The sequence below is a fragment of the Aminobacter sp. Y103A genome (genome assembly GCF_030294925.1).
In the GTDB taxonomy this organism is placed as follows: Bacteria; Pseudomonadota; Alphaproteobacteria; order Rhizobiales; family Rhizobiaceae; genus Aminobacter; species Aminobacter ciceronei.
Genome location: NZ_AP017986.1, coordinates 1,167,578 through 1,398,263 on the forward strand (window position 1 = coordinate 1,167,578; position 230,686 = coordinate 1,398,263).

The 230,686-nt window shown below is 60.0% G+C and carries 180 protein-coding genes, 37 pseudogenes and 1 riboswitch (1 of these 218 only partly in view); of the genes and pseudogenes, 139 read left to right on the forward strand and 78 right to left on the reverse strand.

Annotated elements, in window-relative coordinates; all coding sequences use genetic code 11:
* Positions 1–420 precede the first annotated feature (420 nt).
* The 7 genes and pseudogenes from Amn_RS05665 to Amn_RS05695 all read left to right on the forward strand — a co-directional run bounded on the left by Amn_RS05665 (position 421) and on the right by Amn_RS05695 (position 8,269).
* Positions 421–1,200, forward strand: coding sequence for a phytanoyl-CoA dioxygenase family protein (locus Amn_RS05665; RefSeq protein WP_286295105.1), 780 nt, complete (start codon positions 421–423; stop codon positions 1,198–1,200).
* A gap of 325 nt (positions 1,201–1,525) precedes the next feature.
* Positions 1,526–3,526: a class I tRNA ligase family protein gene (locus tag Amn_RS05670; RefSeq protein ID WP_286295107.1), complete on the forward strand. Its 2,001-nt coding sequence runs from the start codon at positions 1,526–1,528 to the stop codon at positions 3,524–3,526.
* A gap of 1,125 nt (positions 3,527–4,651) precedes the next feature.
* Positions 4,652–4,881: pseudogene (locus Amn_RS32720) on the forward strand (NifX-associated nitrogen fixation protein); the annotation flags it as partial.
* A 233-nt stretch (positions 4,882–5,114) separates the two neighbouring features.
* Positions 5,115–5,216: pseudogene (locus tag Amn_RS05680) on the forward strand (CCE_0567 family metalloprotein); the annotation flags it as partial.
* Positions 5,217–5,294: 78 nt separating this feature from the next.
* Complete coding sequence (gene fdxB / locus Amn_RS05685) at positions 5,295–5,612, forward strand: ferredoxin III, nif-specific (RefSeq protein WP_202296272.1); 318 nt, start codon at positions 5,295–5,297, stop codon at positions 5,610–5,612.
* A 38-nt stretch (positions 5,613–5,650) separates the two neighbouring features.
* The gene (locus Amn_RS05690) at positions 5,651–5,974 is read left to right on the forward strand and encodes an exopolysaccharide production repressor protein (RefSeq protein WP_202296270.1); all 324 of its coding nucleotides are present in this window, start codon (positions 5,651–5,653) and stop codon (positions 5,972–5,974) included.
* Between the two features lie 1,281 nt (positions 5,975–7,255).
* Positions 7,256–8,269, forward strand: a complete 1,014-nt coding sequence (locus Amn_RS05695; RefSeq protein WP_286295111.1) for a 1-aminocyclopropane-1-carboxylate deaminase — start codon at positions 7,256–7,258, stop codon at positions 8,267–8,269.
* A 288-nt stretch (positions 8,270–8,557) separates the two neighbouring features.
* Here Amn_RS05695 and Amn_RS05700 read toward each other — a convergent pair whose 3' ends face one another.
* Positions 8,558–8,830 carry a hypothetical protein gene (locus tag Amn_RS05700; protein ID WP_286295112.1) on the reverse strand — a complete coding sequence of 91 codons (273 nt, stop codon included), beginning with the start codon at positions 8,828–8,830 and terminating at the stop codon, positions 8,558–8,560.
* A gap of 510 nt (positions 8,831–9,340) precedes the next feature.
* Between Amn_RS05700 and Amn_RS05705 the strand changes: the two are divergent.
* From Amn_RS05705 to Amn_RS05715, 3 genes and pseudogenes are all read left to right on the forward strand, one after another.
* Positions 9,341–9,427, forward strand: a pseudogene (locus tag Amn_RS05705) (ATP-binding protein); the annotation flags it as partial.
* Positions 9,428–9,784: 357 nt separating this feature from the next.
* Complete coding sequence (locus Amn_RS05710; protein ID WP_286295113.1) at positions 9,785–10,033, forward strand: type II toxin-antitoxin system RelE/ParE family toxin; 249 nt, start codon at positions 9,785–9,787, stop codon at positions 10,031–10,033.
* A 62-nt stretch (positions 10,034–10,095) separates the two neighbouring features.
* Positions 10,096–10,320 carry an XRE family transcriptional regulator gene (locus Amn_RS05715; RefSeq protein ID WP_244673005.1) on the forward strand — a complete coding sequence of 75 codons (225 nt, stop codon included), beginning with the start codon at positions 10,096–10,098 and terminating at the stop codon, positions 10,318–10,320.
* Positions 10,321–10,577: 257 nt separating this feature from the next.
* Here the strand turns inward: Amn_RS05715 and Amn_RS05720 are convergent, their stop codons facing one another.
* The 8 genes from Amn_RS05720 to Amn_RS05755 form a co-directional block, all read right to left on the reverse strand.
* Positions 10,578–11,618, reverse strand: coding sequence for a LacI family DNA-binding transcriptional regulator (locus Amn_RS05720; protein ID WP_286295114.1), 1,041 nt, complete (start codon positions 11,616–11,618; stop codon positions 10,578–10,580).
* Positions 11,619–11,954: 336 nt separating this feature from the next.
* A complete protein-coding gene (locus Amn_RS05725) occupies positions 11,955–12,266 on the reverse strand; it encodes a hypothetical protein (RefSeq protein ID WP_286295116.1) in 312 nt (103 codons plus the stop codon).
* Positions 12,267–12,408: 142 nt separating this feature from the next.
* The gene (locus tag Amn_RS05730) at positions 12,409–12,636 is read right to left on the reverse strand and encodes a hypothetical protein (RefSeq protein WP_202324307.1); all 228 of its coding nucleotides are present in this window, start codon (positions 12,634–12,636) and stop codon (positions 12,409–12,411) included.
* Positions 12,633–13,370, reverse strand: a complete 738-nt coding sequence (gene queC, locus Amn_RS05735; protein ID WP_202296260.1) for a 7-cyano-7-deazaguanine synthase QueC — start codon at positions 13,368–13,370, stop codon at positions 12,633–12,635. Before queC ends, Amn_RS05730 begins: the two co-directional genes overlap by 4 nt.
* A gap of 4 nt (positions 13,371–13,374) precedes the next feature.
* Complete coding sequence (queD, locus tag Amn_RS05740; RefSeq protein ID WP_064987130.1) at positions 13,375–13,728, reverse strand: 6-carboxytetrahydropterin synthase QueD; 354 nt, start codon at positions 13,726–13,728, stop codon at positions 13,375–13,377.
* Complete coding sequence (gene queE, locus Amn_RS05745; protein ID WP_202296258.1) at positions 13,725–14,360, reverse strand: 7-carboxy-7-deazaguanine synthase; 636 nt, start codon at positions 14,358–14,360, stop codon at positions 13,725–13,727. The genes queD and queE overlap by 4 nt, the downstream gene beginning before the upstream one ends.
* Positions 14,361–14,596: 236 nt before the next feature.
* Positions 14,597–15,058: an iron-sulfur cluster assembly scaffold protein gene (locus Amn_RS05750; protein ID WP_286295119.1), complete on the reverse strand. Its 462-nt coding sequence runs from the start codon at positions 15,056–15,058 to the stop codon at positions 14,597–14,599.
* 26 nt (positions 15,059–15,084) lie between these two features.
* Positions 15,085–15,405: a HesB/IscA family protein gene (locus Amn_RS05755; RefSeq protein WP_286295120.1), complete on the reverse strand. Its 321-nt coding sequence runs from the start codon at positions 15,403–15,405 to the stop codon at positions 15,085–15,087.
* Positions 15,406–16,402: 997 nt separating this feature from the next.
* Between Amn_RS05755 and Amn_RS05760 the strand changes: the two genes are divergently transcribed.
* The 4 genes from Amn_RS05760 to Amn_RS05775 are packed head-to-tail and all read left to right on the forward strand — an operon-like array spanning position 16,403 to position 19,835.
* Complete coding sequence (locus tag Amn_RS05760; RefSeq protein WP_502874751.1) at positions 16,403–16,996, forward strand: aminotransferase class III-fold pyridoxal phosphate-dependent enzyme; 594 nt, start codon at positions 16,403–16,405, stop codon at positions 16,994–16,996.
* Positions 16,878–17,909 carry a tyrosine-type recombinase/integrase gene (locus tag Amn_RS05765; RefSeq protein ID WP_286295122.1) on the forward strand — a complete coding sequence of 344 codons (1,032 nt, stop codon included), beginning with the start codon at positions 16,878–16,880 and terminating at the stop codon, positions 17,907–17,909. The genes Amn_RS05760 and Amn_RS05765 overlap by 119 nt, the downstream gene beginning before the upstream one ends.
* Entirely contained in the window at positions 17,906–18,850 is a 945-nt protein-coding gene (locus tag Amn_RS05770; RefSeq protein ID WP_286295123.1) for a tyrosine-type recombinase/integrase, read from the forward strand. Before Amn_RS05765 ends, Amn_RS05770 begins: the two co-directional genes overlap by 4 nt.
* Positions 18,840–19,835, forward strand: coding sequence for a tyrosine-type recombinase/integrase (locus tag Amn_RS05775; RefSeq protein ID WP_286295124.1), 996 nt, complete (start codon positions 18,840–18,842; stop codon positions 19,833–19,835). Before Amn_RS05770 ends, Amn_RS05775 begins: the two co-directional genes overlap by 11 nt.
* A 59-nt stretch (positions 19,836–19,894) precedes the next feature.
* Here Amn_RS05775 and tnpC read toward each other — a convergent pair whose 3' ends face one another.
* Complete coding sequence (gene tnpC / locus Amn_RS05780; RefSeq protein ID WP_286295125.1) at positions 19,895–20,884, reverse strand: IS66 family transposase; 990 nt, start codon at positions 20,882–20,884, stop codon at positions 19,895–19,897.
* A 72-nt stretch (positions 20,885–20,956) separates the two neighbouring features.
* Positions 20,957–21,139 carry an IS66 family insertion sequence element accessory protein TnpB gene (gene tnpB, locus Amn_RS32585; RefSeq protein WP_353622416.1) on the reverse strand — a complete coding sequence of 61 codons (183 nt, stop codon included), beginning with the start codon at positions 21,137–21,139 and terminating at the stop codon, positions 20,957–20,959.
* A gap of 225 nt (positions 21,140–21,364) precedes the next feature.
* Between tnpB (Amn_RS32585) and Amn_RS05785 the strand changes: the two genes are divergently transcribed.
* Genes Amn_RS05785 through Amn_RS05795 form a run of 3 tightly spaced genes read left to right on the forward strand, consistent with a single transcriptional unit; the run spans position 21,365 to position 24,536 of the window.
* Positions 21,365–22,603 (forward strand): site-specific integrase, encoded by a 1,239-nt coding sequence (locus tag Amn_RS05785; protein ID WP_286295126.1) that lies wholly within the window; start codon positions 21,365–21,367, stop codon positions 22,601–22,603.
* A complete protein-coding gene (locus Amn_RS05790) occupies positions 22,600–23,532 on the forward strand; it encodes a tyrosine-type recombinase/integrase (protein ID WP_286295127.1) in 933 nt (310 codons plus the stop codon). The genes Amn_RS05785 and Amn_RS05790 overlap by 4 nt, the downstream gene beginning before the upstream one ends.
* A complete protein-coding gene (locus Amn_RS05795) occupies positions 23,529–24,536 on the forward strand; it encodes a tyrosine-type recombinase/integrase (RefSeq protein WP_286295128.1) in 1,008 nt (335 codons plus the stop codon). The genes Amn_RS05790 and Amn_RS05795 overlap by 4 nt, the downstream gene beginning before the upstream one ends.
* Positions 24,537–24,613: 77 nt before the next feature.
* Here Amn_RS05795 and tnpB (Amn_RS05800) read toward each other — a convergent pair whose 3' ends face one another.
* From tnpB (Amn_RS05800) to Amn_RS05810, 3 genes and pseudogenes are all read right to left on the reverse strand, one after another.
* Positions 24,614–24,745 carry an IS66 family insertion sequence element accessory protein TnpB gene (gene tnpB / locus Amn_RS05800; protein WP_202296174.1) on the reverse strand — a complete coding sequence of 44 codons (132 nt, stop codon included), beginning with the start codon at positions 24,743–24,745 and terminating at the stop codon, positions 24,614–24,616.
* Positions 24,742–25,179, reverse strand: coding sequence for an IS66-like element accessory protein TnpA (tnpA, locus tag Amn_RS05805; protein ID WP_202296172.1), 438 nt, complete (start codon positions 25,177–25,179; stop codon positions 24,742–24,744). Before tnpA ends, tnpB (Amn_RS05800) begins: the two co-directional genes overlap by 4 nt.
* Before the next feature lie 58 nt (positions 25,180–25,237).
* Positions 25,238–25,794: pseudogene (locus Amn_RS05810) on the reverse strand (IS110 family transposase); the annotation flags it as partial.
* 332 nt (positions 25,795–26,126) lie between these two features.
* On the opposite strand from Amn_RS05810, the pseudogene Amn_RS05815 reads away from it, so the two are divergent.
* Together Amn_RS05815 and Amn_RS05820 are read left to right on the forward strand one after the other, a co-directional pair.
* Positions 26,127–26,342, forward strand: a pseudogene (locus Amn_RS05815) (IS630 family transposase); the annotation flags it as partial.
* A 300-nt stretch (positions 26,343–26,642) separates the two neighbouring features.
* On the forward strand, positions 26,643–27,941 hold the full coding sequence (locus Amn_RS05820) for an ATP-grasp domain-containing protein (protein ID WP_286295129.1): 1,299 nt from the start codon (positions 26,643–26,645) through the stop codon (positions 27,939–27,941).
* Between the two features lie 321 nt (positions 27,942–28,262).
* Here the strand turns inward: Amn_RS05820 and Amn_RS05825 are convergent, their stop codons facing one another.
* Positions 28,263–29,765, reverse strand: coding sequence for a transposase (locus Amn_RS05825; protein WP_286295130.1), 1,503 nt, complete (start codon positions 29,763–29,765; stop codon positions 28,263–28,265).
* Positions 29,766–29,988: 223 nt separating this feature from the next.
* On the opposite strand from Amn_RS05825, the gene Amn_RS05830 reads away from it, so the two are divergent.
* Positions 29,989–30,180 (forward strand): hypothetical protein, encoded by a 192-nt coding sequence (locus tag Amn_RS05830; RefSeq protein ID WP_286295131.1) that lies wholly within the window; start codon positions 29,989–29,991, stop codon positions 30,178–30,180.
* Between the two features lie 47 nt (positions 30,181–30,227).
* Here Amn_RS05830 and Amn_RS05835 read toward each other — a convergent pair whose 3' ends face one another.
* The 4 genes and pseudogenes from Amn_RS05835 to Amn_RS05850 all read right to left on the reverse strand — a co-directional run.
* Positions 30,228–30,593 carry a hypothetical protein gene (locus tag Amn_RS05835; protein WP_286295132.1) on the reverse strand — a complete coding sequence of 122 codons (366 nt, stop codon included), beginning with the start codon at positions 30,591–30,593 and terminating at the stop codon, positions 30,228–30,230.
* A 263-nt stretch (positions 30,594–30,856) separates the two neighbouring features.
* Positions 30,857–31,161 (reverse strand): annotated as a pseudogene (locus Amn_RS05840) (transposase); the annotation flags it as partial.
* Between the two features lie 9 nt (positions 31,162–31,170).
* Positions 31,171–31,839, reverse strand: a pseudogene (locus tag Amn_RS05845) (tyrosine-type recombinase/integrase); the annotation flags it as partial.
* Positions 31,840–32,264: 425 nt separating this feature from the next.
* Positions 32,265–32,426, reverse strand: a pseudogene (locus tag Amn_RS05850) (IS5/IS1182 family transposase); the annotation flags it as partial.
* 466 nt (positions 32,427–32,892) lie between these two features.
* Between Amn_RS05850 and Amn_RS05855 the strand changes: the two are divergent.
* The 3 genes and pseudogenes from Amn_RS05855 to Amn_RS05865 all read left to right on the forward strand — a co-directional run bounded on the left by Amn_RS05855 (position 32,893) and on the right by Amn_RS05865 (position 35,774).
* Entirely contained in the window at positions 32,893–33,468 is a 576-nt protein-coding gene (locus tag Amn_RS05855; protein ID WP_286295133.1) for a GNAT family N-acetyltransferase, read from the forward strand.
* Positions 33,469–33,716: 248 nt separating this feature from the next.
* Positions 33,717–34,576 (forward strand): annotated as a pseudogene (locus Amn_RS05860) (site-specific integrase).
* A 12-nt stretch (positions 34,577–34,588) separates the two neighbouring features.
* Positions 34,589–35,774 (forward strand): annotated as a pseudogene (locus Amn_RS05865) (IS91 family transposase).
* A gap of 625 nt (positions 35,775–36,399) precedes the next feature.
* On the opposite strand, the gene Amn_RS05870 reads toward Amn_RS05865, so the two are convergent.
* Positions 36,400–37,434 (reverse strand): IS110 family RNA-guided transposase, encoded by a 1,035-nt coding sequence (locus Amn_RS05870; RefSeq protein WP_202330503.1) that lies wholly within the window; start codon positions 37,432–37,434, stop codon positions 36,400–36,402.
* 231 nt (positions 37,435–37,665) lie between these two features.
* Here Amn_RS05870 and Amn_RS05875 point away from each other — a divergent pair, with 231 nt between their 5' ends.
* The 9 genes from Amn_RS05875 to Amn_RS05915 all read left to right on the forward strand — a co-directional run bounded on the left by Amn_RS05875 (position 37,666) and on the right by Amn_RS05915 (position 46,822).
* Complete coding sequence (locus Amn_RS05875) at positions 37,666–38,592, forward strand: LysR family transcriptional regulator (RefSeq protein WP_286297885.1); 927 nt, start codon at positions 37,666–37,668, stop codon at positions 38,590–38,592.
* A 196-nt stretch (positions 38,593–38,788) separates the two neighbouring features.
* Positions 38,789–40,222, forward strand: a complete 1,434-nt coding sequence (locus tag Amn_RS05880; RefSeq protein WP_286295134.1) for an NAD-dependent succinate-semialdehyde dehydrogenase — start codon at positions 38,789–38,791, stop codon at positions 40,220–40,222.
* 6 nt (positions 40,223–40,228) lie between these two features.
* Complete coding sequence (locus tag Amn_RS05885) at positions 40,229–41,773, forward strand: fumarate hydratase (protein ID WP_286295135.1); 1,545 nt, start codon at positions 40,229–40,231, stop codon at positions 41,771–41,773.
* A gap of 67 nt (positions 41,774–41,840) precedes the next feature.
* A complete protein-coding gene (locus tag Amn_RS05890; protein WP_286295136.1) occupies positions 41,841–42,338 on the forward strand; it encodes an Lrp/AsnC family transcriptional regulator in 498 nt (165 codons plus the stop codon).
* Between the two features lie 162 nt (positions 42,339–42,500).
* Positions 42,501–43,904: an aminotransferase gene (locus Amn_RS05895; protein WP_286295137.1), complete on the forward strand. Its 1,404-nt coding sequence runs from the start codon at positions 42,501–42,503 to the stop codon at positions 43,902–43,904.
* Positions 43,905–44,566: 662 nt separating this feature from the next.
* Entirely contained in the window at positions 44,567–45,292 is a 726-nt protein-coding gene (locus Amn_RS05900; RefSeq protein ID WP_286295138.1) for a LuxR family transcriptional regulator, read from the forward strand.
* Between the two features lie 100 nt (positions 45,293–45,392).
* Positions 45,393–46,019, forward strand: coding sequence for an acyl-homoserine-lactone synthase (locus Amn_RS05905; RefSeq protein WP_286295139.1), 627 nt, complete (start codon positions 45,393–45,395; stop codon positions 46,017–46,019).
* 1 nt (position 46,020) lies between these two features.
* Positions 46,021–46,272 (forward strand): transcriptional regulator domain-containing protein, encoded by a 252-nt coding sequence (locus Amn_RS05910; protein ID WP_286295140.1) that lies wholly within the window; start codon positions 46,021–46,023, stop codon positions 46,270–46,272.
* Positions 46,273–46,336: 64 nt separating this feature from the next.
* A complete protein-coding gene (locus Amn_RS05915; protein WP_286295141.1) occupies positions 46,337–46,822 on the forward strand; it encodes a DUF2285 domain-containing protein in 486 nt (161 codons plus the stop codon).
* A 29-nt stretch (positions 46,823–46,851) separates the two neighbouring features.
* Here Amn_RS05915 and Amn_RS05920 read toward each other — a convergent pair whose 3' ends face one another.
* Positions 46,852–47,103 (reverse strand): DNA -binding domain-containing protein, encoded by a 252-nt coding sequence (locus Amn_RS05920; protein ID WP_027033327.1) that lies wholly within the window; start codon positions 47,101–47,103, stop codon positions 46,852–46,854.
* Between the two features lie 125 nt (positions 47,104–47,228).
* On the opposite strand from Amn_RS05920, the gene Amn_RS05925 reads away from it, so the two are divergent.
* The 4 genes from Amn_RS05925 (at position 47,229) to Amn_RS05940 (ending at position 48,583) form a co-directional block, all read left to right on the forward strand.
* A complete protein-coding gene (locus Amn_RS05925) occupies positions 47,229–47,438 on the forward strand; it encodes a helix-turn-helix domain-containing protein (RefSeq protein WP_010913773.1) in 210 nt (69 codons plus the stop codon).
* 302 nt (positions 47,439–47,740) lie between these two features.
* Positions 47,741–47,956: a helix-turn-helix domain-containing protein gene (locus Amn_RS05930; protein ID WP_006328748.1), complete on the forward strand. Its 216-nt coding sequence runs from the start codon at positions 47,741–47,743 to the stop codon at positions 47,954–47,956.
* Positions 47,957–47,972: 16 nt separating this feature from the next.
* Positions 47,973–48,218 (forward strand): helix-turn-helix domain-containing protein, encoded by a 246-nt coding sequence (locus tag Amn_RS05935; RefSeq protein ID WP_286295152.1) that lies wholly within the window; start codon positions 47,973–47,975, stop codon positions 48,216–48,218.
* Between the two features lie 155 nt (positions 48,219–48,373).
* Positions 48,374–48,583 carry a helix-turn-helix transcriptional regulator gene (locus tag Amn_RS05940; RefSeq protein ID WP_286295153.1) on the forward strand — a complete coding sequence of 70 codons (210 nt, stop codon included), beginning with the start codon at positions 48,374–48,376 and terminating at the stop codon, positions 48,581–48,583.
* A gap of 23 nt (positions 48,584–48,606) precedes the next feature.
* Here Amn_RS05940 and Amn_RS05945 read toward each other — a convergent pair.
* A pseudogene (locus Amn_RS05945) lies at positions 48,607–48,932 on the reverse strand (transposase); the annotation flags it as partial.
* Positions 48,933–49,239: 307 nt separating this feature from the next.
* Here Amn_RS05945 and Amn_RS05950 point away from each other — a divergent pair.
* The 5 genes from Amn_RS05950 (at position 49,240) to Amn_RS05970 (ending at position 54,236) form a co-directional block, all read left to right on the forward strand.
* Positions 49,240–49,602 carry an ArsR/SmtB family transcription factor gene (locus tag Amn_RS05950; RefSeq protein ID WP_274609472.1) on the forward strand — a complete coding sequence of 121 codons (363 nt, stop codon included), beginning with the start codon at positions 49,240–49,242 and terminating at the stop codon, positions 49,600–49,602.
* Positions 49,599–50,936: a serine hydroxymethyltransferase gene (glyA, locus tag Amn_RS05955; RefSeq protein ID WP_353622417.1), complete on the forward strand. Its 1,338-nt coding sequence runs from the start codon at positions 49,599–49,601 to the stop codon at positions 50,934–50,936. Before Amn_RS05950 ends, glyA begins: the two co-directional genes overlap by 4 nt.
* A gap of 58 nt (positions 50,937–50,994) precedes the next feature.
* The gene (gene metK / locus Amn_RS05960; RefSeq protein WP_286295154.1) at positions 50,995–52,170 is read left to right on the forward strand and encodes a methionine adenosyltransferase; all 1,176 of its coding nucleotides are present in this window, start codon (positions 50,995–50,997) and stop codon (positions 52,168–52,170) included.
* Positions 52,171–52,270: 100 nt separating this feature from the next.
* Complete coding sequence (locus Amn_RS05965; RefSeq protein WP_286295155.1) at positions 52,271–53,263, forward strand: adenosine kinase; 993 nt, start codon at positions 52,271–52,273, stop codon at positions 53,261–53,263.
* A 373-nt stretch (positions 53,264–53,636) separates the two neighbouring features.
* Positions 53,637–54,236 (forward strand): cold-shock protein, encoded by a 600-nt coding sequence (locus Amn_RS05970; RefSeq protein WP_286295156.1) that lies wholly within the window; start codon positions 53,637–53,639, stop codon positions 54,234–54,236.
* A 256-nt stretch (positions 54,237–54,492) separates the two neighbouring features.
* Here the strand turns inward: Amn_RS05970 and Amn_RS05975 are convergent, their stop codons facing one another.
* A complete protein-coding gene (locus Amn_RS05975; RefSeq protein WP_286295157.1) occupies positions 54,493–54,957 on the reverse strand; it encodes a Ros/MucR family transcriptional regulator in 465 nt (154 codons plus the stop codon).
* Between the two features lie 245 nt (positions 54,958–55,202).
* On the opposite strand from Amn_RS05975, the gene Amn_RS05980 reads away from it, so the two are divergent.
* Together Amn_RS05980 and Amn_RS05985 are read left to right on the forward strand one after the other, a co-directional pair.
* A complete protein-coding gene (locus tag Amn_RS05980) occupies positions 55,203–55,505 on the forward strand; it encodes a DUF982 domain-containing protein (RefSeq protein ID WP_202324084.1) in 303 nt (100 codons plus the stop codon).
* Positions 55,506–55,845: 340 nt separating this feature from the next.
* The gene (locus Amn_RS05985; RefSeq protein ID WP_244441075.1) at positions 55,846–56,025 is read left to right on the forward strand and encodes a DUF982 domain-containing protein; all 180 of its coding nucleotides are present in this window, start codon (positions 55,846–55,848) and stop codon (positions 56,023–56,025) included.
* A 707-nt stretch (positions 56,026–56,732) separates the two neighbouring features.
* On the opposite strand, the gene metE is transcribed toward Amn_RS05985, so the two are convergent.
* The 4 genes and pseudogenes from metE to Amn_RS06005 form a co-directional block, all read right to left on the reverse strand.
* Entirely contained in the window at positions 56,733–59,063 is a 2,331-nt protein-coding gene (gene metE / locus Amn_RS05990; protein ID WP_286295158.1) for a 5-methyltetrahydropteroyltriglutamate--homocysteine S-methyltransferase, read from the reverse strand.
* Positions 59,064–59,179: 116 nt separating this feature from the next.
* Positions 59,180–59,379: riboswitch (cobalamin riboswitch) on the reverse strand.
* Between the two features lie 276 nt (positions 59,380–59,655).
* Positions 59,656–59,946: pseudogene (locus Amn_RS05995) on the reverse strand (cytochrome P450); the annotation flags it as partial.
* Positions 59,913–61,040, reverse strand: a complete 1,128-nt coding sequence (locus tag Amn_RS06000) for a cytochrome P450 family protein (protein WP_286295159.1) — start codon at positions 61,038–61,040, stop codon at positions 59,913–59,915. The pseudogene Amn_RS05995 and the gene Amn_RS06000, both read right to left, overlap by 34 nt.
* A gap of 196 nt (positions 61,041–61,236) precedes the next feature.
* Positions 61,237–61,929: an OmpW/AlkL family protein gene (locus Amn_RS06005; RefSeq protein ID WP_286295160.1), complete on the reverse strand. Its 693-nt coding sequence runs from the start codon at positions 61,927–61,929 to the stop codon at positions 61,237–61,239.
* A gap of 776 nt (positions 61,930–62,705) precedes the next feature.
* Between Amn_RS06005 and Amn_RS06015 the strand changes: the two genes are divergently transcribed.
* The 3 genes from Amn_RS06015 (at position 62,706) to Amn_RS06025 (ending at position 65,578) form a co-directional block, all read left to right on the forward strand.
* Positions 62,706–63,581, forward strand: coding sequence for an AraC family transcriptional regulator (locus Amn_RS06015; RefSeq protein WP_286295161.1), 876 nt, complete (start codon positions 62,706–62,708; stop codon positions 63,579–63,581).
* 70 nt (positions 63,582–63,651) lie between these two features.
* Entirely contained in the window at positions 63,652–64,740 is a 1,089-nt protein-coding gene (locus tag Amn_RS06020) for a threonine aldolase family protein (RefSeq protein WP_286295162.1), read from the forward strand.
* A gap of 382 nt (positions 64,741–65,122) precedes the next feature.
* Positions 65,123–65,578 carry a GNAT family N-acetyltransferase gene (locus tag Amn_RS06025; RefSeq protein WP_069091152.1) on the forward strand — a complete coding sequence of 152 codons (456 nt, stop codon included), beginning with the start codon at positions 65,123–65,125 and terminating at the stop codon, positions 65,576–65,578.
* 197 nt (positions 65,579–65,775) lie between these two features.
* Here Amn_RS06025 and Amn_RS06030 read toward each other — a convergent pair whose 3' ends face one another.
* Entirely contained in the window at positions 65,776–67,110 is a 1,335-nt protein-coding gene (locus Amn_RS06030; protein ID WP_286295163.1) for an ISNCY family transposase, read from the reverse strand.
* A gap of 485 nt (positions 67,111–67,595) precedes the next feature.
* On the opposite strand from Amn_RS06030, the gene Amn_RS06035 reads away from it, so the two are divergent.
* A complete protein-coding gene (locus Amn_RS06035) occupies positions 67,596–68,564 on the forward strand; it encodes an omptin family outer membrane protease (protein ID WP_286295164.1) in 969 nt (322 codons plus the stop codon).
* A gap of 592 nt (positions 68,565–69,156) precedes the next feature.
* Here Amn_RS06035 and Amn_RS06040 read toward each other — a convergent pair.
* The 4 genes from Amn_RS06040 to Amn_RS06055 are packed head-to-tail and all read right to left on the reverse strand — an operon-like array spanning position 69,157 to position 71,503.
* Positions 69,157–70,113 carry an ImmA/IrrE family metallo-endopeptidase gene (locus Amn_RS06040; RefSeq protein ID WP_010913794.1) on the reverse strand — a complete coding sequence of 319 codons (957 nt, stop codon included), beginning with the start codon at positions 70,111–70,113 and terminating at the stop codon, positions 69,157–69,159.
* Positions 70,110–70,637, reverse strand: coding sequence for a helix-turn-helix domain-containing protein (locus Amn_RS06045; protein ID WP_010913795.1), 528 nt, complete (start codon positions 70,635–70,637; stop codon positions 70,110–70,112). The genes Amn_RS06040 and Amn_RS06045 overlap by 4 nt, the downstream gene beginning before the upstream one ends.
* A gap of 15 nt (positions 70,638–70,652) precedes the next feature.
* Entirely contained in the window at positions 70,653–71,300 is a 648-nt protein-coding gene (locus tag Amn_RS06050) for a hypothetical protein (protein ID WP_010913796.1), read from the reverse strand.
* A complete protein-coding gene (locus Amn_RS06055) occupies positions 71,297–71,503 on the reverse strand; it encodes a ribbon-helix-helix protein, CopG family (RefSeq protein ID WP_010913797.1) in 207 nt (68 codons plus the stop codon). Before Amn_RS06055 ends, Amn_RS06050 begins: the two co-directional genes overlap by 4 nt.
* A 147-nt stretch (positions 71,504–71,650) precedes the next feature.
* Here Amn_RS06055 and Amn_RS06060 point away from each other — a divergent pair, with 147 nt between their 5' ends.
* Genes Amn_RS06060 through Amn_RS06070 form a run of 3 tightly spaced genes read left to right on the forward strand, consistent with a single transcriptional unit; the run spans position 71,651 to position 73,873 of the window.
* Positions 71,651–72,307, forward strand: coding sequence for a multiubiquitin domain-containing protein (locus tag Amn_RS06060; protein ID WP_244420604.1), 657 nt, complete (start codon positions 71,651–71,653; stop codon positions 72,305–72,307).
* Positions 72,213–73,472, forward strand: a complete 1,260-nt coding sequence (locus Amn_RS06065; protein ID WP_286295166.1) for a ThiF family adenylyltransferase — start codon at positions 72,213–72,215, stop codon at positions 73,470–73,472. Before Amn_RS06060 ends, Amn_RS06065 begins: the two co-directional genes overlap by 95 nt.
* A complete protein-coding gene (locus Amn_RS06070) occupies positions 73,472–73,873 on the forward strand; it encodes a ubiquitination-like system serine protease family protein (RefSeq protein ID WP_244420833.1) in 402 nt (133 codons plus the stop codon). Before Amn_RS06065 ends, Amn_RS06070 begins: the two co-directional genes overlap by 1 nt.
* On the opposite strand, the gene Amn_RS06075 is transcribed toward Amn_RS06070, so the two are convergent.
* Entirely contained in the window at positions 73,874–74,461 is a 588-nt protein-coding gene (locus Amn_RS06075; RefSeq protein WP_010913801.1) for an aldehyde dehydrogenase family protein, read from the reverse strand.
* A 254-nt stretch (positions 74,462–74,715) separates the two neighbouring features.
* Here Amn_RS06075 and Amn_RS06080 point away from each other — a divergent pair.
* From Amn_RS06080 to Amn_RS06090, 3 genes and pseudogenes are all read left to right on the forward strand, one after another.
* A pseudogene (locus tag Amn_RS06080) lies at positions 74,716–74,850 on the forward strand (transposase); the annotation flags it as partial.
* A gap of 188 nt (positions 74,851–75,038) precedes the next feature.
* Positions 75,039–76,259, forward strand: coding sequence for an acyltransferase family protein (locus Amn_RS06085; RefSeq protein ID WP_286295167.1), 1,221 nt, complete (start codon positions 75,039–75,041; stop codon positions 76,257–76,259).
* Between the two features lie 55 nt (positions 76,260–76,314).
* Positions 76,315–76,686 (forward strand): hypothetical protein, encoded by a 372-nt coding sequence (locus Amn_RS06090; RefSeq protein WP_044549118.1) that lies wholly within the window; start codon positions 76,315–76,317, stop codon positions 76,684–76,686.
* Positions 76,687–76,762: 76 nt separating this feature from the next.
* On the opposite strand, the pseudogene Amn_RS06095 reads toward Amn_RS06090, so the two are convergent.
* The 4 genes and pseudogenes from Amn_RS06095 to Amn_RS06110 all read right to left on the reverse strand — a co-directional run.
* Positions 76,763–77,671: pseudogene (locus tag Amn_RS06095) on the reverse strand (IS630 family transposase); the annotation flags it as partial.
* Positions 77,672–77,873: 202 nt separating this feature from the next.
* On the reverse strand, positions 77,874–78,845 hold the full coding sequence (locus Amn_RS06100) for a glycosyltransferase family 10 domain-containing protein (protein WP_286295169.1): 972 nt from the start codon (positions 78,843–78,845) through the stop codon (positions 77,874–77,876).
* A 308-nt stretch (positions 78,846–79,153) separates the two neighbouring features.
* Positions 79,154–79,590 (reverse strand): annotated as a pseudogene (locus tag Amn_RS06105) (transposase); the annotation flags it as partial.
* Positions 79,591–79,738: 148 nt separating this feature from the next.
* Positions 79,739–80,366, reverse strand: a pseudogene (locus tag Amn_RS06110) (aldehyde dehydrogenase family protein); the annotation flags it as partial.
* Positions 80,367–80,877: 511 nt separating this feature from the next.
* On the opposite strand from Amn_RS06110, the gene Amn_RS06115 reads away from it, so the two are divergent.
* From Amn_RS06115 to Amn_RS06180, 14 genes are all read left to right on the forward strand, one after another.
* Positions 80,878–81,840 (forward strand): ArdC family protein, encoded by a 963-nt coding sequence (locus tag Amn_RS06115; protein ID WP_286295170.1) that lies wholly within the window; start codon positions 80,878–80,880, stop codon positions 81,838–81,840.
* A gap of 206 nt (positions 81,841–82,046) precedes the next feature.
* Positions 82,047–82,466 carry a DUF2958 domain-containing protein gene (locus Amn_RS06120; RefSeq protein WP_286295171.1) on the forward strand — a complete coding sequence of 140 codons (420 nt, stop codon included), beginning with the start codon at positions 82,047–82,049 and terminating at the stop codon, positions 82,464–82,466.
* Between the two features lie 79 nt (positions 82,467–82,545).
* The gene (locus Amn_RS06125) at positions 82,546–83,379 is read left to right on the forward strand and encodes a ParB/RepB/Spo0J family partition protein (protein ID WP_286295172.1); all 834 of its coding nucleotides are present in this window, start codon (positions 82,546–82,548) and stop codon (positions 83,377–83,379) included.
* A 178-nt stretch (positions 83,380–83,557) separates the two neighbouring features.
* Entirely contained in the window at positions 83,558–84,277 is a 720-nt protein-coding gene (locus Amn_RS06130; protein ID WP_286295174.1) for a hypothetical protein, read from the forward strand.
* 244 nt (positions 84,278–84,521) lie between these two features.
* The gene (locus Amn_RS06135; RefSeq protein ID WP_286295175.1) at positions 84,522–85,496 is read left to right on the forward strand and encodes a hypothetical protein; all 975 of its coding nucleotides are present in this window, start codon (positions 84,522–84,524) and stop codon (positions 85,494–85,496) included.
* A 418-nt stretch (positions 85,497–85,914) separates the two neighbouring features.
* On the forward strand, positions 85,915–87,096 hold the full coding sequence (gene ubiM, locus Amn_RS06140) for a 5-demethoxyubiquinol-8 5-hydroxylase UbiM (protein WP_286295177.1): 1,182 nt from the start codon (positions 85,915–85,917) through the stop codon (positions 87,094–87,096).
* Between the two features lie 371 nt (positions 87,097–87,467).
* Positions 87,468–88,073: a nodulation methyltransferase NodS gene (nodS, locus tag Amn_RS06145; RefSeq protein ID WP_286295178.1), complete on the forward strand. Its 606-nt coding sequence runs from the start codon at positions 87,468–87,470 to the stop codon at positions 88,071–88,073.
* Between the two features lie 835 nt (positions 88,074–88,908).
* A complete protein-coding gene (gene ltrA, locus Amn_RS06150) occupies positions 88,909–90,384 on the forward strand; it encodes a group II intron reverse transcriptase/maturase (protein ID WP_286295180.1) in 1,476 nt (491 codons plus the stop codon).
* A gap of 851 nt (positions 90,385–91,235) precedes the next feature.
* The gene (locus Amn_RS06155; protein ID WP_044549143.1) at positions 91,236–91,829 is read left to right on the forward strand and encodes a NodA family N-acyltransferase; all 594 of its coding nucleotides are present in this window, start codon (positions 91,236–91,238) and stop codon (positions 91,827–91,829) included.
* A gap of 127 nt (positions 91,830–91,956) precedes the next feature.
* Positions 91,957–93,231, forward strand: a complete 1,275-nt coding sequence (gene nodC, locus Amn_RS06160) for a chitooligosaccharide synthase NodC (RefSeq protein ID WP_010913821.1) — start codon at positions 91,957–91,959, stop codon at positions 93,229–93,231.
* 103 nt (positions 93,232–93,334) lie between these two features.
* Positions 93,335–94,303 (forward strand): nodulation factor ABC transporter ATP-binding protein NodI, encoded by a 969-nt coding sequence (gene nodI / locus Amn_RS06165; RefSeq protein ID WP_244420834.1) that lies wholly within the window; start codon positions 93,335–93,337, stop codon positions 94,301–94,303.
* 3 nt (positions 94,304–94,306) lie between these two features.
* On the forward strand, positions 94,307–95,095 hold the full coding sequence (locus tag Amn_RS06170; RefSeq protein ID WP_010913823.1) for an ABC transporter permease: 789 nt from the start codon (positions 94,307–94,309) through the stop codon (positions 95,093–95,095).
* A 303-nt stretch (positions 95,096–95,398) separates the two neighbouring features.
* Positions 95,399–97,420 (forward strand): carbamoyltransferase family protein, encoded by a 2,022-nt coding sequence (locus Amn_RS06175; RefSeq protein ID WP_199201271.1) that lies wholly within the window; start codon positions 95,399–95,401, stop codon positions 97,418–97,420.
* Positions 97,421–97,537: 117 nt separating this feature from the next.
* Positions 97,538–97,648: a nodulation protein NodZ gene (locus tag Amn_RS06180; protein WP_286295183.1), complete on the forward strand. Its 111-nt coding sequence runs from the start codon at positions 97,538–97,540 to the stop codon at positions 97,646–97,648.
* Here Amn_RS06180 and Amn_RS32590 read toward each other — a convergent pair.
* Together Amn_RS32590 and Amn_RS06185 are read right to left on the reverse strand one after the other, a co-directional pair.
* Positions 97,639–97,875, reverse strand: coding sequence for a DUF6398 domain-containing protein (locus tag Amn_RS32590; RefSeq protein ID WP_244748460.1), 237 nt, complete (start codon positions 97,873–97,875; stop codon positions 97,639–97,641). The genes Amn_RS06180 and Amn_RS32590 overlap by 10 nt on opposite strands.
* A complete protein-coding gene (locus Amn_RS06185) occupies positions 97,876–98,028 on the reverse strand; it encodes a PLP-dependent transferase (RefSeq protein ID WP_244420605.1) in 153 nt (50 codons plus the stop codon). It abuts the gene before it with no gap.
* Between the two features lie 318 nt (positions 98,029–98,346).
* Between Amn_RS06185 and pdxR the strand changes: the two genes are divergently transcribed.
* Positions 98,347–99,816: a MocR-like pyridoxine biosynthesis transcription factor PdxR gene (gene pdxR, locus Amn_RS06190; protein ID WP_010913827.1), complete on the forward strand. Its 1,470-nt coding sequence runs from the start codon at positions 98,347–98,349 to the stop codon at positions 99,814–99,816.
* Between the two features lie 22 nt (positions 99,817–99,838).
* On the opposite strand, the pseudogene Amn_RS06195 reads toward pdxR, so the two are convergent.
* Positions 99,839–99,999, reverse strand: a pseudogene (locus tag Amn_RS06195) (LysR family transcriptional regulator); the annotation flags it as partial.
* Positions 100,000–100,328: 329 nt separating this feature from the next.
* Here Amn_RS06195 and nodB point away from each other — a divergent pair.
* From nodB to Amn_RS06215, 4 genes are all read left to right on the forward strand, one after another.
* On the forward strand, positions 100,329–100,988 hold the full coding sequence (gene nodB / locus Amn_RS06200) for a chitooligosaccharide deacetylase NodB (RefSeq protein ID WP_010913829.1): 660 nt from the start codon (positions 100,329–100,331) through the stop codon (positions 100,986–100,988).
* Positions 100,989–101,477: 489 nt separating this feature from the next.
* Positions 101,478–102,101, forward strand: coding sequence for an FMN-binding negative transcriptional regulator (locus tag Amn_RS06205; protein WP_010913831.1), 624 nt, complete (start codon positions 101,478–101,480; stop codon positions 102,099–102,101).
* 27 nt (positions 102,102–102,128) lie between these two features.
* On the forward strand, positions 102,129–102,779 hold the full coding sequence (locus Amn_RS06210; protein WP_010913832.1) for a LysE family translocator: 651 nt from the start codon (positions 102,129–102,131) through the stop codon (positions 102,777–102,779).
* Positions 102,780–103,042: 263 nt separating this feature from the next.
* Positions 103,043–103,855 carry a TIM barrel protein gene (locus tag Amn_RS06215; protein ID WP_162034361.1) on the forward strand — a complete coding sequence of 271 codons (813 nt, stop codon included), beginning with the start codon at positions 103,043–103,045 and terminating at the stop codon, positions 103,853–103,855.
* A 14-nt stretch (positions 103,856–103,869) separates the two neighbouring features.
* On the opposite strand, the gene Amn_RS06220 is transcribed toward Amn_RS06215, so the two are convergent.
* Positions 103,870–104,814 (reverse strand): LysR family transcriptional regulator, encoded by a 945-nt coding sequence (locus tag Amn_RS06220; protein ID WP_286295184.1) that lies wholly within the window; start codon positions 104,812–104,814, stop codon positions 103,870–103,872.
* Positions 104,815–105,022: 208 nt separating this feature from the next.
* Here Amn_RS06220 and Amn_RS06225 point away from each other — a divergent pair.
* Both Amn_RS06225 and nolL read left to right on the forward strand, forming a co-directional pair.
* A pseudogene (locus tag Amn_RS06225) lies at positions 105,023–105,538 on the forward strand (GNAT family protein); the annotation flags it as partial.
* Positions 105,531–106,652, forward strand: a complete 1,122-nt coding sequence (gene nolL, locus Amn_RS06230) for a nodulation factor fucose acetyltransferase NolL (RefSeq protein ID WP_286295185.1) — start codon at positions 105,531–105,533, stop codon at positions 106,650–106,652. The pseudogene Amn_RS06225 and the gene nolL, both read left to right, overlap by 8 nt.
* A gap of 35 nt (positions 106,653–106,687) precedes the next feature.
* Here the strand turns inward: nolL and Amn_RS32595 are convergent, their stop codons facing one another.
* Complete coding sequence (locus Amn_RS32595) at positions 106,688–106,975, reverse strand: GNAT family protein (RefSeq protein ID WP_353622418.1); 288 nt, start codon at positions 106,973–106,975, stop codon at positions 106,688–106,690.
* On the opposite strand from Amn_RS32595, the gene Amn_RS06240 reads away from it, so the two are divergent.
* Together Amn_RS06240 and Amn_RS06245 are read left to right on the forward strand one after the other, a co-directional pair.
* On the forward strand, positions 106,887–107,792 hold the full coding sequence (locus Amn_RS06240) for a LysR family transcriptional regulator (RefSeq protein WP_286295186.1): 906 nt from the start codon (positions 106,887–106,889) through the stop codon (positions 107,790–107,792). The two genes, Amn_RS32595 and Amn_RS06240, sit on opposite strands and share 89 nt — an antisense overlap.
* Before the next feature lie 120 nt (positions 107,793–107,912).
* Positions 107,913–108,019 (forward strand): annotated as a pseudogene (locus tag Amn_RS06245) (nitrogen fixation protein NifQ); the annotation flags it as partial.
* 521 nt (positions 108,020–108,540) lie between these two features.
* On the opposite strand, the gene Amn_RS06250 reads toward Amn_RS06245, so the two are convergent.
* Positions 108,541–109,767 carry an MFS transporter gene (locus Amn_RS06250; protein ID WP_044549158.1) on the reverse strand — a complete coding sequence of 409 codons (1,227 nt, stop codon included), beginning with the start codon at positions 109,765–109,767 and terminating at the stop codon, positions 108,541–108,543.
* Positions 109,768–109,823: 56 nt separating this feature from the next.
* Positions 109,824–110,169, reverse strand: a pseudogene (locus Amn_RS06255) (RNA polymerase factor sigma-54); the annotation flags it as partial.
* Positions 110,170–111,842: 1,673 nt separating this feature from the next.
* On the opposite strand from Amn_RS06255, the gene Amn_RS06260 reads away from it, so the two are divergent.
* The 12 genes and pseudogenes from Amn_RS06260 to Amn_RS06315 all read left to right on the forward strand — a co-directional run bounded on the left by Amn_RS06260 (position 111,843) and on the right by Amn_RS06315 (position 125,133).
* Positions 111,843–112,166, forward strand: a complete 324-nt coding sequence (locus Amn_RS06260; RefSeq protein ID WP_006328923.1) for a DUF736 domain-containing protein — start codon at positions 111,843–111,845, stop codon at positions 112,164–112,166.
* 162 nt (positions 112,167–112,328) lie between these two features.
* Positions 112,329–112,598, forward strand: coding sequence for a helix-turn-helix transcriptional regulator (locus Amn_RS06265; protein WP_006328932.1), 270 nt, complete (start codon positions 112,329–112,331; stop codon positions 112,596–112,598).
* Entirely contained in the window at positions 112,595–113,143 is a 549-nt protein-coding gene (locus tag Amn_RS06270; RefSeq protein ID WP_010913839.1) for a S26 family signal peptidase, read from the forward strand. The genes Amn_RS06265 and Amn_RS06270 overlap by 4 nt, the downstream gene beginning before the upstream one ends.
* A complete protein-coding gene (locus Amn_RS06275) occupies positions 113,131–113,814 on the forward strand; it encodes a lytic transglycosylase domain-containing protein (RefSeq protein WP_027033383.1) in 684 nt (227 codons plus the stop codon). Before Amn_RS06270 ends, Amn_RS06275 begins: the two co-directional genes overlap by 13 nt.
* A gap of 198 nt (positions 113,815–114,012) precedes the next feature.
* The gene (gene rlxS, locus Amn_RS06280) at positions 114,013–115,983 is read left to right on the forward strand and encodes a relaxase/mobilization nuclease RlxS (protein WP_202324022.1); all 1,971 of its coding nucleotides are present in this window, start codon (positions 114,013–114,015) and stop codon (positions 115,981–115,983) included.
* Positions 115,984–116,214: 231 nt separating this feature from the next.
* Complete coding sequence (locus Amn_RS06285; protein WP_069091179.1) at positions 116,215–117,297, forward strand: AAA family ATPase; 1,083 nt, start codon at positions 116,215–116,217, stop codon at positions 117,295–117,297.
* A 103-nt stretch (positions 117,298–117,400) separates the two neighbouring features.
* The gene (locus tag Amn_RS06290) at positions 117,401–119,764 is read left to right on the forward strand and encodes a S8 family peptidase (RefSeq protein WP_244730944.1); all 2,364 of its coding nucleotides are present in this window, start codon (positions 117,401–117,403) and stop codon (positions 119,762–119,764) included.
* Positions 119,765–119,775: 11 nt separating this feature from the next.
* Positions 119,776–120,675 carry a hypothetical protein gene (locus Amn_RS06295; protein WP_286295202.1) on the forward strand — a complete coding sequence of 300 codons (900 nt, stop codon included), beginning with the start codon at positions 119,776–119,778 and terminating at the stop codon, positions 120,673–120,675.
* 654 nt (positions 120,676–121,329) lie between these two features.
* Entirely contained in the window at positions 121,330–122,508 is a 1,179-nt protein-coding gene (locus Amn_RS06300) for a GIY-YIG domain-containing protein (RefSeq protein WP_202324014.1), read from the forward strand.
* On the forward strand, positions 122,501–124,120 hold the full coding sequence (locus tag Amn_RS06305; RefSeq protein WP_286295205.1) for an SIR2 family protein: 1,620 nt from the start codon (positions 122,501–122,503) through the stop codon (positions 124,118–124,120). Before Amn_RS06300 ends, Amn_RS06305 begins: the two co-directional genes overlap by 8 nt.
* A 13-nt stretch (positions 124,121–124,133) precedes the next feature.
* Positions 124,134–124,577, forward strand: coding sequence for a nucleoside 2-deoxyribosyltransferase (locus Amn_RS06310; protein ID WP_202324009.1), 444 nt, complete (start codon positions 124,134–124,136; stop codon positions 124,575–124,577).
* Positions 124,578–124,603: 26 nt separating this feature from the next.
* A pseudogene (locus tag Amn_RS06315) lies at positions 124,604–125,133 on the forward strand (DUF3363 domain-containing protein).
* A gap of 77 nt (positions 125,134–125,210) precedes the next feature.
* Here the strand turns inward: Amn_RS06315 and Amn_RS06320 are convergent.
* From Amn_RS06320 to Amn_RS06335, 4 genes are read right to left on the reverse strand one after another with little or no spacing between them, the layout of a single operon-like run.
* Positions 125,211–126,758 carry an E2 ligase fold family C protein gene (locus Amn_RS06320; protein WP_286295207.1) on the reverse strand — a complete coding sequence of 516 codons (1,548 nt, stop codon included), beginning with the start codon at positions 126,756–126,758 and terminating at the stop codon, positions 125,211–125,213.
* Between the two features lie 3 nt (positions 126,759–126,761).
* Positions 126,762–127,238, reverse strand: a complete 477-nt coding sequence (locus tag Amn_RS06325) for a Mov34/MPN/PAD-1 family protein (RefSeq protein WP_244420607.1) — start codon at positions 127,236–127,238, stop codon at positions 126,762–126,764.
* An 8-nt stretch (positions 127,239–127,246) separates the two neighbouring features.
* Complete coding sequence (locus Amn_RS06330) at positions 127,247–127,864, reverse strand: putative metal-binding protein (RefSeq protein WP_286295208.1); 618 nt, start codon at positions 127,862–127,864, stop codon at positions 127,247–127,249.
* Complete coding sequence (locus Amn_RS06335; protein ID WP_286295209.1) at positions 127,857–128,141, reverse strand: DUF2604 domain-containing protein; 285 nt, start codon at positions 128,139–128,141, stop codon at positions 127,857–127,859. Before Amn_RS06335 ends, Amn_RS06330 begins: the two co-directional genes overlap by 8 nt.
* A gap of 721 nt (positions 128,142–128,862) precedes the next feature.
* Between Amn_RS06335 and Amn_RS06340 the strand changes: the two are divergent.
* From Amn_RS06340 to Amn_RS06350, 3 genes and pseudogenes are all read left to right on the forward strand, one after another.
* Positions 128,863–129,877: pseudogene (locus tag Amn_RS06340) on the forward strand (DUF1403 family protein).
* A gap of 5 nt (positions 129,878–129,882) precedes the next feature.
* Positions 129,883–130,589: pseudogene (gene scpB / locus Amn_RS06345) on the forward strand (SMC-Scp complex subunit ScpB).
* Positions 130,590–130,613: 24 nt separating this feature from the next.
* On the forward strand, positions 130,614–131,105 hold the full coding sequence (locus Amn_RS06350; RefSeq protein WP_286295210.1) for a hypothetical protein: 492 nt from the start codon (positions 130,614–130,616) through the stop codon (positions 131,103–131,105).
* 23 nt (positions 131,106–131,128) lie between these two features.
* On the opposite strand, the gene Amn_RS06355 is transcribed toward Amn_RS06350, so the two are convergent.
* The 6 genes from Amn_RS06355 to Amn_RS06385 all read right to left on the reverse strand — a co-directional run bounded on the left by Amn_RS06355 (position 131,129) and on the right by Amn_RS06385 (position 137,218).
* Positions 131,129–131,950: an ATP-binding protein gene (locus Amn_RS06355; protein ID WP_286295211.1), complete on the reverse strand. Its 822-nt coding sequence runs from the start codon at positions 131,948–131,950 to the stop codon at positions 131,129–131,131.
* Between the two features lie 53 nt (positions 131,951–132,003).
* Positions 132,004–133,131 carry a helicase HerA domain-containing protein gene (locus tag Amn_RS06360; RefSeq protein ID WP_286295212.1) on the reverse strand — a complete coding sequence of 376 codons (1,128 nt, stop codon included), beginning with the start codon at positions 133,129–133,131 and terminating at the stop codon, positions 132,004–132,006.
* On the reverse strand, positions 133,128–134,468 hold the full coding sequence (locus Amn_RS06365) for an SIR2 family protein (RefSeq protein WP_202323993.1): 1,341 nt from the start codon (positions 134,466–134,468) through the stop codon (positions 133,128–133,130). Before Amn_RS06365 ends, Amn_RS06360 begins: the two co-directional genes overlap by 4 nt.
* Before the next feature lie 451 nt (positions 134,469–134,919).
* Complete coding sequence (locus Amn_RS06375) at positions 134,920–135,912, reverse strand: hypothetical protein (RefSeq protein ID WP_202323992.1); 993 nt, start codon at positions 135,910–135,912, stop codon at positions 134,920–134,922.
* A 2-nt stretch (positions 135,913–135,914) separates the two neighbouring features.
* Positions 135,915–136,499 (reverse strand): RES family NAD+ phosphorylase, encoded by a 585-nt coding sequence (locus tag Amn_RS06380; protein ID WP_202323991.1) that lies wholly within the window; start codon positions 136,497–136,499, stop codon positions 135,915–135,917.
* Between the two features lie 2 nt (positions 136,500–136,501).
* Positions 136,502–137,218: an antitoxin Xre/MbcA/ParS-like domain-containing protein gene (locus Amn_RS06385; RefSeq protein ID WP_202323990.1), complete on the reverse strand. Its 717-nt coding sequence runs from the start codon at positions 137,216–137,218 to the stop codon at positions 136,502–136,504.
* A 428-nt stretch (positions 137,219–137,646) separates the two neighbouring features.
* Here Amn_RS06385 and Amn_RS06390 point away from each other — a divergent pair, with 428 nt between their 5' ends.
* Genes Amn_RS06390 through Amn_RS06405 form a run of 4 tightly spaced genes read left to right on the forward strand, consistent with a single transcriptional unit; the run spans position 137,647 to position 141,425 of the window.
* Positions 137,647–138,273, forward strand: coding sequence for a hypothetical protein (locus Amn_RS06390; RefSeq protein ID WP_244749621.1), 627 nt, complete (start codon positions 137,647–137,649; stop codon positions 138,271–138,273).
* A complete protein-coding gene (locus tag Amn_RS06395; protein WP_202323989.1) occupies positions 138,270–139,646 on the forward strand; it encodes a 7-cyano-7-deazaguanine synthase in 1,377 nt (458 codons plus the stop codon). The genes Amn_RS06390 and Amn_RS06395 overlap by 4 nt, the downstream gene beginning before the upstream one ends.
* Positions 139,647–139,651: 5 nt before the next feature.
* Positions 139,652–140,836 (forward strand): helix-turn-helix domain-containing protein, encoded by a 1,185-nt coding sequence (locus Amn_RS06400; protein ID WP_202323988.1) that lies wholly within the window; start codon positions 139,652–139,654, stop codon positions 140,834–140,836.
* Positions 140,811–141,425: a PIN domain-containing protein gene (locus Amn_RS06405; RefSeq protein WP_202323987.1), complete on the forward strand. Its 615-nt coding sequence runs from the start codon at positions 140,811–140,813 to the stop codon at positions 141,423–141,425. Before Amn_RS06400 ends, Amn_RS06405 begins: the two co-directional genes overlap by 26 nt.
* 173 nt (positions 141,426–141,598) lie before the next feature.
* Here Amn_RS06405 and Amn_RS06410 read toward each other — a convergent pair whose 3' ends face one another.
* The 5 genes and pseudogenes from Amn_RS06410 to Amn_RS06430 form a co-directional block, all read right to left on the reverse strand.
* Positions 141,599–142,435, reverse strand: a complete 837-nt coding sequence (locus Amn_RS06410; RefSeq protein WP_202323986.1) for a hypothetical protein — start codon at positions 142,433–142,435, stop codon at positions 141,599–141,601.
* Positions 142,432–143,856, reverse strand: a complete 1,425-nt coding sequence (dgt, locus tag Amn_RS06415; RefSeq protein WP_202323985.1) for a dGTP triphosphohydrolase — start codon at positions 143,854–143,856, stop codon at positions 142,432–142,434. Before dgt ends, Amn_RS06410 begins: the two co-directional genes overlap by 4 nt.
* An 848-nt stretch (positions 143,857–144,704) precedes the next feature.
* A pseudogene (locus Amn_RS06420) lies at positions 144,705–145,334 on the reverse strand (transketolase family protein); the annotation flags it as partial.
* 90 nt (positions 145,335–145,424) lie between these two features.
* A complete protein-coding gene (locus Amn_RS06425) occupies positions 145,425–145,835 on the reverse strand; it encodes an IS1096 element passenger TnpR family protein (protein ID WP_202323984.1) in 411 nt (136 codons plus the stop codon).
* Positions 145,836–146,007: 172 nt separating this feature from the next.
* A pseudogene (locus tag Amn_RS06430) lies at positions 146,008–146,632 on the reverse strand (IS6 family transposase); the annotation flags it as partial.
* 409 nt (positions 146,633–147,041) lie between these two features.
* Between Amn_RS06430 and Amn_RS06440 the strand changes: the two are divergent.
* The gene (locus tag Amn_RS06440) at positions 147,042–152,252 is read left to right on the forward strand and encodes a Ulp1 family isopeptidase (protein ID WP_502874766.1); all 5,211 of its coding nucleotides are present in this window, start codon (positions 147,042–147,044) and stop codon (positions 152,250–152,252) included.
* Positions 152,253–152,298: 46 nt separating this feature from the next.
* Here Amn_RS06440 and Amn_RS06445 read toward each other — a convergent pair.
* Positions 152,299–152,864, reverse strand: a pseudogene (locus tag Amn_RS06445) (ISKra4 family transposase); the annotation flags it as partial.
* A 6-nt stretch (positions 152,865–152,870) separates the two neighbouring features.
* Positions 152,871–153,732, reverse strand: a pseudogene (locus tag Amn_RS06450) (transposase); the annotation flags it as partial.
* 116 nt (positions 153,733–153,848) lie between these two features.
* Here Amn_RS06450 and Amn_RS06455 point away from each other — a divergent pair.
* From Amn_RS06455 to Amn_RS06515, 13 genes are all read left to right on the forward strand, one after another.
* Positions 153,849–154,124 carry a DUF4158 domain-containing protein gene (locus Amn_RS06455; protein ID WP_010913953.1) on the forward strand — a complete coding sequence of 92 codons (276 nt, stop codon included), beginning with the start codon at positions 153,849–153,851 and terminating at the stop codon, positions 154,122–154,124.
* A gap of 99 nt (positions 154,125–154,223) precedes the next feature.
* On the forward strand, positions 154,224–154,754 hold the full coding sequence (locus Amn_RS06460; protein WP_286295219.1) for a hypothetical protein: 531 nt from the start codon (positions 154,224–154,226) through the stop codon (positions 154,752–154,754).
* A 426-nt stretch (positions 154,755–155,180) separates the two neighbouring features.
* The gene (locus tag Amn_RS06465; protein WP_286295220.1) at positions 155,181–156,167 is read left to right on the forward strand and encodes a Tn3 family transposase; all 987 of its coding nucleotides are present in this window, start codon (positions 155,181–155,183) and stop codon (positions 156,165–156,167) included.
* Positions 156,164–157,108: a hypothetical protein gene (locus tag Amn_RS06470; RefSeq protein WP_286295221.1), complete on the forward strand. Its 945-nt coding sequence runs from the start codon at positions 156,164–156,166 to the stop codon at positions 157,106–157,108. The genes Amn_RS06465 and Amn_RS06470 overlap by 4 nt, the downstream gene beginning before the upstream one ends.
* Positions 157,109–157,258: 150 nt before the next feature.
* The gene (locus tag Amn_RS06475) at positions 157,259–157,804 is read left to right on the forward strand and encodes a recombinase family protein (protein WP_202308621.1); all 546 of its coding nucleotides are present in this window, start codon (positions 157,259–157,261) and stop codon (positions 157,802–157,804) included.
* Positions 157,801–158,727 (forward strand): hypothetical protein, encoded by a 927-nt coding sequence (locus Amn_RS06480; protein WP_286295224.1) that lies wholly within the window; start codon positions 157,801–157,803, stop codon positions 158,725–158,727. Before Amn_RS06475 ends, Amn_RS06480 begins: the two co-directional genes overlap by 4 nt.
* Positions 158,728–158,816: 89 nt before the next feature.
* Positions 158,817–159,164 carry a hypothetical protein gene (locus tag Amn_RS06485; RefSeq protein ID WP_010913959.1) on the forward strand — a complete coding sequence of 116 codons (348 nt, stop codon included), beginning with the start codon at positions 158,817–158,819 and terminating at the stop codon, positions 159,162–159,164.
* Positions 159,165–159,187: 23 nt separating this feature from the next.
* Complete coding sequence (locus Amn_RS06490) at positions 159,188–159,514, forward strand: Ulp1 family isopeptidase (protein WP_052292101.1); 327 nt, start codon at positions 159,188–159,190, stop codon at positions 159,512–159,514.
* Positions 159,511–159,831 (forward strand): helix-turn-helix domain-containing protein, encoded by a 321-nt coding sequence (locus tag Amn_RS06495; protein ID WP_096453910.1) that lies wholly within the window; start codon positions 159,511–159,513, stop codon positions 159,829–159,831. Before Amn_RS06490 ends, Amn_RS06495 begins: the two co-directional genes overlap by 4 nt.
* Before the next feature lie 513 nt (positions 159,832–160,344).
* Entirely contained in the window at positions 160,345–167,403 is a 7,059-nt protein-coding gene (gene xopAD / locus Amn_RS06500) for a XopAD/skwp family type III secretion system effector (protein ID WP_286295226.1), read from the forward strand.
* 1,650 nt (positions 167,404–169,053) lie between these two features.
* Complete coding sequence (locus Amn_RS06505; RefSeq protein ID WP_010913962.1) at positions 169,054–169,725, forward strand: winged helix-turn-helix domain-containing protein; 672 nt, start codon at positions 169,054–169,056, stop codon at positions 169,723–169,725.
* Between the two features lie 44 nt (positions 169,726–169,769).
* A complete protein-coding gene (locus tag Amn_RS06510) occupies positions 169,770–171,212 on the forward strand; it encodes a type II and III secretion system protein family protein (RefSeq protein ID WP_044551336.1) in 1,443 nt (480 codons plus the stop codon).
* 8 nt (positions 171,213–171,220) lie between these two features.
* Positions 171,221–171,781, forward strand: a complete 561-nt coding sequence (locus Amn_RS06515; RefSeq protein WP_010913964.1) for a CpaD family pilus assembly lipoprotein — start codon at positions 171,221–171,223, stop codon at positions 171,779–171,781.
* Between the two features lie 790 nt (positions 171,782–172,571).
* Here the strand turns inward: Amn_RS06515 and Amn_RS06520 are convergent.
* Both Amn_RS06520 and Amn_RS06525 read right to left on the reverse strand, forming a co-directional pair.
* Complete coding sequence (locus tag Amn_RS06520) at positions 172,572–174,476, reverse strand: HrpF/NolX family T3SS translocon protein (RefSeq protein ID WP_286295229.1); 1,905 nt, start codon at positions 174,474–174,476, stop codon at positions 172,572–172,574.
* Between the two features lie 197 nt (positions 174,477–174,673).
* Positions 174,674–175,375 carry a hypothetical protein gene (locus Amn_RS06525; RefSeq protein WP_063825847.1) on the reverse strand — a complete coding sequence of 234 codons (702 nt, stop codon included), beginning with the start codon at positions 175,373–175,375 and terminating at the stop codon, positions 174,674–174,676.
* A 186-nt stretch (positions 175,376–175,561) separates the two neighbouring features.
* On the opposite strand from Amn_RS06525, the gene Amn_RS06530 reads away from it, so the two are divergent.
* Both Amn_RS06530 and sctJ read left to right on the forward strand, forming a co-directional pair.
* Positions 175,562–176,062 carry a nodulation protein NolB gene (locus tag Amn_RS06530; RefSeq protein ID WP_274609109.1) on the forward strand — a complete coding sequence of 167 codons (501 nt, stop codon included), beginning with the start codon at positions 175,562–175,564 and terminating at the stop codon, positions 176,060–176,062.
* A gap of 9 nt (positions 176,063–176,071) precedes the next feature.
* Positions 176,072–176,935 carry a type III secretion system inner membrane ring lipoprotein SctJ gene (gene sctJ / locus Amn_RS06535; protein WP_044549206.1) on the forward strand — a complete coding sequence of 288 codons (864 nt, stop codon included), beginning with the start codon at positions 176,072–176,074 and terminating at the stop codon, positions 176,933–176,935.
* Positions 176,936–177,128: 193 nt separating this feature from the next.
* Here the strand turns inward: sctJ and Amn_RS06540 are convergent, their stop codons facing one another.
* On the reverse strand, positions 177,129–177,401 hold the full coding sequence (locus tag Amn_RS06540; protein WP_157866081.1) for a hypothetical protein: 273 nt from the start codon (positions 177,399–177,401) through the stop codon (positions 177,129–177,131).
* A gap of 170 nt (positions 177,402–177,571) precedes the next feature.
* Between Amn_RS06540 and sctL the strand changes: the two genes are divergently transcribed.
* From sctL to Amn_RS06600, 12 genes are all read left to right on the forward strand, one after another.
* Positions 177,572–178,195 carry a type III secretion system stator protein SctL gene (gene sctL, locus Amn_RS06545; RefSeq protein ID WP_010913970.1) on the forward strand — a complete coding sequence of 208 codons (624 nt, stop codon included), beginning with the start codon at positions 177,572–177,574 and terminating at the stop codon, positions 178,193–178,195.
* Positions 178,192–179,550: a type III secretion system ATPase SctN gene (sctN, locus tag Amn_RS06550; protein ID WP_096453929.1), complete on the forward strand. Its 1,359-nt coding sequence runs from the start codon at positions 178,192–178,194 to the stop codon at positions 179,548–179,550. Before sctL ends, sctN begins: the two co-directional genes overlap by 4 nt.
* A complete protein-coding gene (locus Amn_RS06555; protein WP_010913972.1) occupies positions 179,526–180,059 on the forward strand; it encodes a hypothetical protein in 534 nt (177 codons plus the stop codon). Before sctN ends, Amn_RS06555 begins: the two co-directional genes overlap by 25 nt.
* Before the next feature lie 16 nt (positions 180,060–180,075).
* Positions 180,076–181,152, forward strand: a complete 1,077-nt coding sequence (gene sctQ, locus Amn_RS06560) for a type III secretion system cytoplasmic ring protein SctQ (protein ID WP_096453933.1) — start codon at positions 180,076–180,078, stop codon at positions 181,150–181,152.
* Positions 181,145–181,810 carry a type III secretion system export apparatus subunit SctR gene (gene sctR, locus Amn_RS06565; RefSeq protein WP_010913974.1) on the forward strand — a complete coding sequence of 222 codons (666 nt, stop codon included), beginning with the start codon at positions 181,145–181,147 and terminating at the stop codon, positions 181,808–181,810. The genes sctQ and sctR overlap by 8 nt, the downstream gene beginning before the upstream one ends.
* Before the next feature lie 29 nt (positions 181,811–181,839).
* A complete protein-coding gene (locus Amn_RS06570) occupies positions 181,840–182,088 on the forward strand; it encodes an EscS/YscS/HrcS family type III secretion system export apparatus protein (protein WP_010913975.1) in 249 nt (82 codons plus the stop codon).
* 8 nt (positions 182,089–182,096) lie between these two features.
* Positions 182,097–182,915, forward strand: a complete 819-nt coding sequence (sctT, locus tag Amn_RS06575) for a type III secretion system export apparatus subunit SctT (protein ID WP_010913976.1) — start codon at positions 182,097–182,099, stop codon at positions 182,913–182,915.
* Positions 182,912–183,949, forward strand: a complete 1,038-nt coding sequence (locus Amn_RS06580) for an EscU/YscU/HrcU family type III secretion system export apparatus switch protein (protein ID WP_010913977.1) — start codon at positions 182,912–182,914, stop codon at positions 183,947–183,949. The genes sctT and Amn_RS06580 overlap by 4 nt, the downstream gene beginning before the upstream one ends.
* Positions 183,950–184,924: 975 nt before the next feature.
* A complete protein-coding gene (locus Amn_RS06585) occupies positions 184,925–185,245 on the forward strand; it encodes a hypothetical protein (protein ID WP_044551341.1) in 321 nt (106 codons plus the stop codon).
* A 392-nt stretch (positions 185,246–185,637) separates the two neighbouring features.
* A complete protein-coding gene (locus Amn_RS06590) occupies positions 185,638–186,528 on the forward strand; it encodes a SctD/MshK family protein (RefSeq protein WP_286295235.1) in 891 nt (296 codons plus the stop codon).
* Positions 186,529–186,766: 238 nt separating this feature from the next.
* Entirely contained in the window at positions 186,767–188,812 is a 2,046-nt protein-coding gene (sctV, locus tag Amn_RS06595; protein ID WP_286295237.1) for a type III secretion system export apparatus subunit SctV, read from the forward strand.
* A gap of 60 nt (positions 188,813–188,872) precedes the next feature.
* Positions 188,873–189,370 carry a tetratricopeptide repeat protein gene (locus Amn_RS06600; RefSeq protein ID WP_010913980.1) on the forward strand — a complete coding sequence of 166 codons (498 nt, stop codon included), beginning with the start codon at positions 188,873–188,875 and terminating at the stop codon, positions 189,368–189,370.
* 110 nt (positions 189,371–189,480) lie between these two features.
* Here the strand turns inward: Amn_RS06600 and Amn_RS06605 are convergent.
* Positions 189,481–189,755 (reverse strand): annotated as a pseudogene (locus Amn_RS06605) (IS110 family transposase); the annotation flags it as partial.
* Between Amn_RS06605 and Amn_RS32725 the strand changes: the two are divergent.
* Positions 189,756–190,059: pseudogene (locus tag Amn_RS32725) on the forward strand (transposase); the annotation flags it as partial.
* On the opposite strand, the pseudogene Amn_RS06615 reads toward Amn_RS32725, so the two are convergent.
* The 3 pseudogenes from Amn_RS06615 to Amn_RS06625 all read right to left on the reverse strand — a co-directional run.
* Positions 190,031–190,814: pseudogene (locus Amn_RS06615) on the reverse strand (IS6 family transposase). The pseudogenes Amn_RS32725 and Amn_RS06615 overlap by 29 nt on opposite strands.
* A gap of 148 nt (positions 190,815–190,962) precedes the next feature.
* Positions 190,963–191,113 (reverse strand): annotated as a pseudogene (locus Amn_RS32730) (IS6 family transposase); the annotation flags it as partial.
* Between the two features lie 53 nt (positions 191,114–191,166).
* Positions 191,167–192,276 (reverse strand): annotated as a pseudogene (locus tag Amn_RS06625) (IS701 family transposase); the annotation flags it as partial.
* Between the two features lie 1,477 nt (positions 192,277–193,753).
* On the opposite strand from Amn_RS06625, the gene Amn_RS06630 reads away from it, so the two are divergent.
* The gene (locus tag Amn_RS06630) at positions 193,754–196,000 is read left to right on the forward strand and encodes a T3SS effector XopP-like protein (protein ID WP_502874767.1); all 2,247 of its coding nucleotides are present in this window, start codon (positions 193,754–193,756) and stop codon (positions 195,998–196,000) included.
* A gap of 350 nt (positions 196,001–196,350) precedes the next feature.
* Here Amn_RS06630 and Amn_RS06635 read toward each other — a convergent pair whose 3' ends face one another.
* Entirely contained in the window at positions 196,351–197,067 is a 717-nt protein-coding gene (locus Amn_RS06635; RefSeq protein ID WP_286295242.1) for an IS6 family transposase, read from the reverse strand.
* A 383-nt stretch (positions 197,068–197,450) separates the two neighbouring features.
* Between Amn_RS06635 and xopAD (Amn_RS06640) the strand changes: the two genes are divergently transcribed.
* Complete coding sequence (gene xopAD / locus Amn_RS06640) at positions 197,451–206,621, forward strand: XopAD/skwp family type III secretion system effector (RefSeq protein WP_286295244.1); 9,171 nt, start codon at positions 197,451–197,453, stop codon at positions 206,619–206,621.
* Between the two features lie 27 nt (positions 206,622–206,648).
* On the opposite strand, the gene Amn_RS06645 is transcribed toward xopAD (Amn_RS06640), so the two are convergent.
* Positions 206,649–207,359, reverse strand: coding sequence for an IS6 family transposase (locus tag Amn_RS06645; RefSeq protein ID WP_286295245.1), 711 nt, complete (start codon positions 207,357–207,359; stop codon positions 206,649–206,651).
* Positions 207,360–207,465: 106 nt separating this feature from the next.
* Positions 207,466–207,939, reverse strand: a pseudogene (locus Amn_RS06650) (Tn3 family transposase); the annotation flags it as partial.
* Positions 207,940–208,637: 698 nt separating this feature from the next.
* Here Amn_RS06650 and Amn_RS06655 point away from each other — a divergent pair.
* The 11 genes and pseudogenes from Amn_RS06655 to Amn_RS06700 form a co-directional block, all read left to right on the forward strand.
* On the forward strand, positions 208,638–209,840 hold the full coding sequence (locus tag Amn_RS06655; protein WP_286295247.1) for a cytochrome P450: 1,203 nt from the start codon (positions 208,638–208,640) through the stop codon (positions 209,838–209,840).
* A 94-nt stretch (positions 209,841–209,934) separates the two neighbouring features.
* Entirely contained in the window at positions 209,935–211,224 is a 1,290-nt protein-coding gene (locus Amn_RS06660; RefSeq protein ID WP_286295248.1) for a cytochrome P450, read from the forward strand.
* A gap of 1 nt (position 211,225) precedes the next feature.
* Positions 211,226–211,507, forward strand: a pseudogene (locus Amn_RS32600) (ferredoxin); the annotation flags it as partial.
* An 18-nt stretch (positions 211,508–211,525) separates the two neighbouring features.
* Positions 211,526–212,350, forward strand: coding sequence for an SDR family oxidoreductase (locus Amn_RS06665; protein ID WP_027033417.1), 825 nt, complete (start codon positions 211,526–211,528; stop codon positions 212,348–212,350).
* Entirely contained in the window at positions 212,350–213,693 is a 1,344-nt protein-coding gene (locus Amn_RS06670) for a cytochrome P450 (protein ID WP_006329090.1), read from the forward strand. The genes Amn_RS06665 and Amn_RS06670 overlap by 1 nt, the downstream gene beginning before the upstream one ends.
* Positions 213,694–213,817: 124 nt before the next feature.
* On the forward strand, positions 213,818–214,783 hold the full coding sequence (locus tag Amn_RS06675; RefSeq protein ID WP_202327574.1) for a polyprenyl synthetase family protein: 966 nt from the start codon (positions 213,818–213,820) through the stop codon (positions 214,781–214,783).
* Positions 214,784–215,093: 310 nt separating this feature from the next.
* Positions 215,094–216,644, forward strand: coding sequence for a hypothetical protein (locus Amn_RS06680; RefSeq protein ID WP_286295249.1), 1,551 nt, complete (start codon positions 215,094–215,096; stop codon positions 216,642–216,644).
* Complete coding sequence (locus tag Amn_RS06685; protein ID WP_286295250.1) at positions 216,641–217,543, forward strand: terpene synthase family protein; 903 nt, start codon at positions 216,641–216,643, stop codon at positions 217,541–217,543. Before Amn_RS06680 ends, Amn_RS06685 begins: the two co-directional genes overlap by 4 nt.
* 84 nt (positions 217,544–217,627) lie before the next feature.
* Positions 217,628–218,683 (forward strand): type 2 isopentenyl-diphosphate Delta-isomerase, encoded by a 1,056-nt coding sequence (gene fni, locus Amn_RS06690; protein WP_286295252.1) that lies wholly within the window; start codon positions 217,628–217,630, stop codon positions 218,681–218,683.
* A gap of 405 nt (positions 218,684–219,088) precedes the next feature.
* Positions 219,089–220,741: an MFS transporter gene (locus tag Amn_RS06695; protein ID WP_286295254.1), complete on the forward strand. Its 1,653-nt coding sequence runs from the start codon at positions 219,089–219,091 to the stop codon at positions 220,739–220,741.
* Between the two features lie 358 nt (positions 220,742–221,099).
* Positions 221,100–221,303: pseudogene (locus tag Amn_RS06700) on the forward strand (cold-shock protein); the annotation flags it as partial.
* A 1,460-nt stretch (positions 221,304–222,763) separates the two neighbouring features.
* Here Amn_RS06700 and Amn_RS06705 read toward each other — a convergent pair.
* The 6 genes and pseudogenes from Amn_RS06705 to Amn_RS06730 all read right to left on the reverse strand — a co-directional run bounded on the left by Amn_RS06705 (position 222,764) and on the right by Amn_RS06730 (position 227,351).
* Positions 222,764–223,618, reverse strand: coding sequence for a tyrosine-type recombinase/integrase (locus tag Amn_RS06705; RefSeq protein ID WP_244672974.1), 855 nt, complete (start codon positions 223,616–223,618; stop codon positions 222,764–222,766).
* Positions 223,615–223,770, reverse strand: a pseudogene (locus tag Amn_RS06710) (tyrosine-type recombinase/integrase); the annotation flags it as partial. The pseudogene Amn_RS06710 and the gene Amn_RS06705, both read right to left, overlap by 4 nt.
* A 29-nt stretch (positions 223,771–223,799) precedes the next feature.
* Positions 223,800–224,687 carry a dihydrodipicolinate synthase family protein gene (locus Amn_RS06715; RefSeq protein WP_069093303.1) on the reverse strand — a complete coding sequence of 296 codons (888 nt, stop codon included), beginning with the start codon at positions 224,685–224,687 and terminating at the stop codon, positions 223,800–223,802.
* Positions 224,688–224,705: 18 nt separating this feature from the next.
* Positions 224,706–225,344 (reverse strand): LysE family translocator, encoded by a 639-nt coding sequence (locus Amn_RS06720; protein ID WP_010914002.1) that lies wholly within the window; start codon positions 225,342–225,344, stop codon positions 224,706–224,708.
* Positions 225,345–225,428: 84 nt separating this feature from the next.
* Positions 225,429–226,118 (reverse strand): B3/B4 domain-containing protein, encoded by a 690-nt coding sequence (locus tag Amn_RS06725; protein WP_096453950.1) that lies wholly within the window; start codon positions 226,116–226,118, stop codon positions 225,429–225,431.
* A 300-nt stretch (positions 226,119–226,418) separates the two neighbouring features.
* Positions 226,419–227,351 (reverse strand): annotated as a pseudogene (locus tag Amn_RS06730) (IS630 family transposase).
* 119 nt (positions 227,352–227,470) lie between these two features.
* On the opposite strand from Amn_RS06730, the gene Amn_RS06735 reads away from it, so the two are divergent.
* Positions 227,471–228,505: an IS110 family RNA-guided transposase gene (locus Amn_RS06735; RefSeq protein WP_202330503.1), complete on the forward strand. Its 1,035-nt coding sequence runs from the start codon at positions 227,471–227,473 to the stop codon at positions 228,503–228,505.
* A gap of 405 nt (positions 228,506–228,910) precedes the next feature.
* Here the strand turns inward: Amn_RS06735 and Amn_RS06740 are convergent, their stop codons facing one another.
* Positions 228,911–229,663, reverse strand: a complete 753-nt coding sequence (locus Amn_RS06740; RefSeq protein WP_010914007.1) for a carbonic anhydrase — start codon at positions 229,661–229,663, stop codon at positions 228,911–228,913.
* A 680-nt stretch (positions 229,664–230,343) separates the two neighbouring features.
* On the opposite strand from Amn_RS06740, the gene Amn_RS06745 reads away from it, so the two are divergent.
* Positions 230,344–230,686: the 5' portion of an acyl-homoserine-lactone synthase gene (locus Amn_RS06745; protein WP_044549225.1), read on the forward strand. It continues 305 nt past the right edge of the window; 343 of the gene's 648 nt are visible here — the first part of the coding sequence; its start codon is at positions 230,344–230,346; the stop codon falls past the right edge of the window.

Here is a 230,686-nt window from a genome sequence, read left to right on the forward strand (position 1 = left end):
GGATGGGCAGTCTGGCGCCGAACTTCTGCGGACAGTACCCGTTTTTGAGCATCGATGGACCCGATGCCAGCGACGTGCCCTCCCTGATCGCCCGCCCCGAACGGGAACTTGTCGCAAAGATTCGCGCTGCGCACGGCTTGCGTTGCGTCAGGCTGCACGAAGGTCGTCTTTCGGGCAGTCGCACCATCAACAGCATGCTCGGCAGTGACTACTATGCAGACGGACCGGATCGACAGACCTTTACGGGCCTCGGTGATCTCTCCATTGAGGAGGGACAACAAAGCCTTGCAATCCACCCGGAGCGGAACGCACTTAGCGCCGCCGTCTGCATGCCGTGGAGTATCGTCTCCGTGGTCAGCGCCCGACTGCCCCTAACCGGAATGTTTGACCAACCACTCTTTCCAACAGGAGGCTTTTCGCATGTTGACCGATGCACAAATAGAAAAGTGGAAGAAAGATGGATACGTCAGGCTCGAGAGGTTCTTCGATCCCGCGGCTCTGGAAAGTATTTCCAAATTTGTTGAAGACATATCCCGCTGGGATGTCAGCGATGATAAATGGCTCATGTGGTTCGAGAAAACGACTGATGATCGAAAGATCACCTCTAAGGCCGAGAATTTTCTGGACTTCCATGACCCATTGCGTCTTCTCCTCTTAGAAGATCAGCGCATAAACTGTGCGGTCGACGATTTGCTTGGCGAAGATTCGCGCAGACTCAAGGAGTTGCTGATCTTCCACTATCCCGATAGCGGCGGTTATCGCCCGCATCAGGACATTTATCACATTCCACACAGGCTGCCCGACCGGATGGTCCATGCGATCGTTGCCATAGGCATTGACGATTCCGACCCGGACAACGGCGGCCTTTTCTTCAGTCCCGGCAACCACAAGAAGGGGATATTTCCCATGGATGCCGGCGGGGTGATCGATCCTAAAGTCACCGAAATGTTTTCCTGGGAACCCATAGTATGGAAGGCTGGCGACATCTTCATCTTCGACGATTACGCACCGCACTACTCACAACCGAACAAAAGCAATCGTTCTCGGCGGACGCTCTACTTGGTGTTCCAGCGTGCTTCAACCGGTGGACCGACCCGCGCTGAATATAACGTGCTTAAGCGCGCCCTTAATCCGCCAGAGGGAAAAGTGGCCGATCTCGACAACCTCAAGCCCCCAAACGGCATTTTCTATCGCGATTGAGCTCACGGAACCAGGCGGGGCCATGCATACGAAACTGATCGACGGCTTAAAAATGCGCGGAGAGCATGGCGTTCTGATTGCCCGCTACTGGACCTCGCCCGCAGTCCGTTACGACACTTCGTTGTGTCGATCGTGCAGGTGTCGCCGGGCAGTCTTCTGTAACGCCTAAAGCCCCGCTGCCGCCCGTCGTCGCCCGCCTGGCCCCAGAGCCGGATTATTCTGACGGAGGCGGCCAACGTGTCGGGCTACCGCCTCTCTTCGCAACTTGCAGCAGAGGCTGTTGCGTTGGCAGCCGAAGATACCACTGCGTCAGCTGAGGGCCGTCATGCGGAAATCCACGTTTTCTCGATCGGAGCTGTCGCGGGCGTTCGGTATCGACATGGCTACGCTTGGGACGGGAAGCGCGGGCACCGGGTTTTCATTTGGCAAGGTGGCACCGGGCGTCACATCCGAGCCCCATCGGCACGACGAAATCGAGGCCTTCGTGGTCCTGTCTGGAGCGGGCAAGGTCAGGACCGACCTTGGGGAAATCTCGGTCGCAGCCGGCGATGTCGTTCTGTTCCATCCTTTTGAAGCGCATGTGCTGCACAACGATGGGGTCGAAAACCTAAACTTCGTCGATGTCTACTGGCGCGACGGCAAGGCCGCCCTCGAAGCTGCTGCCCAGGTCGCGATTCCCCGCGGGCCGATCTTCGTCTTCTCCACGCCGCCGACGCCGAATGGCGATCTGCATCTGGGGCATCTTTCTGGCCCTTATCTTGGCGCCGATGTCTACACGCGTTTCCTGCGCATGAAAGGGGTCGAAGCCTATCACCTGACTGGAAGCGACGATTACCAGAGCTACGTGGCCACGCGTGCCGATGCCGAGCAATCGACGCCCGCAAAGGTGGCGCGCCACTACGCCCATGAGATTCGAGCCACGCTTGCGCTTCTCGACTGTGAGGTCCACAGCTTCCTCCCGACTTTGGGCGATAGCGCTTATGCAGAGTTTCAAGCCGCGTGTTTCCGTAGTCTTCTGAGCAGCACGGCGGTAGATCTGCGCCAGAGCCCTGCGCTCTTCGATGCTGTGACAGGCGACTACCTTTACGAGCCGGATGTAAGCGGCCTCTGCCCCGATTGCGGCAGCTCCGCTGGTGGCAACATCTGCGAGGAATGCGGCGCACCGAACCTATGCCACGACCTAGATGCAGTCCGGTCGCGGCACTCGGCCGAGGCGCCGGTGGTCGGATCCGTGCGCCGTCCCGAACTTGCGCTGGAACGGTGCTACGACAATATCGACCGGCATTTAAGGGCGTCGGGCGCCCCAGTTCGGATCATGGACCTCTTCGCGCGTCTACGCCAACGTGGCGACTTTTCCGTGCCCATCACCCACCCCTCGGACTGGGGCCTGCCAGCCGAGGGGCTCCCGGGGCAGGTGATCTGGGTCTGGCCAGAGATGGCGTTTGGTTTTCTTTACAACATCCAGGCGCTAGCTACATCGCTCGGTCGAGACTGGGACGCGACCCTGCCCAGCAATGACTGGCAGATTGTCCATTTCTTCGGCTTCGATAATTCCTTCTATCACGCCCTGCTTTATCCGGCGCTTTATGCTGAGGTCTTCTCCCACTGGACGCCGCGCATCCGGTATCATGTGAACGAGTTCTACCTGCTCGACGGTCAGAAGTTCTCGACAAGCCGCAGCCATGCGGTCTGGGGCAAAGAGGTTCTGGGCCAAAAGACAGTCGATGTCGTACGTCTTCATTTGGGCCTGACACGCCCGGAAGGTGAGCGGACGAACTTCACGCTGGACGCGCTACGCCGCACGGAGAACGAGGTGTTCCAAGGAATCTGGCTGAATTGGCTTGATGCGCTGCACGGGGAAATCAAGCAGAACTTTGGCGGCTGTGTGCCCGATGCTGGCGACTGGGCTCCCGCCGATCGCGCTTTCTTTGCTCGGATAGAGATCCATCGCGCGGCGATGGAACGCGTCTATTCGGACGACGGCTTCTCGGTCCGGCGCGCGGCCGCGCAGGCCTGCGATTTCGTCAGCGATTGCGTAGTCTACCGACGGGCGCAAGACTATGAGGCGGCGCGACGTCTCTATCCCGCCCGCACCCGCACGTCGCTCGCCCTTCAGACGACGGCCGCTGCAATCCTGGCACAGACACTCGCGCCGCTGATGCCCCGATTTGCCAGCACGCTGGCGCGAGGTATCGATGGCGTCTCGACCGAAACATGGCCCACGTCCGTCCGGCGCCTTGCGCCAGGAACGACCTTTGATCTCGGACCCGTGCTGGGCTTCTACGCCAGAGCAGACATTCCTGCTCTCAATGAAGAGGAGGCATAATAGCCCATCGTAGTTTCGACCAGATTTGGGCCGCAATCAAAGCCGATGATGCCGAAGCTTTACTCGCGGCCACTGGCTGCCGAAGGCCACTCCCAGACCATAGACACAAACACTGGCCGGCCTTAACCAACAAATCGTCGAGACGCTGGCCCGCGCCTTGGAGGATCGCTCGGTTGACAAGCGCTTGCCATTCGTGCGGCAAATGCCGAGCGGGCTGCACTGCGCTGACCAACTTTCTCGGAATCGCGGAATTTCCGACCTATAGCCAGCCGGTCAAGAAGGTCATGCGGTTCGGGACGCTGGGTCGGCCTAGCTGTGCGCGCCCGCGCATCGCCGGCGGCGAATGATGCTAGATGAGCCGACGCCAACATTACCGCAGGGCAGACAGCCAAGCCGTTCTCGCCCTCAAGCGTCTGACGCATGATGCGTGTCCAAAAGCTGACAGCAGCAGAAAACATGTCGGGTTCAAAACAACCGGCCGTCTTGGGCTTGTAAGGTTTCGAGGCAGAATCATCCATTTACTGCCGGCAACGCGCTGGCATGACGTTTGCTGGTTGAGATCGGCAATACTGAATGAGGGCTGATCGCATGAGAACACGCAAGACTTCGATGGTCTCCTAACCGGTGTGTTCCGTTCTGAGAGAACCAGCTCGCGCTTAAACGTCAGGAAAGGTGTGGGAATGGAGAACAACATGTTGCGTAGAGAGTCCCCGGCTCCTCTGATCAAAGTGGACGACTGGCTGCGTGGCTAACCTCTCACGAACTTTCAGCCCGGCAAGGTGTCGGGATGACAAGTGGAATGGAACCCTGATCAATTCGCCCATTTTCTGCGGCGCGCCCGCAGTAACTGTGTTCATGGTGCACAGGGTCGACGGTCTGCTCCAGGTCAGGGCTCGGATCTTAGACTTCCAACCGAATAGCCGCGGCGGCGATATTCGACGCGAATTTGGCCCGTCGTTGAAGATGTCACAGTCCAGGACCTGTTCAAGGTCGGCCACAGGGGCAGCATTTACGTGGAATCGGCCTGGCGAGGCCGGACGTCGGCTGCGTAAGCGAGCCCGAAGTCAGCGTAACCGAAAGCAGAAATCCTCCGTCGAGGACGAGACCTGAAATTGAGGAAACGAAATGTCTCACGCAACGCTTGGCCCTGCCGTCAACAAGGATGGCGAGGCCCTTTCCCGCCCGTTCGTCAAATGCCTCCTGCGGCTGATCCGTGCTCAGGATTTTCACGGCTCATGCCAACGGAAATCGGACACCGGGCTGCTGGCCGATTTTATCATCACCAAGGGACTGCGCCGGAATATCCAATCATTGGCAATCCGGATTCGGACGCGCTGTGGAGGCGCGACATGTTTTAGACCGTAGTGGAGCTTGCGATCGAGGAGCGCTCAGGCGTGACATAAGTCAACAACAGAAATCAAACCGACCTCTGTCGAGACGTCTACCGGTTCGGCTTCGCGAATCCCAGACAACTCGCGGATACCGGCGCGAAACTGGTCGGCGATGCGACTGCAGCTATTGCATTCCGACGTGGCGCGGGCGTGAAGAAACTGATTTTCGAGGAAGGATCATGGCAAACTTGGATGAGATGGCGAAGAAAGTCCGAAAGCTTCAACTGCGCGCGGCAATTGCCAAGACGAACTTGCGCGACCTTGCCGAGGGTCTCCCGGTCAAATGGATTGAGATAGAGGAAGTCGCCGAGAAAACGCATGCCGTTTATGCCGAGTTGGATGGCGCCAGGAGAGCTTGCCAAAATGAAGACTTTGCGATGAGGAGCAAATTCATCAGCCGCGACGGCTCCATATGGGTGCCTGAATATCTGATCGCTATCGATGGCAAGATCTGTATCGGCTGCGGCCGCTGCTTCAAAGTCTGCTCGCGCGAGGTCATGCATCTTTACGGCGTCGATGACGCGGGTGAAATCCTCGGCGCCTGCGACGCCGATGACGACGATTTCGACGGTGAGCTCAATCGTATGATCATGGTTGTCGACCATGCCGGCCGCTGCATTGGCTGCGGAGCCTGCGGCCGCGTCTGCCCAAAGAACTGCCAGACCCATCTCGCGGCCGACCAGATCGCAGCATGAGCTGCATGGTTTGACGAGCCAAAATCAGGAGAACGGCATTGCGCTTCATCACCTTTTGTCGCCTCCTGGCGCTGGTCTTGTGCGGCACCGCTGCGACCGTTTACTTGGCTTCGCAGTCGATCCGTCTAACCGTCGTCGCGACGCTGGCCTGCTCGCTGCTGCTCCAGATGGTTTATTTCGCAAGTGTGCTCTTTCTAATCTGGCGATCCGGCTGTGCTGGCAAAGCCGGGCAAGGTGCTGAGCTTTTAGATAGGTCCCAGGAAGTTCGGTACCAGTCGCCCGACGAGGATGAGCGAAGGAATGAAACTCAAGATGGGGCCCAGCGCAATCAAACGCTCGGCATATCGCTGCTCCTCCCTTGAGGCGATGTAACAAGGATGAGAGCTCGGATTCATCCCTTTGTTCAAGTTTGATTATTCAGGCCATGGTTCCCTGGTAAGGTCGAAGGCGACGGCTTTCTCATCGTTCTACCGCCCAGGGAATGCAGTTTCTACGGGCGGATTCGCCGATGACGGTCCTGTGTTTCGGCGTGCAATTTTGACACCTGAGTGGAGTGCGCCCCTAGGGGTGGACACTGATCGGCTACGGTTTTGCCCGTCTGCCGGATGTGTTGGTCCTCGCGGTCATCTGCGCGACCGCATTCGCCGCGCCCGTCTCTCGTGGCCGCGCCCTCTTGAATTGAAGGTACAGACAGTTCCTCTTTTAAAAGCGACATCCGCCCTGTCCGTCAGCCGGAGAACAGTCGGAGCTAAAACCCTGTCACCACCAGTTCGCCAGGTCGAAATGGCAGCGAACGACCTTGCGGGGGCGCTAGGGTTCAGGCGTAGGTCGATGCCGAGAGGCACGTTCGACATTGTCCGATAACCGACAATGTCGGGTATGCAACGTAGAGGAAGCTGTCTCTTGGGTGTTTTCTAAATGTTTTTTGGCTTGGCACGGTACATGCTCGTTATTGCGCAAAACGCACGGATGAGTGGTCCCACCGCCACGACAGTCGCTAGCTTACGCCACCTCCCAAGGCGAACCCGGCCCGGCAGGGAGCTCCGTCTCTGCCGGGCATGCCTTTCAGACGACTCGCGTTCAGAACAGCAGCAAGTTCACGTCAGCAACACCGACACAGATTACTAATCAGTTGCTGGATACCGCTAGGACCGACACGCTCGTCAACTACAATCCGACGACTTACGGCCGCGGCGAGGCAAGCCTTTCGAGGGCATTGGCACCCGTTTCGATCAGGTAGACGAGCACTTCGATCGAGCAGCTGAAACCTCTGTGAGGCGTTGAGCGCCACAAAAATCGCCTCGCGGAATTCCGCTCGGCAACCGTGCAGTTCCTGCCGGTCCAATCGCAAACAAGAGCCACCGCGTTTTTATCGAAGTCTGTTGGTTTGGCGGTCTGGCGGCACTTGCAAAGCTGGCAAACACGCAGATGCCGACCGCGTATCGTCGTAGGTTTCCTAGGCGATGGTCGCCTCATCGCAGCATGGCGACATGTGGATCGCTTCGTCTCAATCGCAAGGAGAGCGCTGGAAATCCCCAAAGCTCTGATGGGTCGTCGGAGAGCGTGGCCGACCAATCCAAGCAGCGCTTATGGAACGAGTTTTGCGTGGCTATTTCAGCTGAATGATCATCGCCGGAGAGAATATGCTGGAAAAATTCGAGCGTTACCCGCTCACCTTTGGACCCACACCCATCGAGAAGCTCGACCGGCTCGGCAAGCATCTGGGTGGCAAGGTCGAAATCTACGCCAAACGCGAGGACTGCAACTCCGGTCTGGCGTTCGGCGGCAACAAGCTGCGCAAGCTCGAATACATCATCCCCGACGCGATCGCGTCAGATGCCGATACCCTTGTCACCGTCGGCGGCGTGCAGTCCAACCACACGCGCATGGTCGCCGCCGTTGCCGCCAAGATCGGCATGAAATGTCTCCTGATCCAGGAGAGCTGGGTTCCACATGAGGATGTCGTCTACGATCGGGTCGGCAACATTCTCTTGAGCCGCATCTTGGGCGCAGAGGTGCGTCTGGTCGACGATGGCTTTGACATCGGTATCCGCCGCAGCTGGGAAAAAGCGCTCTATGAGGTCAAGGCAAGGGGCGGCAGGCCCTATGCGATACCGGCCGGGGCGTCTGTTCACCCGAATGGAGGCCTCGGCTATGTGGGGTTCGCGGAGGAAGTGCGCGCCCAGGAGGAACAGCTTGGGTTTGCCTTCGACTACATGGTCGTTTGCACGGTCACCGGTTCAACGCATGCCGGCATGCTCGTCGGATTCGCCAAGGACGGTCGGCAGCGCAACGTGATCGGTATCGATGCCTCTGCCACCCCGGCCAAGACCAAGGCGCAGGTGCTTAGCATTGCCCGACATACAGCGACCCTCGTCGAGCTCGGATCGGAACTTGCCGAGGATGACGTGGTGCTGCTCGAGGACTACGCGCACCCGCGGTACGGCATTCCATCCGAGCAAACCAAGGAGGCGATCCGTCTGTGTGCGCGGCTCGAGGGTATGATTACCGATCCCGTCTATGAGGGCAAATCGATGCAAGGGATGATTGACCTCGTCCAGAAAGGCTTTTTTCCAGAGGGCTCGAGGATTCTCTACGCGCATCTCGGCGGCGCGCCGGCCATCAACGGTTATGGCTACACCTTTCGCAATGGCTGATGCTCGACAGACCTCCACGTGCTGTGCCTGCCGTAACAGCGCTGCGCCAAGTTTGACCGAAGGCCCGTTGGCAAACTTCAGCGGGCAGCTGTTAACTGCCGCCACGACGTGGGGTCGTGGTGCTGGCATGCTTGGCAGCATTTGCCTGTGCTCAATGTGTCCCGGAGCCGCATAAGAAGGGAGAAGACATGGCCGTTTGACTTTCTTGTCATTTTGCGGGGCCGCGATAATCGCCGTAAATTTGATAAATTGTAAGCTACCGAAGATGTCGCGCAGGCGCGGAGGTATCTACTTGAGCAGGTTTGGAAGCTGTGACCAAGCGTGCTCGAGCGGGTCGTCGTCGGCGAGCACATCGCCGGACACCCCCAGCGCGGCGGTGAACTGGGCCAGCATGGGTGAGGGAGAGGCGTCCTCCGCGACGTGACAGCGGGCAGTCGGTATCCGGCTTAACGAGGGCTTGCTCATACCTATTGCGAGCGTCGACGAGACTGTCGTTCCTTCGGCAATTTTGACCGAAACGGCGCATTCAGCCGGCGCGTTGCCTTCGGGCGGGTCGTCCACCTCGCGCTCTTTTAGCACTACGTGCGGAGGGGGTTTGGGGGCTACGACGTAGCTGAGCCGCTCTATACGGAGGGGCGCGCGCGGCGAGGCGACGATGAGGTTGAGTTGTCCCCCGATGGCCTCTACGTAGCTCTAGGTGTCGACAGATACATATCGGCCTGTTGCTCGATCTTCGAGACAGAGGGCTGGTTGATCTTGAGGGACAAGGCAATCTCCGCCTGGGGCTTCCCAGCCGCACGGCGCAGCTCGCCGTTCGACCTCCGTCCTTTAACTCTTCGAAACGTGCGTCGACACGCTCCCGACGCTCCTCGGGGAGGGCTGCGATCACGTCATCAAGCCTGCGTTCCATCACTTCCTCTCCTTCTTGTTCGCCGGCCCGGCGGAGATGCCCTTGATGGCATTTGTCCAATGGCGTGTTGATTGGTGGCCCGGAAAGGGAAGTCGCATCTGGCCATTGCCATCGCCCGGGCGCTCATCCGCGACAGCAGGCGCGGCTACTTCGACGGAACAACGACCGCACTGCTCGATCCTCTCACGCATCATTGCGAGATCATCGAAATCGGACATGAATCCTGGCGCTCCAAGAACCGCACCTGATCACCACATGGCCCAAGACGATCCGCGCCCGCCGGGCTTCGCAACCCGGACCAGCTCCGCCCGGCGAGCGCTAAACGCGATGCGCTGCCGCCAATTTTTACTGGGATATTCGCTGCGGCCAAGCAAGAGGGACATTTTCTCAAAAAAAAAGCAAAACTGGGCTCATTATCGATGTAGCACCGCCAAAAGTGCTCTACTGGGTGCATTTGCAGAGCGCGATTGACGAGTATCTGGGAGGGTTTTGCGCCGAGCTGGAACGGTCCGTGCAGTCCAAAATGCGTTCATAGGAAATATGATCACTTGGCGAAAACGGCTGTTTGACCCGGATCTTTCTTTCAGTGGCTGAGCGGAGTGAGATTGGTCGATGTCTGCATCGTCATGGGTGTTGCAATCAACGATGCCCAAAATGGCGAGCAGCATCTGGCGGTCAAAGCCCTCAAGGGATTTGGCGGCCGAATCCTTGCGGTGGTCGACGACTTAGACAGGGATACTTATCGCCCGTCCATGCCGCTTCGCTGGTGTGATCTGCATCTTTGCTTCCAGAAGAAGGGCAGGGACACGCCCAAGTGCGAAGTCGACCTCGTTACAGCGATTGAAGGTGGCTGAGACGCACGATCGCGAAAACTATCGGAAAGGAACAAAGTCATGACTGAAGAATCACCGGCGAAATGACCAACGGCAACGTGTTTGCGGATTTGGGCTTTGACAATTCCGAAGAGGAATTGCGGAAAGCCAAGCTCGCCCGCGAGATCCGCGCCGTCATTAACCGTCGGCGCCTCAATCAAGCCCAAACGGCTCGGTTGCTCGCTATGATGAAACAGCTCGACATATCTGCCATAGTCACGGGGCGAACAGCAAAGCCCGGTGCGCTGCCTCGATCGACGCGCTTATAAGGTTGGCGCGCCACAAGCCGCGCAAATCGGCACGGACGGCCGAAGCAGCCTAATCATTGGCGCGAGCGTGAGGTCCAGCTCTCGACAAGATCGGCTTCCTCGGAGATTTCCATCTCCTCGTCCTCCTGGCCTCTTTCGGTGGATACGAGGGTCATGAGTGCCGAACCGCCCTTGCGCCCAGTTTCCTCCCAGGAAGCGGTCGTCGCTTCGTAGCGGCACGGATGACCTTATCCGGACGACGATGGCTCTTCCGATTCTTAAGTCCAAATGCTCTCTGGCGTGAGGATCTCGAACGGAACAATCCGCTGTTCGATTAGCCGCGTGTCCGTGCGTTCGATCATGCGCAGCATCACATTGATGAGTTCTTCAGGCATCCTGTCGACGGGATGACACAAGGAAGCCGTAATCAAGCCATCGCTCAATCCCTTGCGTGTCTCGGGCCCGATGTCGCGGCAGACGAGCCGGATTTTGCACTGCTGCTCCACAGCGAGTTCGCGCATAGCACGCAGGACGCCGGAAATGCCGCCGCCATTGACGAAGATGCCCCTGAGCTCGGGCTCCTCCGCTACCAGCCTACGAACGATTGCATAGGCGTTCTTCGGCGCCTCATGGGTCAGGAGCGTTTCGCTGACGTGGAACTCGGGCGCGTGCTCGCGCATGTAGGAGCGAAAGCTCGCATCCGAGATGTCTTGGAACTGATAACGGTTGCCGCCTATGAGAGGAAAGACCTTACCGGGCCGACCGGACGTCTGGCTGATAAACCATGCGGCGGTGCGGCCGGCCTTCCAGTTGTCGGTTCCCACAAAGCCGGCCCGGCTGGCGGCGGACAGGTCGGTCACGTAGGCGATCACCGGAACGCCCTTGACGCGCAACTCGTCAATCGCCTGGCCGACGAGCGGGTGATCGGCCGAGATCACAGCGATTGCATCGGCACTTTCGCCTATCTTGAGCAGATTGGCAGCGACCGCTTCTGGGGAAGGGTCGTCCTCGAAGAGCACGTCTGGCTTAATAACCGCATCTGTGCGTCGCGCGCAGGCACCGAGAAGCGCCTCGGCCCAAATCTGACAGAGCGGCCGGTGCGATTGCTGCAGGAGAAAGCTCAAGTGCCGATGCGGGAGATTGTCCCGCCTGCGTTCGTGCAGCGGCCCCGAACTGTGGAAGCCGATCTGCTGCGCTGCGCTTGAGATGAGGTCGGCCGTCTGCGGTCGCAGTGAGCCAGTTCCGTGCAAGAGCCTATTGACCGTAGAAACACTTACGCCCGCGGCTTTCGCCAGATCCGCGATCGTTGGCCTGTTCATTCGCCGCCTCCCATATGCAATTCGTGAATGACGTCTTCCAAGTGCAAATGCCATGTCACCGGCGAAAGAGGCGTAGGTCTCCGGATTCTTCGAGGGAGGCCTGACATATTGCACGAATCTCCGCGCAGCCTGACGCCCAATCGGAGCCCGGTTTTTTCCGATGGCGCCACCCGCGCCGCGGCTGTGCGATCCGAAGCCGCGTCGCGCGCTGCAACGCGAAGGCGCCAATCTGTGTGACATCAATGGGCGCTGCTTTCTGGACCTCAATCAATACTTTCGCCATTCTGATTCATTGGCGGGCTTTGCCCCGGCGCTTGATGCGGTCGCGCGTATCCTTCATGACGGCAGCCGCCTTTCAATTCGACGGCACATGAGTCGACCTTGCTGGGCTGCCTGCTCGATTGTCTTCCGGCGGTCGAGCAGATCCATTTCGTCAATCGACACTGAGGCTGTGATGATCGCCATCAAGGCGGCGCGCGCATTCACTGAACGCACGAGCATTGCCAGATCGAAGGCGCTATCAGGAATCCTTTGATTGGCCCGAGGCGGGGCCAGGGGAGGGATATCCGCAACATCGCGTCGCCGCAGGCGTCTGCGCCCGTGCCAGCTCACGCAGGCGCTGGCATCGATTGCCGATGAGGTCGTCATTCTTCGTTCAATGATGCCAGTGTGCGGCCATGCTGGTGATGGACTGCATGGACGACCCTCCACATAAGGGCAGGCTCGGGCATCAACTGCCTCTCGTCGAAACCACAACCTCCCCCTTTTTTCTTGGCAGTACGCTCCACGATCAAATCCGACCGGGATCAAGGATAACAACCGCAGCCTGCTCGCCGTGGTGCTGAACTCCCCCACGAAACAGCACCATGCGAACGGCGAAGATCATCAAAGTCGATGGTATGGAACAGCCCTTCGAAACGGCATCGAAGGCGCGTACCTGGTCGTGCTGAACATCACAAAGAGAAGGAAACGATCTATGGAACAGATTGCCACCGTCAGCCTGGATCTTGGCGCTCACGTCATTTCATGGGCGGTCACGGGTGCCTCTTTGCAGGATCGGAATTGCTCCCATCCTGCTGCGCGAAGATTACACTCGACGCAAGTACCGCAACCGAAACCCCAGCTATGTCTATGCTCGCGGTCTCCGCTATAGCAGGTGTGGCTTCCTTCGCAGATGAGCTTCACCAGCGCCTCGCCGCCCAGCCAATCCGCCAGCGCCCAGGTCTGCGCCTTGTCACACTGCGTGAGGGGTGTGTGAATGACGAAACGCGTTTCCATTCCAAGGTTCAGGGCAAGTTGCATCGCCTTAACTGCGTCATCTCGACAATCCGGGTAGCTGAAACGATCCGTCTCGGACACGCCGATTACGAGGTGATTCGCGCCCATCCGGTAAGCTATCGCGGCCGCAAAGCCGAGGAACAGAAGGTTGCGGCCAGGCACGAAGGTATTTGTTATGCCGTTCGCGTTCAGTGCGATCTCGACGTCGCGCGTGAGCGCGGTATCACTGATTTGACCGAGTACGGCCATGTCAATCATGTGGTCCTCGCCCAGTCGACCACGCCAGGCCGGAAAGTCTGTTCGAATGCGCTCGATCAGGTAAGGCCGCACATCGAGCTCGATCCGATGCCGCTGCCCATAGTCGAAGCCGATTGTCTCGACGCGCTCGAAGTTCTCCAGCGCCCAAGCCAGGCAGGTTGTCGAATCCTGGCCGCCGGAGAAAAGGACGAGTGCGGTTCCCGGATCTCGTTGCATCGGGTCAACCCTCGTATTCAGCCCAGCACAGCGGTGTCTCATAGACTGTTACCGAGCACATTTGGCCAAGAAGCGGCTTGGTTTGGTTCCAGATCCAGACCGCAATGTTTTCCGCGGTCGGATTGTCGAGACCTTCAATCTCATTCAGATACTGATGGTCGAGACGTTGCAGAAGCGGTCCGAACACAGCCTCGACATCGAAGAAATCGATGACAAAGCCCGTGTCGGGATCGACGGGCCCTTCCAAACGCAGTTCCACACGGTATGAGTGGCCATGCATGCGGTGACAGCGATGGGTCTTTGGCACGCGCGGAAGACAGTGCGCTGCCTCGAAGGTGAAAGCTTGCGTAATTTTCATGGGATCCCGAGAAACTTGTGGGTTTGAAGGCTCAAGCGCCAACGTGGGTTGGCAAGACAATAGGCCACCGCGGCGGCCGTATTCGCCTCGCGCTCGGGCCCATCCATCGGCTGAAGCAAAAGGTGCTCAAACGCGAGAACTTCGAAATGTTCGGGCTCCGCGCCAATCTGAGGATATACAAGCTTTAGCTCGTCCCCTGCCATGACCACGAGGCGTGCATTGCATTTCGGACTGACGCACAGCCAGTCGATGCCGGCGGGTGTGGGGATGGTACCATTGGTCTCCACGGCAATTTCAAACGCCAAGGAATGCAGCGCTTCCAGGAGTTCTTCATCGATCTGGAGGAGGGGTTCTCCTCCGGTGAGCACGACGAGACGCTGCCCAGTTCCCGACCCGCGCCAGGCTTGTTCGATCGCCAACGCAAGCTGCCGTGCGGTGTCAAAATGTCCGCCACCGGGGCCATCTACCCCAACGAAATCGGTGTCGCAGAATCCGCAGAATGCTTTTGCCCGGTCGTCTTCACGTCCCGACCAAAGGTTACAGCCGGCGAAACGACAAAATACGGCGGCCCGCCCGGCTTTTCGTCCTTCACCTTGAAGGGTGTAGAAGATTTCCTTGACCGCATATGACATTGCTCAAGCGGCCTTCGAGTGAGCAAGGGAGCATCTCTGCTGGCTTACGAGACGCGGCAAAAGGTGAGGAATGCCATGTGGCATGTTGTGCAGCTTGTTCCACCGTCGAGGCTCGTTGCCGAAAACCCACTCGCTCGAACTCCACGCAGAATTAGGTTTCAGCGGGTGGAGACTGCGGGGAAGGGCCTCTCGCTCCTCGAAGCCTATCACCAAAAGAAACGCCTCGATCACGCCGCTCATCGCGATGATGCCTTGACGAGGACGAGGCGTGAGAATCCTGGTGTCTCCTCGAAAGCCTGCCTCACGGCACGGAAAAACTCGCTCATCAGCCGTAAACCGCGCTCCAGGATGAGGCGGTCGAGCGATGAGAAGGCCGTGTGCGGCGGCAGGGCGCCGAGAAAATCCGCCATGTCCTGATCAGTGATCTGAAGGGCTTCATCGATGGTCTTGCCGACGATGAATTCGGTAAACGCCGAGGAAGCGGTTATGGCCGAGCCGCGGCCGAAGGTCTGGAACGTTGCGGCAGTAATCGTCTCGGTCTTGGGGTCGAAACCCATTATCAATTTAAGCCCGTCGCCGCAGGCGACGGCGCCGACCTCGCCGGCCGCATTGGGGGTGTCCAAAGCGCCGACATTGTGCGGGTTGATGAAATAGAGCTTGTCGCTGAAGAGGTAGACGTTGTCGGTATTATCCCGCACGGCGCCGATCCTTGTCGTGGTGGCGGCTAGCCAAAAGACTTGCCGCAGGCGCATTTGTCCCGTGCATTGGGATTGTCGAAGACAAAGCCCGAGGACTCCAGGTCAGTGACGAAGTCAACGGTCATGCCGGCGAGATGGGGCTGGGAGCTTGCGTCGACGAACACCTTGACCCCGTCCGTCTCCATGATGGCATCGCCCTCCCGCGAGACGCTTTCCAGATCCATCAGGTATTTGAGGCCGGCGCAGCCGCCCCCCTCGACCTTGATGCGAAAGCCTTCCGCCGGTTCGTCGGCGCGGGAAAGCGCGGCCTTGACGGCGGCGACGGCGCTTTCAGTGAGTGTGATCATGGGACTATTTTCTAGCTGATGCGTTCGCAAGCCACGCTGCACAGAGCGTGCCAGAGAGGAAGATTGGATTAAAACACCGGGTTAGCGGATTTGGCGCCCTGTCTCACATCCAACAATTGTCGGATGTCGGACCGAGTGAAACCTTGCGTACAAAAAGCGGAATCGGACAAATCGCCAGTGTCGTCGCCTGAGCCAGCGTTTTCGATCACATGAATGTGGGCCGGTGAAGGGTGGGGACTCTTAGTCGTGCTGCGCTCCAAAAGCCGCGCCGTCGTCACCACACAGTACCTTGGCGAACACCGGGGTTGTCGATACCGCTTCGATCGCGCCTTCTCGAAGCAGGCGCCGTCTGCATCAGATCGGGGTGCCGAACACCACTCGCGTGCTCGGCCCGTGGCCTGCGGTGCGGAAGCCACCTCGCGAGGGGCCGACTGAGGCATTGTATATGGCGTGAAGCGAGAAGGTGGGCCAACGTGCCGCCCAGGAGACAGCGCAATCACCGGCACGGCGGCCACGGCCACAATTAGAGGCCGCGGTCAGTTCCAGTTCTGCCGCCAATTCGCGGTCCGGCTCTTCCGCGCCTCAAACGAAACCTGAGCAAGCACCGGTCTCGCCGTCACATCGAAGTGAGAAATCGCCATCTGCCACAGCTACTCGTCGGCAAGGCTGCCGTCACAGCCGACGTAGAGCAATACAAGCATCGTGGTTGCAGTCATGCTGGAAAAACCCGTACGGTTGTGTCGGTCGCGCTCGCCAACAACGCCGCCGATAGCGTTGCCGCAAGGCGGGTACTGACTGTCACGCTATCGCTATCCAATGCGTTGCAACAGATTCGTCAAACAAGTTTACAGACTCTTTGCGAACGCAAGTCGCTGACCATGATACGTTCGCTTAAGGCAGAGATTGGCCGCAGCTAATCGTCGAAATCAATGGTTTGGAGTGCGTAAACATAGAACCTGCAGTGTTGATCGCGAGCCGCATACAGAGAGGCCATTTAATGGATATCGACATTTTCGAAGCTTACGAGTCTAACGTTCGTCGCTATGGACGATCGTTTCCAACAGTCTTTACAAAGTCGCTTGGGGCGACAATCTGGGACGAGGCCGGCAAGCCCTATATTGATTTCCTTGTAGGTTCCGGCGCGCTCAACTACGGTCATAACAATCAAGATATTATGGCACCGGCAATTAAATATCTCGTCGATCAAAATATCGTCTTGTCGCTTGACATGTATACAACTGCAAAGCGTGATTTCATCGAAGTGTTCGTCGATTCGATCCTGCAGCCCCGGGGCCTTTCTTACAAGATACAGTTTCCTGGGCCGACCGGGACGAACGCTAACGAAGCGGCGTTGGCGCTGGCGCGAAAATATACCGGCCGCTCGAGTGTCATGGCCTTCACAAATTCGTACCATGGCATGTCGCTCGGCTCCTTGGCGGTGTCTCGGTCCGGAGGCCGCAGCCGGCGTCGGTATGGCGGAGTTGCTGCCGATCGCGCAAGCTCGGCAGAATCTTCGGGGTGCGGCTACCGCCGCACGTCGGGTCATCGATATCGGGCGTCCCTGGCTGAAGTTCCTTGGCTGGTGGCGTGAGCCAACTGTCATATCGTCGTATCAGGCGCAACTCGACCGGTATGTGGCCTGGATGCGCGACGAACGCGGATTGACATCGTCAACTGTGGAGCAATGGGGGCGCATAGCCGGCAGATTCTTGCTGTGGTGCGAACAGTCGGACCACCAGCTCAAGGATTTGAAGGCAGAAGACATCGACAACTATATAGCGACCCAAGGGGCCGGACGCTGGGGTCGTGTCTCGATTGCACACACCGTCTCTGCCTTGCGCGGATTTCTTCGATATGCGGCAAAGGAGGCTTGGTGCTCAGACCGCCTGGCGACGTCAATGTCGCGGCCTCGGCTTTATCAGCAAGAATCTCTGCCATACGCCCCCGATTGGTCCGACGTCCAAAAGATGTTGGCTGATGTCGATACTGACCGGCCCCGCGACATCCGAGACCGCGCGATCCTAATGTTGCTGGCGGTGTATGGTATGCGGCGCGGCGAAGTAGCCGCATTGCGGCTCGACCAAATCGACTGGGCGGAGCGAACGCTTCGGCTGTTCCGCTTAAAGCGCCGACAAGCCCAGATCTATCCACTGGTGCCTTCTGTTGCTGAAGCATTGGCACGCTACGTGGATACGGTTCGCCCGCCGTCGTCGTGTCAAGAAGTTTTCCTTCGGATGAAGGCGCCTCGACAGCCCTTGGAAGCTACCAGCATTTATAGCGTCGCCAATCGGCGATTTGTCGCGCTCGGTATTCAAGCGGCGCATCGCGGCGCGCACGCGTTGCGCCATGCCTGTGCAGTTCGCTTGCTCGCCGAGGGGCTGACCATCAAAGAGATCGGCGACCATCTTGGACACCGCAGCACTGCGGCAACAAGTGTCTACGCAAAGGTGAACATGGCAGCTCTTCGCGAAGTCGGCGCCTTCGATTTGGGAGACGTCCTATGAAGCTGATCGACGTCATCGATGCTTACCTGGCCCGGCAACGATCACTGGGCATGCGCTTCGAGTCTGCCGGACGCTTGCTCCATCGCTTCGGGCGAGCAGTCGGCGATCGACTGATCCGCGAGGTAACCCCAGAATCGGTCCTAGATTTCCTCAATGGAGACAAGGGGCCGACGGCAACGTGGGCACTTAAACACAGTGTGCTGAGTGGCCTGTTTAGGTTCGAAATAAGCCGTGGATATGTGGATCGCTCGCCTCTGCCGACAGTTCTGCCGCACCTGCCGCCGCCGCAAACGCCGTACGTATATTCGACCGAGGAAGTGCGCCGATTACTGGAGGCAACGTCGACTTTGCGAACGGGCTACAGCCAGCATGTACCCGCGATGTACCGTACAATGATTCTGCTCCTCTACGGAACCGGCATGCGGATCGGCGAGGCCCTGCGCTTGACCTTGCAGGATGTCGACCTAGTCGAGGAGGTCATCACCATCCACTGCACCAAATTCTTCAAGACTCGCCTGGTTCCAATTGGACCGAAGCTGTCTGGAGAGCTGGCCGCGCATCTCGATCGTCGTGGCTTACTACCAATGCCGCAGGGGAGAGCGGCACCGCTGTTCGCGTCGCGCGGCATTCGAGGATGGACTTATCAGAGTGTCGTCACCATGTTGCAACATGTCCGCCGGGCCGCCGGTATCGAACGCCCGATCGGCGAACCGCGTCCACCACGTATCCATGATCTTCGCCACACAGCGGCCGTCCACCGTGTCGTCGCATGGTATCATTCCGGCCAGGACGTTCAACGATTGCTTCCGCAACTTGCAACCTTCCTTGGTCACATCGACATCCGATCGACGCAACGTTATCTGCAAATGACGCCGGAACTCCTGGAGGCGGCCAGCCAACGCTTCGCCCAGTATGCGATGGAGGGCAGCCATGAAGAATGAGATGCTCCTCGGACCATGGGTGCGGCGGTTCCTCCTCGAACACCTGGTGGCGGAACGGAACCTGTCCCGAAACACTCAGGCCAGCTACCGCGACACCCTAATGCTCTTGCTTCCGTTCGCCAGCAATCACGCGGCGCGCGCGATCGATCGAATGTCGGTTGACGATCTGACACCGTCAATCATTCGTCAGTTCCTTGATCACTTGGAACGCGATCGAAAGTGCAGCGGAGTCACTCGAAACCAGAGGCTGGCAACCATACGCTCATTGGCAAGGTTCATTGGCATGCGCTCGCCGGTCCACATCGCGTGGTCCGGCGAAGTACGAGCGATGCCGTTCAAGAAGACCGCCAAGGCCATGATCGGATATCTTGAGAAGCAGGAGATGGACGCGCTCTTGGCACAACCGGACCGTCGTACGCCTCTCGGCAATCGCGATTACGCTTTGCTTCTGTTCTTGTACAACAGCGGTGCCCGTGCCGATGAAGCGGCGAAGTTGATCGTCGACAATCTGCAACTGGGCCGGCAATCATCGGTGCGACTACACGGCAAGGGCAACAAGTTCCGAGCATGTCCGTTGTGGCCAGCCACTGAAACGACACTGTCGAGGCTCGTCGAGGGACGTAGCAAACGCGATCCGGTCTTTTTGAACCGGCTCAACATGCCGTTGACGCGGTTCGGGATCCACGGAGTCGTGACCCACTACGCCAAACTGGCGAGCAAAAGAGTGCCGTCGATAGAAACAAAGCGTGTTAGTCCCCACACGATCCGGCATACAACTGCAGTCCACCTGCTGCGCGCTGGCGTCGATATCAACACAATCCGTGCTTGGCTTGGCCATGTGTCTCTCGACACGACGCATATTTACGCTGAAGTCGATATGGAAATGAAGGCGAAGGCGCTTGCTCGGGTCGACATCTCTGACCAACAAGCCACTGTCCCTCAGTGCTCGCTGCCATCCCTGATGGCTTTCCTGAAGGCTCTATAGCGGACGCTGAGTTGAAACTTATGTTGCGGTTAAGGCCGGGGGAATGAAACCGGCCACCGTTACATATGGCTGGCCGCAACATAACCGCTGAATCCGTCGGCCTGGAGGGTGCCAGCAAATCCGGCGAGCTCGCTCATCACGCTCTCGCCGGCGCGGCCCATGGTGGCGCGATACCAGGCGATCGGCGGCTCCTTCGAACCCGAGTTGCGGTCGTCGGCGACGTAGACCCAGAGCGCGCCCTTGTGCGTCTTGCCAGTGCCGGGCGCCAGGATCGGAAGCCGCGTGTCGTCGGTGTGAATCTTGCTGCGGGTACGGCCGATCTCACGGATGCGGTTGTAGATCGGATCGAGCAAGGCGGCGGCGTAGCCGGCGCTGCGCGCAAGCGTGGAACGCTCGATATCGACGCCCTTGGCGGCCATCATCTTGGCCTGACGGTAGAACGGCAGATGATAACCCCACTTCGCCATCATGATATGGGCGAGCGCGGCATAGCTGAGCTTGCCGCGTGCAATGGCCTTAGCTGGTGCCGGCGCCTGGATGATTTTATCGCAGGTCCGGCAGCTGTACTTGGGTCGAACGGTCTCCATCACCTGCCAGGCTTGGGCGACCAGATCGAGCATCTCGTCGCTATCTTCGCCCATGGCGCGCAGATCGCCGCCGCAGCCCGGGCAGCATGCGCAAGACGGCTCGCGAACAATGCGCTTGCGCGGCAGGTTGGGGTTGAGCTTGCGCACCGGCAACACCCGGACCTTGTCGGTGTCAGCGACGATGGGCGGCTCGATATCGGGCACGCCGGCAGCTACATCGGTCTCGAGATCTTCGAGCTCGAGCAGCATCTGGCCCAGCTTCTCGGACGAGCGGCCGAAGGTTTTGCGGTTGAAGCGATCGATCTGCAGTTGCAGGCGCTGGATGCGAAGCGCGGCCTCGGCGCGCTCTCTTCGCAACTGCTCATCGCGTTCGGCGATGGTGGTGTCACGGGCAGAAACGGCCGCCTCCAGAAGCGCGATCCGGGCGAAGAAATCAGCGGTTGAGGGAGCTTGTTCCGACACCCAAATTACATACCCGAAAGACCTCTGTTACGAAAGTAAAATCGGCACAAAATCAATAAGAAACGACCGAATTTAGCCGGCCAGACGCGGTCCATAAATCTTGTTCGGCCGGCGCCAGTCGATCCCGTCCAGAAGCAGCGAAAGCTGTGCCTTAGTGAGCGACACGGTCACCTGATCCTTGGTGGTCGGCCAGGCCAAACAACCATCGGAAAGCCGTTTTGTAAAAAGGCAGAACCCCTGGTCGTCATGCGCCAAAATCTTGATGATATGACCCTTGCGTCCACGGAAGCAGAAGATCGCGCCGGTGAACGGTTAGGTGGCGCGCCACCTAACCGCATTTATGCATCGGGTGAGATTTTGTGGCGGAGCCGTCCTGGCGCCAGCCGGGGTCTGCCAAATCTGGAATCCTCCGCCACATAATATTTCATGCCTCTCTGACGGACGCGGGATCCCCCTGCGCCGCAATGCTGGAGGGGCAATATGCTCGACTTCTATTTTTCGTATCGTGGGGTACTCAAGCGCCTGCGTAGCGGTGCGCTCGGCGGCGAGATGGATCGCTTCGCGGAGCATTTTTTCAAGCTCGGTTACAAGCGAGCGTCCGCCAAGATTTACCTGACCCGGATTGCGCGCTTTAGCCAGTTTGCTGGCACGCACTGCGTTCCGATGCCGATCCATCAAGATGTCGTCGACAGCTATTTGCGCACGTTTACTACGGATACTCCGCGCATTGGGGCAGTGTCGGCGCTGGGCCACGCAAAGCGAGTGGCTCCGGAGCGGTTCATTATTTCTTTTCCAAGTGAAGTGGATGATCCGGATGCTCCGCTTCTGGCCGACTTTTCGGACTATCTGCATAGGGTACGGGGGCTGGAGACTAAGACCCGCGAAGGCGTTCTTCTGGGCGGCCGCCGCTTTCTGGATTGGTTCCGCCATCACCATCTCGGCCAGGACCTCGAGGCGTTGACGGCTGAGCAGGTCCTTTCTGCTGTCGAGCATCGGCTGTCACTATCGGCGAGCTCCAGCAGCCGCACGGCAGCGACTTCGCACATTCGAACATTTCTTCGGTTCTTGTATTGGGCTGCCCACCATCGCCAAGATCTCGCCCGCGTTGTCCCAAGGACGCCCTCTTGGCGCTTGGCACATTTGCCGCCGCGCCTTGCATGGGATGACGTTCGGCAGGCGATCGATGCGATCGGCGCAACGACGCCGATCGACATCCGCGATCGAGCCGTCCTGCTGCTGCTAGCCACTACGGGCATTCGCAACGGCGAGTTACGCGCCATTCGGCTGAAGGATGTCGACTGGCGTACTGGCGAGGTTTTTGTCCGGCGCACCAAGGGCAAGCGTGATCGGGTGGTGCCCCTCCTCGAGGAGACCGGCGCCGCACTCTCCGATTATATCCTGCGCGCTCGACCGAAGGTGGATAGTCCGTATCTGTTCCTGTCCTTCGCACCGCCGCTGGGGCAGTTTAAGTGCGCGTCGCCTGTTTCGAGGATCGTGCGCAAGCGGTTGCGGCATGGCGGGGTCGAACTCGGGCGGGTCGCAGGTGCGCATCTCCTGCGCCACAGCCTTGCCACCCAGCTCGTCAGGCAGCGAAGACCAATCAACGAGGTCGCCGATCTTCTTGGCCACAGGAGCATCAACACAACGGCGCTGTATGTGAAGGTTGCGGCCTCGCAACTCGCCGAGGTCGCACTCCCCTTTCCGGGAGGCGCGGCATGACCGCCTTTACCCGATTCCTCGGCGAGAAGGCCGAGCGTTACATCGAACTGCGCCACTCGCTCGGCTACTCTTTCAGCAAACAAGCTGCCACGTTGCGGGCTTTCGTCCGCTACGTTGAACGCGCTCAGTTCGATGCGCCCGCCACCCGGACGATGGCGCTGGACTTCGTCCTGTCGTTCGGCGGCGCCGCCAACAGCCGCACCACTCGTCACGGCGTGCTCCGCCGCTTCTACGAGTATCTCGCCGTCTATGACGCCCAAACGGAGACCTTGGAGCGTAGAGTCTTTCCCAGATCCAGGGCCATTCCGCCGCCGCGGATCCTCAGCGAGTCAGAGTTGGCGTCGCTCATCGAAGCATGTGCACGCATTTCGCCCCGCATCCCTCTCAGGGGGCTGACGATGGCAACGCTGATCGGATTGTTGGCAAGCTCGGGACTGCGATCTGGCGAAGTGGTCAGGCTTGATCGTTCCGACGTCGATCTGACCAGCGGGGTGCTTCTGGTTCGGAAGACGAAGTTCCGCAAGGACCGTCTCGTTCCAGTTCACACGACGACCCAGGCTGCCCTTCGCCACTACGCCCGTGAGCGTGACGCCGCTTTTCCCACGCCCAAGGACCAGGGCTTCTTCCTCAGCTCTCGTGGCAACCGCCTCTCAGCGACCGGCCTGCAAAACGGTTTTGCCGAGGTCCGCAAGCTCGCCGGCCTTGATGGCGGTAAGCCCTTAAGGCCGCACGATCTCAGGCACCGGTTCGCCGTGACCCGCCTCAGCTTCTGGCATCAACAGCGTGCAGACGTTCAGGCGTTGCTCCCGTTGCTCGCCACATATCTCGGCCACGCCAGCTACAGCGATACAGCTTACTACCTCACTGGTTCGGCGGATCTTCTCGCCATTGCGGCGGACCGCGCTTTCCTCGATGGAGGTGCAGCATGAGCGAACATCTGCTCCTGGCGCCGCTCCTGGAATCCTACTTTCGCCGGCGCTTGACCAAGCAGCGCAACGCCACTCCCGCGACTGTCGCGAGCTATCGCGACGCCTTGCGCATGCTGATCCTCTTTGCCGCCGCCAGGTTGCGGAAGAGGCCGGCGGCGTTGGTGCTCGAAGATCTCGATCGAGACCTCGTTCTCGCCTTTCTCGACGAACTCGAGGAGAAGCGGAACAACACCGTCGCCACGCGCAATGCCCGACTAGCTGCGATACGATCTTTCTTCCACCATGTGGCAGCGGCCGACCCGGCGTCCTTTGGTGTCGCGCAACGCGTGCTGACGATCCCCACAAAACGGGCGCACATTGAGGTGACGCGCCACCTCACCAACGCAGAAGTGGACGCAATCATTGCGGCGCCCGATCAGAGGACGCCCCGCGATCGGCGCGACCGCGCGTTTCTGCTGTTCCTGGCGCGGACCGGCGCTCGGGTCTCCGAAGCCATCAGTGTCAATGCTGACGACCTTCAGTTGGAACGCCCGCGTTCGCAGGTGCTGTTGCACGGTAAGGGGCGCAGAGATCGCGTCATCCCCGTTCCTCAGGATCTGGCGAGAGCGCTGGCGGCCTTGCTGCGCGAACGCGGAATCGCCAACCACGAACCACGAGCGATCTTTGTCGGCGCCCACAATGAGCGCCTGACGCGCTTCGGGGCGACCCACATCGTACGACGAGCGGCGGCCAAGGCAGTGGCCATAAGGCCGGACTTGGCCGAAAAGCCCATATCGCCACACATCTTCCGGCACTCCCTCGCCATGAAGCTTCTCCGGTCCGGCGTGGATCTTTTGACGATTCAAGCCTGGCTCGGGCACGCACAGGTCGCCACCACCCACCGCTATGCCGCCGCGGATGTCGAGATGATGCGCAACGGACTCGAAAAGGCGGGCATCGAGGGCAATTGCGGGCCGCGCTTCCGGCCCACCGATGCCGTTCTGCAACTGCTGAACAGCATCTAAGCTAAAATATTATGTGGCGGAGGATTCCAGATTTGGCAGACCCTCGGCTGGCGCCAGGACGGCTCCGCCACAAAATCTCACCCGATGCATAAGTGCGGGTCGAGCGCGAGGACCTGCTGCACCATCCGCGCCAGGCTGTCGATTCCGCGGCGCATATCGGTCGCGCCGCAGCACAAGTAAATCCGGTCGGTCGGCACCACCGTGATCACCTGGTCAACTCCGCCAGGACGATGCGCAGCGCATTCGGATCGACGGTCCCGTCGATCCGCAATCGCGCACCGCTCGGAAAGGCCACGACGATCCTGCCGGCCGGGTCCGGGCAATCGGCGACGGGCCGTTCGACACCGGGCAGATCGCTCACCTCGATGCGCGCGAAGGTCGCCATCGCCTGATCGGCATCGAGCTCGCCGCCGCCCATCTGCTTGCGCCAGGCATAGAGCTGTGACGGCGCTACGCCGAACGCCTGCGCGACCTCGGTCACCGACGACCCCGCCGCGCTCGCCAGGTCGACCAACGCGCGCTTCTCTGTGCAACTCCACAGCCGCCGTTGCCGCGCGCGCCCAATCCCTGTGGCACGGTCTTCCGCCGCCGCGGCATCGCTTAACTCGGCGACCAAATCGCCCCTTGCATGTTCCAATGTCATGGCGCGAAAGCTCCATGTTCATCGGCCTATTGCAAGGTGCCTTGGTGCATCGCTTACCCTTCAACAGCGACGCGGCAATCGCTTCCAGTGTCGGATGACCTTCAATCAACTCGCGGATCCGTGCCGCATAGGTGCGTCGCGTGGTCGGCCCTACCTTAAGGCCGAAGCCGCGCAGAATGCCCCGGATGCTCATCTCGATGTCGTGTAGCTTGCCCTGAATGAGCTTGCGGGCGGTCAGCAGGGCACGCACCTCCTGGGCCGGAAGGATTTGCAGTGGACAGGTCTGAACCAGCCAAGCCGCATCAACTGCGCAATGCCCCGCGCATCCTTCTTGTCGGTCTTCACCGGCATCGTCTTGAAGGCGGTCCGCACGTGACGCGTCTCGATCAGTTCGACCAAAATACCCACCGTCGTCATCCCGGCATAGAGCCACTCCGACAACGGGCCGGCTTCGAGACCGATCCGCTCCATCGCGACGCCGTGCTCGCAAAACCAGGCGATCAGCGCATCTGGCTCGCTGAGCACCTTTGCTTCACGTACGATGCGGCCATCCGCATCCACCACGCACACACTCGAGTATTCCAATGATACGTCGATGCCGGCATACTGTTTCATGGTCGTCTCTCCGTGATGCTATGGAGCAGGCCACTCCTGACTCCGCGACACCATCATTGTGAGGGACGACCACCAGCCTTTCAAATCTGGCTGGCTGGGCATCGCCCGTTACACCATCTAGGGTCCAGCGGGCGCGGCCCGGCTGTCGGACTGGAACAGGCGGTGGCCACCATAGGGCTTCTTCCTTGCCCGTCAGCGTTGCCGGATTGTATGATGAACGGGAAGGTGGTGCTGCGCCGCCGCATGCAACCGAAGACGATTGTGAGCTTCGCCTCGAAGCTTGCGCCTGCACAGTTACAATAAAAGCCTGCTGTGGCGTGCATTATCTGGGTCGGCTTATGGCGACTAGGGACATGAGGTCCGGCCAACCGGCTGACCAGCGCTACAAGAGCGCCTACCTGTTCGGCGCCATCTGCACGGCACGTGGTACCGGGGCGGCTCTCGCACTGCCGTTTGCCGATACTGAAGCCATGCAACTCCATATCAACGAGATCAGTCGCCATGTCGAAAAGGGCGCCCATGCCGTACTCGTCATGGATCGTGCCGGATAGCACACCACCGCAAACCTCAGGGTACCTGACAACATCCGCAGCTAGGTATCGGCGCATGCAAAACAGGATGATTGAGTCAAGCGGCGTCTCTTGAACATCACAACCCTCCGAAATTCGTCGAGACCTCCGCGCCACACCACCAGCAAACGCGGCAACAGAACAAAGTTTACAAAAACTTTACGACCCAGATCGCTGACAATGGGTATGTTCACCCAAGTCTGAGGTCACGCACGGCTAACAAAAGCCGATGCCGATTTTCGCTCGGACGGCACAGACGCAACGTCGGGGTTAACAGTCATGGAAAGAAGAGCGCTCATACTGGTTGAAGGTCATAGGGGTAGTGGTGTGCTGTACGTCCAAGCGGCTCAGCGACTTGGTTTTCATCCAATTACTCTGTCGGCCGATCCAGCTCGGTACGACTATCTTGCGGCGGAAGGAATTGAGACAATCCGGGTCGATACAGACAATCTCGATGCGTTGATCCGCGAATGTTCCCGGTTAGGAGCGACCCATGACATTGTTGGCATTACTGGCTTTTCGGGCGACGACGAGTCGGTCTATGTGACAGTTGGCAAGCTCTGCCGGCATTTCGATCTACCGGGACCGAACCCCGCATCGATTGAACAATGCTGCGACAAATTCACTCAACGTCAGCTCCTTGCGGAGGCCGGCGTTCCAGTACCTGCTTTTCGCGTTGCGGCGAATGCGACAGTCGTGGAACGTTCTGCCGTTGAGATCGGGCTGCCGGTGATTCTTAAGCCAGCAGTAGGCAGCGGCAGCATCGGTGTCCGATTGTGCCGCAACGCAGACGAGTTGGTCGAGCATACAACCTATCTGTTGGCCGGGAAGCACATATGGCGGTCTTCACCAAGGATACTGGTCGAAGAATTCGCACAAGGCCCCAGTTATTGGGCCGACATTATGGGAGATCAGATCATTGGAATTGGCACCGGTGACTGCGGCCCTCCGCCGCATTTCGTCTGTCGTGAGTGCACCATTCCGGCCCCGCTGACTGATGACGAGCATGAGCGTATCGCCGAAATTTCCATGAGCTGTTTGCGAGCTCTCGGGCTTGGCTGGGGGCCAACGGGCATTGAATTCCGGTGGACGAAATGTGGCCCAGTCGTCATTGAAGTCAATCCGCGGCTTCACGGCACGCCTACTCCCCAACTGATTCATCTGGCTTACGGCGTCGATCTCATTACCCAGCACATCAAGCTTGTCATCGGCGACGAATGGGATTTGCGCAGAAGGCATTCGCAGACTGCGGCGGCGCGGTTCCTGATTGCTGATCGCGATGGCATCCTCGATTGGATCGATGGCGGCAGTCGGGCGGCGGCTGTACCAGGTGTCACCGAGGTTAAATTTTATATTGAACCCAAGACGCCGATCGTCAGGCAAGGCGATTACCGAGATTGGATCGGACATGTCATCGCTGCTTCATCCAGTCATGCTCAGACGAAAGCGATACTTCAGCGCGCCGTCGATTTGGTCGATTGGTCGATCACACCCTTTCCGAGTACTGGCGCACCGGAAGGTTCTGAAATTCTGATAGGGACTGAGACGGGGCAGTCGCACTTTTGTTCAGGTAGTTAGGCAGGTCGAAGGTCGAAGATGCACATCCTCTCGCAACCTTCGCCCGTTGAATTGATGTTGCACTGGCAGTTCACCAAAATGCACGGTCTACATAACTAGCTCATTATCATTGACCGGCGCGACGGGACCAAGCATTTCTGATTACGTGTGATCTGGCGCGCCGATTTGGTCGTAAGATCACAATGCTGCGCTCGAATCTCGCATTTGCGATGGGGTGTGCGGCGCGGCAATCAACGTGAGAGCGCGTATTGCCTCACCGAGGAGTGCTCCCGAGCAACTCTGCCGTTGCCTCACCTGGATGTTCCCCGTGGTCGCGACCCGTCACTCCGTCACTGCCTGGAAGGCCGTTGCTGACGAAGTTGTGCCGAACACCATCTCATGAGCCTTTTCCTTTCGCCATATTTTGACGCGACGTTGCAGTGTGCGCAGAAGGAGACTGGGATATTTCTCCGGGTATTCCGACTGCAGCCGCGCCAGCAATTCCCGGCTCGTTTGCCACGGCCCTTCTTCAAACCAGCCACGCAGCTCGTGGGTGACCCCTGCAAATGGATTAGGACGCCGCCGTTCCCGCTTCTGTTTTGGTTTTGGCTTTGCAGTAGGTCGTATTTCGCCCTCCCTCCATGCGGTTCGCAAGCCTGAAAGGAACTCATCGAGCGCCGGCTCGGACACCGCGGAATCTGATGTAGGCAATCGATCCGCTGAGGCCACAAGGCGCTGTTGTGCGGTTCGCATGTCGCTCAGCAGTCTGACAGGATCCAACTGCGCAGCCACCTGCGCCAGCTTCGCGCGAACGGACGCCGGTGTCTGCGGATTTCCCATCAGCCGCTGGCAGGGTGTTGCCGGAAGGTGATAGCGTTTGCGCACCCTGGCGCCGTCACGCTCTTTTTCCGCCAGCTTGAACGAGGGCTGGAAGAAGTTCACGAACAGCCGAACTGTCGAATAGAGCTGTGCAAGGGCAGCAGCGGCTTCAAGCCCCTCCAACCGACGATACCCGACAATGCGCCGCACCACGGCGCCGTTCTTTTGTTCGACGAACGCCTGATCGTTTTTGCGGTAAGGACGGCAGCGGGTGAACTCGATGCCGGCATCCAGACAGTAATCGCGTATCGTCTCGTTCAGGAACACGCTGTCATTGTCCGTGTCGAATCCGAGAAGCTGGAATGGCAGGAGCCGCCGCAATTCTGTCAGCACTTCGCTCAACAGCTTCTGTTCACGCACCAGCAAGGGCGCGCATTCCGTCCATCCGCTCGCGATGTCGGTAAGACAAAGCGTTTGTATGAAGCTTCCACGCGCCGTCGGTCCGCTGTGCGCCACCAGGTCGACCTCTACGAAGCCAGGCGGAGGATCCTGCCAGTCGGAGAAGGTTCGGATCGGAACGCTGCGCCGGAGCGCGGTGGGCGCTGTGCTGCGACGACGTCTCGGCCCACCAGCGATGTCTCGAACCTCGCGAATAGCGCGATCGATCGTGGCCGCGCTCATCGCTAATAACCGGGTGCGGATCTCTGCTGTTAGATGAAGATGCCCATGACGCTCCATCGCCTCCACCAGAATCGGAATCAAGGTCTTCAGACGCTTGCCGCAGATACGGTCCGAAGCCTCCCAGAGCACGATCAACGCTTCACGAACGGCATCATCGTAAATACGACGTTCGGGTCGAGGTCCCGAACGAGCCGCCGGCGAACCTTTGCGAAGCAGCCGCATTGCATGCTTGCGGTGAAAGCCACTCACGGCAACAAACTCATCGAGAATCCGCACCTTTTCGGCACGGCCGCCCCCAATATAGCGCTGCCTTACCGCACCCACCAATTCATCGCGAGTTGCCATGCTTACACCGCCGCGGACCTAATTATTTCAGGCGGCTGCCGTGGCTCGGTCGACCTCGAAGGGTGCCTCGCGGCGGAACCGGATGCGGGAAAACTGCACGTCCGGGTCTGTGAGGGGTGGGGGCAGTAACCCGCCATATACGTTGATGCAGACCAGCCGCCATCAGAAATAAACCTCTTGCCGACGGGCGGGCCATACGTTTTTTGAAGCTCTTGCCCTCGCGATGCAAGAAGCGACCGACGCTGGCGGGGTGGATGATGAGACCTCGGTCAGCCAGTGCGGCCGTCAATTCATGAAGCGTTATTTTGGCATCCCGCTCGCCCTCGCTCAGGACGAAAGCACGATGCTCCCCGTCAATCAGATGATCGATGACCGCCCATCTTGCCGGGTGTTCGGGCTTACGCGTGTCGGCTGATTGCCGTCGCCAAGATGGAGATCCGCACGCTCCGGGCCTCATAAAACTCACGGCGTCGAAGCGCCATCTTTTGAACCAGGCTTCCAGAACGTCGGTTCGACCGTCAGGCCATCTTTCAAAGTCCTCCCGCAGACATTCTCGGTCGGGCGGCGTCCATTCGTGTCGCGCTCCACCCCGACAAGACGCGTCTTGTCGACTTTCGCCCGCGAAGGACGGAGAGCACACGGCATCCGGAGACGGATGGCACCAAGTTCGACTTTCTCGGCCTGACCCACGTGTGGGAACGGTCGCGCAGAGGCAAGGACATGGTGATGCAAGTCACGGCCAAGAGCCGTTTTGCTCGTGCGCTGGCTGCGGTAAGTGACTGGTGCCGGAAACACCGGAACTGGTCGATCCGCGATCAGCATCGCCATCTCTCGTCCATGATGCGGGGCCTCATCGTAGAGTTTCGCTCACGGTGGCAAACGAATGAAGAAGCCTGGCTGGCGGCAGCGGATGGCGTTTCAGGATTTCGTTGAGGCGGGTCCATCGGAACACGCTTTGACGATCTCGCCGAGATAGCCATTTCTGCCATATCCTCGCGACCTGATGGGCGAACCATCGCAATCGCCGAGCATTTCCCCCGACGCCATAATAGGCGAAGTGGCCGGATCGAATGCCGAGTAGGTGGGGGCGTGGCAGGGTCGGCCAGGCTGGCGAGATCGCTGAAGAAGCGAAGCTGGCCCGTCGAAGGCGTCCTGCAAGTGCTCCAGGAATAGCCGCCTGAACAGGCGCGACAGAACCCGTACGGGCAGGAAAAATCCCGGCCGGCAGGCGATCCATCGCTGGTCCCGGCCTTCGCCGGGGCAGGCTCAAGCGACAGGCCGCCGCCCGGCACGACGCAGTGGACATGCGGATGATGGTGGAGATTTTGACCCCAAGTATGAAGCACGGCGATCACGCCGATCTCGGCGCGCCCAGATGCCTGAGATCGGCCGCCACGAGGCAACACGACACCCGCTTCTCAACGCCCAGGAACTCGCAGGCTGCTCGACAGGCGATCCCCAAGGTCTGTGGATGGATCGGGCCGCGGCCATCGCGCCGGGGAAACAGCCATCGTCCCGGCTTGGTCAACCGCCAATAGACGCGCAAAATCTCCAGCAGCTGCGGCGACAGCATCACATAGCGGTCCTTGCCGCCCTTGCCTTGCTCGATGCGAATGATCATCCGGCTGCTATCGATGTCCGTCACCTGCAGACGCGCCGCCTCCGCGGCGCGTAAGCCCACCGCATAGGTGGTCATCAGAGCGACCCGGTTCCTCGTCCCCTTCACGGCCTGCAGAAAGCCGACCACCTCATCGGCGCTCAGCACGACCGGCAACTTGCGCGGCGTCCGGGCGTAAGCGATCCGCTCAGGCAGATCAGATCGACCCAGCGTCACGCCGTAGAAGAAACGCAAGGCGCAAACCGTCTGGTTCAACGCGCCCCACGAGACCCTTCGGCCCACCAAGTGGGCCTGATAGGCGCGCACCTCTTCGTATCCCAGTTGATCGGGTGATCGTCCAAAAAATCGACTGAACTTCGCCACGTGATGCACGTAGGATCGCTGGGTCTCCGGTGACACATTGCGGATCGTCAGATCTTCAATCATCCGCTGACGCAGAGGGCTTATCTGGGCCATCTGGGGTTCTCCTGTCTGGAAGGTTGGCTCGACACCAAATCTTCTCAGACAGGGGCCTCCTCAGGCCAGACCCGCGCATCAGCTACCGCGGCAGCGGTTTAGTTCAATCGTAATTCTCTACCAATGGGCTGAGCGATTCCAAGCTACACCTAACATTTGATGTCGACACGCCCAGGTAAACACGGGGCATCTTGTTGTCCCGGGCGGTGCCGACTGCGAAGAGCTTTCGCTCCCGGTCTTCAGCCAGAATAAAGGGAAAGGCCCGCGCCTCCTTGTCACTGGCGGATGTCATGGCGATGAATTGGAAGGGCCAATTGTCGCGCGGCGGCTCATTGAGTGGCTGCCCGAAGCGCAAACCTGTGTAGGGTCATTATCATACCAGTGCTCAATCCACTTGCCGTGCAGGAGCCGCAACACGCCGGTTGCAGTGCCGCCACCCGCTCGGCATGCCCCTCGGCCAGTGTCAGGCAGGCTTCGACCGGCAGGCCGTGGCGGTTCTCCATCAGCCCATGTCCCATGAATCACAGTTTGGCCTCCTTGCCTTTACCCTTGCGATAGAGTCTGGCGTCTGGATCGACAACCTCAGCTTTCCCAGTCTGGACCGCATGGACAACCTGCTGAAAGCTAACACCTAGGTCATGCGCTTGATGAGAGTAGCTCCAACTTCGCTATTTGCTTTCCAGCGCGAATGGAACGTGCGGTCATATTCGTCGCTTCGCATAAAGTTGGTTGCCTAACGTTTTCACAGGAATGGCGGACAGGATTCCTCGGCGGCGAGGCGAATTTCACGCGACGTTCAACCACGGTCCGCGTTGTTCGACCCTGTCGGACATGAGACATAGCCCCTTGAGTTATCGTATTATTTTGAAACGAATTTTTCTTTTGGCACGCTACATGCAGGTCTTACCATTAAATGCGTCTGCGTTATGCATTGCGGAGAAATCGTCCCATGATCACGCGCACCATAGATGCCGTCATTCTGCTTTCGGTGGCCGTGATCCGAGATGCGCACCGGCTCGCCGGCAGTCTCCCCCGCGCCGGAGCGCCCGCACCATGCCGGTAATTTTGAAAACCGCCCGATTGGTCTTGCGTCCAATGGATGAAAGGGACCTGTTGCGGCTTCACGCATTGAATAACGATCCTTTCGTGGCGAACGCCATCTATGACCGAAAAGCTTCACCCTGGGCTGACACACATGCGCGACTGAAGGCGTGCCTTGCCGATTGGGACATGTACGGTTTCGGTCTCTTTGCAGTGTTCACGCGCGACGGTAACAGCGGGGAAGGCAGCTTTCTTGGACAACGCGGCCTGCATTTGCTGTCCGACAACGACGATCTTGAACTCAGCGCTTGCTTTAGCCAGGCCGCATCCGGCAAGGAATATGCCGCAGAGGCGGGATGCGCGGTCCTTGATTTTGCTTTTCGGGCCTTAAAGGCACCGCGGGTGTTGTGCTTTGTCCGGCCTGAAAATCAGCGTTCCCTGCGTTCGGTCGGGAAGATGGGATTCCGGCAGATAGAGGATCGATGGTTTGGCGGCCGGCTGAGGCGCTGCTTCGAGGTAAGACAGCGAGACCTCAACGGAGCTATCGCCGCAAACCCAAGCTTCGCCCCGATACTCCACCTTGTATAAAGGGATCGGGGATGACCGCCCCCGACGGCTGTCGAAGACGGTCGAAAACCGCTGACAAACGACAACAAGAGCTGAAGCGCTGGAAAGAGCAAAGGCGGCCGCCCGCGCGCTCTTCAACTAGGGCTTGTTGAGAATTAGGATTGAACGAAGCCGCTGACGCGGCATTTGGTCCACCGGTTTGCGGATGACGCTTCTGTTTTGAAGGATTGCTGCTGTTGAAGCGCAACCTTGAGAACAGGAGCAATGAGATGGCCGAGTTGAGCCCGCTTCGCCGGCGCATGATCGAGGACATGACGATCCGCAATCTGTCGCCGGCCACGCAACGATCCTACGTGCACGCGGTAGCGAAGTTCTCCCGCTACTGTGGCCGATCCCCGGACCGGCTTGACCTGGAGGACGTTCGCGCCTTCCAGGTGCATCTGGTCTCTACCGGAATCTCGTGGCCGGCGCTGAACCAGACAGTGTGCGCACTGCGGTTCTTTTACGGCGTGACGTTGGGTCACGCCGAGATCCCTGAGCGGATCGCCTATGCCCGCGCTCCACGCACGCTGCCGGTGGTTCTCAGCGCCGACGAGGTTGTCCGCTTTCTCGAGGCGGTGCCGAGGCTGAAGACGCGCACCGCCTTGACGACGGCCTATGCCGCGGGCCTTCGCGCTTCGGAGACCGTCGGGCTGAAGGTCGGCGACATCGATAGCGAACGCGGCGTCATCCGGGTCGAGCACGGCAAGGGCGGCAAGGATCGCACCGTGATGCTGTCGGCGCAGCTTCTGCGCATCCTGCGGGCTACTGGCGACTGGCGAAGCCGCAGGGCTGGCTGTTTCCGGGCCGGGATGCAAATCGCCCCATCGACGTGCAGGTGCTGTATTCAGCCTGCCGCTCGGCGCGTGCGGCCGCCGGCATCGACAAGCGTGTGACGGTCCACACGCTCAGGCACAGCTTCGCCACGCATTTGCTGGAGAACGGCACCGACATTCGCATTATCCAGGTGCTGCTCGGCCACAACAATCTGTCTGCGACGGCGCGCTACACCAAGGTCTCGAACGGCCTCATCCGGCGCACGACAAGCCCGCTCGACCGGTTGAACATCGAAGTCGTGCCGTCGGGCTGATCGGTTCCGCCCATGTCGGCGAGACTGGAGGTGGCGGATATCTTCCGCCGCCATGGCGAGGCGTATCGGCAGGCTCATGACGGTCATCTCGCGTCGAGCGCCGCACGATGAGCGCCATCGAGTTGTGCCGGACCGCCGAACTGGGCGGCCATGTCGAGGGCTGCCGGTCCTGCGGGGCGATCCGCGTGGCCTACAATTCCTGTCGCAACCGGCATTGCCCCAAGTGCCAGGGAAAGACCTGCCGGGAATGGCTCGCCGCGCGGCAGAACGAGCTTCTGCCGGTTCCCTACTTCCAGTGGTGTTCACGCTGCCGGCCGAGATCGCCGCAATCGCCTTCCAGAACAAGGCGGCGATGTACACGATCCTGTTCAAGGCGGCCGCCGAGACGCTGCGCACGATCGCCGCAGATCCCAGACATCTCGGCGCCGGGATCGGTCTCATCGCGGTGCTGCACAGCTGGGGCCAGAACCTCACCTATCATCCCCACCTCCATTGCATCGTCCCGGGCGGCGGCATCTCCCTCGATGGAGGGCGATGGGTCGCCTGCCGGCCGGGGTTCGTCCTGCCCGTGCGCGTGCTGTCGCGCCTGTTCCGCCGTCTCTTTCTGGAGGAACTCCGAGCGGCCCATGATGAGGGCGGGCTGGGCTTCTTCGGCGATCTCGCCTACCTGGCAAAGCCTGATGCCTTCGTCTGCTTGCTCGCCGAGGCTCGTCGCCGTCAATGGGTCGTCTACGCCAAGCCGCCCTTCGGCGGGCCGAAGCAGGTGCTGGCCTATCTCGGCCGCTACACTCATCGCGTCGCGATCGCCAATTCCCGACTGATCAGCACGGCCGACGATCGGGTCGCGTTCCGCTGGCGGGACTATCGCCAGCGCGGCAAGACCAAGGTCATGACGCTCGACGCGCACGAGTTCATCCGTCGCTTTCTCCTGCACACGCTGCCCGACGGTTTCCATCGCATCCGCCACTACGGCTTCCTCGCCAACGGTAATCGCGCCGCCAAGCTCGACCTGTGCCACAGGCTGCTGGCCGGATCGCAGCAGAACGAGCTCAAACCGGATGCCGAAAGCGCCGCTGTCGCCGCCGAGCGCCTTGCTATGGCGCATCGCTGCCCATGCTGCGGAGAGCCAATGATCACGCTCGCCATGTGGCGGTGCGGCCAGGCGCCGCCGCGCCCCTTCTGGAACGACACCTCATGACCACGCCGGGTGCGTCCACATCACCCGGTACGGTACCCGTCGCCATGCGCGCCCCCGATCCTTGTCCCGCCGCACAAAGCCGCAAGCAGACAGCCCGGCGATAGAAGGCACTGCAGCCTATCCGACGGCTCGCGCCATCACGGTTCCGCCTTCCACCGTGCCATCCTTCGCTGTGGCCGCATCGTGAACGCCCTTCATCAGCATGGCGAAGACGATCCCGACCGCTCCTCCAGGCTACAATCCCCATAGCGCCAGATCGTCCCGCGGCTTCGTTCAATCCGGCTTGCAATGAGGTCCGACAACCAGTCCGCCCACTCCGTCGAGCATGCGGACCTCATAGAAGCCTCCAGATTCCAGTTTGGCCGTTTGAGTGATTCATATGTGGACGCCCCTGATTGGCAATGGCTTTTGGTGAGCTTCTGATCGGTCGCTTTCATATGTCCGGCCTGTTTGTGCGGAGCAGTTTCCGCTGGCCCTGATGGAAATCCGCGAACGAGATCCCTGATCAAGCTGGCGCATTCGAGACGCATTGAATCACACGGGGTGTTCTCGTTCTTGGTCGATCATCTCGCATCACGTTCTGCCGTCACCAATTCCTGTGTTTGCCTGTAGCGGCTGGCGGCCGTCAGCAGGCGCTGATCCGATATGGGCTGAACTGCTGCCCGCGGGCGAGAAGAGCCCAGGCGATCCGCGCGGTCTTGTTGGCGAGAGCGACCGAGACCAGCCGCACCGGTTTCTTCGCCAGCAACGATTGCAGCCACTGGGCTCCTGGCGTCTGCTTGCCCCGGTTGTGACGGATCACGGCCGTAGCGCCGACGACAAGCAGCCGGCGAAGATAGCGGTCTCCCTGCTTCGAGATGCCGCCGAGACGTTGTCGGTCACCGCTCGAGTTCTGTTTGGGGACGAGGCCGAGCCAGGCTGCGAACTGGCGCCCGGAGCGGAACTGGCCGGGTTCGCTGACGGTGGCCACGATCGCCGTCGCGGTGATCACGCCGATGCCAGGAACGGCCGCCAGGCGCCGGCTCGCTTCGTTCTGGCGATGCCATTCGTGCAAGACCTTGTCGAGCTTCCGGAGTTCGTCTTCCAGTTCGAGGAGCCGGCGAACCAGCGTCGTCATCGCCACCTGCGCCATCTCAGGAAGCATAGTCTGTGGATCATGCTCGTCGAAGACGGCACGCATCAGCTTTATGAGGTTCACCACACCCGGGTTACAGACCAGTCCGAACTCCGCCAGATGCGCCCGCAGGGCGTTTGCAGCCATGGTGCGCTGGCGCACGACCAAGGCTCGGGTCCGATGAACCATCAGGATGCTTTGCTGTTCTGGCGTCTTGACTGGAACGAAGCGCATGGTCGGGCGCCGGACGGCTTCGCAGATCGCCTCGGCATCCGCGGCGTCGTTCTTGCCCCGCTTCACGTAGGCTTTGACATAGGCGGGCGGCATCAGCTTGACCTCATGCCCCAGCACCGCCAGGGCTCGCGCCCAATGATGCGCCGTCGCACAGGCTTCCATGCCGATCAGACAGTTCGGAAGCTTGGAGAAGAAATTGATCATCTGCTTCCTGAGCAGCCTCTTCACCACGACGACGGTGCCGTCATCGGCAATGCCATGAACCTGGAATACGCTTTTGGCCAAGTCGAGCCCAATCGTTGTAACCTTCATGTAAACGCTCCTTCCTCGGTGGTTCCGATCATCAACGGCCACCTTAAGGCACATCGATGCCGGCGCGAGGGGGCGTCCACCTCATCAAGCCTCATTTTGGAGGCTGATTCGAACGGTTCTGACGGACGCGCAATGGGAGAAGATGGCTCCGCATTGTGACTTGTCTGCCATCTCATTTCGAGATAGGTATGAAGACAGCTGGGGATTGCGCCCCGGGTGGATTTCTTCATCGTGGACATCAGGCAGTTAAGATACTTTGTCGGCGTCGTCGAAGCCGGCAGTTTCACGAAGGCAGCTGCAACACTCAACGTTGCTCAAAGCGCTCTAAGCCTGCATGTGCGTCAGCTTGAGGAAGCATTCGGCATCCAACTGCTGGTACGCGACAGGACCGGCGTTAGCGTCACGGCGTCCGGCGCAAGATTGCTTGAACGCGGTCGGAGCATCCTTAGGGAAATTCAACTGACTGAGACGGAACTGACCAACACGCTGGCTGCTCCTTCTGGAGAGGTGACCATTGGCATTCCGTCCGGAGCCGCTCGCGTCCTGAGCGGCCCCCTGCTTGAATCGGTAAGAAGCGAATTGCCGAGAATCTCGCTTAAGATGATTGAGGGCATGACGGGACCGCTTGAGGAGTGGATGGCTGCTGGCCGCTTCAATCTGGCTGTCCTCTACCGCACTGCCGAGAGCGTTGGGCAAATGACGGTGCTGGCCCGCGAAGAGTTTTGCTTGGTGGTGCCGCCGGGTGAACCGCCTTTCGAAGATTCCCTACCGCTCGCCGACCTGCATGCGTTCCCGCTTGCGGTTCCCATGCGCAACAACAATGTCAGGCGTTCGGTGGCTGATGTCGTTGCCCGACACGGTTGTGTTCTGGATGTCAGGTTCGAAGTCGACTCCCTTTCCACGATCATCAATATGGTCATGGAAGGAAAGGCGTATTCCATCCTTACCCCGTCAGCCATTCAAAAAGAGGCGTCTCAAGGCCTGGTCCGGACGGTCAAAATCATTGATCCAGTGATCACCCGTTCCGTTGTGCTTGCCGTGAGCCCGAAAGACGAGCGCTCACCAGCCGTCTCCGCGGTCCGCAAGCTGATCCCCAAGGTCGTGAAGACATTGATCGAGCGCAAGCACTGGTCAGCCACGGCTCCGGATCGGGCATAGGCACATCCTTCAGACCAAACCAAGTTACCGCTCCTTAACGACTGCCTGGGCGTATCAATCTGTATTCCAGATGGTTTCGGTCGATATTCCATATTTGACCGGGCGTGACCATCGCGGTGAAACTGCAGAGAGGCGACCCCGGTCCGGATATCGGACGATCTCGCCCTGGCAAGAATTCAGTCAAGCGGAGCATGCGATGTCCAACGCCACGAGCTATCAGCTTTTCATCAATGGCAGGTGGCGAGCCGGTAGTGACGGAAATACTCTGCCGGTAACCAACCCGGCGACAGAGAAGGTATTTGGCTCGGTGGCCGCGGCTTCAGCGTCGGATCTGGATGAGGCTCTCGCTTCTGCAGAGCGAAGCCGCCGTGCCTGGTCCTCGCGGCCTGCAAAAGAACGTGGCGAGATCCTTGTAGCAGCAGCCAGGATCCTTGCCACGAAGGTGGGAGACGCAGCGAAGGATTTGTCCGCCGAACAGGGGAAGACGATTGCCGAAGCGACAGGTGAGTACGCGCGCGCTGTCGAAACGTTAGAATGGAACGGCAGGCATGCTGAAGAGCTATCGGCCCCGATTCCGTTGGGCCCGAATCGGATGGTCGTCCCGGAGCCGCTCGGTGTCGTTGCTGCCTTTACGCCATGGAACTATCCGGCCGTTCTCATCGCCCGCAAGCTCGCCCCCGCGCTGGCGGCAGGCTGCCCGGTTATCCTCAAAGGGGCTGAAGAGACACCGAGCGTGGCTGTGCATATCGTTGAGTCGTTGCGCCAAGCAGGCATCCCCGACGGCGTGGTCAATCTTGTCTTCGGTGTGCCGGTGCATATATCGCGGCATCTGCTAAGTTCGCCACTTGTCAAGGTCTTGACTTTCACGGGCTCAACCGCGGTTGGAAAACAGCTGGCCACGCTTGCCGCGAATAACTTGCAGCGTTGCATCCTTGAACTCGGTGGACACTCCCCGGTTGTTGTGTGCGAGGATGCCGACCTGGCAAAGGCCATACCGGCTATTTCGGAATACAAGTTCGAGTGCGCGGGCCAGAGCTGCAATGCGCCCAGCAGGATCCTGGTCGCGCGGACACTCTACGAGGAATTCCTGTCCCGGATGACGGAAGCTGTCCGCAAGATCAGGATCGGCCCACCGGACGACCCTGCAACGGAGATGGGACCGATGGCAAACGCGCGGCGAATTGAGGCTATGCAGCGTCTGACCAAAGACGCGGTCGAACGCGGCGCCCGCATCGAGACCGGTGGCAGCCGCCTCGACCGACCGGGCTTTTACTGGCTGCCAACCATCCTGACGGGCGTACCGAAGGAAGCCAGAGTGCTTCATGAAGAGCCGTTCGGGCCGATCCTCACGATAGCGCCGTTCGACACGCTCGATGAGGCGATCGAGCAAGCCAACGCCACTGAATATGGCTTGGCCGCCTATTTCTTCACCAGCGCTCTCCACGCGCAACAGAAGCTTATCAACGGTCTTTCGGCAGGCGCTGTCAGTGTGAATTACCTGAAAGGGGTTTCCGCGGACGCGCCTTATGGCGGCGTCAAACAGAGCGGCTATGGATATGAAGGCGGCGAGCAGGGGGTGCGGAGCTTCCAGATCCTGAAAATGGTCAATGGCCTCGGTTCATTTGGATGAGATCCGGTGGGGAATAGATCACGGACCATAGCCGGCAAGGACATCACGAGGAGCGTGGCCGACGCCCTTCAGTACATCTCATACTACCATCCTCCAGATTATATCCGCTCTCTTTCGCAGGCATATGCGGGCGAACAGAGCCCGGCGGCAAAGAACGCAATTGGGCAGATTCTGCTGAACTCCCGCATGGCAGCCTTCGGGCGGCGGCCGATCTGCCAGGACACCGGCCTCGTGGTGGTCTTCGCAAAAGTCGGCATGGACGCCCGCATCAAGTCTGCGGCCAGTTTCACAGACCTCGTGAATGAAGGCGTCCGTCAGGCCTACCTCGACCCCGACAACCCCCTTCGGGCATCGATCGTTGCCGATCCGCTCGCCGGACGGGTCAACACCCGTGACAACACGCCGGCGGTCGTCCACGTTGACCTTGTGCAAGGAAACCAGATTGACATCACCATTGCCGCAAAAGGCGGCGGGTCGGAGAACAAGGCACGCTTTACCACTTTGAACCCCAGCGCCTCCGTTTCCGATTGGGTGGTTGACACAGTCTCGACACTTGGCAGTGGGTGGTGTCCGCCCGGCCTGATCTCCGTTGGCATCGGTGGTAGCGCTGAAAAGGCGATGCTGCTGGCCAAGGAAGCAATGAACCAGCCCATCGATATGGCGGAATTGATCGCCAGGGGGCCATCAAGTCCGGAGGAGGCACTGCGGATTGAACTTTATGAACGGATTAACGCGCTGGGCATCGGCGCCCAAGGCCTTGGTGGCCTGACGACAGTCGTTGACGTCAAGGTTGCGACCTATCCTACTCACGCCGCGTCCAAGCCCGTGGCGCTCATCCCACAATGCGCCGCCAACCGGCACCTGAAGTTTACCTTGGACGGCTCTGGACCCATTAGGCTTCAGCCGCCCGACTTGCGCGAATGGCCCGATATTGGAACCGACGAATTGAGTCCTGCCGGCGTACGAAGGGTCAACCTCAATGCGTTGACCAAGGAAGAGACGGCATCCTGGCGCTGCGGGGAAACGCTCCTTTTGTCCGGAAAGATGCTGACGGGCCGGGACGCCGCCCACAAGCGAATGGTCGAGTTGATCGACGCCGGCAAGCCGCTTCCGTTCGATCTGGAGGGACGCGTGATCTACTACGTTGGGCCCGTCCGCGCCGTGAGAGATGAGGCCGTCGGACCGGCTGGCCCAACAACCTCCAGCCGCTTGGACGATTTTACGGACAAGGTGCTCGCCGAAACCGGGCTTTTCGCGATGGTGGGCAAAGCGGAGAGGGGACGGGCTGCCATCGAGTCGATTGTAAGACATAAAACGCCGTATCTTATCGCAGTGGGCGGGGCTGCCTACCTGATATCAAAATCGATCAAGTCAGCGCGGCTTATTGCCTTCGAAGACCTGGGCATGGAAGCAGTCTTTGAATTCGAGGTGCAGGATATGCCTGTCATCATGGCTGTCGATGTTGAGGGAAACTCCATTCACAATTCCGGGCCTCTTGAGTGGCGCAAGCGCATGGCGGCAGACGGCATCGCACGCAACATCGGCGTTTGAGCCTTCCGACCAAGCTCGGTTGGTTGGCGTCAATTCCATTGTTGACAACGGCTAAGAGCAGAAGGTCATGAAGTCGAAACCCAATCCTGCGCGCCTGGACGCTTGGGACTTCCGGATTCTCTCAGAAATTCAGTCAGACGGCCGGATTTCAAAAAGCGAGCTTGCAAAACGCGTTCATCTTTCGGCGTCGGCCTGCTCGGAGCGGCTCCGTGCACTTGAGGTCGCAGGGATTATTGAGGGGTTTTACGCGCGGCTGAGTCCGGCCCTCATCGGCGGCATGGTCTTTGTCATGGTGGAGGTCGTGCTGGAACGTCATCGCCTCGAGGACCAAAGACACTTCGAGACTGCGATCGGAGAATTTCTGGAAATCCTGGATTGCTGGGCTATCGGCGGGCGGATCGATTATCTGATGCGCGTCGCATCTCCGTCTATGGCTGCGTATCAGGATTTCATGGAGGGACTGCTGCAGGCAGGCTTGGGAATCGATCAATATTACAGTCTTGTCGTGACCAAACCTGTGAAATCCAATTCGCCGATCCCCTTGTCCGCACTAAGGGAACGGTGAATGCCGAAGCCGTGGTTTCCACGGCGTTTGATGGCAATTCAGCCAATTCGTCGGCGAAGGACGTGCATTCCCGCGAAACTCAAAAGGCGTTTGCGGTATGCTTATTGCTAAGGAGGCGGCCGGCCGAGTGCCCTCCGCCAATCCATCGCGAGGAGAGGGACTATGCGGAGTAATCTGGGAACCGAGCAACTCAGAGAGAAGGATCGAAGCTTCGTCTTTCATCCGTCCACGCATCTGGCCAAGCACAGCCGAGGCGAGACCCCAAATCGGATCATGGCCGGTGCGGAAGGCGTGTACATCTGGGATACCGAAGGCCGAAAGAGCCTCGACGGTTTCGGTGGGCTCTACTGCGTCAATATGGGATATGGCTGCACGGAAATTGCCGAGGCCATTGCTAGGCAAGCACACGAATTGCCGTTCGCTCATGTCTATGCAAGTCAAGGTACGGAGCCAGTCGCCCTCTTGGCAGAGGCCGTGGTCGAGTATTTTGGTCAGAACATGCGAAGGGTCTTTTTCGGCCTTTCCGGCTCCGACGCCAACGAAACCAACATCAAGCTGGTCTGGTACTACAACAACATTCTGGGCCGCCCCGAAAAGAAGAAGATCATCTCGCGACATCGCGGTTATCACGGGTCTGGGCTGGTCACCGGGAGCCTGACAGGCCTCGCCTTCTTCCATAATTTCTTCGACCTGCCGCTGGATCTGGTACGCCATACCACGACGCCGCACCACTATCGCCAGGCGCATGATGGCGAAAGTGAGCAAGCGTTCTCGAAACGCTGCGCGGATGAACTTGAAGCCCTTATCCTCGCTGAAGGTCCGGAGACCGTTGCAGCTTTTATCGGAGAGCCGGTGCTTGGGACAGGCGGTATCGTTCCGCCCCCAAAAGGATATTGGACCGCTATCCAAGGTGTGCTCGACAAGTACGATATCCTTCTGATCGCCGACGAAGTGGTCTGCGGGTTTGGACGAACCGGTGAGAAATTCGGTTCCCACCTCTACGGCATGCGGCCGGATTTCGTGACCATCGCCAAGGGTTTGAGCTCCGCCTACCTGCCCATCTCCGGATCAATCATTGGCGACCGCGTCTGGTCGGTCTTGGAACAAGGAACAGAGAAGCACGGCGCGCTCGGCCATGGCTGGACATATTCGGGTCACACGCTTTGCGCCGCGGCCGCGCTCGCCAATATCCGACTCCTAAAGGAAAGAAATATCCTGGAGCATGTCCGCGATGTCGGACCGTATTGGCATGCCCGCATGAATGCCGAACTGGCGGGACACCCCATCGTCGGCGAGGTTCGTGGTGTAGGAATCCTCTCCGCCGTAGAGCTGATGCGAGATCCAAAGCAGAGAATACCGTTTGAATCCGATCTTCAGGTCGGCGTTCGCGCCGCCGCTGCTCTGTTCGAGAACGGTGTCATCGGCCGCGCCATGCCGCACGGCGATATCCTCGGCTTTGCCCCGCCTTTGATCATCACCCGGAAGGAGATCGACATAATCGTCGACGCAACCGCGAAATCAGTCGAGACGACCTATCGCGCGCTGAAGGCCGAGCATGCAATATGATGCGTGCGCCGATGGAAGCGAGCACCGGGTTCGACGCCGTCCCGGGTAAGTGGTCCCTGGGAGGAACTTTCCCACGGGCCAGACGCCTTGACGTCAGGCTGTCGTTAGGACTGGTCGCCCATTGGTGTCCCATGGTGAAGACGGATTGACAGCGCATTTCGCGCCGAGCCGACCGAAACTGCTAAACTTCAAGCCGTCAGATTCTAAGCATGCTTCGGATAACTTCGATCGCAAGCGATAACCAAATCAGTTCTGCCGCCGCTGTCCTGTTGCCCAACGACCAGGGCGTCTGTGCGGCGCACCCTGCCGGTGCACCTCCCTACCGGCAGGGTGCCATTCTTGACCCGCTGAATCAGGGTGATTGTAGCGCGTCCGCCATCGAGAGTTTGAGAAGGAGGTCATCTGCAGATCCGGATGGCATATCGAGGTTCGACATCTCTATTACACCATGGCAACCGCCCACAATCGCAGCTTCCGACGCGCGGCTGATGGCAGCTGGCGTGGAGGTCGCACGCATCTCCCTTCACCTGATCGAACGTTCGGGGAGTAGTCACCGCGGTGAATGTTCTCCAGCGTCGAATATCTCGCGGGCGACTCTCCTCGCCGTAGCTGGCAAGAAGCCAGAAAGTCCCAGGTTTTATTGAAAACAGCCGCAGGGGAAAATGCAGCTCGTCTTCGAAACTTTGCTGGAACAGTTGTCTTTGAGCGTTGATGAAGTCGACTTCCATAACGCACTGGCCAGCGCCGCCGGTGCCTTCGACATTCCCGCATTCGCCTATCTGTCTCTGGTGTCTGATCGCGTCACCAAACCCAGGCTGATATCGAACTATGATTCCGGCTGGACGTCGCACTACTTGCGCCACCAATATGAAAGGATTGATCCGGTCATAGAACGGGCACGGTGCAGCGAATGTCCCTTTCAGTGGGGACTGGGTTTCGGCCATGCCGGCATTTCAAAGCGACAGCAACAGCTTTTCGACGAGGCTGCCGAATTCGGCATCTGCTGCGGACTGACCATTCCACTTGTCGACCGCCGCGGCGGTGTCGCTGCGATGACCTTCGCGGCAGACAGGCTCGATCCGACCTTCCTGCGCACCGCCGAGCAATATGAGCAAGCGCTCGAGATTATGGCAATGTGTTTTCACATTGGCGTTCGCCGCAAGCTTTCGGGTGGGCTGGCGGTGGATGGTGTTTCGCTGACGCCTCGTGAGTACGAATGCCTGCAATGGACGGCAAAGGGCAAGTCCGCCTGGGAGATCGGCTGCATCTTGGGGATCAAGGAGCGCACGGCCGCTTTCCATCTGGACAATGCCAAGAAGAAGCTCGGCGTGCGCACCAAAAATCAGGCGGTGACGCTGCTGGCCTCCTCACGATCATCAATTCCCTGAGGAACAAAATCTCTCTTTAATCCACCTGTGCAAATGCACAGGCAGTCGCGGCATGAAGGTTCGCCTCCAATGGCAGGGTCATACCTGCGAGGAGACCATCATGATTGAGCTTATTGCGCCCGGCTGGTACGGCGCCTTTGCCGACGAACTAATGCACCGCCTGCGCTACCGCGTCTTCAAGGAGCGGCTCGACTGGAACGTGCGCACGACCGGGGGCTTCGAGATCGATTCATTCGATTCCCTGAAACCGCACTATCTTGTGTTGCGCGATTCGGCCAGTCGCGTCGGGGGCGGCGTACGCCTCCTGCCCTCGACGGGGCCGACGATGTTGCAAGATGCCTTTTCGAGGCTGTCGGAGGGGAGAACGGTACCCGAGGAACCGAGTGTCTGGAAAAGCAGCCGTTTCGCCCTTGATCTTCCACCGTCTGAACCGAAGGGCAGTGGGAACATTGCTGCTGCCACCTATGAACTCCCCGCCGGCATGATCGAGTTCGGTTTGTCGCGCCGGCTCACCTCTATCGTCACGGTTACGGATTTGCGCATGGAGCCAATCCTGCGTCGCGCCGGATGGCCGCTGGCCCGGATCGGTCAGCCCCAGACAATCGGCACCACGCGCGCCGTTGCCGGCTGTTTGGATGTCTCAGAGGAGAGCCTTGCTGCCGTCCGCCACAATGGCAGTCTTGGCGGTCCCGTGCTGTGGGCGCCGGTGCTCTGCACGGGCACCTGACATGGTTATGATAGGTAATGACGCCGACTGGCCGGACTGGCAGGATGAGAAATCCTATCGCTACACGCGGCACCTGACCCGACGCGGCTGGGCCTGGGAATTCCTGCGGCGCAATCCGACCTTCCAGCGTGACTTGAGGCGCGCCCTTGAGCAGGCAGAATTTGGAGAAAGGCGCTTCAACGTAGAGGTGGTGAGATCGCCGCTCGATCTGACGAGGTGGCGGCTCCTGTTTCGCAAGCTCATTGAGGCCTGATGCGGCTGTGTTCTGGTGCTCTCGCCAATGCCCGCATGTGCTGCCGGTCATTGCGGAAGAGGCATTGTCGCCCGAAACGCTTTCGTTTGATCTCGCTGCATTGCCATGTCGGGCGACACTCGTGATCACGGCGGACGCTCGCCAGCACGTCATGCTGCGAAATGCTCACCGGAATCTCCAGCTTGTCGTGGAGGGCGCGGAGGTCTTGCGCCCTGTTCGGCTTTCCGTCGACGCGATCTGGCCCGCCGATCGGATGAGGCAGCACCTGAATGCGCTCGAATGCCTCAATGCTCTTCACGCGACCGGACAACTTCCCGACAGGCTGTTTCCCCCCGAAGCGCGCGCCAGTCGTCTGCGCTTTGTCCTCCAGGCGCTTGACGGCTCGCTAGGCGGTGCATCGCACCGTCAAATCGCAAGGGCCCTGTTGGGCCGGCAACGCGTCCAGGCCGACTGGACGGATCCGCGCAATCACCTTCGCGATCGCATTCGCCGTGCTGTCCGGCGCGGTCACATGCTCATGGATCGTGGCTATCAGGATTTCCTCGTCTAAGGTGATTGCAATAGCTCATCTGGAGCCGGTCAGCGCGCGAACAGTTCTTTGTATCCAGTCGTAACCATCCAGTTGGCCCGATCGAGATGGCTGCGAACCGCCATTCGGGCGCGCTCAGGTTCTCGCATCGGATCGATGCCGAGGACGAGCTGCGCCATCTCGTCCTCGCTGGCATCGTCGGCGGACGCGTCCAGGAGCCTCATATAGATCGTGAAGTGCTCATTGTCGTAAGCGGTCAGGCTGTCCGACCAAGGGACTTCGTCTTGGACTTTGCGTTTCATCGCGACCCTCTTGCCTGTTTGGGGTTTGTTGTGATCGGGCACGGCTGCTCCTCGGTTGGCTCACCATAGCGAATAGGAACGATCGTTCCTAGAACCATAGTTCCGGTTCTGGTCCCTATCTCACCATGGACCTCAAGGAGGTCATGGCGATCAACATGCGTCGTTTGCGCCATGATCAGGACCTGACGCAGGAAGAATTGGCTGCCCGCGCAGAGCTGAGCATGCGCTATGTGGGCTCGATCGAGCGTGCTCGGGTTTCCGCAAGCGTCAGTGTGCTTGGCCAGCTCGCAAAAGCGCTTGACGTTGATCCTTGTGAGTTGATTAGGCCGCAGTAACAAAGGCGATCCGGCCCATCCCGGATTGCCGCAATCGATTTTGATGGCGCGCAGCCGGCCGCCGGTGAACTGAGCCCGCTTTCTTCGACATGGGCCTAGACCATTCGGCTTCGCTCCCTGGCACAGCTTTCGTGACCTACAGAGCTGACCTTGAGCGATAATCATCGTCAGATCGCATCCGCGAAGTCGCCATCCCTAACAGCAGGTAGTTCGGGCAAAGTCGATGCTCGTGCCAGTTGCTCCTTAAGTTTGTAGAGTATACTCCGTGGTGAAATCCTCAACAAGAGGGTGGCCTCTCGCCTATGGGAATCCGAGAGGTCTTTGCCCGCAATCTGCGTAGGCTTCGCGAGAAAAAGAAGCTGTCGCAGGAGGCGCTGGCGCATGAAGCTGGTGTTGATCGAACCTACATCAGCGCTCTTGAGCGCAGTGTATATGCTGCTACCATCGACATGGTCGAGAAGCTCGCTACGGTGCTGGAGGTTGAGCCGGCAACGCTGCTCGATCCGCGATCTGAATAGGCTTAAGCACCGTCTGATGCCGAAATCCCTTCGATCGCCCCGCCAACGCCGGCTGCTGGAACAGCTGATAGCGGCGCGCAAGAACAAGGGCTTAACCCAGGCCAAGGTTGCCGAAGCGCTTCGCCGCCGGCAGTCTTTCGTGGCCAAATATGAGGGCGGTGAACGTCGCATGGACGTCATTGAGTTCCCCGACGTAGCGGAAGCGCTCGAAATCGACCCTTGCGAGGTTCTCGCACATGTGCGTCGCTTGCGTGACCGATAGCTCGTGCTGTGCTTGGCATGAGCGACCAACGTCATCAAAATCGCATCCCTGGATTTACTGCCCCCCGCGGCAGATGGTTCGGGCAAATCGATGACAATGTGGATTACATATTATAGTGGATAAACTCAAGGTCCGTGATCCGCTGACCTCCGCGCATGGATATGCGCGAGCTGGTCGGACGAAATGCACGCAGGATCAGGGAGAAGGCCGGCTTGACGCAGGAGCAGCTTGCCGAGATCTCCGGCTTCAGCCAGCAGTACATCAGCGGGTTGGAGAAGGGCAAAAGGAACCCCACAATCGTCACGCTTTATGAACTGGCACAAGCCCTCCGTGTCAGCCACATCGATCTGGTGCGACCTGACTGACCGGGATTAGGCGCTATTTGGAAACGGCGCCGACGCGCCGCGGACATTTCGACTGCATCCGTCGTGTAAATGATGCTGCGCACACTCGGATAGGCGAAGAACGGCACGACGTGCTGCCAGTCGCGCCGCCAGCTCTGGGTGATCGCCGGGTATCGCGGCCCAGTCGCCGGCCTCGAAGTCCTCCAGAGCCCCTTCATGCCGGCTTGGCGTCCGCGCCCCGGCAGATGGCGCTGAGCGTCGGCACGACGGTTTTGCGATCCTTCCGTGACACGAAATCAAGTAAATGGCGGATCAGGTGCACCATGCGGGTTAGAACTGTCGCCTGGGGAAAGGTGGCGCCGATCGCCTCCCTCTTGGCCAAGCTGTTCGCCAGCTTGCCGTCTTACCAGCACCTCGCCAATCTCGTTGCGTTCTTGTTTAGGCCTTGCAACAGATCCTTCAAGGAAATTCACGGAAACTTTGCGACCGAAAAGTGCTGTCAATGGTACGCTCACCACAACTTTCGAGTTCAGTGGCTGCAGAAATCTGGTGTCGTTTTGTGTTCCGCCGCCGAACAGCATTTGCGAAGAGCGCGAAATGATAAAGCCAGCAGGACGAGCGTTCGGTTCTTCTATTTGGCGTCGTGCTGACCAATGATGATACTTGTCGATCGCCTAATGACAGCAGCACATCTTGATCGCCTACGGATCCTGGGCCTTTGCGCGCATGCCGACCTGACTGTCTGCGAACTAGCTGCGATTCTCGATCTTCGTCGGGAGCGCGTTGCGCGACACGTCCGGATGCTCGCCAAAGCCAACTTTCTTTGCGGCAATGGACAACGTCCTTGGTCCTCATATCATCTCAATGCAGGGGGCCGGGACGGAGGGTTGGTTCAATTCCTGGTCGATCTCCTACCCCACGACGATGAGTATCATAAGCGCGACCTGGAGCGGCTCGAGGCGGTACAAGACGCGTGGTCGAAGGGGACTGCTGCTTGTCGTGAAAAGATCTGCCTAAGTGGGAGTGCGAAACTACCATGAACAAATCCGCTGACGTAGCCATGGCAGAGCCTGGCACATACGGACGGTCTTCCTTGGTCCACGTCGATTGCCGCGTTCATGAACTGCTTCTGCGACAGAGGCGGCAGGAGCGGACAACGCTCAAACTTATCGCATCTGAGAACTTTGCCTCCTCAGCCGTACTGGAAGCGACCGGCTCTATCTTCGCGAACAAATATGCCGAGGGCTACCCGGGTGCGCGCTACTACGCGGGAAACGAGATCGTCGATGAGCTTGAGACCCTCGCGATCGAGCGCCTGAAAGCGCTATTTGGCAGTGAGCACGCCAACGTCCAGCCTTATTCGGGCTCACCAGCCAACCAGGCTGTCTATCGCGCGCTTTTGAGCCCCCGTGACAAAGTCATGGGCTTGCCTTTGCCCGAAGGCGGCCATCTGACTCATGGGTGGTCCGTCAACTTTTCCGGCACTGATTATCAACGCGTCCCCTATGGGCTGCACGATAAGACGCAGCAAATTGACTATGACCGCTTGCGCGAGACCGCCAGGCGGGAACGGCCGAAACTCATTTGGGTCGGCGGAACTGCTTATCCGCGTGTCTTTGACTACGCGGCAATGACCGAAATCGCTGCGGAGGCGAACTCCTATCTCGTGGCCGACATTGCGCACATCAGCGGCCTGATTGTCGCTGGAGCGCATCCGAATCCCGTCGCCCATTGCGACGTCGTCACCAGCACGTCTCACAAGTCGATCCGCGGCCCCCGTGGAGGCTTTATTTTGTCGAAGAATGAAGATCGGTATCAGGCGCTCTATCATCCCACGAGCAAACACAATCTCGCCAAACGGATTGATCGCGCGGTATTTCCTCAACTGCAAGGCGGGCCCCATGTGAATACCATCGCCGCGCTAGCTGTCGCTTTGCAGGAGGCCGCGACCCCGTCTTTCCGCACCTACGGACAGCAGATCGTCAAAAATGCCAAGGCGCTAGCCCAGGCGCTTCTGGACCGTGGTTATGACCTGGTCACCGGCGGAACTGACAATCACATGCTGATCCTTGATCTGCGGGCCCGGCCGCTATCGGGCAAAGCCTATGCCGAGCGCCTGGCCAAGGCAGGCATCATTACGAACTTCAACATGGTGCCGGGAGACCCGCGCGACCCGGCGGTCACAAGCGGAATCCGCTTGGGGTCGCCGGCAGTGACGTCCATGGGCATGCGTGAAGGGGAAATGGTGCAGATCGCCGCTTTCATTGATTTGGTCTGCCGCCAGCCCGACGACGAGGAAGTTCATGCGAACGTGCGAAGAGACGTTGCCGACTTCTGCGCTGCGTTCGATGTTCCCGGCATCAGCGACCGGTAAGGCCGCCCGAATCCAGAAACTCCCCACCTAACTCCAACATTTGAAGCGAGGCCATTCCATGACCAGGCAGTTCGTGTTCTCTTCCGAATCCGTCGGCGCGGGACACCCCGACAAGATGGCAGACAACATCTCGGATGCCATCCTCGATGCCATCCTCCGCACCGACCCGAAGGCGCGCGTCGCCTGTGAAACGTTGGTGAAGACAGGGATGGTCGTTCTGGCTGGAGAGATCACCAGCCACGCGGCGATCGATTACACTCAGGTTGCCCGCGATACGATCCTCGACATTGGCTACGACGACGATGCCATCGGCTTTGATGGGCGACGTTGCGCCGTCGTTCTGGCTCTCACCGAGCAGTCGCCCGACATAAGCCAGGGCGTTGATGAAGGACGAGGGCAGGATCTCGAGCAGGGGGCGGGGGATCAGGGCCTCATGTTTGGATTCGCATGCAACGAGACGGATACATTGATGCCCTTGCCGATCCAACTCGCTCATCATTTGACGAAAAAACAGGCAGAGGTCCGGAAAACGGGACAGCTTGGCTGGCTTCGGCCAGACGTGAAATCTCAAGTGTCCGTACGCTACGAGGGTCTTCGCCCGGTGGCGCTGGACACCATAGTCCTGTCAACGCAGCATGACGAGGCGGTCTCCCAAGATACAGTCCGCGAAGGCGTCATTGAGGAGATCATAAAACCAGTCTTGCCGACCCACCTGGATACTTCGGGGATCAGATTTCTGGTCAATCCAACAGGGCGGTTCGTGGTCGGTGGGCCTGCCGGCGATTGCGGCCTCACTGGACGCAAGATCATCGTCGATTCCTACGGTGGAACGGGGCGTCACGGCGGCGGCGCCTTTTCGGGCAAGGACCCATCCAAGGTTGACCGCTCGGCCGCCTATGCCGCCCGGTACGTCGCGAAGAATATCGTTGCCAGCGGACTTGCGGAGGTCTGCGAGGTTCAGCTTGCCTACGCGATCGGCGTGGCCAGTCCGGTTTCTGTCATGGTCAACACATTCGGAACCGCAAGGATCGAGGAAAAAAGGATCGAGAGCCTTGTTCTTGAGCTTTTCGATCTCCGACCGAAAGGCATCATCAAGATGCTTGATCTCTTGCGCCCGATATACCGCAAGACCGCGACATACGGACACTTCGGCCGTGAAGAGCCTCAGTTCACCTGGGAGAAGACGGACAGAGCCGACGACTTGCTGCGTGAAGCAGGACCGGCAGCTGCGTGAGGGCCGCTGGATCAAGCGCATGCGGCAATCCTTTTCAACTCGCTAGACGCGCGCCTGGCCGGCATAGCAGAAAGCCGGTGGGTAGTTGGCGGAGACATTGATGCCGGATTATGACGTGCTTTGCATCGGCAATGCCATTGTCGACATCATCGCCCAATGCGACGAGGAATTCCTCGAGACCAACGGCATCATCAAGGGCGCGATGAACCTCATCGACACCCATCGCGCCGAACTACTCTACAGCCGTATGGGCCCGGCGATCGAGGCCTCCGGCGGCAGCGCCGGCAACACGGCGGCCGGCGTTGCCAGCTTCGGTGGACGTGCCGCCTTCTTCGGTAAGGTTTCGAACGATGCGCTCGGCGAAATCTACACCCACGACATCCAGGCCCAGGGCGTCGCGTTCGACACCGAGCCGCTCCAAGGCCAGCCGCCGACGGCGCGGTCGATGATCTTCGTCACGCCGGACGGCGAGCGCTCAATGAACACCTATCTCGGCGCCTGCATCGAACTCGGGCCGGAGGACGTCGAGGCCGAGAAGGCGTCGGGCGCCAAGGTTACTTATTTCGAGGGCTATCTGTGGGACCCGCCGCGCGCCAAGGAGGCGATCCGGCGGACGGCGAAGCTCGCGCACGCAGCCGGCCGCGAGGTCTCGATGACACTCTCGGATTCGTTCTGCGTTGACCGCTACCGCGACGAATTTCTCGAGCTGATGCGATCGGGCACGGTCGACATCGTCTTTGCCAACAGCCATGAGATCAAATCGCTCTACCAGACGTCGTCCTTCGATGATGCGCTGGCGCGGATCCGCAAGGACTGCAGAATAGCCGCCGTGACCCGCTCGGAAAAGGGCTCGGTGATCGTGGGTGGCGACGAAACCGTCACCATCAAGGCGATGACGATCCGCGAACTGGTCGATACCACCGGCGCCGGCGACCTCTATGCCGCCGGCTTCCTGCATGGCTACACGCAGGGCCGCGACCTCAAGACCTGCGGCGACCTTGGCTCACTGGCCGCCGGCCTGGTTATCCAGCAGATCGGCCCGAGGCCTCGGCAGAACCTGCGCCGCGAGGCCGAGCAGGCTGGGTTGTTGTAGGGGGGCGTTAATGACGAGCTGCCCGTCTGCCCTCCTGGGGGCTGTGCGGAAAAGTGCGCGTAAATCGAAACATCGGATGCGCATCCGCGTGAGGCGGCAGCCCGGAGCATGTCACGATCGAAACGGTTGATCGCGGGTGCCGCCCTACAGCGCGACCCTTTTGCCGTGCGATATAGGGATCCCGTTCGGATCAGCTGCCTCGAGCTGTGGCATATATTGCTCACCCGCCATCATCGCGCGTGTGGCAACAGGTCGGGATCGTGATGCGATCGAGCGGGTAAGCGGCCAACTGGTGAATTGACATGAATGCATCGCCCGATTGAGATTATCCTGCCGGGAGCGCAGTGCGTTGTTCAGCCGAGTCGAGACGATCATGAGCAAATATAAAGATCATCGTGAGCCACGCCGGCATCGTCATGACGATGACCCGGTTTCTTTTGCGGAACGGCCTTCCGAGCCAAGCTACTTTCAGCGTTCGTCGACCCTAGCCGCATCCGCTGTCGACGCCGAAGTGATCTGGTTCAACACCAGCAAGGGTTTTGGCTTTGTCAAACTGCCAGAGGGCATCGAGGCCTATCTGCACATCCGAGTGCTGGAGGCGGCCGGGAGCCGCGGTGTTTCCGAGGGAACGCGTCTCAAGGTCACAACGGAAGAAAGTCCAAGAGGTCATCAGGTCGCGCAAGTGCTGGAGGTAGGCGGTCAGACCGCGAAACCTCAGGTGCATACGCGTTGCGCTGGAGAGTCCACCGCCGGGACGAGCGCCCAGTTGGAGAGCGAGGCCACGGTCAAATGGTACAATCCCCAAAAGGGCTTCGGCTTCATTGCACCTGAAAACGGTGAGAAGGACATCTTCGTTCATGCCACCGCGCTGACCCGCTCAGGACTCAGCATGCTGATGGAGGGTCAGAAGGTGTTTGTCCAATGCGGGCAGGGCAAGAAAGGCCTGGAAGTTCGGAGCATTCGCCTCGCTTAGAGCCAATGCGTTGGCCTACCGAAATCGCGCCTCAGACAAAGAAAAAGCCCGCTACCGGGAGGAGGTGGCAGCGGGCTCGATTTAGAACGAGACGCGGGAGGAGGTGCGCTCCATTCAGCGTCGGGGCCACATCTGGGAGGAGTAGATGGCCGACACCATGATCATACCGATCGCCGCGGTTATTGCAACGCACAAATTTTATCTCGCGACTGCGAAATGATGCCTGATCCGCTTAGCCCATCCTGAAAAAGTGCGATCAGGCTGCGGCTTTCTTGCGGGCACGCTTGGCAGGTGCCGGCGTTTCCGGTTCCTTCGGCTTGCGGCCCAGACCCATCGTCTTGGCCAATGCCGAGCGCGCCGCAGCGTAATTCGGCGCCACCATGGGATAGTCCGCCGGCAGCCCCCATTTCGCGCGATATTCGTCGGGCGTGAGGCCATAATGGGTGGCCAGGTGACGCTTGAGCGACTTGAACTTCTTACCGTCCTCAAGGCTGAAAATGTAATCGGGTGTAACCGATTTTCTGATCGGTACGGCAGGCTTGAGAGCTTCTGACTTTTCTGGTGCGGCACCACCAGCAGTGCCTTTCAATGCGATGTGTATCTGGCCGATAAGCCCAGGCAGTTCACCGACGGGAACCGGATTGTTCGAAACATAGGCTGAGACGACATGGGCGGTGAGTTCGATGAGGTTGTCGGCTTTGCTCTCGGTTTCGTCGGTCATGAAAACGCTCCTGCGGTATTAGCGTAGCCGGGTAAGAATCATCTCGTAGCTTAATAGTGACGACCGCGTTTGATGGCAACCAAAGCCATTGCATGATGTGTTGGCGGATCGCTGCACGCCCGGTCGCCGTCGCGGATCTTCCTCTTGAACCGTCATCGCCCTGACAACACATTGTGTCAGGGTCGCCTCGCGTCGATGCGGCGCCTCTTCACACAAATTGGCTATTTGGAAGGTTGGAGGAACGAATGAACGCTGAGGCTTTCAGCAGCCCGCTTTTCGTGAGGCGCGCAACGCACATCATCCAAGAGATCGCCGGCCTTGCGGATGCAATCGATTTTCTCAATGAATGGCCGGAAGATCGCAGAGACATGATCCACGAAGCCGCCCTGAGGGCATGCTACGATGCATACGATGGGCGCAAGCCGGTAAGCACGGCGCGCAATGCCTTTTTTGGCTTTGCGAAGCGGGTCGCCATATTGGAAGATCCAACCTCCGCGATGCAGTGGATCGCCGCCTGCAGATCGGGCAGTGGAAAAGTGCAGGTGTAGACTTCAACGACGTGTTTGAGACTGGCGCGAGCCGCGTCGAATCGTGCAGTATGCACAGGTTTCACGGTTAGACCACGCGAATGAGAAGCAGTTCCTCACCACCAACTGCAAAACCGCAGATCGCACGCAAGCTGACCATGCCAGACGCAGCTCATGGCGATCGCTTGCCCGCCAATGGCCAGGCTCATTGGCGCGATGCAGCGGTCGCGTTCGGCTGAGTAAAGAAAATGCGGCCCGCGCTGTTTGCCGAGTAGTGGCTGTGGAGGAGGGGATGACCGGGTTGATCAGATTTGAGAGGCCAGTCGTAGTTCAGCTTAGCCGCCGCGGCTCGGAGCGTGTCGTGTTCGACGTCAACGACGCGGCCGCTATCTTGCTGCGGGATCTGCATCATGAGACCGATAAACGCAGGATAGCGATGGACACCTGTCTGCAGGTGTTACGCGGTAAGACCCATCCACCAGCTGCTCGACGAGCTTTCGTCGCGGCCGCGCTCGAAGCACGCATTCTACGCGGCGATTGAGATTTAGGACGCCGCTCATGAATTTCGGCCATCTGCGCATCGCAATTGGGCGCGGTCCGAACACCCCTGCCGGCTCCGCCAGGAGCAAGCCAACACCGCACTTTCCGCGGCGGCTTTCCTGGTCCGGCGCCGTATGTTGACCATCAAAACATAAGGGGTCCGCCAGCCAGCTGCGGCCGCTCGGCTTCGCCGTCGCGGTGATGGTGATTGCAGCCAGAGGCAGACGGAGCCATCGAGCGGGAATTGGCCCGCTGCAGATGGCAGAGCGTCGATGCCGCTTCAGCAGTCTCCGGAAGTGCCGTTTGAACCTTCCCCCAGCCCTGCATCCGGTCTTCCGGAACGCGCTCCGGGACCGGGGTGCGTGATCGCCGATGTTTCTCCCCATGGTCGGCACCGGGGTTTCGGCGATCAAGGTTGGGAGACGATAGTGATACTGGATTATCCCAATACGGAATAATCCGAAACTGGCTGGCGGTGAGCCGCCTCGTTTCTGGCCGGCTCATTTGAGGCCAAGCCTCCTTCGATCGCCAGCCAACGGCGGCGTCTGGAAAGCTGACTTCGACGCGCCGTAACAAGGGCCGCGGCCAGGCCAAGCTTGCCGAGGCGCTTCGTCACCGGCAGCACGATTTTTTGGGTGCGCCGGATAGACTCCCCTCGGTCGCGCGGGTGTGGCGTTGCCGCTCACCGCCGGCGAGGGGCACCGAGCCCTACGCGGTCTGCGCTTTTTCCCGAATTGCGCGTGCTGCAGCCACCATGTTCATCAGGGCAGGGCGGACCTCCTCCCATCTGCGCGTTTTGAGACCGCAGTCGGGATTCACCCACAGTTGGCCATCCGACAATCGCTCGCGCGCAAGCATGATGAGGTTGGAAATCTCGCCCACTTCCGGGACCCTCGGCGAGTGAATGTCATAGACGCCAGGACCGATCTCGTTCGGATACTTGAAGGTTCGAAGCGTATCGAGCAGTTCCATCTGCGAGCGCGAGGTTTCAATGGAGATCACATCGGCATCCATTGCGGCAATCGCGTCCACGATATCGCCGAACTCGGAGTAGCACATATGGGTGTGGATCTGGGTCGCATCGCCGACGGCCGTTGAAGCCAGCCGGAAGCATTCGACGGCCCAGTCGAGATAGGCCTGCCACTCGGCCTCGCGCAGCGGCAAGCCCTCGCGCAGTGCGGCTTCGTCGATCTGGATCATCCTGGCGCCGGCCTTTTCGAGGTCGCTCACTTCATCGCGAATGGCGAGCGCGACTTGGCGGCAGACGGCTGAGCGCGGAAGGTCGTCTCGGACGAAGGACCAGTTGAGGATCGTCACCGGGCCGGTAAGCATGCCCTTCACCGGCTTTGGCGTCAGCGACTGGGCGTATCGCCACCAGTGTAGTGTCATCGGATTTTGTCGCGACACATCGCCAATGATGATCGGGGGTCGCACAAAGCGCGAGCCATAGCTCTGCACCCACCCATGCTGCGTGAAGGCAAAGCCGCGGAGCTGCTCGGCGAAATACTGCACCATATCGTTGCGCTCGAATTCGCCGTGGACCAGCACGTCGAGTCCGATCTCTTCTTGCCAGCGAACGGCGGCTTCTATCTCTCTTTTCAGGAAGGCCTCATAGTCGACGTAACTCAGCTCGCCCTTGGCATGGGCTGCCCGCGCCTTGCGAACCTCGGCTGTTTGCGGGAAGGAGCCGATCGTCGTGGTGGGGAAGGATGGCAAGCCAAACGTGTCGCCCTGAAGCTTGGAGCGCACGGCGAATGCGCTCTTCCGGCGCGTCATGGCGACCTTGATGCTGGCGACCCGACCTTCGACGAGCGGATCATGCACCTTAGCGGATGTCGCGCGAGCGGCGGCAGCCTCAGCCGACGCCTCTAGTTCGGCGGCGACCGCGTCCCGGCCTTCGGCCAGGGCACGGGCGAGCACGACCAGCTGGTCGGTTTTTTGCGCCGCGAAGGCGAGCCACGATTTCACGTCCGCATCGAGTGCCGTCTCCATGTCCAGGTCGATCGGCACATGCAGCATCGAGCAGGACGGGGCGATCTCCACGCGGTCCAGCGGCCAGCCGGCGACGATCGGCTTGATGCGGTCAAGTATGGCAGGCAGGTTCGCGCGCCAGACGTTGCGGCCGTCGATCAGCCCGAGCGAGAGCACAAGGTCCTTCCGCGCGAGCCGGCCGACGGTCTCCAACTGCTCTGGAGCGCGCACGAGATCGACGTGCAGTCCCGCCACGGGCAGAGAAATCGCGGTCTCGAGATTGTCTCCCAGCGATCCGAAATAGGTAGCGACCATGATCTTCAACTCCGGTGCTGCTTTTGACAGCCGGCAGTAGGCGAATTGGAGCGCATCCCGTTCGTTGGGAACCAGATCGACCACGAGCGCCGGCTCATCGATCTGCACCCAATCGGCTCCCGCGAGCTTCAGCCTCCGCAGGAGCTCCTCGTAGACGGGCAGCAGCCGTGGCAGGAGCGCGATAGGGTTGAAACCTTCCTCAGGTGACTTCGCCAACTTGAGAAAGGTAACCGGTCCAAGCAGGACCGGGCGCGTGTGGATGCCGAGCGCCTTGGCCTCGAGGAAATGATCGACCGGTTTCGCCGACGAGAGGGCAAAGCTCTGATCGTCCGTAAGTTCCGGCACAATGTAGTGATAGTTGGTGTCGAACCATTTGGTCATTTCCATCGCGGCAAGGCCATGCCCGTTGGCCGCATGCTCGTCACCGGCATGTCCACAATCAGCGGCCTGACCTTGGTTGCCGCGCGCCATGGCGAAATAGGTATCGAGTGGGACCTCGCCGTCAGTCCAGGTGTATCGTGCCGGCACGGCGCCGACCATGGCGACGGTGTCGAGCACATGGTCATAAAGCGAGAAATCGTTGGACGGGATTTTCGACACGCCGTGGTCGTGCTGCTCCCTCCAGCTGGCGGCGCGTAGCGCCTTCGCCGTCGTGAGCAGGTCGGCAGCGGGAGATTTTCCGGACCAGTAGCTTTCAAGCGCGAATTTGAGTTCCCGCCGTCGACCGATACGCGGCACGCCGAGCGTTGCCACTGGAATTTGTTGAGAGACAGTCATGCCATACCCCGATGGTTGGGGCGTGGGGACAAGGAACGCGCGAGCAGGCGGCACGAAGCCAGGCTACCGCGGCCACCGAGACACCCCGCCCGTGGACGTTGTTCGTCGTGGCAGGTCTCCTGGCTCGCGGGTCAAAGCCTCTGCCCGTCTTCCCGAGGCCGTTCGCCTCAGTGACACCAATGGGCTTGGCTCGCCGCTAACAGTTGCGGGGGCAGCGCCGGCATCGCACCGGCTTCCCTCTTAGCTCCGCTACAGCAGTGCCGCGCGGAGAACCACGACATGCGCACAATCACAGCAGCTTCGCTCCTTGTCAATACATATAACGAGATGTTTATGTGATGATGCGAATAATGCCCTTGCGCTGATCGGTCTCTTTCGCCCAAAGCCGCTTACGATGCCGCCTCTTATCAGTGCAGGCTCGGAGAGATCCTTGTCCCCATCGGCGACGCCGGATCAGATCGAGGTCGCCGGGCTCAAGGGCGTAAAGTCGGGCCAGGTCGTCACGGTCAGCCGGGAATCCCGGTAGTTGTTCCCCGCTCGGCTTTGCTCAGCGTGCTTGCGCATTCGCCATCAGCGCGCTGATGACCACGCCCGGTAGCGGAAAGGAGAGGTGGCGCTGCAGGTCGGCGGGTTGGGGCTGGGCCGTCAGCGTCTCGAACAACTGCGTGGCGATCGCCTCGACCTGCTGCGCGAGCAGCTTCACCCTGCGATTGCTGAAGGCCGGCGCCACGATCGTGCGTAACCGGGCATGCTCGCCCCCCTCGTGCGAGACCAGCCACCCCGGCGAACCGAGAATCACCGAATCCGGGGTGAATGCCGCACTCTCTAAGCGACGGAAGGGCGGAAGCTGACCGGCAGGCGCTGCGGGCAGCGAATGACGTAAGACGGCATGTAGACGACGTCCTCCGCGGCGATGGCCAGCGCCAGATCCTCCAGCCGCCCGAACAGCGCGGGGAAGGCGCAGCGCAATTCCAGGCGCGCCAGCGCAGCGCCCAGGCAGGAATGCGGCCCCTCGCCGAATGACAAATGCGGGTTGTGCCGCCGGGTGACATCGAACCTGTTGGCGCCGGGACCGAAGGCCTTTTCGTCCCGGTTCGCCGCGTGGAACGCCATCAGGACGGCATCGCCGCGGCGGACCAGGCATCCGTCGATCTCCACGTCCTGGGTGGCATAGCGGAACGGCAGATTGGCCGCTGAGCTGCCCCAGCGCAGGATCTCCTCGATCGCCTGTGACCACGGAACTTGGCCGCTGCGCACCAGGTGCAGTTGCTGCGGATGCGTCAGCAATGCCAGCACGCCATTGCCGATGACGCCGGCGGTGGTCACGAAGCCCGCAGAGAGCACCATGAACAGCATGTCGATGAGCTCGGTGTCGGAAACGAGCTCGCCTTTGTCACGCGCGACGATCAGGGCCGAAGCCAGATCATCGCCGAGCTGGCCCCGCTTGAGCGCGATCAGGCGACGGAAGAACTCCGGGATGCGCTGCCGCGTCTGTCGCACCTCTTCGCCTGTGGCGGAGGTGTTGGCCAGGCTGTAGGTGAGCGCGACGATCTCTTCGCGCTGTTCGTCCGGCAAACCGAACAGTTCGGCGATCACGTTGGTGGGCAGCGGAGCGGCGAACTCGCTCATCAGATCGGCACTGCCGCCGCGCTGCGCCATCTCGGCCAGGAGTCGATCGACGCATTGTTCGACCCGTGGCGCCAGCAAGGCGATACGACTGGGCGCGAAGCTGCTGGACAGCAGGCCGCGCAAGCGCCGGTGATCGGCGCCGTGCGCCGTGGTCATGTTGTCCACTTTGCATATCCCGATCAGCGGATGATCCTCGGGAATCTCGCCGTCCTGCAGCGCCCGCCACTGTCGCCAGTCCTTGTTGAAACGCTGGTCGGAAAGCATCTGCCTGAGCGTCTGGTGACGGGCTGCCGCCCAGGTCACCACATCGCCTGGCAGCGACACTCGCGCCATCCCCCCCCTGCCGCAGAATCGCAGAAGAAAGACGATCAAGTTGCGTGGGAGCGGCCGGCACACCGATCACGTCGCAATGATCGTTTTCTACGCGCATGCCAACAGCTCCTTTAAGAACCATCGCGGGTCCACTTCTCGGCACGGAAGATCCGCGCGCGGACTTCGAAAAGTGCCCCGTGCTTCGTCCTCAGAAGCGGTAGGTGAGACCTGCGCCTATCACCCAGGGATCGAGCTTGGCCTTGCCCGTGAGCTTGGCGCCGGCGACAGTGACGTCGAAGTCGGGCCTGAGGAAAAGCTTCTTCACGTCGAAGTTGACGCCCCAGTGCTCGTCCACCATGTAGTCGAATCCGACCTGCAGCGCGGCGCCGAATGTGTTCTTGACCTTGAGATAATCGGCGCTGCCGACTTGCTGATGATAGAAGATCGTATAGTTCACGCCGGCGCCGACGTAGGGCTTGAAGGCGTCGAAATCGGTAAAATGATACTGCAATGTGAGCGTGGGCGGCAGCAGCCAAACCTTGCCGACCTTGCCCAGCCCGCCGATCGCACCTTGGCCATCGATGTTGGCATAGGTGGTGCCGAGTATGAGTTCGGCGGCGATGTTGTCCGTGAAGAAATATGAGATATCGAGTTCCGGCGTCACGGTGTCCGAATACGAAAGACCGGAGCCGGGCACCGCATTGACATAGCCCGAATCCTCGGTGATCACCCCCAACGCACGCAGGCGGATCTGCCAGGGGCTTGGCGCTTCCGCGACGCAGGCTTCTGCCTGCGGGACGCTCGCGGCTTGCCCAACATCTGCCGCGCCGGCCTGTCCCGCAACGATGAGGACGACAGCCGCTGTCATTGCCCGCGCCACGCCAATTCGCGCTCTCGCCATACTTTTCTCTCCTTGATCTTCAGAAGCGACGCACTGCGCCTTGATTGAATCCTGCTCGCATCAATCGAGATTGACGGAGCGCTCATGCGGGATAGCCCCCGCATATGTCGTGCCAAATGAGAAAATCATTGGAAAACAATGCGGTCACTCCGATAGCGCTGTGTCTCATGTCCGACTTCGTCGAAGATCCGACAATGAGTGCAGCCGTAGCCGCCCCTGGTAGCCGTTCGTCAACATCGGCCGGCAGTTCGTTGGCACGCTCGTCCTCGGCTTCGAGTTGTGGCGTATTCTGCGTTCAGCGCCTTGATCGGCGCCTGCTGCTTCGCCGTCAGGCCGGGGAACGTTCCAGCCAGTTGGCGCAGTCCGTGGGCATGTCCGTAAGGCGTCTCGACCGCGACCGATATGGGCGGGAAATCCTTTGGCAGCATGCCAGCCGCCATCTGATCGGGCCATGTAGCGGATCGCGTTCAAGACCTCGCGCAGGTCCGTCACCACGCGCCACCCGGTCTTGGCCGCGCCCGGCAGGAACGGTTGTATCCGCGACCATTCCTCATGCGTCAGATCGGAGGGAATAGCGCTTGGTCTTCTTCTTGATATCGGCAACGGCCACGCGTCGCTCGGGTCCACATCCCAAGCTTGAAACACGATTAATCCCGCCAATCCGCTGCCCGCCCTGCAGCAGGCCCCTCTTCGGGCGGCAATTAATCCTGCTTCGGTTTGAAATTCGCGACGTGTGCACGATATCGTTGTGATGACCGACCTGGATTGATCATCAAGTGGCCGATACAGCCATCGAATGCGGCGAAAAGGCGCGTAGTCGTTCTGAACCCCCGGGCCGGCCGCCGCGCAATCGTGCGGTGATGAAGCACTCCGATGTCCTTGGCGGGCTCGATTACCTGGCGGCGGACTATCACCGGCAGGATTTCTCCAAGCATGTCCACAACGAGTATCTGATCGGGCTGATCGAGCGAGGCGTCCATGATGTTTGGTGCCGAGGTGAGGTTTGGCACGCCGGTAGCGGCACGGTCGCGACCTTCGCGCCCGGGGAACCGCATTTCGGGGGTGCTGGTGACGATCTTGGCTGGAGCCAGAAAATCTTCTACATGCCCGAAGGCCTTATCCGGCAAGTCCTTGAGGACAGCGGCCAAAACGAACCCGGAACGATCGACTTCAAAAGCCCGTTCCAGGAGAATGCCCCAGTTGCACACGGCCTCAGCGCGTTTTGGCGCCTGCTTGAACATGGGCATAGCTCGGCACTGGAGATCGAGGAGTATTTGATCCGTTTCCTTCCCCACGTCTTCGCAGAGGCCGGCGGATCGCGCGTTGCTGGGCCAAAATTCGTGCCACCGAGGTTCCGCGACGTGCGTGACTTCATCCATGCCCACTTTGACGAAGTCCTGCAGCTCGCCGCCCTGGCCGCCCTCGCCGGATGCTCCAAGGCGACGTTGATCGATGGCTTCAAGGCGCATTTCGGGTTGCCCCCCACCCGCTACCTGATCCAGGTCCGCATCGACGAGGCGCGACGGCTGCTGAGGCGAGGTCAGCAGGTCGCCGAGGTCGCCGTCGCGGTAGGGTTCGCGGACCAGAGCCACCTGACCCGGCACTTCAAGGCGGTGCTGGGGGTGACGCCGGCGCGTTACCTCTCGGTTTGAATATCGTTCAATAAAGCGCGCGGCGAACCGTCTAGCTTGGACGCTCAATGGATGAAACGAGCGTCAGACCATGAACGAAAGCAAGCAGACCCGCCCCCGCGACTTCACCAGCGACAACATCGCCGGCGTCTCCCCCGAGGTGATCGCAGCCATCACCGCGTGCGCGTCGGGTCAGGCGCTTCCCTACGGCAACGATGAGCTGACGCATACCGTCGAGCGCCAGCTCGCCGAGGTGTTCGAGCATGCGGTCGACGTGTTCCTCGTTTCGACGGGGTCGGCGGCAAACGCGCTGGCGCTCGCGGCGATTACGCCGCCATGGGGCAGCATCCTCTCGCACGCCGACGCACACATCAACCGGGACGAGTGCGGCGCGCCGGAGTTCTACACCGCCGGTGCGAAGTTGGTGCAGCTTCCAGGCGAGGCTGGCAAAATCGACATCGACGCCTTGGCGGCCAATGCAACGCGCATGGTGGGCGATATCCACTCGGTCCAGCCCTCCAGCGTCAGCATCACGCAGGCGACCGAGATGGGATCGGTCTACGCGCTCGACGAGATCAAGGCGATCGGACATATCTGCCGGTCAGCGAACCTGGCGCTCCACATGGACGGTGCTCGCTTCGCCAACGCCCTCGTCACTCTGCGCTGCTCGCCAGCCGAGATGACGTGGAAGGCCGGCGTCGACCTTGTGTCATTTGGCGCCACCAAGAATGGAACGTTTGGGGTCGATGCAGTCGTCTCGTTCCGCGGAGATCTCGCGAGCACGATAGCCTTTCGCCGAAAGCGTGCCGGCCAGTTGAGTTCCAAGATGCGCTTCATGGCGGCGCAAATGGACGGTTATCTGAGGGAAGGTGTCTGGCTTCGCAACGCGACCCATGCCAATTCGATGGCATCGGCGCTCGCGCGGGGGTTGGCCCTGGTGCCAGGCGTGAAAATCCAGCAGCGTCCCGAGGCCAACATCCTGTTCTGCAGACTTCCCATGTCCCTGATCCGGGGGCTGCTCGACATGGGATTCCGCTTCTACCATGATCGCTGGCAGACCGGGATCGTGAGGTTCGTCACCTCTTTCGCGACGACCGAGGCTGACGTGTCCGACTTGATCGGCGCGGCGACCAGCCTCTGCGCACCGGTCGGCTCGGCTGTTCCGGCTGGCGCCGAATGAGTGTGGCGCCGTCGGGCGCTCTCGCCGCCCGTCACGGATGTCCTCTTTGCTCGACTGCATTGTCCTAGCGTACTGGCCGCACGGGCATCTCAGGCTGTATCGTTTGTCCAGGCTCAGACCTGCAAATTCATCTTACCTCGGCAAGGGGCTTCACCGTGCAGTTGCGATGTGACCGGTTGATTTTCTGTAAGAAGCTCCTCTATCTGCGCAATTGAGCTAAAGTCATCCGGAACACTGCATGCCTGTAATATATATTTCGCATTCTTTTATCATATTTTTGATGAAAAATGCTGTTCACTCGTCCGAGTTACTTAAAAGAGTGAGTCGGATCTGCGTGGGGTGGCAGCATCAATCGGGATTTTGACCACTAGCAGGAGAAAATATGCCTTCCATATCTACGCGCCGCGCCAACGCAACGGACGCAGGGACGGTCGTCCGTTTTATTCACGCGCTACTCGATGAACTCACTGGCGGGAAAGCGCCCGCGCCCGACGACGTGAGACAAAGCGCGCAGATAATGCTTGCCGACGCTGGCGTGGTCGCAGTGATCGCAAGTGCAGATGACGAGCCGGTCGGCATCATGGTGCTGAATGAATGCACGGCGATCTATGCAGGAGGTAAGTTCGGCTATATTTCGGAGCTGTATGTTCGACCCGAAAAGCGCTCCAAAGGGATTGCCCCTCAACTGCTTGAGGTCGCCTCGCGGGAAGGCCGTGCGCGTGGTTGGAAGCGACTTGAGCTTGCAGCGCCCAGGCAACCAAAATGGAAGCGCACGCTCGATTTCTACCTGCGCAACGGGTTCGAGGAACTCGGCCCTCGGCTCTTTCGGATTATCTAGACTAGTGCGCGTCCATAAACGGCTGTTTTCCCGGAGTTTTCAGTGGTCTTTGGCCTGCTGAAGCGATGTTTTGGGGACGCGTGATGGTACAAGGGCATGGAGGTTGCGGCCGGGGGTCGATCTGGCGGCAATGGGGTCATAGGGGTATCGGCCGGCGCTCGCCGGCGTGCTCCTGAACGCAGCCCGATGACTGGGGGTCAGGTCGATCTGAGGCGGGTGAAGAGGGCGAGATTGTAAGCGACCACCGAGGACCAGACGTAAGCCTTGAAGTGGTTGAGCCCGCGCCAGGTGCAGCGGGCCAAGCCATAGGCGCGCTTCAGGCAGGAGATGCTGGCCTCGATACCAGCGCGGAAGTTGCGCAGCTTGCGATAGACCCAGCGGCTGCTGACCATGTCTTCGATCCTGAGGGCGCTCTTCTTGTGGAACGCCATATCGCGCACGCCCCAAGCCTTGGCCTGGCGCAGATTGGCGCGGCTGGCATAGCCGCCGTCGGCCGCCGCCTGACGCGGCGGCTCGCCGTAAAACGCGATGTGGCGCTCCAGCATTAGCAGCAGACGCTCGCTGTCGGCTGGGTTGCCCGCTTCGATGACGAGATCGAGGATCAGTCCGCTGCGACCGGTGGTCAGATTGATCTTGTGACCATAATCGACGTCGCGGCTGCCCTTGACGATGATATCGGCATGCGGCTCGAACAGGCTCACCAGCTTCTCGCCGGCCCCGTTTAAAGCGCCTGCCAGGACCCGCCGTTCGGTCTGGGTGATGATCCGCTCGATCAGCGGCCGGTAATGGCGGACTTGGGCCTGCCACAGTTCAATGGCCGGGCTCGCCGCCAGGGTCAGCTGCTCAGCCGCCTGCTGGAGATAGCCCAAGGTGGTGCGTGTGATCCTGAGCAGCTCGCGGTAGTGCTTCACCCGTTTCGGGCGGCCGCGGGTATATTCGATCGACCGGGACCGCTTCTTCGCCGCGCGGCAGTGATCGTGCCATGGGATGGCGCTGCCCAGTGCATCCGCGTGCTGCAACAGCCGCACCATCACCCGCACAGCGTCCCATAACAGGCTGCTGTCGCTCGGCTCGTGGACGAGTGCGGCGGTGACGGTGCTGTCCACGCGCACGACCTTGCCGCCTTCCAGCTTCTCTCGCCTGGCGCTTGCCAGCAGTACTTTGTTGATTTCTTCCCAGGTCGGCGCCTGGATCGCGCTGATCGTCTTGTGCAGGACTGATTTCTTTGGGCTCCACCCCCATGGCAGCCGGGCAAAAGCCCGGAACGAGGCGGAATCCTCCAAGTGAAAGGCCAGTTCCTGATAGCTTAGTTGGCGGTGCTGCTTGAGCAGCGCGCAGCGCAGCACAGCCTCCGCCGGCAGGCCCTCGCGGCCGGTCTCCTTGAGATCGTGCCGGCGCAGGTCCCGCGTCACCAGGCTCAGAAGCTCGCGATGCTCGTCCAGCCATTGCGACATGGCTTTCAATTCACAGCCGATCTCGTGTCCGGCGAAAAGATCAAATACACTGGATTGGACGGTGCGTTCTTGGCGCATTGTCGGCCCCGGCGGTGGCAGAAACGCTTTGGAATCAGTGGCTTGATCTCGAAGTGTATCTGAACCCGCCGGGCCTTGCCTACCCAAAATCAGGATTCATTCAATAATATCAGCAGCTTGCCGTTTATGGACGCGCACTAGACTAGAGAGTTTGCTATGGGCTGCTCAAAGCAACCTGCACGATCTCAGCGGATTGAGGTCCGGCGTGGTCGCTGCCTGCCGCTGCAATCGAACCAGCATCGTGATCGCAAATGTGTGCCTCGGATAATGCATGGGTTCCCGTCACGCCGGCTGCCCGGAACGCATCGGCACAAACCGCCGTCAATCGGGTCACGCTAACAGCGTTTCCTTGAGTGTTGAGGAACAGAGCCGAGGGCGGCGATTTTGCCAACCTACAGGGGCGCTGCATAGACGACCGCACGTGACGTGCACCCGGTTACGCTGCGTATAACCAAATGGCGGATCATTCCCATGAGGGTAGTCCTATGAAATTGTACGCGAAAGTCTTTGGTGGAGCGGCAGCGTTGCTCGCTGCCTGGCCGGCGATGGCCAGCGACGCGGTGGCGAGCGAACCGGCGCCCTACAATCCCAATTTCTCTTTCGTTGGCGGCGTCGGCGTCATCGACATCCAGGCCAACGAGCTGGTCTATCAGGCTCCCGGCAGCGGCTCGAAGCTGAGCCACCTTATCTGGGAAGGCACCTCTGCGGTCATTTCAGCCGAGATGACGGCGCGCAGCGAGGCCGGCTGGACCGCCAAGCTTTCCAGCCAGATCGCCTTCAGCGGCGACAGCTACATGGAAGACTATGACTGGAACCCGTCATTCTCGACCAATGATGGCTGGAACGACTGGAGCAACCGTTCGCGCCATTCCGACACCGATCTTGATTACTTCTATTCGGCAACCGTCGCGCTCGGCCACGATTTCCAGTTCAGCGACCAGCTGCTGATCAACGTCAACGGTGGTTTCAAGTACACCTCGGTCAAGTGGACTGCCTATGGCGGCTCCTATGTCTACAGCGTTGCCGGCTTCCGGGATTCGGTTGGCGACTTCCCAGGAGACGCAAAGGCCATCAGCTACCAGCAGAAATTGCCGGTCGCCTTCGCCGGCATCGATGCGACCTATGTCCAGGATCGCTGGAACTTCGGCTTTGCGCTGAAGGGCGGCACGACCTTCTCGGCCGGCGCTACCGATCATCACTGGATGCGTGACCTGCGCTTCGAGGATGATTTCGAATCGGCGCCGGTTCTGATGGTCGGCGGCAGCGTCGGCTACCAGTACAACGAGCGGACCAGCTTCTTCGTCTCCGGTTCCTACGTAAAGGTGTTCACCGCTCGCGGCGACTACAACACCTATGACATTGCGACCGGCGGCGTGACTGGCGGCGAAGACGACTGGATCGGCGGCGATTTTGCCGCGGCGACAGTGATGGTCGGCATCAAGACCTCGTTCTGATTGAACGAGTGCGACCGGAACGCCAAACCGATGTCCGCACGGCGCAGAAATCTGATGCGCCCGCGTGCCTGACGGCGCGTGCCGGGTGCTCGTGAACCGAGCCCGCTTTTTCTTCGCCAGGCTCAGGCGGTCTCGGCCATCCGGCTTCGCCCCCTGGCGCGGGCAGCCTGTCGGCTGCTGACGGATTTGTGTGGTCGCCCTGACAGCAGTTTCGATCCGTCGGACCGCATCTCGCAGCTGGTCTGCTCCGGCTGCGAGGCGAAGCGGGGAAAACCCGGTTTCCAACGAAGGCAGCGATCCTTACGGGCATCTGTCAGATCCGCCGTTTTCAAAGCCACGGCAGGTAGGTCCTCGAGGGTTTACTGATCGACTCGACCGTTTGGCCGCTGATGGGCCGCTATCTGCGGCGCGTTCAGGCCTCCCGACAAGGCAAAATACGGCTACCGAATCCCACAGCTCTCAACAGTTCGTCCGCTTCAAAGAGCGCAACGATCGACTGAGCGGCTGGAATGCGGGGCATTGCTTTCCGGCAGCCTCGGGCCGCAAGCGGCCGCCTTTGGCTGTCATCGGGCACTTGAAATAACCGTCTGAATCAGGCTGCCCTGTAGCCGACGGGGGAAATGCGTTGGTGTTTCTTCTTGTAGATGCAGTAAGTGAGCAAATCATAGGTATTTGAGAAGCTGTGCAACCAGAATATGTGAGGTTCGCCGTTCGCATCATAAAAGATGCTTTCGCCTTCGCCTACCGGACCCCGCTTGCGGTTGGTTGCGTGATCGCAGATCGCGGAATAGGCAACTTCGGTGGTGATTCCGGGAAAGTGCTCAGCAAGCGCTTTCGATCTCGGGAAATAGGCCACGTTGTCATTCCCCGCCTTCTCGCAGATATCTCTGTGATAGGGATGCCGGCTGACAACGCCGAAGGCAGGAAAGTCCGGATCGCGTTCGCAAACCATTTGCCAAAGCGTTGTCGTAAGGGTGTTCCCGTAGCGCTTGCGAAGCTGCTCGATGCTCTTCCATTCAAATGAGCAGTCCAGCGCTTCGGGACGAAATCTTCCCCCGAGAAACAAGAGGTGGCGCCCGCCATAATTGGCTTCCGCCTCCATTGCCTGATGGAATGTCGGGTTCAGCGTGGACTCATTGTCGCCCAGAAGCAGGGAGCGATGCCAAGGCAGAAGATCATGTGTAATCTCATGTGCGATGAGGAAGCGTCGCTTCAGCTCGGCTACATCATCATCGATGAAGATTCGCTTGTCGCCTTCCTTCAGCATCAGGATACCACGAAGGCCATATTGCTGGACTACATCGACCATGCGCTTGGCCGTGCTGGTGATCTCGTTGCCAGCGATTCGCGCCCGGTGGGCGATCTCATCCAGTAGGCTCAGGTTCGCTTTGCTATAATAGGTAAGGTCAAGCTTTTGCAGCGCGCGTACCTGCTCGAGCCGTAACGGGGGCTCTGGATTGCCGAGATCACGCAGCAGACGTGATATGTGCTCATGGATATCTCGGCGCTCAAAGTCCCCGATTATCGGCTCAATCGCGGACATGGTCATCCATTCTTCTTATCGATTGACGCCAGTACCTTGACGAAATCGTTGAGGTCGCGCCTTTCAGCCTGGCTTAGCTTCGACAGGTCGTCCGAACTCGCGGCAAAACGATGCGCCGCTTCGGTGAGATTGTCGTTCTGCGCAAACGACGCCGCGGTCAGCTGTTCCACAGCACGTGCTGAAACCCCAATGAACTCGGCTAGCTGATGAACGGTACGCGGGCCTGGAACATAGCAGGGATCCTTCTCCACCTTCTCCAATTCCGCCGCATCAACACGAATTTTGGCAGCCAACTGCGCAATACTCAATCCGTCCTTGCGTCGAAGCTGATGCACCAATTTAAACAGCACAACAGTTTTGTGTTCAGAGGCAGCCGAAGGCTGCCCCGCAGTTGCTTGGTGACGAGACTTCTCCTGCATAAGACGCTCAAGCGGAGCTGCATCGCGCAGCGGGAGTCCCGCGTCGCAATCGACATCTGGATCATGTTCGATATGGCTGCGTAGCCAATCGGCAGTGAAATGTAATTTCATGGTCGACTCCTCTTGCTAGTGTTGCACGGATAGGAAAGTCGCAGCATCGCTGCTGGAAAGCTCGAAGTATCTCAGCCCTTTATGCACTCCTTCGCTATCCGCTCCAAGATCCGTCATTCCGATCGCATCCCGGTAGAAAACTTCTGCGCCAGGAAGGGAATGCAGACCGATCCGGCCACCAAACTCTTCTTCCAGGCTCAAGCTGACGGCCGTGCCAACGAGCGCACGCCCCGCACCCTTGTAAGTCGGCTCAGCAACCAGCTTTGGTCGATTCCATGGCGCCGTCGCCAGAAACTCCACGTAGATCAGCGGCACTCGCTGATGCTCGGGATGGCGACTGAAGCAGTCTTGGCCACCTTTGCGTGTCATCATGATGGCCTGTGTGCTGCCACCACATTCGAGCACGAAGAAATCGAACAGGAACGGGTCGTTCAGCGCAGCCAGCGCCTTCTTGCCCCATTCCCAATGGGCGTCTTCGGCATTGACCTCCGCTAGAGTCTGAAGAGAGGCCTTGGCTTCCCTGCGACGCAGCTCAAAAAGCGGCCGCCAGCGTCCTTCGATATGCGCCAGATTCGTGCTGTCCAGGCCATGATACAGATCTGCATCTTCGAACCGGCCTGTTGCGCGATTTAAGAGAAAGACGCGATCGATCAGCTCTTTCATAGAACCATCAGCTCTACTTTTTCTGACTTATCCGCGCTTTCGACAAACACCTTTTCGCCACGCGCCAGTCGATCGTCGACTGATTTGTACAGCCGCAGCGCCTGGCGAACGAGCGCGGTTTTGGACAGTCCTTTTTCTTCACACATGGTTTCAAGGACGCTCATTTCCGCGTCCGACAAGTTAAGCGTCATCGTGCGCTTCATAGGCGCCTCCTAACCAGTGTTTTTTATGTAGCTATAAAGTCCACAATTGTCAATCAAAAAATGAGGATAAAATAGCTATTAACTAGCTAGACATTGGCTAAAAATTGCATATATGTCTTGTGCAGAATGAGAGACAAGGAGGCTTCGATGCCTGACGTGACGAACTTTACATTCAAGCTGGACGGCCGCGTGGTGGCTACCAATGACGCCATCATTTCTGGTCGCGAGGTCCGCGCCCTCGGTGGGCTTGATCCGGCCAGCGACTATATTCTCATCCAGATAGCGGACAGGACATCGCGTTCGATCGGCCTTGAGGAAGCGATCGACTTCAGGGAGATGCCCCACTCTGAGTTCCTTTCATTCCAAGGCGACAGGGCCTTTTCTTTCACCGTCAACGAGCGTGGCTGGGAGTGGGGATCGGCGACAATCTCCGCGGCCGACATCTATCGCTACGCGAGCATCGACGAGGATCTCGAGCTGATCCTGGACAGCGCCGGCGATACGGTCATTCCCGCTGACGGCGCGGTGACTCTTGGCGGACAGGGCGTGGAGCGCATCCGCAGCCGCGAGGCGAAAACGGTGGTCATCAAGGTCAACGGTCGATCGCGCACGGTACCCAGGAGAAAGCACAGCTATCGCGAGATTGCACTGCTCGCCTACCCCGACGCCAACTTTGAGAAGTTCAAGTACACGATCACCTACCTGAAAGGTGTCCACGGCGCGGAAGGTGATCTGGTGGAGGGCGAGAACATCGAAGTCAAGAACGGGATGGTCTTCAATGTCCGCCGATCTGATAAGTCGTGATCCGCATCTGAAGCGGCTGCTGGACGAGGGGTTCGAGCTCGAGATGCGCGAGCTCGTTCTTCTCCTCGTTCACAGCGTCCCCTACGTGAAGCGCGACAAGTCGCTTGGCCGCGGCACGCTTGTCTGCACTCTGTCGCTGGATACCCAAGGCCTGACCGCATCTCCACAGACCGACCACACCATGTGGTTCACCGGAGAGACGCCTTGCCATCGCGATGGTGCGCCGATGACCAATATCATTCACAACAGCAACGAGGCGACTGTCGGGTCCGACATCAAGGTCCACCACTATTTCTCGTCGAAGCCAGAAGGGACCGGCCAGTATGCCAACATTTACGACAAGGTTGTCACCTACGAATCGCACCTCGGCTCCGCCGCGCGGTCGCACGACAAGACCGCGAACGCGCGCACAGGCGTCACGCTAGCCAGCGCGCAGGACGATAGCCCCTTCGCGATCCCCGATTCTGCGTCAGCCCGCTACGGAATCGTTGCCGCCAATCGCAAGCTCAGAGGCCGCGTCGCGATCATCGGCCTCGGCGGCACCGGTGCCTATCTGCTCGATCTCGCCGCCAAGACCCGCGTTGCCGAGATCCACCTCTACGACGACGACCAACTTCTCAACCACAATCTTTTCCGTTCGCCTGGTGCTCCCGAACCGGTGCTGGCGAAGAATTTTCCCCGCAAGGTCGATTATTACGCAGCGCTTTACGCGCGCATGCACAAGGGCGTGAAGCCGCACCCCACCAGGGTCAAGGCTGACAACATTGACGAATTTGCGGGATATGACTTCGTCTTCGTCTGTGTTGACAAGGGATCGTCGCGGCGCGTGATTGCCGAAGGGTTGGTTCGCCTGGGCATTCCATTCGTCGACACTGGCATTGGTCTTGGACTCGAACACAACACGCTCGACGGTTGCGCACGGGCGACTTTCATTGCCCCCGGCACGCCGTGGGCGGAGGTGGCGACCCATCTGTCGTTCGGTGACGACGATGAAGAGGCCGATGTGTACGGAACCGAGATCCAGACCGCCGAGCTCAATTCGTTGAACGCGATCATGGCGATCATGCGCTGGAAGCGCTGGCTGACCTTCTATCGTGATGAGCGCAACGAAAGAAACGCGACATACATGATCGAGGGCAACAACATCACCAACCGGGGGGCATGATGGCTCGGGTGGATTGTCTTACAACGGTCTTTGTCGAAGACATTCCCGAACAGCTGGACGACGGGGTTCTTTACGTGTCGCGCCAATGCCACGTTGCCCTCCACAATTGCGCCTGTGGCTGTGGCGAGGAGGTTTCGACACCGCTCGTTCCAACCGAATATGACCTTGTCATGGAGGACGAGGGCGCTTCGATCTGGCCGTCGATCGGCAACCACGACTTCCCTTGTGGCTCACACTACATTGTCAAACGTGGCCGAATCCATTGGGCGGGCAAGATGTCTCGCGAGCAGATCGAAGCCGGCCGCGCCTACGACCGCCTTCTCAAACGCGGCGCCCAGCCAAAGGGGCTCAGGGCCATCCTCGCATGGATCAAGCGCCTGTGGATCAAGTTCATCGGCTAATCAGCTGCGGCCGATGGCATCGCCTTTGCATGCATAGATCAGGTTGACGAAGCCTTCGGGAAAGCCGGCCTCCGCCGCGAGCGCAATCATTGCGCCTGCAACAACAAGCGGCGTCTGTTCGGCAGTTTGAGGATGACCGCGCAGCCCGCCGCCAGCACCGGCGGGATCCTGCGCGCGACCATCGAGGCAGCAACGCCGACCGGCTGCTTGACCACCAGCATGCGCCGGTCCGACGAGGGCGGGGGAGATCGTCTCGCCATAGACACGATTGGCCTTCGGCGTACCAATGCAGATACGCGGGCCGCGTGAGGGACTTCGAACTGGCTTCGCAAGCGGCTCGCCCATCTCCGCGTCAAGAATGGCAGCAAGGCCGACGGCATGGTCTATGATCAGCTGATGCCAGCGCCACAGCATGTCGCAGCACTCCCGGGCGGTCATGGCCGCCCATCCAGCCTGCGCCATATACGCTTGGTCGACCGCTGCGCGCCTCCTCGACCCCATGTCGGGAAATTTCCGCCAGCACGTCGCCAGTGGATGGATCAAGACCTCGAAAATTCGCTCGCCAGGCGGCGTGCCGAGTGGCGGCATGCGGTCGATAGCGCCGAACAGCTATGCAGATTTCAGGTGCAAGCGGTTGGCACAGAGGCACGCCTGGCGGGGGCACCGGCCGTTGAGCCTGCGAGCTGATAAAACGGCAGCGCAAGGCATGGCGTCCAGGCGGCCGCGGCAAGCGGCAATCTGCCGGCACTTGATGGCGCCCGCGCGCCTGAAGGCGCGTGCCGGGCGCTCGTGAACCGAGCCCGCTTTTTCTTCGCGAGGCTCAGACGGCCTCGGCCATCCGGCTTCGCCGTCTCCTAAGCGCCAAGGGAGGACGGTCGCCCTTCGATACGGTGATGATGTTGAAGATCATGGTGCTTCAGGCGCTCTACTGCCTCTCGGACGATCAGGCCGAGTTTCAGATCCAGGACCGGCTGTCGCCGGTGGGCATGGCCCCATATCCATCCCATGGATGCATTATATCCAAACAATCAAGTTCACCCATCCGTCATGATGCTGCATAGCGCAGGAAAGCCAATGTCCCGTGCTTTCCAGCTCACGTTCACGAGCGTGGACTTTGTAGGAAGAACCAAGTCGAAACCGGCGCATCATAAGGGGCAGAGTATCCATGAACGCAATGGCGGCGGGGCAGGCCGGATCTGAACGTTTTATTGCTTTAGAGGGGTTGAGGGGGCTGGCTGCAGTTGGCGTCCTCTTGTCTCACGCCCTCTTCGCTGTCGAGCCAGGGATATTCAAAACCATGTACCCGTTGGCGCAAGCAGCGTGGCCAGAAATCGGATGGCCTGCTCAGCTTCTAACTCTCCCCCCACTCAGCATGCTTATCAACGGAAGCTTTGCGGTTTGTGTATTCTTCGTTCTAAGCGGCTTCGTCCTTACCAAGTCTTTTGCTGACACTGGAAATGCGTCGGTGCTTGTATCCAGAGCAATCCGACGGATACCCCGCCTCGGCATTCCAATCGCGGCTTCAATCGTTTTTGCCGGTGCCATTTTTGCCATGGGGCTGATGAGAAATCTTGAAGTTGCTCCACTCACGGGCTCGATCTGGCTGACCTGGTATTACCCTAGCTCAATTACGGCCGCGAACATCGCCAAGGAGGCCCTATATGAGTCCTTATTTCTCGGTAAGAACAAACTCAATTCACCACTCTGGACGATGTCCATTGAGCTCGTCGGTTCATACTTAGCCTTCATGTTCGCCTTCGCTACGAGGTGGTTCACCTTCGCCCTCGTCACAGTTTTTGCCGCGGCTCTCTCTTTTGCGGTCCATATAGCTTACCTGCCCTTCGCCTTGTCGTTCGGGGTCGGCGTCCTCCTGACTCGCGTTTCTCCAGCGAAATGGTCTCACAAAGCCAAGATCGCAATCTTTCTTGCTGCCATCTATCTTGGCGGCTTCTCAAACGACATCTTGTATGAGCCGATCATCAAACTCTCCCCAATCGACTTTAATCCCCTGAAGGACGCAATGCACTGCGTCGGTGCAACCTTCCTTGTCGCTAGCGTTCTCGCGCTTCCGTCGCTTCAGCGAGCCTTCTCGTCATACTTTTTCCCACTCCTGGGTCGATTGTCGTTCTCGGTCTACCTTCTTCATTTCCCTATCCTTTGTTCCCTCGGGTGCTTTGTCTATCTCTGGACTATCCAATGGGGGCATGCCATTGCGGCTAGTAGCACTGTCGTCATTGTACTTGTAACCACCATCATTGCTGCGGTGCCTTTTCAGCGCCTTGTAGACGTGAAGTCCATGAAAGTGGCCAAGAGGGTGGACCAATACCTGAGAGGTTTTTGTGTAAGACTGCGGAGCCGTAGACTGGCGCTGCGCTCAACCATTTGAGCGGGACAAACATAGCTAATCATTCTGACCTCAATAAAACGAAAGGTGCCCTGCCTTGGAAGAATTCGTATCACGCATCGCCACCAATGTCGGCGTCGACCCGGCTCTCGCAGACAAGGCCGTTGGCATGATGCTGGGTTTCCTGCAACGCGAGGCAGCCGACGGTGCCGCTGCGCGCATGATCGAGGCCATTCCCGGAGCTTCGGAATTAGTGGCGAAGCATGATGGTGAGGACGCAGAGGGCGGCAGCGTCCTCGCCGGAGGCGGCGTGGTGGGTTTCGGCCAGCAATTGATGAACGAGGGTCTCAGCCTGGGAAATATCGCCGGCCTTGCTAACGAGATGATCGCCTTCGCCAAGGAACATGCCGGCGACGAACTCGTGGACGAGGTCCTCAATTCCGTTCCCGGCCTTCCCCAGTTCGCCTGATCAGCAGCAGCCGGGTTGCGTACGATGTCGTGCGCCCGTCTCGGCCCTCTTGCGCAGCTAGAGCAGATTCGACGTATTCCGGGTCATAGCCGTCTGCCTCGAAATAGTGGCTGCATTCCTCGGCTGTGAAAGCTGCGAGGCAGTTGGCCACGACCGACCAGAGTTCGTCGATGGTTCGGGTTGCAGCCTTTCTCAGGAGAGCCTGGAGTTTCGAGAAAGCCATCTCGATCGGGTTGAAGTCGGGAAGCGGCGGCAGGAACAGGAGCCGCGCCAACCTTCTCGATCACCTCGCGCACGCCGCTGATCTTGTGGGCGGGCAGGTTGTCCACGACCACGATGTCGCCGGGGCGAAGCTCGGGTGCGCGGACCTGCTGCGCGTAGGCGAGGAAGGCAGAACCATTCATGGGCCATCGAGCAGCATTAGCGCCGCCAAGCCGCCCAGCCGCAGGCCGGCCGTGAATGTGGTGGTCTTCCCATGGCCGTGAGGAACGGCCGCCCGACAATCGTTCGCCGCGCAGGCTGCGGCCACGCAACCGCGCCATCTTTGTGGATGCTGCGGTCTCATTGATGAAAATCAGCCTCTCGGGGTCGAGATCGAGCTGGCCATCGAACCAGGTTCTGCGGCGGCGCAGAACATTGGGGGCGCTGCTGTGAGGCGGCGTGCGCCGTCTTCTTTTGAAACGTGATGCCGCGCCAGTCGAGGTACAGCCGGACCGTGGACGACGCTGCCCGCACGCCGCGCTCGGCGGCAAGGCGCTCCCCGATCTCAGCAAGCGTGATGTCCGGCGCGTCCTCGATAAGGCCAAGAATGAAGGGGCGCATCGAGCTTCGAACGCGACGGCTGGCCCTGCTTGCGCGCTTCCATCTGGCCGGTCTCGCGATAGCGGCGATACCAACTCCCGGCCGTCGAAATACCGATCCGGAAGCGACGCGTCGCCTCGCGCGTCGAAACCCCCGACTTCAATGGCCGCAATCCCGCGCCCACGAAGGACCGCCCTTAGGCTCCTCGTCATCATCACATCCTCGTAAATCACCGGGACAGTGAATCAGACAGGATCTATCGCGTGATTCCCAAACCGACTCTGTGTTCATCAAAAGATGCTCGAGGTATTCTCCGCCGCGTGTTCCGTACAGACCCTGCCAGACTACCAACCGCCGGCGCGCGCAAAGCGAATGAACTTTGGAGTTCATTCGTCTACCCCAAAATCGACTGCAGGCGTACCGATGTGCATAACTTTAGGCGGCAAAGGCTTATCCTGAACGCTTTCGATGAAGCCCGCGAGATAAGCAAATGTATTGTACTTCTCAAGTACCAACCGCTTCGCCTCTCGTATTGCATCGCGACGTTCCTTCCAGAGGTCCGATTCGATGATTTCTCGGATCTTTTGAATTACATTCTTGTCCTCTGGATCAATCAGAACCATTGAGTCCGGGGGAAAGAACCTCGTGATTGCCGGGCTGCCGTAATAGATCGGCATTGTTTCAGCAACGAAGCAGTCCATAAGCTTCTCTGTAAAATAGTAATCAGCTCTAGTATTCTCAAAAGCTATACTGTAGCGGTAAGGTGCAAGTGCGTCCCATTTATCTCCAATCAGGTGAAAGCCTCGGCCGAACAGGTCGAACTCGAGCTCCCCTCTCAGCCGTTCCAAAAACGCCAGCCGATATCGATGTCCTTTAAGCATGGCGATGTTGCTGGTAATCCATGAGAGCCGACGCGGCTTGTCAACGACTTCGCTGACCAGAAGTTGGTCATACGTCTTTCTTACAGACCAAGACCGAGTGATAGGTGGAGACAAGACGAATCGACGCCCTGCATTCTGCCGAGCTACCAGCTCTGCGTCAGACGTCAGAACGATGGTATTTTCCCCCTGCCCAAGATGGAGGGCGCGATGAGCTTTCGTCGGCGGTTCGCCGATTGCAAAAATGGTCCTGTTCGGGCTCGCCTCGATATCAACAGGAAGTCCAAAAACAGAAGGAGAGTTAAAGATTATATGCCAATCCGGCGTGAAGGACGTCTTGCGTACAAAAGCGACATTGTTCCAGATTCCGCTGCCCTTTGGAGTGAGATGGTGGATTGCGTCTTCCAGACCGCCCCAAGAATCGAGGCAGGCAGCAACTATGGGCGCCGGACGTTCCGTCAGCAATTTGGCGCTAGACAAAGCAGTTCGACTCCTTCACTTCGGTGGTGCCGGCAGTAATTTCGGCACCAGGATCAGACCTCTCTGCGCCTATTCCCGTCGTGAGATGAAGCTAAAACGATCGGAATCGATGGCTAAACGGTACGCAGGTAAGCCCTTCGATATCGAAAAGTCTGAGAGAACTATGCTTGTAACCCCTGCTCCTCCATCTCAATCGGCTTCCATAATCTAGCTCTGACGATTTTTGATGCAGTTTGGGAGTTCTGTCGAGAGTCTTCTGCAAATTTGCGATCACGGTCGCCGGTGTTGGCGGGTCAGGCGCGGCGTCTTCAAGTAACGCAAGCGCCCAGCCCGCCCGCCGCCGTCAGGAGGCCTTGGGCTCCTCCAGCTTGCGCGGCATCTCCTTGCTCGGCCAGGTGCTCCCTGTTGAGATAGCGAATCGCCTCCAGCAGTTTTCGTGTGTTTCGACGGCGAGCGCGCGGACGAGCCGCAGGCAGTTCTCGGCGCTGGGAAAGATGCGCACCACATGGGTGCGCCGCTTGATCTCCTGATTGAGCCGCTCCAGGCTGTTGGCGCTCTTCAGGCTGTTGTGATGCTGGCGTGGCAGCCGGTTGAAGGTGAGCGTCTCCTCGACGTTGTCCTCCGCCCACTGGCACAGCTTGGGGCAGCGCGTCTCCCACTTGGCCAGCCATTGGGCGAGGTCGCGCCGCATTTCGGAAAGGTCGCGCCGGTCATACATCCAGCGCAGTTCCTGCAGGCAGTCATCATCGATCCATTGGGCCGGCAAGATGTCTCGCGAGCAGATCGAAGCCGGCCGTGCCTATGACGCCTTCTCAAGCGCGGCGCCCAGCCGAAAGGGCTCAAGGCCATCGTCGCATGGTTCAAGCGCCTGTGGATCAAGTTCATCGGTTGATCAGCGTGCGGCCGACGGCATCGCCTTTGCAAGCATGGATCAGGTTGACGACGCCTTCGGGAAAGCCGGCCGCGCACATTGCGCCTGCAACAAGCGGCGTCTGTTCGGCAGGTTTCAACATCACGGTGCAGCCGCCGCCAGTGCCGGTGAGATCTTGCGCGCCACCATTGAAGCCGGGAAATTCCATAGCGTGATCGTGCCAACAACGCCGGCTGGCTGCTTGATCACCAGCATGCCCGGTCGGTCGAGGGCGGGGAGATCGTCTCGCCATAGATGCGGTTGGCCTCTTTGGCATACCATTGCAGATATGCCGCCGCATGCGAGACCTCCGACTTGGCTTCGGCAAGCGGCTTGCCCATCTCAGCTGTGAGGATGGCAGCGAGGTCGGCGGCGTGGTCGATGATCAATTGATGCCAGCGCCAGAGCATGTCCCTGCGATCCCGGGCGGTCAACGCCGCCCATCCAGCCTGGGCCGTATAAGCCTCGTCGATCGCCGTGCTCGTCTCAGCGCCCATGTCGGGTAGCTCTGCCAACACTTCGCCAGTGGATGGATCAAGCCCTCGAAAGTTCGCTCGCCAGGCGGCGTGCCGAGTGCCGGCATGCGTCCATAGAGACGAACAGCTATGCAGATTTCAGGTGGAGCATCAGCGGTTGGCACAGAGGCACGCCCGGCGGGGGCACCGGGCGTTGAGCCCTGCGAGCTGATAAAACCGCAGCGCAAGGCATGGCATCCAGGCGTCCGCGACAAGCGGCAATCTGCCGGCACTTGATGGCGCCCGCGCGCCTGACGGCGCGTGCCGGGTGCTCGTGAACCGAGCCCGCTTTTTCTTCGCCAGGCTCAGGCGGTCTCGGCCATCCGGCTTCGCCCCCTGGCGCGGGCAGCCTTCGGCTGCTGGCGGTCGCCGGCCTATCGGCCGGCGCGGTTGGTTCGTTGGCCTTTCCCGGCGGCGCGGGGTGGGCGGCACTCCCTTCTGGGCCCGCCGCGGCATCCCGCAACCCTTCGCTTGCGCTTCGGGTCCTCCTCTTCGTTCCGGTCCTTCGGATGCGGTCCGCCTCCGACGGCGGGCCTTTCCGGTCGCGTCTCGCCGCCCACCCCGCTTCCGGGGAAAGGCGCGGGATTGAAGAGCGGAGGACCAGACGATGCGTGCAAAACACCAGCGTTCCGGCAGCCGAGAGGCTGGCGCGGGCAGGGGCGGGCGCCCGGGCGCCAGCCTTTATCAGGAGATCACGGACCGCATCATTGCCGAACTGGAGCGCGGCACCGTGCCATGGGTCAAGCCATGGGGCAGCGCAAAGGCCGACCTCGGCCTGCCCAGCAACGCGGCCACCGGGCGCCGCTATTCCGGCATCAACATCCTCATCCTGTGGGGCGCCGTCATCGAGCGCAGCTATCCCGGCCAGAACTGGCTGACCTTCCGGCAGGCGCTTGCCCTTGGCGGCAATGTCAGGAAGGGCGAGCGCGGCACCACAATCGTGCATGCCGACCGCTTTGTCCCCAAAAACGAGAAGGAGCGCGCCAGGACAGACGGCGACGAGCCGCAGGCGGTGCCGTATTTGAAGCGCTTCACCGTCTTCAACGTCGCGCAGTGCGACGGCCTGCCCGAGCACCTTTACGGCAACGCCGAACCGTTGCCCGAACGCGAGATCGTCCCGCAGGCCGAGGCGCTTATTCGAGGAAGCGGCGCGGATTTCCGCATCGGCGGCGATCGCGCTTTCTACATGCCGGGGACCGACTCCATTCAGGTGCCGCCGCAGCCGGCATTCTTTCAGCAGATCGACTATTACCGCACCTGCTTCCACGAACTTGGCCACTGGACCGGCCACCCGGCACGGCTGGCGCGCGACCTCTCCGGCGCCTTCGGTTCCAAGACCTATGCGCGCGAGGAATTGGTCGCCGAAATCACCGCAGCCTTTGTCTGCTCGACCCTCGGCATCGAGCCGACCGTGCGCCATGCCGACTATATCGGCACATGGCTGAAGGTGCTGCGCGAGGACAATCGCGCCATCTTCCGCGCCGCCAGCCTTGCCTCCAAGGCCGCCGATTTTCTTCTGGGCTTCAACGCCGAGGCCGAAGGCGCGCAACAAGACGAGATCGCGGCATGAGCGCGCGCGATCCCGACACCCTGCGGACCGAGCCAACGCCGCAAGGCGAGCAGACGCTCATTCCCGGTGTCCAGCCACCACGCGCGACCGCCTCGCCCTTTTGGCCGACGCGCCGATGCGCCCACGCGCGGCGCAAAAGCCGCTCGATATCGGGCTGTTCGATGACGCCAGAAATCAACGCGACCTGTTTTGAGAGGAGTTTTCCCATGATCCTGATCACCGACGAGCTTTGCGCCCGGCTGCTCGCCAATGGCGCAACCGACACCGAAACCGACCATGTCCCGGTGGTCAAACTGTTCGATCCTACCGGCCCAGCGACCTGGCTTCTCACCGAACTCGACGCCGACGGCGACACCCTTTTCGGCCTTTGCGACCTCGGCTTCGGCTTCCCCGAACTCGGCAGCGTCAGTCTTGCCGAGCTTGCAAGCGTCAAGGGGCGGCTTGGCCTCGGCATCGAGCACGACCTTGGATTCAAGGCGCGCTTTCCGCTCTCCGTCTACGCCCAGGCAGCGTACAGCGCCGGCCACATCACCGAAGCCGACCGGCTGCTGCGACAGGCGGCAGAAGCCCTTGGCAACGCCGATTCCAAGCTTCCGCCCGACACGGCGGAACAGACGCGCCGCTAGGGCGCGAAAACCGTCCCGCCGCGCCGGCTTGCAGCCTCTGCGGCGGGGCAATCCCACCCCGCAACGAAGGAGACAAACCATGCAACTTGCCCACATTCCGCTTGATAAGCTCAACATTTCCGCGCTCAACATGCGCCATTCCAAACGCGCGCCCGACGTGTCGGACATCCTGCCGTCGGTTCGCTCGCGCGGCGTCCTGGTGCCGCTTTTGGTGCGGCCCAACGGCACGCCGGAAAGCTTCGAGATCGTCGCCGGCCGGCGCCGCTATTTCGCCGCCAAATCGCTCGCCGACGAGCGCGGCCAGGGCAATGCCTTGCCCTGCGCCATCATGGAAGACGGCGACGACGCCGACGCGCTCGAGGCCTCGCTGATCGAAAACTTCGCCCGGCTCGATCCCGACGAGGTGTCGCAGTGGGAGACGTTTTCGCGGCTGATGAGGGAAGGCCGCACCATTCCAGATATCGCCGCCACCTTCGGCGTCACCGAGCTTCTGGTCAAACGCATTCTGGCGCTCGGCGATCTTCTGCCCAAGATCCGCGAGGCCTATCGCCGCGAGGACATCGACGCCGAGACGGCGCGCCATCTGACCATGGCCTCCAAGGCGCAGCAGAAGGATTGGCTGGCGCTTTATGCCGACCCCGAGCAATACGCGCCGCGCGGCCACCAATTGAAACAATGGCTGTTCGGCGGCCAGTCGATTTCCACCAAGGTGGCGCTGTTCCCCATCGAGGACTATCCGGGCCTGATCGTCTGCGACCTGTTCGGTGAGGACAGCTATTTCGCCGATGCCGACCTGTTCTGGCAAAAGCAGAACGAGGCGATCGCCGCCAAACGCGACGCCTATCTGGAAGCCGGCTGGCCCGAGGTGGCCGTGCTCGAACCCGGGGCAGCATTTCCAGTCATGGGACCATGAAAAGACGCCGAGGAAGAAGGGCGGCAAGGTCTTCATATCGGTCTCGCATCGCGGCGCGGTCGAATGCCACGAGGGCTGGCTGTCGCGCAAGGAAGCCCGCCGCGCCCGCGCGCAAGGCGAGGGCGGCGAGCACGATGAAACCCCCGCCAAGCCGTCGCGACCGGAACTCACCGGCCCGATGCAGAACTATGTCGATCTGCACCGCCACGGTGCCGTGCGTACCGCCATGCTCGACCATCCTTGTGTCGCGCTGCGCCTGATGGTGGCGCATGCCGTCACAGGTTCGGGCCTGTGGCAGGTGCGTGTCGAGCCGCAGCGCACCGCCAATGAAGCGGTGGCGGCAAGCATTGCTGCGTCCAGGGCCGAAGCCGCATTCGCCGAAAAACGGCGCGCGGTGCTGGCGCTGCTTGGGCAGGCCGACGAGGAGGGCGCGATAGCCGGCGGCAATGGCGACGCCTTTGCGCTTGCCGCAGTCTTTGCCCGTTTGCTGGCACTTTGCGACGACGACGTCATGCGCGTTCTCAGCCTTGTCATGGCCGAGACGCTCGAAGCCGGCAGCGCCGTCGTCGAGGCGCTCGGCAACCATCTGGGCATCGACATGGGCGCGTGGTGGCAAGCGGACGACGCCTTCTTCGACCTGCTGCGCGACAGGGAGATCGCCAATGCGATGCTGGCCGACCTCGCCGGCAAGCCTGTCGCCGACGGCAATGTCGCCGAGAAGGTCAAGACGCAAAAGAAGATCATCCGCGATTGCCTGTCGGGCGAGAACGGCCGCGAGAAAACCGACAACTGGATGCCCAACTGGATGAAATTCCCGGTCGAAAGCTACACGAAACGCGGCGGCTTCCGCACCGCCGATCAATGGGCGAGCGTGCAGCCGCTGTTCGTCCGCCAATAGGTGCCAAGCCGGGCGGCGGCTCTTTTTAAGTGCCGCCGCCTCGTTTGCCTGCCGCTGGAATATTGGCTGATGCGCACGGCGATCCGAACAGCATGTGCCACGCGCAAGGCTATTGTGCGTTGCACAAAAACCGACGCGCGGCTACACGTTCTTCCGTTGCGGGAATCGGGCTTGGACCAGCGGCGAGGCAGTGAGAACCGATGCTTCGTCGATATCATATTGCATTCATAGCTGAGGACCCTTCATGACCCTTTCGAGCCCTGACAAATCCGGCGCCGCCAGTCTCGAGGCCATCGCGCGAAACGGCGGCGTGCTGCGCCGCATCGCCGTGCGCATTCCGACCTATCTGTCGGACATTCGCGAGAACCCAGCATGGCTGCCGATGTTCGTGCTCGCCCGCACCATGCCGGCGCGCCGGATGCACTGGCGTGGGGCTAAGCCGGTTCGCGTGTCGCAAAAAGCCCACGACACGATGTTTGCCGGCGTCGATCGCCAGGAAATTGTCGAGGCGCTGCGGTCGGACGGGCTGTTTTGCGGGCTCGTCCTGCCGACTTCCATCCATAAGGAGATCGCCGCCTTCGCCCGCTACACGCCTTGTTTCGGCAATTTCGATCGCCGTCTCGAATTCATGGCTGAGGACCATGCCGAGGCCGAGAAGCGTTTCGGCCGCCCCTTGCTCAGCGGCCACTTTTTCGAACACATCCTCGGCTGCAAGGCAGCGGTCGCCATCCAGAACGATCCGCTGCTGCTCGACATCGCCGCGCATTATCTGGGCGCTCAGGCGAAATTGATCACCACACGCGTGTGGTGGAGCTTCCCGACCAGCGAGGCTTCCGACGCCGACAAGAACCGTGCCTCGCTCGGCAAGTATCATTTCGATCTCGATGACTGGCGGATGCTGAAATTCTTCTTCTATCTGACGCCGGTCGACGAGGGCACCGGCCCGCATGTCTATGTCCGTGGCAGTCATAACCGCCGCGCCATCAAGCATCAGCTGACGCTGCTTGTCGGCCATCCGGCGCAGGAGGTTCTCAAGGTCTATGGCGACGAGAGTCCGGTCACGCTGACCGGCGAAGCCGGTCTCGGTTTCGTCGAGGATCCGTTCGGCTTCCATATGGGCACCGTGCCTTCGCGCACGCCACGGCTGATGATGGAAGTCGGCTTCGGCGTCTCCCCGCCCTCGCGCCGGCGCTTTCATGGCGAGCCGGTTATTCGCTGATCTCGCAAAAAGTCCTTAAAACAGCCTTCCCCAGATCAGACGCCTGGTTCTCCCTTGGGCTGGCTGGTGCCATGGCGTCGTCATGGGATCAGCTGGCACGACTGGATTGGATCGATGTCATCTGACGCCGGTTGGGCCTCGACTGACCCAGATCAAGGCCACGCCCTTGTCGGCGTGGTTTGATCGCCCAGTCCTTCACGGGAAAACGCATGGGCTGACCGACAGCCTGGTCGTCGCTCCCATCATCTTGACAATCCAGATCATACAGCAGGCAAATGACGCTTCACCAGCCAGGAACCGACGTGAGAACCGCGCTTGAGGCGATGCGGGCAATAGATCACAGCGCAATCGATGCACGACCTGCGGCTCGACTCCCCCAACATCTCACGAAGAGAACCGACGCGCTGGCGGCACGCTGATGGCCGGCTGTGACGACAGCTTCGACATTATTGTCGTGGGCGCCGGGCCGGTCGGACTTTCCTTCGCCGCATCGCTTGCCCATAGCCAGCTCAAACTGGCGGTTGTCGAAGGGCAGTCCCTGGAAAGACTGGCAAGTCCGGCTTTCGACGGTCGCGAGATCGCGCTCACCCACGCCTCGATTGGAATCCTTCGCGAGCTCGGCGCCTGGGATGTTATCTCCGCTTCGGACAAGTCACCGCTTCAAGGCGCACGCGTCCTCAACGGATCGAGCCCGTTTGCGTTGTGTTTCGATGCCCCCGCCGGATCCGCGGAACCCCTGGGCGTTCTGGTCCCGAATTGCCAGATCCGCGATGCCCTGTTCAAGATCATCCGCTTGCGGGGCCATGCCCGGCTGCTGTGCGGCCACTCGGTCGTGCGTGCAACAAACAGCCGTCAAGGAGCAGTGATAACGCTCTCCAATGGCAGGCAGCTGAGCGCTCGGCTTCTCGTTGCAGCCGATTCGCGTTTTTCCGCCACCCGCAATCTGCTCGGCATCGGCGCCGATATCAATCGGCTTGGCAACTCGATGCTGATTTGCCGGGTGAGGCACGAGCGCCACCACCACCAGATTGCGATCGAATGGTTCGATCACCATCAGACGGTGGCGATGTTGCCGCTCGCGCAAGGCGTGTCGTCGCTGCTTTTGACTTTGCCCTCAAACGAGGCCGACGGACTGCTTGCCCTCGACGACGAGTTGTTCCTGAGGGAGTTGACAAAGCGCTGTCGAGGGCGCCTCGGCAACATGAGCCTGGCAAGCCAACGCTATATCTATCCGTTGGCCACGACCTGGGCGCACAGGTTCCGGGCGCCGAGCTTCGCATTGATCGGCGACGCTGCCATCGGCATGCACCCGGTGACCGCGCATGGCTTCAACATCGGCCTTGGCGGCCAGAAGCAGCTCGCCCGGGGTATAGAGACCGCATGGCGCGACCGTCGCGACATTGCCGACCCCGACATGCTCCACAGATATGAAAGCCGACTGCGCCTGTCGGCGGCGCCGCTCTACCATGCTACGAATATCCTCGTCGGACTCTACTCAAGCGAGCATCCGGCGGCACGGCTTGCAAGGCATGTGGGGCTGCGCCTCGGCCAACATCTTCCCTTTGTCCGTCATGGCATTGCGGCCATGCTGAGGCGGTGAACCCCGGTCACCATAGTGTCAGCATCAGCGTGCGGCGTCGTAGCAGGCGGGCGCGTGTGGTTCGATGGGAGCGGTCGCGGCTGCGCGGGATCAGCTTGATGAAGACGGGGCTGCTGAATGCCGCGAGCCTCTTCCATCGCGGATCGTCAACGTGTCAATCGCCGTGTGTGTGCGAATCCACGCCCAATTCCGCCTTCGATGTGTTCACTGCGTGGATGGTTGTCATCCAAACAATCAATTTTGCCAATCCTGCGGACCCAATTAGGAGCGTGACCGAAATCAACTGCCTCGGCCCGCAGTACGGTCCCGACCCTACCGACATCTGACGGCATTTGCAGCGCCGGTGATTGCTGCCTTAGCTAGGTGCGAATTTGACCCAAATCGATCATGAACTGCTGAATCGAGAAATGGCCGCAGACGATCCATGGCGGCTCGATGGCAACCCGTTCGACCGGGAGCGCCACACCCAAATTCTCCGGTTGTCACTTGCGCAAGGTCGAGTCGCGAATGCGCTCGAAGTCGGGTGCGCTGCCGGCGCTTTTACGGAGCGGCTAGCCCCCATTTGCCAGCGGCTCACTGTGATCGATGTCGTGGAGCCAGCGATTACCCGAGCACGTTTACGCATGAAGGAGACGCCGCACATCAGCTGGATAATTTCCGATGTTCAACAGTTTTCGAGTGATGAGCTGTTCGACCTGATCGTCGTTGCGGAGGTTCTTTACTACGTCGGAGACCTCGTTCAGATCCGCGCGGCAGTCCGCAACCTGGTAGGTCTGCTTGCGCCAGGCGGGCAGCTGGTTTTCGGGTCGGCACGTGACGCCAATTGCCAACGCTGGGGGCACGCTGCTGGTGCAGAGACCACCATCGCCATGCTGAACGAATCGTTGACCGAGATCGAGTGCATCGAGTGCCGGGGCGCGTCGATCAATGAAGACTGCCTGCTGGCTCTCTTCCGAAAGCCGATTTCCGCTGCCTGATAAAACACTGGGAGACACTGTGCGCTTCTGCGGTGTCAAGCTGACCCAATATGCGGACGTATAAGAGCGCCCGATGCAACAAGTAGCTGGATCCGGTTGATGGTAACAACCGCTGACTACATCCGGCTTCTTCATGCGGCTCGATGTTCAGCGCCGCGAGCCTCGAGGGGTTTTCGCCCGCTTCCACCTCAACGGCCCCAGACGTCGGCCGAAGCCTTTCCGGTCCAGACATCAGGTTCGGAAGCGGCGGGGTGACCGTTCCCCACCTCTGCCATTTTGCGTAACGGCTTTACCCAATAAATGACCCATAGATGCCCACATGAAGCGAAGTCCTTATTTTGCATGGCTCCCTATGCGGGACGGGCTCTACGGCTGCCGCCACCGAACCTCAAAGGTGTTTCGGCCCAGGTAGGTGACGATCCCTAGCCGGGAAAGCGGCACTCCTCGTCGGGGGCCGTCGGTCCCGTGTCCGAGCGCCGGAGAAACCGGCAAGGAATAGAATGGTGAAAGTCCATTTCAGTGAAGGAGTAGCGATCCACATTGGCTCCGAGCCGTGCGCCAACGCCCGCGAGGTCGTTGGTGAAGCGTCGGTAGGAGAAAGCACAGGCCAGCCATTGAGCCGCGTAAGGGACCTAATCTCGAGTGCCGACGGCGTGGATGCTCCGGAAGGCAACATGGTAGGGCGCGTTATTGCGAGTGCCCGACCAACTCGGCGTGGTCGTAGAACCTGGCATGTGCGGAAATTCCTTGTTCGGGAACCGGGAGATCTCACGATTGACCAAGGCGGTATCACCTTCCTTGGTCCGTATCGGGAAAGCGAAAGCATGAGCCGATGATGAACGATCGTGAGAAGTCAGACGTTGCCGTAGTAGCTATGAAGCTGACGAACAAGGCCGGGGAACCGGCTGCGGAGTCGGTGGAGCCAAGGGCAGCGACCAAGGGAAATGCGGATCAGCAAACCACGCGCCGGGCACAGGACCGGGAAAGCGTGTCACATGCGCTGGACCGCATACGGCAAGTCGCAAGACTTAGGAAGCAGGAGAGGTTCACCAACCTCTTTCACCATCTCAATCTCGAAACGTTGAGGACGGCATTCTACGCTCTACGGCGTGATGCAGCCCCCGGCGTCGACGGGTTGACATGGCGAGCCTACGAAGCGGACCTTGATCACCTGATCGAGAATCTGCGCGATAGGCTTCAAAGAGGTGCATACCGGGCAAGCCCCGCACGGCGGCAGTACATACCAAAGCCGGACGGCCGCCAACGCCCGCTCGCCATCGCCGCCCTTGAGGATAAAATCGTCCAAAGAGCGACGGTCGCGGTGCTGAACGCGATCTACGAGGAAGACTTCCTCGGGTTCTCGTATGGTTTCCGGCCCGGACGCGGCCAGCACGATGCGCTGGACGCACTTGCGGTCGGGATCGAAAAGCGAAAGGTGAACTTCATACTGGACGCTGACATCCAGCAGTTCTTCGACCAGGTCAGTCAGGAATGGCTGGTCAGGTTCCTGAACCATCGGATCGGCGACCAGCGTATCATCCGTCTCATCCAGAAGTGGCTGAAGGCGGGCGTTCTGGAAGAAGGGATCGTCACGACGTCTGAACAGGGAACGGGTCAGGGATCGGTGGCTTCGCCACTGCTCGCGAACCTCTACCTGCACTACGTCTTCGACCTTTGGGCGAACCGCTGGCGACAGCGGTCAGCCATGGGCAACATGATCATCGTGCGCTACGCGGACGACATCGTGGTGGGCTTCGAACGAGAAGCTGACGCACACCGGTTCCAGATCGAGATGCGAGAACGGTTGGAGAAGTTCTCTCTGTCATTGCACCCAGAGAAAACGCGCCTGTTAATGTTTGGCCGCTACGCGGCCAGTCGCCGACGGGAACGTGGTCTTGGAAAACCGGAAACCTTCGACTTTCTCGGCTTTACCCATATCTGCGGCAAATCACTGCGGGGAGACTTCATGCTTCTGCGGAAGTCCCGCCGCGACCGTATGAGGGCGAAGCTCCGGGAGATCAAGGACCGGCTGCGATGGTTGAGAAACCAGCCAATTCGCGAACAAGCGAAATGGCTCAGGCAGGTCGTCCGCGGATACTATGAGTATCACGCGGTGCCCGCCAATCTGCGATCACTTCAGGCATTTCGGGAGCATGTCATCTTCCTCTGGAAGCTGGCTCTGAGACACCGTGGCCAGATGGACACGACGTCGACGTCCCGAGTGGAAAAGCTCGCAGCGCAATGGCTTCCGAAACCAAGAATCCTGCATCCCTGGCCGGCAATTCGCTTCGCCGTCAAACACCCAAGGTAGGAGCCGTATGCGGGAATTCTGCACGTACGGATCTGTGCGGGGGGCGCTCAGCAATGAGCGTCCCTACCGCGATCGCCTTATGCGGCGCTATGCTGACACTCCTACGGCTGCCCTTTTAACCGATCTCGTCGTTGCAGTCAGTCCCGCGTCCCGGCCCTTCGGCCGGCGCAAGTGCTGACGCTCCTTAGGCTGCCTTTCTGTGTGCGGCGATTTTTGATCCCTCGCACGGAATGAAGACTTAGGGGCCAGCTCCTTCGCGCACTTCAGGCCTCAGGTGCTCAAGCTGTGTGTTCCAGTCGGCCAAAACCTCAAACAATTCGTTCGAAGTAGCGCCATCCGGGCGCGCCCTCCTTCCCGCTCTCCAGGTGCTTTCACCGACAGTCCGGTTGACCGGCAACACTCGAAAGCATTGACCAGACGATTCCTGTTGGCGAGCGCGATAGAGCTTCGCGGAACCTGTTTGCCGCCGGCGATCCAGAGCTGCGCGATCGCCATGCATCATCGCGTGCGCCAACGGTCGCCGCGTTTGCTGACGCCTAACAGTCGGGCCGTCCTCCACTTGATCGCTGCTTCGGCACGGGCGCAGCCACGCGCTGGCGGCCGCTCTTGAATCAGGTTGTGTCACCGACAGCTGCCATCGGTGCCGCCGCTTATCGGGCCAATCGAGCACGACCAGAAGGTTCAGATCAGGCTTTGAAAGGCATGGTTTTAACATCCATAGCGTGGATGCTCGCGATCTAAACAATCAATTTTACCATTCCGGGAGGGCCGTTCATAGACCCATGACATGCACCGCCATTGCTCTACCGCGTGAGGTGCACAAAAGAACCCGAAAAAGAGGAAGTCTTCGCATGCGCCCTGACGTGCAGTGGAGGTTATGCTGGGAAAATGAGTTGCAGCTTCCCGATCACCTCGAACTCTCTGAGTTCTTCCGGAAGACCTATGAGCCGACCGGAGCCTTTAATGGGAAGCAATTCGCAGGCGGTCGAAGTTGGGCCGGTGCAAGGCCGGAGCTCCGCGTAATCGGCCGTGATGTGCACGGGGTAGCGGCTCACTTGGGCCTGCTGCGCCGATACATCAAAGTTGGCGACGATGATCTGCTTGTCGCTGAACTCGGTCTATACGGGGTGCGTCCGGATCTTGAGGGGCTGGGAATCGCCCATTCGATCAGCGTGATGTATCCGGTGCTGCAGCAGCTTGGCGTTCCATTCGCGTTCGGCTCGGTGCGGCCCGCGCTCCGGAACCATGTTTCGAGGTTCTGCCGCAAAGGCTTGGCGAACATTTTGTCGGGCGTTCGCGTGCGTTCAACCCACCCGGACGTGTACCTCGATCTGCCTCCCACGCGAGTCGACGACAACGTACTCGTCCTGGTGCTCCCAATTGGACGCTCAATGAGCGAGTGGCCGGCCGGCACTTTGATCGATCGGAACGGTCCAGAGCTATGAAGGACACCCGCTACGACGTCAGTCAGCGCGACCCGCCCCCATGGCGTTGATCGAGCTGATTCCAGCATTGGCCGCGGTTTTACTATCCGCCCGCTTCCCTCAAATTCACTGAAAAATCTGACATCTCATGAACCTATTTGCCTCAGCCAGTACTGTTGCCATCTGCTCTTACGCGCTGCTGTCGACCGTCTATAAAACCGCGCAGGTCTTTTATACCCTGCCTACAAACGTACCGCCGACCTCGGGCGACCCGCCCAGCGGTGAGCCTTGGCCGAGCGTCGATGTCATTATCCCGTGCTACAACGAGGCGCCTCGCACCCTCTCGGACTGCCTGGCTTCCATTGCAAGTCAGGACTACGCCGGCAAACTGCAGGTCTATGTTGTTGATGACGGTTCTGCAAACCGCGATGCCCTCGTGGGTGTACACGAGGAATACGCGGGCGACCCGAGGTTCAACTTCGTTGCGCTCCCAAAGAATGTCGGAAAGCGCAAGGCGCAGATTGCCGCCATTCGCCGCTCGTGCGGAGATTTGGTGCTGAATGTAGATTCGGACACGATACTCGCCCCGGACGTCATCACCAGGCTTGCGCTAAAGATGCAAGATCAAGCGGTCGGCGCCGCCATGGGCCAGTTGGCGGCTAGCAATCGCAGTGAAACTTGGCTGACGCGGTTGATCGACATGGAATACTGGCTCGCCTGCAACGAAGAGCGGGCAGCGCAGGCTCGGTTCGGTGCCGTCATGTGTTGCTGCGGTCCGTGTGCCATGTACCGGCGATCCGCGCTTGTTTCGCTGCTGGATCAGTACGAGACGCAGCGCTTTCGAGGGAAGCCGAGCGACTTCGGCGAGGACCGCCACCTTACGATCCTGATGCTGAAAGCAGGCTTTCGAACAGAGTATGTCCCGGAGGCCGTCGCGGCAACAGTCGTTCCCAACAGCATGGGTCCCTATCTGCGCCAACAGCTTCGCTGGGCCCGGAGCACTTTCCGTGACACGTTGCTGGCGTTCCAACTGCTGCGCGGCCTTAATATTTATCTCACATTGGACGTGATTGGCCAGAATATTGGCCCATTATTGCTCTCTTTGTCGATTCTGGCGGGGCTCGCGCAATTCGTAACGACAGGTACTGTGCCTTGGACGGCATGCCTGATGATTGCAGCCATGACTATAGTTCGCTGCAGCGTGGCAGCGTTTCGTGCGCGCCAACTTCGATTTCTCGGGTTCTCGCTCCACACACTCATCAACATCTTTCTCTTGCTACCTTTGAAAGCATACGCGCTGTGTACATTAAGCAACAGCGATTGGTTGTCGCGAAGCTCTGCGGCCAATGTGCAAGACACCGGCGACGCCCTTCCAAAGCCAAACCTGGTGGGATCTGACGCCGCTTACAGCGAACAGCAATAGTTACTTGATCGCAGGTAGAAGAGTTTTGAGCCAGGACCAGAAACATCAAGTGTTGAAGCGTAAGTTGGGCCCAGAGGATTTGCGGCGGCTCGAGACTCCTGCGATCGAACGGGAGTCTCACGGGCAAACAAGCGCGAAAAGCTCCGTGCCTGACTCTGCGTCAACCGTGGCAGTCGATTTTGCCGGCGTAACCAAGTCGTATGGGAACAAGATCGTTGTCGACGAACTGTCGTTCTCCGTTGCGTCGGGAGAGTGTTTCGGCCTCCTCGGACCAAACGGGGCGGGCAAAAGCACGATTGCGCGTATGCTCCTCGGCATGACATGCCCTGACGCGGGCACGATCACGGTGCTTGGCGTCCCGGTGCCGGCGCGCGCTCGGCTGGCACGCAGGGGCATTGGCGTGGTCCCGCAATTCGACAATCTTGACCAGGAATTCACCGTACGAGAGAACCTGCTGGTGTTCGGACGCTACTTCGGCATGAGCACACGTCAGAGCGAAGCGGTCATCCCGTCGCTTCTCGAGTTCGCTCGCCTCGAGCGCAAGGCGGATGCGCGCGTCTCGGAACTGTCCGGCGGCATGAAGCGATGCCTGACAATGGCGCGGGCGTTGATCAACGACCCCCAGCTCATTGTGATGGACGAGCCGACCACCGGCCTCGATCCGCACGCGCGCCACCTGATCTGGGAGCGGCTGCGCGCCCTGTTGGCACGCGGCAAGACGATTATCCTGACGACGCATTTCATGGAAGAGGCTGAGCGATTATGCGATCGGCTGTGCGTGCTCGAAAAGGGCCGCAACATCGCCGAAGGCGGCCCGCAGGCGCTGATCGACGAGCATATCGGATGCCAGGTCATGGAGATTTATGGCGGCGATCCGCACGAGTTGCTTTCGCTGGTCAAGCCACATTCCCAGCGCATCGAGGTCAGCGGCGAAACCCTTTATTGCTATGCGCCAGACCCTGACCAGGTGCGCACGCAACTGCAGGGGCGAGCAGGTCTGCGTCTTCTTCTGCGTCCAGCCAATCTCGAGGATGTTTTCTTGCGGCTGACCGGGCGCGAGATGGAGGAGTGAGCGATGATTGAAGGTTTTGCGGCGGCGCTGCCGGCCAATGCGTGGAACTGGGTTGCGGTATGGCGACGCAACTATCTGGCATGGAAGAAAGTCGCACTCGTGTCGCTTCTCGGTAACCTCGCCGATCCTATGATCTACCTTTTCGGCCTAGGCACCGGCCTCGGCATAATGGTCGGCCGCGTCGACGGTGCGTCGTATATCGCCTTTTTGGCGGCCGGCATGGTCGCGGTAAGTGCGATGACCGCCTCTACCCTGGAAACATTGTACGCGGCTTTCGCTCGCATGCATTCTCAACGCACATGGGAAGCCATGCTGTATACGCACGTTACCCTCGGCGACATCGTTCTGGGTGAACTGGCGTGGGCAGCCACCAAGGCCTTCATGGCCGGTACGGCTATTACCATCGTCACCGCAACCTTGGGCTATGCCGCCTGGCCGTCCGTCCTCTATGCGCTGCCAATCATTGCTCTGACAGGGTGCGTATTTGCGAGCCTCGCGATGATCGTCACCGCACTTTCGCCCAGCTACGATTACTTCGTGTTTTACCAGACGCTTGTCCTCACACCTATGCTGTTCCTGTCGGGCGCCGTTTTCCCATTGAACCAGCTGCCTGGCGCCTTTCAGCAGATAGCGCGATGCATGCCGCTGTCACATGCGATCGACCTCATTCGTCCGGTTATGCTTGATCGCCCGATCAGCGGCATCGCCCTGCACGTCGGTGTGCTCGGCCTGTACGCGCTGTTGCCATTCTTCCTCTCGATGGCGCTGTTGCGCCGCCGACTAATGCGCTGACGAAAGAGAGTGAGATAAACAATGCGCTACGGACTTCGTGCTGCAAATAAAAACGACATCGCCAACGCAAATCGGCATCCAACCCAGGGTCTTCGTGGCATCCACTCAATCTCTCAACGTTATGGAACGCCCGGGACCTCGATCACAGGATCTCATGTTGATCCAGGCGTAAGAGAATTTCTTTGAGGTTGGTGATGTCTGACTGGCGTTCGCGGCGGCGAACGACAACGCAGCCTGTGTTTTTGATCAAACGGCCTTGAGACAGGCCAATTCAGTCTTCCTGTACGATAAACGGAGAGCGAGATGCTGTGTCTAGGATTGAGCGGCGGATTAGACAAAGTCTATGAAAACCGATTCCAGATTGCGAATACATTCATGCACGATGGCGCTGCGGTGCTCGTCCGAGACGGACAGGTCATCGCGGCCGTAGAAGAGGAGCGCCTCAATCGGATCAAACACTCCAACAAGCTCCCAATCAGTTCGGTTCAATACTGCCTTTCAGCCGCTGGGGTTCAGCTCAGCGAAATCGATCATGTGGCGTACTACGCTACCGAAGCCTATTGCAACGCCATGCTCGAAAACATGCTTGCTTCCGAGCCCGACGCCTCCATTCCGTTGGATGCCAAATTTTTGGTGCAGCAGCTGTTGGCGCAGGAGTTCGGTAGCGAGCTCGACCCTTCGCGTATCTCATTCGTAAGTCATCATCAGGCGCACGCCGTGAGTGCTTTTGCAATGTCGGGCTTCGAGCAAAGTCTGATTTTCGCGATTGATGGCTCTGGTGATTTCCAGTCGGGTCTTGTGGCGGTAGGATCTGGTGCTGAAATTTCGCAACTCGCGACTTTCCCAGAGAACAATTCCCTTGGGCTATTTTATCTCGAGGTGATCCGGTATCTCGGCTACGGCTTGTTCGATGAATATAAGGTAATGGGGCTTGCCCCCTACGGCGATCCCGTTCCCTATCGCGAGCTTTTCGAGCAGTTCTATGAACTGTCTGCAAACGGCGAGTATCGCGTCCACCTGGACCGCATCGGTCCGACTTTGCTTCGCACCATTCAGGTCCGGCAAAAGGGAATGCCATTCACTCAGCAGCACAAAGATGTGAGTGCGTCGCTACAGGAAGCACTCGAACGCATCGTGTTTCACATTCTTCGGCATCATCGTGAGGCCACGGGGATGACGCGGCTGTGCCTGGCCGGTGGCGTTGCGCACAATTGCTCCATGAACGGCAAGCTGCTCTATTCAGGCCTTTTCGAAGACATCTTCGTGCAGCCCGCGTCGCATGACGCTGGCTGCGCATTGGGCGCTGCATTAATCGTGTCTGGTGAGTTGGGCCGCCCCGCGCCGCGTGCGCGATTGCAGGAGGTTTATTGGGGGCCGGATCTCGCGAGCGATCATGCTGTGGAAGAGGAACTAAAGGCATGGGCGGGGCACCTGGAGTTTGAACGCACTGAGGAGGTGGCGGATAGGGCAGCCGAGTGGATGGCCGGTGGCGCCGTGATCGGCTGGGTGCAAGGTCGTTCGGAGTTCGGGCCGCGCGCGCTCGGAAATCGCAGCATTCTTGCCGACCCCAGGCCCGCCACAAACAAGGACCGGATCAACGCCATGGTCAAGAAGCGGGAAGGGTATCGCCCGTTCGCCCCATCAGTGCTGGAGGAGGATGCGCGCGAATTTTTCGACCTCCCAGGCAGTGCGTGCGAATTTCCCTTCATGAATTTCGTGGTCCGTGTGCGCGACTCCAAGCGTGGTTTGCTCGGCGCCATCACGCACGTCGACGGTACGGCTCGGCTGCAAACAGTATCGCGCAAGGCCAGTCCGGCCTACTGGGACGTCATCAATGCCTTCAAGCAGCGCACTGGCATCCCAATTCTGCTCAACACGTCCTTTAACAACAATGCCGAGCCGATCGTGGATTCAGTTGCAGACTCGATTGCCACGTTCCTGACAACAGGGTTGGATGGACTTGTGGTCGGGCCGTTCCTCGTCAAAAAACGGGCCGCAACGCTGGAGGATTGGACTGCGCTAGCGGTTTCATTGCCGCCTTATGTATCCCTGTATAAGGTCCGCGCTCACACGGCGCTGGATCGCCAGGAGACCATCTGCGAAATCCGAACGGATCACTCCAGCCGTGACGGTGTGCGTATTTCACCTGAATTGTTCGATCTGCTGACGCGAATCGAGGGCGAAGCCGTGCTCGCGGATCTCCTCGATACAATTACGCTGGATCAGGCCCAGCGCGAGGCTCTCACAGGAGAACTGCGACGGTTGTGGGAGCAGCGCCGCGTTCGGATGCGTCCCTCGCAAGCTGCTCGCGTCCATCAAAACTGATGCCAAAAGCTGGACGACAGATAACAGTTGCCGAAACACCGTTCTGTCCAAGCATCTTCATATGACTGTGCCCAGGCTGCGAGCATGCATAACGCCTATGGCAGTCGAGGATCAGTAATGGATTTGCTTGCCGGTGACTCAAGACAGCACCAATTCGTCGTTTCTCGACGGCGGACCCGGTTCGGTGACTGCCTATGGTCTTCGGCATCAGCCTGGTGTTACGCATAGCGGACGGGACGTGCGAGCGGGCTGCGCCGCTCGCGGGATAAGGCGGCGGCCCTACGGCGCGCCAAGCCGGCATATTCGTCGTTGAGATGCTTTTGGCAAAATGCGTTGGTGAGGCGACGATCATGTCTTAGCGCGCCTTGACCCTTCGGCCCCCTCGTTGGCGATGCCCGACATCTCCTTTCGGGCAATCGCCTGATCGGGATGCGAGTCGAGGAAGGGGAGCTCACCTAACCCACGGCCGAATGCCCGTCGCGCACCTGCGCGATCGCAAGCGCCGTGGTGCTGTGCCATTCCATGCGAAGCGCGAGAGTCCTTTTCAGCCCGCGCAGAACCAGGAAGGAGGACATGGTCGAGAGCGCCGCGCCGGTGATGTAGCGCAAGCCCGTTTCGTACAGCGTGTGGAGGCTTCCGCGTCGCCGAGGATTGCGCCGCCAAGGCGGCGGCCTCATTCGCCGCAACACTTTCGATCGTAGGTCGAGCTCAGGAAGACGCGTGGTTGACCGGCATTGGGAAAACCAGCCGGATCGTAGCCGTGATGGATCGCGAGGGTAGCGAAGCCGAATTTGGCATCGTTCGCAGATGTGCCACTTTCCGGTCTTGGATTGCGGTCTCGGGCATCGGCTTCAGACGTGCCTTGGCTTTCGGAAGGAGTGGCTGCAAACTGGTTGATATGGAATGTCCAGTTGGCAGGAAAAGAAATGGTCCAGTCTCCAGGTCCCGGTGCTTCAACCCGCTCGCATGGCATGGGCGCGCGCCAGATCTACGAAGCGCTTCGCGAGCAGATCCTCAGAGGCGTTTACGGCACCGGAAGCCAGCTGCCGTCCTCCCGTGGTCTCGCCGAGGAACTTGGCGTCTCGCGAACGACCGTCACCGTCGCCTACGAGCAGCTGGCCGCGGAAGGTTTCATCGACATCCGTCAAGGCGCGCGCCCTCGTGTCGCATCCTCACTGCTGGGACATGAGCTGACCGCCAATCCCCCAAAACGGTTCGGCCCGGTTCACTTGTCAAGCTATGGCGAACGGCTGCGTGGTACTCCGCGCTGGCCGGATTACCTGCCGAACACGCTGAAGGTTGATTTCCGATATGGCGTCCTGGCGCCCTCAGATTTCCCCGCATCGGTTTGGAAGCGCGCGATGAACGCGGCGATGGCGCAGCGGCCGGCACGGCTCGCCTATGACGATCCGTGCGGTTCGAGCCGGCTCCGCCAAGCGCTTCAGGGCTATCTCTGGCGCGCCCGTACTGTGCGCTGCGACCCCGAGCAGATCGTCATCGTCAATGGTTCGCAGCAGGGCCTCGATCTCTGCGCGCGCCTGCTGCTCGACCCCGGGGACAGCTTCGTCATCGAGGACCCCTGCTACAGGATGGCGCGCCAGGTCTTTGCCAGTACAGGTGCCACGCCCGTTCCCGTCGAGGTTGACGATCACGGCATGCAAACGGAGCAACTGGCGGGGGTCGCGGCCCGGCTGGCCTATGTGACGCCCTCGCATCAGTTTCCGCTCGGCGGCGTCATGCCGATCCCGCGGCGGCATCAGCTTCTGGAATGGGCGCGGGAGCAGGGCGCCTATGTCATCGAGGACGACTACGACAGCGAATATCGCTACGATATCAGCCCCGTTCCCCCGCTGCATAGCCTCGAGGATCATGGGGCCGTCATCTACCTCGGCACCATCTCCAAGACGCTCTCGCCGATGCTGCGGATCGGTTATCTCGTCGTCCCGGCGGAATTCCTGCAGGTTTTCGAAACCGCCAAGCAGCTTGCCGACCGGCATTCTCCGATGGCGGGGCAGGAGTCATTGGCCTCTCTGATCGAGAGCGGTGGCTATGAAAGCCATGTGCGCCGCGTGCGCCGCATCAACGGCGAGCGCCGGGAGGCATTGCTGACCGCCCTGAAGCGGAGTTTTCAAGGTCGGATCGCCGTCCAGGGGGCAGAGGCTGGACTGCACGTCGTCATATGGTTCAACGACCTGCCGCGATCGCGTGAAACGGCGTTGGTCGAAGCTGCCCAATACGCGGGTCTGGGTCTGCACCCGATTTCGCCGCTTTATCATCGGCAGTCGGGAGCAGGCGAAGCCGACCGCGTCGGGCTTGTCATGGGCTATTCCGCCCTGAGCATCCGGCAGATCGAAAAAGGCGTCGAGATGCTGCGCGACGTCGTCGCTCGACTCTGAGACGCTGACGGTTCCGCACGCGGGTTAGAACGCATTCGCGGCCGCTCATCGTAAACAGTTCATCGTTGAAATAGTCGCGCGGCCGGGCGACGGCCGCGCTCATGGCCGGCTGACTAAGGTTGATGCTGCTGCCGCCGCCGTGAGGTTGCACGCGATCCAAGCCTTTGTCTCATCTATCCGCAACGTGGATGCTTGTCATCGAAACAATCGATTTTGCCGATTGTACAGAACGTCTCATAGGAAGAATTCAAGGATGCAGCCCTAAGGAGATTGTCGATGCGTGCGTTGGCTCCGAGGAGCATTTTCTGGTGTGTCCCCCCTGGTCTGCGCCGAACATCAAGCGAGCCGATCCCCTTTTCGACCAGGTACATCGGTGATCGGCGCAAGCTGCATCGCGTCGGCTCTTCGCGACAAGCTCCCCCCGATAGCGTAGGCCCCTACCTCAAGGATCGGGGTTATGCCGATTGCGAATGGCCGACCGGTACAACAATTGACCGCAAGGGTTCGCAGCTATGAGACGTCTCGATGACAGATGGAAGGTGCAGAGTGAATGCGCTGACGGCACCGGGCGTCGAAGCGTTTATCTGACGTTTGACGACGGTCCCAATCCATGTTTCACACCACAGATACTCGATGTGCTGGCGCAAAATCGGGTGCCAGCGACATTCTTCGTCATTGGTGCTTACGCCGCAGAGCATCCGGAACTCATCCAGCGAATGATCGCAGAAGGGCATGAGGTAGGCAACCACACGATGTCTCATCCGGACCTGTCCAAATGCGGTTTGGGCGAAGTGCAACGTGAAGTATTTGAGGCGAACCAGGCCATCATGCTGGCATGCCCGCAGGCCTCGATCCGCTACATTCGCGCGCCATACGGCGCCTGGAGCGAAGAAGTGTTCACTGCCTCAGAGATCGCGGGGCTGGCGGCCCTTCATTGGTCGATCGACCCAAGAGACTGGTCGCGCCCCGGCACCGACGCGATCGTCGATGCAGTGCTCGCCTCGGTACGCCCCGGCGCAATCGTGCTCTTGCACGACGGATGCCCTCCCGACGAGTCGACACGGAGCACTCAAGCCAGTCTGCGCAACCAGACCGTTATGGCGCTGTCCAATCTGATTCCTGCATTAGATGCCTGCGGATATGAAATTCGCTCGCTTCCAGAACATCACTGAAATGCGAGATCCCACGGACCTGCTTTCCCAGCCAGTACCTGTGTGGTCTCGCTTATGAAGGCTTACAGGCCGTTTGCGCCCTGCGAACAAGCACTTCGTCGACATCGGACAAACTGGTCGGCTCCGACCGGTTGGCTAAGGGTAGTGTTGTCACCTGCTACAGTGAAAACCCGCGCAGGCTCTCGGCATGCCTAGCATCGCCGGTAGGTTCACTTTTCGACGATTGTTTGCATGTATGGTTCACTTTGCGTTGGATCAATTTCATTGGGCTTGCCGCAGGCTCACATAGCGACCAAGCGGGATCGCTGGCTGCGTCCAAAAGGTTTGGCAAGCAATTCGCATACCGTGACCGGCACCGGGGATTCCGGTGCCCTGATCCGGCGCGCGATGCCATCTTTCACCAACTGGACTACCTCAATAGCTTCTGACTGGCTGTTTCCAATATGCCAGCTTGCCAGTATCTGAACTGGTAACGCAAGGAGTTTCGCGATGTACATCCCTCCCGCTTTCCGCGACGACGACAAGGAATGCCTGCGCGCGACCATTCGCGCGGCGCTGCTGGCGAACTTCGTTACCGTCACGGCGGAAGGGCCGCTCGCAACGCCACTGCCCCTCTTCCTTGACGAGAGCGAGGGCGAGCACGGCGTGATCTACGGGCACCTGGCGAAGGCCAATCCCCAGTGCCGTGTTCCGCCGCTGGGCGACGGCTTGGCCATCTTCATGGGGCCGGACGCTTACGTGACGCCGGCATGGTATGCGACCAAGCGGGAAACCGGGAAGGTCGTCCCGACCTGGAATTACGTCGCCGTCCACGCCTATGGCCCGGTCGAGTTCTTCGAGGATGCGGGAAGATTGCTGGACGTCGTGAATCGGCTGACCGACCACCACGAGGGCGAGCGCGCCTCGCCTTGGGCGGTGTCGGACGCGCCGCCGGATTTTATACAGGCGCAACTCCGCGGAATCGTCGGCCTGCGCATGCCAATCACGAGGCTGGAGGGCAAGCGCAAAATGAGCCAGAACCGGAACGCGGCCGACCGCGCTGGCGTGGCGGCGGGCCTTGCGGCGAGCGAGCGGGCATCTGACCGCGACGTCGCCGCTCTCATCCCAAAATAATCATGAACTTCGTCGGAATCGACCATCATGCCAGAACTGACCCCACTCGCCCTGTACCTCGCCGCGGCCTCCGTGCTCGCCATCACCCCCGGTCCGGGCATCTTCTACGTTGCCGCGCGCACGCTCGCCGGTGGTCGTCGGGAAGGTATCGCTTCCAGCTTCGGCACGGGGTTGGGGGGCATGATCCACGTCCTCGCCGCAAGCTTAGGTGTTTCCGCGATCGTGCTCGAGAGCTCGGAACTGTTCTCCGCATTAAAGCTGTTCGGCGCGGTCTACCTCGTCTGGCTCGGCTTTCGCACCTTTCAAGCGGCCCGCCTCAAGGGAGCGACTGGCGGCGATGACGGCGCCGCAGTGGGTCCAGTCGGACCCCGGCGGGCGTTTCGTGAAGGGGTACTGGTCGAGGCGCTCAACCCGAAGACGGCAGTCTTTTTCCTCGCCTTCATTCCGCAGTTCGTGAATCCGAGCGCAGGGCTCGTAGCTCTGCAATTCGTGGTGCTTGGCTCCGTGTCCATTGCGCTCAACACGCTCGCCGACATCGTGGTTGCCGTCGTGGCCAGCGGCATACAAGACGGCGCGGCAGCGCGTCCCGGGTTGATCCGCCGCCTGAGGGAGGCGTCAGGTGGCGCGATGATCGCGCTGGGCGTCGGCCTCGCTCTGGCGAAACACCCTGCTGCCTGACTTTGGCGGGTACCTTGCGGAAGCAGTTGGATGGCTGCGAGCGAGTTCGGTCATTGCACCTATTTAACCATGTCTCAGGAGGCGCGGCACCGCCGTTTGGGTGAACGTCGGCTCATAAATGAGAGAAAAACATAGCGTGAGAGAAACGTGAGTACGACTGCCTCGCCTCGCTCATGCCCATCATTTCGGACCTCGCGAATCAACGCACGGTAGAAGCCAGTCAGCCGAGAATGACGCCCGTTTCATGGAAGGAAAGCCAAGCAATGCGCGAAGCATCGCCCCGCTTTGCACTCGATTATTTGGCGACGCCCGGACTTGACGTCAGGGCACTTTTCGCTTTTGCCCGCGACCAGGGCCTAACCGATGTCCAGATCCGCAGCCAACCGGGCAGCAATGCTATTGCACGCGGCATGCCGGCGGCGGACGTCCGGTCTGCGGCCGCCGACACAGGCGTTGGGATTATTTCCGTCAATGCCCTCCAGCGCTTCAATGAGTGGACCCCCGCCCGCAGGGCCGAGGCGAGCAAGCTCGCCGATTATGCAGCGGCCTGCGGAGCCAAGACGCTCATGCTGGTGCCGGTCAACGATGGCTCCTGGCCCGCCAATGTCGAGCGCCGGGGCGATCTCCGCGTCGCCTTGAAGGCGCTCAAGCCGATCCTCCAGTCGCGCGGTCTGATCGGTCTCATCGAGCCGCTGGGCTTCCGGACCTGCTCGCTTCGATCGAAGAACGAAGCGGCTAAGGCCATTGCCGCCATTGATGGCCAATCCGTCTTCCGCCTCGTGCACGACACGTTCCACCACACGCTTGCCGGGGAGACGTTCTTCTCCTCCGAGCTGACCGGTCTCGTCCACATTTCAAGCGTGAACGATCCGATCCACTGGATTTACCCGGATCGCGTCCTGGTCGGTTCCGACAATGGCAGCCAGATCCGGGCGCTGCTTGATGGCGGCTATGGGGGGCCCTTCTCATTCGCACCGTTTGTCGACGCAGCCCACCCGCTGGACGACCTCGCAGGCGCACTTGCCGCGAGCGTCGCTCTCTTCCGACACGGGCTATTGACGCGAGTGCCGGCGTGAGACGCGGGAGTAAATTAGGGCTGCCTGGGGCGCCTTTTGGCGTCCCCCGGAGAAGTCATTCGAGACGCCTCCTGTAGCAATATCTCTCGCAGCCAGATGCTTGCCGGATCACTGTTGTGAAGGGCGGGCCATTGAACGGCCTCGGTGAACGTGGGTAGTGGCAGCGGAAGGTCGATGATCCGCAGGGGAAAGGTTTTTTTGAAATGCTGAACCAGCCGGAAGGGCATGGTCGCTATACGAGCTGTGCCTGAGACCATCGGCGGGATCATGCTAAAGGCCTGCACAACGATCTCAACACGTCTCTTGAGACCATGCTCAAGAAAAAACTGTTCCTCGATGGAGGGCTTCAGCGTCCGCCCGAACTTGACCGCAACGTGCCTCATCGACATGTATCTCTCGAATGTAAGCTGCCGTGGCAGCTGCTTGTTCGTGGAGCAGCCCACGCACACGAGCGTGTCGTCGAACAGCGCCGCTCTTGGATGGGCACTTGACATGAACAATTCTGGAAAAATCAGAAAATCGACGTCACCGCGCCGGAGAAGCTCATCGGGGTCGTCGTCTATAGGCAACAATTCGAAGCTGACGGCGGGTGCTTCGCGTGCAACCCGCTCCACGACCTTTTCAAAAAACACGAGTGTGGCGAAATCGGAAAGAATGATCCTGAAACGGCGATCGGATTGAGCCGGATTAAACGGATCCCAAGAGATAATCGAGCACTGGATTTGCAAGAGTGCGCTGCGAACTGCGGGGGCGAGTGTTTCCGCACGCGGGGTTAGAACACGTTCGCGGCCGCTCGTCGTAAACAGTTCATCGTTGAAATAGTCGCGCAGCCGGGCGACGGCCGCGCTCATGGCCGGCTGACTAAGGTTGATGCTGCTTGCCGCCGCCGTGAGGGTCCGCTCGGTCAGCAGTGCGTCGAGCACGACGAGAAGGTTCAGATCAAGGCCCTTGAAGCGCATGGCTTTCACTTATCCATAGCGTGGATGCTCGCGATCTAAACAATCGATTTTACCAAACTTCCAGGGCGCTGCATAGATGACCGCACTTGACATGCGCCCGATCACGCCCCTGCTTCTGCAGCGTGTGCTGGGAAGTGACTTGTAAGTAGCCGATCATGTCGAACTCTCCGCCTTCTTCCAAAAGGCCTATGGGCGACAGGGGCTTTCAGGCGGTTGTAGCTGGGCCGGTGCGGGGCCGAAGGTTCGCGCAATCGGCTCTGATGTGCACGGCGTAGCAGCTCACTAGGACCCGCTGCGCCATTTCTTCACGGTTGGCGAGGTTGATTTCTTGGTAGGCGAACTCGGACCGTACAGGATGCATCCGGATCTTGAGAGACTCGGAATGAGTCATTCTATCCGCGTCATGCGTCCGGTGCTGCAGCAGCGTGGCATTCCATTCGCTTTTGGCATGGTTCGGCACCCGCTGCGAAACCATCTTGAGAGGTTCTGCAGAGACGGCCAGACGACCATAGTGCCGGGCGTTCGCATCGCCACACATGATCGCGACCGCCAATGCGCTCGAGGTTTGCGATCAGGCACTGGGATTTTGTCCGCTCGGTTGCAGCCAATCGGCCCTCCATACCACGCCGCGATCCGCGTGATTTTCGATCCTTTGCACCCCGCTCGCCGTGCCCAGAAACGGCAAGTAGCAACTGCAACAGATAGGCTGGAGTCTGATGCTTGATCACATAAGAGCCGGAGCGAAGGGACGCGGCTCGTGCCCAGCAGGGACAAACAACCGAGACCTAAGCTTTGATTTCGCCAAAGGCATACTCATTATTTTGGTGATAATTGGGCACTTGTTACAATATTTAATCTACCAGGGCACCGACGCTTTCTGGCTGTCGCCGTATTTCAAGTCGATCTACATGTTTCATATGCCTCTCTTTATGGCGATAAGCGGATATCTTTCTTCTGGGGCAATTTTGCGAAAATCGTTCACCCAGGGTGTCGGTGAGCGGGCAATGCAGATAATACTGCCAATGCTTTTTTGGTGTATGTTGATCTGGACGCTAAAGTTCGTAGTGATTTTTCCTACGAAGAGTTTAACCGACACATTGCTGGACTTGTCGACGGAAGTTATTGGAACCTACTGGTTCATATGGGCGGCATTTATTTCGTTCATTCTGATTAGAGTTCTTACAAATTTCAACCGTCTATCGATATGGATCATAAGCGCATCTGCAATTGCGGTCGCATTCGCACCCATCACGTTATCAATAACCCCGTTGTTAAAATACACCTACCCATTTTATTGTTTAGGGTTCCTGTTTGCCCAGCCGATCGGATGGCAGAATGGCGTCATCTGGCGTTACAAATGGATTTTTGTTGTCTTACTTTCGATAGCGGCTTTAATATGCTTCCTTGGGTGGGGCAAGGAGACTTATGCCTACAATAATCTCGTTTTAATTCATGATGAACAGTCAGCTAAACAAGTTTTTCTGATGTTCTCTGGCTCTTTGGCGGCTTCTGCAGTAGCAATGCAGTCTATGTTCCAATGCTGGAGACTTGTCTATTCGACTAGAGTAGCTCGCTTCGTCGCGGTGCAGCTTGGTCAGAGCACGCTGCTGCTTTACCTGGTCCAGGGTGCCGTGTTTCGCCTCATGGATTTGATACAGTTTGGAGAAGTCTGGAATCTCACGACCAGAATCGCCTTCGCAACTGTGCTTGGAGTGGCGATTGTCGTCATAGCGATGGCAATTCGCAGTATTGCGCGCAACCTCGGATATGTGTCGCGGATCGTTGTCGGAGCGCCGCCACGCCCAAGTCTGCTCAAATCTCAATCTGTAATCAATTAGTCACGTGAAAAATTCGCATCTGTAATCGACATGTTTCATAGCTCCGGACCTATCCGATCGACTGTTGTACCGGTCGGCCATTCGCTCGTCGGCCGCGCTATCCCCATAACTACGACGAGCACGTCCTCCACGCGCGCGGGCGGCAGGTCGGGACACAACACCTCTGAGTGGGACCGTAAACGAGCGCCCATAATGGTCACGATGACAAACAACCACGTTACGGACAGATGAGGCATGCGTTTCAAAGGCCTTGATCTGAACCTTCTCGTCGTGCTCGACGCACTGCTGACCGAGCGCAACCTCACGGCGGCGGCAAGCAGCATCAACCTTAGTCAGCCGGCCATGAGCGCGGCCGTCGCCCGGCTGCGCAACTATTTCAACGATGAACTGTTTACGATGAGCGGCCGCGAACGCGTTCTAACCCCGCGTGCGGAAACACTCGCCCCCGCTGTTCGTGGCGCACTCTTGCACATCCAATGCTCGATTATTTCTTGGGATCCGTTTAATCCGGCTCAATCCGATCGCCGCTTCAGGATCATTCTTTCCGATTTCGCCACACTCGTGTTTTTTGAAAAGGTCGTGGAGCGGGTTGCACGCGAAGCACCCGCCGTCAGCTTCGAATTGCGGCCGCTCGACAACGACCCCGATGAGCTTCTCCGGCGCGGTGACGTCGATTTTGTGATTCTTCCGGAATTTTTCATGTCGAGCGCCCATCCAAGAGCGGCGCTGTTCGACGAGACATTCGTGTGCGTGGGCTGCCCCACGAACAAGCAGTTGCCACGTCAGCTTACATTCGAGAGATACGTGTCGATGAAACACATTGCGTTCAGGGTCGGCGGTGCCCAGATGCCATCCATCGAGGAACAGTTTTTGCTTGAGCATGGTCTCAAGAGACGTGTTGAGATCGTCGTACAGGCCTTTAGCATGATCCCGCCGATGGTCTCAGGCACAGCTCGGATAGCGACCATGCCCTTCCGGCTGGTTCAGCATTTCAAAAAAACCTTCCCCTTGCGGATCATCGAACTTCCGCGGCCACTACCCACGTTCACCGAGGCCGTCCAATGGCCCACCCTCCACAACAGTGATCCGGCAAGCATTTGGATGCGGCAGATAATGTTGCAGGAGGCATCCCGCATGTGAAGTCGCGGGCACTCCTGGTCTCAGTCTAGATTTACTCAGCGCCTCATACGGGTGCGAACCGGCGTGCAAAATTGGGTCTGACGCACATTCGATGATTTTGCATGACGGCGTGCCACGTGTTTCCCCATGCTGGCAGCCGGCAACACCAAAAACATGAAGTGGAAGAAGTACTTTTACCGCAAGCTATGCGAGGCTGAAGGTTTTCGCCATGCGCCGCACCGAATTGCGGGGATACTGAGCGTGAGATAACTCGTCTCGTCCTCCTGCCGAATTCCGGTAAGCCGCCTTACCAAGGGCAGGCGGCGCTTGAGATTCCGCCGCTGGAAATCCGTCGCGCGGGGCTGTCGACGTTCAATCGCGGCTGGATCACAGTTGGTGAATACAACTACGATATCGCCGAACGATCCTCTATTTCGGGCCGAATCAGAAGCTGCGGGGCATGTTCGGCCCCGAGCTTCATGTAAGAGATCAGGCGCGCGATCCGCCCGATGCTCGCCGCAAGACAGAGCCGCATAGACCGCGTCGCCATGCCAGAGCGGTCGACGGACGAGGCGGTCCGGTTCGGTCCCGCACTCTTAGGTTCTCTCGTCGGCACCATCATTCGAAACGCCCCCGCCGGTCGAAATCGACCGGACAACAGCGTCCGATCACCCGGAGACGAGGCCTGCAACCGCCAAAAATCGTGCGTAGGATCGCACCGCGCGGCTGATGATTGCATCTTTCCCGCGCTGCACTGATGGCCTCTCTGTCAGGTGGTCTGAGGTTCGCGCTTCGGGCCGAGCAAGAACACTGTTAGGGCGCCGAGGAACGAGGCAACGGCGCTGTAGGCAAGGGAACTGGCGACGCCGGCATTGTCCATCAGTAGTCCGCCGAAAATCGCGCCCGCTGCGATGGCTACCTGGAACGTTGCGGCCATCAGCCCACCGGCGCTTTCGGCCTGCTCGGGAGCGGCGTGCAGCACCATCCATGTCTGCAGTCCCACCGGCACCGCGCCGAAGGCAAAGCCCCATACTGTAACCGCAATCGCCGTGGCCCAAGCCGATGCTCCCAGCGTCAGCAGCGAGACAGTGGCCATCGCTATGAACAGGGGAGGCAGGGCCGCGGCTGCCTTGAGGCTGTGCTCGGCCAGGAATCCGCCGGCCAAATTGCCGAAGAAGCCGCCGATGCCAAAGACGAGCAACACCAGCGAGATCGTCTCGATATCAAGCGCGGGAAACTTCTCAAGGAAGGCGCGGATATAGGTGAAGCCGGCGAAGTGCCCGGAAGCGACCAGCAGGACGACCAACATCGCGACTTTGATCATCGGATTCTTGGCCACATCCAGCAGACTGCGGAAGCTGGCCACTCCAATCGGAGGCAGCCTCGGAATGGTTATGAGTTGCACTACCAGCGTAACGGCGCCGACGACCGCAGCGATCATGAAGGCGGTTCGCCATCCCCAGATATCGCCGACATAGGCGCCGATTGGAGCCGCGCAAACGGTAGCGCAGGTAACGCCGGTGAGGATGATCGACATGGCGCGCCGCAGGAGGTGACTTGGAACGAGCCGCATCGCCAGCGCTGCCGAAATCGACCAGAACCCTCCGAGTGCTATGCCGAGCACGACGCGGGCGGCCAGGAGAACCGGCAGCGACCCCGCGACGGCCGATAGAACGTTCGACAGGATCAGCAGCAGCGTCATCGCCCATATGACGATCCTGCGGTCCAGGGGCCTTGTGATGACGGCCATCGTCGGCGCCGAGATCGCCCCCACGATGGCGGTCGTTGTCAGCGCCTGTCCGACTGCACCCTCGGTGATAGAGAGATCATGCGCGAGCGGCGTCAGCACGCTGGCAGGCAGAAACTCTGCCGTCACAAGCCCAAAGGTGCCTAAGGCAAGCGAAATGACTGCACCCCATGCGGGACCAGACCGTTGATCTGGCTGTTTTGGGTCATGCAGAACTCCGTCCATGAAGCCCGTAGCGGATTCGGTCATCAACAGGGTCTCCAGTTTGGATGTGCTGCAAACTCGGGTTGCTGCGTTGACCCGCATTAACGCCAGAAGCGCCATTCCCTGCGGCATTGCACGGACGAGGGGATGTTCATCGCTTCGCGATATTTTGTGACGGTGCGGCGCGCAAATCGATGGCCCTTTCCTTGGGCCGGACGACGATGTCGTCGTCGGAAAGCGCGTCATCTTGCGATTCGTCGGCGATTGTCGCCTTGATCCGATGGCGGACAGCTTCGGGGGGGACCGCGCGTCGCCACCTTGGGAGGACGCGCTCGCGACGGTGAAAAAATACTTCAGTTCGAACACTTCGCGCGGGGTCTGCATGTATGTGTTCGACGTCACCCGGCTTACCGTCGCCTGATGCACTTTGATCGCGTCGGCGACCCTCCTGGCGGAGGCGGGTAAGCGACAATTGGGCGAGCGCCACGGCTCCGTCAGTCTCGAACCAGCCATAGCAAATCAGATACCGGAGGAGGGACGTCTGGAGGGGACGTTCGGCGCAAACGTGCACGGTCTCCTTGGGCGCTTGTATGGAACTTCGCGTTTTTGCCATGGTTCTGTTCATAGCTTTCTACGTGCTTTGGTGGGCTCTAACGGATAACAGCAAGCGCTATGCCATTTCACTTGGGGGCACCGAATCGGACTATCTTTTGCCGAAGCCCTGTCGGCTTGAGCAGGGGCGCCGTGCATTGACCGAGACCGAGCGCGCCGCACAATCGCTTGGTCACCCGGACCGAGCAAAGGTGCTGTACTGTCGGAGTAGTCAGAACTTCCGCGCCGGCAAGGGAAGGCGAAAGCCGTTCCGGACGGGCCGAGCCGATGCATTGCCGCACGCCGGCATCGACCGCGTAAGGCTTTGTCTCTGGCGTGTAATTGCGTGCGCAGGCTGCGATCTGCGAAGATGCGGCCGTCGCGCCTACGATCGCGCTGTTGCTGCTCCCCCTGTCGAGGAAGGCCTTTGACACCTCCGAGCTCTTCAGCACGGCGCGCCGGTCTCCACGCCCTGAGGATCGAGTCCGGCTGGGCGTCACGGCGTTTGCGAGATTGAGATTCCTTGATTTGCTCCCTCGTGCGCGCCTATCCGAAAACATTGTTGTGTCCCGAAGGCTGACAAGAATGTCGCAAGCGCGACCAAAAGATCGCCACGGCCCACAGGGGCAATTGCGACCAGTGGCCTTCTTCGGAAATCGGGGGAGCAATACCCTTTCCTCGTCGACTTCGGACGCGGGCTCAGCCGTGCCCGCCGCGCCGCTAGGAACGACCTAACCTTGGCGGATGGCGGCTGGCCGATCACCCGGGTATGTCCGCGTCGATAAAAGAAAAGCGTCTGGTCTCAGCCAGGCGGACCTCGCGAAGGCCATCGGTATCAATTTGGTCGAATTCCTCGATCACGCCGAGACGATCGGTTTCGCTCCAATGGAACCAGCTGGCGCGGATTCGACCAAGTTCCCAACCGAAAACACACGAAACGCGGCGGCTTCCGACCGCCGATCAATGGGCCGAGGCCCGGTCGCTGTTACCCTCGAATGAGTCCGCCATGCCGAGGCGGCTCGTCGATAGCCGCGGGTTGGCGCCTCTCCGGGGCGCGTTGGCTGCACGTTCCGCCCCTTGGACCCCGCTTCCGGCAACAACATCCGGCCGCCAAAGCTCGCCCTTGTCAGTGCTCGATTACCACGCCGAGATGCCTGCTGGGGCTCCCGGTGCACGGGCACATTTATCGATCCGGCACGGTGTTGAGCGTGCGGAACCCGCCGCACGCGTTCCGATCGCTTGTTGTGCTCACCCGATCACGCGACCTGTCCCCACACGTCTTGAGGACATTCCCCTGCGGCTGGCTCATTGACCTATGGGCGGTTCCAGCCCGCCCGAAACCCTCGCCACCAGCTTTTTTCCCCGCCGCATGACGCGGCTTCCTCGCGCCGCTTCGCTTCAAAAAAGCTGCCCGCTCGGGTCCTTCGCTGCCGCTGCGGCCCTGCCGGGTTCGGGCGGTCCGGACGCGCCCATCACGGTCCGCCATCGCAGGGGAATGGTCCCCGGCGACAGCAGAAGGAGACAGGAAAATGACCGCGATCGGTTACGTCAACAAGCAGGAAAACGGCAGCTACAAAGGCCAGCTCAGGACGCTCAGCGTCCGCGCCGACATCGACATCGTGCCCAATCGGAGCAAGTCCGCCGACAACCATCCCGACTTCCGGGTGCTGACGCAGGGCGTGGAGGTCGGCGCCGGCTGGATCCGAACCGGGGAGACTTCCGGCAACGACTATGTGAGCTTGTCCATCGCCGCACCGGAGTTCGGTCCCCGCAAGCTCTACGCCAATCTCGGCCGCGCCGCCGGCCAAGACGATCAAGACACCTACGCCGTCATCTGGAACCCGGCCGACTGACCGGCCGGCTCAAGCCCTCGCGCCGCAACTCGGCGCGGGGGTTCCCGCCGACGCTCGCCCGAAGGGGCGGCGAAAACTCCCACCCGACTCTTCGCCCGTCCCCAGGACGACCTCGCTCGCCGATCCTCGCGGTCGCTTGTCCGAAGCGAAACGAGGACCATCATGGACGACGAAAACGACCGCGCGGCCCGCGCCAAGAAGGGCAGTCCGTTTCTGAACACCGCGCAGGCTGCCTTCTATATCGGCCTGTCCCAGCGCACCCTGGAAAAGATGCGGCTGACCGGCGGCGGCCCGAAATACCGCAAGCACGGCCGCTATGTCCGCTACCACATCGACGAACTCGACGACTGGTCGAAAGGCCGCCCGCCAGAACCCGGCTCCGACGATGACAAGGGCGGGTCCGGCTCAGCCGACGAGGGAGCCCGCTCATGAGCCAGCGGCCTTCCATCCATCTGATCGGCAGCCGTTTGCGGCGCGTTCGGGCGCGCAACGCAATCGCCATCGCCGCGATTGGCCTGAGCCTGACAGGCTTCACGGCGCTCCCAAAGCCGTCTCCCTTGCTGGTCTGGAACGCCTCGGCTAGCGCGCCGGTCGGTCTCTATCGCGTTGGGTCTGGCACGCCTGCGCGCGGCGATCTTGTGCTCGCCCGCCCGCCTGGCTTCGTTGCCTATCTCGCCGACCAACGCGGCTATCTGCCTCGCAATATACCGCTGGTGAAGCGTCTCGCCGCGCTGCCGGACGAGCATGTCTGCGCCTTTAGTAATGCCATCATCATAGGCGGCGAGATCGTCGCCCGTCGGCTCAAAATCGACACGCAAGGCCGTCCGCTGCCCTGGTGGAACGGCTGCCGAGCGCTCGCCCATGACGAGGTTTTCCTGCTCGGCAACGAAAAAAATCACTCCTTCGACAGTCGCTATTTCGGGCCGGTGCCGGCCGAAAACATCATCGGGAGGCTGGTGCCGCTATGGACCGAGTGACCCTCCTGATGCTCGGCATGATCGCCGTCGCGCCATGCGCCTGTTCCGCCTCGACCGGCGCTGAGCCAGCCGTCATCTCCCAAAGTCCGCAGCTGCAACGATGGCAGCACTTCGTATCGGAAGCAAGCGCACGCTTCCACATTCCCCAGGCCTGGATTTGCGCCGTCATCGATGCCGAAAGCCGCGGCAAGACCGTCCTCGATGGCCGTCCCATCACCTCCCGCGCCGGCGCCATGGGTCTTATGCAGGTGATGCCCGGCACCTATCAGGAGATGCGCGTCGAGCACGGTCTGGGAGCCGACCCGCACGATCCGCGCGACAACATCTTGGCCGGAACCGCCTATCTCAGCGCCATGTATAAGCGTTTCGGATTCCCCGGCCTGTTTGCCGCCTACAACGCTGGACCCGAGCGCTATGAAGGCCATTTGAAGCTTCGAAGGCCGCTGCCGAAAGAGACCGTTGCCTATCTGAAACAGCTTGAGGCGACGGGGATTTCGGCGGCCGACATGAACGAATTCAAAGGCCAATCCACAACTTCAAAGGGGCGGAACGCTCCCTCCGGACGCTCTTTGTTCTTCCTTCGCGACGGTGTTCGCGCCGGTGAAACGAATGGCGGCCTTTTCGTGCCGCTCGGCAGGGATCTCGCGCGGCCAAAGAAGCACAATGGCTAGCGCTGTTGAGGGCATCCGGGAGGGGCCAGGGACGCTTAAGGCGAGGGGCGAGGGGCGCGTAAGGCAAGATAAAGGCACCGCCTCCGATAGGCGGTTAAGTCTTTGTCTGCACATCGCTTTCCCAGGAGGCTGCCAGCGGCACCAAGAGGCTGGGGCGCGCAAGCCGCGGATTTTGTTGCAGTATTTCGGGAGGCTTGCATGACAGACGACGAGTTCAGGCCAAAGCTTGGCAAGATCGGGTCGCGCGGCTCGAAGGCAGAAAAACGCTTCGCCGGCCAGGTCCGAGCTGCAATCAACCGAGCCGGCGGCAGGTCCCCGCGCGGTGGCCGCTTCACGGGAAGCCGGGCTGGGCGGGGTGGGGCCGCAGCCGCGCTGCTCAAGTCACGCGACCGCTACGCCGCCTTTCGGCTGCGACGTGTCGTCGTCAAGGCACGGGTCGTCAAACTGGCCGGCAAGGGTTCCGACGGAGCGCACGCGCACCTGCGCTACCTCCAGCGCGACGGCGTCACCCGCGAAGGCGAGCCTGGCCAACTCTATGGTGCCGACAAAGATCGGGTCGATGGCAAGGCCTTCCTCGATCGTGCCGATGGCGACCGGCATCAGTTCCGTTTCATCGTCGCCGCCGAAGACGGCATTGAGTATGACGACCTCAAGCCACTGACCCGACGCTTGATGGCGCAGATGGAAGAGGATCTCGGCACCAAGCTCGATTGGGTTGGCGTCGACCATTTCAACACTGGCCATCCCCACACCCATGTCATCGTTCGCGGCAAGGACGATCGCGGCGAGAATCTCGTCATCGCCCGCGACTACATCTCGTCCGGTTTGCGCGAGCGCGGGGCCGAACTGGTCAGCCTCGATCTCGGTCCTCGCACCGACCGCGAGATCGAGCAGCGCCTGCGCCAGGAAATGGAACAGGAGCGCTTCACCAGCATAGACCGGCAGCTGCTACGCATGCGCGACGACGACGGACATGTCACGCCGGACGGCCGGGACGCCTTTCGCCAGACGCTGCATCAGGGACGCCTGCGCAAGCTCGATCGGATGGGGTTAGCCGATGAGATCGGCTCTGGCAGGTGGCGTCTGGACGACGAGCTTGAGGCGACGCTGCGCCGCGTTGGCGAGCGCGGCGACATCATCAAGACCATGCACCGCGAGCTGACCGGCAAGGGGCTCGCCCGCAGTGCTGCCGATTACATTGTGCATGATCGACCGGAACCGCTGGCCGCACCTATTGTCGGTCGCGTCGTCGTGCGTGGGCTGGCCGACGAGATCAGCGACCGGCATTACCTCGTCGTCGACGGTGTGGACGGGAAAAGCCATTATGTCGATATCGGCAAGGGCGAGGCCGCTGGGCCGACGCCCGACGGCTGCATCGTGCGTGTCACGCCGAGGAACATCGAGCCCACGCCGGTTGACCGGGCGATCGCCGAGATCGCCGCTACTCATGAGGGCCGCTATTCCATCGACATTCACCTCAAGCATGATCCGTCCGCCACCGAACGCTTTGCCGAAACCCATGTGCGGCGGCTGGAGGCGATCCGCCGCGCGACCGCCGGCGTGGAGCGCGAGCCGGACGGAGCCTGGATCATCGCGCCAGATCACCTCAACCGTGTCGCTGACTATGAGCGCCAGCGGGCCAGGGCCGAGCCTGTTGTTGTCGACGAGCTCTCGTCAATGCCGCTGGAGCGACAGGTCCGTTCTGACGGCGCCACCTGGATTGACCAGCAGCTGGTTGCCGACCGACCGGAGGCCTTGCGCACCTCCGGCTTTGGCGGTGAGGTACGGGAAGCGCAAGTCCGCCGGCGGCAGTGGCTGATCGCGCAAGGCCTCGCGCATGAAGAGCAGAACCGGACCGTCTACCGCGCCAACATGATTTCGATCCTGCGCCAGCGCGAGCTGAACCGTGTCGCCGGCCAGCTGTCGGATCAGCTCGGTCTCGCGTATGCCGAAGCGCAGCCTGGAGATCGAATAGAAGGCACGCTGCGCCGATCCGTCGACCTTGCTAGCGGCAAGTACGCTGTCATCGAGAAGTCGCGAGAATTCACGCTGGTGCCATGGCGACCAGTGCTTGACCGACATCTCGGCAAGGAGGTTTCCGGTGTGGTGCGCGGGGAGGCCATCTCATGGACCCTCGGACGGCAGAGGAGCGGACAGAGCGTTTCGTAGTGGCGGCGCGGCGTGAAAGGAGGTACTGCACGTCTCATCGAAACCGTGTCACCTTTGAACCGTCGTGGCAGCCTCAAAACCGAACGTTAACGGGCTTCGAATGACAATAGGATCGTCAGGAGAGGGGCAGCTTTTTGCACCCTGCCTCTGGCGCTGGTTGCCAATTGGCTTATCATTAATGGGAAACAGCGCCGCATTGGGGACGAGTCGAGCGCGGAAGGTAACGGAACAATGGCGCGAACCGGCATCGCACGGAAGGATGACGATCTTGGCTTTTCCAGCGACCGTGCCTCGCTGCCGCTTCAGGCGCTTGTCGCCGAGGCGCGGGCCCAACAACAGAACGGAATCGCTGAGCGACTAGTCGACGCGATCGACGCAGATCGTAGGAAGAGGTCCAGTGCGCCGAGAATGCGTGAATACGCCATCCCGCCAGAATTGAGTGACGCACTGGTCGAGCTCAAGCCGAGCCGTAGGCTCAAGGATCTCGTCCTGGCACCGGAGACGTCGGGGGAAATCCAGGAATTCATTGACGAGTATTCGGAAATCGGATTGTTGCGGTCCCACGGTCTCGAGCCGCGGCATAAGGTGCTGTTGGTCGGGCCGCCCGGGACGGGCAAGACAAGTCTCGCTGAAATACTCTCGCACGAGCTGCGGCTGCCATTTTATGTCGTCCGGTATGACGGACTTATCGCCAGCTATCTCGGCGAGACCGCATCCCGCCTTCGCCGGCTCACTGATTTTGTCGCCGGGCAGTCCTGCGTGGTGTTTTTCGACGAATTCGACACGGTTGGCAAGGAACGGGGCGATACCCAGGAGACCGGAGAAATCAAGCGCGTCGTGAGTTCGCTTCTGTTGCAAATGGATGCGATACCCACGAACTGCGTGATTGTGTGCGCCACCAATCACCCCGAGCTCTTGGACCGTGCCGTGTGGAGGCGCTTCGAGCTTCGAGTGGACGTGCCACTTCCACGTCCGCAGGAAATATCCCAGTGGTTTCATCGGCTCCGGAAAGACTACGGTGACTCTATTGCCTTTATTGAGGAAAAATTCGTACGCACATTGAACGGTCTGAATTTCTCGGATATCGAAGCCTTCACTTTAGACGTGAGAAGGAAGGTCGTTTTGTCTCGCGGAAAACTTGCCGCCGACCAAGCGCTGCTTGAAGGTCTGGCCAAGCTCCGGCGGAAACGGTCAATTCGGGGGGGGGCTGAAGATAGTAGACCGGCCGATCATACGCATTCGCCGAAGCGAAAACGTGCTCAAGCGCTTAAAGGGGAGCCGAAAGGCTCGCTTCCCGAGGGCTCGCTCCTCTGAGGAACAATCCAGGAGGCTGGCTCCGGGCATCGCCCTCCTAAAGGAATCACTAGAAGCTGGGGCAACCACGAATGCAGCGTTCGCTTCTCCCGAACGTGCCTTGGTGTTCGAAACCATCGGTCCGGTCGAGCGGTTCGTTGCGGCCGCCGAGCAGCTTGGATTCGAGTGGCTGACCGAGGACTATGTCGGCTCAGACCCCGACCCTGTCACCGATGACGATGCGGACCAGGACGACGCGGGAGATGCCGACTCCGCTATGTCTCGCCTCTACCTCACCATGCCGACCGAAAACGGCATGCGCCAGCTGCTTGCCATGTGGCGGCGGTTCGAGTCGAAGCTATCGCCTCGCGAAGACGAAAAGGATTGGTGGAAAATATTCGGCTACCTTTCCAAAATCCGGGTGTGGAATGCTTCTGACAGGGTTGAACCGGCCACCCAGTTCTTCATCCACCGCCGTCTCGCGAAGGATCCGCAGGCGCCGGTGCGGCTTGAACTCGATCTGTGGTTCCACGAGAACGAGGAACTCCGCAAGAATGCGAAGCAGGCGCTCGAGGGCATTCTTTCAGCGGTGGGTGGCCGGATTGTCGATTTCGTGACGATCGAGCCCATCCGGTACCAAGTGGCACTGATTGAGGTCCCGGCCCAACAGGCTAGCGCGATTAGTTCCCGCACCGGGCGCTTGGCCAATGCCGACCCGATCATGTCGATCCGTCCCCAGTCGCTATACGCCACCAGGCCCCTCTCCGAGCCGGATTCTGCGGTGACTAGCCTGCGTGAGGGCACAAATGACGGACTGCGTCCCGCGGTGGCCGCGATCCTGGATGGATACCCAATGCAGAACCACCGCCTTCTGGATGGGCGGGTGGATGTCATCGAGGTTGACGTGTCGAGCGCCTGGGTTCCCGTCGCTCGGCGATATCATGGTACTGCGATTGCTTCCCTGATCATCCACGGCGATCTAGCAAATGGAGAGGCGCCACTGACGAGAAGCCTCAAGGCGGTTCCCGTCCTGGCCGCACCCCAGCATCTCAATGACGAGCGTACGCACCAGGACCTTCTTCCTATCGGCATCATCTATCGGGCGGTCTTTGCCCTGAAGGACGAGCACCAGCAGGCTGGGCCGGCGGGGCCCGATGTCCTGATCATCAATCACTCGATCTGTGACGCAGAAGGGCCTTTCGTGCGTCGGCCAACTCCCTGGGCGCGACTGCTTGACTGGCTATCGCACAAATACGGCATCCTGTTCGTCGTCAGCGCCGGAAATATAACAGCACGGTTTCCCTCCGGATATCCGGATCAGGCATCGTTCAACGCAGCTTCGCCCCTGGAACGACAGATCGCGCTCATTCGTGCGGTCGAGGCAAGCAAGGGCATTCGCGGTCTGCTCAGCCCTGCCGAGGCCATGAATGTCCTAAGCGTGGGTGCCGTGCATGCGGACGGGGCGGGCGCCTGCCCTTCGGACACTATCGACCCGTTCGCGCCGATTGGCGTTCCAAATCTCGGATCGGCGATCGGCCCCGGGATCAACCGTTCACTCAAGCCGGATATTGTGGACATTGGAGGTCGGCAGGTCGCAAGGGCGGCCGATCACGCCGATGGGCACCTCGTCTGGCCGGACGAGATCGGACACATTGGCCTGGAGACGGCAGCACCCGACCCTTCGGCAGGATCTGTTACGCGTACCCGTCGCTCGACCGGTACGAGCAACGCAGCAGCTCTCGTAACGCGTTCGGGTATCCAGATTGTCGACGCTCTTGAGGAGGTGCTGGCCGAAGACGGGGTCAGCCTGCGGGATTTCAAACGGGCGGCTCTCGCCACGAAAGCATTGCTGGTGCACGGCTCCCAGTGGGGCGATGCCGGTACCTTGCTGGACGCCTCTTATCCACCGCCGGGCACGAAACAATGGCGGCGGCGCAGGGCAACGGTCACGAAATTCCTAGGATACGGCAAGCCGACGGTCGAGCGGGTGATATCAGGTGCGGTCAACCGTGTCACCCTGCTTGCCGATGATGAGATCAGCCACGAGCAGCTTCACGAGTATCGCATTCCAATCCCAACCGGCATGATCCGCTCAAGGGAGATCCGTAGGATCACTATGACGCTCGCATGGCTACCCCCGATCCATCCAACCTCCATCGCCTATCGGGGTGTGATGCTGGACGTCGTCGATCAGGACGGAAAGCGTAAGTTCTGGCGAGGTGTGAAGACGATCATGCAGCCCCATCCGGATGATATAAGGCGCGGAACCGTGGCGCACTTCATCCTTGAGGGGAGCAACAGCACTGCCTTCATGGACTCCAGCGGGCTGTTCATAGGAGTCCAGGCGCGCGCCAACCACCGGAATTTCCAGCAGGCTGCGGTTCCCTATGCACTCGCGGTGACGTTGGAAGTCGGCGCCACCGTGCGGGAGGATATTTACGCCTCCGTTCGCGAGGCCATCCGGCCAAGGCCGCGCGTACGTGCTTGAAAGGGGACCGAATGGAATTCGACAAATCAGATTGCATCGGAGCCAAGCATCCTTTGGAGATCGCCGCCTATCTGGAGGAAATCGGCGATCACGAAGCGGCTTCCCGTTTCCATCAGCTGGGGGCTCGAAGTCAGGCGATCAGCGTTCCCTTCTTCACCAACGACCAATGGGCTAACACTGGCGCGGCGATCGGGTTCATTCCCGAGAATGGATCTTCGGCGGGAGATAGACTGGACATCCTTCACGCAACGTCGATGGCGCCCGATGAAAGGCTCCAAGGCGCGAGTTTGAAAATCACCCTCGATCGGTTCTACGTTCACAACTATCCGGGGTCCGGCCGCCACGAGATACTGTGCGAATTTACGGGGAAGAACCAAGCTGGGAGCAAGTCGGAGGAGATGCGCTTTGCCTTGAAGACCATCGCCACTGACGGCAGCGCAGCCCCGTTGCTAAGCTTGCCCATCTTCGTCGGAGTGAACGTTGGCAACGACGGCCTGAGCTTCGAAGGGCGCACCATCAACGTTCGCAGCGGCGGAACCGACATGCTGGTGGAAGCGCTGGATAACTCTGCTTTCAAGGAAGGGCTATCGCTTCTGACCACCGCGCAGCCCGTGCTCGTGCCCTTCGTTCAGCTCGCCAAGGGCGTTGTTCGTGCGATCGAGAAGCAAGGCAACAACCGGCCTGTCTTTTCATTCGGTCTGGGCTTGGATTTCTCAAAAACGGCCACTTCCGCCAAATTGCGGTTAGGCTCATATGTCGTTGTGCAGACAAATGAGGTCGGCTGGAATTGGAGCGATTTCGTCTTTAGCAGGCAGAGCGGAACTGTCGCTCCCAAGCTCAGCGGCGCTTCCCCCATCGCTCTCAATTACATGATCTTTGGGGTCACACGAGCCGGTCAAGCAGCGCCTTGAGCGTCCAGGGGGGAACATGATTCAATGCAGCAAAATCACCGAGTCGTGTGAGAAGCTGTGCTCGATCATGTCCTATGATGACTCTATTGACGGATTTGGCAAGACGGGTTTGAGCGTCCGAGAATCCGCATCTCTCCTCGGCAGGAAACCCAATTCCATCTCCAAGAGTCGTAAGCTTGACGAGGTGCTGGACTGTCTGGGGGGCATCGCCACGTTGCCGGCTGAGCTGCCTATCCTCGATGTTCACGTCAGCCCGGTTTTCGCACGAGTAGGCCTATCGGCTAAGAAGCCACGCGGCGCGGCAGCCTCGGCAAGTTCGGTGGCGACAAACAGATCGGCTGTAGTTAGGTGCATGGGAATTGCCCCCGATCTTACACGCACACGGACGCAGCCCAGTGCTCCTTGGCAGTACGCGAGCCTTACCAAAAAGCCATATGGCGCTGGCACTGCTGTTTATCACAGGCTTGTTCAGCTTAAGGTCGGTCGATCACTGCGTGATAGCCATGATGTAGACGCCGCAAGGATTCGTCGAATCATTGTCGATCGGACCCCGGTGGCGTTAACGGCTGGTCTGGTCCTTTGTCGACTCGCTCTTGCCAAGCCATTCCACAGCATGAAAGCCGCGGATGATCCTGCAGCCAGAGGATTGGCGTGATGCAGGGCGAACTGTTCGAGCCTCCGACAATGCTTCTCCGAGAAGCTGTGCTCGGTCGCAACGGCGTCGTTCCACTCATTGTCATTGGCTGCGGCCGAAAGAAGCGCCAAGAAGCCGCCCCCGCAGATCAGCTCTATACTTCGGACCGATTCAAAAGTTGCATCAATCTTGTTCGATCGCTCGGCGCGCCGTACGCAATTTTGTCGGGCAAACACGGGATCGTCGCGGGCGAGATGGTTATCGCTCCGTATGATCTCAATCTCCCCGATCTGCCTGAAGCCAATCAACGCGATTGGGCTGAGCAGGTGCTTGATGCGCTTGCTGCTCGTGCCGAAAGCAGGCAGGTGACGCTGCTTGCTGCTAACGAATACAGTATGCCGTTGCTGGAGCTGAACAGGGCCAGGGTCTCTCCGTTGGATATCGTCGCGCCCTGGTTGGGCCTTGAATACTCTGACCACGCCATTTGGCTAGCGGAAGCAAAACGAATGGCGGCAAGGATACAGGACCTGGATCGGCTCTATAATTGGATTGGTGAAGAGCGCATAGCGGACCGTGTGTTCTCGTTCAGGGAACTTTCGTCGAGATCCGTGCCAAAACGCGGGGTCTACATATTCCTGGACGGCGCCGAACGGAACTTCCGAGGCGCTGGTTTCCGAGTGGTGCGGATCGGTACCCACGCAGTTAGCGCTGGCTCGCAGGCTTCCCTGCGGGGTCGATTGCGCAATCACCTGGGACCTTCCAGTCAGATCGGCAACCATCGTGGCTCCATCTTCCGTCTGCACATTGGTAGAGCGATGCTGGAGGCCGGCCCCGGCCATGGCAGCCTTGCGACTTGGGGTGAGGGTCAGGACGCTCGCCCCGAGGTGAAGAGTTTGGAGATTGCGCATGAGCTTGCGGTCTCACGATATCTTCAGGATTTAGAGGTGGTTCTGCTTGAAGTTGATGACAAACCTAGCAAGGAAAGCTTGCGCGCTAAGGTTGAGATGCAGTTGATTGCGCTTTTTAGCGAATCGATGCGGATAATTGATTATCCCGGTCCTGACTGGCTTGGCCTCAAATCTCCTGTAGCACATATCCGCCAATCTGGATTATGGAACATCCGTGGGGTCGGGGGAAAATATGATCCAGCAGCAGCGGGCTCAGTCGCCTCGATATTTCGAGGTCTGAATAATGGTTAGTGACCTTCATGCCGCCATCGCGCGACAGCCGCGTCTCCCGCGATTTTTGTGCCACCTCTACCAAAGGCTGAGACTGCAACGGCTGAACCTGGTGACGGGAGCCGGAATTTCAATCGACGCCAAGGTGCCCGGGTGGCAGGATCTATTGAAAAGGCTTGCGGAGATTCAGGGCGGCCTCCCTGATGATTTAGCAGCACACGTTGCGGCGGGACTCCAACCTGAATATCTCGGACAGATCATCTATCATCGCTTCAGGGGGGCATGTCCTGTCACGGAGCCGGCAGAGCTTAGGTCCGCAACGGTCGAATATGAATGGGGCGACGCTATTCACAAGGCGATCTATGAGAAGGTCCCGCAAACAATCGCCGAGGTCATACAAACGCATCCCTATCTCGCACAGCTGCGTGATCTGTCTCGCAAAGTATCACTGGTAATAAATTTCAACTTCGACGATCTTCTGGCTGATGCGATAGGGGAGCAGGTAAAGCAAAGCGCTTTTGGCAGCGAGTCCGGTAACGCCCTAAGCGTCACTTGGCAACCGCCTCTTACCGATCGAGGGAATCTGACGACAGTTTATCACGTCAATGGAATATTGCCCCGTGTCAGCCTTAAGAAGCGCAGCCCCCAACTGATATTCACGGAAGATTCTTTCGCGGATGCTCGTGCACGTTCCCCCGGTGTCAGTTCCGAGTATCTGTTCCTTCGCTTTGTTCAAAACACAATGCTGTTGATTGGTCATTCGCTTGCCGATAGCTCACTCAAAAATTACCTACGCCTCAACCGGGATAAGAGCCCAGCTAACCATCACTATATGATATACTGGATTAAGGAAGAAGGGGTCCTATCAGAGGCGCGAAGACAGGACATATTCGAGGCCAATCTCGAGCTCTATAACTTGGTAACGATATTTCTCACGTCTGCTGAGATCAGAGATTTTCTCGATATTCTTAATCTTGATGAAAGAGGGTTCAGCGAAACCGTGGAAACGCTTGGAAAGGATCGGCGCTCTCGGTATCACTATTATATAGTGGGGCCTGTCGCCTCCGGGAAATCGACATTGCTCGAGCACTTGCGATGCTTTCAAACACACGAAGAATGGACACGGCCACCTCCTCATGAAATGTATATGGCGTCAAGTAAGATCACTGAAGATCAGCAGAAAATCGTAGATCAATTCATATATTCGGAACTGAAGGAGAAGAATCGCCGTATGCATGCGGCGACGGCGGGGCTTCATTTTATGGATCGTGCCCCTTTGGATCTTTATGCCTTCTCTAAAGGCGATGACGAGAACAAGGTAAAGTCTCATGCATTGCGCGATCTAGTAACTCGCGATCAGCCTCTTCAGAAAGGAGAGATCATTTTTATCGAGGCGGACTCCAAGACGCTAGTGAAGCGAAATATGGCGCGAGGTCGCCCTCCGGAGGAGGCGGGCAAGCAACCCTATTTTGATGCACAGACTATGACCCTCAAAATGATCTACAATCCGTCGTTTGTCCTCTCAACCGATGAGAACAGTCCAGGTGACGTTGCTCGCAAGGTGGCTCGGCACGTTCTATTCGAGGAATATGAACCGACCGAGCTCAACACGATTATCGCCCGCTATGAATGATGCTCGAACGTCCATGCGTATCTATCTGGCAGCGCCACTGTTCAATGACATTGAGCGCAGCTTCAATGAGCGGCTGACAAGCCTTCTTGAGCCTATGGCGCACGTTTTTCTTCCTCAACGCGACGGAAAGCTCATGCGCGATCTAGTCGATGGAGGGATGCCATTGGAGGCTGCGAGGCAATTGGTGTTTGAGGCGGACATCAATGCGATTAGGAGGTGCAATTATATCGTTGCTGTACTGGACGGTCGCACGATTGATGAAGGCGTGGCATTTGAAATTGGCTACGGTCGGGCGCTCAACAAGGTGTGCCTTGGTCTCAAGACCGATGATCGCACATTGCTACCCTCCGGCGACAATCCCATGATTATTGCAGGATGCAAGAAGATTTTTGCTAACACCATCGAACTCGTTGCTTGGTTACGCGGGGGATTTCTCTCGGCACGCGACGCAGGTTGAAGGGGCGGCACGCTACCCGAGTCATGATGGCGGGGTGTTCGTCGATCCGCAAAGAGGCGCATCACGCTGCGGATTCGCTGGAGCGACAGGTCAGCTTTGACGGCGCCACCTGGATTGACCAGCCGCTCGTTGCCGACCGACCGGAGGCCTTGCGCAACTCCGGCTTTGGCGGTGAGGTACGGGAAGCGCAAGTCCGCCGGCGGCAGTGGCTGATCGCGCAAGGCCTCGCGCATGAAGAGCAGAATCGGTCCGTCTACCGCGCCAACATGCTTGCGATGTTGCCAGCGCGAGCTGAACCGTGTTGCCGGGCAGCTGTCGGAGGAACTTGGACTGCCTTGTGTCGAAGCCCGGTCTGGAGAACGAGTAGAGGGTACGCTACGCCGGTCCGTCGAGCTCGCCAGCGGAAAATATGCCGTCGTTGAAAAGTCGCGAATTCACGCTGGTACCATGGCGGCCGGTGCTCGAGCGGCACATCGGCAAGAAGGTGTCCGGGATCGTGAGCGGGGAGGGGATATCATGGACGATAGGTCGGCAGAGGAGCGGGCCCAGCGTGTAGTTCGCCCTCGTCACGAGCACAAGCCGCCGGCCCTGGGATCTAGATATCCGCGTCTGCTTAGGGGGCGGAGACATCGCCTAGCTGTTCAACGCGCTTGCCGTATTTGCGTATTTGCGCCTGTAAGCGGCAATGAAATCGTCATCGCTACAGATGCAGCGGCCGCTGGAATCCTTGGCCTTCGGATCGTGCAAGCGGGAGCCAAGTGGGCGCAGAAGATTCACCCGAGTGCTCGTCGTCGGGCCCACGGGAAAACCCGCGCTGTGTTTGACGAGCTCGGCGGCAAGCATAATCCCGGCAAGCGCTGACTGGAAGGCCATCGGAACCACGGTTCGAACGCGGCGACTTCCATCACTGAGCTGGAACACCAGACCGCCGCAGATAGCCTGCTGATAAAAGGAACGCAGGGGCTGGCCAACAAACGGGGCTAGCGGTTCAAACGGCACAGCCATCGCTGTAGCCACCCGAACTACAAAGTCGTTGGGAACTCCGGCATTGGTCTGCAGGAGCGTTTTCACCTGCTCGTGTGCTTCCGGTATTCCGAGTTCCTCGGCAATCAGCTGGTGCTCGTCCTTGGATTTCCCGGACGGCAGGTACATGCAACAAAGGCAAGCTTGGCCGTCATCGAACCCGTGCCGCGAGATGCCGAGGTCGTGCTCCTGCGTCCAGGCATTCGCGATCCATCGGGGCAGAGCACCTTGGACCGCCAGACGGTCGGCGGCGGTGTCAAGCGCCACACCCACTCGGTCGAAGACCCAGTCGCCGTGGCGCGCAACATATTCTGCCCACGTCAGCGGGTGCGCCTCGACCCCAATGGCCGTCGATCTAAGGGCGGTGGCTGCAAGAACCGCCTTGGACATGCCAATCTCCGCCTGGCCGGCCAATACGTAGCGCTGCAGGTTTGAGAGTTCGATTGCTTCGTGATCGATTACATGCAGACGACCCGTGAGACCGGGTTGTCTCGCTAGCGCCCAAAGCGAGCCATGGCCTATCGCACCGAGCCCAACGAGGTGCGTTTCGCCAAGGTCGACAGGTATGTCGATCGGGCCTGCCTCGCCGGCTTTGGTCTTGTCGTAGCTGTATAACGAGAGGTCGATGGTTTCTTCTAACTCGGCGCGGGTCAGCTGGGCGGCGAAGATGGTTCGAAAGACGTTGGCGGCGCCGAAGCAACTGGCGGCGCCAGCTCCATAGGGCAGCAAACTCGAGCCGGAGCCCACCGGGTCCGTACGCGACAGCTTTGCCGCCCAACCGTCCGATCCCATGAAAAAGGTCGGGCACCGGAGTGGTGGGCGCGTCACCCCTGCAACTACGCAGATGGTGGCAGACTTGCCGGAACGCCGGATGCCAACTTTTGGATTTATCGACTTTGCCAAGCGCTCCAGCGCTTGGGCTTGAAAGCTTGCCGCGCTGCCCAGCGGGAGTATCGCCAGAACTGGATAGAGCCTGGCGAGCAACCTCACCGCAAGATCTAGTGTCGCCTGGCCTTCGGCGCAGGAAGCGGCTTGATCGTCAAAGGCGACGGCCACGACCTGCTTTTCAAGAGCTGCTTTAAAGTCCTCCAGATGAAAATCGGCTAGGACCTGAGATGCCGCCGTGGCGGCGCGGTCGATGAAGTTAGCGAGTGCCATTGTTCAACTCGTTATTGTGATCATTCGCGACAGTGCCGCGGAAGGGAGCGCATTCCAGTTGGCTTTTCCGTCGAGCCGATAGGCGGCGACTCGAGCAAAATCGAAAGGCTCGCGGGCGAAATTCGGCACTACCAGCGACAGACACCCAACCGTGGTAGCAACCGCATAAGCATCGTCGGTCGTCGAATGGTAGGCTCGGCCCGGATGGCTATGGATCTGGGCCAAGAGTTTCAGGCCGCTATTGTAGAGCCAGACATTAAGCCGGTGCAGTTCCTCGGCCGGAACCATCACGCAAACACCATCGCCCGTCCGAATGTGACGCTGCGCCGGGAGCACGGTCTCTGTTACGGCAAAATGCTGGTCTTGCTGAACGCCGACCCAGAGCGCCATCCCCTCATTGCCTTCGCGACCAACCGAGCGCAGATGCGCATGCACAGTCGAGATGCAGTGGCGCGGGAGCGTCACGGTCGTTACATCCATCAAAACGCTCATTCCGGGATGGCGGATGGGGGTACTACCATCGCTCCCACTGAGATTTGGAACTGATACTGTATCTGCTCCACGGGGCCGGTCCCGTACTTGATGATCTTGTCCGGGATAAAGGCCAAACAGCCTTCGCCAGAACCCCGGTGGAGAAGCCATGAGTCACCTGAATGGGCTGGATTGTCGTGGTATTCCCGGACGCCTGCCATGCACAGGAATGGCGTATGTTCCGCACTGTTGGCCTGGAGGAAGTCCGCTAGCGACAGAGCTTTCTGCTGCATGAGGACCGAAATCATATCCGGTGGGGTTCCGGGTAGATGCGGTCGTCTGAGCATACTTAGCAGTAAATCCTTGCGGGCAACCGGCCGGCGGGTAAAGGGGTCGACGAAGACTACCGACGGAGGTCGGAGGTCGTAATTGGAGAAGTCGATCTCGACAGCTGCACCGATTATCTGTGGCCTTATCTTGGGCGGTGCGAAGATGAAGAAGGCAGTAGGGAATCTCGCCTCGATCAGGAAACAACCCTGAGCCCGGTAAGCGCCCGCTTGTGTTTGGAACCAGCCGATCTGCCGATCGAATTTCGCTCGCGAGACCGCAGGGTCCACAGTCTGGATTTCAGGCACCTGCTACACCCGCCTTCAGGCTGAGGAACAGGGTCACAATGTTCGCGCAACCGAAATCGCCAACTTTTTTGTCAACGTCGAGCAGGTTGCCGGCCTCATCCTTGAATTCCCAATTCTCGGCCGGCTGGGCGACGTTCTGCGTGTTCTCAAGGGCTTTGGCACGAACGACGTGAAGCGGCTGGTTGGGATTGGCTTCGACCTGCGTGGGCTGGCCGTTCACCACCACCGTGATCTCGATCTTGCCGCCGTGATCGCCCTTACCCGAATCCTTCGACATTTGTCCTACTCCTGTGGCTTGCCAACCGGCCCCAGGCGCTTGTGCCCACCTGCTAGTGAGACGGCGATCTTCAATCGTCCACTCGGCGCCACGGGCCGCGAGTACGCAAAAGACAGGGGATAAGCTACCGAATCGGTGCTACCTTCTTTTATGCGTGACTTGAGCGGCAAGTAAACGGGCTGAAATTGCGCTTCACAACTATAATCGATTAGAGCAATACGAAAATATTGGCGATACACCTATTTCATGTGCTCTTTCACGCGCCTGCTCCACTGACAGCCCCCGTGCAAGTCCGCCTGCCGGTATGATTTCAGGTTCGATTGGGCGGGCGCTGTGACCGTTTGGCTGCGGCGGCTTCTAGCCGCTGCAATCTTGACGGAGGGTTTATCGAATAGGCAATCACGTGGAGCTTTAGAGCTGGTGATCCGAGCTCGGCCTATTCGAAAGGTGGCTCGGAAGCAGGTCGCCGTGACCAACTCCGGGTACCGGGATAGTCGCGACGAGAAGACGGGACTGTCCGGATTGACGTGAGTGGCTGCACCGAACCGTCGTCCGGGTGTGCCCGAAGAGTGATGTTATCCAGCTAACTTGTTGCGAGTGGAAGAGTAGAGTTAAGCAACTGATAATGCAACATTATCATTCGTTTTGCGCTTCCGACAGGTGCAGCGCTTTTTGCCTATTTTCGTTGCTAAAAGCGCCGTCATGATTCATCCTGCTTGCAATGATTCTGCGCCCCAAATCTCTCTCGCGCCACCCCGGCACGCTTCTTGGCGCGGCAGCCGTTACTCCACCGGTCCCCGTCCCGACCTGGCTGCGCCGGTCCGTCCCGGATGCGCAAGGCCTTGCGGGAAAAGATGTTGACGACGTCGCGTTCGCCGCCGGCGCCGCCATCGGCGCGCTCGATGCTGTGGTCCGCCGGCAGGAGCGGTGGGCCGGCGCCTGGCGGCAGCGGCTGGCAATTTCGGCGGCCGCGGCAACTGCAAAGCAGGCCGGCCGCGTCGAGGATGAAAGCGCGGTGCGCGACGCCGTGTTGCTCACACGACCGGGCGACAATGTCGGTCCCGCCGGCCTTTTCCTTCTTGCTTGGCGGCGGCTGGCATCTCGCCCAGCGGACGATCTGCTGACGGAGAAAAACCTCGCCGCGGTGCTGGAAGATCTCGGTCTCACGCGCGGTGACGAGGTGGTCAGCGATCTGACGGACGATCTCCGACAGCTTGCCGCCAACGCTGGGACGGTCGAAACGCTGGTCGGAGCATTCGCGGCTGCGGAGCGTTACGGCTTCGGGCGCGTTCTCGGAGCTTGGCTTGCCGATGTCTTGCTCGCGCAGCGGCTAGGTTGGACACATGCAGCCCCTTTGTTGGGCGGCGAGGCTACCTTAGTTGTGGGTACGAGCCGGCCGCGTCGACCAGTGACTGCCGTTCTAGCAGCGGGTGCCGAAACGGAGGGCGGGACCAAAAGTCTGCAGGCCGCGCAAGCGCGCGCTGCGCTGCGCGCCATTGATCTTTTCGCCGAACTCGAGCGCCGTGCGGACCGGCTGCTTGCCGTTGCCGAAACTCAGAGCCAAGGCGGCGGGTGCTGTCGTCGAAAAGCTCTTGTCCGACGACGCGATCATTGCCTCAGAAAACATCGCTGGAATGAGCGACCGCGGATTGCGCCGCCTGTTCGACCGGCTGGTCGAGCTCGGTGCCGTGCGCGAGCTGTCCGGTCGTCCCACGTTCCGCATCTACGGGCTGTGACGATCATGGCGGAGGCAGCGCGCAGGCGAGGGGGGAGCCGGTCAGATGACCGTCGATCAGCTGATCAGCTGTTTGACCGGGAACTGGATCACCTGCCGCCGGAGGCCCGCTGGCGCGAATGGATGCATCGCGTCGAGGCAGCGATTTTTGCGGCCAGCGAGCCAGTCAACCGCGAAATGCTCGCCCGGATCGTCGGAAAAAGCTGCAGCATTGATCTCCTCATCGACGACATCCGCGAGGAGCTGCGCGGTCGACCCTATGATCTGGTTTCGGTCGCCGGCGGCTGGAAACATTTGACCCGGCCTGCCTATGCAGACGCCATCCGCGCTGCTGTAGGTGGAAGTGGAAAGACGGCCGACCTTACGCAGTCGGAGGTTTTGGTCTGATGTGCATCGGCTACTTCCAGCCGATCACCCGCGCCGAACTGTCGTCTTTCTTCGGCAAGGAGATCAGTCGCGATTTTATTGGTCATCTGCGCGGTGCCGGCCTGATCGCTTCCGGTCCGCGCAGCCCAACGCCGGGCGCGCCCTACACCTATGTGACGACAAAAGAATTCCTGCTGGAGTTCGGGCTCGACACGCTGCGCGACCTGCCGGATTTCGAGGCGCTCGAGGATGCCGGACTGCTGTCGAAGGAGAAGCTGCTGGCTGGTGACATCATGCCAGACTTTTCCGGCAGCCAGCAGGACGTCGGCGTCGAGATAGAGGAATAGGTTTGTCGGAGGGGGAGGGGATCGATGACTGGGAAGTGGTCGCGATCGGGAATTCCGCATAAGGGCTGGACCTGCGTCAATGTCGAGGATCTCGATGAACCGTCTGAGATCTGCGAAATGTGCGAAACCCAAGAGATCAGATACGTCCATTATATGACTCATCCTGACCATGCCGAAATGCTCGGCGTGGGATGTGTCTGTGCGGAGAAGATGGAGCAGGACTACGAGGCACCGCGAATGCGCGAACGTGCGCTCCGCAGTGCTGCTCACCGCCGACGCAATTGGCTCCTGCGCAAGTGGCGCGTCTCGCACGCTGGCAACAGCTATTTGAATACCGACGGGCTGAACATTTCCATATACCGAAAAGGATGGGACAGTTGGGGCGGCCGGATCCTGGAGCGCTCATCCGGCCGATCCGTGGAGTCTCGAAGGCGCTATGCTACCGAAGCCGCGGCAAAACTCGGCGCATTCGATGGAATGATCTTCTTGAAAACGAAAGGCTGGCCAAAGACATAGAGCTCCTCAGTATTCGGCTAGTGTCACACTAGATCTGAGAATACGTCATCCGGATCGGGTACGAGCGGGGCGAGTCGGATGTTCGCTCGGCGACCTTCCTCGTGGAACCAGAGATCAACTATTTTGGTGTCGTCGCTGGATGGCCGGGGAGACGCGTCCCTGACGCGGAACGTCGTCGGCAAATTCACGGATGTTCCGAACACCAACGCGTGCTGCTTGGGGAGGGATGGCAACCGTTTGAGAACCGCGTCGGAAATAAATGGAGTCATCTGACGGATTTGCGACAGGTCGTCTGGGTTCTGAATGCGGTGAACGACAAAGTTGGAGCACTGAGACAACACGGTTTTTGAAAGCTCACTTGGCCTCTGTGATGCTACCATGAGGAACATACCGTACTTGCGACCCTCCTTGGCTATCCGCTCAAAAACCTTCGCTGCGTCCAACGCATAACGGGAGGGTGTGGAGGCAATATAGCGATGAGCCTCTTCAAGCAGCAAGTGAACTGGGAAACGGTTACGCGGATCGGCTTGCCGCAGCAGCCTAAACGTCATGCGTGCGAGAACCGAGCAGAAAAGCTCGACGACGTCATCCGATACGGCGTTCATATCGACGATCACGACCTGACTGGTCTTAGTCAGGCCACTGCCCTTCGCGGTCAGCCCGAGGATTCGGGCTAGGAATTCGCTCTGACCTTCACCGGCTTGCCCCCCGACTGGCAGTGAGTGGCGCAGAAATTCATACTCCCGACGCTCCTCAAGCGATTTCAGGCGGGTGACCATCTGCGAGCAGTAGTCACGTATCTGGCGGTTGCCGTGTGCCTCCTCGTAAAGGATGGCGAGATCCATTGCCTCTCCTAGTGAGCGGAAATCGAAAGGGATGTTTTCGTAATCCGGCAGCTTCAACTCGTCGATAACAAAGGCATTCCGACGAGAAAGTCGTCTAAACCTTGGGCATCAGCCAGCTGACCGTAGCTAATTGCAATGAAAGGTTGGATGGATTGCAGATTGATTTCACCAGTGTTGAATCGCTGGAGGATGCCAACTATCCGGTCATGCTTGGACGGACTACTGGAATCGTCGCGCACGATCTGCGTGATACATTTGGCAAGGATGTGGTTCTTCACGCCGCCGAGATCGTTGGCACCAGCTTCTGAGAACATCGTTGAAAGGCCAAGCGCCATGCGCAGTATGGGTACCTGCGTGCGTTCGCTGGCCTGGAGCAGCAGTTCCCACTCTGAAAGATCCAAGAACCAATGGGGCAAGCGGAAGCCAGTGGCTGTGCCATCGAGTACGACCCGGTCGATCCCAATACCGCCTGGCTTTGCCAGTGGTTCTAGCGCCTGCCGATACTCGCCGTTGACGTCGAACACCACGAACGTGGCGCCCCGGGCATGATGTTCGTCCGGTTTTTCAAAAAGCGCCTGAAGAATCGAAGCGACTGTGCACGACTTTCCGCTTCCCGTGTTGCCAAGCACTGCGACGTGACCACCGAAGAAATCGTCGAGGCGGACCTTCACCGCATAGTCCTCGAACACCACGGACTGACCGATGCTTAAAACACGAAAGCGGGTGGCTTTCGCCGGCACACAGATTTGCCCGTCAGGTCCGATGCCGGCCTCAACCTCGGTTTTCGTCTCAAATATCCGGTCGAGTTCGCTGTCGAGGGCATACAATGCGTCCGCGTAGAGCGAAGGGAAGACCGAGACACCGAACCGGAATTTTCCATCGCCCGAAGCAGGCAACATGCCGACGGGCACGACATCGAGGAATTTCGCCGATCCTGCTTTGTCGAGGTCGCCTCTCGAGGATGCAGCAACATCACGTTCGCGCAGCCCCACAACCTCAGCGACAACATATTCGGCGTGAGTCGGTATCATCAGGAACGAGCCCAAACGTGCGACGTAGTGCACGTCGTCAAAGCCCACGACCGTGAAGTTGTCGGTTCCCGCGTGCATCTCGACCACGAACCTGTCTGCTGCCACTGACGTGACCTTGCCTACCGCCCGTTTGCGATCGTCGTGACTCATTCGGTATCGCCCTTGTCCGGAGCCAATTCCTTCATCACCTTGCGAACGGCGTCGTCGATACGCTCGCTTGGCCGCTGAGGCATGAACCGATCGACCATCGTGTCGAAATAATGTGCCCTTGTACCCGGCTCCGGACCGTCGCCACCGATTATCCAGATCCGCGGATCACCAAGGGCGCGCAGTTTGGCAATCTCTCCGGGTGCGTCCGGTGATGCAAAGATAATCAACCGAAAGGTCGGTATTGTCAGCGCCTGGTAAATGATGTTGTTCAGGTGCTCATCGCCGAACCCGTAGCCCGAAGTCACAAGCACGCTTTGCTCGCGGACGATGCGCGACTGGAATTCGCGAAAAAGGTCGGCATATGGTGACCCTAGACTCGAGTTCTGCTTTGCGGGCGTGGGAAAGATCATCATCTTGGCGCTGCCGTCGGCCGGCCACTTCTCACGGATTGGGAACAGGCCGTGATCGTCTTCTGTCCAGCTGATCGATCCGTGTAACTTGCACAGGTAGACAAACGCATCGACCGCCGACCATTTGCGGTTTGAAAGATCGAGCTGCTCAGCCAAGGCGTAGCGAAATGTGGAGGGATTGAAACGGCGCTCTATGATGCCGGAGAAACCGTTGGCATAGGGAATGCCGAGGCGGTCCATCGCCGTTTCATTGAACAGATCATAATTCGTAGTGAACACCCATGGCCGGGGTAGGCTTCGGTCGCGCAACACTAATTTTCGGTAGAACTTCTCATAGAGGTCGCGGACAGCTGTATCTCCCTTCGCGAAAGCACCGTCAGTGCACCGTTCCCAGAGGAATGCCTGGACCTTGTTGATTACCTCCGTCAGCTCCTTGGCTCGCGCCCAATGGGATGATTTCGCGCTGCGTTGGGAGACGAAACGAAGACTGTGCAATACCTCCATCAAGCGCTCAAGGTTGCGAGCGTACTCATCTTCCAGTTCGACGCCCGCCTCTTGGAGAATGGCTACTTCTTCTTTGGTTAGAAGCCAGTCAGGTGGCTCTACAGGGGGCACGTCGGCGCTGCCTTCGCCCAACAGATCCTCGTCTTCCGCAGCCTGCTGTGCGGCTGCCAACGCTTGGGTGGTAGTGTTGCAAAATATCTCAGCGAGGGGCTGCATGGTTGAGATGCCTCGCTCCTCTCCGTCGACACGCAACGAGGAGCAGCCAGCGCCCAACAGGAACGCAACGTTGCGCGCGTTCAGGGCATCGGCGATGCCCTTTTGAACTGTCTCGACTCCTTGGGACCAATCTATGTTGGCAGGTGTCGAATCGCCGTTGCGGACAATCTGGAATTGGCGCCGCGGCGCCACATCCTCGTCAGCCATCCCTCTTCTTCCCCCATATATGCGAGCACCAAGAATATGCCGCAGTAGTGGCCCACCGTTCAAATTAAAGCAAAGATGATTTGTAACGACTGGCAGGTCAGCACCTGCAAACTACGCTGCTTTGAAGCGATCAGCTGCTGAAAGCCCTCGCGTGAGCGGCTCCGCTTCGGGCCAACGATAGATGTCCCCGCGCAGAAACCGAAGTTCGTCACATCAGACCATCCTCAGCCTCCGGTGCAACATTAGGCTGTTTCCGCGCAGGCCGAGCCGGAGCAACGCGTCGCGGTGTTTTCCTATAGCCGGAATCAAGGTCGAACAGATCGAACTGTCCAGAAAGCGTGTTTATCAAATTGTAAGGCAAGGAGAGTAACAACCAATTCCGACAGGGTAAGATGGCATCATCGACCGTTCTCCATGCAGTTAGGGCGACTCGGGCCCAGCCTTGCAATTGCTATTTTGCATTTATCCGCTGTCTGCTGCGGGGGCGCGATCGACGGTCGATGAGTATGGTTCCGTCCGGACCAGGCGAAACGTTCCGCTCTTTCCGACCCTCGTACGATTGCAACCTGCCGGCTATAATTTCGAAGATCTCAGCTGTCCGACGGCTGCGTTCTTGCTCACTGTCGGGGCGTTCTAGGATGGCAGCAAAGACTTTCTGGTCAAGGCCGAAGTAAACACCGTCTTCAATTTCGCGACCAACATATCCGTCAACAACTTCTGCCTGCAGATCCGTCGTAGGTTCGTCCAGGAAGAAGGAGTATGCCTTGGCAAGCGCATCTAGCACATCGAAGTTGACAGCGCTGCCTTCTCCATTACCGGGAGGGTCGGACACGAACCCCTCGGTACCAGCGCTCCTGAGCATGAAGAAACTTGCACACCGGGTCTTTGGCGCCTTGCCATTGACCGAATGAAGGGCGGACACTTGCACGAGCGCCTTGCTCACAGCACTTGCCGTCGGCCGCCGAATCCGGCCCTTGCTTTCGAAGACATGACTCTCGGTGCGGCGTATGCCGATGAAATCGGGACGGCTCTTTGCGGCTGGCGGGGACGCGCCCGTCTTCGGGGCAAGCGGAGTAGCCGGTGAAGTCCACGAGCAACTCGACAGCCCACCCACATGGACGAGATATTCAATCTTCATCCTGTCCTGCGCGTACCAGTGGGTGAATGCCTCGCCGAGCAGGAAGGAAACACCGACCTTCTCCGACTGCTCGAGATTGCGGAAGTAAAGCGTCGTGTTTAGCGCATTGTCGAGATAGCCAGTCGCCATCGCGACCAGCATTCGTTCCCTCCACCTACCCACGACGCGCACGGCCGCCCTTCGGCTCGGATACCCCACCGTCAGCAGTGACCGGATAATGTCCGCATGCGTTGCGGTCAGTGCGACGGTTCCGTTCAGCTTCTTGAAACGTCCCGAGAAATTCACCGACGTAACGTTCCCGGCCATCGTCAGGCACCTCCTCGAAGGGAGAGGCCAATAGACTGCAGAGCTGCTATCAGGTCTGGGTGCCGCACGAGATTTATTGCTGGCGACGCGTCCAGCTTTCCCTCAATGGCTCTATCGTAAACGGCCACACACTCGGCGGACGTGAGACGGGATGCATAGAGCAGGCCGTCAATCGCGAAGGCGCCATGAATCGCCGCGCTGAGTTGTCGCCCCTGCCGGTGCTTCTTGGCTCGAGCGGCGTCAGTGCTGACTCCCAACCTGAGGAGGCCCGTGGTCCGCAGATCGAGTACCGTAAGCGGAGAAGTCGCCGTAATCTCCGCTACGGCCCACTCTTCGATCTCGCTTTGATCAAGGACACGCTTCGTCCTGCCCTCGAACCTGTCCCGGACGATGGTCTCGGCAATTGCCGTTGCAAGGTCGCGGGCGATGTAGACGAGTTGAAACGTCCAATCCGGACTTGAGAAGCGTGTGTGTCCAAAACCCATCCCCAGCGGCGTCGCCATATGCGCGGCGCGCATCACGCGTAGGTATGAACGCGGCTGAAATTCGAGAGCGAGGTCCGCGACTGTCTTGGGATCAAGCTTCACGATCAGCTGAAGTCACGTTCGGCGGCCGCAACAACCTCGTTCACCCGTCCAGCCTTGAGAAGGTCGAGGGGAGCGCCCCCGATGCTGGGCTTCGGCTGAATAAGCCATTGCCAGGCCGCGCGAGAATTACGGATGATGCTGGTGACTTCAGACATCCCCTTGACCGGCCGGCCGTCCACAAACTGTGCCAAGGGAAAGACATGCTTTCGTTCACCTTTCAGCAAGCCGATGACGGCTCCCCGTTTCTGCCAATCATGGAGTGTGGATCTTCTTGTTCCAAAGGCCTTCTCAATATCGCTCGGCCCTGCAACCGGCCCGGCCCAGTCTTCAAGGCGAACCGCTGTTACATATTCCGCGACCCTTCGCCGACCTTCCTCAAGATCTACTACGTTGCCGAGTCCCGCGCCGTGGCTGACCTCAACAGGCCTTTCAATGTCGAGCTTAATCAGTCTGCTGTCGCCTCGACCAGCGAGATCCGCGACCACTGTTTCCATTGCCTGGGCAAGATCCTTTTCATGGACCAGAATCTGACGCTGGTTCTCCTCCGAAAGCCGGACGGCTGCCGCAGTGACCGCAGCTACCATTTTGCTCTTGCCCTTTAGCGCCGATCGGGAGATTCCTGGATTGTGCCGTGCTAACACGTCAAGAATGTCGGCGACGGCCGCGCTACTCACATTAACGTGCACGCCTGTTCCAGATTTTCGAACTGTTGCGACCATGGCGGCCTCCATTTCTAAATGACATAGACATAGTCCGGATCGTCCGAATTGTCCAGATCGTATGGAGGCGGCTTGTCTTCTGGCTGTCGCAAGAGCCGCTCTGCATTCGCGAAAGGATGGGAGGAGCGCTATGTTGTTTAGGTGCGCACTCCGAGACATCAGAAAGGTCCTCGATGTCCTTTCACTGCCCTTGCGGCGCGGCAGGCGCAGATCGATTTTGCTGCCCAGCGCGCCCTGCGTGAGGCCGGTCTGCTTGCGTCCGCGGCACAGTATAGGGCGCCGAAAGCTTTTCGTTGCGGGCGTCTGGTCGGTCATGGCGAGCTTCCAGAGAGACTGCCGGCTTACCCGCGTGATGTGTGGCGCGGGTATCGTGACAAATCCACCTCTAGCGGTCATCGCTGATTAATACACATCGCCGCACATTGACAATGTCAGAAAAAAATATCAACATCTCTGACATTGGGGAGATTCTAGTGAGTGACGGTCCGCATAAAAGCCTGCCACTGCGTCCTAAATATCGGCGTGTCGCTGAATGGGCGTACAAGCCGGCATTTTCTATCTCCGAGGTCTGCGAAGCGACCGAATCCGCGCTAGTTCAGGACGCCAATATGGAAGTGCGCGGTGTGATCAGGCAGCTGATTGACATTGTTGACGGTGGCGATCTTTTCAGCAGGCAGCCGGATGAATTGCAGCGTCAGCTGCAGGAGCTGCGCGATGATCCGACGGTGCATCCACTGGCCGCAAACGCGATCGAGTGCACCCAAATGGCCGTCCAGCAAGGCTTGCAAGGACGTGATGCGGTCCAGGACGGGATTGTCACGGCCTTGAGCGAGCGTCTGCATGCGAACGCGCGAACTACTGAGGAGCACTACCTCGTCGAGCGCGGGCCAGGCGCAAGCCGCACTATCCGCAATCGCATGGGCGAAGTCAGCGCTAGAATGAACGAGAACGGCTCGTTCGCCCGTATCGCTCGTTCGCTTTTCGGTGACAGCACGGTCGCCATCACGAGAACTCCCGCCGCGCGCAACGGTCTTGACGATGGGGTTTCCCTATGAAGGTTCTTCAAGGGGAATGCCCCGCACTCAAGGTTGCCGTTATTGAGGCCGGCGGGAAAGCCAAGGAAAGTTGGCAACCGGTCGAGATTGGCAAATTCATCATTTTCAACATGAAGGATTTGGACGACTACCGTACGAAGAATTGGGACACTCGTATCTTCGACACTTTGGTCCTGAGCGCTGCAGTTGAATATTGCGACAAGACGTGCAAGCGCTCGGCATGGGGCTGGATGCGGAAGTTCGATTTAGCTGTCCCTGTCCATGATTTGGCTCGCTGGCAAGAACCCGAGGTCATCGCGGCGCTCGTTTCCGTTTTGAAATTTCTAACTGGCGATGAGTGGAGCCTCTCTTTCTACCAGCGCCAGCGGGCGCCCGAGGAAGACGTCGGTCAGCAGAGTCGTCTGGAATTTGGTGATGCCACGCGCATAGTGACGCCGTTCAGCGATGGTTTGGATTCGCGGGCGGTGAGCGCTTTGCTTTCGGCAGGAGGGCGCCCGGATCGGTTGATCCGTATCAGGGTGGGCTCGAAAAAAGATGATCGCCCCTGTCGCGACGCTCGAAAGCTTCCATTCCTGAACATTCCCTTCAGGGTCAAACCTGGACCAGACGGCTTCAACGAGTCCTCCGCTCGGAGCCGCGGCTTCAAATTTACTCTTTTGAGCGCGATCGCAGCCTATCTGCTCGGAACTCATGACATCGTCATGCCGGAAAGCGGTCAGGGCGCGCTCGGGCCTTCGCTGGTACAAACCAGTCATGGCTACGAGGACTACAGAAACCACCCACGCTTTCTCACTAAGATGGAGCGTTTGTTCGCTGCGCTTTTTGACTACAGTGTCGCCTATCGGCTTCCGCACTTGTGGAAAACGAAGGGCGAGACGCTTCGCGAGTTCGCGGCTCTTCCCATCGAGCCGAAGGAGTGGATCGAGACGCGATCGTGCTGGCAGCAAAACCGTAATTCCTCCGTAGATCACAAGTGGCGCCACTGCGGCATCTGCGCTGCCTGTATGCTTCGCAGGCTCAGCTTTCATGCGGCCGGTGTTGACGAGCCAAAAGAGAATTACATCTGGGAGGACTTGTCAGTCCCCAAGTTTGCTCGGGGAGCTGCCAAGGATTTTAACAAAATAACGGGGGCAATGGAGCAGTATGCCATCGCCGGCGCACTGCACCTTGATCATTTGGCTGATTTGGGCTCTTCACCCGCCTATCGGAAACGCATGAGCCGTCACGCGTGGCAATTGTCCGAAGTACTGGACATGTCGCATGCGGATGCGGAAGGCCAGCTCTTGGGCCTGCTTGAACGGCATGAACTTGAATGGAAGGCATTCATGAAAGATCTCGGACCCAAATCGTTCGTCGCTCGGTGGTTGGCCTGACAGCGATGAGTGAGGCCAATAATCAGCTCTCACTAGTGGAAGTAGGTGAGAGAATTCGGATCGCGCGTGAAAGTGCGGGCAAAACCCAGGCAGAGGCTGCAGAGGCAATCGGTGTGGCACGCACTACCCTAGTTGCGATGGAAAAGGGTACGCGGCGCGCAAAGATCGGGGAGCTGCAGAGGCTGGCAGGGTTCCTAGACACGAACACCAACGCGTTGCTCCGCAAGGAAGCGGTCCACGTCGAGCTAACGCCAAGATTTAGGAAGCTGACCGAAAACGAAGAGCCATCGGTTGCGAAAGCCGCCGACCTTTTGGCGCAACTCGTAAGGGCTGAGGTTGAGCTTGAGGCTCTGCTCGGTGTCGAATATGCGCGCAACCTGCCGCCTGAAAGACGCATCCTTGTTGGCGACGTTCGCCAACAGGCAGAACAACACGCTTTGGAACTTCGCCATTGGCTCGGTCTTGGGCTTGCGCCGATCGCAGATATAGTCACTCTGCTCGAGCTGCAGATGGGTGTCCGTGTTTACGCTCGACGCCTAGCGGCGAAAATCTCCGGCTTGTTCGCCTATGATGAAAAGGTGGGTGCCTGCATACTTTTAAATGCGAACCATCCAATCGATCGGCGCACTCAGACGGCCGCACATGAGCTTGGTCATTTAGTAGCTACGCGCGGAGACGCAGAGGTCTATGAGATCGACGAACTGGAGAGTTCGCGCGAGGAAAAATATGCCAATGCCTTCGCAAGGAGCTTCTTGACGCCGGCGCAGGCTGTTCGGCAGAAATTTGCTGAAGTTACGGCGGGTGCTACGAGCCTCACTCGCCGGCACGTGATCGTTCTTGCCCACTATTTCCATGTTTCGCGCGAAGCGCTTGTCCGGCGCCTTGAAGAGCTCCAACTTACGAAAAGAGGAACTTGGGATTGGTTCGTTCAGAACGGAAACATTACGGATGAGCAAGCACAGCAAGTGTTAGGTGACGTTTCGAGGAGTGATAGCCTGAAAGACGACGCGGCCAGACCAGTGTCGCTGAAGACAGGCCTGATGGCATATGAGGCGGCAAAGCGGGGGCTCCTTAGTGAGGGGCAAATTGCACGGCTCCTTCATATCGACCGGATCCAGGTGCGCGTTTTGCTAAGTGATATTGATGCCGAGGAAAGTGGGGCCAATGCGGCGACCTCAATTCTCCGGTGATCTTCCACCGAACCTAGTTGCTGACACCAGCGTCATTATTAATCTCAATGCCACTGGCGCTGCGCATGAGATCATTCGGTCACTGAATGTCAAGCTGAGTGCAAGTACGGTCGTGAGAGATGAGCTCATCCATGATCGGATTAGCGGGCGCAATGACGCCGACCTCGCTCAACGGCTGGTACAGGATGAATTGCTGCAGTTTGCTGAGTTTGACGAAAAGAGCGGGGCGATATTTGAAAGCCTGGTCAGTGGCACCGCGGAGACGACTCTGGATGACGGTGAGGCGGCGACATTGGCCCTCGCCGTATCGTCTCAGGGATTGGCAATCATTGATGAACGCAAAGCAATTCGCATCGCCACTCATCGCTTTCCAACTCTCCAGCTGCTCGCCACGGTGGACCTTTTGCGACTTGATCGCGTCCTTTTAGCGCTCGGAAACGAACGTCTCGCAAAGGCCGTGATAAGCGGCCTGAAGGATGCACGGATGGCAATCCCGGAGCGACACCATGGTTGGATTGCAGACCTTCTTGGTGACCAGATTGTCGAGTGCCGGAGCTTGCCAGCGGCACTGCGCCGAGCACCGGCCTGATCGCTTCCCAGCTTCCGTTTGCTCTCTTTGCGGTCTCAGACAGACAGTTGGGCATCGCGAAGCAAGAGATCGTCTTCGACCATCGCGGAGAAAACGCCGAATCTTCAAGCTCTTCGGCCCGGAGCCGAGGCTGTGACTGCAGGGTTGTGGTTCGACTTCTTTCAAGACCAACTTCAAGGGTTAGTATCTGGAATCACGAAAGCCGGCCGTCCTCGCCTGCGTACCGGACCCTCGGGGTGGCTCGCCAACGCCCGGGTCGGTAGACGCGCGGTCGATACCGACTTGCACTCGAGGAGGGTCTTTCCGACACCGTGCTCGTAGAGCGCCGAAATCGCGGCATCGAGGTCCGCTCCAGACGCTAGGCCAAGACCGTTATGCGTGGCATAGTCCAGGATCTCGTTGCGGCTACGCGCAATACCCTCTGCCAGGTAGTTGGCAAGCCGAGGCGTGAGCTGCTGCCGCCAATCGAACAGGATGCGCAAGGTGCGCGCAAGCGTGCCGATGTAGTGGGGGTTGGCCTCGAGATTGATATCGACGATGCCATGCTCGATGCTCGCCCAGAATCGCTCGGACCGGGTGATCTCCAGCGTGCGGCAGTGGAACAGGACTGCATCACAATCGAAGAACGTGGTTTTGACTAGGTCAGTCAGCGAGTGGACCGCGACGTAGTCATTGCTGGCCGCCCATGTCGTCTGCAAGGCCCAGACGTCAAAGTCGAAGCGGCCATACTTCAAGCGATACCCGCCGAACCGATTACGCTCACCGCCCAATTGCCCGAGCAGCGCCGCCAATGCTCCAGGGACGGCGTCAACCACGACATCGACATCCGACCTGAAGGAATTGCGGCCGTCGCGGGCGAAATCGCGTGGCAGGCCGCCGAAGATCGCACAATCCCCGACCGGACTCAGACGGTCGATAAGATCGCCGATATCGTGCCCTTGCGGCCCTCGGATGAAGTCGGCAATGTCCGAGCTGAGACCGTGGTCCAGCATATGCTGCGATGTGGTCATGCCGCGCCCCGTGCCCGCAGATCTTTCAGCAGCGAGATCGCGAAGCCGTCCGTCATGCCCGACACCATGTCCGTCATCAGCTGCAGTTCACGATAGCGGATAGGCATGCGGTTGTCCGAAGCCTCAGCGACGCGGCGGTAATTCTCCGAAATTCGGGAATAGACATAGCTGTGAAGGGGCGATGTTCGCTTCGAGGCGATATCCAGCGGATCTTTCCGGTTGGTGATGGCTGCCCAGAAGATGTCCATGAGTCCGTGAATCGTCTGATGGCCCGTCAGTTCAACCTCAAGCACCTGGCGGTGCGGGTAGATGTGCTTGCCGGCGAATTCCTTGAGCAAACGCCATAGGCGTGCCGCTTTGGACACTGCCATCAGTTCCTTGTCGAACGTGCCGGCCATAATTGCGTCCAGGTTTGTCACGAACGCATCTGTCGCTGCGACGATCATCACACCAATCGCGTTGACCCGAAACATCTGCATTGTGATGTCGTCAAGCTCTGCCGCCGACAGGGATTTCTCACGGAATTCTTGGTGCTGCTCCTTGGCCTTCTCGACTACCTTGAGAACGGCCTCGTCCTCCTCTGCCTTGTGCGTCAGGTAGCCGACGAGACGGTCGAAATTGATGAGCCCCTTCTTCGCGGCATCTTCAACATCGACGACGGAGTAGGCGATGTCGTCACAGGCTTCCATGACGAAGGTAAGCGGGTGCCGAATACCTTCAGCAAGCCCGGTTTCAGCCCAGACTTCCCTGGCGATGTTGGCTTCTGACTGGAAGAAGTTGAACTTCTTGCGAGCCAGCACCGACTTGTTCACCTTATCTGAAGGACTGGGGTATTTCATTAGAGCCGCGAGGAACGCGTAGCTCATGTTGAGTCCGAAGTCATCGTTGACGATCTGCAGCCGGGTTAGCAGCCTGAATGCTTGAGCGTTTCCTTCGAACCGAAGGAAATCTTCGCGCAATGCGGCACCATCCAGCCCTTCAAAGATCTCTGGTCCCTTGGACTTCACCCAAGATTGGATCGCATCCTCACCTTGGTGACCAAAGGGCGGATTGCCCAGGTCGTGGGCCAGCCCGATCGCTTCTAGCAGGGCAGGGACATTACGCCCGGCATTTACGGCTTCGGGCAAATTCAACTTGTCGGGATAGACGTGGACCAGCGCGGTACCGAAGCTGCGTGCCATGTTAGCTACTTCATGGCTATGGGTCAGGCGCGTCCGCACGCTGTCATGGGGGTCCAGTGGAAAAACCTGCGTTTTGTCCTGCATGCGTCGAACAGGTGTCGAGAACAGAATGCGGTCATGATCGCGCTCCAGCTCGGTCCGGTGTTCGGCGGTTTTGGCGGAGCGCTCGGCGGCCTTGCCCTTGGCCTTATCCTTGCGCCGTTGCGCATTGAGCAACTTTTCCCAATTTAGGTCAGCCAATGTCCGTCGCCCCCCGTCTTCGCTCCGGTATCGGCTCGGTGCTACGATTCGTCAATTGGCAGAACCTTGTTGCTGGAAAAACCACGCTAACAATGATCAAGCACAAACCATCATTGGCTCTCCAGCCAATTGGCGCGTCAAGTCCTATCAGTGATGTTCTTTATTTGTTCTAAATCAGAATAATCGTAGGGTCAACGGTACCCGCCGCGCTTAGCCCATTAGTCGACTTCTTCCGCGATGTGGCCTGTCATGTTCTGGCATCGAAAGTCTGGTGGGGAATCGCAAATGGGTGATGACTCCGATAGGGTCGTCAGACGAATGGCGGCTTCTTGCTGCTGAGCCGAAAGCCGACTTCCACATGGCCCGACAGTGCCGCAATACTGATCCTTCGATACGCGAATGACTTCTGGGGCAGAGAGCAAAGACGGTGCTTTCGGGCTCGATGTTCGCGTTATGTGCTTAGAAAGTCGTATAAAGGGCAGTGTGGAACTTCAGTGCTGCCTCGGCTGCCCTGCGCGCTCGACGTTTTGGTCGATCTGTCATCGCCGAACTACAGCGGGGGCGGCCCCGTCCATAGCGTGCTGTCTTGCGATTGGTCGAGCTCGCCAAGAACATGCGAAGGGAGTACAAGACCGGGATGCGCGAGGGGAGCGTTGCTTCACGAGCCATGCTCGCCTGGCTGACGCGCGATCGCTTGCCGGAGAAAGCGTCGCAGGAGCGACGCGTCAGGGAGCATTCCCGGCGCTGACCATGCCGCGGATCGCCTTCACGCTAGAAACCGCGTTTCAGGGGCACATTGGCACCATAGGGTCAGACCCCAAGCCTGGTTACGCGTCAGGACCTCGTATCTATTTCACCCACTTGCGTACGCGGTGCACGATCTCTGATGTTGAGATCCCGTAGCGGTCGTGAAGTGTCGGTAGCGCGCCGGCGTCGAGAAATTCGTCGGGCAGTGCGATCTGGCGGAAGACAGGGGTCACGCCCTCGCGCATCAGCAGGCCAGCGACACCTTCGCCCAACCCGCCGATCATCGTGTGGTTCTCCGCAACGACCACCATCCGTCCAGCCCGGCGCGCGGCGGCAAGGATTGCGTCCGTATCGAGCGGCTTGATGGTCGGCACGTGCAGCACCGCGCAGTCGATGCGGTTCGCTTCAAGCGCCTTCGCGGCCTCCAGCACGCGCATGGTCATCAGCCCGCTGGAAATGAACAGCACATCCGCACCGTCGCGCAGCAGCCGCGCCTTGCCGATCTGGAATGTGTAATCATATTCGTCGAGCACGACGGGGACCTTGCCCCGCAACAGCCGCATGTAGACCGGCCCCTTGTAGTCCGCGATCGCCTCCGTGGCCTGTTCGATGTCGAGCGCGTCGCATGGATCGATGATCGTCAGGTTCGGCATGCCGCGGAAAATCGCGATGTCTTCCGTCGCCTGGTGGCTGGGGCCGTAGCCGGTGGTCAATCCCGGTAGCTGCGCGATCGGGCCTGCGGCCCCAGCCTTGACCGTCACTGCGCGCGGCAGCCAGAGCGAAATAGGTCGGGACGAGGAGATGGTCGCCAATCGGCCGAACTAGGAGATGGTCGAAATGAAGTAGGAGCTGGCTTGACAATCATCGCCCCATACAAGTGTAGCTCGGCCTTTGATCCGAAACAGCAATTCCTGTAATTCCCAAGCGCGGTCCGGATCATCGAGGACCGCAAGGGACCGGGTGTCGCCGATTTCCGTGATGAATTGCAATGCTGTGGCGAGATCCTCATGGAGGTCAGGCCCGAGCGCCTCGTCCCTCTGCCACATCCAGGCTTCCGGTCCACCACAATCCTCAGGCGGACAGTTGCCGTCGCCGCCCGTACACGCCGGATAGTGAGCTCCGGGTTTGACAGGCCGGCGCTGCTCTAGCCGGACCTCGTGCTCCCAAGGGAAGTTGAGGTCGTACTCGTACAGGAACCGGCTGCCGTTACGCAGTTGCGTGCGGCCAACCATGCTTCATCGGAGTATGACGCGGCGGTAGCCGGTTTTCGGTTGTGCAATAGGTTTGGCAAAATTGAGCAGCAGTGAAATCGTTAGCGAAGAATCGTGCCCTTCGTAGCGTCTAAACCTAAACAACACATGACATTTCGACGTTTGAAATCGGGAAGTAAAAGCGACAATCGTGGCGGGGAACGTTAAACAAGTTGGCGATCGGGTCGTGTACGGAAACGAAAGGCTGAAGATGTCGCGCTGACTTGAAGCGCTTCATGATCCTCTCCCGCCGCGGGCCGGGTTGATGAGAGTTCTCCGCCCGATTGTTCGGGCCCTGTGCGAGCGATGCTCGACGCTTGGCATGATCTCCCGCTTCGCCGCACCGTAGGATCGAAGCTTGTCGGTGATCATCACACGCGGCGAACGGCCTTGGCCTTCAGAAGCTTTCGTATCAAGCGCTTTGCCGCCTTGACATTGCGACGGCTTTGCACCGACACGTCGAGAACAAACCCGTCCTGATCAACGGCGCGCCAAAGCCAGTGTTTCTTTCCACCGATGGTGATGGCAACTTCATCGAGATGCCATGTGTCGCCGAGCTTGCCGGCCGATCACTTCCGGATATCATTTGGCAAAGTGTCTGCCAAATTTTTCAGCCCAAAGTCGCACGGTCTCTGGCGAGAGACGATGACGCCACGAGCTGCCGGCATATCCTCGACCATCCGCAGGCTGAGCGGAAACCGGAAATAGAGCCAAACGGCACGGGCAATCACCTGCGCCGGAAATCGGTGGCGACGATAATCACGGGAAAATCTGGTCATGCCGCCAGATCCCACATTTTGATCGATGCCCGGTTAACGTTACGGTGCCCGTCAGCTTGTCGTAAGCCAACCCGCCTAGCATGGGTCATCCAGATGACACTGAAGGTTAAGCGCCCGTCTCGCGTATCCCGTCCCTTGGCGATCAGAAACTCCACTACAGGTGAACGGCTATGGGAATTTGCATCTCCAAATCCTCCGGATCGACTCGACATGCCACATATGACACGGAAGAGTCGCAAGGCAGACAGGCGCCCTCCCGGAGCCGGCACCCTTGACGGAAGCAGAGGAGGGATTCTCCGCAGAATCTCGACTCGATGAGCCGCTGCGCGGATTGGCGCAGGACTTTGACGATACAGTTTGATGCGAGGCTAGTGTGGACCAGCGAAAAATTACATCCCGTGTAACAGCTTTGCCGCAGGTGCAGGACGCCGGCTTGGAAGAGGGGCAAGCGGTCCAGGCCCGGCAAGTGGGCTTTGAGCAGCACCTTGCCGAGGCCCGGAGGCTGTTCGATCAAGCTGACGAGTCGCCAACCAATCCAGAGGAGCTTCTGCGACTGGAACAGGGGTTCCGCGAAGTGCTTCAGCGACGGCAGGATGATCAAGTGGCCGAGGCGCTCCGGCCGCTGTTCGATGATCGAGCTGACGAGCCGCCAGCCAATCCAGAGGAGCTTCTGCGACTGGAACAGGGGTTCCGCGAAGTGCTTCAGCGACGGCAGGATGATCAAGCCGTCTCGTCTTTTTTCAGCGACCCAGGGATGCCCGCTGGACCGGGTGACCACAACAGCATCGTGACGGACGCTTTCGCAGCGGCCGGCTCTGGGCACGCCGGAGTTGAGGCCGCCGCCCCGCCAGTCTTGGCTGCCAGCCAACAGCAGATCCGGCCCTCGCCGGATGCGCTTGACCAGGGCAACCACCTGCCACCCCAGGGGGGCATCATCAACAATGAACATTCGACGGCGCCGTTGCGGCCAGCGAAGAGGCAGAGGGCCGTGGATAGGCCGCAAGCCGTCGCCATTCAGCAGCAGCTGAGCGAAATCGGCAATTCAGGCGGCCGCGTGCCGATACAGCCCCCCACGCAGCAGTTGGGTGAATTGCCATTGCAAGGGGTACCGGTTCAAGGGACAGGGTCCGAACACATCGGAAGGCTGCATGCGGTGGCCGCGCCCTCAGCAAGGTCCGAGGCGCCCCCGGCTGCGATCGAGGACTCCATAAACGTTTCGTTCGCCGTCCCCAAAGACTTTTCCCATGGGACTCAACGCGTCCCAGACGCGATGCTCCCTTTCTTGGACCGCCCTGGCCCCTTGCCGGATGCTGGCCAAGCGCGGCAAGCGGGCTTTGAGCAGCACGTGGCCGAGCCGCGCCGAGCCGACCCGGTTGCGAGTGGCGCCCGTGCTTCCCGCTATCACCATCTGTCCGACGAACACCGGGACCTTATTGATAGAGCGATCGCCCACTCCCAGGAAAAATATAGCGAGACCACGGCCCGAAAATACACGTTTGCACTTAGCCGGTTGGCGAATGATCTCAGCGCTCGTGGCCAAGCAATCGATCTAAGAAATCACAAATCCCTGGTCGATCACGTCGGTGCTTTCTTTCCGAAAGACGTTGATATGAAGAGCGCTTTGAAGGCCCTGCGTGCGTATCATGAGCCGGGCTATTCAGCGACTGCTGGCGGCCCTGCTGCCAGCTATCCCCATCTGTCCGCCGAACACCGGGACGTTATTGACAAGGCGATCGACCGCGCTGCGGCTCAGCAAAACCAGAGCGCGGACACGCTGCGAATATACTCGAATGCGCTTCGCCGATTGGCGAATGATCTCGGCGCTCGTGGCCAAGCGACTGATCTAAAAAATCACCAATCCCTGGTCGATCACCTCGATACTTTCTTTCCGAATGACCAGAACATTAAAACGGCGTTGAACGTCCTACGTGCGTATCATGATCCGGGCAATGCAGCGACTGGCTGGTGGCCAGCGGCGGTGCCGTCAAAGGCAGATGCGCGTATCCTGGAAAAATTAAGCAGTGACAGCGGGTTGGCCTTAAGCACCCGTGTCGTCTATGGTCGTCTTCTTCGCAGATTTTCTGAGGAGCTCGAGAATCGGGGCCAGACGATCTCTGGGCTGGATCACAATTCGCGGACCGAACTCGCCGAGGCGTTGTTTCCAGGCAACAAGAAACTCCGCTTCGCGCTGCAGCGGGTTCACAATGCGGAGGTTCCCGAGGCCTTGCGGCCGCTGTTCGATAATCGAGCTGACAAGCCGACAACCAATCCAGAGGAGCTTCTGCGACTGGAACAGGGGTTCCGCGAAGTGCTTCAGCAGCGGCAGGGTGATCAAGCCGCCTCGTCTTTGTTCGGCAACCCAGGGATGCCCGCTGGACCGGAGGATCCTAACAGAAGCGTGTCGGACGCTTTCGCAAGCTCTGGGCACGCCGGAGTTGAGGCCGCCGCCCCGCCAGTCTTGGCTGCCAGCCAACAGCAGATCCGGCCCTGGCCGGATGCGTTTGACCAAGGCAACCACCTGCCACCCGAGCGGGTGATCATCAACAATGAACATGACACAGCGCTGTTGCGGCCAGCGGAGAGGCAGAGGGCCCTGAATACGCCGCAAGCCGCCGCCATTCAGCAGCCGCTGAGCGAAATCGGCAATTCAGGCGGCCGCGTGCCGATGCAGCCCCCCACGCAGCAGTTGGGTGAATTGCCATTGGAAGGGGTACCGGTTCAAGGGACAGGGTCCGAACACATCGGAAGGCTGCATGCGGGGGCCGCGCCCTCAGCAAGGCCCGAGGCACCCCCCGCTGCCATCGAGAACTCCATAAACGTCTCATTCGCCGTCCCCAAAGGCTTCTCCCATGGGACTCAACGCGTCCCAGACGCGATGCTCTCTTTCTTGGACCGCCCTGGCCCCTTGCCGGATGCTGGCCAAGCGCGGCAAGCGGGTTTTGAGCAGCACGTGGCCGAGCCGCGCCGAGCCGAACCTGTCGCGAGTGGCGCCCGTGCCACCGGCTATCGCCATTTGTCCGACGAACACCGCGACCTTATCGATAAGGCGATCGCCCACGCTGCGGCTCAGCAAAAATATAGCGAGAGCACGGTCCTAAAATACAGGTATGCACTTCGCCGATTGGCAAATGATCTCGGCGCTCGTGGCCAAGCGACTGATCTAAAAAATCACCAATCCCTGGTCGATCACCTCGATGCTTTCTTTCCGAAAAACGATGATATGAAGAGGGCGTTGAACGTCCTGCGTGCCTATCATGAGCCGGGCTATTCAGCGACTGTTGGTGCCCCGGCTAACCGCTATCCCCACTTGTCCGACGAACACCGGGACGTGATTGATAAGGCGATCGCCCATGCTGAGGCTCAGCAACACCATAGCGCGCCGACGCTCCGAATATACTCGAATGCGCTTCGCCGATTGGCGAATGATCTCGGTGCTCGTGGCCAAGCGACTGATCTAAAAAATCACCAATCCCTGGTCGATCACCTCAATACCTTCTTTCCGAAAGACACTGACATAAGGGATATAAGGCCGGCGTTGAACGTCCTGCGTGCGTATCATGAGCCGGGCTATTCAGCGACTGGCCGGTGGCCAGTGACGGTGCCTTCAAAGGCAGATGCGCATGTCTTGGAACAAGTGACCAGTGACAGCAGCTTGGCCCCAAGCACCCGTGTTGTCTATGGTCATAGTCTTCGCAGATTTTCTGAGGCGCTTGACAGGCGGGGCCGGACGATCTCTGGGCTGGATCATGATTCGCGGATCGAATTCGCCGAGGTGTTGTTTCCAGGCAACCATTATCTCCGCTGGGCGCTTGAACGGGTTCGCGATGCGAAGCCTGCGTCAGACAGGATCGTGGCGGACGCTTTGGCAGCGGCCGGCTCTGGGCACGCCGGAGTTGAGGCCGCCGCCCCGCCAGTCTTGGCTGCCAGCCAACAGCAGATCCGGCCTTGGCCGGATGCGCGTGACCAGGGCAACCTCCTGCCACCCGAGCGGTTCATCATCAACAATGAACATTCGACGGCGCCGTTGCGGCCGGCGGAGAGGCAGAGGGCCCTGAATACGCCGCAAGCCGCCGCCATTCAGCAGCAGCCGAGCGAAATCGGCAATTCAGGCGGCCGCATGCCGATGCAGCCCCCCATGCGGCAATTGGGTGAATTGCCATTGCAAGGGGTACCGGTTCAAGGGACAGGGTCCGAACACATCGGAAGGCTGCATGCGGGGGCCGCGCCCTCAGCAAGGTCCGAGGCGCCCCCGGCTGCGATCGAGGACTCCATAAATGTTTCGTTCGCCGTGCCCAAAGGCTTCTCCCATGGGACTCAACGCGTCCCAGAGGCCATGCTCTCTTCCTTGTACCATTATGGCCTCTTGCCGGACGCGGACAAGCCGGAATGGAACTACGAGATTAAAGGCCACGGCTACACCGCCCGGAGGCCAGAGGAGGGCAACGACGTTTGGCTCCTCCATCGCGGAGCGATAAGGGAAGCTGGAGCGGCAGCAGTACCGGCAAGGGCTCCGGGACCCGCCTTGCCAGCGACCGCCAGGCTCTCAGACACCCATCTCGGGGTTCCGTTGGTCGATCTGACCACCTCCTCCGATGCACACATCGAAGCCCTTCCGTCAGGCTCGTCCAATCTCCCCCGGGGGGCGGTGCTCGGGGCCACCCAACTGCTGGGCGACGAACATATCCAGAGGGATTACGAATTCCTCGAGCAGCAGCTGCAGCAGGCCGATCCAGCGCTCGCCGCCCGGACGCGGCTGGTCGATCCGTCGGTCTCCCATCTGCTGCGCCACATGGAGCAGCAAGACGCGCGAGGCACATTGCAGTCGATTTATAATCGAAACGCCGGCCCATCCGACTTCCTGTTCGTGCCAGTGAACGATGGGGTGGGTATTGACCGCGGCACCCATTGGTCGCTGCTCCTCGTAGATCGCCGCGATCCGGAAAGAGCGGTCGCCTATCACTACGACTCCATCCAGCAAAATGAACAGCGATACAACGACGCGCCTGCACGAAAGCTCGCTACAAGACTGGACGCGACCCTGGTAACACCCGACATGGCGCAGCAGAAAAACGCTGTTGACTGCGGCGTCTTCGTGGTGGACGGCACGCGCGAGCTGGTTCGTCGATTGGCGAACGAAGAGCGGCCAGACCAGCAGCTGCCGCTGCACCTCAACTACCTCGTCGCCGATCGGCAGGCGCTGCAAAACCGACTGAGAGAGGGGCGCTTGCCGCACGAGCTTGCCGCAAGCCCTGCCGAAGCTTTGGCAGCACCCGGGTCGCAGGTGCAACACGCCGCCTTGCAAGAGCAGCAAGCCAGACAGGTCGCGCCAGCGCCGTTGGAACGGCACTTGGGCAAGACGCGCGAGGCCGAGGACAAGCTGACGAGTACACTGGACAGGAGCAACCGCGTGAACAGCGGGGGCGTCGTCATCAACACTGAACGTTACACAGCGCCGTTGAGACCGGCGAAAAGGCAGAGGACTGACAATTCGCAAAGCCTCGCCATCGGGCGGCAGCCGAGCGAAGCAAACACAACGTCCATCGGCCAAGCCTCCGATCAAGCCCGAGCGGACCTAATGGCTTCCTCCAGAAGCAGAGAGCGCTCCGACGCGGGACGTTGAGCTCGATGGCTGGGATGAACCAGAACAGCTCTTTGCCGACGGAGAGGCTGATGCGATCTCCGGCCCGGTAGCTCTCGCCGTAATTGATCAGGCTGGCACTGTTGGAAGGCGATGTAGGCCTGGAACTCGCCGATTGGGGGTCAGGAACTTGCGCATGTTCGGCTAGCCTGTGTCGAGACTTTCCGCGTCGAGCTGCAGCTCGGCGATTTCGTCACAGATGCCATTTGATCCTGCGCAAGGTTGCAAGCAGGTCCTGTCCGGTCTGCTCGTCGTGGTTGTCGAGCCCTTGCACGAACTGGCGAAAAACCGTGATGCGCATGGTGATATGGAACCAGTCGAGGACATGCTCGCGCCGGTGCGATCATTTCCGCGAGCGAGCGGACTTCTTCCCCCCGTCGGTGATTAAGGTAATATCCTGATTGGCCCGGACGCCCTGCTTCTTGAGATGGTCGAGAATGCGCCGTTGCAGCTCGCGATCATAGCCGTGGACGAAACCGATGTAGCGCGGAGCGCCGTCTTCAGGCAGCGAGCGGCCTACGATCAGCTCGAATTTTCTTCCGGTCGTCACGGTGGCGGATGTACTCGGGAACCGGGCAGGTTCATCCAGTCGCGCGGGCTGCCGTACATTGCGCGCTTGAGGGTCTTGAGGCGGTTGATCTGACCTTCGGCCTGTCCGTTGCTCCAGGGCAGCTCGATGGCGTTGTTGTCGGAATGATGTCGGAGTCGATTGCATCGTCGATCTAGGGGGCCAGTGTTTCCGACCTCCTGCTCCGAAGGATACCGTTGAAGCGCATTGCCAAGGCGTCGCATCTCGGCGAATGCGTCAGATCCCTGCTTCAGGGCATCGACTTTCCTTGCTTGTCGAGGCGTCAGCAGGCCTCTTGGCTTTATGTACAGCGCCGCGGCAACAACTGGCGAAATCGCGTGGCCGGTATCCGGATCTCGAACGGGTCCCGAGCTGATCGCCATCGAAGGAACATCATCGGCGCGCACTCTTTCGGCCCGCCGCCAAGCTCCCAGCAGTCGCTCCAGATTGGAGAAGCTGCCGGTGTAGCCGCGCTGCTTGACATCATGAAAAAGATGCCGTCCGCAGCGGTTCCCTTACTTCCAGCATTGGGCAAGGAACGTTTCAAAGCACCATGGTGATGTGGGGTTCAATGCTGCTCGCCGCCTATCTGGTAGGATAGACCCTCCTGGCGTAAGGACTATGCGCGAGACGGGCACGCCGGCGATGTGTCGCAGCGTCGACAATAGCGTCCTCGGACAGGATGGGTCTTCCTGAAGCACGTCCACTAAGGCTCATCTGTTCCTCGATTGCCGTACGAAGATTCTGGACCAGATGAAACCGGTCGGCCACCTGGTGAGCCTGCGGTGCGCCTTCACGGACGGCCTGCGCATACAGGCGGCAGCGGTCTCGGCTGACGACCTCGACGGAGGGATGATTCCGCAGCCACCTGGCTGCGCTATCGACACTCCGATCATGGCCTAATCGGCCCCAAGCTGCGATTTTGGCCAAGTTGTGGAACGTTGCCGGAACGGATTGACCGGTATGGCGTCGGCGCTTGAGAATTCACTCTTGGAAGAGGGAGTGGATGTATGGGTTTGCGCGTTTCGCTCGAGGTGTTGACCGGGGCGTGGAGCCTCTCTTTTGCCGACATCGACTTTTTGAAGGTCAAGGCGGCCGGGTCGAGGCTTGGACTGGCGGTTCAACTGAAGTTCTTCGCCGCGAACGGATATTTCACCACCGCGGCGGCTGAGGCCCCCGATGACGCGGTTTCGTATCTGGCCGAGCAGCTTGGCGTCAGCAAGGCAGATCTCTGCCGGTATGATTTTTCGGGGCGTTCAGGGCGGCGCCATTGCGCCGAGATTTAGCGCCATCTTGGTTTCCGCCGGATGAAGCGGGCGGATCGAGCCGCACTTGCGAGCCGGATAGCGACGGAGCTTTGCCCTGGGGGAGCATCGGTCGCAGCGATGATGGAGGCTGTTTTTCTGTTGTGCCGGGATCGCAAGATTTTCGGTCCGTCGCGCAAGGAGATGGAGCGGATAGTGCGCTCCCAGCGGCAACGCTTTCTGGAATCCTTTCTTGGCGGTGTTGCGGATCGGCTTCGCCCGGAAACGGTCGCGCTGATGCAAACATCGCTGGCCGATCCAGATAGCCCGACCGGGTTCCATACGATCAAAGGAGATGCGGGTGCAGCCACGCTGGACAACATGCTTGCCCTGGCTGATCGGCTTGCCTTCATCAAGAAGCTGGATTTACCGCGGGATCTTCTATCCGCTGCCGGCAAGACCTGGATCGATCAGATCGTTCGGCGGGTCGGCGCCGAAAAAGCGTCGGAGATGCGCCGCCACGCCCCGAGGCGGCAACTGGGGCCTCCATACCGTTTTCCTGATGATGCGGGAAACACAGATCATCGACGGCATGATCGACCTGCTGGTGGAGACCATCCACAAGATCGGGGTGCGTTCGAAGCGCAAGGTGGTGGGCGGCATCGCGCGTGACATCGAGAAGGTTTACGGCAAGGAGCGGCTGCTGGTCGATATCGCGGGTGCCACGATCGAGGCGCCGGGTGGCCGGGTCTGCGATGTGATCTTTCCGGTAGCGGGCAAGGAGAAGCTTGCGGCGATCGTCAAGGAGCATCGGGCGAAGGGCACGCTCGAACGGCGCATCTACCAGGTTATGCGTGGATCCTATGCCGGTCACTATCGAAGAATCCTGCCGAAGCTTCTTTCGGTTCTGGAGTTTCGTTCGAACAATGCCGTGCATCGGCCCGTGCTTGGGGCGTTGGACTGGATCAGGCGGGCCTTCGAAACCGGTTGCCGCGTGGTGCCGCGGAACGGGGTGCCGATCGAAGGCGTCATTCCGCCGAAATGCCGCGGCGCGATCATCGGCAAGGACGGACGCATCAACCGGATCAGCTATGAACTGTGCGTGCTCAGTCAGTTGGCCGGCGCTTCATCCATCGGGATGCGCTGGAGGCGGCCTGCGGACGTGTTGCCAATGCGACGCTGGCAATCCGCAACACCGCCATCTGGGGCGAAGCCGGCACGGCTTGTGCCTCGGATTCCAAGAAATTCGGCGCCTGGGACGGCAACCTTATGACCGAATGGCATGTCCGCTATGGCGGTCGCGGCGTGATGATCTACTGGCACGTCGAAAAGGGTTCAACCTGCGTCTTCTCGCAACTCAAGCGGTGCTCGTCCTCGGAAGTTGCTTCGATGATCAAGGGCGTGCTTCGGCATTGCACCGACATGGAGATCCAGCGGCAGTATGTCGACAGCCACGGCCAGAGCTCGATCGGCTTTGCCTTCTGCCATCTGCTCGGGTTTGAACTGGCGCCACGCCTTAAGGCGATCGCCCGGCAGACGCTGGCGCTGCCGCATCCAGGCCTGCGCGCTTGCCCAATCTGCTTCCCATTCTTTCCAGCGTCATCAACTGGGAGGAGATCGAGCAGAATGCACAGCGGGTTAGCCGATCCCGAAGCGATCCTGCGCCGCTTCGCCCGCGCCGAGGTGATGCACCCGACCTATAAGGCACTCGCCGAACTCGGCCGGGCGATCAAGACGATCTTCCTTTGCCGGTATTTGCGCCACGAGAAATTCCGCCGCGAAATCCACGAAGGCCTGAATGTGATCGAGAACTGGAACAGCGCCAACAGCTTCGTCTTCTTCGGCAAGGGTGGCGAGATCGCCTCGAACCGGCTCGATGAGCAGGAGATATCGGTGCTGGCCCTGCATCTGCTGCAGGCGTCGCTTGTCTATGTGAACACGCGCATGATGCAGTCGGTGTTGAGCGAGCCGAAATGGTCGGCGCGGCTAACGCCGGAGGATTATCGCGGCCTGACGCCGCTGATACGGTCACGTCAATCCTTATGGCCGCTTCAACCTCGACCTGAACAGCAGGATCGATTTTGAGCAGAAACAAGCGGCGTGAAGCATCGAAGGGAATGGTAGAAATGCCTGTATCGAAGAAGCCCCGAAAGAAGGCAGTGGCGAAATCCAAGAAGCCGGAAAATGACAATGCTCTGCCTCCGATGCCGGACCGGCGCGGCATGGAGGGGTTCATGGCAGGTCTTTTCGGCGGAGGGCGTGGGAGCGACCCGACGGACGCTGCGCAAGACATCATGTATGAGGCTTGGGAAGCAACCAGTCGCAGCAAGCGTATTACGCTGGCCCGGAAAGCGCTTAAAGTCTCGCCGTTGTGCGCCGACGCCTATGTGCTGTTGGCCGAAGAAGAGGCGGGGTCTGTCGAGGAAGTGCTGGACTATTACCAGAAGGGCGTCGCGGCGGGTGAAGAGGCGCTGGGCCCTGACGGGTTTGAGGGATATGCCGGTCGCTTCTGGGGTTTTCTCGAGACGCGCCCCTACATGCGGGCGCGGGCAGGTCCTGCCGCGGTACTCTGGCGGCTTGGTCAGCACCAGGAGGCCATCGACCATTATCAGTCAATGCTCAAGCTCAATCCGAATGACAATCAGGGCATCCGCTACGTGCTGGCCGGGCATTTGCTGGCGCGCGACGATATCAAGGCCCTGAGGAAGCTTCTCAAACAGCACGAAGACGATGGCGCTGCTGCATGGCTCTACACGCGGGCACTTCTTGCCTTTCGTGAAAACGATCCGGGCGCCGGCAAGCTTGCCGAGGAGGCCTGGCTCGCGCACAGCCATGTGCCTGGCGTCCTTTCCGGCAAGCAGCCTTTGGTTGCTTCCATCGACGGCTATATCACTTTGGGGGGGGGGGGGGATGAGGCAGCTGACTACGTCGACGAAAACGGCCAGGCCTGGCAGGCCACGCCCGGTGCAGTCGCGTGGCTGGCGGAGGTTACCAGAAAGCTGAAACCACGACGACGGCGTAACTGACCACCGGAACCGATGGGCGTGTTCTAATTTGGGTATACCCGGCCTGAACACCCCCATGAACACGTCGCAACCGGAAAGCCTGTATATTTTGGGCTCAATCTTCGTTAATGAACAGAGCATCGCGCCGGCACACCCAAAATGAACAGTTGCATGACCCGCATCGGATACGCCCGCACCTCCACCACTGACCAGAACCTCGCCGCGCAGATCGTCGCGCTCAAGGCCGCCGGCTGCGAGGTCATTCGCGAGGAGCAGAAGAGCGGCTCTACCCTGGAAGGCCGTCCGCAACTCAACACCATTCTCGACTTCATTCATGCTGGCGAGACGCTTGTCGTCACCCGGATTGACCGCCTGGCCAGATCGCTGCGCGACCTGCAGATGATCGTGGACAAGCTCAAGACGAAGGGCGCGCATCTCTCCGCGACAGAACAACCTGTCGATACGTCGACCGCCGCCGGTAAGGCCTTCTTTGACATGCTTGGTGTCTCTGCCGAGTTCGAGACCAATCTGCGGCGCGAGCGCCAGGCGGAGGGAATCGCTGCCGCCAAGAAGCGCGGCACATACAAGGGCCGGCCGCCGAAAATCGACCGCGACACGATCCAGCAAAGGCTTAAACAGGGTCAGGGCCCAACACAAATCGCCCGCGATCTCGGCGTCTCACGCGGTACTGTCTATCAGGTGAGGAAGGGCAAATGACGAAGGGCAGGCTCATAACCCGTCTGACGCCAGCGACATGCGAAGAGATCCAGACCCGCATGCTCGAAGTCTGCCAGAAGATCGCTGAGGACCACGGCCTGGTCATCGAGGGCGCCGGATGGCGCGGCACGGATACCGGCTTCTTCTTCGAGCCCGTGTTCCGCGTCAGCATTCCCGCTTCCGACGGCACCGCATTCAATCTCGAAAAAGACAGGTTCGAGTTCTTGGCAGAGCACTTCGGATTGGCCCCTTCGGACTTCGGACGCGAGTTCCGCACCGGAAGCGAGCGATTCCGGATCACCGGCATCGATCCAAAGCGGCCACGCTACCCGATCTCCGCTGAGCGAATTCCCGACCGCAGAGGGTTCAAATTTGCCGCCGAAAACGTCGAGCAGATGCAAGCTCCCACCCCGTCGTTGTCCGCGCCGCAGCGCGGCGCACAGCCCAGCTCGTCGCAGGAGCTTCCCGCAACCCCAGCTACGCCGAGCTCGGGAGCTTGGGATGGGGACAGGCTTAGGGAGCAGACACAACAACCCGAGTCATCATCGTCAGCCGACGCTGCGGCGTCAAACATGTACGACCGCCTTGACCCAGTGCTTGATCCGAATGCGCTCACAGTGGCTAAGTTGAGCAGCGATGCGCAATCTGTGCTGGCGCCTGGCGTTGCTAGACCGCGTTCGTTCGTTGGGCCAGCAGGCCCCCCCGACCTACAGGACATTGGACCTATCGTCGGTAAGGGCTGGCGCCACGGCTCCCAACCGGCCTCGAAGATCCTGATCGAGGAACTGGGTAAGATCAATCTGCTGCCGAACCAGTTCGGCCCAGCCCAGTTCGCGATCAACAGAGAGCACTACTCCGCCACGTTGGGTCGGGAGGGCGCAGGGACGTTCGCCTCATCCATCATGCTCGCTCCGGGCAGATAAATGAAGCTGGTCCGTCACGTCAGCCGCCGCGTCTGGAGGCCGGAGCACAGGTACCTGCCGGCTGGAGCACCGCGAGTGTTGGCTATCCGGTGCCATCCACCCCGAAGCTGCATGCTCATTATGCGCCCGCGCTTCCGAGCACATTCTCCGCTGATCAGATCGGGGCGTTGAAAGTCTCGTCCTCCGACCCGAGCGGGCGGACGCTCGGCGCCAGGGAATTCCTGGGCGATCAGCACATCCAAAGGGATTACGAGCTCCTGGGAGAGCAGTTGCAGGCGCGCGATCCAAATCTCGCTGCTCGGACGCGGCTTGTCGATCCCCTCATAGCCCATTATCATCTGCGCCTGGGCGAAGTGAGCGAGGCGCAGCGCGCATTTCGGCGCATCGTCCAAGATCCCAATCGTAATGACACCGCCACTTCCTGTTTCTGCCAGTGAGTGATGCTAGCCGTGCCGATCGTATGGCCCGCGGCACCCATTGGTCGCTGCTGCTCGTTGATCGCCGCAACCGGCAAAGCCCGGTTGCCTATCACTACGACTCCTACGAGGGAGGCAACGACCGCCAAGCTGCGATGCTCGCAACGCGGTTGGGCGCCAACCTGCAACAAGCGAGCATACGTCAGCAGGAGAACAAATTTGATTGTGGCGTTTTCGTCGTGGACGGCACTCGGGCCCTTATTGAACGATTGGTGAAGACGGACGGGCAACACATAGCAGATCTCAACGACCTCGTCCCCGATCGCCGGGATTTGCAAGGCCGACTCAGAAATTTTCCTGGCCGCGGTTGACGGCGACCAGAGCAGCTCTCGCGATCAGCGCTTGTCGCGGCGAGGCGGTCGCACGCAAGCAGGGCCAGCCATCTGGCTCGAAGCTCGACCCGCACGAACGCTTCATTCTTGGCCTGATTGAGGAGACGCCGGACATCACGCTTGCCGAGATCGCCGAGAGACTGGCGTCCGGGCACGGCGTGCGGGTTGTTCCTTCAACGGTGTGGATGTTCCTCGACAAGCGCGGCGTCACGTTCAAGACGTATGCCCGCCCGTCGGCAAGAGGTTTATTTCTGATGGCGGCTGGTCTGCATCAACGTATACGGCGTGTCGGCTGAGGGCCTGGGCCGGTAGCGCGACGCCGTTGCTGCGGAAGAATATTCTACACCGGCGCCCTTCCGAGCGAGAATAGCTTCGCCATCACGAGAAGTCCCGGCGGTACCGCCAGCGGCAAGTTCACGCGCCACTGGCGGGCAATCGCAGCAAAAGCCTTAGCATCTGTCGCCTCACTCTTCAAAGCCAAGCGGCACGGCTCTGCCAACCTTCGTCTTTGCCTCGTCAGAGCATATTCATCGTCACGCATCATCAGCGTGGCTTCGCCGAGGCTTGTCCACAGCGATCTCGCTCACCGCCGCAGCTGGCCCGAGATAGGGGCAGCTCCCGGACGTCTGGCGGAATAGGTGAACGCAATGCGACTCCAGATAGACCCAGGTCAGAGTCACGTCAGGTGAAGGGGATATGTTCGATCCCAGAGCGCGCAGGTTGGGCAGATCCGCGCTTTGCGGGTTGTGGAGGGCGCCGTGTGCGCCACGCATTGTAATCGGCGCGCATTTCTCGCCTGGAGACGGATTATGACGGGAGTTGACCGGCGTTTGAATGCGCCTAGCGGATCAGGCACGCACCGGGCTGAATCGGATCATGGCGGTGGTCAAAAAGGCTCGACCTTCAGTTCTGTCGTTCAGGGCTTGCGCTCTGAAGATCGAGAGTTAGGGGCATCCTCAGCTGAAAGGCCACCTTCGGCCAGCGATGTCCGGCGCCGCACGTCCGGCGATCCCTCCGTCAATAGGTGTGACGGCCAGCCCGTTTTTCGCGACTTGCCGCATCTGGGAGCGACAAATCGGCAAGAAAGTTCGTCGCGTTCCGGTGCAGAAGTCCGCAATGCCGATCAGTCCAGGAGTTCACAACAAAGTGGTCCTTCCTCGCGCAGGCAGCCCGTGTCGGGCCTGGATCGCAGACCAAAAAGGCGGCGCCTGGACGATGTCGCCGCGCAGAGCGTGCAAAGTGCAATCTCAGAAGAACAATCTAACAACGCACTACACGCCATTTGTTTTGCCCGTGACATTGAGGGGTTCTCGCGTGCAGTGGTGGAGCATGACAGACGGCTGCAAGGGGCGGGCGACGAGGTCCATGCAGCCTTCCTGCAAAAGGCCGCCGCCCAGTTCAAAGCTCAATTTGTCACATGCTTCGAGGACAATATCCGCCGCGGGCAATCATGGGGCTACGCCACCGCATGCAATACGGTGAGTCGTGAGGCTGGAGGTCAGGAAGGTGTGGAAGCTTGCAAGGCGATGGCAGCTCGGGTGTCGCAGCTTCCTAGTGCGTTAATGTGCGAAGTAGACCCCAAAGCCTTTTCGCTCTTTTCGGCATCGTTTGGTCGGCATCCGCAGTCGAGAACATGCCGAAATGGAACGATCAGAATCGCCGAATTTTGCCGCGATGAGGGCAGGACACTTGGCGTACTGCAAAGTCAAAGTCTGTCGTTGCTGGTGAACGGTTTCAGCAAGTGGCCGCAGCGGTCGGAAACTCGTGACGGTACGGAAGCCGTCGCCAGTGAGGTCCGTCGTCGCGAGGACCGCCGTTTCGGGCTCTCTGATTTTAGGGAGCAGCACCTGGCTAATCTGGTGAACGGTTTCAGCAAGTGGCCGGAAAAGGAGTGGTCCCGCCAAGCCACCGGAACGATTGCCGGTGAAGTCCTTCGCCGCCGTAACCTCGGGCTCTCAACTTTTAATCACCAGGACTTGGCCAACCTAGTGAACGGTTTCGGAAAGTGTGCCCAAGAGGAGGTCTGTTGCCAAGCCACAGTTGCGATCGCGGGCGAGGTTCTGCGCCGCGACCGCCGTGCCCGGCTCTCCGAATTCACCCACCAGGAACTGGCGAACCTGGTGCAAGGTTTCAGCAAATGGCCGGAAGAGCAGGCGTCCCGCGAAGCCGCCAGTGCGATGGCCGGTGAGGTCCTTGGTCGTGACCGGCGTGCCGGCGTCGCTGATCTTAATCCCCAGCACATGGCGACCCTTGTGAACGGTTTCAGTAAGTGGCCGATAGAGGAGCGGTGTCGCCAAGTCACCGGAGCGATTGCCGATGAGGTAGGTCGCCGCGCCGCCCGCGGCAGGTTCGGGCTCTCTGATTTTAATCATCAGGACTTAGCGAACCTGGTGCAAGGTTTCAGCAAATGGCCGGAAGGGGCGGTCTACCGCCAAGCCACAGCCAATATCGCCACACAAGTCTCTCGCCGCGCCGGCGAGCAAGGGCTGTCTCATTTTACTCCGCAGGAGCTGGCTAACCTAGTGAACGGGTTCGGCAAATGCCCGGACGATGCCGACTATCATCACGCCACAGTCGCGATCGCCAGTGAGGTCATCCGCCGCCGCGCCCAACTCTCTGCTTTCAGTCATCAGCACTTGGCAAACTTGGTGAACGGTTTCAGTAAGTGGCCACAACAGGCGGACTGTCGCGATGCAACACTGGCGATCGCCAGCGAGGTCTTTCAACGCGATGACCAGTTCTCTCATCTTACTCAGCAGGCACTTGCGACATTGGTGAACGGTTTTAGCAAGTGGCCGGAAGAGGCGGCGTCTCGCCAGGCAACAGTCGCCATCGCCGGGGAGGTCACCCGCCGCGCCGGGCGCGGCGAGTTCGGGCTCTCTGATTTCAATGACCAGGACCTGGCGAACCTGGTGAACGGATTCGGCAAGTGGCCGGAAGCGGCGTCGACTCAGCAAGCCACAATCGCTATAGCCAGCGAGGTCCTTCGCCGAGGCACCCGACTCCGTGACTTTACTCACCAGCACCTAGCTAATCTGGTGAACGGTTTCAGCAAGTGGCCGGACGGGGCGGACTGTCGCGACGCCGCGATCGCCATCGCCGGTGAGGTCATTCGCCGCGGCGCCCGACTCTGTGAGTTTAGTCACCAGCACCTATCTAATCTGGTGAACGGTTTCAGCAAGTGGCCGGTCGGGGAGGACTGTCGCAGAGCCGCGATCGCAATCGCCGGGGAAGCCCGTCAGCGCCAGCTCTCCGATTTCGCTCCGCAGGGAGTGGCGACCTTGATGAACGGCTTCACCAAGTGGCCGGAAGAGTCGGCGTGCCAGCAGTCCACGATGGACATCGCGCGCAGATTGGGTGCTCGAGAGCTACGATTCGGTGTGTTCACGACAGCTCAGCTAAGTATTCTCGCCAATGCTTTGTCGCGAATGATCATGAAGGCAGAAGACACTGGGGATATTACGGACGCGGCTCTGCCGAAGGATCGCTTGCACAAGCTCGCTCATTACCTGCACTATGATGATGATCGCCTGGCGCAGGCTGACGTTCTAGACATCACAACCGTTTTCAAGGCACTTGGTAAGGCTCGGCTGTCTGATGATCTCGGTTTGCTCGCACCGACAGGCTTGAACCGCCTCTCGGAATTGCGTCAAGCCCCTGATTTTACGACCCACAACGATCTGGAAACCATGGCTAATCTGTGTGCATCTCTGCTGCCGCTGGCTCGCAGCCCACAGAGGCCGCTGCGCTCGCACCGCACGCAGGCCCTCAATCTGCTCAACGACCTCCAATCCGTGCTCGAGCAGAAGATCGAGGCGCATCTGAACGCAAGCGATGCCGAGCGGACCCGTGGACCGCTTGCCAGCCGCCGCCCCGCTTTATCGATCTATCAGACGCTTAAGGCCCGTGCGGTCCTGGAGAGACTATTCAGGTCACCGTATGTCGAGGGCAAGAGGTCCGACTTGCGGGTGAGGCAGCAAGCGCTGGAGCGCAAGACGAAGGAGATCCTGGACAGCACGCGCGGCCTCATTGAAAGCGACCTTTCCAGCATGAGCTGGAACCTGATCGCGCAGATCGAGGCGGAGAATCCAGTGGATGCGCTGGACTTTTTCATAGAGCAGGATGCGGCGACGATCCAGGGGCAACATCCAGCATCGGTCTTCGACGTGTATCAGGTCCTGCGAACCATGGATCACGAGCCAAGACCGCCGCAGGGTGACGCAGGACTGATGCAGTTGCCGGTAGTTGACATGCAGGGACGGCCGGTGGCCACCGAGCCGGAGAGACGGTATTCGATATTTCAGCGCCTGACTGCCGGGGCTTTGCCAGTCGTTGCGGTCCAGATGCCAGGAACGCCGAGCGCCTTCATGCTGGCGCGTACGGTGAACGTCAACGGTGTGCCATACCGCATGGACCTGTTCGGAGGCAGCAAGTTAAAGCCGCCGCGATTGACCGTGTCTCAGATTGCGGCCCGTGCTCCAGGCGAGCTAGCTAAGCTTTCCGGGGGAAAGCTGCTGGCGATTCCGTATGTCGATACCGCACCGGGCACCGCCTTCGAGCAGCTGTCTCGGACTTGGGCCCCTTTCAAGGAGGCCTATTATTATACCCAGCGCAGGGGTTTTGCGGCGCCACCGGCGATCAAGGGCCTGGGAGTTCACGACTACGCGCTGGAAGGCGCCTTCAAACTGTCGCTGCTGCCGGACCGTCCCGCCAACCAGCAGCATCCCTTCAAGCTGAGGGGGCCGGACGGTCCCATTGCATTGCGACCGCATGACGGCTGCGGTTTCATCAGGGCCTCGCTAGCCAACCTTATGCCAGCTGTATGTCGCGCCGGCGAGCAGGGTCCTGATCAGATGTCTGCCTTTGGTGAGGGAAGGAAATCATCCCTGCCAGTCTCGGCGCTGCAACACTATCCGCGCTGCGACCAAGTGGCGGATGAGGTCCGTGAAAAGGCCACGGCCTGGCTCGAGAGCCAACAAGAGCCAACGTTGACCACCGAAGAGCTGTTTAGAACGGTGACGGCCGGACACATCGATGGTCCCGGCGCGGTTGCCGTACCCTCCAACGATGAGTGTCTCCATGTGCCGACGCTGAAGAGCGAAACATTGACGGGGACGAGCGGCGTGCTGGTCGGGCGCTCGCCCTACGATAAGCCGAACCTGCGCCCGTTTGCCGCCGAGCGGGTCAAGTTGGCCGTCGACGGCGATCCGACCGCTGTATTTCTCGATAACTGCACGGCCATTCAATACAGCTTCAATGTCGCCCAGAAGTCGGGGAGGGAACTGGCCGCCGACGATCCGACTTTCTTTGCCAAAGGCATCCTGATCGTTGTACCGGATAAGATGTGGCCGGCCGCCTACGCCGACCGTGCGCTAATCATGTCTGCCGAGGACGTCAAATGCCATGCGAGCTGGACCACGAGCAAGGACCGCGTCAAGGTGGACACGACGGTCGACTGCCTCGGCATCCTGCAGGCGACCGAGGTGTTTGCCCCGGGCTCGTTGGTTGCCGTCCCAACTGGTGAACAGAAGAAACTTGACGGCGACTTCGACGGAGACAGCCTCGTCATCGTCGGCGACCGGCCACAGCTTTACGAGCATGTCAGGCAATTCGATCAAGAGGAGCAAGCTCGCGGATTGCGCTCGCTCAAGCCGCCAAAGTCGCACACGCCGGCGATTGAGGATGGTCGCTACAAGTTCGGGCGCGCCAGCCAGATCCTCGCCGCCACGCGCAATGTTCTGGAAATCTATACTTGTCTGCAGCGAGACTTTCTCGCTCAATCCCATGAAGCCCGACAGTGGTTTGCCGAGCGTGCCATCTTCGGCACGTACGAAGGCATTCACCAAGAGCTCAAGCGAGACATCCGAGGCGTGTTGGAGCAGGAACAGGTCAGTGCTCAGAACGTCCAGGAGACGCTTGAAAAGGCGCGGCACGACATCCAACTGGCAGACCATCCGGTCGCGCGCGAGATTGCTGAGTTGCTCCACGCTGAGCTCGAGACGTGGGCCGCGAGGCTGGATGAGCAAGCTCTGCCCGAACAACTCCTGCCCGAAACAGTCGTCAGCCTGAGCGAGGCACCACTCGCGATGAGCCAACCGCTTTGCGAGCTGTTCCCGGAGCTGGCGGAGATCTATTCGGCAACGGCTCAGCCACGCGACCGCGTCCAGCTTCTTGTCGACCGTTACCCTACGCGCATTGCCCCGCGACCGGATGGATACAATCCACACGACCTCGTGCGGAGTGCAAAGAATCTCCTGAGCCTCGGTATCAAAGTCGGAACTGACGCATATAAATCGGACACTGGGGCCCACATCTTTATGTTCAAGAGCAGGCAACTTCGGCGCCTGCTGCAACAAACACCAGGCTCGAAATCGGTGCCCTACACCAAGAGCATTGCGGCTACCCTCAACCAGGGTCGGTTTGATGTCGATGCCACATTGCAGGATCTTCAGGACAATCCGACGCTGGCGGCTTCAGTTATGCAAGCTTCGATCAAACTTGCTGCCGAGCGAGGCTTTCTGCCTCAACCCTCGGCTCGAGGGGCTTCTGCCGATGATTCAGCCACGACGATGACCTTGACTCCCGAGCTGGCCGTACAGCGAGCTCAAATGGAGGCTTGCCGCGCCCGAGCCGAAGAGAAGGACATCACCCCGATGGTAATCTCGGTTGCCGAAGCCCTCAGGAGAGCCGATATCAACGTGAAGATGCCCCATCTCGCTGAGCGTTTGAGATCGGAAAGCTCGATGACAGGCCAGCTCACCGGGATACAGGCCCCGTTTGAAGCCGGCGCCCAGCTGATCAACAACGCTGTACGCCACTGCTTCCAACTCCCTGATAGAGATTTTACCCGTGCCTTCAAGAAAGCCATTATAGCCTTCGACGAGAGCGGGTATTCTGAGGTCAGCACGACCAACTGGTTCAGGACGCGATCGCCGACCTTCGTCGGCATCAAGACCGTGCTCGCCACGCCGGGGGGCTACCGCTTCGAGGTGGAGTTCCACACTGCAGACAGCTACAAGACCAAGATTTACAATCACGACACCTACAAGGAGCTGCAGAAGCTGCAGGAGCTGCAGCGAGAGAGCCAAGATCCACTGGATCAGTCTATAGCCGAGCAACTCTTGGAGCGCGTGCGACAGGCCTGCAACAAGGTCATCATCCCTCACGAGGCCATAGAGATCCCCCACTGGGAAGCCCACGCCGATAGCACAGTTGGTGCCAGCCTACGTCGTCGGTTGCAAGTCGCCCCGCCGAGACGAACGGAGCGCTCCCCGATCGCAACAGAGATTCTTGGCGCGTTGGGCGCGCGATCGATCGTGCTCGTCGGCGTGAAAGGCGCAGGGAAATCCAGTTTGGGCCGTGCACTCGCCAAACGACTAGGAATGAGGTTCGTCGATTCCGATAGAAAAATCGAGGCGAAGACCGGCAAGTCCGTAGCTAAGATCGTCGCTGAGGATGGGGAGGCCTATTTCAGAGATCTTGAGGTGAATGAGATCAGGCAGTCACTCGAACTGGGGTCGGCGGTGCTCGCAACCGGCGGTGAAGCGTTCATGATCGAGGAGATCCGGCATTATGTCGGGGAGAAAGCCGTCTCGATCTGGCTCAATACCAGCGAGGACGTGATCAGGCGGAACCTGAGAGATAACATCAGAGGCCCAAAGGTGCAGACCGCCGACCAAGCCCAGACCATCACAGACCTGATGCATGTGCGGAATCCAATCTATACACTTGCCGATCTCACGATTGCCCCGCAGCATGAGCGGGATCTCAAGAACGCGAATGCTTGCCTGACCGCGCTGCACGCCTATGTTTGCGGTGGGGGCAGGGCGGTACCCAAGCTCGTGACCTCATCCGGGGTCGTACCATGACGGCCCCGTTCAACTCGGCCGCGTGCGGAAACGGGAAAGACGCTGATCCAGCAGACCCCTTGGTGATCTCCAGCGCCTCCGCTCACTGAAATCGGCACCGTGGAGCATATGATAGCTGAACGTCCCGGCAAAGATCAGAGGAACCTACCTCAGACACCCGCCCGAAATCGGCGAGCAGATTGTCTGTCAACCCACGGACATCGCGAAAGTCTTGACCAGCTGACTGGTCGGCATGAGCAGCAAACGCCACGTCCGGCCGCAAAATCAACGGCGGCCGTCAGAAGGTCGCCGAGTGGATGTGGCACGAACTCGGCGTCATCGACCTGCGCGAATGACCGCTATCGCATTTGTCCCAAGCCCGACCACGGCCGAGATGAAGCCGCGCCACAGGGTTGATGCTAGACGGGCGCCGATCAGTGCCGCAATTCAGCCGGGCAAGCCTGGGCAACGTTTAGGTGCGGCGAGATAATGTCGGATGGGAGCCGTTTGGTTTCCAGCGCATCTTGCGGCCATCCAGTAGGCGAGCGTCTCTCAGCGAGATTATGTGGCGGAGCCGCCCTGAAGCGCGAGGTGTTCTGCGGAGAGGAGAATGGAACCGATACTGATCGGAAACTTTTGGCAACGAGTCTGCACCAATCCGAAATGCCGGCGCGACGCTCCCTTATTTGCCGCACCCGAGTTGGTGCGCGACGAGGCGGTGCGCGGACGGCATCATTCCCCAGCATCTATCATCCCGAGCGGTGATAATCGGCTGCAATTTCGTGGTCAAGAATCGAGGCCAGTGTCAGCAACTCGGCCGTCACCTCCTGATGGCCAAGAAGGGAGATGCTCTCGGCCGCCCACCCAACCGCCGCTATAGGCTTGGCCCTGTCGACCGCCGCAATATCCACAACGTTCTGGATGGGCGTGCAATACGCCGGTGCCTACTCGGTATCGTGCAGCTTTACAACAGGCCGAGTCGAGAACCTGACCAAAAACCGTGTCAGCTTGCTCTTGAGGCCGTTGCACCTGATTGCCAGGGAAAACCGACGGTTGGTTCGATCCGACACTGACCTGTGTGATTGGGGGCTTGGGTTACGAGCCGGTGCCGGACTGAACCGTCTCCGAGGACGACGGTTATCTCGTGGCACATTGGGGCACGTGGCGGCGTTGCCAATCGCCCCAGGTGTCGCAGAAGCGGTCAACGATTGCACTTCATGGTCAGGCGGACCTGATTTGAGGCTGAAACCAGGGAGGCGTCGGTACCAAGCATCAGCCTCACAGTGCGATCTGGGGGGTGAATATGCGGACAATCCAGGATGTGGATTGCTTACATCCGAACAATCGATTTGCTCAAGTCGCGTGTCGAAAGCTAACCCCTACGGGTCATGGAATTATGGGCTCTGGAGGGCAATGTCGCTTGGCGAATGCAGGGGCCGCCACATCGGCAGGATGCGCAGACGAATTGAAGGCGGAGTGGCATCTTGGCCTGCCCAAACGACGCTTCAGCCCATCACAGGTTCTACCTCGCCTACTACAGGCGTACGGCTCGCATGATCCTGCGACTAGCCGTCCCAAAGAGGATTACGAACACTGCGACGCGTTGCGCGACTTCTGCTTTCGCCGTCTCAACAGTCTCGGTGACCTGTCCTACCATTAATAGGAGATGAAATGCGAACGCTATTCGTTGACCACCATGCGGATCTTACGCGAGCGGTGGGAGTTGCACTCGGCGATAGCGGTTTCGCCGTTGATGTTGTTCCCACACTGGAACAAGCATCGAGTGCATTTTCTTGCGCCAGCTACGAAATTCTCCTGCTGGAGCTGGTTCTGCCGGATGGCGATGGCTTGGATTGGCTGAAGCAGCTAAGGGGTGAGGGACATTCAGTTCCTGCTCTCATTTTGAGTGACGTCGACGATCTTGAGAAGCGAATTGCGATTTTCAACGGTGGTGCGGACGATTTTCTGCTCAAGCCAGTGTATACTAATGAGCTCATTGCCAGAATGAGAGCCGTTCTGCGGCGGTCGACTCAGATGACTGCCCCGATCATTGTATTTGGCAATCTCCACTTCGATCCGATCGGCCGACAGGTTTCCGTTGCTGGTTATCCACTGACGGTCGCACGCCGTGAATTATGTATTTTAGAGCATCTGCTCAACCGTGCAGGCCGCATCGTGCCGCGTTCGCAGTTGGAAGATCACCTCTATTCGTTCAACGATGAAGTATCGGCCAACGCGCTTGAAGTCGGAATCTATCGCTTACGTCGATATCTGAGCAGTTCAAACGCAACGCCACGGATAAAAACGGTGCGTGGCATTGGTTACATTCTTGAATGTGACTAGCGCGACATTCGTATAGTTGGCCGAATTTGAAAGAAAAGACCGCCTTGAAAATCATTACAACTCATTCTGACACCGATCGGCGGCCCCCGCACATCGTTTGCCCGAGACCTGCTACTGTTTCTCCTTACTTGGGCCGCCTTCTCTGTGCGCTCATTCTGGCATATCCAGTTTCTGCCCCGGCCGAAAACATGCAGGATCAAGGGGCGCCGCGTGCCGCTTCCAATAGCATCGACGGCACGCTGAACCTTTCCTCTTCGCTCGGCAAGACGGTTCATTTGCCCGCGCCTGCCACGACCATCTTTGTTGCTGACCCGACGATCGCTGATTATCAGGCAGCCTCAAATACAACGATCTTCGTCTTCGGGAAGAAATCCGGGCGGACCAGCCTGTTCGCCTTGGACGATAAGGGCGAGGCTCTCGCCGCGCTGCGAATTGTCGTTACGCAACCGATCGAGGAATTGCGCGCCATGTTGATGGATCAGGTTGGCGACTCTTCAATCCAGGTGAGCTATACGCCGCGCGGCGCAATCCTTAGCGGTACAGCGCCCAATGCGGAGGTCGCCGACACCGCAAAAAGGGTCACTGAGCAGTATCTCGGGGACGGTGCGCAAGTCGTCAACAACATTAAGGTCGCTGGGTCCTTACAAGTTAATCTCAGTGTGCGCGTAGCGGAGGTCTCCCGTAGCGCCATGAAGGCACTCGGCGTTAACCTGTCCGCCTTTGGTCAAATCGACAATTTCAGAGTGGGCTTGTTAAGCGGCGGAGGCACTGGCTCTGGTGCAGCGCAGGGTGGTGGCACAGCAGGAATCGGATTCAACAACGGTGCCGTCAACATCGGCGCGGTTCTAGACGCGCTCGCCAAGGAGCACATAGCTTCCGTGTTGGCTGAGCCGAATCTCACCGCGATGTCCGGTGAAACTGCCAGCTTTCTCGCAGGTGGCGAATTTCCCATTCCTGTCCTGCAGGAAAACAAGCAAGTGTCGGTTGAATTCCGTCACTTCGGCGTCAGCCTGGAGTTCGTGCCGACCGTTCTCAACAACAACCGGATCAACATTCACGTAAAGCCGGAGGTCAGTGAACTATCGTCCCAAGGTGCCGTTCAAATCAATGGTATTTCCGTGCCGGCAGTTTCCACGCGCCGAGCCGACACAGTCGTCGAACTCGCCAGTGGGCAGAGCTTTGCAATTGGCGGTCTGATCAGGCGCAACGTGAACAATAATGTCAGTGCGTTTCCCTGGCTCGGCGAAATGCCGATTCTTGGCGCTCTGTTTCGTTCCTCCTCGTTTCAAAAAGAAGAATCAGAACTTATAATTCTGGTTACGCCTTACATCGTAAAACCAGGCTCCAGCCCCAACCAGATGAGCGCACCCACGGACCGGATGGCGCCGGCTTTGGACGATCCGCCGGCAGATCCGCCGCGAGGCCGCGCTGCTGCCCGCACCGGCGCGCCCGGGGCCAAGCGCGGTCGCGGCTTCATAATTCAATAGGTGATCGAATGACTTTGCGGATCAAAGTTCTCCTGGTCGCCCTGACAGCCAGCGCAAGTGGCTGCACAAGCACTGTGCCGATCTATGTCGAGCCCCCTGCGCCAATCCTTATCCGGCCGGAGACCACCGTGCTGATATTAAAGAGCCTCCGCGCTTCCGAACGGCAGCGTTTGCGTGTTTTCCTTGACAGGACCAGTAGCGGCCGCCGCGATGCCCTTCACCTCCTTATCTGGGGCTCGTCCCGGCTCAGCGCAGAGGTGGTGCATCAGGCCAGGCAGATGGGTATAGACACTTACAACATCCATTTGCTCGACCAACACGATGGCGGCGCAGTCCAAGTAGAAGCAATTGTGTATCATGCCCGCCCACCTGCCTGTCCGTCGTATTCTTTACTCAGTGACAAATCCTTCGAAAAGCCCCTTGGCTGTTCGACACGACGTAACCTAGCTGCAATGGTCAACGATCCGCGCGATTTGCTCGACAACCAGGCTGTCGAGCCGAGCGATGGCGAGCGTGCGGCCATACCAGTTGCCACATACAGGACGTTCGGGGCGGGCAAAGGTCAATGACATGGGTCGTATGTTTTAGCTTGGTAGAGCACGGCGCCGCCTCCAGTCTGTAACATTGCCGTTGCTTCGGATCTGGTGGTGAGCGCGGCCGTCACAATACACGACCGTGACCTGAACAAGATAGGGGTGTCCCTCACCTCTCCGGGGTGCCCGGTGGCGCTGCGCTCATGACGTTGCCTCGCTGAGCGGCGTTCTTCATCTGCGAGGTTAAAGGCGCACGTCACGCGACGGCGGCGTGGCTCAAGTGGCCAAGCGAGCTTGATCTTGGCGGTCGTGTCGACAAAGCTGGCGGCTGTGTCGCTGCGCTCCACCGGCCCATGTTGCGGCCCGGTGGTCCCTATGACCACCGGAGAAGCAGTGGGGGACGGGCGCTGCGCCAACTGGCCAGCACGACCGCTCTGGGTTGATACTGTTGAAAAAGTCCGGCGCACCGCAAAGTCCCCACCGATATTAGAATCCAGTTCCAACCCGGCGCATTGCATGGAATCAGGATTCAATTTTGGGGTCTCCGCGGAACGCCATCCTACGAAAGCGCCACGGGCGACCGCGACGCGGACTTTTTCAACAATATCGGTTTTTTCTAGCCGTTCTCAGTTCTCACCTTCTCCTCTCAGGCTAAGTGTGAAAACGACCTCAAGGCCGAAGGATGAGCGGATTAAGCCCGGGCCTGCTGCGACCTAACCACGATCCTCAAGGCACGCCTGCCAAATCGCCTTGCGGAAAGGCAAAGGTTCCCCACAAGGTGATTGATAGGCTAGTGAAGCGTGCGAAGGAAGTCGCACATTTGTTGTCAGGCCACTTTCTGGAGTATTGGCACCATCGGGCTGAGGAGGCCGGCCGCTTGCATAGTGTCGGCCGGAAGGCATGCTTGCAGGTTGGACAAATAGTCTTCTGCATAGCTTTTCGCCATGGAAATCGGCAGATCGATCCCGGCCGTGGCGGCCTCTTCCAACGCCGTCTTCACCAGCCCGTTGCGAATCGCAAGCTTGACCTCGGGACCCGCGACAAGGCTGAGCGCCTGCGCTCCGATATTGATGCCAGCGTCTAGCAGCGCCTGCTTCATATTGCCTCCGGTAATGGCTGTGCGGACAAGATTTGCCGCTTGCGCCTCGAACGCGAGCGTCATCGACACGGCATCGGCCACTTGGCCCACGACCGGAATGAAGCTCAACAGACCCACCGCCGTCGCAGCCCAATCAGCCACTGTCGAGTACACCTTGAGCACGTCGTCGACTGTGTGGATGAAGGCCCCACCGTTCTTTTTGGCCGACTTGGTATCAGGCTGGTCCGCCCGGCCCATCATCATGTCCGAGACGGCGTCCTGTTCCGCAGCAGTTTCGGGCGCATGGGTCTTTGGCTGCTGAACGGCTCGGTTTGCAGACGACATGCCGTTGTAGAAGTGGCCAAAATCTTTGTTGCTGATATTGCCGGAATCAACCGTGTGTCCGCCGCCGAAATCGAAGAACGAATTGTGGGTCTTGTAGCCCGTAATCGAATTGTTTAGAAGACCGAAGAGCAGATGATCCGATAACAGCTGCGATGCCGCCTGCTTTACTCTCGGATCTAGGCTCTTGTCTTGCGCCATGCTTGCGAGCTTGTCACGAGTCAGGACACCGCTCCCAAAGAATTTTTGCTGGTTGCTGTTGATCGTCTTAAGGGTATTCAGCTCGGTTTGCGTGAGGCTCATCGAAGATGAAGCGACTTGGAGAAAATCCTCTTTATGGACTTTGTCTATCGAGCCACCGTACAACCGCTTCCATTCATTCGGGTGACTGACAAAGTACTGAGCCGCCGCAATGACCTGTGGCGGACATTTGCCAGTTTTCGCGTCGCCGTCGACGATCTGCTTGAAATAAGTCAGACTCAGGTTCTTGGGCAGGTTTTCGGAGTACCGGTAAAGCTCGCGCATCGCATCGTTCAAGGTCATAACCGACGGCTGCGCACTTCCAGTACTATCGGATGGGATGTAGTTCTGCGCGTAGCTTTGCGCCTGCTGGCCCTGAAATGCGGCAACTTGTGAGTGATGGCGAGAGAACTCGGACAAATCCTTGGCCGTGATCTTACCGCCACAGCGGCCATCGCCCTGCGAGCCGATCGCATAAAAAAGCTCTGGATCCTGCTGCAATCCCTCAATCGCCGCTTTCAGATCCGGTGGCGTAGAGGGATCATTGGCTTTATCCGTCAGCGATTGCCAACTAAGCGGGCATAGGTCCTTGTGACGGTTCAGCACTGCGACAATCTGCAACTCGGATTGGGACAGTGAGCCGCCGTTCCACGTAATTCTCTCGCTTTTTATAGGCGCTTGCGCAATGGGAGGGAGGGCGACCGCAGGCTGCGGGCCTTGATCAACTGATTCGTGCGCAATGGGAGGGAAGGCGACCGCAGGCTGCGGGCCTTGATCCGTTGCTTCGATGGCTGCCCTCATGCTTGGCGGCAGCAGATCCAATGGGTTCTTGCGCAATTCTTCCAACGAGGATGCGACATCGGGCAACAGCGACTCCGATGTGTTCCGGCACAATTCCTTCATCGACGGGAAGGGGCTGGCGTCGTCTTCGTGCAGGTGAAGGGAGAGCATCGCCTCGAATGACGATGCGTTTTGCTGCGCCTTTTCCAACGAAGACGTCAGATTCAGGCTGCTGTACTGGAGAATATCCTGGCTACTGAAAACGTTGCTTGTATTATTATTGACGGACATTGTGTCTCCTCAAAAATGAAATTGCAATCCCCCACGCCAGATCCATGTGCAATACCAGCACAATGACCGGAGATATCGCTGAAGCTGGCGGTTGCCACCATGAGCGGTTTAGCTTTCGGTAAACTGACGAGTTCAGAGGAATTCACAATTTGGGGTGGCCGCGGTGTTGTTTTGTCCCGAAGCTGCGACCGCAGATATCATTTTTGGCGTGGCTCTGGCTTCCCGCCAACGCCATCCTGCTGCGGCACGTCGGACGAATAAGCGGCTTCAGGCAATCCGTTGCGGACGACCATGGTGGAGGAACCCCGAAACAATGTCAGGACCGATTCGCTTGTCGGCGTTTCATGGACGCGCGGCTGCCCCTGTGCCTCTGCGACAAGACCATTGAAAGTCTGCTCCACGAGCGCGGTGAAGCGCGGCGGACCGGAAACCAAAACGAGGCCATCTCCCGGCGCGGGTCTCACGACGTAGCGGTCATCGGAGATCTCCAGCTTGTCTAGGGCACCCTTAAACGTATCGAAGCGGATCGAAGTCAGCACAAGCATGCGGGTTTGTGATTCTTTTGCGGCTGACACGTAGAGGACAAGCCCATCATAATACCATTGGAGACCGTACATATTGGCCAAACGGTCGAGGAACTCGCGCGGTGGCAAATCCGGCATACTCCCGCGGATCCGCCCCTTCACCTCGGCGCTAATGTTGACTCGGATATTAAGGTTGTTGCCGAATTGCTGCAGCGCCTCAGAAATATCCTGATCGAGAACCGTATATCTGTACGGCGTCTTGGAGAGGGATAAGGGGACGCCGAGAGTTCCGTTGGTTCCGGCGGAGAGAAAAAAACCGGCACACAGAAGTCTCAAAACGTGTGGGCGGACGGATCGGATGAGCGCTCTCAACATTGCGCACTGATACACTAGAGTCTGAAATTTGCACAAGTGACTTAGTCGCCAGCATATCCTCTAGATACTAACCAGGCTCCGTCAGTCAGCTTGTCGTCAGCTCGGCCACCTAGACGTTGACCTGATAACGAATGACGAAGGGCCGAGTTCGCTCCGGTCAAAGAGGAAGCTATCGGGTCTTTCATGATGATCCCTATCACGTCGATCACTGCCACTTTAACGGACTGTCTGGCCAGGGCCGGGTCACCGTCGTTCAGCGAGCAAGCCCAGTTTGAGCGCGCTTTGGCGCACGCGGCCGACTCGCTGAAAAACGATGCCGCATCGGCGCCATCGAGGGTGCCAGTTCCTCCGGCGATGGCTCTTCAACGCGCGGCTACGCAGATGAGTCCCTTGGGGGACCGCGTGTTGCAGACGATTTCTGCGATGTACCCAGACCGTGCTGTTAATTCGGCTGCGCTCGACCAGCAGGTAGGCCTTTTCAAGGGCGCTCTACCTAGGCCGCAGAAGCTTCCTGCCGAAGGTGATGCGGGAACCGGAACGTCAGGCGTTCCGCAAGGACGGCATGATTTCGAAACAATGATTGCTGGTCTGCGGGATATGTACAATGGCGTCACTCAGGTTGCGCTTGTTTCCAAAGGTGTCAGCGGCATCACCTCATCTGTAAATAAACTTCTAAAGGAAGGCTGAACCGCGCACATGATTGGCTTAGCCCAGGAAATCATGCCTGGCACGTGCGGTCGGAGGTCACTTCGCCTTATCGTGCTGCCACTCCTCGTGGCCCTCGGCGGTTGCAAGGTGGATCTCTACACGCAACTGCAGGAGCGCGAGGCGAATGAAATGCTCGCCCTTCTGATGGACAACGGAGTTCATGCGGTTCGGGTCGCTGCCAAGGATGGGACTAGCACGGTCCAGGTTGACGAAAAGCTGCTCGCTTACTCAATCGACCTCCTGAATGGCAAGGGATTGCCGCGCCAGTCATTCAAGAACCTCGGAGAGATTTTCCAAGGATCAGGCCTCATTGCCTCGCCGACCGAGGAACGTGCCCGTTATGTTTATGCGCTCAGCGAAGAGTTGTCCCGCACGATCAGCGATATCGATGGCGTATTCTCTGTACGTGTCCACGTAGTTCTGCCGCATAACGACCTTTTGCGAGCAGGCGCCACGCCATCCTCGGCTTCGGTCTTTATCAGGCACGACGCCAAAGCAGATCTCTCGGTTCTGCTGCCGAAGATAAAGATGCTCGTGGCCGACAGCATCGAAGGGTTGTCCTACGACAAGGTCGAAGTGGTTTTGGTGTCGGTGGAGCGTTCCGCGCCTGAGCAACGGTCCGTGCCGGCGACTGTTTTGGCCCAAGCGTCCAGGCCCGTTCCAGCGCCACTTTTGGCCAGCTTAACCGGTATTGCCGCAGCTGTGTTCGCAGTGGCGTGCTATCTCTTAGTCACCGGTCTTAGCCGCCGGCGCAAGCAGTCAGCGGGCGAAGTTCCCAAGCTCGAGCGGCGGTCGGGTGTTTCCGCACTCGATGCCATTCGCAAAAAGACACCGGCGATAGCGCCTCAGTGACATGTCAATGCCAATGCCGATACTGACCGCCCAACCTGATGGTTCGTTCCAATTGCCTTCCTTGGGTCGGAGCGAGCTTGCTGCTTCGGCCCATCCTACCCGTCTTGGCGCGCGTCTTGATCCGGCGTTATCGGCTGCTACGTTGGCTCAGTTGCAGAAGTGTCCCAGACTGCAGCGAAGACTAACAGAATTGTTACTCGACAATGATTCGAAGTCGAATGATGTTGAGCGGGGGCTGGACCTTCTGCGCGGTAATGATCCGCTTCGGGCTGCCCTCCTTGCAGGTAGTGCATGGCATGCCCGATCGCTGCTTAAGCTTGTCTCTCAGCCTGACCTCACAGTGCTCATTCAACGTATCGGCGCTGATGCCCATGCGTTTGGAATCCGACATCTGGCGCATGCCATTGCGGACAGATTGATCGCGGATCCGGGAAAACTCGCGCACCAAATTGAACACGATGGACACGCCTGTCTTGGTGCCTGGCTCCATCACAGTCCAGTGATGGAGCGCAACCGCGTGCTCCTACGCTTGCCTGTAGGAACCGCCGCCGACAATCCAGAGCCTAAGCACGGGAACGCCGCAGGCCAGTTGTTGTCGCTTGTGGTACGCCATTTTGAGGCGGAGAACCCGCCGATATGACAGCCGATATTTCCGTGGCGCCGGCAGCGCCGCAGATGCGCCCTTTGGGGCCACTGATACCGGCGAGCGAGCTCGAAATCTGGGATAATGCCGCAAAAGCGTGTGCCGCCGCAGAACGGCATCAGCAGCACGTACGCAGTTGGGCACGCGCGGCGTATCAGCGTGAGTTGGCGCGCGGCCATACCGAGGGCCTGAATGCAGGCGCGGAGGAAATGGCGGCGCTGATTTCGCAGGCGGTTGCCGAAGTCGCACGACGAAAGGCGGTTCTGGAGCAGCAATTGCCGCAGCTCGTGCTTGAGATACTAAGCGAGCTTCTAGGAGCGTTCGATCCGGGCGAACTGTTGGTCATGGCTGTTCGCCACGCCATTGAGCGCCAATACAGCGGCGCGGAAGTCTGCCTCCATGTGTATCCGACGCAAGTGGACATGCTTGCGCGAGAGTTTGCGGGATGGGACGGCCAGGATGGTCGGCCAAGGGTTCGGATCAAACCGGATCCGACGTTATCGCCGCGACGCTGCGTGCTGTGGAGCGAGTACGGCAATGTCGATCTGGGGCTTGATGCGCAGATGCGCGCGTTGCGTCTCGGCTTCGGGTCGCTTTCTGAAAAAGGCGAACTGTGACAACGCAGGTATCAGAACATAATCACGACGATGCGATCTGCCCTGTCGATCCGGCGATCTCGTCTTTGAGAGCTACGGCAAAGGGGATCGACACGCGCGTCGTGCGCGGCAGGATCACGCGGGCTGTCGGCACACTGGTCCATGCCGTCCTGCCAGACACTCGTATTGGAGAACTTTGCCTCCTACAGGACCCACGAACCGGACTGTCGCTGGAAGCTGAGGTGATCGGCCTGTTGGATGATGGCGTATTGCTGACGCCGATCGGCGACCTGGTCGGCCTCTCCAGCCGCGCGGAAGTCGTGGCCACTGGACGAATGCGTGAAGTACCCGTCGGCAACGATTTACTTGGCCGGGTGATTGACAGTCGCTGCCGTCCATTGGACGGCAAAGGCCAAATCGAGACCACAGAAACTCGGCCGCTGCACGGCAGAGCTCCAAATCCAATGACAAGGCGCATGATTGAACGGCCCTTGCCCCTTGGGGTGCGTGTTCTGGATGGTCTCCTGACGTGCGGCGAGGGCCAGCGGATCGGGATTTACGGCGAGCCAGGTGGTGGCAAGTCGACCTTATTGTCACAGATCGTAAAAGGTGCCGCCGCTGACGTTGTCATAGTCGCATTGATAGGCGAACGAGGACGTGAAGTTCGTGAATTCATCGAGAGGCATCTCGGGGAAGAGGGCCTTCGCCGTGCCGTCGTTGTTGTGGAAACGTCCGACCGCTCGGCTGTTGAGCGGGCGCAATGTGCTCCGATGGCGACAGCGCTCGCGGAATATTTTCGCGAACAAGGGCTACGCGTTGCTCTCATGCTGGACTCGCTGACACGCTTCTGCCGCGCCATGCGTGAAATAGGCCTTGCTGCGGGCGAGCCGCCGACGCGACGGGGCTTCCCTCCTTCCGTTTTCAGCATGCTGCCAGGCCTGCTTGAGCGCGCCGGCATGAGTGAGCGTGGCTCAATCACGGCGTTCTATACCGTGCTTGTAGAAGGCGATGGCACAGGGGATCCAATCGCTGAAGAGTCGCGCGGCATTCTCGATGGCCATGTCGTGCTCTCGCGCGCTATTGCGGCGCGATCGCATTTCCCCGCTATCGATGTACTACAGAGTCGCAGCCGCGTGATGGATGCGGTCGTTTCGCGGACACATCGCAAGGCGGCATCCTTCTTTCGTGAACTCCTTTCCCGGCATGCCGAGACCGAGTTCTTGATCAACGTCGGAGAATACAAGCAAGGCGGCGATCCCCTGACGGACCGGGCTGTCGAGTCAATAGACGAACTGAGGGAGTTTTTGCGCCAGAGCGAAGACGAGATCTCAGGGTTTGAGGAAACGGTCGCATGGATGTCGCGTCTGACCGCGTAAATCATGTTCAGGCTTCCAGGTTACGGGTCTTGAAGGAAATGCAAGAGCGTCGTGCCCTTAGTGAGCTGTCCAAGAAGGAAGCCGAGCGCCGTATGGCCACCTTAGCCGCACAGAATGCCTCCCGAGAGCTTGCCATGGCACAACAACATTGCGCAACGGCGGAAGCAGCGCTCTACCAGGAGCTGATGACTCTCGAAAACTTGTCTAACGCCGCGCTTGACCGGCACCACCTGCATGTTGAGCGGCTTGCAACTGAAATCACACGCCGACGGCAGATGCTTGGTAATGCGCGAATCGCCCAAGAAAAGGCGGAGACAGCGGCGTCCGAGACGAGGGACCTATGGGTCGCATGTTCGGCGGCTACGCACAAATGGCGCCAGATCGAGGACGACGTCGGGCGCGCCGTCGAGATCCATTCGGAGGCCGCAGGCGAGATCGAGGCCGACGATGAGATACTGCTTCGATTTGGCAGGGGACCGCTTTCCCAGGTCGCGAAACGGATTCGATAACCTGCAGGTCCTCCGAATGACAGAACGGTGCAGCTTTTTGGCAGCCGCTTTGGTGAGCCCCCCTCTATTGGAACCAGCGCTGACACTGTCCCACGAGGTCGCCTCGTGGCTCAATGACACTGCGGCTTCGCGCGGACCGTTTCAGACCCGGATCAACGACGTGCCACTGTCGGTGCGTGTGGCAGGGCTTGTCTGGCAGGAGAATTTTGCCGCCATTCCAATGCTCGACTGCATTTGTAGGGTCGGAGCTGAGACGGTCGTGCTGTCGATATCGCGGTCGCTCGTAGAGGGGCTCATCGCAACAGTGCAGAATGGGCTGACTTTCCCTTCCGAGCCAACGGCTTCACTCATTGTTGAACTTGCACTTGAGCCACTTATTGCTCGACTGGAGTATAGGACTCAGCTGAACGTGCAGCTCGTGCGCGTGTTTGAAGCCGCGACACTGGCTCCTTATCTCGAACTGGATATCGACTTCGGCCCGGTCAGTGGCAAGGGTCGTCTGTTCCTGTTCTCGCCTCTCGATGGCTTGGTGCCGTCTGCGTTTCGTGCTCTGGGCGAACTGTTTGGCCAGTTACCGCGACAGCCGCGCGGATTACTTTCAGACCTCCCGATCGTGGTTGCAGGAGAGATCGGCACGCTGCACGTTCCTGCGGCGATTCTTCGAAAAGCATGTGCCGGTGATGCTCTGTTGCCGGACCTGGCGCCGTTCGGCCGGGGCGAGATCGCCCTATCTTTGGGCCAGTTGTGGGCCAGCGCCGATCTTGAGGGCGACCAGCTAGTCCTGCACGGGCCTTTCCGCCCGCGTTCCTATTCTTTGGAGAATGCGCATATGACACAACTTGGATCGCAACTAGGGCCGACGGAGGATCTCGACGATGTCGAGATCATGCTTGTCTTTGAATGCGGTCGCTGGCCTATTCCTCTAGGGGAATTAAGAAGTGCCGGCGAAGGGCATATTTTCGAACTTGGACGGCCGATTCAGGATCCGGTCGATATACTTGCCAACGGTCAGTGTATCGGGCGTGGCGACATCGTGCGCATTGGAGATACGCTGGGCATCAGGCTCCGTGGCCGGTTGGGATGCAATGACTGAGCTCCAGCCGCCAATCCTGGCGCTTCTCGCAGTTACCGCCGGACTGGGTCTGCTGGTTTTAGTGGTCGTCACGACCACGGCCTTTGTAAAGGTATCGGTTGTTCTTTTCCTCGTGCGCAATGCGCTCGGGACTCAGACGATACCACCTAACATAGCGCTGTACGCTGTCGCATTGATCCTCACCATGTTTCTTAGCGCGCCCGTTGTTGAACAGACCTATGATCGGATGACCGATCCGAAGCTACATTATCAGACGTTCGACGACTGGGTAAGCGCCGCCAAATCCGGGAGCGAGCCCCTGCGTGATCATCTTAAGAAGTTCACAAATGAGGAGCAGCGACAGTTTTTCCTCTCGTCTACCGAAAAAGTCTGGCCAGCGGAAATGCGTGCCAAAGCCACGGTTGATGATTTGTCCATTCTGGTTCCATCTTTTCTAATTTCAGAGCTAAAGCGCGCGTTTGAGATCGGATTTCTTCTTTATCTTCCTTTCATCGTTATTGATCTTATTGTGACGACAATTTTGATGGCGATGGGCATGTCTATGGTATCCCCGACGCTTATATCTGTCCCTTTCAAACTCTTCGTGTTCGTCGCTATTGATGGCTGGTCGAAATTGATGCACGGGCTTGTGTTGAGTTACACGATACCGGGAGGTTGATTATAGCTGAATCCAGTATTGTCACTCTTATGAGCCAATCGTTGGTGGTATTCATGATCTGGATTCTGCCGCCGCTCATTGCATCGGTGGTCGTTGGCTTGGTCATTGGCATCATCCAGGCGGCAACACAGATCCAGGATGAAAGTTTGCCACTAACCGTCAAGCTTCTGGTTGTTGTCGCGGTTATTGGTTTGTTTGCTCCTGTGCTGAGCGCCCCGCTGATAGAGCTAACCGACCAGATCTTTACCGAGTTTCCCGCCATGACACTTAGCTACTAGTCTCCGCCATGTATGCGTCACCGGCCGAGATTCAGATCCTCATGCATACGGCTATCGAACTCGTCGTAGCAGCCGGTCTTGGCGCAGCGCGCGCGATAGGCATTATGATGATCCTACCGGTATTTACACGTTCTCAGACCGATGGCCTGATCCGCGGCTGCCTGGCTGTCGGCTTCGGATTACCATGTCTGGCACATGTCAGCGACGCGTTGCAGGCGCTGGATCCTGAAACACGTCTGATTGAGGTAGCTCTGCTCGGATTGAAGGAAGTTCTTGTCGGCGCACTACTTGGCACCTTCCTTGGCATTCCCTTATGGGGACTTCAGGCGGCCGGTGAGTTTATCGACAACCAACGCGGCGTCACCAACCCGTCCGCCCCGACCGACCCCGCGACGAATAGTCAGGCTTCCGCCATGGGAGTCTTTCTCGGGATCACTGCGATTGCCATCTTCGTCGCATCAGGGGGGCTGGAAACGTTGATCGGCGCCCTTTATGGCAGCTATTTGATCTGGCCCGTGTATAAGTTTTATCCTACATTGAGCACGCAAGGAGCAATGGAGGTGTTAGGGCTCCTCGACCAGATTATGCGCACGGCGTTATTGGTGTCAGGGCCCGTCGTGTTCTTTATGACGCTGATTGATGTATCCTTTATGCTACTGCGTCGCTTTGCGCCGCAATTCAAATTGACCCAACTGTCCCCGGCGATCAAGAATCTTGTCTTTCCGATTCTCATGGTTACATACGCTGGCTATCTCGTAGAGGGTATGAAACTGGAGATCACACAAGCGAATGGCGCGCTCGAGTGGTTCGATAGATTGCTGAAATGAGCGACTCGAGCGAAGAGAAGACACACGCCGCCACCCCCAAAAAGCTAAACGATGCACGCAAAAAAGGGCAGCTGCCACATAGCTCCGATTTCGTTCGCGCGGTCGGCACTTGCGCTGGTCTCGGATACCTTTGGCTAAGAGGCAGCGCGATCGAAGACAAATGCCGCGAAGCGCTACTATTTGTCGACAAGCTGCAGAACCTGCCATTTGACTTCGCGGTCCGGCAGGCGCTGGTTGTGCTTGCCGAACTCACCTTGGCAACTGTTGGCCCGCTGCTTGGAACGCTTGTCGCGGCGGTGCTTTTGGCAAGCATATTAGCCAATGGTGGATTTGTTTTCTCTCTCGAGCCAATGACGCCCAACTTCGATAAAATTAATCCTTTTCAAGGGCTGAAGCGCTTGGCGTCTGCGCGTTCGATGGTCGAACTCGGGAAGACGCTGTTTAAAGTATTCGTTCTCGGCGCAACCTTTTCCTTTTGCCTTCTCGGCATGTGGAAGACGATGGTCTATCTGCCGTTCTGCGGCATGGGCTGTTTGGGCCTTGTCGTTACGGGGGCAAAACTGCTGATCGGAATTGGCGCCGGCGCACTTCTGGCCGCTGGCCTGATCGATCTCCTGGTGCAGCGTGCGTTGTTTCTGCGCGAAATGAGGATGACCAAGACTGAAGTCACGCGCGAGCTGAAGGATCAGCAAGGGGCGCCAGAGTTGAAGAGTGAACGACGTCGCATTCGTGACGAGTCAGCTGACGAACCTCCCCTCGGTGTGCATCACGCCACGCTGATCTTCAAAGGAACGGCGATACTGATCGGTCTGCGTTACGTCCGCGGTGAAACCGGGGTGCCCGTCCTGGTTTGCCGCGCCGATGGCGAGCGGGCTTCACACCTGCTTAGCGAGGCGCGAGCGCTACGTCTTGAAATTGTCGACAACGATGTCCTAGCGCATCAGCTCATCGGCAAAACGCAACTGGGCAGACCCATTCCCATGCAATATTTCGAGCCCGTGGCGAGAGCACTCTTCGCCGCAGGATTGGCCTAGCCCTGGGGCCTCTGTGGCCGCCCCGTAACACAAGAGGGCTAGTGCCATTTTGGACGTGATCGGAGTGCGGTCTTCCGTGAGGCCTTTATGTGTAACATTCCTAGCCTGAAAAATTCGTGGGAGTCGGCGGGTTTCATGCAAGACGTTGAACGCATGATTTGGTTGCTCACGCCGATCCGCGCCATTTCACGGAGACCACTTAAGCTGCCGCTGAGCGGTTTGTCATTTGTGGTCGGCAAGCGCGGCGGCGCATGTGGCATGCAGAGCTTTGGAGCGGACAGACGCCGGCCGTGCTGACCCGAGCTGCCTCTGCGGTTTTCCGAGCTCTGATCGGCTGAATTAACGCACAATCCGCCGCGGAGCCACGCCCTTGGATCTCGCTGGATTCGGCGGCGAGCCTGAGCTCCCTCGGTGCAAAAAGGAGGAGCAGCAGCTGGACGCGGGAGCGCATCACCGCACCCAGGTCACACGACCAAGTTCGCACTTTTCCGGCCCGCGATGAATGGGAACGACCTTTCTCCTCAATTTGACAGCACGGCGGGCGTCATCAGCAGCGTTTGCCGGATGTTAGTGAGATCGCCGGGAAGTGCAATTGCGCCGTCGAGGCTGCCGCTCGCTTTGGCGCAGGTCGGTAGCAGAAGACGGTCCGGGCAAGGCGGGGCTCGGGAGTTCGCCTCCCGCGCCCTCAGCCCGCCACCGTGGGAAAGTTGGGAAATGATGATGTCGCAGCAACGAAGCCTCGGAATTTACCGCTACGTTCGAAGAATGTCAGGCCTCCTGTCAGGCGCTATTCCTTTGGCAGAAGCGCAGTACCCACTTTTCACCACTTTGCAGGAGGCCGAACCCTGCTCGATCATTATTTTCCGGTAGCCCGCTTTTTGTCCAGACTCGTCAGGTTCTCGAAAGCTCCTGCTCGTAGCCTGATGAGATTATCTTTAGGCGTCGGCGCCAATGGAACGCATGCAGGAGTACTTGATGGCCGCAGCAATTGGGAGTGGATTTGGCAACATTTCCTTAGCTCGCAGGGGGCATGGAGATCCGAAAAGCCAACCAGAGCAACCTGACAAGCCGGGTAGCGGGAATGATGACCCTAACAAACCGGGTAGCGGGAACAATGACCCAAACAAGCCGGTTGGCGGGAAAGATCCTGTGGACGGTCAGACTATCTCTGGGGATGATCAGCAAGCTCTAGCCGAAGCGTTCGACACGGTTCTCCACTCCGTTGCGCTAACTATTTTGAACGATGCCATGGCTGATGCCGACGAGGCTATTGCAGAAACTGAAGAGGATGCCTGACGTGGATGGTCTGCGTCAGGATGTGTGTGCCGTGCTGACGGGCGCGGTTTGAACAGAAGGAAAACGTTATGAGTAAAGCAGGTACTGGCACCAGTGCGGCTGGCACTGGGACTTCGGTGGCTACAGACGTAGGTACCAGAGTCGCGGGGAAAGCCGCTTTCGAGGCGCAAATCGCGGATCTAACGGCGGCTAGCTTGGAGGCTACGGCTAGGAGTATACAGCTGCGCACCGTTACGACCAACCTCAACACAATCAAGAAGGCGGCCGACGAGCGCGTTCAGTAGGTTCGGAAGCAGGGGTTCCCGATCGCGTCGCCAGGTGGCGCGATGTGGAACCGAAATGAGCCGCACGGCAATTGCCGTGCGGCTTCTCTCTTGTTCGGGAGAACATCCTTGAATGACGCCGTTTCTCTTGATTTCGAAGTTCTGTCGGGGCTCTATTGCGGGCTGACGGGTAAGACTGCTCTCGAAACGAGCTTAATCGGCTGCGGCTTAGACGCCGATATGATCTTCGTCGAGCAAGGATTGGCACCGCATCATTTTCGTATAACGCTCCTTGGCAACTCGATCGAGGTCGAGGCGCTTGCGGCCGGACTCAGCATCAAGGGTAAGCGGAATATCGCCGCGGGCGAGTGCGTTGTGGTGCCACTTCCTGTCGTCGTTCTCGCAGGCGAGATGTCCATTCTCTGGTCCGTGCAGGATGAAGTGACAAGTGGTCCGATAGGCATACCACGCCTCTCGATGCGTGTTCTGGCCACGGTGATAGTCAGCTCTCTAGCGGTCGGTATGCTCTCAGCCTTTTTTTCCTATAATGGGGACGGTGGTGCATCGAGACCCAATTCACCCAGTGCCGATCATGAGTCGAAGCGGACCAACCACCGCGCCGACGACCAGATTGCGGAGGCAGCGGCTAAAGAGCTGCAGGAGGAAGTCGATAGAGCGGGCCTACTCAATGTTAAGATCGGCTCGGCAAAGGACACTGTGACGGCGGAGGGTACCGTCACGTCTGAATCGGTCATCAGTTGGCGGAAGCTCCAGCAGTGGTTCGATCATCGCACCAAGGGCGCCCTGACACTGGTCAATGGAGTGCTCATAAAAGACGAAAAGGCGCCATCCGCAATCGCAGTTGAAGCCGTTTGGCGTGGCCCGCAACCGTATCTTGTCATAGGTGGTGAGAAGTATTTTGTTGGCGCCGTTCTGGATGATGGATGGACGGTCGACAGGATCGAGGACGGTCGTGTGCTGCTGAGCCGTAATGGCCGCCTTGCTGCTCTCCCGTATTAGTCCGCAGGCCCTATCAAGCAGAATTGCGTGGTCAGCTACCATTCTGCCGCGCCCAGTACCACAACAAACCTAGACAGAGTGAAAACTTGCTGACCACCCAGCTTCGCGCATTCGGGCTCTCATGCCACAGCCTGCTGCTCGCGGGCTGCCCAATGAGGGACTTGGCCCTCGGACTTCGAATGCTACGCTTCACTGCGTAGCAGCAGAATAATTCTCAAGCGATCGTAAAGGGGCCTAGATGGCCAACGTCCTGCGTAAGTTCATCAACCGTTCGCCGGCCAACCCGGACCTGATGGTCGCGTTGATGCTGCTTCTGGCTATCGCTATGATGGTCATGCCTATCCCGATCGTGGTGGTCGACGCGCTGATAGGATTCAATATGGGACTGGCCATCCTGCTGATGATGGTTGCCCTGTATGTCAGTACTCCACTTGATCTTTCCTCTTTGCCCGGCATCATTTTGCTTTCCACGGTGTTCCGCCTGGCGCTCACCGTCGCAACGACGCGCCTGATCCTGGCCGAGGGGGAGGCAGGCGCCATCATCCATACGTTCGGCGATTTCGTGATCTCGGGCAATATCGTGGTCGGTTTCGTCATATTTCTGGTCGTCACCATGGTACAATTCATGGTCCTCGCGAAGGGCGCCGAACGCGTGGCCGAAGTGGCGGCGCGCTTCACGCTCGACGCTCTGCCGGGTAAGCAAATGGCGGTCGACGCAGAGCTACGCAACGGCCACATCGATGCCAACGAATCTCGCAGGCGACGCGCCGCATTGGAGAAGGAAAGCCAACTTTACGGCGCGATGGATGGCGCGATGAAGTTTGTGAAGGGCGATTCCATCGCCGGACTGGTGGTTATCTTCATCAACATGCTGGGTGGGATATCGATCGGCCTGCTCTCGAAGGGCATGTCCTTCGGCGATGTGCTGCATCACTATACTCTGCTAACGATAGGCGATGCATTGATATCGCAGATTCCGGCCCTGCTGCTATCAATTACAGCGGCGACCGTCGTCACTCGTGTCACGGGGGCGGCGAGGGTCAACCTTGGTACCGAAATAGTGAATCAGATCACTGCCAGCAAGCGACCAGTGCGGGTCGCAGCTTGCGTCCTGGTTTTGATGGGGTTCGTTCCTGGCTTCCCCCTGCCCGTCTTTTTGGTGTTGGCCGCAATCTTCGCCGCGATAAGCTTTGTGAAGGGCGATGTTGTCGATACCACAAGTGCAGGGGACACTCAAAAACAAACCGCGCCCGCGCAGGAATGTCCGATCGCTTTCTTCCTTGCGCCAGACCTGATGCATGCGATTGAACAAGTCGAATTGCAGCAGGAGATTGCACGCGTTTCGCAACTACTTTCAGCCGATCTTGGCATTGTCGTTCCCCCCATCCCTGTCACTGTCGACCAGCAGTTGCTGGAGTCTCAGTTTCGAATAGATATCGAGGGGGTGCCAGTTGAACAGGGTGTGTTTGATCCGAGCCAGCTGATGCTCAAAGACGATGTGGCGAACATCGAATCGAGCGGTATCCCGTATCGGCGTGATCCAAAAACGGACAGACTCGTGGCCGACCAAAGCCATGCACCGGCTCTCAAGAGTGCCGGCATCACACATTACGGTCCTGGCGAATTCCTCGCCTTGCGCCTCCATACAGCGTTGACCCGTTTCGCACCCCGATTGATCGGTATTCAAGAGACCCGACAATTGATAGGCCGAATGGAGAAGGACTATTCTGATCTGGTCAAGGAGGTGCTGCGCACGACGCCAATACCTCGGATTGCGGATGTGCTGCGCCGGCTCCTGGATGAAGGAATCCCGATCCGCCACACCCGCCTTCTCTTAGAAGGATTGGCGGAATGGAGCGAACGTGAGCCAAACGTTGCCCTGCTCACGGAATATATTCGTTCTGGTTTGAAGCGTCAGATCTGTCACCGCTATGCCAACACAGAGGGCATCGTGCCCGCCTTGGTCGTCGAACGCCAGAGTGAGGATGTGATGCGCAATGCAGTTCGAGATTCGGCTGCAGGACCCCACCTCGTACTAGAGGACCGGCAAAGCGAAGCGCTGCTGTCACAGGTACGTCAGATCCTTTCGAACACAGCACCGGGTCAGACCCGCCCTGTCGTTTTAACCTCAACGGACATCCGACGCTTCGTCCGCGGCTTTTTCACCAGAAACGGGATCGATGTTGCCGTGCTGTCTTATCAAGATATCGCCTCCGACTTTACAGTTAAACCCGCCGGGTCCGTCAAATTCCCGCATGGATCGATCAGTGGGCTGTCAGAGTAAACCCAATCCGTTTGCCATCGAATGAACGTGATAGCACTCTATGATAATTGGAAACCAAGCATGAATTCACACCAGAATACAGACGGCCGAGCATTTAGGAACTCACTTTTCTTCTCTGTACTCGCCATGCTGCCTCTCGGCGGTTGCGCCAGCTTGGACAAGCCTGCTCTTTCAGTGAGGGAGACGTCATCCCCAGAGCTGCTCAACGCCAACCAAATCGACCCGGCTATGCGAGAACGCATTTTGAGCGCGGTCGGCCAGGATGCACAAGAGCGGGCTCTGCGGGATGAGTTGACGCAGCACCCAGACAATGTCGATGCGGCGATCCGTCTTACGAATGCTTTGGTCGCGCAGAAGCGTCCGCATGAGGCGCTTCAGGTACTGGACAGGCTCTTGGTTGCAGCCCCAGGAAATTTGCGCGCATTGAACGCGAAGGGAGTGATCTTGGACCTTGAGGGGCGGCATGACGCGGCACAGGTGCTGTATCGGCAAGCTCTCGAGACAGAGCCTGGGAATCAGATGGTGCAGCACAATCTCGACCTGTCGCTTGCGTTTTAAAGGAAGTCCGGACCTGAGTGCGTTGGCGCGGTCGCGCTAGCTGTGCACATGCACCGCCCGACACACCTTGGTCAGCGACCGGTTATTTCCAGCACCTCGGCGTCAGCGCCGGCCAGCTCCTGCACACGACCGGCGATGGTGGTTCGCGACCGCGTGCCCAGTTGATACAGGCCTCCCGCAGGATCGTCCGGACCATATTCTCGATGCTGCGCATTTCGTTCAGCACCGGGTGGCGGTGAACGAGGAGAGAACGCCAGAGCCGGCATTGCCAGCTCTTGACATGCACCGGCTGGCCTTCGGCGCGCAATCCGTCGTGAGGCCAGGCCGTCAGCGAGCACGCTTCCAGGTTGACGCGCTCCAGCGGGAGCCCGACTTTGGGCAGCGCGATGCGGGCAAGAAGATCAAAGGCAAGAAGCGGCATATTCTCGTCAATACCAAGGTCTCCTGATGCACGCCCTCGTTCATGCCGCCGACATCCAGGACTGCGATGGCGGCGTGATGGTGATGGCGAAGCTGTTCGGACTCGATCCCTTCCTGTTCAAGCTCTACGCCGGTGGCGGCCATTCCAGGGGCCGGAGTTCCAAAAGGGGCTGAGGAAGACAAATTCAATTTCGAATCGCACCAGGGCGCTCGCCTTCCTCAAGCTGGCCTCCATTCGCCTCATGGTCGGAAGGCTTCGGGCACTGTAAAGTTATCAGCGGATTGATGCAGCGATAGCTGGCCGGGACGGCTGTCACGCTGTGGCGAGACACGCGATTTTGTTCCAGATTTGCATGGCGGCGTTACGCAGGTCTCGATGTTGAGCCGATGACAGCGTATTGCGGGGAAAGTGGAACAGGTTGGCAATCGGATCATGGATGGAAACGAACCGCTGAAGCTGGCGTGCCGACTTGAAGCGTTTCATGGTCCTTTCGCGTCGTCGGGTCGGCTGGTGCGAATTTTCCGCTCGATTATTGAGGCCTTTGTGCGACCGGTGTTCGACACCGGGCATGAGGTCGCGCCTGGCGGCATCATAGGACCGGAGCTTGTCGGTGATCATGACTCGTGGTGTCCGCCCTTGAGCCTTCAGCAACTTGCGCATCAGACGCTTTGCCGCCTTGGCATTTCGGCGGCTTTGCACCAGCACTTCGAGGACCAAGCCGTCCTGATCGACGGCACGCCAGAGCCACTGCTTCTTGCCATTGATGGCCACCACACATTCGTCGAGATGCCATTTGTCGCCCAGGCAGCCGGCTGACCGTCGCTTGATCTCCCGGGCGAAATGCCGCCCGAATTTCTCCGCCCAGCTTCGAATGGTCTGATGCGTGACGATGATGCCGCGGGCCGCCAACATGTCCATGCGCAGGCTGAGCGGAAAGCGAAAGTATAGCCATACCGCGTGCGCAATGATCTCGGCGGGAAAGCGGTGGCAACGATAAAGCGGATCACGAGCAACTTCTGACATGGCCCATGTTCGCACATCTTCATCAGCCGTCGGTTAACTTTACGGTGCCCGGCTACCTCATCAAGATGCCAGACATCGTCTTTCGATGGCGCCTTGCGGCGCAGGCGACGTGCATAATCGGGACTGTGCTTCTTTCCCCAGCGGCGGATGGTCTCGTAGGAGACGACGATCCCCCGCTCCAGCAGCATTTCTTCAACATCGCGCAGGCTCAGCCCGAACCGGTAATAAAGCCAGACGGCATGAGCAACGATTTCGATCGGGAAGCGATGGTTCTTGTAGGTGGCGCATGCTTCGACCATGCCAACCTGACTTATCGTCAAACCGTTAAGCCAAAATCAATGTGACAGCACCCCTGCTTGAGTTCCTGATAGTCCCGCTCGATCCGCCATCGCATCTTGGCCTGATCGACGAGGTCGGCAAGCCTGGTCTTTCCAGGCAAGGTCGAGAGCCAGTACTTAGTTGGCTCGACTTCACCGTCCGGCCATTCGATCAGGAACCATTCCTCAGCGTGGGGGATGGAGCGCCAGTAGTCGCGATGGGCCGGCCGAACCCGCACGGTGGCAAAGCGTGAGGCAAGCGACGCCTTGGAGCCCTCGCGCCAAGTAACCATGTGCCAGGCGTCCTCGGGCAGCGCTTGCGCCAGTTCCTTGGCTGAGACCGGCGCATGTTCAGCCTGCCGCCGAACGCGCGAGGGCGGGCGTCCGCGTCCGCTCCACGGCTTCGGCGGCAATGGTTGCGTGCCGGGCGACCACAGGCGGATCGAGGACTGGACCCCGACGACATAGGTCAAGCCCACCTTTGTCAGCCCGGTGCGGAAGGCGGTGTCGTTGCCGTAACCGGCATCGGCCAGCACCACGCCCCGTGAGACGCCGGCCTCCAGCGCCGCCCGAATCTGCGCGAGGGCGATTTCGGGCTTGGTGCGGAAGACCACATTCTCCGGCACGCCTGTCTTGGCCCGCCGGTCAGGGTCGTTCGCCCAGCTTTCCGGCAGATAGAGCTGATAGGCAATCGGCAGGCTCGCCTGCTCGGTGGCAACCGACAGAGAGACCGCGACCTGGCAGTTGTCCTGCTTGCCGAGCTGCCCGCAATACTGCCGTGCAACCCCAACCGAATGCTTGCCTTTCTTGGGAAAGCCGGTGTCGTCGACGATCCAAGCACGGATCTGCCCCTGACGCTCAAGCGCTGGCAGCACCTGTTCCCGCACGCGGCTCAGCACGGCATCATCCGACCAATCCGCCTTCGCTACGAAATGATGCAGCGACTGGTGCGCCGCCTGGACACGCCCAGGCTCCACCCGTGCCGCCATCGGCTCGACGCTTTTGCGCTCGCGCGGCAAAAGCAGCCCGGTGCAATAGGCCTTCAGCGGCGCCACCCGGTCAGCGTGACCCAATACCGAGGCCAGCGTCTCGACATAGGCCGCAAAACGCGATTCACTCGTTTCGATTCCGTCCTGGAGATCCATCGCTCCCTCCATATGAAGCACGAATCGCCATTCTCGCAATCAGTCGTTAACGAAACTTACGACACAGTAAGACTAGGGGCCAGTTTGTAGAGTGCCGGATCGGCGTCTCTTAAAGAGAACACGGTTGTGCCCCTGACCGCAGGCTCTTGCGTGATTAGGGGAATCACATCGTCGACCGCCTCTGGAAACGCGTCTCCCGTGGCCCGTAGCATCTGAACCAACTTGAAGTTGGCCCTCGGCGTTTGGAGTTCGGCGTCAAGTGGCCAGGTGCCGCGAAACACCGGCCCAACAACTTCGCGCCAGGTCTTGAGCTTCTCTGCGGGCGCCTCCGACTTCCATCTCAATGGCGAAGCGGTGCCCGACCTGCCAGAGGGCATTGGACCCTATGCGGCGCAGTGCTGCTCTGGCCTCTACAGGTGCCCCTTCCGCGTGGGGCCGACCAGGCATGGATCAGCGCCGGGGCCTCGCCGGCCTTCACCGTCCGAGACTACAGGGAGCGATCAGCGTTCGGCCGGGCGGAGTTGGTCAGGTTACGCAGCCCGGGCGAGCGCGGATCGCGCTTGGCCGCTGATCGGTGATGACGCGCGGTTCTTGTCTCGATTTGGAAACCCGCCACGAGAAACGCTTGGCCGGCCAGTAGGTCGATGGTTGCGCCCGCCATCATCATCGTGCGCAACAGTCGAAAGGGCGGCATTCCCGACAGCACGCCCGCATCATCCGAAAGTTAATTCCGATCCGTGATGCGCTGCGCGAGTGCCGAAGGCGAGGGAATTCGACGGCCCCCGAGAGAAAAAGCGAACGCAGTATGTGCATCGCCCCGCCGGAACTAGCTTACAGCGCGTCAGCTCACCGTCAGCTCGTTCGAGTAGCTCTCTTCGAGAGAGACCTAACAACTCAAAATCATATTAAAGACTTCCGCCAAAAAGGGAACGAATGCCATGTACGGTCGGAAAAGTGGCTCATCCGAAAGCTCCAACCAAGCTAACGACCCGGTACGGTCAAAGGGCAGCGACGGCTTTGGCAAGCACTTGCGCACATGGCGCCGCCTGGTCTCAATGCGAGTTCGTCTCCAGCGCCGGCACGCCCGTACTCGCTAGTTTCGCGGCCTCCTATCGTGGAGATCGACAGGTCTTCGTGTGTTTTGCATTGGGTTCAGGCTGGACCGGCGCGGCAGGGTCGATCCGGGCTGGCCATGACGACTGACGAAAACATGCCGCTGGTTCTCAGACGTCATGCCACCTGTCATCTGGGCGATTGCACTTACCCGCCAGAGCCCTGATGCACTACGGCTGACACATCAGCCCCAATCCACAGACAGCGCGTTCTCGTCTATATCGGAGATGAAAAAATGACGGGCATTGGCCGATCTGGAAAATCGCGCATTGGAGATGCTGGAGCCGGATCGAGCAGTTCGCGCTCGCAATCAGGTCTTGCCTCCGGGGAAGGCAGCCAAGGGTTCGGTTCCGTCCTGGAGCGGATGCGCTCTGAGGGAGGTAAAGGTTCACCCTCGGCTGGCGCTGCGCGAGGTGCCCATGATGACCTTGGCGGCAAATCTTCAGGCCCTTCCGTTCCCCCACATCGAATCCCGGCGGCTGCGCCACGTGCAGCCGCCGGGCCACGTGCGGCCGGTTCGCGGAGGCGCAGTGTTTCCTCAACGTCGGATGGTGAAGCCCTGGCGCCGGTCGCCAGCCAGCCGTCAACTTCGGGTGTGACAGTCCCCAGTTCCTCGTCAGGCGAAGTCATCAACGAGACAAAGCGACGAATGTGCTCGCTGATTGACGAAATCCAAGTTCTCGAAGAGAAGAGCCTGCATAGCGGAAAACCGATGGAGGGCTTCCGAGACGAGCTTGATCAGCTCGCTAATGCGGGCGCAGAACTTCTGGAATGCTACGCGAGCCTGCCCAAGGATGAGGCGCGCAGCACTCTGTCCGACGATGATGTGCGTCACTACCGCGCCGACGTGATTCATCGGGCGGACAGTGCCAACGAGCTGGCCCATACGATCTTCAAGAAGGAGGAACAGAACCGGAAGCGGATGGAGGACATTCTCCACAACTTGGTCAAATCCAATGCCACCCTCGACCAGCTGAGCCGATCGGCTCCCAGTATGGCGAAGTATCCCGTGGCCTGCGTGGAGCGTTGGGACAAGAAAGTACAGCGCCACGAATTGATGCGGGCCGTCTGCGTCGCGACAGCCGACTTACCAAGCTCAACAGCCGAGATGCGGCGGGAAGAAGAGGCCGCGCTGCGGCTGCACTCGGGCTGGGTTGTCAATTCAAAGATAATGCAGCTGCAATCGCGGATCAATCTCGCGCAGGTCAACATGGCCCCGCAGGCGATCATGCTCGAAGCACCCATCAGGGAACTCCTCATCGGTGACAACGGGCAAACGCGTCTGCTGGGTAACTTCATCGGCGAGGTTTTTCCGGCATTCGTCTCGACGGCCGAAGCTGTACTGAGGAAGGAAGGGCGCCCGCTCGACGCGGAACACTGCGCCGTTCTGGAAGGAGTTGTGGAGCGGCTTGCGGATTTTGCGTCGGCCTCGCACTCCGTGGTTGACAGGCTAAGGGATCACCAAGCAGGTGCTGGCCTCCCATTGGAACTGTTGACCCGGATCGTGGACGACGCCTGGATCGCTTCGGACGAGGTTACGGACCTCCTCGCACTGCAGCCGAAGCCGCCAGCCCCTGACCTGACGGCCGACGCTGCCGCTGCGATGCCGACTGGAACTGCCGGCAAGACTATGGTGGCCGAAAGCACTACAGCGCCCAGAAAAAAAGGAAAAGACAAGAGCAAGCAGGCCGCTGGCGCCGGGAGTTCGGCGGCCGGGCGGCCGGAGCCGCAAGTCGCTGCGGCCGTCAGCGACCCTGCGCCAGCAGCCAAGGTGCTCGTACGCACGGATTTAGGTACGAAGAAGCTCGTGAGTGCAGAGGAGGCGCAGAACAGTGCGTCGTCCGCGGCAGCACGCTTGGCGATCTTGCAAAATCCAACGACGGGGGAAAACACGAAGTCACTAGTCGCACGGTCGACCGAACTTTTGAAGTTCGATTTGCCTGCTCAGCAAAGTTTGATCTCCCGAGCGCGCTCCGGGAAGCCCGAGGACGTCGAACACGCCGTCGGCCTCGTGGTCCAGCGCCTGCAAACGCAGGCTGTCGAGATGGAGCCCTGCCTCCCAGCGTTGGAGGCGTCTCGTCTCTCCAAGGAGGGAAAGATGGACGACGTGCACCGACTAACGGTTCAGTTCAGGGACATGTTGGCCAATGTGCGGGGATTGGCTAAAGCTTGGGACGAACAAAAGCCTGATATGATCATGGATTGCATGAAGAGGTACCCATTTCCCTCGCAAAACCACCTTGAGCAGTTGCGGTCGGCCCGGGAGTTGACGCCTGCAGATCCCCCGTGCGCGTTGAACCCAGAGCCGAGCAATCTGTTCGAGATTAGGCTGCAGCCCAAGGCGCTGAGCAACCGTACACTACCGAGTCCAATGTGGGTGCACATCCACACGACACGAAAGATATATGCGAAGCAGTTGGCAACGCTGGACAGCGCCGAGTTCGCCGCTTGCCACGTCAAGTCCAGTGAACAGCGCGGCCATAATCGGCAGTGGCAGACCTCCCGGGCTAAGAAGGGTTACGACAACGCAATCCACCGCGGCAAGCTCACCCCGGCGTTCTGTAAGTCCTTGTTGAGCGACCGGGCCGATATGCGAAATGGGCCGGCGTAACATCGGCATTTTGTGGATTCCAACCAGCTTAGTAGACAGAGGCGCAATCTGGGAAACCCCTGGCAGAGCGGCAGTGGCCTGGATCGCAGGTGTGTCTGATTCTCGCGATGGCCGGCATCGAGCATGCTGCTCTAGGGTTTTGGGTACTGCCCGACAACCTGACGACCCGACAGCACGCCTGCATCACCCGAAAGTTTTTCCAAATCCGCGATGTGGTGCACTAGACGTTATGACCGTGGTCTGAGGAGCGGCCCGCCCTCAGACTTTGCAGCTGTTAAGCAAACGGGGGTTGCTTCGGCACTGTAAAGTTATCAGCGGATTGATGCAGCGATAGCTGGCCGGGACGGCTGTCACGCTGCGGCGAGACACGCGATTTTGTTCCAGATTTGCATGGCGGCGTTACGCAGGTCTCGATGTTGAGCCGATGACAGCGTATTGCGGGGAAAGTGGAACAGGTTGGCAATCGGATCATGGATGGAAACGAACCGCTGAAGCTGGCGTGCCGACTTGAAGCGTTTCATGGTCCTGTCGCGTCGTCGGGTCGGCTGGTGCGAATTTTCCGCTCGATTATTGAGGCCTTTGTGCGACCGGTGTTCGACACCGGGCATGAGGTCGCGCCTGGCGGCATCATAGGACCGGAGCTTGTCGGTGATCATGACTCGTGGTGTCCGCCCTTGAGCCTTCAGCAACTTGCGCATCAGACACTTTGCCGCCTTGGCATTTCGGCGGCTTTGCACCAGCACTTCGAGGACCAAGCCGTCCTGATCGACGGCACGCCAGAGCCACTGCTTCTTGCCATTGATGGCCACCACACATTCGTCGAGATGCCATTTGTCGCCCAGGCAGCCGGCTGACCGTCGCTTGATCTCCCGGGCGAAATGCCGCCCGAATTTCTCCGCCCATCTTCGAATGGTCTGATGCGTGACCATGATGCCGCGGGCCGCCAACATGTCCTCAACCATGCGCAGGCTGAGCGGAAAGCGAAAGTAGAGCCATACCGCGTGCGCAATGATCTCGGCGGGAAAGCGGTGGCAACGATAAAGCGGATCACGAGCAACTTCTGACATGGCCCATGTTCGCACATCTTCATCAGCCGTGGTTAACTTTACGGTGCCATACTACGCCATGCTGCAAGAACCAGCCATAGCCGCGTGACTCAAACCAAATGGCCTTCGCCAAACCCGGGACGGTTCTGAAACTCTCCGTCAGCTAATCGTCAGCCAAGCGATCTATCTAGACCTGCCGTGCCTAACCGGCCCGACGCTAACGGAAAGATAGTAGTGCAAATCCTAGTATAGCGAATTGGTGGCCCGTCCGATGCACACTACACGCGCATTGGCGAAGCTGACGAGGCGTGATTTCACTCATCAAAGCCTTCATACGCTAGGGCTCAGCGACATCAGCCCCAACAGCATAGGCAACACATCCTCGCCTATATCGGAGACGGAATATGACGGGCGTGAACCGATCTGGGAGATCGCGGACTGAAAAGAGAGTCGGCAGGACGGGGGAGGCGAGCAGTTCGCGCTCGCAATCAAGTCTTGCGCCTGGGGCAGGCAGCCAGTCGTTCGATACCGTCGTGGAGCAGATGCGCTCTGTGGAGATAAATAGAAGGACGCCCGCCGTGCCAATGGAGCGCGGTGCCGATGACGCCCTGCACGACAGGCCGTCCGGCCCCTCCGTTGGTATACACGGAACCCTGGACGCTGCGCGGCATGCCGCCGCCGCGCCACGTGCAGCCGGTCCGCGGCGGCGCAGTGTTCCGTCAATGTTGGAGGGTGAAACCCTGGCCCCGGTCGCCAGCCAGCCGCCAACTTCGGGTGTGGCAGCGCCCATTTGCTTGTCAGGCGACGAAATCAAGGAAAAGCGACGAATGGACAGTCTGCTTACGCTAGTGGGCATGCGCTTTAACGCGGCCAGGCAAGACCCGGGCGATGAAAAGCTGCTCGATCAGGTCATCAATGCAGGCTCAGCAGCTCTGCACCACTACAAGAGCCTATCCCCGGCTTTGGCGCGGACCATTGTGGACGACAACCAGTTGATTACCTGCCGCTACCTCGTGTGGGATGCGGTGCAAGAATATAGCCGCCTTGCCGAACCGACTATCCACAAATTGCAAAAAAAAAAAGCTGAGGAAGAAGCGATCGGGCTGACTCAATCCACGGCTACCCCGGAGAGTGTGGTGGAGGCGCATGCGGCCTGCGTGAAATGGTGGGAAAAGAAGGTAGGGCACTGCGAACGGGGGCGAGCCGCCTGGCGCGCCACTACCAGCTTGCCAAGTGCAACAGCCAAGATGCGGCAGGAAGAAGAGGCCACGCTGCGGCTGGCAACCGGCTCGGTAATGCATAGCAAGCTCGTGTATCTGCAATCTCGGATCGATCTCGCGCGGGCGAAGATTGAGCCGCAGGCGAGCACGTTCGACGCACCCGTCAGGGAAATCCTCCTGGTTGAGAATGGGCGAGTGCGTCTGCTGGAAGCCTTCAGCGGGGACGTTTTACCGGCATTCCTTTCGACACAGAACGCTGTTCTGAGCAGCGGTGGGCACCCACTCGACGCAGATCACTGCGCCGTTTTGGAAGGAGTCATCGAGCGGCTTTCGGAGTTTGCGTCCGAGTTGCAAGTCATCCGGACCAACCTAAACGATCACCAAACAAGTGCCGACCTCCCATTGGAACTGTTGAGCCAGATCGTGGAAGGCGCGTGGATCGTCGGGCACGAGGTCATGCACTTGCTGGAACTGCAGCCGAAGCCGCCAGCCGTTGCACTGCCGCCCGACGCTGGCGCTGCGATACCAGCCGAAACTGCCGGCAAGTCTCGAGTGGCCAAAGGCACTCTGGCACTGCAGCCGAAGGCGCCAGCGCTCATTGCCTCGCCGGCCGACGCTGGCGCTACGATACAGATCGACACTGTCGGCAAGTCTCCAGTGGCCAAAGGCACTCTGGCACTGCAGCCGAACTGGCCAGCGAACATAGCACCACCAGCCGATATGGGCGCTGGAATACCGGCCGACACTGCCGGCAAGGCTGCGGTGGCAGGCGCCGCAGCGCGTAGGAAGCGGAAAGGCAAGGGCAAGCCGGCCGTTGGCGCCGGGAGTTCAGCCCCCGGGCGGGCGTCGCAAGTCGCTGCCGTCGACAGCGACACGGCGCCAGCAGACAAGGTTCTAGTGCTCTCGGATATGGGTACGAAGCTTGTGAGCGCGGAGGAGGCGCGTGCGAGTGCGTCGGCGGGCGCACAGTCGGCAAAGCAGGCGCCGCCGTCCATGGAAGCACTGACGCAAGAGCGCCAGGTGAAACCCGAGGACGCCCGCTACGTCGCGGAAACCGTGGTCGAGCGCCTGCAGACGCAGCCCGCCGAGATGCGGGCCTGTCCGGCCGCGTTGGATGAGCCTCGTCGACCAGGCCTGCTTGCGCCTGCACAGGTGCCCGAAGTGCAAGACAAAACAGTCCGGCTCAAAGGAATGTTGAACCAGGCGCAGGAACTGGCCAAAGCTCTGAACTCGCAATCAAGTCATGCCCCTGGGCAATCCAGCCAATCGTCCGATGCCGGCGTGGAGCGGACGCACTCTGGGCCCCAAGATAGAATGTCCTATGCTCGCGTCGTGCGAGGGGCCGACGAAGCCCTTGGCGACAAATCTGCCGATTACTCCATAGCTCCCCGCGGAGCCCTTGCAGGTTCGCGAGGCGCAACCAGTGGGCCGCGGCATGGTTCTCCCCAAGGTCGGCACGGCGAAGCGATGGGTAGGCAAGAAAGCTCTTTGCGTTTAGAGAGGTCCTGGCTCGGCGATCAAGAACCGAGTAGGTCGCAACCGGACACGCTCGCACGCCATGACCAAAGCCAGTCCAGGCCGGTTGCAGGACCGGAACGGCGGCGTTTCGACCATGTAGCTGCACAGAGCTTCGACGATGCACTACTTAATGACGCTTTGCACAAAATTTTCTTCGCACACGACATCAATGAATTCTCATACGCTGTGGTGGAGAACGACAAGAGGCTGCAGAGTCAGGCGCATCGGGCAACATTCCTACGAAAGGCCGCTTCCGAGTTCACCCGTCACTTTGTTCCAAGATGGGAGGACGATGTCCGCGCCGGCAATACCTGGGGGTTCGCCACCTCATGCAACGCGACGAGCCGGGAGCCTGGAGGTCAGGCAGGCATGGAAGCTTGCAGGGCCATGGCAGCTCAGGTGTCGAGGCTCGGCAGGGCGCTGAACGATGTCGAAAGCAAAACGCTTTCGCTGTTCGTATTGTCGTTCAGTCGACATCCCCGATTGGCGGAATGTCGCAATGGAATGATCACAATCGCCAAGCTGTTTCATGAGCAACCCGGAGCGCTGTCGGAGCTCAACGGTCAAAGTCTCGCTCTGCTGGTCAACGGATTCAGCAAGTGGCCGGAACAGGAGAACGCTCGTAAGGCCACGGTAGCAGTTGCCGCCGAGATTCGCCGCCGCCCTGCCGGGCTCTCTGATTTTGATCCGCAGAACCTGGGTAACGTTGTGAACGGGTTGAGCAAGTGGCCGCTAGAGGAGGAGTGTTGCGGCGTTATCGATGCAATCGCCGGGAAGGTCTGTGGCCGCGCCGGTGAAAAAGCCGGCCTGTCTGGGTTTAATTCGCAGGCATTCGCAAACCTGGTGAACGGGTTCAGCAAGGCGCGGGAACCGGGGAACTCACATCAGGCGACCATTGTCATAGCCGATGCGGTCTGTCGCCTCGCCGATGAAATTGTCATAGCCGATTCGATCGGTCGCCTCGCCGATGAAAAAGCCGGCCGGACTGGGTGGTATCCGCAGGCGTTGGCGAATTTGGTGAACGGCTTCAGCAAGTGGCCTTTGGACTGCCGCGGCGCTATAGTTGCGATCGCGCGTCAGGTCGCTGGCGGGGCCGGCAAGCTGCCTGTGTTTGATGCGCAGGCATTGGCGAACCTGGTGAACGGGTTCAGCAAGTGGCCAGAGGACTGCCGCGGCGCTACAATTGCAATCGCCGCTGAAGTCTGTCGCCTCGCGGACCTCCCAAAGGCCGGGCTTTCTGGTTTCGATCCGCAGCACCTGGCGAACCTGGTGAACGGCTTCAGCAAATTGCAAGCGGCGGAGTGCTCACGCGCCACCGTTGCAATCGCCGGTGAAGTCTGTCACCGCGCCGGCCGCCGCAAGGGGCTTTCTGATTTTGATGTGCAGCACCTGGCGAACCTGGTGAAGGGCTTCAGCAAGTGGCCGCAAGAGGTGAATTTGGGTTACGCCACCAATGTGGTCGCCGGCGAGGTGCTTCGCTGCGCCGAGCCACTCTCTGAATTTCTTCCGCTGCACCTGGCGAGCCTAGTGAACGGCTTCAGCAAGTGGCCGCGATGGGAAAACTCACATCAAGCCACAGTTGCGATCGCCGGTGAGGTCCGTCACCGCGCCGACCAGCTGTCTGGGTTCGAACCGCAGGAGCTGGCAAACCTGGTGAACGGTTTCAGCAAATGGCCCGAGGACTGCCGTGGCGCCATCGTTGCGATCGCCCGGGCGGTGCCTCGCCGCGCCGGCCGGCTGTCGGGATTTAATGGGCAGGATCTGGCGAACCTGGTGAACGGTTTCAGCAAGTGGCCTTTGGACTGCCGCGAGGCCATGGTTGCGATCGCCCGGGCGGTGCCTCGCCGCGCCGGCCGGCTGTCGGGATTCAATGGGCAGGATCTGGCGAACCTGGTAAACGGCTTCAGTAAATGGCCGCAAGAGGAGAACTCACGTCAGGCCACCGTTGCGATCGCTGGTGAGGTGCTTCGCAGCACAAACCCGCCCCCTGACTTTAGCTCGCAGTACCTCGCGAACCTGGTGAACGGCTTCAGCAAATGGCCGGAAGAGGAGGCCTTACGTCAAGCCGCCGCGGCGATTGCTGGTGAGGTGATTCGCAGCGCTAACCGGCTCCCTGATTTTACCTCGCAGCACCTGGCGAACCTGGTGAACGGCTTTAGCAAGTGGCCGCAGGAGGAGAAATCACGTCAGGCCACCGCGGCGATCGCCGGTGAGGTGCTTCGCGGTGCCGAGCGACTCTCCGGGGTTAATCCGCAGCAACTGGCAAATCTGCTCAACGGCTTCGACAGGTTTGCGGAAGAAGAGGCGTGCAGCCAGGCGATTTTGGAGATCGCGCGCAGACTCGGCCAGGCGGGTCAACCATTCCGTCATTTTGCCGCGCCCGGGCTCTCCAGTATCGCCAACAGTTTGGCGCGGGGGATCCTCAGGAGCGAGGACGCCGGAGAGATTGCAGAGGCCGCTCTGCTGAAAGATCGGCTGCACAAACTGGCTCATTATCTTCATTATGCCAGTGATCGTCTGGAGGAGGCCGACGCGGTGGGCGTCACGAGCATCTTGAAGGCGTTGGCCAAGGCTCAATTGTATGATGATCTCGGTTCGCTCGCAGGAGCAGGTTTAAATCGGCTCGCGGAATTGCATCGTGCCCCTGGCTTTGCCCATGAGAATAACCTCGAAACCATGGGCAATCTGTGCGCCGCTCTGCTGCCGCTGGCTCGCAGTCCGCGCAAGCAGCTGCTTTGGCACCGGCGGCCGGCTCTGAACTTGCTGAACGATATTCAACCGATCGTGGAGCACAAGATCGAAGCCCATCTCAGGGCAAGCGATGCCGAGCGGGCCCGCGGGCCGTACTCGACCCGTTGTCTGGCCCTGTCGATTTATCAAGTGCTCAAGGCCCGTGCGAGCCTGGCAGGGTTGCTGCGGCGGCCCTATGTCGAGGGCAACAAGCCCGATTTGCGTGCGAGGCGCGACGAGCTGCAGTCCAAGACCAAGGAAATCCTGGACAGCACGCGCGAGCTCGTCGAACGCGACCTTTCCAACATGAGCTGGAACCTGATCGCGCAGATCGAAGCGGAGGGTCCGACCGATGCGCTGGACACGTTCATGGCGCAGAACGCCGCGACGGTGCAGGCCCAAAATCGAGCGTCCGTCTTCGACGTCCATCAGACTTTGCGAGCCATGGACCACGAGCCCAGACCGCCCCAGGGCGAGGCGGGGCTGATGCGATTGCCGGTGGTCGACATGCAGGGCCGGCAACTGGCCACGGAGGCCGAGACACGCTATTCGATCTTTCATCGCCTGACCTCGGGGGCGGTGAAGATGGTCGCGGTGCAACTGCCCGGAAAGCCGAGCCCGTTCATGCTGGCGCGCACGTTGACCGTCGAGGGCGTGCCATACCGCATGGACCTGTTCGGCGGCAGCAAGTTAAAGCCGCCGCCGAAGACGCTTTCGCAGGTCGCCGCCCGCATTCCAGGTCGGGTGGAGGCAGCATCTTCCGGCGGAAAGCTGCTGGCCATTCCCTATGCCGAAACCGCACCGGGCACTGCGTTCGAGCAGCTATCGCGCTCTTGGGCGCCTTTCAAAGAGGCATATTACTACACTCAGCGCAGGGGGTTTGCAGCGCCACCGAATTTACAAGGTCTGGGGCCTCGCGACTACGCGTTGGAAGGCGCCTTCAAATTGTCGCTGCTGCCGGACCGCCCTGCCAACCAGGAACGTCCCTTCAAGCTGATTGGGCCGGAAGGCCCGATCGCCTTGCGACCGTATGACGGCTGCGGTTTCATCAAGGCCTCGCTGGCCACGCGTATGCCAGCTGTTCGCCGGACCGGTCGGCAGGAAGGACCTGATCGGGTTCCTGCTTTTGGTGAGGGAAGGAGATCGTCCTTGCCTGCCTCGGCGCTGCAACATTATCCGCGCAGCGAGCAAGTGGCCGATGAGGCGCACGAGAAGGCCAAGACCTGGCTCGAGAGCAGAGAGGGGAAAGAGCTGACGGCCGAGGAGCTGTTTCGAACGGTGACTGTCGGACATATCGACGGTCCTGGCGCAGTCGCGGTACCGTCCGCTGATAAGTGTCTCCATGTGCCGACGCTCAAGAGCGAGACGTTGACGGGCAAAAGCGGTGTGCTGATCGGGCGGTCGCCCTACGACAAGCCCAACCTGCGCCCATTTTCCGCCGACCTGGTCAAGTCAGCAGTTGATGGGGACCCGACGGCAGCGTTCCTCGACACCTGCGTTGCTATCCAATACAGCTTTAATGTCGCCCAGAAGTCGGGGGAGGAACTCGCGGCCGACGATCCGACTTTCTTTGCCAAAGGCATCCTGATCGTCGTGCCGGACGAGATGTGGCCGGCCGCCCACGCCGACCGAGGGCTGGTTTTGTCTGCCGAGGACGTCAAGTCCCATTCGCACTGGACGACAGGCAAGGACCGCGTCAAGGAGGACACGCCGCTCGACTGCCTCGGCATCCTGCAGGCCACCGAGGTGTTCGCTCCGGGCTCCTTGGTTGCCGTCCCGACCGGTGAACAGAAAAAGCTTGACGGCGACTTCGATGGCGACACCGTCATCATCATCGGCGACCGGCCGCAGCTTTATGAGCATGTGCGCGAGTTCGATGAAAAGGAGCAAGCTCTCGGACTTCCATCGCTGAAGCCGCCAAAGTCGCATACTCCGGCGCTTGACGGCGACAAGTACCAGTTTGGTCGCGCCAGCCAGATTCTCGCCGCCACCCAGGATGTCCTGGAAACCTATAGCGGTCTGCAGCGAAACTTCCTGGCTCAATCCCATGAAGCGCGAGGCTGGTTTGCCGAGCGTGCCATCTTTGGCACCTACGAAGGCGTTCACCACGAGCTTCGGCGAGACATCGGTCAGTTGTTGGGCCGCGAAGAGGAGGTGAGTGGCCAGGATATCGAGACCGTGTTTGCGAGAGCGCGGCGCGAGATCGAGGTCGCCCGGCATCCGGTTGCTCGCGAAATGGCCGCGCTGCTGGTCGCCGACCTTGAGGCGTGGGCACAGAAGCCGGAACGCCTGCCCGAAACAGTCGGGCCCGTGAACGATGCAAAAAGCACGACGCTGAGCGCAGCAGTCTCAGAGTTGTTGCCGGATCTGGCGGATGCCTATCCGGTAACAAATCAGCCACGAGACCGCATCCGGGCTTTGATCGACAACTATCCTGCGCGGATCGATCCTCGCCCGGACGGTTACAACCCGGATGACCTCGTGCAAAGCGCAAACAATCTCCTGAGCCTCGGCATCAAGGTCGGCACCGATGCCTACAAATCCAACACTGGCGCTCGGCTTTTTTCCAGGAAAAGCCAAGATCTTCAGCGGCTGCTGCATACGACGCCTGGCTTGAGGTCCGTGCCCTACGTCAAGGGCCTGGCAGCGTCTCTCAACCATGGAAGGTTTGATGTCGATGCAGCCTTGAAGGACCTGGAGGACAACCCCACGCTGACGGCTTCAGTCATGGAAACATCGATCAATCTCGCTGCGGAGCACGGCATTTTGCGCAGACCCTCCGGCCTTCGGCCCACCGCCGAAGCTGCCGAGATGATCCCGCTGACCCCCGAGGAGGCCTCAGAGCGCGCCCGAATTGAGGTTGCGCGCGCTACAAAAGAGGAGGGGAAAATCACCGCAGCGGCACTCAGCGTCGCCGCAAGCCTCAGGAAAATGGAGATCCAGGTGAAAATGCCTCATCTGGAGCGCCGGTTGAGATCGGAACGCTCCATAAGAGAGCAGCTCACCGGCACGAGCATCTCGTCCGGCAGCACTCCACAGCTGATCAGCAGCGCCGTACGCCACGTCTTCGAAATTCCTGACAACGATTTTACACGTGCCTTCAAGGCAGCCATTCTGGCCTTCGAGGAGCAGCACTACACCGAAATCGAGGTGACCAACTGGTTCAAATTCGAGCGTCCGAGTTATCTCGGCATACACACTGTGCTCGCCACCACAGAAGGCTACCGTTTCCAGGTGGAATTCCATACGCCAGCCAGCTACAGCGCCAAAGTTGACAATCACGACGCCTATAAAGAGATGCAGGAGCTGAAGCGCCGTGATGCTTTGCAGAAGGCAGAGAAACTCGAGCAGAAGGTAAGAGAAGGCAATAAGGCAGTTGACAGACCCGATAACGTGCTCAGCATAGCACACTGGAGGGATGGTAAGGATAGTGCTGCTGCAGCACCTGGATTGCGAGCTGTCGGACGATCAACAGAGTCGGAGATCGCCAAGTCACCGGAGGCAAAGGAGACTGTCGCTGCCCTCGGCCATCGGCCGGTCGTGCTTGTCGGTATGCCGAGCGCCGGGAAAACCACGATTGGCGCGCCACTCGCCAAGCGACTGGGGCTGCGCTTCATCGATACCGACCAAGAAATTCAGAAGCAGACCGGGAAATCGACAACGCAGATATTCAATACAAATGGCGAGGGCTATTTTAGGAAGCTTGAGGCGGAGGCAATCGCGCGTGTGCTCGAGCAAGGGCCCGCGGTCATCGCGACCGGTGGCGGCTCGTTGAACGATGAGCAGACCCGGCGACTCATCGCCGACAAAGCGGTCTCGATCTGGATAAATACCGACCCGCGGGTGCTACGACGCCGCCTCAGGAACGATACCACCCGCCCGCTGCTGCGGGGCTCCGACCGGGATCAGACGGTTCCCCAACTCATGGACGAGCGCAAGCCGTTCTATGAACAAGCTAACGTCAGGTTTGTCCCACCCCGCAAAAACGATAAACAGAACGCGGGCCCATGTCTGAAGGCCCTGCACGCATACCTGTGCCCCACGGGGGCCGACGCTCAGTCGCTTTCTAATATATCCCACGGCACTGTAAAGTTATCAGCGGATTGATGCAGCGATAGCTGGCCGGGACGGCTGTCACGCTGCGGCGAGACACGCGATTTTGTTCCAGATTTGCATGGCGGCGTTACGCAGGTCTCGATGTTGAGCCGATGACAGCGTATTGCGGGGAAAGTGGAACAGGTTGGCAATCGGATCATGGATGGAAACGAACCGCTGAAGCTGGCGTGCCGACTTGAAGCGTTTCATGGTCCTTTCGCGTCGTCGGGTCGGCTGGTGCGAATTTTCCGCTCGATTATTGAGGCCTTTGTGCGACCGGTGTTCGACACCGGGCATGAGGTCGCGCCTGGCGGCATCATAGGACCGGAGCTTGTCGGTGATCATGACTCGTGGTGTCCGCCCTTGAGCCTTCAGCAACTTGCGCATCAGACGCTTTGCCGCCTTGGCATTTCGGCGGCTTTGCACCAGCACTTCGAGGACCAAGCCGTCCTGATCGACGGCACGCCAGAGCCACTGCTTCTTGCCATTGATGGTCACCACACATTCGTCGAGATGCCATTTGTCGCCCAGGCAGCCGGCTGACCGTCGCTTGATCTCCCGGGCGAAATGCCGCCCGAATTTCTCCGCCCAGCTTCGAATGGTCTGATGCGTGACCATGATGCCGCGGGCCGCCAACATGTCCATGCGCAGGCTGAGCGGAAAGCGAAAGTAGAGCCATACCGCGTGCGCAATGATCTCGGCGGGAAAGCGGTGGCGACGATAAAGCGGATCACGAGCAACTTCTGACATGGCCCATGTTCGCACATCTTCATCAGCCGTCGGTTAACTTTACGGTGCCGGCCGGACTATTCCGATGTCGTTCTGGCCGGCCCAGATTGACTGTGGCACTGTGGCCATACTGCTGCTCGACCTCCTCCCAAGTGAGGACCTTGGAAAGAATGGGAAGCATTTGGCAATTCAGCGCGCAGGCCTGGCAGCGCCAGCTTCTGCCAGGCGATCGCCCTCAGGCGTGGCGGCAGGTTGAACCCGAGCAGGCGGCAAAAGGGACGCCGAGGGCGCTCTGGCCATGGCTGCCGACATATAAGCGCTGGATCTCCACGTTGGTGTAATGTCGCAGCAAGACCTTGGTCATCGCCGCGACCTCCGAAGACGAACAGCGCTTGAGCTGCGAGAAAATGCAGGTCGAGCCCTTTTCGACATGCCAGTAGATCATCACGCGCGACCGCCATAGCGGACATGCCATTCCGTCATCAGGTTGCCGTCCCAAGCGCCGAACTTCTTGGGCCGTGCCGGCTTCGCCCTAGATGGCGGTGTTGCGGATCGCGTGTGTTGCATTGGCAACGAGCCCGCAAGCCGCCTCGAGCGCGCCCGGAGCAAGCACGTGACCCCTGAGCCAACCAGGAGCCCTCCTATGGCTCAATACGGTCAGGTCGCCTGCCATCATTCCACGACAGGACAACTAATAAAGAAGGTGTCGCCGGTCTGGCGTCTGACCACCGTATACTATCCGACACTGTTTTGTCGCCTTTGTTGGGTCCGCGACACCGGGCTATTTCATCGAGCTCTTGTCTGCCTCAGGCTAATCCCCTGAAAAGCAATCACAATGTTTTTCTTCTGCTGGGTCGGCCAAATTGGCACGAGTTTTGAGACTCCTTCGTTGGGAGCCGGGAGCCGACGACCGATCTTCATTTCGTGGATGACACCGCGATCGATGGAACGAAGAAAGAAAAGCATAATGTCAAATCCGCATCAGATAGCATCCTATGGCAAGGGGGCCTTGGCGAAACCGCCCGTACCCAAACAGGCTGCCAACCTTGTCGACGCTTGCGCAGGAAATCTTGATGGCCGGCTGCGACTCAAGGGCCCACCACACTCGCCTTAATCCTGAACTCGAAGGCGCAGGATAAAGTTCTGCATCTCGCCGCGCGGTATGCCTAGACAGTTACACGTTGGCCGATCTTGACATCGAGTCGGGCTACTCCCCGGAGGACGTCTACGTGCCGTCGTAATCATTCGCTGCCCGCAGCGCCTTCCGCCCTTCCATCGCTTAGAGAGTGAAGTGCCACCATGTCCGAACAACCCTTGCCGACGCTGCCGATGTGGCGCGTCGATCACATCGAGCCCTCGCCTGAGATGTTGGCGCTACGCGCCAACGGTCCGATCCACCACGTACGCTTCCCGTCCGGGCACGAAGGCTGGTGGGTGACAGGCTACGACGAGGCCAAGGCGGCGCTGTCCGACGCGGCGTTCCGGCCCGCGGGAATGCCGCCGGCGGCATTCACCCCGGATTCGGTGATTCTCGGTTCGCCGGGGTGGCTTGTCTCGCACGAGGGGGGCGAGCATGCCCGGTTACGCACGATCGTGGCGCCGGCCTTCAGCAACCGCAGGGTGAAGGTGCTCGCGCAGCAGGTCGAGGCGATCGCCGCGCAGTTGTTCGAGACGCTGGCGGCCCAGCCCCAGCCCGCCGACCTGAGGCGCCACCTCTCCTTTCCGCTGCCGGCCATGGTCATCAGCGCGCTGATGGGCGTGCTCTACGAGGATCACGCCTTTTTCGCCGGGCTGTCCGACGAAGTGATGACGCACCAGCATGAAAGCGGCCCGCGCAGCGCGTCGCGCCTGGCCTGGGAAGAACTGCGCGCCTACATTCGCGGCAAGATGTGGGACAAGCGCCAGGATCCGGGCGACAACCTGCTGACGGATCTGCTCGCGGCGGTCGAGCAGGGCAATGCGACCGAGGAAGAGGCGATCGGCCTGGCGGCGGGCATGCTGGTGGCGGGGCACGAGAGCACCGTCGCGCAGATCGAATTCGGCCTGCTGGCCATGTTCCGCCATCCGCAACAGCGCGAACGCCTAGTCGGCGATCCATCCCTGGTGGACAAGGCGGTGGAGGAAATCCTGCGCATGTACCCGCCGGGCGCGGGCTGGGACGGCATCATGCGCTATCCGAGGACCGACGTGACTATCGCGGGCGTGCATATTCCCGCGGAGAGCAAGGTGCTGGTCGGCCTGCCGGCGACGTCGTTCGATCCGCGCCATTTCGACGACCCGGAAATCTTCGACATCGGACGCGACGAAAGTCCGCACCTGACGTTTTCGCACGGGCCGCACTACTGCATCGGCATGGCGCTGGCCAGGCTGGAACTCAAGGTGGTGGTCGGCTCGATCTTCCAGCGCTTTCCCGCGCTGCGCCTGGCCGTGGCGCCCGAAGAACTGAAGTTGCGCAAGGAGATCATCACTGGCGGGTTCGAGGAGTTCCCGGTGCTCTGGTGACGCGCGGACGCCGCCCGGAATCGCGATCTACTCCGCAATTTGCCGGCGCGCCCAGCGCGCGCCGGTCAGATCAGCCAGCCAACAGGTAACCAAGATGGACGTGCAAGAAACCACGGCAGCATGCCGGGACGCCTTCGCCGAACTTGCGTCGCCAGCGTGTATCCAAGACCCGTATACGTTCATGCGGTGGTTGCGCGAGCACGATCCGGTGCATCGTGCGGCGTCGGGCCTCTTTCTGTTGAGCCGCCACGCCGACATCTACTGGGCGCTCAAGGCCACGGGCGATGTGTTTCGGGGACCGGCGCCGGGCGAACTGGCGCGCTATTTCCCGCGTGCGGAGACCAGCCTGTCACTCAATCTCCTCGCGTCCACGCTAGCGATGAAGGAACCACCGACGCATACGCGTCTGCGCCGGCTGATCTCGCGCGATTTCACCATACGCCAGATCGACAACCTGCGGCCGAGCATCGCACGCATCGTCGCAGCGCGCCTGGACGGCATGGCGCCCGGGCTGGAGCGCGGGGAGGCGGTGGACCTGCATTGGGAATTCGCGCTGGCTGTGCCCATTCTGGTCTTCGCCGAACTGTTCGGCATGCCCCAGGATGACATGTTCGGGCTCGCCGCCGGCATCGGCGCCATTCTGGAAGGCCTGAGCCCACACGCCAGCGATCCCCAGCTCGCCGAGGCGGACGCGGCCAGCGCCAGGGTGCAGGCCTACTTCGGCGACCTCATACAGCGCAAGCGCACCGATCCCCGCAACGACATCGTGTCGATGGTGGTCGGCGCACACGACGACGATGCCGACACGCTGTCGGATGCGGAGTTGATCAGCATGCTGTGGGGCATGCTGCTGGGCGGCTTCGCCACCACTGCTGCGACCATCGACCATGCGGTCCTAGCGATGCTGGCGTATCCCGAACAGCGGCACTGGCTGCAGGGAGACGCCGTGGGGGTGAAGGCATTCGTCGAAGAAGTCCTGCGCTGCGACGCGCCTGCCATGTTCAGCTCCATCCCGCGTATCGCCCAGCGCGACATCGAACTGGGCGGCGTGGTGATCCCGAAGAACGCGGACGTGCGCGTGCTGATCGCGGCCGGCAATCGCGACCCGGACGCCTTCTCCGATCCCGACCGCTTCGATCCCGCGCGGTTCTACGGCACCACTCCTGGCATGTCGACCGACGGGAAGATCATGCTGAGCTTTGGCCACGGCATCCACTTCTGCCTCGGTGCGCAACTGGCCCGGGTGCAGTTGGCCGAGAGCCTGCCGCGGATCGAGGCGCGCTTCCCCACGCTGGCATTGGCCGAGCAGCCGACCCGGGAGCCATCCGCGTTCCTCAGGACGTTCCGCGCGCTGCCGGTGCGACTGCATGCTCAGGGGGGCTGAGATGCGCGTCGTGATCGATCAGGATCTATGCGGAACCACCGGGCAGTGTGTGCTGACGCTGCCGGGCACCTTTCGCCAGCGCGAACCGGACGGCGTGGCGGAAGTGTGCGTGGCGACGGTCCCGCAGGCGCTGCACGCCGCCGCGCGGCTCGCGGCCAGCCAGTGTCCGGTCGCCGCCATTCGGGTCATCGAAAGCGACGCTGGCGAGCGCGCCAGCGCCGACCCTGCGCCTTCTCCGGCGCAGGCTGAGCGGCATGCCGCGAAAGACCAACGCAACCCAGGAGGACGGTTTGAAGGCAAGGTGGCCGTGGTGACCGGCGCCGGCGCCGGCATCGGCAAGGCATGCGCCCTCGCCATCGCGCGCGAGGGCGGCAGAGTGGTGGTGGCCGACATTGATGGCTCGGCGGCCGTCGCCTGCACCGCGCAGATCGCGGCCGAAGCGGGCCACGCGCTGGCCCTGGCCATGGACATCGCCGATGCGCAGGCGGTGGCAGCGCTGTTCGAGACGGCGGAGCGGCACTTCGGTGGGGTCGACCTGCTGGTGAACAACGCGAGCGCCATGCATCTGACACCGCGCGACCGCACGATCCTCGACCTGGACCTGGCGGTCTGGGATCAGACCATGGCGACCAATCTGCGCGGCACGCTGCTCTGCTGCCGGCAGGCCATCCCACGAATGATCGCCCGCGGCGGTGGCGCGATCGTCAACATGTCGTCGTGCCAGGGGCTCAGCGGTGACACCGCGCAGACGTCCTACGCCGCGTCGAAGGCGGCGATGAACATGCTGTCGGCCTCGCTCGCCACCCAGTACGGTCATGCGCAGATCCGCTGCAACGCGGTTGCGCCGGGTCTCATCATGACCGAGCGTCTCCTCGCCAAGCTGGACGAGTGCATGCAACGGCATCTGAGCCGGCACCAACTCCTGCAGCGCGTCGGCCGCCCCGAGGACGTGGCCGCGCTGGTGGCGTTCCTGCTCTCCGACGATGCTGCGTTCATCACCGGCCAGGTCCTGTGCATCGACGGCGGCATGCTGGCGCATGTGCCGACGTACGCCGACGGTGGCAACAGCCGCGCCGCGCGGCCTGCCGGCGACACCGCCAAAGCGGCCGCGGGGCCGCGCTGCTGATGGACATGCTGCTCAACCCGCTGGACCGTCGGCACCGGCTGCGGGACGACATCCCGGTCGTGCCCGGCGCTTTCCCCCTGGTCGGACATCTTCCCGCCATCGTATGCGACCTGCCGCGCCTGCTGCGGCGCGCGGAACGGACGTTGGGCAGCCACTTCTGGCTGGATTTCGGCCCTGCCGGACACCTGATGACCTGCGTGGATCCGGATGCGTTTGCACTGCTCCGGCACAAGGACGTGTCCTCGGCGCTGATCGAAGAGATCGCGCCCGAATTGCTTGGCGGAACGTTGGTCGCCCAGGACGGCGGCGCGCACCGGCAGGCGCGCGACGCGATCAAGGCGGCGTTCCTGCCCAAGGGGCTGACCCAAGCCGGCATCGGCAACCTGTTCGCGCCCGTCATCCAGGCGCGGGTGCAGGCGTGGCGCGACCGCGGCGACGTAACCATCCTGCGCGAAACCGGCGACCTGATGCTCAAGCTCATCTTCAGCCTCATGGGAATCCCAGCGCAGGACCTGCCGGGATGGCATCGCAAATACCGGCAACTGCTGCAGTTGATCGTCGCGCCCCCGGTCGACCTGCCTGGACTGCCCTTGCGGCGCGGCCGCGCCGCCCGCGACTGGATCGACGCGCAGTTGCGCCAGTTCGTCCGCGACGCGCGCGCACATGCCGCGCGCACTGGGTTGATCAATGACATGGTGAGCTCCTTCGATCGCGGCGACGATGCGCTCTCCGACGACGTCCTGGTCGCCAATATCCGCCTGCTGCTGCTTGCCGGTCACGACACCACCGCCTCGACGATGGCCTGGATGGTGATCGAGCTGGCGCGGCAGCCTGGGCTATGGGACGCCCTGGTCGAGGAGGCGCAACGCGTGGGCGCGGTGCCGACCCGGCACGCGGACCTGGCGCAGTGTCCGGTCGCCGAGGCGCTGTTCCGCGAGACGCTGCGCGTGCATCCGGCGACCACGCTCCTGCCGCGTCGCGCGCTGCAGGAATTGCAACTCGGCCAACGGCGCATTCCTGCGGGCACCCCTCTGTGCATCCCGCTGCTGCATTTCTCGACCTCTGCGCTGCTGCACGAGGCGCCTGATCAGTTCCGCCTGGCACGGTGGCTGCAACGCACGGAGCCGATCCGGCCGGTGGACATGCTGCAGTTCGGTACCGGCCCACACGTCTGCATCGGTTACCACCTGGTATGGCTGGAAATGGTGCAGTTCTGCATCGCCTTGGCACTGACCATGCACAAGGCCGGGGTGCGGCCGCGGTTGCTGAGCGCCGTCGAAAAAGGTCGGCGCTATTTCCCGACCGCACATCCGTCCATGAAAATCCGCATCGGATTCTCATGAGCTGGCATCGCATGCCCCGTGTGGCGAGGCAGCTAGTCGGCGCGCGCGCTCGGTGCGACCCCGCCAACACCGCGGCGGCTCGGACGCTCGCCGTGGCCGTGCCAGATACAAGGACATGAACGACATGCAGACCGATTCCACGCTACACGACGACGCGCAGGCGCGCGGCGCATCCGGCAGGCTGCCGTCGGAGATCTGGATGCAGGACGGCGCAAGGCGGGTCGAACAGGCGCTGGCGCGTCTTCTCTGCGCCGAAGACGACGGTGAGACCGAGCTGATGGCGGCGATGCGCTACGCCACCTTGCATGGCGGAAAGCGCACCCGCGCCTTGCTCTGTCTGGCTACCGGCGCACTGGCCGACACGCCGGCGCCCATGCTCGACGATGTCGGCGCCGCCATCGAGATGATGCACGCCTGTACCCTGGTCCACGACGACCTGCCCGCAATGGACGATGACGTGCTTCGCCGCGGCCTTCCGACCGTGCACGTCAAGTTCGGCGAAGCCACTGCGATCCTGGTCGGCGATGCGCTGCAGGCGCACGCCTTCCTGACCCTGGCGAGCCTGGATGCGCCGAGCGACAACCGTATCGCGCTCGTGCGCGAACTGGCGCAGGCGGTGTCCGCCGAGGGTGCCGCAGGCGGGCAGGCCATGGATCTGTCGCTGGTAGGAAAGCACGTCGAGCTGGACCGGATCGTGGCGATGCACCGGATGAAGAGCGGAGCACTAGTGCGCGCGTCCGTTCGCATGGGCGCGCTATGCGCCATCGCGGAGGATGCCGCCCACGCTGCGCTGTACTGTGCGCTCGATCGCTACTCCGCCTGTTTCGGCCTGGCGTTGCAGGTGGTCGACGACATTCTCGACGCGACAGCGGATACCGCGACGTTGGGCAAGACCCCCGGCAAGGACGCGGCGGCGCAGAAGCCGACCTGTGCGTCGATCATGGGGCTGCAGGCAGCGCGCCAGTTGGCGCTGGATCTGTTGCGCGACGCCGGGGAGGCCATCCCCCCGCTGGGAACGCGTGCGGAACGGTTGGCGCAGATGCTGCAACGGGCCAACGCGTATCTGTTCAAGCACGCGCCATGCGCATGAGCGCGCCCGTCCGCATGGAGTCGCCCCTGTGCCGCTGCGATCGATCGGCCGGCGTGAGCGGTGCATGCTGCACTGTGTCCAAGTCGGCGGCGGCGATCGCAGCGGTTGCCCAGCACAGCCGCGGCTCACGCTGCGCGCTGCGCGCAAGCCTATGCGGCGGACCGGCCCCAGCATGGGGCGCGTCGCCGCGCCGGAGCAGGGCGGCCGTCCGGCGCTGCCCGTGCGCCGGGCCGCGACGGGCCTGCGGCGACGTGCGCGGCGTCTGCCCGATCCAGGTTCCCGTCAACTGTCTGCAGAAGGAACATACCGCGTGAACGCGCTGTCCGAACAGATCCTTTCCGAATTGCGCCACCTGCTGATCGAGATGAGCGACGGCGGCAGCGTCGGTCCGTCCGTCTACGACACGGCGCGAGCTCTGCAGTTCCACGGCAACGTCACCGATCGGCAGGACGCATACGCGTGGCTCATCGCGCAACAACAGGCCGATGGCGGATGGGGAAGCGCGGACTTCCCGCTGTTCCGCCATGCGCCCACCTGGGCGACGTTGCTGACATTGCAGCGTGCCGATCCTCTTCCCGGCGCGGCCGACGCAGTCCAGGCTGCAACCCGGTTCCTCGAGCGCCACCCCGATCCCTACGCGCATTCGGTGCCGGAGGACGCGCCGATCGGCGCGGAGCTGATCCTGCCGCAGTTGTGCGGCGAGGCCGCATCCTTGCTGGGCGGCGTGGGGTTTCCGCGCCACCCGGCGCTGTTGCCGTTGCGGCAGGCGTGCCTTGTCAAGTTGGGGGCGGTGGCGACGTTGCCGAGCGGCCATCCGTTGCTGCACTCCTGGGAAGCCTGGGGAACGTCGCCGACCACCGCATGCCCCGACGACGACGGCAGCATTGGCATCAGTCCGGCGGCCACCGCCGCGTGGCGTGCGCACGCCGTAACACATGGGAGCACGCCGCAGGTCGGGCGCACCGACGCGTATCTGCAGGCGGCATCGCGGGCGACGCGCAGCGGCATCGAAGGTGTCGTTCCCAACGTCTGGCCGATCAATGTGTTCGAGCCATGCTGGTCGCTGTACACCCTGCATCTGGCCGGGCTGTTCGCGCATCCCGCGTTCGCCGATGCCGTGCGCGTGATCGTCGCGCAGCTCGACGCCCGCATGGGCGTGCGCGGTCTGGGCCCGGCCTTGCACTTCGCAGCCGATGCCGACGACACCTCCGTTGCGTTGTGCGTCCTGCGCCTTGCAGGTCGCGACCCGCCGGTCGATGCGCTGCGCGATTTCGAAATCGGCGAGCTATTCGTCACCTTCCCCGGCGAGCGCAATGCCTCGGTGTCGACCAACATCCATGCCCTGCATGCGTTGCGACTGTTGGGAAAGCCCGCCGCCGGCACCAGCTACTACGTCGAGGCCAATCGCAACCCGCACGGTCTATGGGACAACGAAAAATGGCACGTTTCGTGGCTGTATCCCACCGCGCATGCGGTCGCTGCGCTGGCGCAAGGCAAGCCCCAGTGGCGCGACGAGCGCGCGCTGGCGGCGCTGCTGCAGGCGCAGCGCGATGACGGCGGCTGGGGCGCCGGTCGCGCGTCCTCATTTGAGGAAACCGCCTATGCGCTGTTCGCGTTGCACGTCATGGACGGGAGCGAAGAGCCGACAGGGCGCCGGCGCATCGCGCAGGCGGTGGCGCGTGCGCTGGAGTGGATGCTCGCTCGCCATGTGGCGCATGCATTGCCGCAGACGGCGCTGTGGATCGGCAAGGAACTGTATTGCCCCACCCGGGTCGTGCGGGTGGCCGAACTCGCCGGGTTGTGGCTGGCGCTTCGTTGGGGGCGGCGCGTCCTGGCCGAGGGAGCAGGAGCGGCGCCATGATCCAGACCGAACGCGCGCTGCAGCAGGTGCTGGAGTGGGGGCGTTCCCTGACAGGGTTCGCCGACGAGCATGCCGTGGAAGCGGTCAGGGGCGGCCAGTACATCCTGCAGCGCATCCACCCGAGCCTGCGCGACACCTGCGCCCGCACTGGCCGCGATCCGCAGGCCGAAACGCTGATCGTGGCGTTCTATCGCGAACTGGCGCTGCTGTTCTGGCTCGACGATTGCAACGACCTTGGCCTGATCGCGCCGGAGGAGCTCGCCGCGGTGGAGCAGGCGCTGGGGCAGGGCGTGCCGTGCGCGCTCCCCGGATTCGAGGGCTGCGCTGCTCTGCGCGCTTCGCTGGCCGCGCTCGCCTACGATCGTCGCGACTATGCTCGGCTGCTCGACGACACTCGGTGCTACTGCGCGGCGCTGCGCGCCGGACACGCGCAGGCGGTAGGGGCGGAACGCTGGTCCTACGCCGAGTACCTGCACAACGGCATCGATTCGATCGCCTACACGAACGTGTTCTGTTGCCTGTCGTTGCTGTGGGGGCTGGACATGGCGACCTTGCGCGCGCGTCCGGCGTTTCGCCAGGTCCTGCGGCTCATCTCCGCGATAGGGCGCCTGCAGAACGATCTGCATGGACGCGACAAGGACAGGTCGGCGGGCGAGGACGACAACGCGGCGATCCTGCTGCGGCAGCGCTATCCGGCTATGCCTGTGGTGGAGTTCCTCAACGACGAGTTGGCCGGCCATACGCGCATGCTGCACCGGGTGATGGCGGAAGAACGCTTTCCCGCGCCGTGGGGAGCGTTGATCGAGGCCATGGCGGCCATCCGCGCGCAGTACTACCAGACCTCGACCAGCCGCTACCCCAGCGACGCTGCGGGGGGAGGCCAGCGTGCGCCCGCCTGAACGGCGGGATGCGGCTGCGTGCGCGCGCTGCCGTCGGTCCGATCCGATGCAACGCCGTCCCCCGATGCGACGGATGGAGCGAGCATGAGCGATAGCGACAACATCCCGAGCCGGCGCAAGGACGACCATCTGGACATCGTGCTGGATCGGCGAACGGCGCCGGCCACGGTCGCCGCCGGCTGGGAGTACATCCGTTTCGAACACTGCGCATTGCCCGAGTTGGACCTGACGCAGATCGACCTGCGCGCCTCGCTGCTGGGCAAGACCATGCGCGCGCCGCTGCTGATCAGCTCCATGACCGGCGGCGTGCTACGCGCCGAGGCCATCAACCGGCATCTGAGCGAGGCAGCACAAGCCTTGGGGATCGCCATGTGCGTCGGTTCGCAGCGCGTGAGCCTGCAATCCCGCAACTCCCAGGGGCTGACGCGCGCGCTGCGCCGCATGGCCCCAGACATTCCCTTGCTGGCTAATATCGGCGCCGCGCAACTGCGCGAGGCCGACGGCCTGGACCTGGCGTGCCGGGCGGTGGATGCGCTGGAGGCCGATGGACTCATCGTCCATCTCAATGCGCTGCAGGAAGCGGTACAGCCGGAGGGCGACCGCGACTGGCGCGGCGTCCTGGCGCAGATCGCTCGCGCCGCGCGCAGCGTGGACGTGCCGATTGTGGCCAAGGAAGTGGGGTCGGGCCTGTCCGCCTCGGTGGCCTGCGCGCTCGTCAAGGCGGGCGTGGCGGTCATCGATGTCGCCGGCGCCGGCGGCACCAGTTGGGCCGCGGTGGAGGGCGAGCGCGCCCGCGATGCCGCCGACCGTGCAGTGGCGATGGCGTTCGCCGACTGGGGGATTCCGACCCCGGCCAGCGTGCAGGCGGTACGTCGGGCGCTGCCAGCTGTGAAGCTGATCGCGTCGGGCGGGATCCGCGACGGCGTCGACGTGGCCAAGGCCATCCGCCTGGGCGCGGACATCGCCGGGCAGGCGGCCGGCGTGCTGCGCGCGGCGACGGTGTCCACCGAGGCGGTTGTCGCGCATTTCGAGATCGTCATCCGCCAGTTGGCCGTTGCCTGCTTCTGCACCGGCTCGGCTGATCTGGCGGCGTTGCGTCAGGCGCGGTTGTTGCCCTCGGCGCATCTGCCCGCCGGTTGATGCCGGCGTCGCCCGCACGTGGCGGCGGGCGCCTAGCAGGCTGCTGAATACCTACGCCAAAGATGACTACTGATCCACCTTGGCGAGGCGGTTCAATGCGCGGGAGCTCGTGATCACCAGAAGGGAAGTCGATGCCCAGGACGTGGCTTGGTTGGAGACGCTAAGGAACGTCAAACTGACGATTCTTGTAACGTGGTCGGGGATCGAGAGCGACAGGATCGAACCGGTCTCGTCCCGCATAGCGGAACGATAGCTCCACCGGAAGCATTCGGTTCTGCCACAGCATCGGCCAGGCAAAAATAACTTGCGTTGCGCAGATAAAATGCCCTGATCCTGCCATTCCTCCATGGGCACGTGGGCGGGGAGAAATCTCATACAACTGGCAGCGAAGGGAGGCTCGGCCCAATGAGCGGGGTGGCGCGTGAAGAAGTTAATCCGGTGTCATCGGCAACGTTCGCGCCGCTCGAGAATTCAACTTTCCGTCCGATCTGGATTGCCACACAGGTATCCAGTCTAGGGTGGCTGATTCAAATGGTTGCCATCAGTTGGCTGATGGCGACCATTTCGACATCGGATGTGATGGTCGCCTTGGTGCAGGCTTCGACAACCTTGCCCACATTCCTCCTGTCAATTATCGCCGGCGCCCTAGCGGACAATTACAGCCGCCGCAATCTCATGTTCGCTGGCTGGTGCGTGATAGCATCGTCCTCGACGATGCTGACTGTTCTTGCAGGTCTCGGAATTTTCAATCCATGGATGGTTCTTGCATTCAGCTGTTTGGCCGGAGTAGGCGCCGCTTTCACCGACCCCGCCTGGCACGCGTCGGTTGGCGATATCCTGCGAAAGCGCGATGTTCCGGCCGCCGTCACGCTTATTTCGGTCGGATATAACGCCGTCCGAAGCATCGGTCCCGCTCTCGGTGGAGTCGTCGTTGCTTCCTTTGGCCCTTTGACGGCTTTCGCAGTGGCGACGCTTACATATCTGATGCTGCTGTGGACCATAGGGCGCTGCAAATGGCAAGTTCGCCCGTCACCGCTGCCGAGTGAACCATTGACCACGGCGATCCATGACGGAGCGCGCTTCACTGCCCTGTCATCCGAAATCAAGGCAGCAATTGCCCGCGGTGCCCTCTTTGGGCTGACGAGCATCTCTATACTAGCGCTCTTGCCTCTCGTCGCCCGCGATCAGCTGGGGGGAGGGCCAGTCGTTTACGGCATCCTGATGGCCGGCTTCGGGACCGGCGCCTTGTTCGCCGGCATCTGCAACAACATTCTGAGACGGAGGCTGTCCCAGGAACGTTTGACGACACTGTCGTGCATCGCCTGTGCGGCTTGTTGTCTATCGCTTGCTTTCACCCCCTCGGTGGCGGTGGCGGCTATCGCGCTGGCGCTCGGCGGCGCGGGCTGGGTCGTGACCTGGACCGGGCTGGACGTAAGCGTCCAGTTGGCGAGTCCAAGGTGGGTCGTTGGTCGCACGCTCTCGATCTATTACGCCCTTTCATCCGGCGGCATCGCGGCTGGCAGCTGGCTGTGGGGTACGGTGGTCGAGAGCTATTCGCTGAGCTCGGCTCTGGAGCTTTCAGGTGGCGCGCTGCTGCTGGTCGCTGGCACCGGCTTCCTGCTGCCCATCCGTCAATGGAAAGATTCCGATCAGGCTCCTCTTGGCTTCGAAACGCCTCAGGTTGCCCTGGATTTGAAGCCCCGAAGCGGGCCGATCGTCGCCAAGATCGAATATTCAATACCCGAAGCAAATGTCGAAGCGTTCCTGGAGCAGATGCGGGAACGGCGGCGAGTACAAAGCGGCGTTGGTGCGCGACACTGGAATCTCCAGCGCGACCTCCAGCAGCCTTCGCGTTGGACAGAAACCTTCCGCACCCCGACCTGGATGGACTACCTTCGCCTGAACCACCGCCTTACGGCAGCCGACAAGGAGTTGGACCAGCGTCTCCTCGCATTGCACCTGGGAGAGCTTCCTCCTCGAACCACGCTTGCGATCGAGCGGCCGACTGGAGCTGGCCGCAAGCGGGACCAATCGATGCGGTTCTTTTTCCGGCGTTGACATCCGTCCAGGCGTCCGCGCTGGTGAGACAGGATGGGTTGGAAACGAGCCACCGCTCTCACCATCCGTTTTGCAGATCGGCTTCGATCCATTCGAGTGGTTGCCGAGCCGGCATACTGGGCGGCTCAGACGTATCCTTGTCGGAGAGATTCCTCGGCACTCGAGCGTCTTGCAGCGCGTTGCGCTCAAGCTCACCGGCACCTGTTCGGTGCGTTCCCAAACAGAGCAATGGCTTTTCGCGCCGCAACCCCGAGGTGGGTAATTCTGGTTTTTGCTGGGTTTAACTCTACGAAATATGTGAACAGGATCGGCTTCACGGCCCGTCTGGTTCGCACTGGCCACAGAGGAATACACAGATATGGCGACCGGAACAGTGAAGTGGTTCAACAGCACCAAAGGTTTTGGCTTAATCCAGCCCGATGACGGCGGTCAGGACGTTTTCGCCCATACTCCAGCTGTAGAACGGGCTGGACTTTCAAACCTCGTTGATGGGCAGAAGATCAAGTACGAGATCGAGCAGGACCGCCGTAGCGGCAAGTCCTCCGCAGGTAGTCTCAGCAAGGGTAGGCTGATTTTCTCGTCGGACCCGCAGAGCGCGAAGGATAAGTCAAGCCGAATGTACCATCGTCATTCGCGGGGCGTATCGCGACGGACTCTCTTTTACGAGACGATCCTGATGCGTCACGCAAACGGTGAATCACGAACGCTCTCGCCGCAAACCCCTTCCGCCCGGAAATCTGCCCCGGTTACGGCTCTCGGCGTATCCCAGAGTTGGGAGAAGCTTCTGCCAGACTACAACTGTAACCTCATATCGGTTTAGCAGGTCAAGCGTCGGTGGTACCCTGATTGGGTAACTTAACGACTTTGGAGGCCGAGCAATGGATCGCGATAACAAACGGGCACGCGCAGCTGCAAGTTCATCCCAAGACGTGGGGAATCGCAGTACCCTCCGTGACCTTCCATACGGACCATTGACCGATGTTGCAGAACGGCTGGTAAGCGCTAAACCCGCGCGATACAGCGCGAAATCTTGGGACCTTCAAAGAACTCGGGAGGCGAGAGCGCATAGCCGTTCGGGGCACTCGAACCGAGCCAGAAACTGACCTCGCGAAGTTTGAAACGCGGACCAATCAGCTTGGACGATCAGCCGTCGATCTGGGAGATAAATTGACTGCCGGGTTGGGACACACCTCGGATGAAGTAGCATTGGAGCAATTCAGAGCAGTCAGTAATGTGTCTCATTACCTTCGGCCAGAGACACAAGATAGTATTGTTAATCGCATTGGCAACATGGATCCACCTTCGCAAGCTATCGGAGCGCTTTACGCTGCGCAAAACTTCAGCAAGTTTAACGCTGAAAATAAAGCTCGCATTTTTGATCAGGCCGCTGAATTGGCTACCGATCCGGATGGCCACGTCAGGTCGACAGCATCCAATGCTATGTACGCGATGTATCACCAGTTAGATCCAAATCAACAGGGCCAAGCTCACTCAATTCCCGGCATGCAAGACATCTTGCCGCAGATGCCTCCTCCGCGGCATGCAGCAGAGGAACGCAGTGCGGATCTGGACGCCCACATAGCAGGTATTGGGGCTGCAGTCCGTGATACAGTTGGCCCGCAAACCTCCCACGAACAGCTGCAGCGGGGTGGTCAAGTCGGCCGGGACATAAGCCACTCCTACAATCACGCCCGAGAGGATCTAATGGAGGCTAGGAGAAGCAGAGATCGCACCGGCCGTTGAGGTCTCGGCCATGGCAGTAACGCTTCCTCTCCCGAATTCCGTTCACGGCCTTGCTGTTTCCAATTCCCTGGCCGTCGACGTAGCTGCTTAGTGAAACTTTCAAAATCCACGTCTGCCGGGTGGCGCGATGCAAGCATCGCACCACCCGCTGCGGCATCGATCTGTCGAGCGTCGGCATCGCGACCTCGGTTCGGTGTCTGAAGCAAGCGCAGCATCAGCACGGCTAATTCGGCCATGGAACAATGTCTTCTACAAAAACGACGTCCCCCAACATAGCCATTAGCATCGCGTGCTCACTCGCCTTGGGGTTCTGTGCGGCAAGTCTGTACGCAACCTTCCGCCACGGGGGTAGCGGCGAGGCTCTGATGGCGTTTGATGTCCGTGCCTTTTGGTTTGAGACGCCCTTCTATTTGGGTATTTGTTCAGCAGCGCCTGCACGCCGTCGGCGCTCAGCTTGCCGCCGTGCGTGTTCGGAAAGAGAGCCGTTGCGCCCCGCTTCCTGGGCTCGTTGAGCCAGCCCCGAAGGGCTTGCTGTGCAACCTTGGTGAGCGGCGTACTTCGCTCCTTGCGGCCCTTGCCAACGCATCGCACGTGGGCACCGTGCCCCAGCATCACCGAGTCCCGGTCGAGATCGATGATCTCCGAGACCCGCAACCCCGTTTGCGCGGCCAGCAACAGCAGAGTGTGATCACGCCGTCCCAGCCATGTGCTGCGATCCGGACAGGCCAGGATCGCTTCAATCTCGGGCCTGGTGAGAAACTGAAGCTGTCGCTTGTCGCATCGCTTGCTCGGGATCGCGAGCACGCGTTGAATCTGGGCGCTATGGGCCGGCTCCTCGAACGACGCATATCTGAAGAAAGACCGAATGGCCGTGAGGCGGAGGTTCCGGGTCCTCACTGAGGCGGATCGCAGTGTCTCAAGGTCCTCCAGGAATGCACCGATGAAAGGCGCGTCCAAATCCCGCAGTGTCAACTGCGACGGAGACCTGCCAAGGCGTGTCTGCGCGAATGCAAACAGGAGCCGGAAGGTGTCGCGATAGGAGGCGATGGTGTTGGAGCTTACGCCTCGATGTCGCATGAGCCGATCGGTGAACCACCGCTCGATCAGCACGGCCAGATCGTTCGAGGCACTCATGAGCGAACCTCCCACCGCTCATCCAGCAGTCGCGCGGCATGGGTCATTAGCTCCGGCGCGGCGGATAGATACCAGTAGGTGTCGCGAACATTTGCGTGGCCGAGAAAGGTCGAGAGGACCGGCAGTTCCCGCTCGACATCTTCGCCCGCACGCAGTTGCACTGGGCATGCCCTGTGCTCGGCTATTCGAGCTTCTCCAATGCCTGCCTAATGTCATCTCCGGCGTCCTCCGGCAACGGCAAAATAGGGCGCGGTGGCTGGACGTGCGCCAGACCGAGGTAGTCGGCGATGACGAACATAACGCGGAAGCTGCCGTAGTGTTTGAACAAGGTCCAGAGCGGCCCGAAAGCGCGGTTCAACCGAGTGGACTCCACCGCGTCGCCGGACTGCGCTGCACGCGTCAGCGCAAGCGCCGGGACCGGCAGCAGACCTGCCGCAACGCTGTACCAGGTGTCACATCCGGCAAGCAGGGCATCCGCCGCGCCCCAATCGCCGCTGTATCCGATTGTGAACGTGTCAGGCGTCATCGACCGCAAACGTGCCAGTTCCCCCGCGTAATCGTCATTCGCCGCCAGAGGCATTTTCACCGCGACGATGTTGGACACCTCTGACAGCCGGGCGATCAATGCGTCGCTGAATGTGAAGCGCGTGGTGCTTGGATTGTTATATATGCACAAAGGCAATTCCCCCGCCTCGGCCACCGCGACGAAGTGCTGGAAGACTTCGTCCTCGTTCAGGGGAACGTAGGACATCGGTGCCAGGAGCAGGCCGTCAGCGCCAGCGGATTTGGCATCGCGCGCCAGAGCCTGAGCTTCATCGGTACGCAATGCACCCACACCCACGACAAGAGGCGTTTTGCCGCCGATGCATTCCACGGCAGCCTGAACGGCACGCTTGCGTTCTTCCCTGGTGAGGTAAGCATAACCGCCCGTGCTCCCCAGAAGGCCGATGGAGTCCGCTCCGGCGCGTTGAATACGCTCGAGAAAACGAGCCAGACCCTCGGTGTCGACATGCCCTTCCGCATCGGTTGGCGTAAGGGGGAACGCCGACAGGCCGCGAAACAAAGTCATCATCCATTCCTTTCGAAACTACATACGGGAAAGCAGCATACGCAGCCCGGCGAACGCGAAGAACATCGCCAACAGACTTTCGATCCAGCGGCGGCAGCGGCGATATAGAGCCACCATAGGCGGTGTGGAGAAGACAATGGCGTAGCCGCAGAATATCGTGACACTTAGGATGGCGCAGCCACCCAATATCGCTGCGATGCTTTGCCACGATGAATTCGGACCGATCCCCAGCGTGACGAGCGCGATCCATGCCAGCACGGATTTTGGGTTCGCCAAATGCATCAAGAGGCCCTTCCTATAGAGCTCACCCCGCGAAAGAGCGACTTGGTCGGTCGATGCGCGCACCGCCAGCTTCTCGTTCGACGTAAGCGCCGACCGTCCCGCCCTGAAGGCGAGGAATAGCAGGTAAAGCCCCCCGAAAACCTGCAGAACGAGCAGTGCCTGGGCGTACCTGGCCAACAGGGCGGAGATGCCGGTGGAGGCCATAAAACCCCAAAAGATCGAGCCGCTGACGACGCCGGAGGCGAGCATGAGCGCAGCACCTCTGCCGCGCGCCATCGCAACCCCCATAATGCGCATGTTGCTCGGGCCGGGGCTCCCCGCGGCAATGACATATGCAGCAAAGACGATGAGCAACTGATGGAGATCGACATTCATTCTCTCAGCCCTTGATAATCTCGATCGGATCGATCGCGCCGGATGCCCCGGGCGGCCATGGATCCACTCGCTCGACCGGAAACCTCATCCGGCGATGGCAATTTCTTGGCTCGCGATTTTGCAGCCAGGCATCAAGGCATTCAGCCCTCCGACCATGGCATCCGTCGCCTCTGCCAATGCATCGTCCGGCATGGTCTCCAACGCCTCCAGTACGAACCACATCCGGCCTGTTAGGGTCTTCAGGCGGGTTCGAGTGCCCTGTCGCCAGTTCCAGCGTCGGCAGGTGACGCCAATGTCGTCGCGCCAGATGACCTCACCGGGCAAGGGAGGATCGTTGACCGCCTCTCCATTCACCATGGTGTCGAACGTCTCACTCCCGTCAGCGATCGTCAGGTGGGGTCTTCCGACATAGGCGTCAAAATTCTCTCCACCCACCGGGACTGCGTATTTCAGGCTGATGGCGTTGTAGAGATCGACGATCGGGTTGATCGTCGAAAGAGTGCCGTCTTTCAGAACCCGCTTTCTGAGGGCCTGGGCTGAGCACGGCGTACGGTTAGGCTTCGCGCCAAAGACGGCGTAGGCGTCGGACCAACTCGCCAGATGAGCTTCTGCCCAAGCCGGGCCATCCGCCAACGCGCAATCGCAGGCTTCACCAAGCAATCGGGGATCGAAACGTCCTTCTTCAGCTGAAGTGGCATCGACGTAGACGCTCACGGCTCTAAATCCCGATGCAATACTCTTAATTCGAGCGTCGATGATGGGACCCTCAAACATCCAGGCAACTCCATCAGTTCGAGCGCAAGCAATCCATGACCGGCGCGACCAGTCACGATCGCTTCCCTGACTGCAAGCCAATATTGCAGTTCACTGGTCCAAACTAAACTGCCACTTTTGGAGATTTTAATTGGTCCAGTATGAGGAGGGTTCTCGCAGCACGGGAGCGACGCGTCGAATTTATCAATCCCTGATCAAGCAGATCCAGGCCGGAGCGTACGGGTGTCGGTGACGCCACCCAGTTCTCCGCAAGCAAGCGGCCCACAAGTTCCCCATGATCCGGTCATGCTGTTGTGAACCCTAGAGCGGGATGATTTTAGGTTGAACAAATCCGGCGTTTTCGAAGTAGTTGTTGCATTCGGTTGCGGTGAGGCCATCGAGGATTTCGCCGATCGCGCTGCAGACAGTATCGACGGTTCGGCGCGCCGCCTTTCTGAGCCAGTGCTTGAGCTTGGCAAAGCTTGCTCGATCGGGTTCAGATCGGGCGAATATTTCGGCAGGAGCAGGAGTCTGGCACCGACGCCGCGAATGGCGCGGCGCATTGCCTTGCCCTTGTGCGAGCCGAGATTGTCCATGATCACGATGTCACCGGGTTTAAGGGTCGGAACCAGAACCTGCTCGACATAGAGCCGGAACCGCTCGCCGTTGATCGGTCCGTCGATCAGCCATGGCGCGTCCAGGCGATCATGGCGCAGTGCCGCCAGGAGTCATGGTCTGCCAGTGGCCGTGCGGGACCTCGGCATAGAGCCGCTCCCCGACCGGCGCCCAGCCGCGCAACGGCGCCGATGAACACCAGGCGTGAAGGATCGATCGCTGCGCGATACTTCAACCATTGCTGACGCCGGCGCGCGATGTCGGGACGCCTCTGTTCGGCCGCGACCAGCGTCTTTTTTTATAACTAAGCTTCTCCTCGCGAACGAAGGCCCAGACCGAGCGATAGTCCACCTTCAGGCCGCGTTCGGCCAGTTCCGCGACCAGCCCACGCAAGGTGAAGGCCTCATTGCGGCAGCGCTCAACCAACCAGTCGCGGTGGGCGCCGCGGATCTTCTTGGGCTTGTGTCCACCGATCTGGCCGGGGCTGACGCTGCCTGTTTCTCGAAAGCGCCCCACCCATCTGATTACCGAGCTGATGCCGACATCATAACGCGCCGCTGCTTGCCGGCGCGAAAGCCCCTCCTGCTCAACCGAAGCGACAACCCGGTCCCGAAGATCGTTTGAATATGGCTTGCCCATCCATGCCGGTCTCCTTCTCCCAGCCAGCATCTTGATGAGGTGGACGCCCCCTCGCGCCGGCATCGATGTGCCTTAAGGTGGCCGTTGATGATCGGAACCACCGAGGAAGGAGCGTTTACATGAAGGTTACAACGATTGGGCTCGACTTGGCCAAAAGCGTATTCCAGGTTCATGGCATTGCCGATGACGGCACCGTCGTCGTGGTGAAGAGGCTGCTCAGGAAGCAGATGATCAATTTCTTCTCCAAGCTTCCGAACTGTCTGATCGGCATGGAAGCCTGTGCGACGGCGCATCATTGGGCGCGAGCCCTGGCGGTGCTGGGGCATGAGGTCAAGCTGATGCCGCCCGCCTATGTCAAAGCCTACGTGAAGCGGGGCAAGAACGACGCCGCGGATGCCGAGGCGATCTGCGAAGCCGTCCGGCGCCCGACCATGCGCTTCGTTCCAGTCAAGACGCCAGAACAGCAAAGCATCCTGATGGTTCATCGGACCCGAGCCTTGGTCGTGCGCCAGCGCACCATGGCTGCAAACGCCCTGCGGGCGCATCTGGCGGAGTTCGGACTGGTCTGTAACCCGGGTGTGGTGAACCTCATAAAGCTGATGCGTGCCGTCTTCGACGAGCATGATCCACAGACTATGCTTCCTGAGATGGCGCAGGTGGCGATGACGACGCTGGTTCGCCGGCTCCTCGAACTGGAAGACGAACTCCGGAAGCTCGACAAGGTCTTGCACGAATGGCATCGCCAGAACGAAGCGAGCCGGCGCCTGGCGGCCGTTCCTGGCATCGGCGTGATCACCGCGACGGCGATCGTGGCCACCGTCAGCGAACCCGGCCAGTTCCGCTCCGGGCGCCAGTTCGCAGCCTGGCTCGGCCTCGTCCCCAAACAGAACTCGAGCGGTGACCGACAACGTCTCGGCGGCATCTCGAAGCAGGGAGACCGCTATCTTCGCCGGCTGCTTGTCGTCGGCGCTACGGCCGTGATCCGTCACAACCGGGGCAAGCAGACGCCAGGAGCCCAGTGGCTGCAATCGTTGCTGGCGAAGAAACCGGTGCGGCTGGTCTCGGTCGCTCTCGCCAACAAGACCGCGCGGATCGCCTGGGCTCTTCTCGCCCGCGGGCAGCAGTTCAGCCCATATCGGATCAGCGCCTGCTGACGGCCGCCAGCCGCTACAGGCAAACACAGGAATTGGTGACGGCAGAACGTGATGCGAGATGATCGACCAAGAACGAGAACACCCCGTGTGATTCAATGCGTCTCGAATGCGCCAGCTTGATCAGGGATCTCGTTCGCGGATTTCCATCAGGGCCAGCGGAAACTGCTCCGCACAAACAGGCCGGACATATGAAAGCGACCGATCAGAAGCTCACCAAAAGCCATTGCCAATCAGGGGCGTCCACATATGAATCTGATTTGCAGACCCTTGGGAATCCCCTTCGATTCAATCCAAATTCATCCCGCTCTAGGGCATTATGGTCGATGCCAGCGCCACCAGGGTGCCGTCGTACTGTTCGAAACCCCCCGATTGTTACCGCGGTTTTGCTTGACGCGCGCGATGACCTTAGCTGAGGCCTAGGATGAAGCGCCGATTGGAGGGACGGATCGACCGCGCGTTAGATGCGTAAAGCGTCGTAAACCGCTTGATGTCTGCGGTGTCGACCTCGACCGGTTCCATTGCAACCATCCACTCCACGTTTTCGGTGCAGGGCGGAGTCGTTAATGATCCCTCGTAGGTCCAATAGCCGAGCGAGGCCGGCAAAAGCCCGTTGGGATCGAACTCGTCAACTGCCATCTCCTCGCCGGGCCGGGCCGGAAAGACCTTGGCGAGACCGGCAAAGCTGTTATTTGTCGCGCCAGGCATAAGAAGGGCGCTCAGCACACCCAGAGTATCGCTCTTTGTGTCTTTATGGACAAAATGCGCTTCCATCGGGAAGCTCATGCCCGCCACGTGATGCTCGCTCGGCGCGTGGAAATGCAACTGTGCCAGTTGGTAGACGCGATCCCCGCGGGTCAAGGTGCTGCCTTCCGGCATGTTGATTTGAATGGTGTGGCCGTTGTTCACCATCCTGCCGCCGCCCTTGAGCCAACTGATGTCGATGCGCGGTATATCCGCCTTTACCGTGCCGGCGATGTCGATGGGTGACTGCTGCCTGCCCGCCGAACAGGCGAAATTTCTCGTGTCCAGATCGGCCCAATGCTCCGGCCCGACCGAGCCGCCATATCCCCAATGGGCGCTGGCCGCACGCGCGGTCTGGGCGCAGATCGGGCACACGCCCAGCGCGATGAATGCTCTAATCAGGTTACGACGATGCATATTGCCTCGCTCCTTGATGCGAACCTTATGTCCTTGCTTCCAATTGGTGCAGTCAAGGCACAGCCGCAAGGGCGGGCGTAGGTTGAGCCGCGCCACCAGCGTACACGCCAGCCAGTCCTCGTCGAACTGGTAAACGGGAAGAAGCGTCGCCGCCGGCGATCGTTGGAGGCTACGCTCGCCGGTCCGTGGAAATGGCTGGCGACGTGGCTCAGATTCACCGTGCCGCCGCTGATCAGGCCAACAACCAGCACAGCCGGCGTCGCCGGTCCGGCTGTTACTCGGCGGTATGTGGCGCGTAACGTTGAAGCGGGAGTGTCGGGCAGGCAGTGCATTGCAAAGGATCCCCTCTTTGGCGAGACGAATTCCTCCATTCCAACTGATTCCCGACCTCTCGGCCACCCACTGTGTAGCCTGCCCGCCACGCTCCCAAGACCATAAAGGCATGGATAAAACTCGCGAATACGCCTTGGAAAGCAGGTCTCAAAGGGCAAGGGGACCTTCCATCTGGAAAATGCCAAGCAAAGCTCGCGTTCGGACGATCCATGCGGTTGCCAGGCTGGCTGCCTCCGGTCAGGCGAGATCCGGATCCTTCCGCGAGGATAGCTGTAAACGTCCACAGGCTGCATCGCTGTGCGCTTTGCCCTTCGATGGCGGGAACACAACCCGCACGGAGGCGACGAATGATTCAGCTGATCACACCTGGCCTCTACAGCGAATTCGCAGGCGAGCTCAAAGAGATGCACGGGCTCAGATATCGGGTTTTCAAGGAGAGGCTCGATTGGGAAGTTCAGACCGGAGGCGAAATGGAAACAGACACCTTTGACGACTTGAAGCCTGTCTATCTGCTGCTCAAGGGATCCGATTGGCGAATTCGTGGCTGCGTGCGCCTCTTGCCAACCACTGGGCCGACCATGTTGCGCGACACATTCCCGGCGCTGCTGGGTGAAGCTGTGGCGCCCGCGAGTCCCGACATATGGGAAAGCAGCCGTTTCGCGCTCGATTTGCCCCCATCAACGCCCAAGG

Bases quoted from the DNA above. Each gene is read 5' to 3' on its own strand.
- nodB (WP_010913829.1), top strand. From the start codon at position 100,329: ATGAGACGTCTCGATGACAGATGGAAGGTGCAGAGTGAATGCGCTGAC.
- Amn_RS06655 (WP_286295247.1), top strand. From the start codon at position 208,638: ATGTCCGAACAACCCTTGCCGACGCTGCCGATGTGGCGCGTCGATCAC.
- Amn_RS05760 (WP_502874751.1), top strand. From the start codon at position 16,403: ATGGATATCGACATTTTCGAAGCTTACGAGTCTAACGTTCGTCGCTAT.
- Amn_RS05670 (WP_286295107.1), top strand. From the start codon at position 1,526: ATGCGGAAATCCACGTTTTCTCGATCGGAGCTGTCGCGGGCGTTCGGT.
- Amn_RS05920 (WP_027033327.1), bottom strand. From the start codon at position 47,103: ATGAAACGCAAAGTCCAAGACGAAGTCCCTTGGTCGGACAGCCTGACC.
- Amn_RS06410 (WP_202323986.1), bottom strand. From the start codon at position 142,435: ATGACCACATCGCAGCATATGCTGGACCACGGTCTCAGCTCGGACATT.
- Amn_RS06295 (WP_286295202.1), top strand. From the start codon at position 119,776: ATGGAATTCGACAAATCAGATTGCATCGGAGCCAAGCATCCTTTGGAG.
- Amn_RS06365 (WP_202323993.1), bottom strand. From the start codon at position 134,468: ATGGCTGACGAGGATGTGGCGCCGCGGCGCCAATTCCAGATTGTCCGC.
- Amn_RS06355 (WP_286295211.1), bottom strand. From the start codon at position 131,950: ATGGATCTCGCCATCCTTTACGAGGAGGCACACGGCAACCGCCAGATA.
- Amn_RS06580 (WP_010913977.1), top strand. From the start codon at position 182,912: ATGAGCGACTCGAGCGAAGAGAAGACACACGCCGCCACCCCCAAAAAG.
- Amn_RS06520 (WP_286295229.1), bottom strand. From the start codon at position 174,476: ATGTCCGTCAATAATAATACAAGCAACGTTTTCAGTAGCCAGGATATT.
- Amn_RS05905 (WP_286295139.1), top strand. From the start codon at position 45,393: ATGATTGAGCTTATTGCGCCCGGCTGGTACGGCGCCTTTGCCGACGAA.
- Amn_RS06455 (WP_010913953.1), top strand. From the start codon at position 153,849: ATGGGTTTGCGCGTTTCGCTCGAGGTGTTGACCGGGGCGTGGAGCCTC.
- Amn_RS06270 (WP_010913839.1), top strand. From the start codon at position 112,595: ATGAGCCAGCGGCCTTCCATCCATCTGATCGGCAGCCGTTTGCGGCGC.
- Amn_RS05775 (WP_286295124.1), top strand. From the start codon at position 18,840: ATGAAGAATGAGATGCTCCTCGGACCATGGGTGCGGCGGTTCCTCCTC.
- Amn_RS06215 (WP_162034361.1), top strand. From the start codon at position 103,043: ATGCGCGAAGCATCGCCCCGCTTTGCACTCGATTATTTGGCGACGCCC.
- Amn_RS05785 (WP_286295126.1), top strand. From the start codon at position 21,365: ATGCTCGACTTCTATTTTTCGTATCGTGGGGTACTCAAGCGCCTGCGT.
- Amn_RS06720 (WP_010914002.1), bottom strand. From the start codon at position 225,344: ATGAATGTCGATCTCCATCAGTTGCTCATCGTCTTTGCTGCATATGTC.
- Amn_RS06505 (WP_010913962.1), top strand. From the start codon at position 169,054: ATGCGAACGCTATTCGTTGACCACCATGCGGATCTTACGCGAGCGGTG.
- Amn_RS06335 (WP_286295209.1), bottom strand. From the start codon at position 128,141: ATGTCGAAGGATTCGGGTAAGGGCGATCACGGCGGCAAGATCGAGATC.
- Amn_RS05790 (WP_286295127.1), top strand. From the start codon at position 22,600: ATGACCGCCTTTACCCGATTCCTCGGCGAGAAGGCCGAGCGTTACATC.
- Amn_RS05825 (WP_286295130.1), bottom strand. From the start codon at position 29,765: ATGGCAACTCGCGATGAATTGGTGGGTGCGGTAAGGCAGCGCTATATT.
- Amn_RS06125 (WP_286295172.1), top strand. From the start codon at position 82,546: ATGCAACTTGCCCACATTCCGCTTGATAAGCTCAACATTTCCGCGCTC.
- Amn_RS05930 (WP_006328748.1), top strand. From the start codon at position 47,741: ATGGGAATCCGAGAGGTCTTTGCCCGCAATCTGCGTAGGCTTCGCGAG.
- Amn_RS06050 (WP_010913796.1), bottom strand. From the start codon at position 71,300: ATGAAAGAGCTGATCGATCGCGTCTTTCTCTTAAATCGCGCAACAGGC.
- Amn_RS06735 (WP_202330503.1), top strand. From the start codon at position 227,471: ATGAAGGTTACAACGATTGGGCTCGACTTGGCCAAAAGCGTATTCCAG.
- Amn_RS06035 (WP_286295164.1), top strand. From the start codon at position 67,596: ATGAAATTGTACGCGAAAGTCTTTGGTGGAGCGGCAGCGTTGCTCGCT.
- Amn_RS06180 (WP_286295183.1), top strand. From the start codon at position 97,538: ATGGATTTGCTTGCCGGTGACTCAAGACAGCACCAATTCGTCGTTTCT.
- Amn_RS06305 (WP_286295205.1), top strand. From the start codon at position 122,501: ATGGTTAGTGACCTTCATGCCGCCATCGCGCGACAGCCGCGTCTCCCG.
- Amn_RS05720 (WP_286295114.1), bottom strand. From the start codon at position 11,618: ATGAACAGGCCAACGATCGCGGATCTGGCGAAAGCCGCGGGCGTAAGT.
- Amn_RS05755 (WP_286295120.1), bottom strand. From the start codon at position 15,405: ATGATCACACTCACTGAAAGCGCCGTCGCCGCCGTCAAGGCCGCGCTT.
- Amn_RS05925 (WP_010913773.1), top strand. From the start codon at position 47,229: ATGGACCTCAAGGAGGTCATGGCGATCAACATGCGTCGTTTGCGCCAT.
- Amn_RS06460 (WP_286295219.1), top strand. From the start codon at position 154,224: ATGATGGAGGCTGTTTTTCTGTTGTGCCGGGATCGCAAGATTTTCGGT.
- Amn_RS06530 (WP_274609109.1), top strand. From the start codon at position 175,562: ATGATCCCTATCACGTCGATCACTGCCACTTTAACGGACTGTCTGGCC.
- Amn_RS05870 (WP_202330503.1), bottom strand. From the start codon at position 37,434: ATGAAGGTTACAACGATTGGGCTCGACTTGGCCAAAAGCGTATTCCAG.
- Amn_RS05975 (WP_286295157.1), bottom strand. From the start codon at position 54,957: ATGACCGACGAAACCGAGAGCAAAGCCGACAACCTCATCGAACTCACC.
- Amn_RS06600 (WP_010913980.1), top strand. From the start codon at position 188,873: ATGAATTCACACCAGAATACAGACGGCCGAGCATTTAGGAACTCACTT.
- Amn_RS06085 (WP_286295167.1), top strand. From the start codon at position 75,039: ATGAACGCAATGGCGGCGGGGCAGGCCGGATCTGAACGTTTTATTGCT.
- Amn_RS06395 (WP_202323989.1), top strand. From the start codon at position 138,270: ATGAAGGTTCTTCAAGGGGAATGCCCCGCACTCAAGGTTGCCGTTATT.
- Amn_RS05890 (WP_286295136.1), top strand. From the start codon at position 41,841: ATGAAGTCGAAACCCAATCCTGCGCGCCTGGACGCTTGGGACTTCCGG.
- Amn_RS06155 (WP_044549143.1), top strand. From the start codon at position 91,236: ATGCGCCCTGACGTGCAGTGGAGGTTATGCTGGGAAAATGAGTTGCAG.
- Amn_RS06020 (WP_286295162.1), top strand. From the start codon at position 63,652: ATGAACGAAAGCAAGCAGACCCGCCCCCGCGACTTCACCAGCGACAAC.
- ltrA (WP_286295180.1), top strand. From the start codon at position 88,909: ATGAACGATCGTGAGAAGTCAGACGTTGCCGTAGTAGCTATGAAGCTG.
- Amn_RS05725 (WP_286295116.1), bottom strand. From the start codon at position 12,266: ATGACGACCTCATCGGCAATCGATGCCAGCGCCTGCGTGAGCTGGCAC.
- Amn_RS06310 (WP_202324009.1), top strand. From the start codon at position 124,134: ATGCGTATCTATCTGGCAGCGCCACTGTTCAATGACATTGAGCGCAGC.
- Amn_RS06660 (WP_286295248.1), top strand. From the start codon at position 209,935: ATGGACGTGCAAGAAACCACGGCAGCATGCCGGGACGCCTTCGCCGAA.
- Amn_RS06475 (WP_202308621.1), top strand. From the start codon at position 157,259: ATGACCCGCATCGGATACGCCCGCACCTCCACCACTGACCAGAACCTC.
- Amn_RS06725 (WP_096453950.1), bottom strand. From the start codon at position 226,118: ATGTTTGAGGGTCCCATCATCGACGCTCGAATTAAGAGTATTGCATCG.
- Amn_RS06220 (WP_286295184.1), bottom strand. From the start codon at position 104,814: ATGCGCTTCAAGGGCCTTGATCTGAACCTTCTCGTCGTGCTCGACGCA.
- Amn_RS05795 (WP_286295128.1), top strand. From the start codon at position 23,529: ATGAGCGAACATCTGCTCCTGGCGCCGCTCCTGGAATCCTACTTTCGC.
- xopAD (WP_286295244.1), top strand. From the start codon at position 197,451: ATGACGGGCGTGAACCGATCTGGGAGATCGCGGACTGAAAAGAGAGTC.
- Amn_RS05980 (WP_202324084.1), top strand. From the start codon at position 55,203: ATGAACGCTGAGGCTTTCAGCAGCCCGCTTTTCGTGAGGCGCGCAACG.
- Amn_RS06390 (WP_244749621.1), top strand. From the start codon at position 137,647: ATGTCAGAAAAAAATATCAACATCTCTGACATTGGGGAGATTCTAGTG.
- Amn_RS05965 (WP_286295155.1), top strand. From the start codon at position 52,271: ATGCCGGATTATGACGTGCTTTGCATCGGCAATGCCATTGTCGACATC.
- Amn_RS05940 (WP_286295153.1), top strand. From the start codon at position 48,374: ATGGATATGCGCGAGCTGGTCGGACGAAATGCACGCAGGATCAGGGAG.
- Amn_RS06055 (WP_010913797.1), bottom strand. From the start codon at position 71,503: ATGAAGCGCACGATGACGCTTAACTTGTCGGACGCGGAAATGAGCGTC.
- Amn_RS06120 (WP_286295171.1), top strand. From the start codon at position 82,047: ATGATCCTGATCACCGACGAGCTTTGCGCCCGGCTGCTCGCCAATGGC.
- Amn_RS06320 (WP_286295207.1), bottom strand. From the start codon at position 126,758: ATGGCACTCGCTAACTTCATCGACCGCGCCGCCACGGCGGCATCTCAG.
- Amn_RS06555 (WP_010913972.1), top strand. From the start codon at position 179,526: ATGGATGTCGCGTCTGACCGCGTAAATCATGTTCAGGCTTCCAGGTTA.
- Amn_RS05950 (WP_274609472.1), top strand. From the start codon at position 49,240: ATGACAGCAGCACATCTTGATCGCCTACGGATCCTGGGCCTTTGCGCG.
- nodC (WP_010913821.1), top strand. From the start codon at position 91,957: ATGAACCTATTTGCCTCAGCCAGTACTGTTGCCATCTGCTCTTACGCG.
- Amn_RS05935 (WP_286295152.1), top strand. From the start codon at position 47,973: ATGCCGAAATCCCTTCGATCGCCCCGCCAACGCCGGCTGCTGGAACAG.
- queE (WP_202296258.1), bottom strand. From the start codon at position 14,360: ATGTCATATGCGGTCAAGGAAATCTTCTACACCCTTCAAGGTGAAGGA.
- sctR (WP_010913974.1), top strand. From the start codon at position 181,145: ATGACTGAGCTCCAGCCGCCAATCCTGGCGCTTCTCGCAGTTACCGCC.
- tnpA (WP_202296172.1), bottom strand. From the start codon at position 25,179: ATGACATTGGAACATGCAAGGGGCGATTTGGTCGCCGAGTTAAGCGAT.
- Amn_RS06645 (WP_286295245.1), bottom strand. From the start codon at position 207,359: ATGTCAGAAGTTGCTCGTGATCCGCTTTATCGTCGCCACCGCTTTCCC.
- Amn_RS06705 (WP_244672974.1), bottom strand. From the start codon at position 223,618: ATGAGTGCCTCGAACGATCTGGCCGTGCTGATCGAGCGGTGGTTCACC.
- Amn_RS06300 (WP_202324014.1), top strand. From the start codon at position 121,330: ATGCAGGGCGAACTGTTCGAGCCTCCGACAATGCTTCTCCGAGAAGCT.
- Amn_RS06045 (WP_010913795.1), bottom strand. From the start codon at position 70,637: ATGAAATTACATTTCACTGCCGATTGGCTACGCAGCCATATCGAACAT.
- Amn_RS06205 (WP_010913831.1), top strand. From the start codon at position 101,478: ATGTACATCCCTCCCGCTTTCCGCGACGACGACAAGGAATGCCTGCGC.
- Amn_RS06265 (WP_006328932.1), top strand. From the start codon at position 112,329: ATGGACGACGAAAACGACCGCGCGGCCCGCGCCAAGAAGGGCAGTCCG.
- Amn_RS06060 (WP_244420604.1), top strand. From the start codon at position 71,651: ATGCCTGACGTGACGAACTTTACATTCAAGCTGGACGGCCGCGTGGTG.
- queD (WP_064987130.1), bottom strand. From the start codon at position 13,728: ATGAAAATTACGCAAGCTTTCACCTTCGAGGCAGCGCACTGTCTTCCG.
- Amn_RS05770 (WP_286295123.1), top strand. From the start codon at position 17,906: ATGAAGCTGATCGACGTCATCGATGCTTACCTGGCCCGGCAACGATCA.
- Amn_RS06170 (WP_010913823.1), top strand. From the start codon at position 94,307: ATGATTGAAGGTTTTGCGGCGGCGCTGCCGGCCAATGCGTGGAACTGG.
- Amn_RS05820 (WP_286295129.1), top strand. From the start codon at position 26,643: ATGGAAAGAAGAGCGCTCATACTGGTTGAAGGTCATAGGGGTAGTGGT.
- nolL (WP_286295185.1), top strand. From the start codon at position 105,531: ATGCTTGATCACATAAGAGCCGGAGCGAAGGGACGCGGCTCGTGCCCA.
- Amn_RS06350 (WP_286295210.1), top strand. From the start codon at position 130,614: ATGACTGGGAAGTGGTCGCGATCGGGAATTCCGCATAAGGGCTGGACC.
- pdxR (WP_010913827.1), top strand. From the start codon at position 98,347: ATGGTCCAGTCTCCAGGTCCCGGTGCTTCAACCCGCTCGCATGGCATG.
- Amn_RS06585 (WP_044551341.1), top strand. From the start codon at position 184,925: ATGGCCGCAGCAATTGGGAGTGGATTTGGCAACATTTCCTTAGCTCGC.
- Amn_RS06570 (WP_010913975.1), top strand. From the start codon at position 181,840: ATGAGCCAATCGTTGGTGGTATTCATGATCTGGATTCTGCCGCCGCTC.
- Amn_RS06275 (WP_027033383.1), top strand. From the start codon at position 113,131: ATGGACCGAGTGACCCTCCTGATGCTCGGCATGATCGCCGTCGCGCCA.
- Amn_RS05900 (WP_286295138.1), top strand. From the start codon at position 44,567: ATGCAGCTCGTCTTCGAAACTTTGCTGGAACAGTTGTCTTTGAGCGTT.
- Amn_RS05910 (WP_286295140.1), top strand. From the start codon at position 46,021: ATGGTTATGATAGGTAATGACGCCGACTGGCCGGACTGGCAGGATGAG.
- metK (WP_286295154.1), top strand. From the start codon at position 50,995: ATGACCAGGCAGTTCGTGTTCTCTTCCGAATCCGTCGGCGCGGGACAC.
- Amn_RS05880 (WP_286295134.1), top strand. From the start codon at position 38,789: ATGTCCAACGCCACGAGCTATCAGCTTTTCATCAATGGCAGGTGGCGA.
- Amn_RS05895 (WP_286295137.1), top strand. From the start codon at position 42,501: ATGCGGAGTAATCTGGGAACCGAGCAACTCAGAGAGAAGGATCGAAGC.
- sctJ (WP_044549206.1), top strand. From the start codon at position 176,072: ATGATTGGCTTAGCCCAGGAAATCATGCCTGGCACGTGCGGTCGGAGG.
- Amn_RS06025 (WP_069091152.1), top strand. From the start codon at position 65,123: ATGCCTTCCATATCTACGCGCCGCGCCAACGCAACGGACGCAGGGACG.
- Amn_RS06685 (WP_286295250.1), top strand. From the start codon at position 216,641: ATGATCCAGACCGAACGCGCGCTGCAGCAGGTGCTGGAGTGGGGGCGT.
- fdxB (WP_202296272.1), top strand. From the start codon at position 5,295: ATGAGGAGCAAATTCATCAGCCGCGACGGCTCCATATGGGTGCCTGAA.
- Amn_RS06250 (WP_044549158.1), bottom strand. From the start codon at position 109,767: ATGACCGAATCCGCTACGGGCTTCATGGACGGAGTTCTGCATGACCCA.
- Amn_RS06740 (WP_010914007.1), bottom strand. From the start codon at position 229,663: ATGCATCGTCGTAACCTGATTAGAGCATTCATCGCGCTGGGCGTGTGC.
- rlxS (WP_202324022.1), top strand. From the start codon at position 114,013: ATGACAGACGACGAGTTCAGGCCAAAGCTTGGCAAGATCGGGTCGCGC.
- Amn_RS06075 (WP_010913801.1), bottom strand. From the start codon at position 74,461: ATGCCGCCACTCGGCACGCCGCCTGGCGAGCGAATTTTCGAGGTCTTG.
- Amn_RS06040 (WP_010913794.1), bottom strand. From the start codon at position 70,113: ATGACCATGTCCGCGATTGAGCCGATAATCGGGGACTTTGAGCGCCGA.
- Amn_RS06480 (WP_286295224.1), top strand. From the start codon at position 157,801: ATGACGAAGGGCAGGCTCATAACCCGTCTGACGCCAGCGACATGCGAA.
- Amn_RS06360 (WP_286295212.1), bottom strand. From the start codon at position 133,131: ATGAGTCACGACGATCGCAAACGGGCGGTAGGCAAGGTCACGTCAGTG.
- Amn_RS06400 (WP_202323988.1), top strand. From the start codon at position 139,652: ATGAGTGAGGCCAATAATCAGCTCTCACTAGTGGAAGTAGGTGAGAGA.
- Amn_RS06695 (WP_286295254.1), top strand. From the start codon at position 219,089: ATGAGCGGGGTGGCGCGTGAAGAAGTTAATCCGGTGTCATCGGCAACG.
- Amn_RS05830 (WP_286295131.1), top strand. From the start codon at position 29,989: ATGCAAGAAGCGACCGACGCTGGCGGGGTGGATGATGAGACCTCGGTC.
- Amn_RS32595 (WP_353622418.1), bottom strand. From the start codon at position 106,975: ATGCTGCTTGCCGCCGCCGTGAGGTTGCGCTCGGTCAGCAGTGCGTCG.
- fni (WP_286295252.1), top strand. From the start codon at position 217,628: ATGAGCGATAGCGACAACATCCCGAGCCGGCGCAAGGACGACCATCTG.
- Amn_RS06175 (WP_199201271.1), top strand. From the start codon at position 95,399: ATGCTGTGTCTAGGATTGAGCGGCGGATTAGACAAAGTCTATGAAAAC.
- Amn_RS06715 (WP_069093303.1), bottom strand. From the start codon at position 224,687: ATGACTTTGTTTCGCGGCCTGTCGGCGTTCCCCCTTACGCCAACCGAT.
- sctV (WP_286295237.1), top strand. From the start codon at position 186,767: ATGGCCAACGTCCTGCGTAAGTTCATCAACCGTTCGCCGGCCAACCCG.
- Amn_RS05765 (WP_286295122.1), top strand. From the start codon at position 16,878: ATGGCGGAGTTGCTGCCGATCGCGCAAGCTCGGCAGAATCTTCGGGGT.
- Amn_RS06285 (WP_069091179.1), top strand. From the start codon at position 116,215: ATGGCGCGAACCGGCATCGCACGGAAGGATGACGATCTTGGCTTTTCC.
- Amn_RS06525 (WP_063825847.1), bottom strand. From the start codon at position 175,375: ATGTTGAGAGCGCTCATCCGATCCGTCCGCCCACACGTTTTGAGACTT.
- Amn_RS06030 (WP_286295163.1), bottom strand. From the start codon at position 67,110: ATGCGCCAAGAACGCACCGTCCAATCCAGTGTATTTGATCTTTTCGCC.
- Amn_RS06115 (WP_286295170.1), top strand. From the start codon at position 80,878: ATGCGTGCAAAACACCAGCGTTCCGGCAGCCGAGAGGCTGGCGCGGGC.
- Amn_RS05855 (WP_286295133.1), top strand. From the start codon at position 32,893: ATGCCGGTAATTTTGAAAACCGCCCGATTGGTCTTGCGTCCAATGGAT.
- Amn_RS05695 (WP_286295111.1), top strand. From the start codon at position 7,256: ATGCTGGAAAAATTCGAGCGTTACCCGCTCACCTTTGGACCCACACCC.
- queC (WP_202296260.1), bottom strand. From the start codon at position 13,370: ATGCAACGAGATCCGGGAACCGCACTCGTCCTTTTCTCCGGCGGCCAG.
- sctQ (WP_096453933.1), top strand. From the start codon at position 180,076: ATGACAGAACGGTGCAGCTTTTTGGCAGCCGCTTTGGTGAGCCCCCCT.
- Amn_RS06325 (WP_244420607.1), bottom strand. From the start codon at position 127,238: ATGGATGTAACGACCGTGACGCTCCCGCGCCACTGCATCTCGACTGTG.
- Amn_RS06490 (WP_052292101.1), top strand. From the start codon at position 159,188: ATGGCCCGCGGCACCCATTGGTCGCTGCTGCTCGTTGATCGCCGCAAC.
- Amn_RS06670 (WP_006329090.1), top strand. From the start codon at position 212,350: ATGGACATGCTGCTCAACCCGCTGGACCGTCGGCACCGGCTGCGGGAC.
- Amn_RS06405 (WP_202323987.1), top strand. From the start codon at position 140,811: ATGCGGCGACCTCAATTCTCCGGTGATCTTCCACCGAACCTAGTTGCT.
- sctL (WP_010913970.1), top strand. From the start codon at position 177,572: ATGACAGCCGATATTTCCGTGGCGCCGGCAGCGCCGCAGATGCGCCCT.
- Amn_RS06515 (WP_010913964.1), top strand. From the start codon at position 171,221: ATGACTTTGCGGATCAAAGTTCTCCTGGTCGCCCTGACAGCCAGCGCA.
- Amn_RS06375 (WP_202323992.1), bottom strand. From the start codon at position 135,912: ATGGCCGGGAACGTTACGTCGGTGAATTTCTCGGGACGTTTCAAGAAG.
- Amn_RS06070 (WP_244420833.1), top strand. From the start codon at position 73,472: ATGGCTCGGGTGGATTGTCTTACAACGGTCTTTGTCGAAGACATTCCC.
- Amn_RS05715 (WP_244673005.1), top strand. From the start codon at position 10,096: ATGACCAACGGCAACGTGTTTGCGGATTTGGGCTTTGACAATTCCGAA.
- Amn_RS06135 (WP_286295175.1), top strand. From the start codon at position 84,522: ATGACCCTTTCGAGCCCTGACAAATCCGGCGCCGCCAGTCTCGAGGCC.
- Amn_RS06425 (WP_202323984.1), bottom strand. From the start codon at position 145,835: ATGGTTGGCCGCACGCAACTGCGTAACGGCAGCCGGTTCCTGTACGAG.
- Amn_RS05970 (WP_286295156.1), top strand. From the start codon at position 53,637: ATGAGCAAATATAAAGATCATCGTGAGCCACGCCGGCATCGTCATGAC.
- Amn_RS06260 (WP_006328923.1), top strand. From the start codon at position 111,843: ATGACCGCGATCGGTTACGTCAACAAGCAGGAAAACGGCAGCTACAAA.
- Amn_RS06130 (WP_286295174.1), top strand. From the start codon at position 83,558: ATGCAGAACTATGTCGATCTGCACCGCCACGGTGCCGTGCGTACCGCC.
- Amn_RS06210 (WP_010913832.1), top strand. From the start codon at position 102,129: ATGCCAGAACTGACCCCACTCGCCCTGTACCTCGCCGCGGCCTCCGTG.
- Amn_RS06630 (WP_502874767.1), top strand. From the start codon at position 193,754: ATGCGCTCTGAGGGAGGTAAAGGTTCACCCTCGGCTGGCGCTGCGCGA.
- ubiM (WP_286295177.1), top strand. From the start codon at position 85,915: ATGGCCGGCTGTGACGACAGCTTCGACATTATTGTCGTGGGCGCCGGG.
- Amn_RS06385 (WP_202323990.1), bottom strand. From the start codon at position 137,218: ATGGTCGCAACAGTTCGAAAATCTGGAACAGGCGTGCACGTTAATGTG.
- Amn_RS05835 (WP_286295132.1), bottom strand. From the start codon at position 30,593: ATGGCGATGCTGATCGCGGATCGACCAGTTCCGGTGTTTCCGGCACCA.
- Amn_RS06240 (WP_286295186.1), top strand. From the start codon at position 106,887: ATGCGTTTCAAAGGCCTTGATCTGAACCTTCTCGTCGTGCTCGACGCA.
- Amn_RS05665 (WP_286295105.1), top strand. From the start codon at position 421: ATGTTGACCGATGCACAAATAGAAAAGTGGAAGAAAGATGGATACGTC.
- sctT (WP_010913976.1), top strand. From the start codon at position 182,097: ATGTATGCGTCACCGGCCGAGATTCAGATCCTCATGCATACGGCTATC.
- Amn_RS06635 (WP_286295242.1), bottom strand. From the start codon at position 197,067: ATGTCAGAAGTTGCTCGTGATCCGCTTTATCGTTGCCACCGCTTTCCC.
- glyA (WP_353622417.1), top strand. From the start codon at position 49,599: ATGAACAAATCCGCTGACGTAGCCATGGCAGAGCCTGGCACATACGGA.
- xopAD (WP_286295226.1), top strand. From the start codon at position 160,345: ATGACGGGAGTTGACCGGCGTTTGAATGCGCCTAGCGGATCAGGCACG.
- Amn_RS06005 (WP_286295160.1), bottom strand. From the start codon at position 61,929: ATGGCGAGAGCGCGAATTGGCGTGGCGCGGGCAATGACAGCGGCTGTC.
- Amn_RS06675 (WP_202327574.1), top strand. From the start codon at position 213,818: ATGCAGACCGATTCCACGCTACACGACGACGCGCAGGCGCGCGGCGCA.